This is a genomic window from Frigoribacterium sp. NBH87 (assembly GCF_014217665.1).
GTDB classification, from domain to species: Bacteria; Actinomycetota; Actinomycetes; order Actinomycetales; family Microbacteriaceae; genus Frigoribacterium; species Frigoribacterium endophyticum.
In genome coordinates, this window is sequence record NZ_CP043650.1 from 2,214,656 (window position 1) to 2,442,907 (window position 228,252).

The 228,252-nt window shown below is 73.8% G+C and carries 205 protein-coding genes, 2 tRNA genes, 3 rRNA genes and 1 pseudogene; 122 read left to right on the top strand and 89 right to left on the bottom strand.

Annotated features, from left to right (window positions below):
- Positions 1-10: 10 nt before the first annotated feature.
- Entirely contained in the window at positions 11-1,120 is a 1,110-nt protein-coding gene (locus F1C15_RS10325; protein WP_185231018.1) for a peptidoglycan-binding protein, read from the bottom strand.
- Positions 1,121-1,224: 104 nt separating this feature from the next.
- A complete protein-coding gene (locus F1C15_RS10330) occupies positions 1,225-1,860 on the bottom strand; it encodes a hypothetical protein (protein ID WP_185231020.1) in 636 nt (211 codons plus the stop codon).
- A gap of 182 nt (positions 1,861-2,042) precedes the next feature.
- On the opposite strand from F1C15_RS10330, the gene F1C15_RS10335 reads away from it, so the two are divergent.
- Positions 2,043-2,696: a response regulator transcription factor gene (locus F1C15_RS10335; protein WP_056056153.1), complete on the top strand. Its 654-nt coding sequence runs from the start codon at positions 2,043-2,045 to the stop codon at positions 2,694-2,696.
- A complete protein-coding gene (locus F1C15_RS10340; protein WP_185231022.1) occupies positions 2,693-3,943 on the top strand; it encodes a HAMP domain-containing sensor histidine kinase in 1,251 nt (416 codons plus the stop codon). Before F1C15_RS10335 ends, F1C15_RS10340 begins: the two co-directional genes overlap by 4 nt.
- Before the next feature lie 93 nt (positions 3,944-4,036).
- On the opposite strand, the gene F1C15_RS10345 is transcribed toward F1C15_RS10340, so the two are convergent.
- The 3 genes from F1C15_RS10345 to F1C15_RS10355 form a co-directional block, all read right to left on the bottom strand.
- Complete coding sequence (locus F1C15_RS10345; protein ID WP_185234271.1) at positions 4,037-4,639, bottom strand: nitroreductase family protein; 603 nt, start codon at positions 4,637-4,639, stop codon at positions 4,037-4,039.
- Positions 4,640-4,750: 111 nt separating this feature from the next.
- Positions 4,751-5,797, bottom strand: coding sequence for a low specificity L-threonine aldolase (locus F1C15_RS10350; protein WP_185231024.1), 1,047 nt, complete (start codon positions 5,795-5,797; stop codon positions 4,751-4,753).
- A 34-nt stretch (positions 5,798-5,831) separates the two neighbouring features.
- The gene (locus F1C15_RS10355; RefSeq protein WP_185231026.1) at positions 5,832-6,977 is read right to left on the bottom strand and encodes a carbonic anhydrase; all 1,146 of its coding nucleotides are present in this window, start codon (positions 6,975-6,977) and stop codon (positions 5,832-5,834) included.
- A gap of 14 nt (positions 6,978-6,991) precedes the next feature.
- On the opposite strand from F1C15_RS10355, the gene F1C15_RS10360 reads away from it, so the two are divergent.
- Both F1C15_RS10360 and F1C15_RS10365 read left to right on the top strand, forming a co-directional pair.
- Entirely contained in the window at positions 6,992-7,576 is a 585-nt protein-coding gene (locus F1C15_RS10360; RefSeq protein WP_185231028.1) for a hypothetical protein, read from the top strand.
- Between the two features lie 89 nt (positions 7,577-7,665).
- Complete coding sequence (locus tag F1C15_RS10365; RefSeq protein WP_056056054.1) at positions 7,666-8,586, top strand: AEC family transporter; 921 nt, start codon at positions 7,666-7,668, stop codon at positions 8,584-8,586.
- Here F1C15_RS10365 and F1C15_RS10370 read toward each other — a convergent pair.
- The 6 genes from F1C15_RS10370 to F1C15_RS10395 all read right to left on the bottom strand — a co-directional run bounded on the left by F1C15_RS10370 (position 8,583) and on the right by F1C15_RS10395 (position 15,347).
- A complete protein-coding gene (locus tag F1C15_RS10370) occupies positions 8,583-9,911 on the bottom strand; it encodes a lipopolysaccharide biosynthesis protein (protein ID WP_185231030.1) in 1,329 nt (442 codons plus the stop codon). The genes F1C15_RS10365 and F1C15_RS10370 overlap by 4 nt on opposite strands.
- Positions 9,908-11,254 (bottom strand): hypothetical protein, encoded by a 1,347-nt coding sequence (locus F1C15_RS10375; RefSeq protein ID WP_185231032.1) that lies wholly within the window; start codon positions 11,252-11,254, stop codon positions 9,908-9,910. Before F1C15_RS10375 ends, F1C15_RS10370 begins: the two co-directional genes overlap by 4 nt.
- A 15-nt stretch (positions 11,255-11,269) precedes the next feature.
- Positions 11,270-12,559: a glycosyltransferase gene (locus F1C15_RS10380; protein WP_185231034.1), complete on the bottom strand. Its 1,290-nt coding sequence runs from the start codon at positions 12,557-12,559 to the stop codon at positions 11,270-11,272.
- A complete protein-coding gene (locus tag F1C15_RS10385) occupies positions 12,556-13,236 on the bottom strand; it encodes a sugar transferase (RefSeq protein ID WP_185231035.1) in 681 nt (226 codons plus the stop codon). The genes F1C15_RS10380 and F1C15_RS10385 overlap by 4 nt, the downstream gene beginning before the upstream one ends.
- Positions 13,223-14,377, bottom strand: a complete 1,155-nt coding sequence (locus tag F1C15_RS10390; protein WP_185231037.1) for a DegT/DnrJ/EryC1/StrS aminotransferase family protein — start codon at positions 14,375-14,377, stop codon at positions 13,223-13,225. Before F1C15_RS10390 ends, F1C15_RS10385 begins: the two co-directional genes overlap by 14 nt.
- A gap of 133 nt (positions 14,378-14,510) precedes the next feature.
- Entirely contained in the window at positions 14,511-15,347 is an 837-nt protein-coding gene (locus F1C15_RS10395) for an exodeoxyribonuclease III (protein WP_185231039.1), read from the bottom strand.
- A 152-nt stretch (positions 15,348-15,499) separates the two neighbouring features.
- On the opposite strand from F1C15_RS10395, the gene F1C15_RS10400 reads away from it, so the two are divergent.
- From F1C15_RS10400 to F1C15_RS16300, 5 genes are read left to right on the top strand one after another with little or no spacing between them, the layout of a single operon-like run.
- Positions 15,500-15,748, top strand: a complete 249-nt coding sequence (locus F1C15_RS10400; protein ID WP_185231041.1) for a hypothetical protein — start codon at positions 15,500-15,502, stop codon at positions 15,746-15,748.
- Positions 15,733-16,365, top strand: coding sequence for a GntR family transcriptional regulator (locus F1C15_RS10405; protein ID WP_185231043.1), 633 nt, complete (start codon positions 15,733-15,735; stop codon positions 16,363-16,365). Before F1C15_RS10400 ends, F1C15_RS10405 begins: the two co-directional genes overlap by 16 nt.
- Positions 16,366-16,419: 54 nt before the next feature.
- A complete protein-coding gene (locus F1C15_RS10410) occupies positions 16,420-17,721 on the top strand; it encodes an O-antigen ligase family protein (protein WP_185231045.1) in 1,302 nt (433 codons plus the stop codon).
- Positions 17,718-18,269: an orotate phosphoribosyltransferase gene (pyrE, locus tag F1C15_RS10415; protein WP_056056073.1), complete on the top strand. Its 552-nt coding sequence runs from the start codon at positions 17,718-17,720 to the stop codon at positions 18,267-18,269. Before F1C15_RS10410 ends, pyrE begins: the two co-directional genes overlap by 4 nt.
- Positions 18,266-20,398 carry a septum formation family protein gene (locus F1C15_RS16300; RefSeq protein ID WP_185231046.1) on the top strand — a complete coding sequence of 711 codons (2,133 nt, stop codon included), beginning with the start codon at positions 18,266-18,268 and terminating at the stop codon, positions 20,396-20,398. The genes pyrE and F1C15_RS16300 overlap by 4 nt, the downstream gene beginning before the upstream one ends.
- A gap of 28 nt (positions 20,399-20,426) precedes the next feature.
- Here the strand turns inward: F1C15_RS16300 and F1C15_RS10425 are convergent, their stop codons facing one another.
- Positions 20,427-21,239, bottom strand: coding sequence for an HAD-IIA family hydrolase (locus tag F1C15_RS10425; RefSeq protein ID WP_056056078.1), 813 nt, complete (start codon positions 21,237-21,239; stop codon positions 20,427-20,429).
- A gap of 110 nt (positions 21,240-21,349) precedes the next feature.
- Here F1C15_RS10425 and F1C15_RS10430 point away from each other — a divergent pair, with 110 nt between their 5' ends.
- From F1C15_RS10430 to F1C15_RS10455, 6 genes are all read left to right on the top strand, one after another.
- Positions 21,350-21,595 carry an acyl carrier protein gene (locus F1C15_RS10430; RefSeq protein ID WP_056056082.1) on the top strand — a complete coding sequence of 82 codons (246 nt, stop codon included), beginning with the start codon at positions 21,350-21,352 and terminating at the stop codon, positions 21,593-21,595.
- Positions 21,592-22,611, top strand: coding sequence for a 3-oxoacyl-ACP synthase III family protein (locus F1C15_RS10435; protein ID WP_185231047.1), 1,020 nt, complete (start codon positions 21,592-21,594; stop codon positions 22,609-22,611). Before F1C15_RS10430 ends, F1C15_RS10435 begins: the two co-directional genes overlap by 4 nt.
- Positions 22,612-22,699: 88 nt before the next feature.
- Entirely contained in the window at positions 22,700-22,933 is a 234-nt protein-coding gene (locus tag F1C15_RS10440) for a phosphopantetheine-binding protein (protein WP_185231048.1), read from the top strand.
- Positions 22,930-23,679, top strand: coding sequence for an SDR family NAD(P)-dependent oxidoreductase (locus F1C15_RS10445; RefSeq protein ID WP_185231049.1), 750 nt, complete (start codon positions 22,930-22,932; stop codon positions 23,677-23,679). The genes F1C15_RS10440 and F1C15_RS10445 overlap by 4 nt, the downstream gene beginning before the upstream one ends.
- A complete protein-coding gene (locus F1C15_RS10450) occupies positions 23,676-24,347 on the top strand; it encodes an acetyltransferase (protein ID WP_056056089.1) in 672 nt (223 codons plus the stop codon). The genes F1C15_RS10445 and F1C15_RS10450 overlap by 4 nt, the downstream gene beginning before the upstream one ends.
- Complete coding sequence (locus tag F1C15_RS10455; RefSeq protein WP_185231051.1) at positions 24,344-25,366, top strand: 3-oxoacyl-ACP synthase III family protein; 1,023 nt, start codon at positions 24,344-24,346, stop codon at positions 25,364-25,366. The genes F1C15_RS10450 and F1C15_RS10455 overlap by 4 nt, the downstream gene beginning before the upstream one ends.
- 77 nt (positions 25,367-25,443) lie before the next feature.
- Here the strand turns inward: F1C15_RS10455 and F1C15_RS10460 are convergent, their stop codons facing one another.
- Positions 25,444-26,904 (bottom strand): polysaccharide biosynthesis tyrosine autokinase, encoded by a 1,461-nt coding sequence (locus tag F1C15_RS10460; RefSeq protein WP_056056093.1) that lies wholly within the window; start codon positions 26,902-26,904, stop codon positions 25,444-25,446.
- Between the two features lie 60 nt (positions 26,905-26,964).
- Between F1C15_RS10460 and F1C15_RS10465 the strand changes: the two genes are divergently transcribed.
- A complete protein-coding gene (locus F1C15_RS10465; protein ID WP_185231053.1) occupies positions 26,965-28,296 on the top strand; it encodes a glycosyltransferase family 4 protein in 1,332 nt (443 codons plus the stop codon).
- Positions 28,297-28,306: 10 nt separating this feature from the next.
- Here the strand turns inward: F1C15_RS10465 and F1C15_RS10470 are convergent, their stop codons facing one another.
- Entirely contained in the window at positions 28,307-30,055 is a 1,749-nt protein-coding gene (locus F1C15_RS10470; protein WP_185231055.1) for a nucleoside-diphosphate sugar epimerase/dehydratase, read from the bottom strand.
- A gap of 206 nt (positions 30,056-30,261) precedes the next feature.
- Here F1C15_RS10470 and F1C15_RS10475 point away from each other — a divergent pair, with 206 nt between their 5' ends.
- Together F1C15_RS10475 and F1C15_RS10480 are read left to right on the top strand one after the other, a co-directional pair.
- On the top strand, positions 30,262-30,924 hold the full coding sequence (locus tag F1C15_RS10475; RefSeq protein ID WP_056056098.1) for an RNA methyltransferase: 663 nt from the start codon (positions 30,262-30,264) through the stop codon (positions 30,922-30,924).
- Positions 30,925-30,992: 68 nt separating this feature from the next.
- Positions 30,993-31,409 carry a DUF3151 domain-containing protein gene (locus tag F1C15_RS10480; RefSeq protein WP_056056100.1) on the top strand — a complete coding sequence of 139 codons (417 nt, stop codon included), beginning with the start codon at positions 30,993-30,995 and terminating at the stop codon, positions 31,407-31,409.
- Between the two features lie 10 nt (positions 31,410-31,419).
- Here F1C15_RS10480 and F1C15_RS10485 read toward each other — a convergent pair whose 3' ends face one another.
- Genes F1C15_RS10485 through F1C15_RS10495 form a run of 3 tightly spaced genes read right to left on the bottom strand, consistent with a single transcriptional unit; the run spans position 31,420 to position 34,978 of the window.
- Positions 31,420-33,507: a YhgE/Pip family protein gene (locus F1C15_RS10485; RefSeq protein ID WP_185231057.1), complete on the bottom strand. Its 2,088-nt coding sequence runs from the start codon at positions 33,505-33,507 to the stop codon at positions 31,420-31,422.
- Entirely contained in the window at positions 33,504-34,286 is a 783-nt protein-coding gene (locus F1C15_RS10490; protein ID WP_185231059.1) for a hypothetical protein, read from the bottom strand. The genes F1C15_RS10485 and F1C15_RS10490 overlap by 4 nt, the downstream gene beginning before the upstream one ends.
- Complete coding sequence (locus F1C15_RS10495; RefSeq protein WP_235491228.1) at positions 34,283-34,978, bottom strand: TetR/AcrR family transcriptional regulator; 696 nt, start codon at positions 34,976-34,978, stop codon at positions 34,283-34,285. The genes F1C15_RS10490 and F1C15_RS10495 overlap by 4 nt, the downstream gene beginning before the upstream one ends.
- 332 nt (positions 34,979-35,310) lie before the next feature.
- Here F1C15_RS10495 and F1C15_RS10500 point away from each other — a divergent pair, with 332 nt between their 5' ends.
- Together F1C15_RS10500 and F1C15_RS10505 are read left to right on the top strand one after the other, a co-directional pair.
- The gene (locus tag F1C15_RS10500) at positions 35,311-36,276 is read left to right on the top strand and encodes a GDSL-type esterase/lipase family protein (RefSeq protein WP_185231061.1); all 966 of its coding nucleotides are present in this window, start codon (positions 35,311-35,313) and stop codon (positions 36,274-36,276) included.
- 268 nt (positions 36,277-36,544) lie between these two features.
- Positions 36,545-37,285, top strand: coding sequence for a hypothetical protein (locus F1C15_RS10505; protein ID WP_185231063.1), 741 nt, complete (start codon positions 36,545-36,547; stop codon positions 37,283-37,285).
- 48 nt (positions 37,286-37,333) lie between these two features.
- Here the strand turns inward: F1C15_RS10505 and F1C15_RS10510 are convergent, their stop codons facing one another.
- Positions 37,334-37,567: a hypothetical protein gene (locus F1C15_RS10510; protein WP_185231065.1), complete on the bottom strand. Its 234-nt coding sequence runs from the start codon at positions 37,565-37,567 to the stop codon at positions 37,334-37,336.
- A 370-nt stretch (positions 37,568-37,937) separates the two neighbouring features.
- Positions 37,938-39,131 carry a xylose isomerase gene (gene xylA, locus F1C15_RS10515; protein ID WP_056056114.1) on the bottom strand — a complete coding sequence of 398 codons (1,194 nt, stop codon included), beginning with the start codon at positions 39,129-39,131 and terminating at the stop codon, positions 37,938-37,940.
- Positions 39,132-39,428: 297 nt separating this feature from the next.
- On the opposite strand from xylA, the gene F1C15_RS10520 reads away from it, so the two are divergent.
- The 6 genes from F1C15_RS10520 to F1C15_RS10545 all read left to right on the top strand — a co-directional run bounded on the left by F1C15_RS10520 (position 39,429) and on the right by F1C15_RS10545 (position 47,403).
- Positions 39,429-40,409: a LacI family DNA-binding transcriptional regulator gene (locus F1C15_RS10520; protein ID WP_162240267.1), complete on the top strand. Its 981-nt coding sequence runs from the start codon at positions 39,429-39,431 to the stop codon at positions 40,407-40,409.
- 156 nt (positions 40,410-40,565) lie between these two features.
- On the top strand, positions 40,566-41,858 hold the full coding sequence (locus tag F1C15_RS10525) for an ABC transporter substrate-binding protein (RefSeq protein ID WP_185231067.1): 1,293 nt from the start codon (positions 40,566-40,568) through the stop codon (positions 41,856-41,858).
- Between the two features lie 6 nt (positions 41,859-41,864).
- A complete protein-coding gene (locus tag F1C15_RS10530) occupies positions 41,865-42,887 on the top strand; it encodes a carbohydrate ABC transporter permease (RefSeq protein ID WP_185231069.1) in 1,023 nt (340 codons plus the stop codon).
- Positions 42,887-43,801, top strand: coding sequence for a carbohydrate ABC transporter permease (locus tag F1C15_RS10535; protein ID WP_185231071.1), 915 nt, complete (start codon positions 42,887-42,889; stop codon positions 43,799-43,801). Before F1C15_RS10530 ends, F1C15_RS10535 begins: the two co-directional genes overlap by 1 nt.
- 67 nt (positions 43,802-43,868) lie before the next feature.
- A complete protein-coding gene (yicI, locus tag F1C15_RS10540) occupies positions 43,869-46,172 on the top strand; it encodes an alpha-xylosidase (protein ID WP_185231073.1) in 2,304 nt (767 codons plus the stop codon).
- A 28-nt stretch (positions 46,173-46,200) separates the two neighbouring features.
- A complete protein-coding gene (locus F1C15_RS10545; protein WP_235491229.1) occupies positions 46,201-47,403 on the top strand; it encodes an ROK family protein in 1,203 nt (400 codons plus the stop codon).
- A 109-nt stretch (positions 47,404-47,512) separates the two neighbouring features.
- Here the strand turns inward: F1C15_RS10545 and F1C15_RS10550 are convergent, their stop codons facing one another.
- Together F1C15_RS10550 and xylB are read right to left on the bottom strand one after the other, a co-directional pair.
- Complete coding sequence (locus F1C15_RS10550) at positions 47,513-48,235, bottom strand: metal-dependent transcriptional regulator (RefSeq protein WP_056056128.1); 723 nt, start codon at positions 48,233-48,235, stop codon at positions 47,513-47,515.
- Between the two features lie 95 nt (positions 48,236-48,330).
- Complete coding sequence (gene xylB / locus F1C15_RS10555) at positions 48,331-49,797, bottom strand: xylulokinase (protein ID WP_185231075.1); 1,467 nt, start codon at positions 49,795-49,797, stop codon at positions 48,331-48,333.
- A gap of 123 nt (positions 49,798-49,920) precedes the next feature.
- Here xylB and F1C15_RS10560 point away from each other — a divergent pair, with 123 nt between their 5' ends.
- Positions 49,921-51,207, top strand: coding sequence for an adenylosuccinate synthase (locus F1C15_RS10560; protein WP_056056131.1), 1,287 nt, complete (start codon positions 49,921-49,923; stop codon positions 51,205-51,207).
- Positions 51,208-51,260: 53 nt separating this feature from the next.
- Here the strand turns inward: F1C15_RS10560 and F1C15_RS10565 are convergent, their stop codons facing one another.
- Complete coding sequence (locus F1C15_RS10565; protein WP_162240268.1) at positions 51,261-51,869, bottom strand: maleylpyruvate isomerase family mycothiol-dependent enzyme; 609 nt, start codon at positions 51,867-51,869, stop codon at positions 51,261-51,263.
- Between the two features lie 76 nt (positions 51,870-51,945).
- Between F1C15_RS10565 and F1C15_RS10570 the strand changes: the two genes are divergently transcribed.
- The 4 genes from F1C15_RS10570 (at position 51,946) to F1C15_RS10585 (ending at position 54,636) form a co-directional block, all read left to right on the top strand.
- Positions 51,946-52,572 carry a GNAT family N-acetyltransferase gene (locus F1C15_RS10570; RefSeq protein WP_185231077.1) on the top strand — a complete coding sequence of 209 codons (627 nt, stop codon included), beginning with the start codon at positions 51,946-51,948 and terminating at the stop codon, positions 52,570-52,572.
- A gap of 21 nt (positions 52,573-52,593) precedes the next feature.
- Positions 52,594-53,013 carry an organic hydroperoxide resistance protein gene (locus tag F1C15_RS10575; protein WP_056056163.1) on the top strand — a complete coding sequence of 140 codons (420 nt, stop codon included), beginning with the start codon at positions 52,594-52,596 and terminating at the stop codon, positions 53,011-53,013.
- Between the two features lie 169 nt (positions 53,014-53,182).
- Positions 53,183-53,539 (top strand): chorismate mutase, encoded by a 357-nt coding sequence (locus F1C15_RS10580; protein ID WP_056056136.1) that lies wholly within the window; start codon positions 53,183-53,185, stop codon positions 53,537-53,539.
- Between the two features lie 5 nt (positions 53,540-53,544).
- On the top strand, positions 53,545-54,636 hold the full coding sequence (locus F1C15_RS10585) for a beta-propeller fold lactonase family protein (protein WP_162240269.1): 1,092 nt from the start codon (positions 53,545-53,547) through the stop codon (positions 54,634-54,636).
- Positions 54,637-54,646: 10 nt separating this feature from the next.
- Here F1C15_RS10585 and F1C15_RS10590 read toward each other — a convergent pair whose 3' ends face one another.
- On the bottom strand, positions 54,647-55,213 hold the full coding sequence (locus tag F1C15_RS10590) for a TetR/AcrR family transcriptional regulator (RefSeq protein ID WP_185231079.1): 567 nt from the start codon (positions 55,211-55,213) through the stop codon (positions 54,647-54,649).
- Positions 55,214-55,356: 143 nt separating this feature from the next.
- On the opposite strand from F1C15_RS10590, the gene F1C15_RS10595 reads away from it, so the two are divergent.
- The 11 genes from F1C15_RS10595 (at position 55,357) to F1C15_RS10645 (ending at position 69,796) form a co-directional block, all read left to right on the top strand.
- Positions 55,357-56,889: an MFS transporter gene (locus tag F1C15_RS10595; protein WP_185231080.1), complete on the top strand. Its 1,533-nt coding sequence runs from the start codon at positions 55,357-55,359 to the stop codon at positions 56,887-56,889.
- A 138-nt stretch (positions 56,890-57,027) separates the two neighbouring features.
- Positions 57,028-58,110, top strand: a complete 1,083-nt coding sequence (locus tag F1C15_RS10600) for a 3-isopropylmalate dehydrogenase (protein ID WP_185231081.1) — start codon at positions 57,028-57,030, stop codon at positions 58,108-58,110.
- Between the two features lie 25 nt (positions 58,111-58,135).
- Positions 58,136-59,257 (top strand): branched-chain amino acid aminotransferase, encoded by a 1,122-nt coding sequence (locus F1C15_RS10605; protein WP_185231082.1) that lies wholly within the window; start codon positions 58,136-58,138, stop codon positions 59,255-59,257.
- A complete protein-coding gene (locus F1C15_RS10610) occupies positions 59,254-60,024 on the top strand; it encodes a fumarylacetoacetate hydrolase family protein (RefSeq protein WP_056056144.1) in 771 nt (256 codons plus the stop codon). Before F1C15_RS10605 ends, F1C15_RS10610 begins: the two co-directional genes overlap by 4 nt.
- Positions 60,025-60,034: 10 nt before the next feature.
- A complete protein-coding gene (locus F1C15_RS10615) occupies positions 60,035-61,057 on the top strand; it encodes a YeiH family protein (RefSeq protein WP_185231083.1) in 1,023 nt (340 codons plus the stop codon).
- A gap of 623 nt (positions 61,058-61,680) precedes the next feature.
- Positions 61,681-63,202: ribosomal RNA gene (locus tag F1C15_RS10620) — 16S ribosomal RNA — on the top strand.
- A gap of 477 nt (positions 63,203-63,679) precedes the next feature.
- Positions 63,680-66,803: ribosomal RNA gene (locus F1C15_RS10625) — 23S ribosomal RNA — on the top strand.
- Positions 66,804-67,021: 218 nt separating this feature from the next.
- Positions 67,022-67,138, top strand: a 5S ribosomal RNA gene (gene rrf, locus F1C15_RS10630).
- The 16S, 23S and 5S rRNA genes sit together here, the layout of an rRNA operon.
- A 108-nt stretch (positions 67,139-67,246) precedes the next feature.
- Complete coding sequence (gene gltX, locus F1C15_RS10635; RefSeq protein ID WP_185231084.1) at positions 67,247-68,737, top strand: glutamate--tRNA ligase; 1,491 nt, start codon at positions 67,247-67,249, stop codon at positions 68,735-68,737.
- The gene (locus F1C15_RS10640) at positions 68,734-69,669 is read left to right on the top strand and encodes an NAD(P)/FAD-dependent oxidoreductase (protein WP_056051797.1); all 936 of its coding nucleotides are present in this window, start codon (positions 68,734-68,736) and stop codon (positions 69,667-69,669) included. The genes gltX and F1C15_RS10640 overlap by 4 nt, the downstream gene beginning before the upstream one ends.
- Before the next feature lie 55 nt (positions 69,670-69,724).
- Positions 69,725-69,796 (top strand) — tRNA-Gln (locus tag F1C15_RS10645).
- 412 nt (positions 69,797-70,208) lie between these two features.
- On the opposite strand, the gene purL is transcribed toward F1C15_RS10645, so the two are convergent.
- The 4 genes from purL to F1C15_RS10665 all read right to left on the bottom strand — a co-directional run bounded on the left by purL (position 70,209) and on the right by F1C15_RS10665 (position 75,144).
- Entirely contained in the window at positions 70,209-72,551 is a 2,343-nt protein-coding gene (gene purL, locus F1C15_RS10650) for a phosphoribosylformylglycinamidine synthase subunit PurL (protein ID WP_370543588.1), read from the bottom strand.
- Entirely contained in the window at positions 72,548-73,243 is a 696-nt protein-coding gene (gene purQ, locus F1C15_RS10655) for a phosphoribosylformylglycinamidine synthase subunit PurQ (protein WP_185231085.1), read from the bottom strand. Before purQ ends, purL begins: the two co-directional genes overlap by 4 nt.
- Positions 73,243-73,527, bottom strand: coding sequence for a phosphoribosylformylglycinamidine synthase subunit PurS (locus tag F1C15_RS10660; protein ID WP_056055429.1), 285 nt, complete (start codon positions 73,525-73,527; stop codon positions 73,243-73,245). The genes purQ and F1C15_RS10660 overlap by 1 nt, the downstream gene beginning before the upstream one ends.
- A gap of 309 nt (positions 73,528-73,836) precedes the next feature.
- On the bottom strand, positions 73,837-75,144 hold the full coding sequence (locus F1C15_RS10665; protein WP_255465174.1) for an acyltransferase: 1,308 nt from the start codon (positions 75,142-75,144) through the stop codon (positions 73,837-73,839).
- A gap of 126 nt (positions 75,145-75,270) precedes the next feature.
- Between F1C15_RS10665 and F1C15_RS10670 the strand changes: the two genes are divergently transcribed.
- Positions 75,271-76,194: a ribokinase gene (locus tag F1C15_RS10670; RefSeq protein ID WP_185231086.1), complete on the top strand. Its 924-nt coding sequence runs from the start codon at positions 75,271-75,273 to the stop codon at positions 76,192-76,194.
- Between the two features lie 54 nt (positions 76,195-76,248).
- Here F1C15_RS10670 and F1C15_RS10675 read toward each other — a convergent pair whose 3' ends face one another.
- Positions 76,249-77,601 carry a GAF domain-containing protein gene (locus F1C15_RS10675; RefSeq protein WP_056051810.1) on the bottom strand — a complete coding sequence of 451 codons (1,353 nt, stop codon included), beginning with the start codon at positions 77,599-77,601 and terminating at the stop codon, positions 76,249-76,251.
- Positions 77,602-77,837: 236 nt separating this feature from the next.
- Between F1C15_RS10675 and F1C15_RS10680 the strand changes: the two genes are divergently transcribed.
- Positions 77,838-78,341 carry a Fur family transcriptional regulator gene (locus F1C15_RS10680; RefSeq protein WP_185231087.1) on the top strand — a complete coding sequence of 168 codons (504 nt, stop codon included), beginning with the start codon at positions 77,838-77,840 and terminating at the stop codon, positions 78,339-78,341.
- Positions 78,342-78,422: 81 nt separating this feature from the next.
- Positions 78,423-79,925 carry a catalase gene (locus F1C15_RS10685; protein ID WP_056051812.1) on the top strand — a complete coding sequence of 501 codons (1,503 nt, stop codon included), beginning with the start codon at positions 78,423-78,425 and terminating at the stop codon, positions 79,923-79,925.
- A gap of 257 nt (positions 79,926-80,182) precedes the next feature.
- Here F1C15_RS10685 and F1C15_RS10690 read toward each other — a convergent pair whose 3' ends face one another.
- The 4 genes from F1C15_RS10690 to purD all read right to left on the bottom strand — a co-directional run bounded on the left by F1C15_RS10690 (position 80,183) and on the right by purD (position 84,459).
- Positions 80,183-80,791 carry a GNAT family N-acetyltransferase gene (locus F1C15_RS10690; RefSeq protein WP_082514090.1) on the bottom strand — a complete coding sequence of 203 codons (609 nt, stop codon included), beginning with the start codon at positions 80,789-80,791 and terminating at the stop codon, positions 80,183-80,185.
- Positions 80,792-81,129: 338 nt separating this feature from the next.
- Positions 81,130-81,966, bottom strand: a complete 837-nt coding sequence (locus F1C15_RS10695) for a VOC family protein (RefSeq protein ID WP_185234275.1) — start codon at positions 81,964-81,966, stop codon at positions 81,130-81,132.
- 316 nt (positions 81,967-82,282) lie between these two features.
- Positions 82,283-83,185: a phosphoribosylaminoimidazolesuccinocarboxamide synthase gene (locus F1C15_RS10700; protein WP_185231088.1), complete on the bottom strand. Its 903-nt coding sequence runs from the start codon at positions 83,183-83,185 to the stop codon at positions 82,283-82,285.
- Positions 83,182-84,459, bottom strand: a complete 1,278-nt coding sequence (gene purD, locus F1C15_RS10705) for a phosphoribosylamine--glycine ligase (RefSeq protein WP_056051818.1) — start codon at positions 84,457-84,459, stop codon at positions 83,182-83,184. The genes F1C15_RS10700 and purD overlap by 4 nt, the downstream gene beginning before the upstream one ends.
- A gap of 63 nt (positions 84,460-84,522) precedes the next feature.
- On the opposite strand from purD, the gene F1C15_RS10710 reads away from it, so the two are divergent.
- Both F1C15_RS10710 and F1C15_RS10715 read left to right on the top strand, forming a co-directional pair.
- Entirely contained in the window at positions 84,523-84,903 is a 381-nt protein-coding gene (locus F1C15_RS10710; RefSeq protein ID WP_056051822.1) for a sterol carrier family protein, read from the top strand.
- A 62-nt stretch (positions 84,904-84,965) separates the two neighbouring features.
- Positions 84,966-85,331 (top strand): hypothetical protein, encoded by a 366-nt coding sequence (locus F1C15_RS10715; RefSeq protein WP_185231089.1) that lies wholly within the window; start codon positions 84,966-84,968, stop codon positions 85,329-85,331.
- 33 nt (positions 85,332-85,364) lie between these two features.
- Here F1C15_RS10715 and F1C15_RS10720 read toward each other — a convergent pair whose 3' ends face one another.
- The 3 genes from F1C15_RS10720 to purF all read right to left on the bottom strand — a co-directional run bounded on the left by F1C15_RS10720 (position 85,365) and on the right by purF (position 89,343).
- The gene (locus F1C15_RS10720; protein WP_219731542.1) at positions 85,365-86,939 is read right to left on the bottom strand and encodes a transporter; all 1,575 of its coding nucleotides are present in this window, start codon (positions 86,937-86,939) and stop codon (positions 85,365-85,367) included.
- Positions 86,921-87,793, bottom strand: a complete 873-nt coding sequence (locus F1C15_RS10725; RefSeq protein ID WP_185231090.1) for an ABC transporter ATP-binding protein — start codon at positions 87,791-87,793, stop codon at positions 86,921-86,923. Before F1C15_RS10725 ends, F1C15_RS10720 begins: the two co-directional genes overlap by 19 nt.
- 89 nt (positions 87,794-87,882) lie before the next feature.
- Positions 87,883-89,343, bottom strand: a complete 1,461-nt coding sequence (gene purF / locus F1C15_RS10730; RefSeq protein ID WP_056051828.1) for an amidophosphoribosyltransferase — start codon at positions 89,341-89,343, stop codon at positions 87,883-87,885.
- A 71-nt stretch (positions 89,344-89,414) separates the two neighbouring features.
- Here purF and purM point away from each other — a divergent pair, with 71 nt between their 5' ends.
- Positions 89,415-90,539: a phosphoribosylformylglycinamidine cyclo-ligase gene (gene purM / locus F1C15_RS10735; RefSeq protein ID WP_185231091.1), complete on the top strand. Its 1,125-nt coding sequence runs from the start codon at positions 89,415-89,417 to the stop codon at positions 90,537-90,539.
- A 331-nt stretch (positions 90,540-90,870) separates the two neighbouring features.
- On the top strand, positions 90,871-91,062 hold the full coding sequence (locus F1C15_RS10740; protein WP_056051831.1) for a hypothetical protein: 192 nt from the start codon (positions 90,871-90,873) through the stop codon (positions 91,060-91,062).
- A gap of 181 nt (positions 91,063-91,243) precedes the next feature.
- Here F1C15_RS10740 and F1C15_RS10745 read toward each other — a convergent pair whose 3' ends face one another.
- The 6 genes from F1C15_RS10745 to F1C15_RS10770 form a co-directional block, all read right to left on the bottom strand.
- Positions 91,244-91,591: a VOC family protein gene (locus F1C15_RS10745; RefSeq protein WP_185231093.1), complete on the bottom strand. Its 348-nt coding sequence runs from the start codon at positions 91,589-91,591 to the stop codon at positions 91,244-91,246.
- 45 nt (positions 91,592-91,636) lie between these two features.
- Positions 91,637-91,837 carry a DUF3073 domain-containing protein gene (locus F1C15_RS10750; protein ID WP_056051837.1) on the bottom strand — a complete coding sequence of 67 codons (201 nt, stop codon included), beginning with the start codon at positions 91,835-91,837 and terminating at the stop codon, positions 91,637-91,639.
- Positions 91,838-91,992: 155 nt separating this feature from the next.
- Complete coding sequence (locus F1C15_RS10755; protein ID WP_185231095.1) at positions 91,993-93,981, bottom strand: glycogen debranching N-terminal domain-containing protein; 1,989 nt, start codon at positions 93,979-93,981, stop codon at positions 91,993-91,995.
- 49 nt (positions 93,982-94,030) lie between these two features.
- Entirely contained in the window at positions 94,031-94,957 is a 927-nt protein-coding gene (locus F1C15_RS10760) for a carbohydrate ABC transporter permease (RefSeq protein WP_185231097.1), read from the bottom strand.
- Positions 94,954-96,042 carry a carbohydrate ABC transporter permease gene (locus F1C15_RS10765; protein ID WP_167261727.1) on the bottom strand — a complete coding sequence of 363 codons (1,089 nt, stop codon included), beginning with the start codon at positions 96,040-96,042 and terminating at the stop codon, positions 94,954-94,956. Before F1C15_RS10765 ends, F1C15_RS10760 begins: the two co-directional genes overlap by 4 nt.
- Before the next feature lie 9 nt (positions 96,043-96,051).
- Positions 96,052-97,311: an extracellular solute-binding protein gene (locus F1C15_RS10770; protein ID WP_185231099.1), complete on the bottom strand. Its 1,260-nt coding sequence runs from the start codon at positions 97,309-97,311 to the stop codon at positions 96,052-96,054.
- Positions 97,312-97,512: 201 nt separating this feature from the next.
- On the opposite strand from F1C15_RS10770, the gene F1C15_RS10775 reads away from it, so the two are divergent.
- Entirely contained in the window at positions 97,513-98,544 is a 1,032-nt protein-coding gene (locus F1C15_RS10775) for a LacI family DNA-binding transcriptional regulator (protein ID WP_255465180.1), read from the top strand.
- A gap of 319 nt (positions 98,545-98,863) precedes the next feature.
- Here the strand turns inward: F1C15_RS10775 and F1C15_RS10780 are convergent, their stop codons facing one another.
- Complete coding sequence (locus tag F1C15_RS10780) at positions 98,864-101,131, bottom strand: APC family permease (protein ID WP_255465596.1); 2,268 nt, start codon at positions 101,129-101,131, stop codon at positions 98,864-98,866.
- Between the two features lie 140 nt (positions 101,132-101,271).
- The gene (locus F1C15_RS10785) at positions 101,272-102,009 is read right to left on the bottom strand and encodes a YitT family protein (protein ID WP_185231101.1); all 738 of its coding nucleotides are present in this window, start codon (positions 102,007-102,009) and stop codon (positions 101,272-101,274) included.
- Between the two features lie 62 nt (positions 102,010-102,071).
- On the opposite strand from F1C15_RS10785, the gene F1C15_RS10790 reads away from it, so the two are divergent.
- The 5 genes from F1C15_RS10790 (at position 102,072) to F1C15_RS10810 (ending at position 111,839) form a co-directional block, all read left to right on the top strand.
- On the top strand, positions 102,072-103,559 hold the full coding sequence (locus F1C15_RS10790; protein WP_185231103.1) for a PLP-dependent aminotransferase family protein: 1,488 nt from the start codon (positions 102,072-102,074) through the stop codon (positions 103,557-103,559).
- 92 nt (positions 103,560-103,651) lie between these two features.
- Complete coding sequence (locus F1C15_RS10795; RefSeq protein WP_185231106.1) at positions 103,652-106,873, top strand: efflux RND transporter permease subunit; 3,222 nt, start codon at positions 103,652-103,654, stop codon at positions 106,871-106,873.
- Positions 106,874-108,233: 1,360 nt separating this feature from the next.
- The gene (locus tag F1C15_RS10800; RefSeq protein ID WP_185231108.1) at positions 108,234-110,351 is read left to right on the top strand and encodes a DEAD/DEAH box helicase; all 2,118 of its coding nucleotides are present in this window, start codon (positions 108,234-108,236) and stop codon (positions 110,349-110,351) included.
- A 145-nt stretch (positions 110,352-110,496) separates the two neighbouring features.
- On the top strand, positions 110,497-111,189 hold the full coding sequence (locus F1C15_RS10805) for a hypothetical protein (protein WP_185231109.1): 693 nt from the start codon (positions 110,497-110,499) through the stop codon (positions 111,187-111,189).
- Positions 111,190-111,197: 8 nt separating this feature from the next.
- Positions 111,198-111,839, top strand: a complete 642-nt coding sequence (locus F1C15_RS10810; RefSeq protein WP_185231110.1) for a hypothetical protein — start codon at positions 111,198-111,200, stop codon at positions 111,837-111,839.
- A 54-nt stretch (positions 111,840-111,893) separates the two neighbouring features.
- Here the strand turns inward: F1C15_RS10810 and F1C15_RS10815 are convergent, their stop codons facing one another.
- Together F1C15_RS10815 and F1C15_RS16045 are read right to left on the bottom strand one after the other, a co-directional pair.
- Positions 111,894-112,400 carry a DinB family protein gene (locus tag F1C15_RS10815; RefSeq protein WP_056051862.1) on the bottom strand — a complete coding sequence of 169 codons (507 nt, stop codon included), beginning with the start codon at positions 112,398-112,400 and terminating at the stop codon, positions 111,894-111,896.
- Between the two features lie 64 nt (positions 112,401-112,464).
- Positions 112,465-113,022 (bottom strand): MarR family winged helix-turn-helix transcriptional regulator, encoded by a 558-nt coding sequence (locus F1C15_RS16045; protein WP_056051865.1) that lies wholly within the window; start codon positions 113,020-113,022, stop codon positions 112,465-112,467.
- A gap of 328 nt (positions 113,023-113,350) precedes the next feature.
- On the opposite strand from F1C15_RS16045, the gene F1C15_RS10825 reads away from it, so the two are divergent.
- The 3 genes from F1C15_RS10825 (at position 113,351) to F1C15_RS10835 (ending at position 116,967) form a co-directional block, all read left to right on the top strand.
- Positions 113,351-113,980, top strand: coding sequence for a hypothetical protein (locus F1C15_RS10825; protein WP_056051868.1), 630 nt, complete (start codon positions 113,351-113,353; stop codon positions 113,978-113,980).
- 430 nt (positions 113,981-114,410) lie between these two features.
- Positions 114,411-115,913 (top strand): signal peptidase I, encoded by a 1,503-nt coding sequence (locus F1C15_RS10830; protein WP_185231111.1) that lies wholly within the window; start codon positions 114,411-114,413, stop codon positions 115,911-115,913.
- A 70-nt stretch (positions 115,914-115,983) separates the two neighbouring features.
- Positions 115,984-116,967 (top strand): magnesium and cobalt transport protein CorA, encoded by a 984-nt coding sequence (locus tag F1C15_RS10835; protein ID WP_056051876.1) that lies wholly within the window; start codon positions 115,984-115,986, stop codon positions 116,965-116,967.
- A gap of 238 nt (positions 116,968-117,205) precedes the next feature.
- Here the strand turns inward: F1C15_RS10835 and F1C15_RS10840 are convergent, their stop codons facing one another.
- Positions 117,206-117,916: a hypothetical protein gene (locus tag F1C15_RS10840; protein ID WP_185231112.1), complete on the bottom strand. Its 711-nt coding sequence runs from the start codon at positions 117,914-117,916 to the stop codon at positions 117,206-117,208.
- Between the two features lies 1 nt (position 117,917).
- Complete coding sequence (locus F1C15_RS10845) at positions 117,918-118,634, bottom strand: B3/4 domain-containing protein (RefSeq protein ID WP_056051881.1); 717 nt, start codon at positions 118,632-118,634, stop codon at positions 117,918-117,920.
- An 89-nt stretch (positions 118,635-118,723) separates the two neighbouring features.
- On the opposite strand from F1C15_RS10845, the gene F1C15_RS10850 reads away from it, so the two are divergent.
- Positions 118,724-119,587, top strand: coding sequence for a DUF805 domain-containing protein (locus F1C15_RS10850; RefSeq protein WP_219731543.1), 864 nt, complete (start codon positions 118,724-118,726; stop codon positions 119,585-119,587).
- A gap of 110 nt (positions 119,588-119,697) precedes the next feature.
- Here the strand turns inward: F1C15_RS10850 and F1C15_RS10855 are convergent, their stop codons facing one another.
- Complete coding sequence (locus F1C15_RS10855) at positions 119,698-121,998, bottom strand: alpha-galactosidase (RefSeq protein ID WP_185231113.1); 2,301 nt, start codon at positions 121,996-121,998, stop codon at positions 119,698-119,700.
- A 157-nt stretch (positions 121,999-122,155) separates the two neighbouring features.
- Here F1C15_RS10855 and F1C15_RS10860 point away from each other — a divergent pair, with 157 nt between their 5' ends.
- The gene (locus F1C15_RS10860; protein ID WP_185231114.1) at positions 122,156-123,370 is read left to right on the top strand and encodes an ROK family protein; all 1,215 of its coding nucleotides are present in this window, start codon (positions 122,156-122,158) and stop codon (positions 123,368-123,370) included.
- Positions 123,371-123,574: 204 nt separating this feature from the next.
- Here F1C15_RS10860 and F1C15_RS10865 read toward each other — a convergent pair whose 3' ends face one another.
- Positions 123,575-124,504, bottom strand: a complete 930-nt coding sequence (locus F1C15_RS10865; RefSeq protein WP_185231115.1) for a cation-transporting ATPase — start codon at positions 124,502-124,504, stop codon at positions 123,575-123,577.
- Positions 124,505-124,864: 360 nt separating this feature from the next.
- Here F1C15_RS10865 and F1C15_RS10870 point away from each other — a divergent pair, with 360 nt between their 5' ends.
- The 6 genes from F1C15_RS10870 to F1C15_RS10895 all read left to right on the top strand — a co-directional run bounded on the left by F1C15_RS10870 (position 124,865) and on the right by F1C15_RS10895 (position 129,351).
- The gene (locus F1C15_RS10870; protein ID WP_167261762.1) at positions 124,865-125,533 is read left to right on the top strand and encodes a hypothetical protein; all 669 of its coding nucleotides are present in this window, start codon (positions 124,865-124,867) and stop codon (positions 125,531-125,533) included.
- Entirely contained in the window at positions 125,515-126,402 is an 888-nt protein-coding gene (locus F1C15_RS10875) for a S26 family signal peptidase (protein WP_185231117.1), read from the top strand. The genes F1C15_RS10870 and F1C15_RS10875 overlap by 19 nt, the downstream gene beginning before the upstream one ends.
- Positions 126,399-127,895 carry a LamG domain-containing protein gene (locus F1C15_RS10880; protein ID WP_185231119.1) on the top strand — a complete coding sequence of 499 codons (1,497 nt, stop codon included), beginning with the start codon at positions 126,399-126,401 and terminating at the stop codon, positions 127,893-127,895. Before F1C15_RS10875 ends, F1C15_RS10880 begins: the two co-directional genes overlap by 4 nt.
- A gap of 216 nt (positions 127,896-128,111) precedes the next feature.
- Positions 128,112-128,432, top strand: a complete 321-nt coding sequence (locus F1C15_RS10885) for an SHOCT domain-containing protein (protein ID WP_185231121.1) — start codon at positions 128,112-128,114, stop codon at positions 128,430-128,432.
- Between the two features lie 62 nt (positions 128,433-128,494).
- Positions 128,495-128,878 carry a carboxylesterase family protein gene (locus F1C15_RS10890; protein ID WP_185231123.1) on the top strand — a complete coding sequence of 128 codons (384 nt, stop codon included), beginning with the start codon at positions 128,495-128,497 and terminating at the stop codon, positions 128,876-128,878.
- A complete protein-coding gene (locus tag F1C15_RS10895; RefSeq protein ID WP_255465597.1) occupies positions 128,878-129,351 on the top strand; it encodes an alpha/beta hydrolase fold domain-containing protein in 474 nt (157 codons plus the stop codon). The genes F1C15_RS10890 and F1C15_RS10895 overlap by 1 nt, the downstream gene beginning before the upstream one ends.
- Positions 129,352-129,457: 106 nt before the next feature.
- On the opposite strand, the gene F1C15_RS10900 is transcribed toward F1C15_RS10895, so the two are convergent.
- Complete coding sequence (locus F1C15_RS10900) at positions 129,458-129,820, bottom strand: hypothetical protein (RefSeq protein ID WP_185231125.1); 363 nt, start codon at positions 129,818-129,820, stop codon at positions 129,458-129,460.
- Positions 129,821-130,743: 923 nt separating this feature from the next.
- Here F1C15_RS10900 and F1C15_RS10905 point away from each other — a divergent pair.
- Positions 130,744-131,811: a magnesium and cobalt transport protein CorA gene (locus tag F1C15_RS10905; protein WP_056051908.1), complete on the top strand. Its 1,068-nt coding sequence runs from the start codon at positions 130,744-130,746 to the stop codon at positions 131,809-131,811.
- A 58-nt stretch (positions 131,812-131,869) separates the two neighbouring features.
- Here the strand turns inward: F1C15_RS10905 and F1C15_RS10910 are convergent, their stop codons facing one another.
- The gene (locus F1C15_RS10910) at positions 131,870-132,166 is read right to left on the bottom strand and encodes a hypothetical protein (protein ID WP_167261774.1); all 297 of its coding nucleotides are present in this window, start codon (positions 132,164-132,166) and stop codon (positions 131,870-131,872) included.
- An 83-nt stretch (positions 132,167-132,249) separates the two neighbouring features.
- Positions 132,250-133,536 carry an acyl-CoA dehydrogenase family protein gene (locus F1C15_RS10915; protein WP_185231127.1) on the bottom strand — a complete coding sequence of 429 codons (1,287 nt, stop codon included), beginning with the start codon at positions 133,534-133,536 and terminating at the stop codon, positions 132,250-132,252.
- Positions 133,537-133,739: 203 nt separating this feature from the next.
- Here F1C15_RS10915 and F1C15_RS10920 point away from each other — a divergent pair, with 203 nt between their 5' ends.
- The 3 genes from F1C15_RS10920 (at position 133,740) to F1C15_RS10930 (ending at position 136,628) form a co-directional block, all read left to right on the top strand.
- On the top strand, positions 133,740-134,807 hold the full coding sequence (locus F1C15_RS10920) for a MetQ/NlpA family ABC transporter substrate-binding protein (protein ID WP_185231129.1): 1,068 nt from the start codon (positions 133,740-133,742) through the stop codon (positions 134,805-134,807).
- Positions 134,808-134,926: 119 nt separating this feature from the next.
- The gene (locus F1C15_RS10925; RefSeq protein ID WP_370543630.1) at positions 134,927-135,970 is read left to right on the top strand and encodes a methionine ABC transporter ATP-binding protein; all 1,044 of its coding nucleotides are present in this window, start codon (positions 134,927-134,929) and stop codon (positions 135,968-135,970) included.
- Positions 135,963-136,628: a methionine ABC transporter permease gene (locus F1C15_RS10930; protein ID WP_056051911.1), complete on the top strand. Its 666-nt coding sequence runs from the start codon at positions 135,963-135,965 to the stop codon at positions 136,626-136,628. The genes F1C15_RS10925 and F1C15_RS10930 overlap by 8 nt, the downstream gene beginning before the upstream one ends.
- A 217-nt stretch (positions 136,629-136,845) precedes the next feature.
- Here F1C15_RS10930 and F1C15_RS10935 read toward each other — a convergent pair whose 3' ends face one another.
- The 4 genes from F1C15_RS10935 to F1C15_RS10950 form a co-directional block, all read right to left on the bottom strand.
- Positions 136,846-137,616: a response regulator transcription factor gene (locus tag F1C15_RS10935; protein WP_185231131.1), complete on the bottom strand. Its 771-nt coding sequence runs from the start codon at positions 137,614-137,616 to the stop codon at positions 136,846-136,848.
- Complete coding sequence (locus F1C15_RS10940; RefSeq protein WP_185231133.1) at positions 137,613-139,118, bottom strand: sensor histidine kinase; 1,506 nt, start codon at positions 139,116-139,118, stop codon at positions 137,613-137,615. Before F1C15_RS10940 ends, F1C15_RS10935 begins: the two co-directional genes overlap by 4 nt.
- On the bottom strand, positions 139,118-141,250 hold the full coding sequence (locus F1C15_RS10945) for a serine hydrolase (RefSeq protein WP_185231135.1): 2,133 nt from the start codon (positions 141,248-141,250) through the stop codon (positions 139,118-139,120). Before F1C15_RS10945 ends, F1C15_RS10940 begins: the two co-directional genes overlap by 1 nt.
- A 225-nt stretch (positions 141,251-141,475) precedes the next feature.
- A complete protein-coding gene (locus F1C15_RS10950) occupies positions 141,476-142,180 on the bottom strand; it encodes a hypothetical protein (RefSeq protein WP_255465185.1) in 705 nt (234 codons plus the stop codon).
- Positions 142,181-142,415: 235 nt separating this feature from the next.
- On the opposite strand from F1C15_RS10950, the gene F1C15_RS10955 reads away from it, so the two are divergent.
- Entirely contained in the window at positions 142,416-143,708 is a 1,293-nt protein-coding gene (locus F1C15_RS10955) for a SpoIIE family protein phosphatase (protein ID WP_185231137.1), read from the top strand.
- A 60-nt stretch (positions 143,709-143,768) separates the two neighbouring features.
- Here the strand turns inward: F1C15_RS10955 and F1C15_RS10960 are convergent, their stop codons facing one another.
- Together F1C15_RS10960 and F1C15_RS10965 are read right to left on the bottom strand one after the other, a co-directional pair.
- Positions 143,769-144,779: a PP2C family protein-serine/threonine phosphatase gene (locus F1C15_RS10960; RefSeq protein WP_255465599.1), complete on the bottom strand. Its 1,011-nt coding sequence runs from the start codon at positions 144,777-144,779 to the stop codon at positions 143,769-143,771.
- Entirely contained in the window at positions 144,779-145,129 is a 351-nt protein-coding gene (locus tag F1C15_RS10965; protein ID WP_185231140.1) for a hypothetical protein, read from the bottom strand. Before F1C15_RS10965 ends, F1C15_RS10960 begins: the two co-directional genes overlap by 1 nt.
- A 150-nt stretch (positions 145,130-145,279) precedes the next feature.
- On the opposite strand from F1C15_RS10965, the gene F1C15_RS10970 reads away from it, so the two are divergent.
- From F1C15_RS10970 to F1C15_RS11010, 9 genes and pseudogenes are all read left to right on the top strand, one after another.
- On the top strand, positions 145,280-145,612 hold the full coding sequence (locus F1C15_RS10970) for an STAS domain-containing protein (RefSeq protein WP_185231142.1): 333 nt from the start codon (positions 145,280-145,282) through the stop codon (positions 145,610-145,612).
- Complete coding sequence (locus F1C15_RS10975) at positions 145,605-146,012, top strand: ATP-binding protein (RefSeq protein WP_056051933.1); 408 nt, start codon at positions 145,605-145,607, stop codon at positions 146,010-146,012. Before F1C15_RS10970 ends, F1C15_RS10975 begins: the two co-directional genes overlap by 8 nt.
- A gap of 234 nt (positions 146,013-146,246) precedes the next feature.
- Positions 146,247-146,627, top strand: coding sequence for a LexA family transcriptional regulator (locus tag F1C15_RS10980; protein WP_056055461.1), 381 nt, complete (start codon positions 146,247-146,249; stop codon positions 146,625-146,627).
- A 37-nt stretch (positions 146,628-146,664) separates the two neighbouring features.
- Positions 146,665-147,015: pseudogene (locus tag F1C15_RS16355) on the top strand (DNA polymerase V subunit UmuC); the annotation flags it as partial.
- A gap of 379 nt (positions 147,016-147,394) precedes the next feature.
- Positions 147,395-147,904 (top strand): DUF4113 domain-containing protein, encoded by a 510-nt coding sequence (locus tag F1C15_RS10990; RefSeq protein ID WP_185231144.1) that lies wholly within the window; start codon positions 147,395-147,397, stop codon positions 147,902-147,904.
- Between the two features lie 143 nt (positions 147,905-148,047).
- Positions 148,048-149,931, top strand: a complete 1,884-nt coding sequence (locus F1C15_RS10995; RefSeq protein WP_255465187.1) for a BCCT family transporter — start codon at positions 148,048-148,050, stop codon at positions 149,929-149,931.
- A gap of 52 nt (positions 149,932-149,983) precedes the next feature.
- Positions 149,984-150,529 carry an RNA polymerase sigma factor gene (locus F1C15_RS11000; protein WP_197982492.1) on the top strand — a complete coding sequence of 182 codons (546 nt, stop codon included), beginning with the start codon at positions 149,984-149,986 and terminating at the stop codon, positions 150,527-150,529.
- Positions 150,526-151,173: a hypothetical protein gene (locus tag F1C15_RS11005; protein WP_185231146.1), complete on the top strand. Its 648-nt coding sequence runs from the start codon at positions 150,526-150,528 to the stop codon at positions 151,171-151,173. Before F1C15_RS11000 ends, F1C15_RS11005 begins: the two co-directional genes overlap by 4 nt.
- A gap of 25 nt (positions 151,174-151,198) precedes the next feature.
- Positions 151,199-152,221 (top strand): LLM class flavin-dependent oxidoreductase, encoded by a 1,023-nt coding sequence (locus tag F1C15_RS11010; protein ID WP_056051942.1) that lies wholly within the window; start codon positions 151,199-151,201, stop codon positions 152,219-152,221.
- 47 nt (positions 152,222-152,268) lie between these two features.
- Here the strand turns inward: F1C15_RS11010 and F1C15_RS11015 are convergent, their stop codons facing one another.
- Positions 152,269-153,093 (bottom strand): FadR/GntR family transcriptional regulator, encoded by an 825-nt coding sequence (locus F1C15_RS11015; protein ID WP_255465188.1) that lies wholly within the window; start codon positions 153,091-153,093, stop codon positions 152,269-152,271.
- A 118-nt stretch (positions 153,094-153,211) separates the two neighbouring features.
- Between F1C15_RS11015 and F1C15_RS11020 the strand changes: the two genes are divergently transcribed.
- Genes F1C15_RS11020 through F1C15_RS11030 form a run of 3 tightly spaced genes read left to right on the top strand, consistent with a single transcriptional unit; the run spans position 153,212 to position 156,617 of the window.
- Positions 153,212-154,114 carry a proline iminopeptidase-family hydrolase gene (locus F1C15_RS11020; RefSeq protein WP_255465189.1) on the top strand — a complete coding sequence of 301 codons (903 nt, stop codon included), beginning with the start codon at positions 153,212-153,214 and terminating at the stop codon, positions 154,112-154,114.
- A gap of 56 nt (positions 154,115-154,170) precedes the next feature.
- Positions 154,171-155,634 (top strand): APC family permease, encoded by a 1,464-nt coding sequence (locus F1C15_RS11025; protein ID WP_056051947.1) that lies wholly within the window; start codon positions 154,171-154,173, stop codon positions 155,632-155,634.
- Positions 155,631-156,617: an acetamidase/formamidase family protein gene (locus F1C15_RS11030; protein WP_185231152.1), complete on the top strand. Its 987-nt coding sequence runs from the start codon at positions 155,631-155,633 to the stop codon at positions 156,615-156,617. Before F1C15_RS11025 ends, F1C15_RS11030 begins: the two co-directional genes overlap by 4 nt.
- Before the next feature lie 22 nt (positions 156,618-156,639).
- Here F1C15_RS11030 and F1C15_RS11035 read toward each other — a convergent pair whose 3' ends face one another.
- The gene (locus F1C15_RS11035; protein WP_185231154.1) at positions 156,640-157,338 is read right to left on the bottom strand and encodes a hypothetical protein; all 699 of its coding nucleotides are present in this window, start codon (positions 157,336-157,338) and stop codon (positions 156,640-156,642) included.
- 232 nt (positions 157,339-157,570) lie between these two features.
- On the opposite strand from F1C15_RS11035, the gene F1C15_RS11040 reads away from it, so the two are divergent.
- Positions 157,571-158,272, top strand: a complete 702-nt coding sequence (locus F1C15_RS11040) for a hypothetical protein (protein WP_185231156.1) — start codon at positions 157,571-157,573, stop codon at positions 158,270-158,272.
- 34 nt (positions 158,273-158,306) lie between these two features.
- On the opposite strand, the gene F1C15_RS11045 is transcribed toward F1C15_RS11040, so the two are convergent.
- A complete protein-coding gene (locus F1C15_RS11045) occupies positions 158,307-159,362 on the bottom strand; it encodes a GTP-binding protein (RefSeq protein ID WP_185231158.1) in 1,056 nt (351 codons plus the stop codon).
- Between the two features lie 47 nt (positions 159,363-159,409).
- Here F1C15_RS11045 and ykgO point away from each other — a divergent pair, with 47 nt between their 5' ends.
- The 3 genes from ykgO (at position 159,410) to F1C15_RS11060 (ending at position 160,231) form a co-directional block, all read left to right on the top strand.
- Positions 159,410-159,532, top strand: a complete 123-nt coding sequence (gene ykgO / locus F1C15_RS11050) for a type B 50S ribosomal protein L36 (protein WP_056051966.1) — start codon at positions 159,410-159,412, stop codon at positions 159,530-159,532.
- Between the two features lie 154 nt (positions 159,533-159,686).
- Positions 159,687-159,842: a hypothetical protein gene (locus F1C15_RS11055; protein WP_056051970.1), complete on the top strand. Its 156-nt coding sequence runs from the start codon at positions 159,687-159,689 to the stop codon at positions 159,840-159,842.
- A 95-nt stretch (positions 159,843-159,937) separates the two neighbouring features.
- Positions 159,938-160,231, top strand: coding sequence for a helix-turn-helix transcriptional regulator (locus F1C15_RS11060; protein ID WP_056051972.1), 294 nt, complete (start codon positions 159,938-159,940; stop codon positions 160,229-160,231).
- A 39-nt stretch (positions 160,232-160,270) separates the two neighbouring features.
- Here the strand turns inward: F1C15_RS11060 and F1C15_RS11065 are convergent, their stop codons facing one another.
- The gene (locus F1C15_RS11065) at positions 160,271-161,434 is read right to left on the bottom strand and encodes a M20/M25/M40 family metallo-hydrolase (RefSeq protein ID WP_219731544.1); all 1,164 of its coding nucleotides are present in this window, start codon (positions 161,432-161,434) and stop codon (positions 160,271-160,273) included.
- A gap of 208 nt (positions 161,435-161,642) precedes the next feature.
- Between F1C15_RS11065 and F1C15_RS11070 the strand changes: the two genes are divergently transcribed.
- Both F1C15_RS11070 and F1C15_RS11075 read left to right on the top strand, forming a co-directional pair.
- Positions 161,643-162,821, top strand: a complete 1,179-nt coding sequence (locus F1C15_RS11070; protein WP_185231160.1) for an exonuclease SbcCD subunit D — start codon at positions 161,643-161,645, stop codon at positions 162,819-162,821.
- Positions 162,818-166,069, top strand: coding sequence for an AAA family ATPase (locus tag F1C15_RS11075; protein WP_185231162.1), 3,252 nt, complete (start codon positions 162,818-162,820; stop codon positions 166,067-166,069). The genes F1C15_RS11070 and F1C15_RS11075 overlap by 4 nt, the downstream gene beginning before the upstream one ends.
- A gap of 232 nt (positions 166,070-166,301) precedes the next feature.
- On the opposite strand, the gene F1C15_RS11080 is transcribed toward F1C15_RS11075, so the two are convergent.
- The 3 genes from F1C15_RS11080 to F1C15_RS11090 all read right to left on the bottom strand — a co-directional run bounded on the left by F1C15_RS11080 (position 166,302) and on the right by F1C15_RS11090 (position 168,700).
- Positions 166,302-166,562: a DUF6458 family protein gene (locus F1C15_RS11080; RefSeq protein WP_056051981.1), complete on the bottom strand. Its 261-nt coding sequence runs from the start codon at positions 166,560-166,562 to the stop codon at positions 166,302-166,304.
- 415 nt (positions 166,563-166,977) lie between these two features.
- Positions 166,978-167,769, bottom strand: a complete 792-nt coding sequence (gene aroD, locus F1C15_RS11085; protein WP_185231164.1) for a type I 3-dehydroquinate dehydratase — start codon at positions 167,767-167,769, stop codon at positions 166,978-166,980.
- 1 nt (position 167,770) lies between these two features.
- Entirely contained in the window at positions 167,771-168,700 is a 930-nt protein-coding gene (locus F1C15_RS11090; RefSeq protein WP_255465191.1) for a shikimate dehydrogenase, read from the bottom strand.
- A gap of 144 nt (positions 168,701-168,844) precedes the next feature.
- On the opposite strand from F1C15_RS11090, the gene F1C15_RS11095 reads away from it, so the two are divergent.
- The gene (locus F1C15_RS11095; RefSeq protein ID WP_185231168.1) at positions 168,845-169,288 is read left to right on the top strand and encodes a GNAT family acetyltransferase; all 444 of its coding nucleotides are present in this window, start codon (positions 168,845-168,847) and stop codon (positions 169,286-169,288) included.
- Positions 169,289-169,322: 34 nt separating this feature from the next.
- Here the strand turns inward: F1C15_RS11095 and F1C15_RS11100 are convergent, their stop codons facing one another.
- Positions 169,323-170,270 (bottom strand): EamA family transporter, encoded by a 948-nt coding sequence (locus F1C15_RS11100; protein ID WP_255465600.1) that lies wholly within the window; start codon positions 170,268-170,270, stop codon positions 169,323-169,325.
- A gap of 205 nt (positions 170,271-170,475) precedes the next feature.
- Between F1C15_RS11100 and F1C15_RS11105 the strand changes: the two genes are divergently transcribed.
- The 3 genes from F1C15_RS11105 to recQ all read left to right on the top strand — a co-directional run bounded on the left by F1C15_RS11105 (position 170,476) and on the right by recQ (position 176,023).
- The gene (locus F1C15_RS11105) at positions 170,476-172,749 is read left to right on the top strand and encodes a bifunctional UDP-sugar hydrolase/5'-nucleotidase (RefSeq protein WP_185231172.1); all 2,274 of its coding nucleotides are present in this window, start codon (positions 170,476-170,478) and stop codon (positions 172,747-172,749) included.
- Between the two features lie 96 nt (positions 172,750-172,845).
- The gene (locus tag F1C15_RS11110; RefSeq protein ID WP_185231174.1) at positions 172,846-173,790 is read left to right on the top strand and encodes a CPBP family intramembrane glutamic endopeptidase; all 945 of its coding nucleotides are present in this window, start codon (positions 172,846-172,848) and stop codon (positions 173,788-173,790) included.
- Between the two features lie 31 nt (positions 173,791-173,821).
- Positions 173,822-176,023: a DNA helicase RecQ gene (gene recQ / locus F1C15_RS11115; protein WP_185231176.1), complete on the top strand. Its 2,202-nt coding sequence runs from the start codon at positions 173,822-173,824 to the stop codon at positions 176,021-176,023.
- 127 nt (positions 176,024-176,150) lie between these two features.
- Here the strand turns inward: recQ and F1C15_RS11120 are convergent, their stop codons facing one another.
- Positions 176,151-176,741 (bottom strand): hypothetical protein, encoded by a 591-nt coding sequence (locus F1C15_RS11120; protein ID WP_185231178.1) that lies wholly within the window; start codon positions 176,739-176,741, stop codon positions 176,151-176,153.
- A gap of 226 nt (positions 176,742-176,967) precedes the next feature.
- Between F1C15_RS11120 and F1C15_RS11125 the strand changes: the two genes are divergently transcribed.
- From F1C15_RS11125 to F1C15_RS11150, 6 genes are all read left to right on the top strand, one after another.
- Positions 176,968-177,717: a 1-acyl-sn-glycerol-3-phosphate acyltransferase gene (locus F1C15_RS11125; RefSeq protein ID WP_056052002.1), complete on the top strand. Its 750-nt coding sequence runs from the start codon at positions 176,968-176,970 to the stop codon at positions 177,715-177,717.
- Positions 177,718-177,880: 163 nt separating this feature from the next.
- A complete protein-coding gene (locus F1C15_RS11130; protein ID WP_185231180.1) occupies positions 177,881-178,741 on the top strand; it encodes an NAD(P)-dependent oxidoreductase in 861 nt (286 codons plus the stop codon).
- A gap of 210 nt (positions 178,742-178,951) precedes the next feature.
- Positions 178,952-180,037, top strand: a complete 1,086-nt coding sequence (locus tag F1C15_RS11135; RefSeq protein ID WP_185231182.1) for an alkene reductase — start codon at positions 178,952-178,954, stop codon at positions 180,035-180,037.
- Positions 180,038-180,194: 157 nt separating this feature from the next.
- Positions 180,195-181,337: a septum formation family protein gene (locus F1C15_RS11140; RefSeq protein ID WP_185231184.1), complete on the top strand. Its 1,143-nt coding sequence runs from the start codon at positions 180,195-180,197 to the stop codon at positions 181,335-181,337.
- A gap of 272 nt (positions 181,338-181,609) precedes the next feature.
- A complete protein-coding gene (locus F1C15_RS11145) occupies positions 181,610-182,251 on the top strand; it encodes a CDP-alcohol phosphatidyltransferase family protein (protein WP_056052014.1) in 642 nt (213 codons plus the stop codon).
- A 9-nt stretch (positions 182,252-182,260) separates the two neighbouring features.
- Positions 182,261-182,812 (top strand): GNAT family N-acetyltransferase, encoded by a 552-nt coding sequence (locus tag F1C15_RS11150; protein ID WP_185231186.1) that lies wholly within the window; start codon positions 182,261-182,263, stop codon positions 182,810-182,812.
- A 36-nt stretch (positions 182,813-182,848) separates the two neighbouring features.
- Here F1C15_RS11150 and F1C15_RS11155 read toward each other — a convergent pair whose 3' ends face one another.
- From F1C15_RS11155 to F1C15_RS11175, 5 genes are all read right to left on the bottom strand, one after another.
- A complete protein-coding gene (locus F1C15_RS11155) occupies positions 182,849-183,646 on the bottom strand; it encodes an ABC transporter permease (RefSeq protein WP_185231188.1) in 798 nt (265 codons plus the stop codon).
- Entirely contained in the window at positions 183,643-184,386 is a 744-nt protein-coding gene (locus F1C15_RS11160) for an ABC transporter permease (RefSeq protein WP_185231190.1), read from the bottom strand. The genes F1C15_RS11155 and F1C15_RS11160 overlap by 4 nt, the downstream gene beginning before the upstream one ends.
- The gene (locus F1C15_RS11165) at positions 184,383-185,399 is read right to left on the bottom strand and encodes an ABC transporter ATP-binding protein (protein ID WP_185231192.1); all 1,017 of its coding nucleotides are present in this window, start codon (positions 185,397-185,399) and stop codon (positions 184,383-184,385) included. Before F1C15_RS11165 ends, F1C15_RS11160 begins: the two co-directional genes overlap by 4 nt.
- Positions 185,389-185,937: a hypothetical protein gene (locus F1C15_RS11170; protein WP_185231194.1), complete on the bottom strand. Its 549-nt coding sequence runs from the start codon at positions 185,935-185,937 to the stop codon at positions 185,389-185,391. The genes F1C15_RS11165 and F1C15_RS11170 overlap by 11 nt, the downstream gene beginning before the upstream one ends.
- A 966-nt stretch (positions 185,938-186,903) precedes the next feature.
- Complete coding sequence (locus F1C15_RS11175) at positions 186,904-187,137, bottom strand: hypothetical protein (RefSeq protein WP_185231196.1); 234 nt, start codon at positions 187,135-187,137, stop codon at positions 186,904-186,906.
- 61 nt (positions 187,138-187,198) lie between these two features.
- Here F1C15_RS11175 and F1C15_RS11180 point away from each other — a divergent pair, with 61 nt between their 5' ends.
- Both F1C15_RS11180 and F1C15_RS11185 read left to right on the top strand, forming a co-directional pair.
- Positions 187,199-187,774, top strand: a complete 576-nt coding sequence (locus tag F1C15_RS11180) for a hypothetical protein (RefSeq protein ID WP_185231198.1) — start codon at positions 187,199-187,201, stop codon at positions 187,772-187,774.
- 85 nt (positions 187,775-187,859) lie between these two features.
- Entirely contained in the window at positions 187,860-188,816 is a 957-nt protein-coding gene (locus F1C15_RS11185; protein WP_185231208.1) for an SDR family NAD(P)-dependent oxidoreductase, read from the top strand.
- 102 nt (positions 188,817-188,918) lie between these two features.
- On the opposite strand, the gene F1C15_RS11190 is transcribed toward F1C15_RS11185, so the two are convergent.
- Complete coding sequence (locus F1C15_RS11190) at positions 188,919-189,131, bottom strand: hypothetical protein (protein WP_056052024.1); 213 nt, start codon at positions 189,129-189,131, stop codon at positions 188,919-188,921.
- A gap of 157 nt (positions 189,132-189,288) precedes the next feature.
- On the bottom strand, positions 189,289-189,420 hold the full coding sequence (locus F1C15_RS16205) for a hypothetical protein (RefSeq protein WP_255354126.1): 132 nt from the start codon (positions 189,418-189,420) through the stop codon (positions 189,289-189,291).
- A 212-nt stretch (positions 189,421-189,632) separates the two neighbouring features.
- On the opposite strand from F1C15_RS16205, the gene F1C15_RS11195 reads away from it, so the two are divergent.
- From F1C15_RS11195 to F1C15_RS11205, 3 genes are read left to right on the top strand one after another with little or no spacing between them, the layout of a single operon-like run.
- Entirely contained in the window at positions 189,633-191,456 is a 1,824-nt protein-coding gene (locus F1C15_RS11195) for a circularly permuted type 2 ATP-grasp protein (RefSeq protein WP_370543589.1), read from the top strand.
- The gene (locus F1C15_RS11200; protein ID WP_167257887.1) at positions 191,450-192,379 is read left to right on the top strand and encodes an alpha-E domain-containing protein; all 930 of its coding nucleotides are present in this window, start codon (positions 191,450-191,452) and stop codon (positions 192,377-192,379) included. The genes F1C15_RS11195 and F1C15_RS11200 overlap by 7 nt, the downstream gene beginning before the upstream one ends.
- Positions 192,376-193,218, top strand: a complete 843-nt coding sequence (locus tag F1C15_RS11205; protein ID WP_056052028.1) for a transglutaminase family protein — start codon at positions 192,376-192,378, stop codon at positions 193,216-193,218. The genes F1C15_RS11200 and F1C15_RS11205 overlap by 4 nt, the downstream gene beginning before the upstream one ends.
- A gap of 15 nt (positions 193,219-193,233) precedes the next feature.
- Here the strand turns inward: F1C15_RS11205 and F1C15_RS11210 are convergent, their stop codons facing one another.
- From F1C15_RS11210 to F1C15_RS11225, 4 genes are all read right to left on the bottom strand, one after another.
- Positions 193,234-194,058, bottom strand: coding sequence for an endo alpha-1,4 polygalactosaminidase (locus F1C15_RS11210; RefSeq protein ID WP_185231210.1), 825 nt, complete (start codon positions 194,056-194,058; stop codon positions 193,234-193,236).
- 79 nt (positions 194,059-194,137) lie between these two features.
- Entirely contained in the window at positions 194,138-194,716 is a 579-nt protein-coding gene (locus F1C15_RS11215; protein ID WP_185231212.1) for a hypothetical protein, read from the bottom strand.
- Positions 194,717-194,822: 106 nt separating this feature from the next.
- Complete coding sequence (locus F1C15_RS11220) at positions 194,823-196,160, bottom strand: MFS transporter (RefSeq protein WP_185231214.1); 1,338 nt, start codon at positions 196,158-196,160, stop codon at positions 194,823-194,825.
- Positions 196,157-196,636 carry a MarR family winged helix-turn-helix transcriptional regulator gene (locus tag F1C15_RS11225; protein ID WP_082514130.1) on the bottom strand — a complete coding sequence of 160 codons (480 nt, stop codon included), beginning with the start codon at positions 196,634-196,636 and terminating at the stop codon, positions 196,157-196,159. Before F1C15_RS11225 ends, F1C15_RS11220 begins: the two co-directional genes overlap by 4 nt.
- Positions 196,637-196,819: 183 nt before the next feature.
- Here F1C15_RS11225 and F1C15_RS11230 point away from each other — a divergent pair, with 183 nt between their 5' ends.
- From F1C15_RS11230 to F1C15_RS11255, 6 genes are all read left to right on the top strand, one after another.
- On the top strand, positions 196,820-197,572 hold the full coding sequence (locus F1C15_RS11230; RefSeq protein ID WP_056052035.1) for an SDR family NAD(P)-dependent oxidoreductase: 753 nt from the start codon (positions 196,820-196,822) through the stop codon (positions 197,570-197,572).
- Between the two features lie 273 nt (positions 197,573-197,845).
- On the top strand, positions 197,846-198,523 hold the full coding sequence (locus tag F1C15_RS11235; protein ID WP_185234291.1) for a response regulator transcription factor: 678 nt from the start codon (positions 197,846-197,848) through the stop codon (positions 198,521-198,523).
- Entirely contained in the window at positions 198,516-200,045 is a 1,530-nt protein-coding gene (locus F1C15_RS11240; RefSeq protein ID WP_255465195.1) for a HAMP domain-containing sensor histidine kinase, read from the top strand. Before F1C15_RS11235 ends, F1C15_RS11240 begins: the two co-directional genes overlap by 8 nt.
- 256 nt (positions 200,046-200,301) lie before the next feature.
- On the top strand, positions 200,302-200,937 hold the full coding sequence (locus tag F1C15_RS11245) for a PepSY domain-containing protein (RefSeq protein ID WP_185231216.1): 636 nt from the start codon (positions 200,302-200,304) through the stop codon (positions 200,935-200,937).
- A 109-nt stretch (positions 200,938-201,046) separates the two neighbouring features.
- Complete coding sequence (locus tag F1C15_RS11250; protein WP_185231218.1) at positions 201,047-201,916, top strand: alpha/beta hydrolase; 870 nt, start codon at positions 201,047-201,049, stop codon at positions 201,914-201,916.
- 82 nt (positions 201,917-201,998) lie between these two features.
- Entirely contained in the window at positions 201,999-203,048 is a 1,050-nt protein-coding gene (locus F1C15_RS11255) for a biotin/lipoate A/B protein ligase family protein (protein WP_056052046.1), read from the top strand.
- A gap of 72 nt (positions 203,049-203,120) precedes the next feature.
- Here the strand turns inward: F1C15_RS11255 and F1C15_RS11260 are convergent, their stop codons facing one another.
- Positions 203,121-203,405 (bottom strand): GNAT family N-acetyltransferase, encoded by a 285-nt coding sequence (locus F1C15_RS11260; RefSeq protein ID WP_056052050.1) that lies wholly within the window; start codon positions 203,403-203,405, stop codon positions 203,121-203,123.
- A gap of 47 nt (positions 203,406-203,452) precedes the next feature.
- Here F1C15_RS11260 and F1C15_RS11265 point away from each other — a divergent pair, with 47 nt between their 5' ends.
- Positions 203,453-204,367, top strand: a complete 915-nt coding sequence (locus tag F1C15_RS11265) for a site-specific DNA-methyltransferase (protein ID WP_370543590.1) — start codon at positions 203,453-203,455, stop codon at positions 204,365-204,367.
- 48 nt (positions 204,368-204,415) lie between these two features.
- Here the strand turns inward: F1C15_RS11265 and F1C15_RS11270 are convergent, their stop codons facing one another.
- Entirely contained in the window at positions 204,416-205,024 is a 609-nt protein-coding gene (locus F1C15_RS11270; RefSeq protein WP_167257904.1) for a MarR family winged helix-turn-helix transcriptional regulator, read from the bottom strand.
- Between the two features lie 242 nt (positions 205,025-205,266).
- Entirely contained in the window at positions 205,267-207,132 is a 1,866-nt protein-coding gene (locus F1C15_RS11275; protein WP_255465196.1) for an MDR family MFS transporter, read from the bottom strand.
- A 205-nt stretch (positions 207,133-207,337) separates the two neighbouring features.
- Between F1C15_RS11275 and F1C15_RS11280 the strand changes: the two genes are divergently transcribed.
- Entirely contained in the window at positions 207,338-208,204 is an 867-nt protein-coding gene (locus tag F1C15_RS11280) for a M15 family metallopeptidase (RefSeq protein WP_056052058.1), read from the top strand.
- Between the two features lie 125 nt (positions 208,205-208,329).
- On the opposite strand, the gene pgm is transcribed toward F1C15_RS11280, so the two are convergent.
- Positions 208,330-209,949 carry a phosphoglucomutase (alpha-D-glucose-1,6-bisphosphate-dependent) gene (gene pgm / locus F1C15_RS11285; RefSeq protein WP_185231222.1) on the bottom strand — a complete coding sequence of 540 codons (1,620 nt, stop codon included), beginning with the start codon at positions 209,947-209,949 and terminating at the stop codon, positions 208,330-208,332.
- A 69-nt stretch (positions 209,950-210,018) separates the two neighbouring features.
- On the opposite strand from pgm, the gene pheA reads away from it, so the two are divergent.
- Complete coding sequence (pheA, locus tag F1C15_RS11290) at positions 210,019-210,972, top strand: prephenate dehydratase (RefSeq protein WP_185231224.1); 954 nt, start codon at positions 210,019-210,021, stop codon at positions 210,970-210,972.
- Between the two features lie 48 nt (positions 210,973-211,020).
- Here pheA and F1C15_RS11295 read toward each other — a convergent pair whose 3' ends face one another.
- Positions 211,021-212,049, bottom strand: a complete 1,029-nt coding sequence (locus tag F1C15_RS11295; protein ID WP_185231226.1) for a diacylglycerol kinase family protein — start codon at positions 212,047-212,049, stop codon at positions 211,021-211,023.
- Positions 212,050-212,177: 128 nt separating this feature from the next.
- On the opposite strand from F1C15_RS11295, the gene serS reads away from it, so the two are divergent.
- The 3 genes from serS to F1C15_RS11310 all read left to right on the top strand — a co-directional run bounded on the left by serS (position 212,178) and on the right by F1C15_RS11310 (position 214,500).
- Positions 212,178-213,443: a serine--tRNA ligase gene (gene serS / locus F1C15_RS11300; protein ID WP_185231228.1), complete on the top strand. Its 1,266-nt coding sequence runs from the start codon at positions 212,178-212,180 to the stop codon at positions 213,441-213,443.
- Between the two features lie 5 nt (positions 213,444-213,448).
- A complete protein-coding gene (locus F1C15_RS11305; RefSeq protein ID WP_255465199.1) occupies positions 213,449-214,300 on the top strand; it encodes an HAD family hydrolase in 852 nt (283 codons plus the stop codon).
- Positions 214,301-214,415: 115 nt separating this feature from the next.
- Positions 214,416-214,500: transfer RNA gene (locus F1C15_RS11310), tRNA-Ser, on the top strand.
- A 43-nt stretch (positions 214,501-214,543) separates the two neighbouring features.
- On the opposite strand, the gene F1C15_RS11315 is transcribed toward F1C15_RS11310, so the two are convergent.
- From F1C15_RS11315 to arfB, 4 genes are all read right to left on the bottom strand, one after another.
- Positions 214,544-215,272 carry a site-specific integrase gene (locus tag F1C15_RS11315; RefSeq protein WP_255465200.1) on the bottom strand — a complete coding sequence of 243 codons (729 nt, stop codon included), beginning with the start codon at positions 215,270-215,272 and terminating at the stop codon, positions 214,544-214,546.
- Positions 215,273-215,835: 563 nt separating this feature from the next.
- On the bottom strand, positions 215,836-216,825 hold the full coding sequence (locus tag F1C15_RS11320) for a hypothetical protein (protein ID WP_185231229.1): 990 nt from the start codon (positions 216,823-216,825) through the stop codon (positions 215,836-215,838).
- Between the two features lie 99 nt (positions 216,826-216,924).
- Positions 216,925-217,458, bottom strand: a complete 534-nt coding sequence (locus F1C15_RS11325; RefSeq protein WP_185231231.1) for a hypothetical protein — start codon at positions 217,456-217,458, stop codon at positions 216,925-216,927.
- Positions 217,459-218,153: 695 nt separating this feature from the next.
- A complete protein-coding gene (arfB, locus tag F1C15_RS11330) occupies positions 218,154-218,576 on the bottom strand; it encodes an alternative ribosome rescue aminoacyl-tRNA hydrolase ArfB (protein ID WP_185231234.1) in 423 nt (140 codons plus the stop codon).
- Between the two features lie 91 nt (positions 218,577-218,667).
- Here arfB and F1C15_RS11335 point away from each other — a divergent pair, with 91 nt between their 5' ends.
- The 5 genes from F1C15_RS11335 to F1C15_RS11355 all read left to right on the top strand — a co-directional run bounded on the left by F1C15_RS11335 (position 218,668) and on the right by F1C15_RS11355 (position 223,447).
- Positions 218,668-219,378, top strand: coding sequence for an NYN domain-containing protein (locus F1C15_RS11335; protein ID WP_185231236.1), 711 nt, complete (start codon positions 218,668-218,670; stop codon positions 219,376-219,378).
- Between the two features lie 186 nt (positions 219,379-219,564).
- Positions 219,565-221,121 (top strand): sodium:proton antiporter, encoded by a 1,557-nt coding sequence (locus F1C15_RS11340; RefSeq protein ID WP_185231238.1) that lies wholly within the window; start codon positions 219,565-219,567, stop codon positions 221,119-221,121.
- A gap of 52 nt (positions 221,122-221,173) precedes the next feature.
- Positions 221,174-221,860 (top strand): MSMEG_4193 family putative phosphomutase, encoded by a 687-nt coding sequence (locus tag F1C15_RS11345; protein WP_185231240.1) that lies wholly within the window; start codon positions 221,174-221,176, stop codon positions 221,858-221,860.
- Positions 221,861-221,965: 105 nt separating this feature from the next.
- Positions 221,966-222,631, top strand: coding sequence for a DUF3090 domain-containing protein (locus F1C15_RS11350; protein WP_185231242.1), 666 nt, complete (start codon positions 221,966-221,968; stop codon positions 222,629-222,631).
- A gap of 33 nt (positions 222,632-222,664) precedes the next feature.
- On the top strand, positions 222,665-223,447 hold the full coding sequence (locus tag F1C15_RS11355) for an SCO1664 family protein (protein WP_185234299.1): 783 nt from the start codon (positions 222,665-222,667) through the stop codon (positions 223,445-223,447).
- A gap of 14 nt (positions 223,448-223,461) precedes the next feature.
- Here F1C15_RS11355 and F1C15_RS11360 read toward each other — a convergent pair whose 3' ends face one another.
- Both F1C15_RS11360 and F1C15_RS11365 read right to left on the bottom strand, forming a co-directional pair.
- On the bottom strand, positions 223,462-225,465 hold the full coding sequence (locus F1C15_RS11360) for a VWA domain-containing protein (protein ID WP_056052082.1): 2,004 nt from the start codon (positions 225,463-225,465) through the stop codon (positions 223,462-223,464).
- Complete coding sequence (locus F1C15_RS11365) at positions 225,458-226,843, bottom strand: AAA family ATPase (RefSeq protein WP_185231244.1); 1,386 nt, start codon at positions 226,841-226,843, stop codon at positions 225,458-225,460. The genes F1C15_RS11360 and F1C15_RS11365 overlap by 8 nt, the downstream gene beginning before the upstream one ends.
- A gap of 370 nt (positions 226,844-227,213) precedes the next feature.
- Here F1C15_RS11365 and F1C15_RS11370 point away from each other — a divergent pair, with 370 nt between their 5' ends.
- Positions 227,214-228,245 (top strand): glycoside hydrolase family 6 protein, encoded by a 1,032-nt coding sequence (locus tag F1C15_RS11370; protein ID WP_185231246.1) that lies wholly within the window; start codon positions 227,214-227,216, stop codon positions 228,243-228,245.
- Positions 228,246-228,252: the final 7 nt, after the last annotated feature.

A 228,252-nucleotide genomic window follows, 5' to 3' on the forward strand; every position in this document is an offset into this window, starting at 1 on the left:
GTCGCCCCGCTCACGAGGGCACCACGACCTCGTCGCCCTCGGCGAGCCCCTCGCCCGAGACCTCGACGCGCCCCTGGGCGAAGGCGCCCACGGTCACGGCCACGCGCTCGACCGAGCCGTCGGCCGACCGTACCTCGACGACGTAGCCGCCGTCGCCCGCCGCCAGCAGCGCGGTCACGGGCACCGAGAGGACGTCGACCCGCCGCTCGCCCTCGACCACGAGGTCGACCGAGCCCGCGGTCGCGGCCCCCTCGGGCAGCTCGGCGTCGAGCCCGACGACGACGGTCACGCGGTCGGCGCCGGTGCCGGAGCCCGCGCCCGCGCCCGACCCGGAGCCGGCACCCGAGCCGCCGGCCCCGGAGTCGCCGCCGGCCCCGCCGCCGGAGCCCGCGCCTCCGCCCGGCCCCTCCACCGAGCGCACGGTGCCGGGCACGCGCGCGCCGCCCGGCAGCCCCACCTCGACCGGTGCGCCGACGGCGAATCGGCCCTCGTCGACCGGCGAGACCTCGGCCGTGACGACGAGGGTCGTCGAGGTCCAGCTCCAGACGACCTCGCCGGCCGGGTCGCCGACGCGGCCGACGACCTCGGCGACCCGGACGTCGCCCGGCACGAACGCGATGTCCGCCGGGCCGAGGGCGCCGGTGACCTCGCGGTCGCGGTCCTCCTGCCAGGCGCGGACGGCGCGGGCCGTGCGCCGCCCGAACACGTCGTCGTCGGCCACGTCGTAGCCGAGCGCGAGCAGGGCGTCGTTGAGCTGGGCCACGTCGGCGCCCTCCGTGCCCTGCTCGAGCGTGCGCCAGAGCGGCACGGTGCCGTGCATCGACCGCACGGGCGACTCGTCGACCGCCCAGAGCACACCGTCGAGCCCGATCACCTCGCCGTAGGAGGGCAGCTGCGTGATCGTCCCCTCGCCCGGCGCCACGAGGGGCGTCGGCGAGCCGTGCCCCAGCGTGCCGGCGATCGTGCGGGAGTCCACGAGGTCGCCGCGCACGACGGGCGCGGTGGGCAGCCCGGCGGCCGGGGAGGCGCTGCTGCTCGCCGCGTCGTCGCCGGCTCCGTCGGCCGAGCCGGTGAGGCCGCACCCGCTGAGCAGGAGGGCCCCGGCGACCGTCCCGGCCACGAGGGCCGTCGCGGCGAGGGGACGGCGTCGCGTGCCTTCGCCCGGGCCGCCGACCCGGCGTCGGCCGGCGCGCCCCGGGTGCCCGGCCCCGCGACTCCCCCTCGTCATCGGCCGGCCCCGGCGCTGTTGGGGCCGTGCTGGGCGTCGCAGGCGAGGAAGGCCTCGTCCTGGGCGCCGAGGGCCGTGGTGTCGGTGCTCATCGAGGCTCCCGACGGGAAGACCCCGTCGACCGGGTCGGCGAAGTCGGTGAAGCCCTTCTCCCGCACGCAGCGGGCCACCTCGAGGTTGGCCTCCTGCAGCTCGGCGAGGTCGTCGGCCGAGGGGGCGGGCTGGCCGCCCTGGTCGGCGGGCAGCTCGGCGCGGCAGTCGGTGAAGGCGGTCACGTAGGCGTCGACGTCGACCCCCGCCGGCGGGGCGATCACCATGCCGCGGCTGAGGTCGGGGTCGTCGACGTCGAAGCCCGCGTCGCGGAGGCACGACCCGAGCTGGGCGCTGGCGCTGGCGCTGCTCGTGCTGCCCGTCGCCCCGGACGAGGCGCCGGCCGTCGGGTCGTCGGCCGCCGTGCTGCACGCCGCGAGCACGGGAGCGACCAGCAGCAGGGCCGCTCCGAGGAGGGCCGCCGAGGAGGCGCGGCGCCGGCGGACGCCCCCGTCGCGCCGGCTCGTCGGGGTCGCCGTCGCGGTCGCCGTCGCCCGGCGGGCGGCCGTCGTCGTGGTCGAGGTGGTGGGGGAGGTGGTCATGGCGAGGTCCTCTCGTCGGGGGTGAACGAACGGTGACCACTCCACCTGCCGGGCCGTCTCCGGAGCGTGCCGCGCGGAGTTACGTCCACGAAACACCACGGTGTGTACGATGCATGTGACATGTCGTCATGATCTGCCCGACCCGCGGGCAGGGCGGTTCGACCGAGAGAGAGGGCGATGCCGTGCGCGTGCTGGTCGTCGACGACGAGGTGGCCCTGGCCGACCTCGTGGCTGCGGGCCTCGCCCGCCAGATGATGGCGGTCGACGTGGCCTACCGGGGCGACGACGCCGACGAGCTGCTCGCCGTCAACGACTACGACGTCGTCGTGCTCGACCGCGACCTGCCCGGCATGCACGGCGACGCCGTCGCGCGGGGCGTCGCCGAGCGCGGCAGCCCCACGCGCATCCTCATGCTCACCGCGTCCGGCGGCCTCGACGACCGCGTGCGCGGGCTCGAGCTCGGCGCCGACGACTACCTCGCGAAGCCCTTCGAGTACCCCGAGCTCGTCGCCCGGGTCCGCGCGCTCGGCCGCCGATCCGCCCCGGCTGCGCCGCCCGTGCTCCGGTCGGGCGACATCGTGCTCGACACGTCGCGGCACCACGCCACCCGGGGCGGCCTCGACCTCGGCCTCTCGACGAAGGAGCTCATGGTGCTCGAGGTGCTGCTCCGCGCCGACGGCCGCGTCGTCAGCGCAGAAGAGCTGCTCGAGAAGGCATGGGACGCCCACGTCGACCCCTTCACCAACGCCGTCCGCGTCACGATGAGCAAGCTGCGGAAGAAGCTCGGCGACCCCGACCCCGTCCGCACGTTGCCCGGCCGGGGCTACGTCCTGTGAGGGGCCGGTCAGGAGTCGCGGGTCGGCTCGCCGCCCTCGCTCCCCGTCACTGGGGCATCGGCCTGCGCACCGCCGTCACGTTCGGCGTGGTGTCGGCGCTGCTCGCCGCCCTCGTCGTGGTGCTGGTGTCGGCGACGACCACGGCCGGCATCACGGTCGGCCTCGTCGCGGTGGCGGAGTCCGCGGCGTCGCCCGCGACGCCCCTCGCGCCCGACGGAGCCGCCTGCGACGACGGCCGGTGCGCCTCGACCCGGGTGGTCGAGGGGGCGGACGGCGTGCCGGTGGCCACGGCCGTCGGCGACGTCGTGGTCGCGCAGCAGTGGTCGGCGGCGGCGCTCGGCGTGCTGCTCGCCGCCGTGGTGGCCGGGGTCGTCGGCTGGTTCGTCAGCCGCCGCCTGCTCCGGCCGCTCGACGCGGTCGTCGAGACGACCCGGCGCATCACGGCGAGCACGCTCCACGAGCGGGTGGCGCTCGCCGGCCCGCGCGACGAGGTCGCCCGGGTCGCCGACACCATCGACGGCCTGCTCGACCGCCTCGAGGCGTCGTTCGAGGCCCAGCGGCGCTTCGTCGCCGACGCCTCGCACGAGCTGCGCACGCCCCTCGCCGTGCAGCGGGCAGCCATCCAGATCGGGCTCGACGACCCGTCGCCCGCCGAGCTCGAGCGGACGAAGCGGCAGCTGCTCGACGCGAACCGCCGCAGCGAGGCGCTGCTCGAGAGCCTGCTCGCGCTCGCGACGGCCGATCGCGGGCTCGCCGACGCCGGGCGCGAGGTCGCGGTGGGCGACGTGGTCGACGAGGTGGTGACCGGCCTGCTCGACCGGGCCCGCGCCTCCTCGGTGGAGGTGATCGTGGCCCGCGGCACGTTCGGACGGGTGCGGGGCGACGAGGTGCTCGTCGGGCAGCTCGTGCGCAACCTGGTCGCGAACGCGGTCGAGTACAACGAGCCCGGCGGCTGGGTGCGCGTGCACGGCGGGCCCGGGGCCGTGCTCGTCGTCGAGAACACGGGGCCGGTGGTGGGCGAGGCGGAGGCAGCGACGCTCACGCGCGCCTTCGTGCGCGGTGCGGGGCCTGCCCGGGTCGGTGGCGGCGGGGTCGGCGGCGGCGGCCAGGGCGCGGGCGAGGGCGCGGGCGACGAGCGGCACAGCGGCCTCGGGCTGGCGATCGTGGCGTCGGTCGCGACGGCGCACGGCTGGCCGCTGCACGTCGAGCCCCGGGCGGAGGGCGGCCTGCGGGTCACGGTGGGCTGACCCCGCCCACGGCGCCGAGCGGTCACGACCTGCTGCTCCCGCTGCGACGGGGGAGCAGATCGTGACCACTCGATGGCGACCTCGACCGGGCGGCTAGCTGCGGGCGATGACCAGCTCGCTGAGCGGCAGGCGCGTGCGGGGCGCGGTCTCGCGCTCGGCGAGGGCCTCGGCCAGCTTGTCGGCCGTGTCGACGACGCCGACGGCGGTGATCGTCATCGGCTTGAGGTTCTCGGCCAGGTCGAACGCGGCGACGATCTGGTCCCACTCGACGCCGGCCATCTGGTGGGTGTGCAGGCCCTCGGCCTGCGCCTGCACGACGAGGTGCGCGACGGCCGCGCCGAGGTCGTACTCGGCGTACGAGCGCAGGTCGCCCTCGACGGTCGAGGTCTCGGCGATGCCGACGACGAGGGCCGACGCGTTCACGGCCCAGGCGGCGTTGAAGCCGACGAGGGCGTGCACGATCGTGTCGAAGTGGTGGGTGCCGCGGCGGGCGACGATGAAGCGGCGGGGCTGGAAGTTGTTCGCCGACGGCGCCCAGCGGGCGGCCTCGAGCAGGGCGTCGAGCTGCGCGTCGGTGACGGTCGCCTCGGGGTCGAACGAGCGGGGGCTCCAGCGGGCGTCGAGCTCGGCGACGATCGGCACGATCGTGTCGGCGGAGCGGGCGGTGGAGGGCAGGGCGGACTCGGTGATCGACATGGCGCCGGCTTTCTCGAGGAGGGGCTGGGAGGAGGAGGCGCGTCGTCGGGCCACGCGCACCACAACGTCGTGCACCGCCCCAGTATTTCGTGCCGAGCGTGCACCCGGTCGCTAGGCCGTCAGGCGCCTCGCGTCGGCGAGGAACGCCTCGACGTGCTCCTCGGTCGTGTCGAACGAGCACATCAGCCGCACCTCGCCCGTCGTGCGGTCCCAGTCGTAGAAGTGGTGCGCCTCGCGCAGCGGCTCGACGACGTCCGCCGGCAGGACGGCGAAGACGGCGTTGGCGTCGACGCTCTGCGTCACGGTGACGCCCGGCACGTCGGCGAGGCCGGCCGCGAGCTGGGCGGCGCGGGCGTTGGCCCTGCTCGCCGACCGCAGCCACAGGTCGTCCTCGAACATCGCGAGGAACTGCGCCGAGACGAAGCGCATCTTCGAGAGCAGCTGCGCGTCCGTCTTGCGCAGGTAGGCCAGGCCGACCCGCGCCTCCTCGGCGAAGGTCACGATCGACTCGCCCAGCACGAGGCCGTTCTTCGTGCCGCCGAGCGAGACCGAGTCGACGCCGACGTCGCGCGTGATCGCGCGCAGCGGCACGCCGAGCGAGGCGGCGGCGTTCGCGAGACGGGCCCCGTCGAGGTGCACTCGCATGCCGAGGGAGTGCGCGTGGTCGGTCAGCGCCCGCAGCTCGTCGGGCGTGTAGACGGTGCCGAGCTCGGTGCTCTGGGTGATCGTGACGGCGAGGGGCTGTGAGCGCTGCTGGTCGCCCCAGCCGTGCGCCTGCCGGTCGACGAGCTCGGGCGTGAGCTTGCCGTCGGGCGTCGGGACGGTGAGCAGCTTGAGGCCGCCGAGGCGCTCGGGCGCGCCGCCCTCGTCGGTGTAGACGTGCGCCGAGGCGGCGCAGACGACGGCGCCCCAGCGGGGCACGAGAGCCTGCAGCGCCGCGACGTTGGCCCCGGTGCCGGTGAGGACGGGGTCGATCGTCGCGCCCTCGCCGAACTGCTCGACGACGACCTCGCCGAGCCGGCGCGTGTACGGGTCGGCCCCGTACGAGCCGACGTGCCCGCCCGCGGCGTCGACGATCGCCTGCAGCACCTCGGGGTGCGCGCCGGCGTAGTTGTCGGAAGCGAACGTGTGGGCTGCGGGGTCGTGGAGTCGCGTCACCCGTCCATCCTGCCGCCTCGCGGGCGGCGCGGTGTCAGAGCACGGGCGCCGTGCCGGTCAGCAGGCGGTCGCCGAGCTCCTGCACGGGGCGGGCCGTGTCGCCCCCGCCGGCCAGCACGGCCAGCTGCTCGGCGCTCATCGTGACGGGCGAGCTGAGCACCGCCCAGCTCACCCCCTCCGTGCACGGAGGCGTCGTGAGGCTGCCGTCGTAGCGCACGTGGTCGAGAGTGCCGGGCAGCAGGGTCGCCAGGTCGACGCGGGGGTCGTCGAGGTCGTCCGTGCGGAGGTCGTCGTCCCGATCGTCGTCGAGGTCGTCGCCGGGGCGGGGCGCGCCGCCGCGGGGGTCGATGCGGGCCCCGGTCTCCGTGGTCGCCGAGGCGCGGGAGGCGAGGTCGTCGGCCGGTGCGGCCGCCCGTGGCCGCGGCGCCTCGGCGACCACCGCCGCGACGACCGGCTCCCAGGCGGGGGAGTGCTCGCCGACCTGCACGAGCAGCCCGACCACGGCGAGCGACCCGTCGGCCGCCCGGTGCACGAAGTGGACCTCGCCGGACGCCGGGCGGCCGTCGACGACGTGCTCCGACGGCGCGTGTGCGTGGAACTGCACGAGTTCGTGGGCCCGGCCGTCGAGGGCGGCCGTGGCGGCCCCCTCCGTCTCGAGGTGCGCCCCGTGGCCGTCGTCGTCGACGTCGAGCTCGACCGGGCCCCAGGCGAGCGAGAGGGTGGGAGCGGCCGCGGGTGAGCCGGCCGCGTCGGTCGCCGGGCCCGCTCCCGGCACGGCCCCGGCGAGGTCGACCGGCGACTGGCGCAGGCCGGTCGCGCAGGTGCTCCAGGCGCTCGACAGCGAGCCCCACCGGTCGGGCCCGGTCTCGCCGCCGTAGCTCCAGGTCGCGCTCGCGGGCGGCACGCGCACGGGGTCGAACGGGGCCTCGGCCCCGCCGCCGGGCAGCGAACAGCCCGCCAGGGCCGCGACCGCCAGCCCGGCGCCCACGGCCAGGGGCAGCCGGCGTCGTCGTCGGCCGTCGGCTCGACGGTCGACCGTCGACCGGTCGTCGTTCCGGCCGCGCGCGGAGCGGGAGGCGGAGGGGGAGGAGGGGGAGGAGGGGGAGGTCGAGGAGGCGCGGGGCACGTCGGATCCGATCGTCGAGCAGGTGCGGCGCACCTTGTGGAATCGGAATATCATACGTAGAGTCAGTGATGAAGAAGTTCACGGGCCCGGCCGAGAGGTCGGCACGGCCCGTCCCCGCCGGCACCCGCTCCGCGCCGGTCCCCCCGACCCGCATCCGCCCCACCAGCGGCCGCCCTCCCGAGAGGTCCCTCACCATGTACTTCGCCCACGCGCCCAAGCTCGTCCTCACCGGCTCCTCCGACCTGCTCCGCCCCCTGGGCGACCGGGCCGCCGTGCTCGGGGCCGAGGTCGTCGTCGTCGACGCCGACCCCGGCCTCCCCGTGGGCGACGTCGACGGGTTCGACGTCGCCGTCGTGGGCGTCGGCGGCGTGGCCGAGGCCGCCCGCGACCTCGGGCGTGCGACCGAGGTGCTCGCGCCCGGCCTGCGGCGCGGCGCCCTGCTGATCGTCAGCTCCCCGGCCGGCCTCCGCTCGCTCGAGAGCGAGGGCCGGGCCTTCGCGGCCTGCCTCGCCGAGCGGTCCGGCCTCGACCTCGGCGACGAGTTCTCCGTCGTCGCGAAGGAGGGCGACGCGATCACGTGGCACACGGGCGAGGAGGGCGCCGAGGCCGCCCGGTACCTCGTGTCGCGCATCGCGGCCGTCCCGACGGTCTGAGCCCCTCGGGCTGAGCCCTGAGCCTCGCGGGCTGAGCCCCGGGGCGCCGGTCGGCGTCGCAGGGCCGCCGCCTGCGCGAGGATGGACGCATGGGCGGAGTGCTGATCGGGTTCGCGATCATCGGCGCGGTCATCGCGACCGGCTGGGTGGTCGGGCGCATCGACCTGCTCGGCCCCTCCGGCCACCAGGTGCTCTCGCGCCTCGTCTTCTTCGTGCTGACGCCCTGCCTGCTCTTCTCGACCATCTCGCAGGCCGACGTCCACGTCCTCTTCTCGCGCCTCCTCGTGGTGTCGGCCAGCGCCTCCCTGCTGGCGGCCGTGATCTCGGTGCTCGTCCTGCGCCTCGTGCTGCACCGCTCGGCGGCGGAGACGACCATCGGCACGATGGGCGGGGCCTACGTCAACGCCAACAACATCGGCCTGCCGGTCGCCACCTACGTGCTGGGCAGCGCGACCTTCGTGGCCCCCGTGCTGCTGTACCAGCTGCTCGTGATCACGCCGGTCGTCCTCGCGGTCATGGACACCGTCACGAACCGGGGCAGCAGCCTCGGCCGGGCGATCGTGCGGCCCCTCACCAACCCGCTGCTGATCGGCTCCGCCCTCGGCGTGCTGGTGGCCGTCACGGGCCTCGAGATCCCGGCGCCGGTGCTCGAGCCGTTCCTGCTCGTCGGCGGGGCGGCGGTGCCCGTGGTGCTGCTCTCGTTCGGCATGTCGCTCTCGGGCACGCGCCCGTTGCAGGCTCGCGAGGGGCGCCCCGACGTGGTGCTCGCCACGGTGCTCAAGCTCGGGGTGATGCCGGTCGCCGCCTGGCTGCTCGGCGACTTCGTGTTCGACCTGAGCCGCGACGAGCTCTTCGTGGCCGTGGTGCTCGCCGGCCTGCCGAGCGCGCAGAACGTGTTCACGTACGCCCAGCGCTACCAGACCGGCGTGGTCGTGGCCCGCGACACGGTGCTGGTGACGACGGTGCTCTCGGTTCCCGTGCTCGTCCTCGTGGCGGGGCTGCTGGCCTAGGTGCCGGGGCTGCGGGCCTCCGCCTCCCGGTCGTGGCGGCGGGCGGCCGTCACGACCAGCAGCAGCAGCGCCCCGTAAGAGACCGTGCCGGCCGCGACGAGCGCCGCCACCGTCTGCACGGGGGTCGCTCCGAGCGCCGCCGCGGCGCCGACGCTGCCGAGCGTCGCCACGAGCCGCGCGGCGTCCCAGCAGAGCTGGCGCCCCTGCCTCTCGAGCAGCGTCAGCACCCGCCCGACCGGCACGACCGCGAGCTGCGCCGCGCACGAGACGGCGAGCAGCTGGACGTACGGCACGGCCGGGGCCCAGGCCGCCCCGAAGACCGGCACGACGACCAGGGGGGAGGCGGCGGCCACGACCCCGGCACCGGCGACGCCCGCCGCGCCGGTCCGGAGCACGCTCGTCACGACCAGCCGCGTGAGCCCTGCGCTCCGGCCCCTGACCAGCACCCCGACGCGCCCGTCGACGTGCTGGCCGAGCACCTCGGCCAGCAGCCCGACCGGCGTCGCGACGACCCTCGAGCCCAGCGCCACGAAGCCGAGCGCCACGGGCCCGGCCGCGGCCGCCAGCACCGCGGTGGGCAGCTGCAGGCCCGCGGAGTTCAGCAGGCCGGACCAGGTCGACACGAGGGGGAAGCGGCGGTACCGCCGGGCTGCGGTCGCGACGGCCCGGCGGGTGGGCACCGCGCTGCGGGCCGCCGGGTGCGGGGTCGACGGTCGGCGGGACCTCGCGCCCGCGGAGCCGAGCAGGCCCGCCGCCCGCCCGGCCGCGAGCCCGAGCACGAGCCCCAGCGCGCCTCCGGCCGGTGCCAGCAGCACGCTCGTGGCCACCTGGCCGAGGCCCTGCGCCGCCGACCGCGCGGCCGCCGACCGCCACGCGCGTCGACGGGTGAGCAGGGCGCCCACCGTGCGCTGCGCACCGATCAGCGCCACGACGAGGGGCAGCACCCACCAGAGCTCGACGAGGGCGGGCGAGCGGAGCCACTCGGCCGCCCGGTGCCGGAGGGCGCCGCTCAGCACGGCCACGACGACCGTCACGAGCAGCGTCGACAGCCCCGCGAGGCCGACCAGCGCGCGGGCGAGCGCGTCGGATCGCGCCGCCACCACGGCGCGGTCCCAGCCGGTCGTGGCCACGGCCCCGCCGATCGCCGCCAGGCTCGTCACGAGGGCGAGCACCCCGAGGTCGGCCGGCGAGTAGAGCCGGGTGAGCAGGGGGGAGGCGGCCAGCACGGCCCCCTGGCCCACCCCGGTGCCGAGGAGCAGCACGGCGACGGGACGCCGGGCGAGAGCGCGCAGGCGGGCGACGAGGCGACGATCGCGCGCGCTCATCGTGGCGCACCGGCCCGACGGGGCGACCAGCCCGTGCGGGGCGCGACGGCGAGCAGCACGGCGGCCGCGAAGACGCCGTGCGTGAGCATCGACGTCAACAGGGCGGTCTGTGACAGGACGATGCTCGGCATCACGACCAGCACCGCCGTGACCGGCACCGGCAGGCCCGCCGAGCACCGGTCGAGGAACCTCAGGTAGACGGCGAGGACGGCGACGGCCCCGGCCACCCCGGCCCAGCCGAAGTTCGAGAAGCCGTCGGCCACGAGGTTGGCGTTCGCGGCGAGGCCCGAGCCGGGGAGGAGCTGGTCGCCCACCTCGAGAGACGGGGGCAGCCGCCCGTGCCCGCCCGTCCAGGGCCCGAGGACGGAGTGCGCGAGCAGGGCGGGAGGCGCGGTCGAGTAGTGCTCGACGAACGCGGCGGAGAGGGTGCCCGGCGTGACGAGGAACCTCCTCGACAGGACGCTCGTCCAGGTGTCGCCGCCCTGCGCGGCGTCGGCCGCCGTCGCGCCCACGAGCACGGCGACCGGGGCGACCGCGAACCCGGCGGCCCGGAGCCGGTCGAGGCGCAGCAGCACGAGGGCCCCGACCAGGATGAGGGGCGTGGAGAACAGGACCATCTTGAACCCGGTCGCCGAGAAGATCAGCACCTGCCCGAGCGCCCCCGCCGCCACGAGCCACGGACTGCGCGTCGCCACCCCGCGCACGACGAGGTAGGGGTTGACGACGTACGACTGCGGGCTGAGGAGGTAGCCGAGCGGCCCCGCGTCCGCCATGGCGTCGCGGAACTCGTCGCGCACGTCGTAGATGGAGTCGAGGCTCGGCACCCGGAGGCGCAGCCCCGTCGTCACGGCCATCAGCCCGTACGTCGCGGCGGAGAACGCCCCGAGGACGACGCCCAGGGCGCCCGGCGTCAGGGGAGGGACGAGGGGGGTGCTCGGCAGCGGGCGCCGCACCGTCCACCCCACGGCGGCCCACAGTGCCCCGACGACGAGCGTGAGGGTGAGCGCCGTCCGCGTGTCGAGGTAGCCGGAGTAGTGCGGCGTCAGCATGGTCGGCACGACGGCGACGCCGAAGACGATCCAGGTGACGGCGTGGGAGGGGCGCTCGACGCGACGGGGGAGGCTCGCCGCCACCGCGGCCGCGGCGACGACCGCGAGCACGGAGACCGCGGGAGGGCCCGGCACGTAGGAGTACCCGAGGTAGCCGAAGGTCGGCACGATCAGGTGCTCGAAGACGTGGCGGAGGGTGAGCGCGTAGACGACGAGGCAGCAGCCGACCGTGACGGCGTGGGCGGTCAGGCTCCGAGCCGCCGCGACCTCAGCGACGACGGGCACGGAGGGCACGGCCGCCTCGGCCGCTCACCGGGCGCGGCCGGGGCTGGTGGCGCCGGGGCGCGCCCGCACCGAGCTGCCCGGGGCGACGGGGCCGTCGCCGGCGGCCGCCCGGTCAGGGGCGCCGAGCGCGGCCCAGACGCCGAGCAGGGCGGGTTCCTCCTTCGCCCAGTCGAAGACCTCAACCGCGGCTCGTCGGGCCGCGGCGCCCTGCCGGGCCAGTTCGTCGGGGTGCTCCGCGTACCACGCGAGGGCCCGGGCGACGGCGTCCGGGTCGGTCGGGTCGACGAAGCGCACGCAGCCGTACGGCTCGACGACCTCCCGCCAGACGGGGAAGTCGGAGCACACCACGGGGATGCCCGCGGCGAGGTACTCGAAGAGCTTCGTCGAGAAGACCTTCTCGTAGGCCGTGCCGGGCTGCAGCACGACCACACCGACGCGGGCGTCGAGCAGGAGGTCGCGGGCGTCCTCGGGCGAGAGCAGGCCGTGGACGGTCGCCCGCCCGGCGGCGACGGCGTCGTCGAACACCGAGAGGGCGTCGTCGGGGTAGGGGCCGCCGGCGACGTCGAGGTGCCACCCCGCGGGGAAGGCCGGGCTCGTCGCGGCGTCGGCCACCACGCGGGAGCCGCGGGCCTCGCTGACGACGCCGATGAAGGCGGCGCGGGGCGCCCGGTCGGCCAGGGGCCGGAGGGCCTCCTCCTCGGCGCGCAGCCGCGGGAAGTTGTGCACCACGGTGGTCTTGTGGGCCGGGTAGTCGCGGGCCGTGATGGCCGTCGCCACCACGACGTGGTCGCAGGCCCGGCCGGCGAACCAGACGAGGAGGCGTGACAGCAGGACGAAGGGCCGGCGGAGAGCCTCGGGCACGTAGTCCTTGTCGGCCGTGGCCTCGCTGATCACCTCGTGGGCGTCGAAGACGACCCGTCGGCCGGCGAGCTTCAGCACGGGGACGACGAAGAGCAGCTCGGGGTCGTGCAGGTGGACCACGCCGGCGCCGGAGCGAAGGGCCAGGAGCGCTGCCCGCGACGTCGAGAGCACGACCCTCGCCGCTCGCCGACGGCGGGGCAGCAGGACGACGTGGACGCCGGTCTCGGGCACGGTCGTCGGGCTGTCGACGGCGACGAGGAGGGTCCGGTGGTGCTTCGCCGCGGTGGCGGCCTCGCGCATGTGCACGCGGTTGTCCGTCCAGCGGTGGACGCTGCTCAGGTGGGCGACGTCGAAGGCGGGCCCGCGGCGGCCGCGGAGTAGGCGCCGCAGCGCTCGAGCGATCCCGGGTCGACGGGCCTCGGGGACGGCGAGGGCGGGAGGGGGCGAGGTCATGCGGGCTCCTGGTGGGCGTCGGCGGGGGGCTTCGGGGGGAGGAACTCGGCGGAGGTCGCCTGGCCGTGCTGCGCGGTCCCGCGCCGCCCGAGGACGACGCCCACGGTGCGCGCGAGGACCAGCAGGTCGAGCCGGGTGCTCCGGCCGTCGACGTACGCGACGTCGAGCGCGAGGCGCTCGGGCCAGTCGAGGGCGTTGCGCCCGCCGACCTGGGCGAGGCCGGTCACCCCGGGGCGCACGTCGTGGCGCCGCGCCTGCTCGGGGGAGTACCGGTCGAGGTAGCGGACGGGCAGGGGGCGCGGCCCGACGAGGCTCATGTCGCCGCGCAGGACGGCGACGAGCCCGGGCAGCTCGTCGATGCTCGTCGACCGGAGCAGGGCCCCGAGGCGGGTGAGGCGCTCCGCGTCGGTCTCGTGCCCCCGCGAGGGGTCGACCTCCCTCATCGTGCGCAGCTTGGCCAGCGTGAACGGGGAGCCGTGCAGGCCGGCGCGACGCTGTCGGAAGACGACGGGCCGTCCCAGGTCGACGGCGACCGCGGCGGCGGCGGCGGCCAGAAGCGGAGCGGTCACCACCAGCACCAGGGTCGCCCCCGTGACGTCGAGGGCGCGCTTGGCCCCGTCGCGGAGGGCGGCGCGGACGCGCCCGCCTCCCGCGCGGGAGGCGTCACGCGCGGCCACGGTCACCGGCTCCGGGTCGGGAGAGAGCGGTCGCGAGCGCGGTCAGCACGTGGTCGAGGTCGTCGCGGTCCAGCGACGACCCGCTGGGGAGCGTGAGGCCGGTGGCGAAGAGCTCGTCGGCGACTCCGGAGACGCGGCTCTCGGAGGCGTGGAAGGCGCCCTGCCGGTGCAGCGGCTTCCAGAGGCGTCGCGTCTCGATGCCCTGCTCCGCGAGCGACCGCGCGACCTCCGCGGGCACGAGGCCCGACTCCGGGTCGAGCACGACCGACGTCAGCCAGCAGTTGTCGTCGGCGTCGTCGTCGGCCGCGAACAGGTCGACGCCGGGCACGGCCCGCACGAGCTCGCGGTACGCCCGCCGCACCGACCGGCGCCGGGCGGCCATCTCGGGCAGCCGGCCGAGCTGGGCCCGGCCCAGCGCGGCGAGCACGTTGCTCAGCCGGTGGTTCCAGCCCACCTCGGCGTGCTCGTAGTGGTCGACGGGCAGGCGGGCCTGCGCGGCGAGGCTGCGGGCCCGCCCGGCGATCTCGTCGTCGTCGCAGGTGACGGCGCCCCCGCCCGAGGTGGTCACGATCTTGTTGCCGTTGAACGAGATCGCGGAGGCGAGGCCGTGGGCCGCGGCGGGGCGGCCGGCGTGGCGGGCCCCCAGCGACTCCGCGGCGTCGACGACCACCGGGAGGCCGTGGCGCGCGGCGACGGCGGCGATGGCGTCGTGGTCGGCGGCTCGGCCGTAGATGTCGACCGGGAGCACGGCCGAGACGGGCACTCCCCGACGGCGGAGGTCGTCGAGGGAGTCGGCCAGCAGGGCCGGCGAGAGGTTGCCCGTGTCGCGGTCGACGTCGACGAAGAAGGGGCGGGCGCCCGCGTGGTGGATCGCGTTGGCGGTCGCGGCGAAGGTGAACGTGGAGGTCGGCACGACGGTGCCGGGGCCGACCCCGGCGACGACGAGCGCCAGGTGGAGGGCCGCCGTGCCCGACGACGTCGCGACGACGTGCGCCCGGTCGACGGTCTCGGCGAGCTCCCGCTCGAAGGCGTCGACCTCGGGGCCGAGCGGTGCGAACCAGCTGCCCTCGCCCACCCGACGGAGCGCCTCGCGCTCGAGCGGCCCGACGTCGGGCGGTGACAGCAGGACGGTTCGGCGCATGGGGCTCCTGACGCTCGGTCGCCCGCTCGTCAGGCTCCTCGTGATGCGTCAGTGTACTACGTGACATTTCACGCGTCGACCGATCCGTCTGCCCTGGCCCGCCGATCGTGCGGTCAGCCCGGCGCGCGTGGGGTCAGAAGATCATGGGCCGGTCGTCGTCGAGCTCCGTCTCGAGCTCGAGGTCGACCACCACGGGCACGTGGTCGCTCGGGGCGTCGCCCTTGCGCTCCTCGCGGTGGATCGCCGCCGCGGTGACGAGGTCCGCGAACGCCGGCGAGCCCATCACGAAGTCGATCCGCATGCCCTCGTCGCGCGGGAACCGGAGCTGCTTGTAGTCCCAGTACGTGTAGCCCCCCGGCACGAGGGGCCGCACCACGTCGCGGAGGCCGACCCGCTCGAACTCCGCGAAGGCCGCCCGCTCAGGCTCGCTCACGTGGGTGTGCCCCTCGAAGACCGCGACGTCCCAGACGTCGCTGTCGAGCGGTGCCACGTTCCAGTCGCCCATCAGCGCGAGGGGCAGGTCGGGGCTCTCCTCGAGCCACCCGCGGGTGCGGTCGGCGAGCTCGGCGAGCCAGTCGAGCTTGTAGGCGTAGTGCGGATCGCCGAGCTCCCGCCCGTTGGGGACGTACAACGACCACATCCGCACGCCCTCCACCGTGACGCCGATGGCCCGCGCCTCCTTCGGCTGGTCGGGCCCTTCCTGGCCCTTCAGGAACCCGGGCTGGCCGGGGAAGGTCACCTCGACGTCGTCCATGGGCAGCCGGCTCGCGAACGCGACGCCGTTCCACTGGCTGAGGCCGTGCAGCTCGACCTCGTAGCCCGCCTCGCGGAAGGCCTCGTACGGGAACTGCTCCGGCTTGCACTTGATCTCCTGCAGGCCGACGACGTCGACGTCCTCGCGGACGAGCCAGTCGACCACCCGCCCTGCTCGGGCGCGGACGGAGTTGACGTTCCAGGTGGCGACACGCATGCGCCCACGCTAGCGGCGGGCGTGCCGATCGGTGCGGGAGGCCCCCGGGGAGGCGCGGTGGCGGCCCCCGGTCCAGACCGGTCCGACCCCGGCTCTCAGCAGAACAAAAGATTTCACGTGACGGCGTGGCGAGCGCCCGCTACAACGGTGACATGACAGCACAGGAGCGACAGGTGTCGCCGGGCCCCGCCGGGACGGTCGACGAGAGGCTGGCCCGGGTCGCGCAGGGGGTGGTGCGGGTCCAGGACTTCTTCTGGCCGCCCCTCACGCTGGAGGTGCTGGAGGCGTGCACCTCCCGGTGGCTGCGCTCGCGTGACGCCGGCGGCGGCCCCGGCTGCGACGGCGACGGCGGCCTCGACCGCGGCGCGGACGAGGGGGGTGCGCCGTGCCCGTCCCGCTGACGCCCCGACGGATCCCGAAGCGCGACGACGCCGCCGGCCGGGCCTACGGCGAGCTGCGCGACGCCCTTCTCTCCGGCGCCCTCCGGCCCGGCGAGCGGATCGACCTGGGCGCCGTCGCGCACTGGCTCGACATGTCGCGGACCCCGGTCGACCACGCCATCACGAGGCTCTGCACGGACGGTCTCGTGACCGTCGAGCCCTACCGGGGCACCTTCGTCCGGCCCGGCGATCCGGAGCGGTTCGAGGCCACGGCGCAGGTGCTCGACATCGTCCACGACGCCGTGCTCGCGACGGTGGGGGCCGCCCTGGCCCCCGCCGAGCGGGAGCGCCTCCTGGAGCTGACGGCGGCCGCCGCGTCCGCCGCGGCCGACGAGGCGCCCGAGCGCCACGACCGGTGGCTCCTCTTCATGGCCGACCTCGCCGGCCGGGTCGGCAACGACGTCCTCGCCTGCGAGGAGGCCCGGCTCCGGATGCTCGTGCAGCACGCCCGGGTGGGGGCCCCGCCCGAGGTGCTGACGGAGCACGCGAGGCGTCGCGTCGAGTCCCTGCGGGCCCGGGGTGCCGGGTGGCTCGGCGGAGCGCGGCTCGACCAGGACGGAGCGCCACTCCTGTACTGACACATCACATCCAGGATCCCGGGCTATCATCGCCGGACCGATCCCGGAGGTCCGATGTCCCGCACGAGCCAGACGTCGGCGTCGTCGACCCCGCCCGGCGCGCCGTCGCCGAGGTCGTCCCTCCGCGACCACGTCGTGGCGGCGCTCTGCTCGGCGGTGCTGGTCGTCGGCGGCGTCAAGGGCAGCCCGGCGCTCGCGGCGGTGCCGGTCGACCTCACGGTCGCCGCCGCCGCCGCGGCGGTAGTCGGGGCGGCGCTCCACCTCGCGCCCCGCCTCGAGGTCGTCCGGGTGCCCCCGGGGGCCGTCCTCCTCGTCGTCGCGCTCCTGCCCGGGGCGCTCGTCGAGGTGCCGCAGGGCTACCAGGTCGCCAAGCTGGCCGGGATGGCCCTGACCCTCGTCGTCGTGGCCGCCAGCGTGGTGCTGCTCTCGACCCGTCGGCGGCGGAGGCTCTGGCTCGCCTGGACGGCGGGGTGGGGGCTCGCGACGGTGGCCGCCCTCCAGGTGCTCCCGCGCGACGAGTCGCAGTGGGGGCGAGCGGCGCTCGAGGGGTCGAACACCATCGCGGCGGGTCGGGCGACCGCCACCGCGGCGCTGATCCTCGGGGCCGTGCTCGTCCTGCCCGGCCGGAGGCCCCGCCTGCGCCTGCTCGCCGGCGCGGCCGCGGCCGCGCTCGCCGCCGTCGCGACCGGCTCGCGGGGCCCCGTGCTCGCCGCGGCCGTCGCCCTGGTCGTCGTCGCGCTCGTCGTGCGGGAGGGGCGCCGCCGCCGGCTCGGGGGGCTGGCCGTCGCCCTGGTCGTGGCCGGCGTCGGCGTCGTCGTCAGCGACTCCCCGGGCGCCGACCGGCTGGGGCTCGTGCTGACGGGCGACGTGACCGGCGCGGAGGGCCGGCTCCCCCTCTGGCGAGCGGCGGTCCGGGCGATCCGGGAGGGGGGCCCCGGCGGCACCGGGTGGGGCGGCTTCGTCACGGTGCTCGGGGAGTCCGAGGCCGTGCCCACCTCCGGAGACCGTCAGTACGCCCACAACCTCGTGCTCGAGGCGTTCGTCGAGGGCGGCTGGCCGGCCGGCGCGGCGGTGCTCACGGTCGTCGTCGCCTCCCTCGTGCGGCTGCTGCACCACGCACGGCGCGGCGCGGAGGGAGGCGGCGTCGACGGGGTGGCCGTCGTCCTGCTCGGGGTCGCGGTGGCGGCGGTGCTCAACGCGTCGGTCTCCGGAGACCTCTCGGGCAACCGTCTCGCCTGGGTCGCCCTGGCGCTCGCCTGGTCGGGGCCCCCGGGCGGGCGGCCGGATCCGCGCCGCCGAGGGTCGACGACCGCCGGGCGCGCTCGGAGCCACCTGCTCTACGCTGGTCAACCGTGACCGACGCGCGCACGCAGCTCATCCAGTTCATCGGCTCCGAGGCCGTCTTCCACGGCGACTTCACGCTCACGAGCGGCAAGAAGGCGTCGTACTACATCGACCTCCGGAAGGTGAGCCTCGACCACCGCGTCGCGCCCCTGATCGGCCGGGTCATGGTCGACCTGATCGACGAGGTCCCCGACGTCTTCGCCGTCGGCGGCCTCACGATGGGCGCCGACCCGATCGCCGCCGCCGTGATGCACCAGGGCGTGGCCCTGGGCAAGGACTACGACGCCTTCGTCGTCCGCAAGGAGCCCAAGGACCACGGCCGTGGTCGGCAGGTCGAGGGCCCCGACCTGGCGGGCAAGCGCGTGGTCGTGCTCGAGGACACCTCGACGACCGGCGGCTCGCCCCTCACCGCGGCCCGGGCCCTCGAGGCCGTCGGGGCCGAGATCGCGGCCGTCGCCGTCGTCGTCGACCGGAGCACCGGAGCCCGTGAGGTGATCGAGGCGGCCGGCTACCCCTACTACGCGGCCATCGGCTTGGCCGACCTGGGGCTGGAGCCGTGACCGACGATCGGCCCGGGCGCGACGAGGCGCCCGAGCCCGACGACGCCAGCGACTGGCTCGCGGCCCAGTTCGACGGCGAGGGCGTGCCGACCGACGAGGAGCTCCCGCCGGAGGGCGGCACCTCGACCGACGGGGGCGACGAACCCGACCTGCCCGACGAGCCCGTCGTGAGCCCCGAGCCCGACGCGGCGACGACCGCGCTCTCGTTCTCCTCCCAGGCCGACGCCGTCCCGACCGAGGCGCCCCGCGCCCCGCTCGCCGTCCCGCCGCCGCCCGCGGCTGGCGACGACGTCCCGCGGAGCGGAGGCCATCCCCTGGCGCTCGACCTGGGCGCCCTGGCTGGCATCGTCCCGCCGGCGACGCCTTCCGGGCCCGTCTCCGGGAGCGAGCCCGGCGGAGAGCACGAGCCGCAGCCCCAGCCCGAGTCCGCGCCCGAGCCCGGCCCCGACGGAGCCGCCGAGGTCCCCGGCCCGTTCACCGCCCTGCTCGCGGCGGCCCCGGCTGCGGGCTCCGCGCCTCCCGCGTCCTTCGACTGGGAGGCCCTGCCGCCCGCCTCGGCGCCCGCCGGCGAGGCCCCCGAGGAGTCGCGGGTCGAGACCGACCTGCCGACGCGCGCCCTCGAGGTGCCCGCGACCCCGCTCCCCGGGGCGCCGGCTGCGGCGACGCCCGAGCCGGAGCCCGAGCCGGAGCCGGAGCCGGAGCCCGAGCCCGAGCCCGAGCCCGAGCCCGCCCAGGACGCCGCGGGCTCGACCGCCCCCTGGTGGGTCGAGGAGCACCACGAGATGACCCGCCGCGAGCGTCGCCTCGCCGAGGCGGCGGGTGTGGCCGTGCCTCCGGCGCAGCCCCTCTCGTCGTCGTCGCCGCCGCCGCCGCTGCTCGACCACGACGGCGCCCCCGCCCCGTCCGCCGCGACGGTCGTCCAGCCGGCCGCGTCGGCGCCGGTCGTCGAGCCCTCGTTCACCCAGATCCTCGGCATCGTGCCGCTCGCGGGCGGGGCCGCCGAGCGTGACCCGTCCGGCGACCCGGGCGCCCTCGACGACGTCCCCGGCGAGGTCGAGTCCGACGCCGGCCGTGACGACCCGGTCGTCGAGGAGGTCCCCCTCGAGGTCGAGCGTCTCGACGCCGAGACGCTCGACGCCCCCGGTGCCGACGACGCAGTCACGAGGTCGTGGTCGCTGGGCGGCGACGACGTCGGGCACGACGAGGCCGAGCACGGCGAGACCACGCCGGCCGACCTCGGGGGCTCGGCCTCGGCCACGCCTCCCCCGGCCGCCGCCTCCGGGTTCCCGGAGCCCTACCGCCCGCCCGTGGCCCCGTCCGCTCCCGCCGAGCCCGTCGAGCGTGCGCGCACCGCGCCGCCCGAGGCCGCGGGCGAGCTCCCCGGCCTCTCGTTCGGGGCAGGGGCAGGGGCAGGGGCTGGTGCTGAGAGCCCGGCCCGCGCCTCCTCGGCCTGGGTGCCGCCGACGGCGGCGGGTGCTCACGACGAGCGCCGCGGGCGCCGGGAGCCCGCGGGCCGACTCGCCGCGGTCGTCGGGTCGCCGCGCGGGCGACTCGTGCTCTTCGTCGTCGGCGCCGCGGTCGTCGTCGTGCTCGCGCTCGTGGCGCTCTTCTTCCTCGGGCGCTCGCTGTTCTCCGGCGACTCGGCCTCCGCCGACCCCGCCGCGACCAGCGAGCCCGCCTCGGCACCGACCGCGGTGACGGCGGACCCGGCACCCGTCGAGGAGCCCGCGGCCGCGACCGGACCGCTCCCGGCGGGCAGCCACCCCTGGAGCGACCTGCAGGGCGGAGAGTGCTTCTCGTCGTTCGAGGACGCGTGGCAGCAGGACTACGACGTGGTGGACTGCGCGGCCCCGCACGTCGCCCAGTTGGCGTCGCAGGGCGCGCTGCCCGGCGACGCCGGGGCGCCGTGGCCGGGCTCGGAGACCCTGCAGAACCAGATGTCGGTGCTGTGCACGTCGCCCGAGGCCCTCGACCTCACGGCCGCCGGGGCGTACCGCGACGTCCAGTTCGTCGCGAGCTGGCCGGTCACGGCCGCCGACTGGGACGCGGGCGACCGCACCTACTCGTGCTTCGTGACGCGCTCGAGCGGCGAGCCCTTCACCACGAGCCTCGCGCCGACGGCGGGCTGACGCCCCAGCCCGGGGGCGTCGACGGCGCCTAGAGCTCGGAGGGGACGACGTCGCTCTCGAGCGGCTCGGCCCGGACCAGCTCGTGCACCCCGCTGAGCACCTCGTTGGGCCGGAAGGGGTACCGGTCGATCTCGGCCTGGTCGCTGATGCCGGTCATGACGAGGATGGTGTGCAGCCCCGCCTCGATGCCGGCCATGATGTCGGTGTCCATCCGGTCGCCGATCATCGCGGTGTTCTCGCTGTGCGCCCCGATGCGGTTCATCGCCGACCGGAACATCATCGGGTTCGGCTTGCCCACCACGTAGGGCGTCTTGCCCGTGGCGGCCTGGATCATCGCGGCGATCGCGCCCGTGGCGGGCAGCACGCCCTCGGCGCTCGGCCCCGTCGCGTCCGGGTTCGTGACGATGAACCGGGCCCCGGCCCGGATCAGCCGCACGGCCTTGGTGATGGCGTCGAAGGAGTAGTTGCGGGTCTCGCCGACCACGACGTAGTCGGGGGCCGTCTCGGTCATGATGAACCCGGCCTCGTGCATCGCGGTGGTCATGCCCGCCTCGCCGATCACGAAGGCGGAGCCGCCGGGCATCTGCGACCGGCAGAAGTCGGCCGTCGCGAGGGCCGAGGTCCAGATGCGCTCCTCGGGCACGTCGAGGCCGGAGGCGCGGAGGCGCGCGGCCAGGTCGCGCGGCGTGAAGATCGAGTTGTTGGTGAGGACGAGGTACGGCGTGCCCTCGTCCTGCCACTGCTGGATGAGGTCGGCCGCCCCCGGCAGGGCGTGGTTCTCGTGCACGAGCACGCCGTCCATGTCGGTCAGCCAGCACTCCACGTCGCTTCGATCAGCCATGGCGACACCTTACTGATGCCCGGTGGGCCCGTGCCCAGCGGCTCGGGGGCATCTAGGCACAGTGCCTCCAGGGGGCTACACTATGTTTCACATGTCACCGGAGGAGAATCATGCACACGTCCGACCTGCTCGACACCCTCGCCTCGGCGGCCCTCATCGACCGGGAGCGCGTCCGGCCCGGGGTCGCGCTCGCCGACCTCGGCTGGGACTCCCTCACCGACGTGACCCTGATCGTCGAGCTCGAGGTCGGGCGCGGGCTCGTCGTCCAGCCTGCTGACCTCGCGGCCTGTCGGACGGTCGACGACGTCCTGGCGGTCGTCCGCGCCGCCGGCCCGACGGTCGACGGCGCCCCGTGACCGCACCCGTCCACGCCCAGCTGGCCGCCCTCTCGTCGTACCTCCCCGAGGCCGTGCTGACGGACGACGACCTCGCCGCCCAGCACCCCGGCTGGGACGTCGCGCGCGCTGCGGCGAGCACCGGCGTCCACGCCCGGCACGTCGCGGCCCCGGGGGAGTGGACGTCGCACCTCGCGGCGTCCGCCGTCCGGCGGCTGCTCGCCGAGCGCGACCTCGACCCCGCGAGCGTCGACGCCCTGATCGTCTGCACCCAGAGCCCCGACCTCGTCCTGCCCGCCACGGCCTGCCTCGTCCAGGAGCGCGCGGGCCTCGGCTCCCACGTGGCGGCCCTCGACGTCTCCCTCGGCTGCTCGGGCTGGGTCTACGGGCTCGCCCTCGCGCGGGGCCTCGTCGAGACGCGGCAGGCCGAGCGCGTGGTGCTCGTCACCGCCGACGCGCTGACGCGCCTCGTGAACCCGGGCGACCCGCAGCTCCGGGTGCTCTTCGGCGACGCGGCGACGGCCGCCCTCGTCACCGGGGGCGCCGAGGGCCCGCGGTTCCTCGGCGCCACCTTCGGCACGGACGGGCGGGGGGCCCGACACCTGCTCGCGGTCAACGGCGGCCTCGCGCCGGGGGAGGAGCGCGCGCCGGGGTCGTCGCCGGAGGCGCGGGGCCTGACGCCGTCGGGCCGGGACGTCTACATGGATGGCCCCGAGGTGTTCGCCTTCACCCTGCGCACGGTCCCGGGGGCCCTCGACACCTGCCTGCGGCGGGCCGGGCTGACCGTCGACGACGTCGACCTCTTCGTCTTCCACCAGGCCAACGCGGTGATGCTGGAGAGCCTCCGGCGCCGCATCGGCCTCCCCCCGGAGAAGTTCGTCGTCGACCTCGCCACGACGGGCAACACGGCCTCGTCGTCCGTGCCGCTCGCGCTGCAGGCCGCCGTCCGCGCCGGGCGGGCGGGGCCGGGCGACCGCGTCGCCCTCGTCGGCTTCGGCATCGGCTACTCGTGGGCCGCCGTCGTCGTCCAGCTCTGAGAGCTACCGGTCGGTCGACCCGCCTGCTAATGTATCAATTGCACATCAGCCATGTCCCCACGCGGGGCTCGACCCGAAGGGCCCTCCCGTGGAGACCTCCGACCTGCTCGCCCTCGTCCACGACCTCGTCGAGGCCGACGACAGCGCCACGGCGCTCTCGCTCGACGACGAGCTCGACGACCTCGGGTGGGACTCCCTCTCGAACGTCGAGTTCATCGCCCGGGTCGACGTCGCGCTCGGCGTCACGGTCGACGCGCAGCGCCTCGCCGACTGCACCACCATCCGCGACCTGCACGACCTCACCCTCCCGTCCGTCGCGTGACCGCGTCGCCCGCCCCGCTCGTCCTCGTCACCGGCGCCTCGTCGGGCATCGGGCGGGCCACCGCGCTCGACCTCGCCGCGAGGGGCCACCGGATCGCCGCCGCCGGCCGTGACGTCGACCGGCTCGCCGCCGTCCTGGCGGAGCTCCCGGGCGAGGGCCACGCCTCCTGGGTCGCCGACCTCGCCGAGCCCGACGCCTGCAGCAGCCTCGTCGACCGCGTCGTCACCGAGCAGGGGCCCCTGAGCGGGCTGGCGCACTGCGCCGGCGTCCAGGCCGTCCAGCCCGTCCGCGCGTCGTCGGCCGAGCTGGTCGACCAGATGCTGACGATCAACGTGCGGTCGGCGCTGCAGCTGACGCGGGCCTTCCGTCGGCGGTCCTGCCGGGTCCAGGGCGCCTCCGTCGTCCTGGTCTCGTCGGTGCTCGGCCTCGTCGGCCAGCCCGGTGCAGCCGCGTACTCGGCCTCGAAGGGGGCCGTCGTCACGATGACCAAGTCGTTGGCGCTCGAGCTGGTGCGGGAGTCCATCAGGGTCAACTGCGTCTGCCCGGGCACCGTGGTGACGCCGATGATCGACCAGCTGCGGCGCGCCATCGGGCCGGAGGGGCTCCAGCGGGTCGTCGACGCCCACCCTCTCGGCCTGGGCCGCGCGGAGGACGTCGCGGCCGCCGTGCGCTTCCTGCTCTCCGACGACGCGAGGTGGATCACCGGCAGCTCGCTCGTCGTCGACGGCGGGTACACCGCGCGATGACCCCGTCACCGTCCGCCTCCGGCGCCGCCCGTCTCGTCCTCGTCGGGGCCGGGGGCGCCGGCCACGAGGTCGCCGCGATGATCTCGTCCGCGGTCGGCTGGCGTGACGCACGGGGCATCAGCGACGTGGTGTTCGTCGACGACGTCGCCCGCGGGCCGGGCGTCGTCTCGACCGTCGAGGCGCACGTGCCCCGGCCCGGCGACCTCGTCCTCTGCACCATCGCCGACCCGTCCGCCCGGCGCCGGGTGACGGGGGCGCTCGCGGAGAAGGGCGCCGTCTTCACGACCTTCGTGCACGAGACCGCCATCCTCCTGGCCGGGGCGGAGCTCAGCCACGGATCGGTGCTCTTCCCCCACGTGGTCGTGTCGACCTCGACCCGCATCGGCCGTCACGCCCTGCTCAACACCGGGGCCCTCGTCGGCCACCACGTCGTCGTCGGCGACCACGTCTCCGTCCACGGGTACGCCCAGCTGCTGGGCGCCGTGACGGTCGGCGACGGCGCGGTGGTGGGCAGCTCGGCCACCGTCCTGCCCCGGGCACGCGTCGGGGCCGGTGCGACGGTCGGGGCCGGGAGCGTCGTGCTCCGACGGGTCGCGCCCGGCGACACCGTCTTCGGCAACCCGGCGGTCGTGGTGACGCCCGCCGGCCGCGCGGCAGGGCGACCGTGACCGCGCCGAGGCGGTTCGCCGCCCTCCGAGCGGTGGCGGGGCACGTCCCCGACACCGTCGTCGACAACGCCCGGCTCGACGCTGAGCTGGCCCCGGTCAGCGTGGCGAAGATCGCGGCGAAGACCGGGATCGACAGCCGCCGCGTCGTCGCGCTCGGCGAGACGACCGCCGACCTCGCCGTGGCCGCCGCGGAGGCCCTCTTCCATGAGCAGGGGCTGGAGAGGGCGAGCATCGACTTCGTGCTGCTCTGCACCCAGACGCCCGACTACGCCATGCCGTCGACCTCGTGCCTCGTGCAGGACCGCCTGGGCCTGCGCACCGACGTCGGCGCGTTCGACCTCGGCATGGGCTGCTCGGGCTACGTCTACGGCCTCGGCGCCGCGTCCGCGCTCATCGACTCGGGGCAGGCCGACTCGGTCCTGCTGCTCACCGCCGACACCCTGAGCCGCTACGTGAACCCCTCCGACGCCGCGCTCCGCACGATCTTCGGCGACGGGGCCAGCGCGACCCTCGTCGCCGCGTCGGCCGGGTCGCCGACGTTCCGGGGCTTCAGCTACGGGACGGACGGCTCCGGCGCCCGGCACCTCATCGTGCCCACCGGCGGCCTCGCCGACGGCGATCGTCTGGCTCCTGCGGCGTCGCCGGGGGCGCGGGGCCTCGAGAGCAACGGCCACGACCTCTTCATGGACGGCGCCGAGGTCTTCGGCTTCGCGCTGCGGGCGGTGCCGCGAGCGATCGCGGAGACCCTCGCCCGCGCCGATCTCACCCTCGACGACATCGACGCCGTCGTGCTGCACCAGGCGAACGCCTTCATGCTCGAGACGCTGCGACGCAAGCTCGACCTCCCGACGGAGAAGTTCGTGGTGGAGATGAGCGACGTGGGCAACACGACGTCCTCGTCGATCCCCCTGGCCCTGGCGGCGGCCCTCCGGACGGGCCAGGTCCGCCCGGGCATGCGGCTCCTCCTGGTCGGCTTCGGCGTCGGTCTCTCCTGGGGGGCCGTGGTCGTCGACCTCTGACGCCCGCTGAGCCAGGAGGAGGATCGACGCCGCGCCCGGTTCGTCAGCGCGGATCGAGCACGAGTCGGGCCGGACCGTCAGGCACGGCGCTCGTCGTCGGCCCGGCGCGGTGCCGCCCGGCGACCGCGGGCGCGACGCTCGGAGCCCGTGGAGGCGGGGCTGGTCACCAGGGGCTCAGACGCCGCCGAGACCGGCGCGTAGGGGGCGCTGTAGGCACCTCCCCGGCCGACCGGGTGCATGGTGAGGACGACGCCGACCACCCGCGTGCCGATGCGGTGCAGGTGGGCGAGGGCCTCCTCCAGGCGGGCCCTCGGGGTGTGGCCGAGCGCGGCGACGACGAGGGCTCCGTCCGCGACGTGGCTCAGGACGGCGGCGTCCGTGACCGGCAGCAGCGGGGGAGCGTCGAAGAGGACGTAGTCGTAGGTCGCCCTCAGCTCGACCAGGAGCTCGCGCATGCGCGTCGAGCCGAGCAGCTCGCTCGCGTTCGGCGGCACCTGGCCCGCGGCGACGACGTCGAGGCCGTCGCGGCCCCAGGGCTGGGCCACGTCGCGGAGCCCCGCCCGGCCGATGAGGACGTCCGTCAGGCCCGCGGCGCCCTCCAGCCCCATCATCTCCGCGAGGCGTGGCCGGCGGAGGTCGGCGTCGACCAACGCCACCCGGGCGCCGGTCTCCGCCAGCGTCACGGCGAGGTTCGCGGTGGTCGTGGTCTTGCCCTCGCCGGGCAGCGCGGAGGTCACCACGACCACGCGGGCGTCGCTGCCCGCGTCGGCGAACTGCAGGCTCGTCCGGAGCGAGCGGTACGCCTCCGCCCGCGTGCCGCGGGGGTCGTGCTGCACGGTCAGCGGGCGGAGCTGGGCGTCGGGGTCGTGGAGCGTCGCCCCGAGGACGGTCTCGCCCGCCGCCTCGACGTCGTCGCCGGAGCGCACCCGGGTGTCGAGCAGGTGCCGGGCGAGGGCGCCCAGGTAGCCGACGGCGGCGCCGAGGGCGAGGCCCAGGGGCAGGTCGCGGGAGGTGCGGGGCGAGACGGGCGCGCTGCTCGCGACCGCGGGCTCCAGCACCTCGAGGCCGACGAGGCTCGCCCCGCCGTCGGGCGAGGCCTCGAGGCTGCCCACCACGACGTCGCGGAAGCTCTCGCTGACCGCGTCGGTGATGAGGGCCGCGCGGGCGGGGTCGGTGTCGCGGACGCTGATGGTCAGGACGACGCTGTTCGCGGCCACCGTCGCGGTGACGGCCTCGGCGAGCTCGCTCGTGCTCATCGGCAGGGCGAGCCGCAGCACGACCGGCTCGAGCACGCGCGAGCTGGTGACGACGTCGGTGTAGCTGCGGACCTTCTGCTGCGCGGCGGCGCTGCCCTGCCCGACCTCGATCGCGGTGCTCGTGCTCGTGCCGCGCACCGAGACGAAGAGCTGCGTGCTCGACTCGTACACCCGCGGGGAGGCGCCCGAGACGACGGCCGTGACCGCCAGCCCCAGCAGGGTCACGAGCGCGACGAGCCACCAGGAGCGGCGCAGGACGTGGAGGTGGTCGGACAGGGACATCGGCTCTCGCTCCGATCGGGTGCGGACTCTCGACGGCGGGCCGAGCAGTCGGTATTGTACATGTGCAACATCACAGGCGGGGGAGTGCCCACGACCTGCCGTCTCCGTCGGAAGGCCGTCGTGCGCGTCGTCTACCTCCACCAGTACTTCCTCACCCCCGCGCAGGCCGGCGGGGTGCGGTCGTTCCACGTCGCGACGGCCCTCGCGCGTCGCGGGCACGACGTCCACGTCGTGACGGCCACGCCGCCCGTCGACGCGGCCCCCGCGAGCGCGCACGGCGCTGACGCCGACGAGGTCCACGACGGCGTGACGGTCCACCGCATCCCCGTCGACTACGCCGCCGCCATGGGCGACGGACGCCGCATCGTCGCGTTCGTCGCGTTCGCCCTGCGCTCCTCGCTGCTCGCCCGGTCGCTCCGCGGCGACGTGGTCGTCGCGACCAGCACCCCGCTGACGATCGCCGTGCCGGGCATCGCGGCGACCCTCCTCCGCCGGGCCCCGCTCGTCTTCGAGGTGCGTGACAGCTGGCCCGAGGTGCCCATCGCGATGGGGGCGCTGCGGCACCCCCTCCTGAGGGCGGCCGCGCGCCTCCTCGAACGCGCGGCCTACGCGTCGTCGTCGACCGTGGTCGCCCTCTCGCCCGGCATGGCCGACTCGGTCGTCCGCGCGGGTCACCCGCGCGACCGCACCGTGGTCGTGCCGAACATGAGCGACCTCGAGCGGTTCGACCCGGCCCGCGCCCGGCCGGAGGCCTTCACGGGCCGCCACCCGCGCCTCCTCGGGCGTCGCCTGGCCGTCTACTGCGGCACCTTCGGGCGGGCCAACGGGCTCGACCACCTGGTCGACGTCGCCGTGGAGCTCGACCGGCGGGGCCACGACCTGGTCGTCGTGCTGCTCGGGGCGGGGGCCGAGAAGGAGGCGGTGCGCGAGCGGGCGCGCCGGCTCGGGGTCCTCGACCGGTCGCTCGTCGTGCTCGACGCCGTGGCCAAGGCCGACCTGCCCGACGTCCTGGCGGCGTCGACCATCGCGCTCAGCTCGTTCGCCGACGTGCCGGCCCTGCGGGCGAACAGCGCGAACAAGTACTTCGACGCGCTCGCCGCGGCGCGTCCGGTCGCGATGAACATCGGGGGCTGGCAGGCGGAGGCGCTGGTCGAGACGGGCGCGGGCCTGCAGCTCGACCGCGACCCCGGCCGGGCGGCCCGTGCCCTCGCCGACTTCGTCGACGACGCCGCCGGGCTGCGGCGGGCGGGGCGGGCAGCCCGGCGGCTCGCGGAGGAGCGCTACGCGCAGCCCCTGCTCGTCGCCCGGCTCTGCGACGTCGTCGAGTGCGACGCTGCGGCCGCCGCGTCCCCTCCGGGTCGGAGCCGAGGCCGTTCGGCCCGCCGCGGCTAGGTCGCCGCGGCTAGGCCGTCGCGACGCGGCGCTCGCCCGCGGGGGGAGGGCCGTTCGTCATCGACCGGACGTCGAGGTCGTCGGCGGCGAGGGGCGGCACCACGGTGTGCGAGATGAGCGGGTGGACCGGCCGCTCGTCGACCTCGCCGACGCCGGTGAGCTCCTCGTGGAGCTTCTCGCCCGGGCGCAGGCCGGTGAACACGACCTCGACGTCACGCCCCGACAGGGCGATCATCCGCTCGGCGACGTCGAGCACCCGCACGGGTTCTCCCATGTCGAGCACGAGGACCTCGCCGGGCCCGCCGATGGCCCCGGCCTGCAGCACGAGCTGGCAGGCCTCCGGGATGGTCATGAAGAACCGCGTCGCGTCGGGGTGCGTGACCGTGAGGGGTCGACCCGCCGCGATCAGGTCGCGGAACAGCGGCACCATGCTGCCGCGGCTGCCCAGGACGTTGCCGAACCGCACCGAGAGGTAGCGACGGCCGGTGGCCTCGGCGGCGTGCGCCGTGAGCCGTTCGGCCACGCGCTTCGAGCGGCCGAGCACGCTGGTGGGGTTCGCCGCCTTGTCGGTCGAGATGGTCACGAACGTCTCGACGTCGACGGCCTGCGCGGCCTCCAGCACGTGGAGCGTGCCCATCACGTTGGTCTGCCAGGCCTCGCCGGGGTACTGCTCGAGCAGCGGCAGGTGCTTGAGGGCTGCGGCGTGGAACACCACCTCGGGGCGACGGGCCCGGAAGACGGCTCCGAGCGCCACGGGGTCGCGGATGTCCGCGAGGACGACCTCGCGGGTGTCGAGCAGGCCGTGGCCGGCGAGGGACACCTGGACCGACTGCAGGGCGGTCTCGTCACGGTCGAGGAGGATGAGCTCCGCCGGGCCGAGCGCCGCCAGCTGGCGGCAGAGCTCGCTGCCGATCGAGCCGCCCGCGCCCGTGACGAGCACGCGACGGCCCCGGACGCTCGCGGCGACGGCCGCGACGTCGGTCTCGACCGGGCGTCGCCCGACGAGGTCCTCGAGCGAGACGTCACGGAGGTCGGTGACGCCCGACCTGCCCTCGAGGATCTCGTCGATGGTGGGGACGGTCAGCACGCGGAGGCCCGCCGACTCGCCGTGGTCGGTCAGCTCGCGGACCAGGGCGGCGTCGGCCCGGGCCATCGCGAGCACGAGGGTGCCGGCGCCCGTGCGGGCCGCGGCCTCGGCCAGCACCTCGCGCCCGCCGAGCACCTTCAGCCCCGCGATCCGCATGCCGTGCGTGGCCGGGTCGTCGTCGAGCAGCGCGACCGGGCGGTGGCGGCAGCTCGGGTCGGTGAGCATCCGCCGGACGACGTGCTCGCCCACGGAGCCCGCACCGAGCACGAGGGCCGGCGTCGGAGCGCCGCGGGGGCGGAGCCGCGCCTCGAGACGGCCCCGGAGGAGCGCCCGGGCCGAGCCCATCGCGAGGGCGGCGACGCCGAGCGCGACGAGGGGCAGGGCCGGCGGCCAGTCGATCCACGGGCCGAGCCGGGAGGGCGAGACCAGGGGCAGGAGCGAGACCGCGGCCGCGGCCACCGCGGCGCAGGCGACGAGGCCGCGGGCCTCCGCGGCGCTGCCGGCGACCCACCGGGGGCGGTAGAGGCCCCAGGCCGTGCCCACGGCGAGCTGTGCGACGGCGGCTGCGCCGGCGCAGGCGGCGACGTGCGGTGCGGTGCCCGGCCCGACGAGGTCGACGAGCAGCGCCACGGTCGCGACGGCCACGAGCCAGGCCGCCGCGTCGGCCGCCACCAGCGCTCCGCGGACGGCGGCGGCGCTGCCCGGCCAGCCGTGACGCGGAGGGGGAGAGGGGTCGAGGTCGGTCTCGCTGATGGGGCACCTCTGCGGGTCGGGCCGGCGCTCGTCGATCGGCTCGAGCAGGGTAACATTCCACGTGTCACACGTGCAATGACCGATCGGTCTGCGGGCCACGGCACCGGCCGACGTACCCTGGGGTCGTGCCCGTCGACGACCCGCGTCCCTCCCCGCTCCCGGACGACCCCGACGAGCCCCGTCTCGCCCACGGCGTCGGCCCGTGGCCCGGGGGCGAGGCCGCCTGGCCCGACGACCCCCGCTACGACCGCGAGCTCCTCCGTGACGGCGACTCCCGCAACGTCGTCGACCGGTACCGCTGGTGGAGCATGGAAGCGATCGTCGCCGACCTCGACGAGCACCGGCACCCCTTCCACGTCGCCGTCGAGAACTGGCAGCACGACATGAACATCGGCTCCATCGTGCGCAGCGCGAACGCCTTCGCGGCCGACACCGTGCACATCGTCGGTCGCCGCCGCTGGAACAAGCGCGGCGCGATGGTGACCGACCGCTACCAGCACGTCGTCCACCACCCCGACGTCGAGACGTTCGTGGCCTGGGCACGCGACCACCGCCTCCCCGTGCTCGGCGTCGACAACGTCGAGGGGTCGGTGCCCGTCGAGACGTTCGACCTGCCCGAGCGCTGCGTGCTGCTCTTCGGCCAGGAGGGCCCGGGCCTCAGCGAGGAGGCGGTGGCCGCCTCGGAGGCGCTGCTCGCGATCTCGCAGTTCGGCTCGACCCGCAGCCTGAACGCGAGCGCGGCGGCGGCGGTGGTCATGCACGCCTGGGTGCGGCAGCACCGCTTCTGACCCGCGCCGCGGCGGGCCGGGGGGAGTCGCGGGCCGGGTCGTCCGGCAGCACGGGCTACCGTGGGGGCATGCCCTCCCAGAACCTCCTCGGCGTGCCCGAGACGCTGCTGCCCGCCGAGCCCGACGTGCTCGCCGACCTCGGGTCCCTCGAGCTGGCCGAGGTCGTCGTGGCCCACCCGACGTCGTCGCTGGCCTGGGCGCTGCTCAGCGACGAGGCCGCCGCGCGCGGCGCCGACCTCGAGGCCTACGCCTACGCCCGCGTCGGCTACCACCGCGGTCTCGACTCGCTGCGCCGGGCGGGCTGGCGGGGCCAGGGGCCCGTGCCGTGGTCGCACGAGCCCAACCGCGGCGTGCTGCGCTCGCTCTGGGCCCTCCGCCGCGGCGCCGCCGCCATCGGCGAGGCCGACGAGGTCGAGCGCCTGACGACCTTCCTCGACGACGCCGACCCGGCCGCCGCTCCGGCGCTGGAGGCCGAGCGCGCCTGAGGCCCGGCCGCTAGCCGATCAGCGACGGCCGCAGGTCGCGCAGCGTGCGGCGACGGGTCATCCGCCGCGCCGCGAGCAGCGAGAGCAGCAGCGCGCCGAGGCCCCACAGGGCGAGGACGCCCGCGTCGCCCCAGGCGGTGGCCGTGCTGCCGCCGTACATCAGCTGGCGCAGGCCGTCGGTCGCGTAGCTCATCGGCAGCACGAAGTGCAGGGCGGCGAGCGGCGCCGGCAGCGTCTGCCAGGGGAAGGTGCCGCCCGCGGTCACGAGCTGCACGACCATGAGCACGAGGCCGAGGAACTGCCCCACGCTGCCGAGCAGCACGTTGAGCGTCATGATGATCGCCGCGAACGTGACCGAGGCGAGGGCCATCAGGCCGATGGTCGCCCAGGGGTGCACGACGTCGAAGCCGAGCGCGAACCGCACGATCGTGAAGAGCGCGAGCATCTGGACGACGCCGAGCAGCGCGGGGGCCGCCCAGCCCGCCACGACCACGCGCCCGGGGGCGCGCACGGCCGTGACGGCGCGCTTCGAGAAGGGCTTGACGATCAGGAACAGCGCGTAGATGCCGATCCAGGCCGCGAGGCTGATGAAGAACGGCGCGAGCCCCGCGCCGTAGGTGCCGGCGCTGGTGACGGCCTGGTCGGAGACGGACACCGGGTCGCTGATGGCCTCGGACTGCGCGTCGCGGGTCTGCTCGGTGCTCGCGGGGATCTCGCCGAGGCCGGTCTGCAGCCCGTCGCGGAGCTGCGTGGCGCCCGTGTCGAGGGTGCCGAGGCCCTCGCGGAGGCTCACCGTGCCGTCGCTGAGGGTGTGCAGCCCGCTGGAGAGCCCGGCGGCGCCGGTGTCGAGCGTGCCGAGCCCCGTGGCGAGCGTGTCCGCGCCCGTCGCGGCGGACGCGGCGCCCGTGTCGAGCTGGCGCGCCCCGGCGGCGGCGTCCGAGATGCCCGTGGCGAGGGCGGGGGCCTGCGCGTCCAGCGCCGCGGCGCCGTCCGAGACCTGTCGCGCGCCGGTGGCGAGCTGCCCGACCTGGGCGTCCAGCCCCTGCACCTGGGCGTTCGCGTCGCTCAGCGACTGCGAGAGCGGGGCGAAGTAGCTCGCCACCTCGGCCGCTGACGCCGCCGCCTCCTCGGGGGTCTGGCCCTGCCCGACGAAGTACTCGACGAGCTGCTGCCCGATCGCCTGCTGCGTGGCCGGGGCGGCGTCGATCGCGGCCTGGCTCGCCGTGGCGGCCTGGGCGACGCCGGCGGCCAGGGCCTCGTTCCCGTCGGCGACCTGGTCGGCGCCGGTCGCGAGCTGGTGTGCGCTGCCTGGCAGCGTCGACGTCGCGGTCTCGAGCTGGTCGAGCCCGCTCGACAGGGTCGAGGCGCCGGCGCTCAGCTGGTCCGTGCCGTCGGAGAGCGCCCGGGCGCCCGCCGCGGCCGACGAGGCCCCGGCCGAGAGCTGGTCGGCTCCGGCGGACGCGTCCGAGGCGCCGGTCACCAGCTGGTCGGTGCCCTGCTCCGCGGAGACGACGCCGCCGACGAGCTGGTCGGCGCCGTCCGCCGCGTCACCGAGCGACGTCCTGATGTCGGCGAGCCCGACGAGCAGCTGGGCCGCCGCCTCCTTGCCGACCTTCTCCGTCACCGAGGCCCGGATCGTCTTGCCGGCCTGACCGGCGATCGTCGTCGCCAGGTAGCTGTTGGTGTCGTTCGTCGCGAGGGTGATCTGCGCGCGGGTCGGGTCGTCGGTCGTGGCGCTGGTGAGGTCGGCGCTGAAGTCGCGCGGGATGGTGAACGTGAAGTCGTACGTGCCGTCTCGGAGGCCGGCCGCGGCCTCCGCGGCGCTGACCGTGTGCCAGTCGAAGTCGCCGCCGTCGACGACCTCGTCGGTCACCTCGTCGCCGTAGTTCGTCGCCGTGCCGTCGACGGTCGTGCCGGCGTCGTCGTTGACGAGCGCCGCGGGCACCTGGTCGAGCTTCGCGTACGGGTCCTGGTTCGCCCAGAGGTAGAGGCCGCCGTATAGCAGCGGCACGGTCATCAGGGCGACGAGGGCGAGGCGGGCGAGCCCGGTCGACGTGAGCCGCTGCAGCTCGGAGCGGACGAGGGCGATGATCTTCACGAGCGGGGGCTTCCTGGGGTCGGGGCAGCGGTGTCGTCGTCGGGGCGGGCGGCGGGGTCGTCGTCGGGACGGGCGTCGAAGTGGGTGTCGGAGTCGGCGTCGGGCGCGGTCTCGGTGTCCTCGTCCTCGCCGGGCGCGGCCTCGGCGTCGTCGTCCTCGTCCTCGTCCTCGCCGAGGTCCGGGGCGGGCAGGGCGCGGACGGTCGCCAGGGCGGCGACGCCGGTCACGGTCAGCACGACGACCCCGCGGCGGGCCAGGTCGTGCACGACGCCGAGCCAGGCGGCGACGTCGCCGCCGTGCCGCTCGGGGCTGGTGAGCACGAGGCCCTCCACGCCCGGGCGCAGCATCGCCAGCTCGCAGAGCAGCCGGACGCGCAGCTCGGTCGGCAGCGACGCGAGTCGGGTGCGGCGGTGCTCCGTCAGCCCGAGGACGTCGAGGAACTCGGCGACGGAGGCGCGGTCGGCCCGGTGGCCGGCCAGCGCCAGCTCCTCCCGGGTCACCTGCGCCACGGTCAGCGTGCTGAAGGGCTCGGCCACCGTGGGGGTGTCGACGAGGGCGAAGGAGGCGCGGACCGCGTCGGCGTCCTCGCTCCCGTCGAGCGTCACCCGGCCGCGGTCGGGGGCCATCCGCCCGCCGGCGACGAGGGAGGCGAGCGTGGGGGCGCCCTCCGTCTCGACGGCGACGAAGCCGGGGGCGCGGCGGTCGGCCACCACCGAGACGGCGGGGAGCGGAGCGCCGGGGCCGTCGCCGAGGGCGACCTGGTCGAGTTCGAGTCTCATGCGGAGGGCTCCGGGGTCGGGGTGGGGCGGGGGTCGGCGGTCGACGGGTCGGCGGGCGGCGGTGCGAGGGCCAGTCCGGGCGTCGCCCTCACCAGCTCGTCGGCCTCGCGCCAGCCGAGCCCGACCATGGCGAGCACGGCGAGCATCACGAGGCGGTGGCCCTCGGCGCGGTCGAGGTCGCGGCCGGTCGCTTCGTCGAGCACCGTGAGCGCAGCGCCCTCGACGAGCCGGGCCAGCGTGTCGACCGCGATGTCGTCGCGCATGCGCCCGTCGGCGACGCCGCGACGCACGGTCTCGCGGAGGAAGGCCCGCAGCGGCGCCAGCGCGCCGCCCACCTCGGCGGCCAGGGGCCCGCGCACCGTCAGCTGGGCCAGCACGCGCACGTGCTCGACCTCCGACCACAGCCGCGCGCCGAGGGCGGCGAGCTGGACGACCGGGTCGTCGACGTGGTCGGGCAGCGCGGCCACGCCGATGCGGGCGGCGCCGCGCAGGGTGACCTCGCGCACGAGGTCGTCGCGGGTCGCGAAGTGCCCGTAGACGCTGCGACGCGACAGGCCCGCCTCGGCGGCGATCGCCTCGAGGGGGGCGGCGGCGTCGACGTTGAGGAGCCGGACCGCGGCGGCCATCAGGGCCTCGCGGTTGGCGGCGGCGTCGCGGCGGGGGGCTCGCGGGGTCTGCTCGGTCGTGGTCACGAGGTCCATCGTACGATCTTGCACACTGCTGTGCAAGATCAGATCGTGGACGCGGCGACAGGGCAGGGACATGCCCCCAGTTGGCGGGGTGGGTGGATGGCTGCCGAGGCGCGTCCCGCGGGGCGCGCCCGCGCCTCCTCGGGTCTTCGTGGGGCTCTGACCTGGACTTTCCCTCGAGGCGTGTCCTCCTTTCGGCCGACCCAGGTCCATGCGTCCGCATTGTCCAGGAAGCGCACCGGCCGCCCGCGGCGCCCCTCCGGCGGCGACACTCGAGACGGGCCCCAGGACGGGTCCGCCGGGGAGACTCGGTCACCGCACGGACGCAGGACACGATGGACCACCGCACCGCCCCCGACGACGCCCCGACCCCGCTCGTCGCCCCCCGCCGCCACCGAGGCGTGCCGGCGCCCCTCGCCGCGCTGCTCGTCGGCGCGGCTCGACCGCTCTTCCGCGTGCACCTGGAGCTCTACCGCCGCGAGATGGCGTCGTCGATCTTCCCGCGCGACGAGCGCGCCCCCCTCATCGCCGGGCCCCGGCCCGAGCGGCTCGCCTTCATCGGCAGCGTCGCGGTCTCCGGCCTCGGCGTGCTGAGCCACGGCATGACGACGTCGAGCCAGACCGCGGCGCGGGTCGCCGACCGGCGCGGCCGCGGCCTCAGCTGGAGCGAGCTCACCTCGCCCGTGCTCACGATGCACACGGCCGCGACGATGCCCTCCCTCACGACGGAGGGCGCCGACGTCGTCGTCGTGCTGCTCGGCATCGCCGACGTGCTCGCGGCGACCAGCGCGACCTCGTGGGAGGCCGACCTGCGCCTGCTCGTCGACCGCGTGCGCCAGGAGGCCGGCCCCGAGGTCGGGGTCGTGGTGGCCGAGCTGCCGCCCATGGCCGAGTTCCGTCCGATCCCGCCCGTCGCCCGCCGCCTCATCACCGCGCAGATCGCGCGCCTCGACGCCGCGAGCCGTCGGGTCGCCGCCGACGACGACGCGGTCACCGTCGTGCCCTTCCCCTCGTGGAGCCTCGACGGCCTCTACGTCCAGGAGCTCTTCTCCTGGGCCTCCATGCACCGCAAGTGGGCCGAGGCCCTCGCCCCCGGGGTGGTGGCCGCCCTCGAGGCGGTCGACGACCGTCGGGCCGCCCCGACGCGGCGGCACCGCGCGGCGTCGGCGCTCGCCGGGGCCGTCGCGACGGAGCTCGCCGGCCTGGCGAGCGAGGTCGGCGCCGGCGATCCGGCTCCCGTCCGGCGCCGCGCACGGCGACGCGCTGCCCGCGCCGCCGCCGGGTCGCTCTCGGCGTCCTGACCGCCCGCGTCGCGGCCGCTCCCCCCCTGGCCCGCACGACCTGCTCCCGTGACCGGAGCGTCCGCGCGCCCCGACGGCCGGTCGGCGGTGCCGGTGGGTACGGTCGATCGATGACCCTCGCCGACGCCGCCCAACAGCTCTACGCCCTGGTGCCCGGCGAGTTCGTGGCGGCCCGGGACGCGCTCGCCGCCGAGGTGCGCCGCTCCGGCGACCGCGACCTGGCGGGCAGGATCCGCCGGCTGCCGCGTGCCGCCCCGCGGCCTGGGCGGTGGACCTGCTCGCCCGCGACGACGCCGGGCAGGGCCTCGCCGGCGCGGCGGCCCTGGGTGACCGGTTCCGCGCGGCGCAGGCGGAGGGCGACCGGGCAGCGCTCGCGACGCTGGCCGACGAGCGGAAGACCACGCTCGCGCAGCTCCTCGCCCGTGGCCGTGAGCTCGCCGAGCAGGCGGGTGCGCCCCTGGCCGGCCCGGCCGTGGTGGCCCTCGAGCAGACCCTGCGAGCCGTCGTGGCCGACGCCGACGCGGCGGAGGCCGCCCGGTCGGGTGTGCTCGTCCGCCCCCTCGCGGCGGACGGCCTGGAGCCCGCCGACCTCGACGGGGCCGTGGCCGGCGAGGCCGTCGACCGGCCCCGACCGCGCCGCGCGGGCGCCGGGGCCCCCGGCGGGCCCGAGTCCACGAGCGGCCCCGACCGACGGAGCCGGCAGCGGGACGCACGGCGCGTCGCGCGGGAGGAGCTGCGGCGCGCCGAGCAGGCCGCCGACCGGGCCGAGGCGGACCGGGACGAGGTGGAGTCGCGGGTCGCGGAGCTGGACGACGCTCGCGACCGCGTCGCCGACGACCTGCGTCGGCTGCGCGACGAGTTCGCGGCCGCCGAGGCTCGTCGGGCCGAGCTCGACGACCGCGAGCGGTTCCTGCGCCGGGAGCGTCGTCGGGCCGTCGAGGACGCGACCGCAGCCCGGCGTGAGGCGGAGCGGGCCCGTGAGGCGCTCGAGGGGCTCGACGCCGACTGATCGACGCGGCCACGGGTCCAGACTCCCGCCGACTGGCCGGGGGAGAGGTCAGTGGGCGTGCAGCCACGCTCCGAGGCGGGCCCGCCAGCCCCGGGGAGGCGCGGTGACGGCCTCGCCCGCGTCCCGCTCGGCCCGCGGCGGGAACGAGATCGCCTGGCACCGAGTGCAGACCTGGATCTGCCGGTGCACCGAGAGCCCCGTGCCGAAGTAGGGGTTGTCGGCGAGGCGGGCCGGTGCCCGGCAGATGCGACAGCGGAGCTCCGCAGCAGCGCCCTCGACCATGCGACCTCCTCGTTCGAGGGACACCATCGGACGCCCTGGTCGCTCGGTCAGCAGCGGAGGGGGATCGTACGCATCCCGGACAGGCCGTGCGCTGCCGTGCGGGACGGCGGGCGTGGCGACGCCCGGCCCCGAGGGTCGGGGCCGGGCGTCGTGGGTGTGGCTGGCGCTGGCGCGCCTGCTCCTAGCTCCGTCTGACGCGCTGGAGCGCGTCAGCGCGCGCCACGCAGTCGCTTCGCGCCTGCTCTCAGTGGCGTCTGACGCGCTGGGGCGCGTCAGCGCGCGCCACGCAGTCGCTTCGCGCCTGCTCTCAGTGGCGTCTGACGCGCTGGCGCGCGTCAGCGCACGCGACGCAGCCGCTTCGCGCCTGCTCCTAGTCGCGTGCGCCCATCAGGTGCTCGAGGGCGAGCTGCTGCAGACGGACGAAGCCGTAGCCGTGACCGCCGAAGTGGGCGGAGGCGTCGTACTCCTCGTAGGAGGCACGGTCGGCCAGGAGCTGCTCGTAGCCCTCGCCCTCGCCCAGGGTCGGCACCGAGAGCTCGGCGACCTGGCTGGCGGCCAGCGCCTCCTGCACCTCGGGGTCGGCGCGGAAGGCCTGCGCGCGCTCCTTGAGCAGCAGGTACATGCGCATGTTGGCGGCCGCGGACTCCCAGACGCCGTCGATCGACTCGGTGCGGGAGGGCTTGTAGTCGAAGTGGCGGGGGCCGTCGTAGGAGGGGCCGCCCTGGGGGGAGCCGTGCTCCAGCAGGTCGACGAGCGAGAACGCGTTCTGCAGGTCGCCGTGGCCGAAGACGAGGTCCTGGTCGTACTTGATGCCGCGCTGGCCGTTGAGGTCGATGTGGAAGAGCTTGCCCTGGTAGAGCGCCTGGGCGATGCCGGCGGTGAAGTTCAGGCCCGCCATCTGCTCGTGGCCGACCTCGGGGTTCACGCCCGCCATCTCGGGGTGCTCGAGCGTCTCGATGAACGCGATCGCGTGGCCGAGCGTCGGCAGCAGGATGTCGCCGCGGGGCTCGTTCGGCTTGGGCTCGATCGCGAAGCGCAGGTCGTAGCCCTTGTCGAGCACGTACTGCGAGAGCATGTCGACGCCCTCCTTGTAGCGCGAGAGCGCCGCCTGGACGTCCTTGGCGGCGTCGTACTCGGCGCCCTCGCGGCCGCCCCACATGACGAAGGTCTTCGCGCCCAGCTCGGCGGCGAGGTCGATGTTGCGGAGCACCTTGCGGAGCGCGAAACGGCGCACGCCGCGGTCGTTCGAGGTGAACCCGCCGTCCTTGAAGACGGGGGCGCTGAAAAGGTTGGTGGTGACCATCGGCACCACGATGCCGGTCGCGTCGAGGGCGCCCTTGAGGCGGTCGATCTGCGTCTGGCGCTCCGCGTCGGTCGAGCCGAAGGCGAAGAGGTCGTCGTCGTGGAAGGTGAGGCCGTAGGCGCCGAGGCGGTCGAGGTTCTCGACGGCCTCGACGACGTCGAGGTCGGGGCGCGTGGGGCCGCCGAACGGGTCCGCGCCCGTGTAGCCGACCGTCCAGAGGCCGAACGAGAACTTGTCTTCGCGAGTGGGGGTGACGGACATCGATGTCCCTTTCCGAGAGTGCGTCTGCGACGAGGCCTGGTCGCCGCGACGGGGCCGCGACGAATGTTGTGTGCCTCAACATATCCGGTCCGCGGCCTGAAAGGAAGCCCGGTCGGCATTTGTCGTCCGCGGCAACGAAACACTTGCGCTGGCCGTCGCGGCTGTCGTAGTGTCTCGAACCGCGAGCAGTCGAAGCGCTTCCGCACCGAGCGGGAGAGCGTCGGTCTCGCGTCTCTCCACCCACCAGACAGCGAGGTCCCGATGGCGACGATCCACGACGTGGCAGAGGCCGCCGGCGTGTCCATCTCCACGGTCTCGTACGCCCTCTCCGGCAAGCGCTCGATCGCGTCGACGACGCGGCAGCGCGTGACGGAGGCGGTCGACCGGCTCGGCTACCGCCCCCACGCCGGCGCGCGGATGCTGGCCGGCGCCCGGACGAACATCCTGGCGCTGAGCGCCCCGGTGCGGCCCGACAACCACCAGCCCACCCAGATGCGCTTCGTCACCGCCGTCGTCGAGGCTGCTCGCCGCCGCGACTACGACGTGCTGCTGCTGGCCACCGACGACGAGGTGTCGGGCATCCGGCGCGTCGCGTCGAGCTCGCTGGTCGACGGCGTCGTCGCGATCGGCGTCGCCACGGTCGACGAGCGCGTCGACCTCGTCCGCGAGCTCGCCCTGCCGGCCGGCTTCATCGGCATCCCGCAGGGGGCCGACGACCTCGCCTGCATCGACCTCGACTTCGAGACCGCCGCCGCGATGAGCGTCGACCGCCTCGCCGACGCCGGCCACCGCGTCGTCGGCGTGGTCGGCCACCCCGCCTCGTACCAGGAGCGCGACACGGGCTTCATCCGGCGCTTCGACGACGCGTTCGCGGCGCGGGCCCAGGTGCGCGGCCTCGAGACCGTCACCATCCCGACCGACCTCAGCCGCGCCTCCGGCGGGCGGGCCTTCGACGAGCTGCGGGCCCGCCTCCCCGGCATGACCGCGCTCGTGCTGCACTGCAGCGAGCCGACGGCCGAGGCCGTGCTGCAGCGCATCCGGCAGCTGGGCCTCGAGATCCCCCGCGACCTCTCCGTGCTCGCCGCCGCCGCGAGCTACGCGGCCGACGAGCTCGAGCCGGCGCTCGACATGATCCCGCTGCCGATCGACGAGATGTGCCGCCGCGCGGTCGAGGCCGCCTTCGAGCGCATCGACGGCCGGCTCGACCGCGGGGTCGAGCTGATCGCCCCCGTCTACCTCGCGCAGGGCTCGGTCACCGTGCCGACCCGCGCCTCCTAGCCTTCCCTGTCCCTCACCCACCAGCACCACCGCACCACCCGCACCACGCACCACCTGCACCACGCACCACCACCGCACGACACCGCAGATCACCGCCCCACGACGATCGTCGAAACGCTTCGACGACGCAAGGGGCCTCTACGAGGAGGTAGAACCATGAAGAAACGACGCGTGCTCGCAGTCGGCACGGCCCTCGCGGCCACCGCCGGGCTGCTCACCGGCTGCTCGGCCGGCGGCGGGTCCTCCGACCCCGACACCCTCAAGCTCTGGCACTTCGAGAGCGAGACCAGCGCGATGGGCATCGCGTGGGACCAGGCCATCGAGACCTTCGAGGAGGAGACCGGCGCGACCGTCGAGTTCGAGGCGAAGAGCTTCGAGCAGATCCGCTCGACGGCCAGCCAGGTGCTGAACTCCGACGAGGCGCCCGACATCCTCGAGTACAACAAGGGCAACGCGACGGCGGGCCTGCTCGCCAGCCAGGGCCTGCTGGCGAACCTCGACGACGCCGTCGCCGAGTACGGCTGGGACGACGACCTCGCCCCGTCGATCGCCACGACGTCGAAGTACGACGAGCGCGGCATCATGGGCTCGGGCAGCTGGTACGGCATCCCGAACTACGGCGAGTACGTCGAGGTCTACTACAACAAGGACGCCTTCGCGGCGCAGGGCGTCGAGGTGCCCACGACCTACGACGAGTTCGAGGCGGCGCTGCAGACCTTCGCCGACGCGGGCATCACCCCGCTCGCCGAGGCGGGTGCCGAGTACCCGCTCGGGCAGCTCTTCTACCAGCTGGCCCTCTCGCAGGCCGACCGCTCGTTCGTCGACGACTACCAGCTGTACGAGGGCGACGTCGACTGGCAGGGCCCCGAGCTCAGCTACGCGGCCGACAAGCTGCAGGAGTACGTCGAGAACGGCTGGATCTCGAAGGACGTCACCGGCATCAAGGCCGAAGACATGGGCACGACCTTCATGAGCGGCGGCGCGCCGATCATGGTCTCCGGCAGCTGGTGGGCCGGCCGCGTCGCCGACGAGGCGACGTTCGACTGGGGCACGTTCCTCTTCCCCGGCAGCGAGATGGCTCCGGGCTCGGGCGGCAACCTCTGGGTGATCCCCGAGAACGCCGCCAACAAGGAGCTCGCCGAGAAGTTCATCGACATCACGATGCGCCCCGAGATCCAGAACCTCATCGGCAACAACGGCGGCGTGCCCGTCAAGGCCGACCCGGCCGACATCACCGACCCGAAGAGCCAGGAGCTGATCGCGAACTTCAACACGCTCCTCGAGCGCGACGGCCTCGCCTTCTACCCCGACTGGCCCACGCCGACCTTCTACGACCAGCTGGTCGCCGGCACCCAGGAGCTCGTCAACGGCTCGGCCTCGCCTGAGGAGATGCTCGAGACCCTGGGCGGCCAGTACCAGAGCGGCGTCGACGACATCACCGGGGAGTAGCAGGCCATGACCTCCCTCGACACGAAGGAGGCGCGGGAGACCCGGGAGGGCCGGCGCACGACGTCGGCCCTCCCGGGCTCCGGCCCCCGCGCCGCCCGCCCGGCCCGCCCGGCGGAGGAGAGCCTGCTGCCGGGCTCCGGCCGCCGTGGCTTCTGGCTGTACCTCGTCCCCGGCTTCGCGCTGTTCGCGGTCGTCGTCCTGGTGCCCCTGGTCTGGAACGTCTACCTCAGCTTCACCGACTACCGCGGCATCCGCCCGCCGACCTGGGCGGGGCTCGACAACTGGCGCGAGCTGATGGCCGACGAGCGCTTCTGGACGTCGTTCCTCAACAGCGTCTTCCTGATCATCGCCATGGTCGTCGTGCCGACCCTGCTCGGCCTGCTCCTCGCCGCGATGCTCTTCGACCTGATCGGCCGCAAGTTCGGCGGCCGCCTGGCGTCGTTCCTCCGGGCCACCTACTACCTGCCGCAGATCCTGCCCGTGGCCATCGCCGCGATCGTCATCGGCTGGATCCTCCGGCCCGAGAACGGCGCGCTCAACAGCGTCCTCGACGCCGTCGGGCTCGGCGCCCTCCAGCACAACTGGCTCGGCAGCCCCGACACGGCGCTGCTCAGCATCATGGTGGTGATGGTCTGGGTCCAGCTCGGCTACCCGGTGGTCATCTTCATGGCGGCCCTCCAGCGCGTCGACCCCGAGCTCTACGAGGCCGCCGAGCTCGACGGCGCCGGCTGGTTCCAGCGGTTCCGCGCGATCACGGTGAGCATCATCCGCCCCGAGATCTTCGTGGTCGTGCTCACCTGCACCATCGCGGCGCTCAAGGTCTTCGGGCCGATCTACGCCCTCACCCGCGGCGGCCCCGGCGACTCCACGATCGTGCCGAGCTACTACGCCTACAGCGAGTTCTTCCAGAGCCAGCAGGTCGGCTACGGCGCCACCATCGCGACGGCGCTGACCCTCGTCATCGTCGTCATCACGATCTTCTTCATCCAGGCCCAGAACCGGGTCGAACGAGCAGAGAGAGGCCGCTGATGGCCACGACCGTCGTCCCGCCGGTGGAGGGCGACCGCATCCGCCCTGCGGTGCCCAGCCCGCGCCTCCCGAAGGCCAAGCAGCGGAAGAGGAAGAAGACGGTCACCGACTGGGTGATCCTGGCCGCGGCCCTGCTCTTCGGGCTGCTGATCGCGCTGCCCTTCCTGCTGATCCTGGTGAACTCGTTCAAGTCGCCCGCCGACTACACGAGCGGCGGGCCGCTGAGCCTGCCGACGTCGCTCTACTTCGACGGCCTGGTGAACTTCTGGAACAGGGTCGAGTTCCCGACCAAGCTCTGGAACAGCTTCGTCATCGCGGCCCTCGTCGCCCTCTTCGCCGTCGTCATCTCGGTGTTCAACGCGTACGCCCTCGGCATCGGCCGGGTGCGCGGCCGCACCTGGATCATCGTGCTCTTCCTGCTCGCGAACATGCTGCCGCAGGAGGCGCTGCTCTACCCGCTGTACTTCCTGTTCAAGCAGGTGGGGCTCTACGACAACATCTGGGCCGTCATCATCATCTTCACGGTCATCCAGAGCGCCTTCGGCACGTACCTGCTGTCGAGCGTCTACGGCACCTTCCCCAAGGAGGTGCTCGAGGCCGCGTCGCTCGACGGGGCCAGCCGGTGGCAGATCCTCTGGCGCGTCATCGTGCCGATCAGTCGCCCGACGCTGTCGGTGCTCGCGATCTTCTTCTTCATCTGGACCTGGAACGAGTTCCTCATCCCGCTGACGTTCCTGGTGTCGAACGACAACCAGACGGTGCCCGTCGCCATCACGGCGCTGCAGGGCGACCGCCTGATGGACGTCACGACGACGAGCGCCTCGGCGCTGCTCGGGCTCATCCCGACGCTCGTCTTCTTCCTGCTGTTCCAGCGCACGCTCACCCGCGGCATCACGGCCGGGGCCGTCAAGTGACCGGGCTCCGCGCCCGCCGCGCTCCCCGGCCCCCCGCCCCGCGACTCCCCTCGAAAGGCACCGCATCGTGAAGTTCACCGACGGCTTCTGGCAGACGCGCCCCGGCGTCTCCTCCCTCTTCGCCCAGGAGGCCTACGACGTCGAGCAGGGCGCCGACGGCCGCTCGCTCGTCGTGACGGCCCCGACCAAGGTCATCGCGTCGCGGGGCGACACCCTCAACCGCCCGGTCATGACCGTCACGCTGCGCTCGCCGATGGAGGGCGTGATCGGCGTCACCGTCGAGCACTTCTCCGGCGGGCGCGACGAGATCGGCTTCGACCTCGTCGGGGCCGAGGGCGGCGAGGCCGGGGTCGGCACGGCGACGGCGACCGAGGGAGGCGCCACCCTGAACTCGGGCCGGCTCACGGCCACCGTGGGTCGCGGGGCCCCCTTCGACCTCTCGTTCAGCGACGGCGACACCGTCCTCACCCGCTCGGGCGCGAAGTCGGTCGGCTACCACTCGGTGGCCGCCGACGCGCAGCTCGACGGCGCGATGGTGGGCAACGCCGGGGCGGGCACCGCGCGGGCGTTCGCCCCGCACTACGTGTCGCAGCAGCTGTCGCTCGGCGTCGGCGAGTTCGTCTACGGGCTCGGCGAGCGCTTCGGCCCGCTGGTGAAGAACGGCCAGACGGTCGACGTCTGGAACGCCGACGGCGGCACGTCGAGCGAGCAGGCCTACAAGAACGTGCCCTTCTACCTGACGAGCCGCGGCTACGGCGTGCTCGTCGACCACCCCGGCCACGTCTCGTACGAGATCGGCTCGGAGGCGGTCGAGCGGGTGCAGTTCTCGGTCGCGGGCGAGGGCCTGACGTACTACGTGATCGCGGGGCCGACCCCGGCCGACGTCCTCGACCGGTACACGCGCTTGACCGGCCGCCCGGCGCACGTGCCGGCCTGGTCGTACGGGCTCTGGCTCTCGACGTCGTTCACGACCGACTACGACGAGGCGACCGTCACCTCCTTCGTCGACGAGATGGCCCGGCGCGACATGCCGGTCAGCGTCTTCCACTTCGACTGCTTCTGGATGCGCGAGTTCCAGTGGTGCGACTTCGAGTGGGATCCTCGGGTCTTCCCCGACCCCGAGGGCATGCTCGCCCGCCTGCACGAGCGCGACCTCCGCGTCTGCGTCTGGATCAACCCCTACATCGGCCAGCGGTCGGCGCTCTTCCGCGAGGCGGCCGACGCCGGCTACCTCGTGCGGAACCCCGACGGCAGCGTCTGGCAGTGGGACCTCTGGCAGGCCGGCATGGGCCTCGTCGACTTCACGAACCCCGAGGCGACCGCGTGGTTCCAGGGCAAGCTCCGCGCGCTGCAGGCGCAGGGGGTCGACGCTTTCAAGACCGACTTCGGCGAGCGGATCCCCACCGGGGTGGTCTGGCACGACGGCTCCGACCCCGAGCGCATGCACAACTGGTACACGCAGCTGTACAACGAGGCCGTCTTCGAGGTGCTCGAGGAGGTCCGCGGCGAGGGCGACGCCGTCGTCTTCGCCCGCTCGGCGACCACGGGCGGTCAGCGCCTGCCGGTGCACTGGGGCGGCGACTCGACGTCGACCTTCGAGTCGATGGCCGAGACCCTCCGCGGCGGCCTCTCGATCGCGATGAGCGGGTTCTCGTTCTGGAGCCACGACATCGGCGGCTTCGAGGGCACCCCCGACGCCGAGGTCTACAAGCGCTGGACGGCCTTCGGCCTGCTGTCGAGCCACAGCCGCTTCCACGGCAGCGGCTCGTACCGGGTGCCGTGGGCCTTCGACGAGGAGGCCGTGGAGGTGACCCGGCGCTTCACGACGCTGAAGCTCTCGCTGATGCCGTACCTCTACGCCGCCGGGCTCGAGGCCTCCCGCACCGGCCTGCCGGTGATGCGGCCGATGGCCCTGGCCTTCCCCGCCGACCGCGCCGTCGCCCACGTCGACACGCAGTACATGCTGGGCGACGACCTGCTGGTGGCCCCGGTGTTCTCCGCCGACGGCACCGTCGAGGTCTACCTGCCCGCCGGCCGCTGGACGAGCTGGTTCACCGGCGAGGTCGTCGACGCGGGCACCGGCACCTGGCGCACCGAGGTGCACGACGTCCTCTCGCTGCCGCTGTACGTCCGCGAGGGCGCCGTCGTCCCGGTCGGCGGTCGCGACGACCGCCCCGACCACGACTACCTCGACGGGCTCGTGCTGCGGGTCTTCCCCGGGGGCGACGGCGACCGCACGGTCACCGTGACCACGCCCGACGGCGTGCGGGCCGACTTCGTCGTCCGGCGTGCGGGAGGCGCGGTGACGGTCGAGACCACCGCCTCCGGCTGGAGCCTGGACGAGGTCGGGGGAGACCCCGCGTCGCAGTAGGGTCGGAACGACGAAGGGGGGCGGCATCGTGACGATCGACCAGGTCGCGCGGACGGAGGGCGCTCGCCAGTCGAACCTGGCGGCCGTGCTCGGCCTCGTGCACGCTCGTGGCCCGCTCTCCCGGTCGGAGCTGACGCGCCTGACCGGCCTCAACCGCTCCACCATCGCGACGCTCGTCGGCGACCTCGTCGACCGGCAGCTGGCCCACGAAGCGGACCCCGTGGGGGTCTCGCGCGTGGGGCGGCCGAGCCCGGTCGTCGAGGCGCGCTCCGACGTCGTGGCCTGGTCGGTCAACCCCGAGATCGACGCGGTGACCGTCGGGGCCGTGGGCCTCGGCGGGGCCGTCCGCGCGAGGGTCCGTCGCGAGACGGCGAGCGTGCCCACGGCCGCCGAGGCCGCCGCGCTCGCCGCGGAGACCATCGACGAGCTGCGCCAGGTGCTGCGGAGCAGCGGGGGAGTGGTGGCCGAGGTGGGCGTCGGCGCCGCGGTGCCGGGCCTCGTCCGGGCCGACGGCGGCCTGGTCCGCCTCGCGCCGCACCTCGGCTGGGTCGACGAGCCGTTCGCGGCCCTCGTCTCGGAGGCGACCGGCCTGCCGACCGAGGCGGCCAACGACGCGTCGCTCGCGGCGATGGCCGAGGGCCGCTTCGGGGCCGGGCGCGGGGTCGACGACCTGGTCTTCCTCAACGGCGGCGCGAGCGGCGTCGGCGGCGGCGTCATCGCGGCGGGCCGACCGCTCGCCGGGGTGGGCGGCTACGCCGGCGAGATCGGCCACACCCTGGTCAACTCGGTCGGCCGGCTCTGCCACTGCGGCGCCACCGGCTGCCTCGAGACCGAGGTGGGCCAGGCCTCGCTGCTCGCCGCGACCGGCCTGTCGCGCGCGCAGGCCGACGAGCTCGACGCGGCCCTGCAGGAGGCGCGCCCCGGCTCCGAGGCGCGGGCCGAGGTCGAGCGCCAGGTCGACCAGCTCGCGGTCGCCCTGCGCACGGTCGTCAACGCTTTCGACCCGTCGATGATCGTGCTCGGCGGGTTCCTGGGGTCGTTGCTCGCCGCCGCCCCCGATCGCCTGCTCGACCGGGTCACGCGGCAGGCGCTGCCCGGCCCGGCCGACGACGTCAGCATCGTGCGGGCACAGCTGGGCGCGGACCGCCTGGTGATCGGGGCGGCCGAGCTCGCGTTCGCGCCGCTGCTCTCCGACCCGGCGTCGGCCTCGCTGCCGCGCACGGCGCGCTAGGCCGACCCGACCCGGCCTGGCCCTTGCCCCGGCCTCGGCCTCGGCCTCGGCACACGCCGGCCGGGTCGGGACGGCGGACCGATCCGACGCAGCCAGAGGTCCGGCGTGGTCAGGCGTGCGTGTGCGGCTCGGAGTTCGCCCACACCGACGAGGCGGCCGCGCCCGCGAGCTCGACGGTGCCGAGCGGCCGGTCGTGCACGTCGGTCAGCACGACCTCCATCGACCCCGCGTAGTCGCGGCGCTCGCCGACGCGCACGTGGGCGCCGACGCGCAGGTCGAGCGAGGCGAGGTAGCGCAGCAGCTCGGGCTCGTCGTCGGAGACGCGGACGACGAAGCCGCACTCGCCGCTCGCGAACTGCTGCAGCGGGTGCGCGACGGGCCGGGTCACCGTGCCGTCGGCGGCGGGGATGGGGTCGCCGTGCGGGTCGGCGGCCGGGCGGCCGAGCTCGACGTCGAACGCCTCGAGGAGGCGGTCGCTGACCGCGTGCTCGAGCACCTCGGCCTCGTCGTGCACCTCGTCCCAGCCGTAGCCCAGCCGCTCGACGAGGTAGGTCTCGATCAGGCGGTGGCGGCGGACCATGCCGACCGCGACGCGCCGCCCGAGCTCGCTCAGTGCGATGCGCCGGTAGGGCTCGTAGTCGATGTAGCCGTCGCGCTCGAGCTTGCGCAGGTTGCCCGACACGGTCGAGGCGCCGACGCCGAGCGTCGCCGCGATCTCGTTCGTGGTGATGCCCCGGTCGCTCTCGCCGGCGGCCCACTCCTCGGCCTTCCAGATGACCTTGAGGTAGTCCTCGGTCATCGTGGAGGGGGTCGGCTGGGCGTCCGTCGGCATGTCACCGATCCTAGGTGTCGCCGCCCGGCCGACCCGGCCCGCGCCTCCTGGCCCGCCCGCTCGGCGGCCGACCCGGCCCGCGCCTCCGGCCCGCCTCAGCCGCGGGGCAGCGACCCGAGCTGCTGCGCCGCGCGGTACCGCGCCGCGATGGCGGGCACCGGCGACGCGTCGGCCGACGACCGGATCGCGACCTCCCACCGGGGGCGGCCCCCGGTGAGCGCCCACGCCGCCTGCCGCGCGGCCCCGTCGGCGACGTACTCGCCCGGCGACGGCACCGAGACGGGAACGTCGAAGACCTGGGCGGCGACGGCCTGCACGGCCGGGTTCAGCGCGGCCCCGCCGATGAGCAGCACGCGGTGCACCTCGACGCCCAGGTCGCGGACGGCGGCGGCGCCGTCGGCCAGCGCCGAGAGCATGCCCTCGACCGCGGCGCGCGCGAGGTTCTCGCGGGTCGTGGAGGCGAGGGTCAGGCCGGCGAGGGTGGCCGTCGCGCGGGGCAGGTCGGGCGTCCGCTCGCCCTCGAAGTAGGGCACCAGCGAGACCCCGCCCGAGCCGGGCTCGGCGGCGAGGGCGAGCCGGGCGAGCTCGTCGTGGTCGACGCCGAGCAGCGCCCCGATCGACGAGAGCACCCGGGCTGCGTTGAGGGTCGCGACCAGGGGCAGGAACCCGCCGGCCGCGTCGGCGAAGCCCGCGACCGTGCCGCTGGGGTCGGCCACGGGGTGGTCGGTGACGGCGAAGGCGGTGCCGCTCGTGCCGATGCTGATCACGAGGTCGCCGACCCCGGCGTCGAGGCCGAGCGCGGCGCCCGCGTTGTCGCCGGCGCCGGCCGCGACCACCAGCCCGGCCGGCACGCTCGCGTGGGCGACCGTCGTGCCCGCCGCCTCCGACGGGCCGAGCACGCGGGGCAGCACGACGCCCGTGCCGTCGCCGCCGGCCACCCGGCCGGGGCGGCCGAGCGCGCGCTCGAACAGTTCGAGGTCGTAGCCGTCGTCGGCCGGGCTCCAGTACGAGGTGCCGCTCGCGTCGCTGCGGTCGGTCACGAGCTCGTCGAGGTCGGGGCCGAGGGGCGAGGAGTCGCGGGGCCCGTACCCGAGCAGCCGCCAGGTCAGCCAGTCGTGCGGCAGCGCCACCGCGGCCACGCGCTCGGCGGAGGCCGGCTCGGCGTCGCGCAGCCACCGCAGCTTCGTCGCGGTGAAGGAGGCGACCGGCACCGTGCCGGTGCGCCGGGCCCACTCGTCGGCGCCGAGCTCGTCGACGAGGTCGCGTGCGGCGTCGGCGCTGCGGGTGTCGTTCCAGAGGAGGGCGTCACGGACGACCTCGCCCTCGGCGTCGAGGGCGACCATGCCGTGCTGCTGGCCGGCGACCGAGATCGCGTCGACGTCGTCGAGGCCGCCCGCCGCGGCGATCGCCTCGAGCAGCGCGGCCCACCAGGCCGACGGGGCGACCTCGGTGCCCTCGGGGTGCCGCGCGCTCCCGGAGCGCACCAGCGCACCCGACGACGCGTCGCGGACGACGACCTTGCAACTCTGGGTCGAGGAGTCGACCCCGGCGACGAGACTCATGGTCGGTAGTTTGTCGTACCGCGCAACGAATGCGCCAGCCCCGGCCCCGACCGGCGTGGCGCACCTGTCGGTAGACTCAAGTGCACCTCACCCGGTGCAGTCCCCCGACGTGAGGAGCCCCCCATGCCCGCAGTAGTGATCATCGGTGCCCAGTGGGGCGACGAGGGCAAGGGCAAGGCCACCGACCTGCTCGGCAGCCGCATCGACTACGTCGTCAAGTTCAACGGCGGCAACAACGCCGGCCACACGGTCGTCATCGGCGACCAGAAGTACGCGCTTCACCTGCTGCCCTCGGGCATCCTCTCGCCCGGCGTCACCCCGATCATCGGCAACGGCGTCGTCGTCGACATCGAGGTCCTCTTCGACGAGCTCGACGCGCTGATCGCCCGCGGCGTCGACGTCTCGCGCCTCAAGGTCAGCGCCAACGCGCACGTCATCACGCACTACCACCGCACGCTCGACAAGGTGACCGAGCGCTTCCTCGGCAAGCGCCAGATCGGCACGACCGGTCGCGGCATCGGCCCGACCTACGCCGACAAGATCAACCGCGTGGGCATCCGCGTGCAGGACATCTTCGACGAGGGCATCCTGCGGCAGAAGGTCGAGGCGGCGCTCGACCAGAAGAACCACCTGCTCGTCAAGATCTACAACCGCCGCGCCATCGAGGCCGACGAGATCGTCGAGTCGCTGCTCTCGTACGCGCCCCGCCTGAAGCCGATGGTGGCCGACACGGCGCTCGAGATCCACCAGGCGCTCGAGGCCGACAAGACCGTCCTGTTCGAGGCCGGCCAGGCGACGATGCTCGACGTCGACCACGGCACCTACCCCTTCGTGACGTCGTCCTCCGCGACCGCGGGCGGCGCCTCCACCGGCTCCGGCATCGGCCCGGGCCGCATCGAGCGCGTCATCGGCATCGTGAAGGCGTACACGACCCGCGTCGGGGCCGGGCCCTTCCCGACCGAGCTGTTCGACGCCTCGGGCGAGTTCCTGCGCGCCAACGGCTTCGAGTTCGGCACGACGACCGGCCGCCCGCGTCGCTGCGGCTGGTACGACGCCCCGATCGCCCGCTACTCGGCCCGCATCAACGGCGTCACCGACTTCGTGCTGACGAAGCTCGACGTCCTCACGGGCCTCGAGACGATCCCCGTCTGCGTCGCGTACGACGTCGACGGCGTCCGTCACGACGAGGTGCCCGTGTCGCAGAGCGACTTCCACCACGCCGTGCCGATCTACGAGGAGTTCCCCGGCTGGTCGGACGACATCACCGGCGCTCGCGAGTTCTCCGACCTGCCTCAGGCCGCTCAGGACTACGTGCTCGCCGTCGAGGCGATGAGCGGCGCCCGCATCTCCGCCATCGGCGTCGGCCCCGGCCGCGACGCCATCGTCACGCGCCACGACCTGCTCGGCTAGGCGACCGCCCGCCCCCGCGGCCGCGCCGTGCCCCCTCGGGAAGCGCGGCGCGGCTAGACGACGCTGAACCCGTCGGTGAGGCGGCCGCGCCCCGTCAGCGCGAGCAGCACCTCCTCGCCGTGCCCCTGCATCGTGGCGGCGCGCGCCGCCAGCGCGGCCGTGTCGGCGACGGCGGTCGCGGGCAGCGTGTGCGGCAGCCCGGTCGCCCGCGAGAGGTCGATCGTGTGCACGACGAGCTCGAAGACCCGGGTGCGCAGGTACTCGTCGAGGGGGATGCCCATGCCGCCGATCGAGACGATCCGGTTCGAGAGCGCCCGGGCCAGCGCCGCCCGCGAGTCGGCGAGGGCCGCCGCGACGACGGTGGAGGGGGAGTCGCCGAGCCAGGCGCCGGCCTCCACGCCGCGCTGGAACACGCCGTCGGCGTCGGTGAACTGCGAGGCGTAGGCCGAGTACCAGGCCTCCGCCGAGGGGATCGTGACGTCGCCCGGCTCGTCGAGCGCGAGGTACGTCGAGACCGTGAGCACCGCGCGGGAGGCGTGGCCCGCGAGGTCGCGGACGGTCCAGCGGCCGAGCCCCGGCTGGCTCCACTGCTCGGGGCCGACGCGCGACAGGAGGTCGACGAACGACTCGGCGGACTGGCTGAAGGCGGCGGCGGGGCTCATGGCCACGATCATGCCGGACGCACGCCGGTGCCGCGGCCCGCTCGACGGCGACGGCGGGTGGTGGCAGCATCGGGGAATGACCGCCACGCGCCCGCCCCTCGTCCCGCTCGTGGGCCGCCACGTCGTCGTCGAGCCGATCACCCCCGACGACCTCGCCGAGCTGCACCCGGCCATCGCCCGCCCCGAGGTCTTCGCCGGCGGGTGGGGCGGCGGCTCGGCGGCCTTCCGCGCCGACCTCGAGGGCTGGTCGGCCTTCATGCGGGGCTACCTGCTGTGGGGCACGGGCAACGTCTACGGGGTCCGGCTCGTCACCGACGGAGAGCCGGGGGCCCTGGTCGGCACGACGACCCTCGCCGACTTCCAGCTCGAGAACGAGAGCGCGCACCTGGGCTGGACGGCCTACGCGCCCGAGACCTGGGGCACGGCGGTCAACGTCGAGACGAAGCTGCTCGTGCTCGGCACGGCCTTCGAGCACGGCCTCGGCCGCGTGCAGATCCAGGCCGACGCCGCGAACGCACGGTCGCGGGCCGCGATCGTGAAGCTCGGGGCGACCCCCGAGGGCGTGCTCCGGCGCACCCAGCCCCGGGCCGACGGCACGTGGCGGGACACCGCGGTGTACTCCGTGCTCGCCGACGAGTGGCCGCGCGTGCAGGAGGGTCTCACGGCGCGCCTCGCTGCCCATCAGCAACCGTCCAGACTCTAGGTCGACCCTGGAGCCATGACACTGGAGATCGCCTACACCGCCATCGCCCACGCCACCGGGGGCGGCCGCGACGGCCACGTCCGCAGCGAGGACGACCGTCTCGACTTCGAGACCCGCCCGCCGAAGGAACTCGGCGGCAACGGCGAGGGTACCAACCCCGAGCAGCTCTTCGCGGCCGGCTACGCCGCCTGCTTCCTCAGCGCGATGCACTCCGTCGCCCGTGGTCTCGGCGTCGACACGAAGGACAGCTCGGTCAGTGCGAGCGTCGGCATCGGCTCGAACGGCGAGGGCGGCTTCGGCCTCGCGGTCGAGCTCGACATCTACACGCCGAACGTCCCCGCCGAGCGTCGCCAGGAGCTCGCCGACGCCGCGCACCACGTCTGCCCCTACTCGAACGCCACCCGCGGCAACGTCGAGGTGACGCTGACGCTGGTCGACTGACCCGCCCGCTGCACCGCAGCACCGCAGCACCGAGGAGGCGCGCCCCGCGATCGCGGGGCGCGCCTCCTCGTCCGTTCCGCCCCGTGGTGGCCCCTGCCCCACCGGGCCCGCCGTGTCGAGCCCCTCGTCCCGCCCGTCGGGCGCGGGGCGTCGCCGCTAGGCTCGGCCCATGGCACTCGACAGTCCCCTCGGGGCGGACAGCCCCCTCAGCGACGACGACAAGACCGCGATCGAGCAGCTCTCCGGCATCCGGCAGAGCATCGACAACATCGACGCCGCGCTGGTGCACCTCCTCGCCGAGCGCTTCAAGTTCACGCAGTCGGTCGGTCACCTCAAGGCCGCGGCGGGCATGCCCGCGAGCGACCCCGAGCGCGAGCGCGTGCAGATCCAGCGCCTCCGCCAGCTCGCCGAGCAGTCGCACCTCGACCCCGCGTTCGCGGAGAAGTTCCTGAACTTCATCGTCGGCGAGGTCATCCACCACCACGAGCGCATCGCGGCGGACGCCGCGGCGACGCCGGGCGAGTGACCGCGGTGAGCGACGGCACGGCGCCCGAGCAGGAGCCGACGGGCCCGCAGGGGCCGGTCACGGCGGGCCCCGCGTCAGCGGCCGCTCCCCAGCGCCTCTACATCGGCTCGTACACCGCCTCGAGCGGGGGCTCGGGCACCGGCATCACCGTGCTCGAGCGCAGCGCGCCCGGCTCGCCCTGGCAGGCGGTGCAGACCGTCGAGGCCGACGACCCGTCCTTCCTCGTCGCGACGGAGGGCGCCCTGCACGCGGTCTCCGAGACGACGGAGGGGCGGGTGCTGTCGTACACCGTCTCCGCTGGCCAGCTGGTCGCCGCCTCGAGCGCCGCGGCGGGCGGGGCCGCTCCGTGCCACCTGCACCACGACCCGGCCTCCGGTGCGCTCGTCGTCGCGAGCTACGTCGGCGGCACCGTGGGCGTGCTGTCGAGCGACCCCTCGCACCCGAGCCGCGTCGTGCGCACACTCGCGCTGCCCTACGGCCACGGCCCCGTCCTCGAGCGCCAGGAGCGGCCGCACGCCCACCAGGTCGTGTCGACCCCGTGGGGCACCACCCTCGTGAGCGACCTCGGCACGGACCGCCTCGTCGAGATCGTCGTCGACCCCATCTCGCTCGACCCCGAGATCGTGGCCGTCCACCCGTTGCCCTCCGGCGCCGGGCCGCGCCACCTGGCCTGGCTCGACGACGGCCGGCTGGTCGCCGTCGGCGAGCTCGACGCCCGGTTGCACGTGCTGCGCCGGGTCGAGGGCAAGCTCGTGCTCGACCACTCGATCGAGGTCTTCGAGGGCGCGGCGTCGACGCCGGGCGTGCTGCCCTCGCACCTGGCGGTCGACGCCGGCCGAGTGTACGTCGCGACCCGGGGGCGCGACACCATCAGCGTCTTCACGGTGGGCGACGACGAGCGGCTGCGCCTCGTCGGCGAGTCGTCGTGCGGGGGCCGGTGGCCGCGCCACTTCGCGATCACGCCGGGCGTGCTCTACGTCGCGAACCAGGGCTCCGACACGGTGGCGGTGCTGCCGCTCGACCCCGAGACCGGGGTGCCGGGCGAGCCCGTCGACGTGTTCTCGCTGGGCAGCCCCGCCTGCATCGTCGCCGTCTGAGGGCGGGGGCCTAGACGCTCCGGCGCGCCAGGCCCTGCAGCAGGCCGATGACGTCGCCGATCGGCGCGCGGGCGGCCGCGGGGTCGACCGTCGCCTGGTCGAACGGGCCCGGGGTGAACCAGAGGCCGTCGGCGACGAGGCAGACGAGCCGGGCGACGACCGGGTCGCCCACCTCGTCGAGGACGACGTCGTACCACCGGCGCTGCATCGCGCTCAGCGCCTCCACCGCCCGGGGCCACCGGCCGCTCGACGCGAGGTTCGTGACGGCCGTGATGCACCGGTCGAAGGGGTCGTCGTCGGCCACCGCGTCGGGCGAGGAGGTGCGGATGAAGTAGTCGACGGCACCGTCGGCGGCGCTCGTCATCGCCGTGACGTCGGCGTCGATCAGGGCCTCGAGCCGTTCGACCAGGCCGTCGACGAGCGCCTCGCGCGAGGGGAAGTGGTAGAGCAGGCCGCCCTTGGAGACGCCCGCCTCGGCGGCCACCGCGTCGAAGGTGGCGGTGCGCTCGCCGCTGGTCGTGACGAGGTGCTCGAAGGCGTCGAGCATCTGCTCTCGGGCTGACGGACGGGGACTCATCCTGTTACTGTACCGTCTGGACGGTCTGCTGTACCGTCCGGACGGTCTGCTGTACCGTCCGGACGGTACAGCTGGAGCACGACGCCCCGCTGCACCTCGACGCACCACTGCACTCCGACGCACCACGAGACCGAGGACCGACCATGACCGCGACCGCCCGCTGCCCCGCCGCCGTCCCCGAGCGCGCCGGCACGCGACAGTGGGCCGCCCTGGTCGTCCTGATGCTCCCCGTGCTGCTCGTCTCGGTCGACAACACCGTGCTGAGCTTCGCCCTCCCCGAGATCTCGACGGCGCTCCGGCCCTCGGCCGCGGCTCAGCTCTGGATCGTCGACGTCTACTCGCTGGTGCTGGCCGGCCTCCTGGTGGCGATGGGCTCGCTGGGCGACCGCTTCGGCCGACGTCGGCTGCTGCTGATCGGGGCCTCCGGGTTCGCCCTCGTCTCGCTCGCGGCCGCCTTCGCCCCGACCGCCGAGGCCCTGATCACCGCCCGCGCCGTGCTCGGCTTCTTCGGCGCGATGATCATGCCCGCCACGCTCTCGCTGCTCCGCAGCACGTTCACCGACCGTGACCAGCGTCGGCTCGCCATCGCGATCTGGGCCAGCGGCTTCGCGGCGGGCTCGGCCCTCGGCCCCGTCGTGGGCGGGGTCCTGCTCGAGCACTTCGCCTGGGGCTCGGTCTTCCTCATCGCGGTCCCGGTGCTGCTGCCGCTGCTGGTCGGCGCCCCGCTCCTCCTCCTCGAGAGCCGCGACCCCGCACCCGGGCCGTTCGACCCGGTGTCGGTGCTGCTGTCGCTGACGGCCATGGCGCCGGTCGTCGCCGCGGTGAAGCAGCTCGCGACGCACGGGCCGGGCCTCGGCGTCGTGCTCCTGGCGGTGCTCGGCGTCGCCTCGGGCTGGCTCTTCGTCCGACGCCAGCTGCGGCGCGAGCGCCCCCTCCTCGACGTGCGGCTCTTCACCTCGCCGGTCTTCGCGGGCTCGGTCGTCGTGAACCTGCTCGCGGTCGTGGCGCTCGTCGGCTTCCTCTTCTTCACCACGCAGCACCTGCAGCTCGTCGTCGGGCTCCGCCCGCTGCAGGCCGCGCTGACCCTGCTGCCCGGGCTCGGCGCGATGATCGTCGCCGGCCTCGTGGTCGTGCCGATCGTGCGGCACGTCAGCCCGCGCACCATCGTCGCGACCGGCCTCGCCGCGGCCGCCGTCGGGTACGCCCTCGTCTGGCTCTCCGGGGCGGGCGCCCCGGTCGGCGTCTTCGTCCTCGCGTTCGCGCTCGTCGGGGCCGGGGTCGGCGCCGCCGAGACGATCTCGAACGACCAGATCATCGCCGCCGTCCCCGCTGACCGTGCCGGTGCGGCGTCCGCCGTGTCGGAGACCGCGTACGAGGTCGGCGCCGTGCTCGGCACGGCCGTGCTGGGCAGCATGCTGACGGCGATCTACCGCGGCTCGCTCGTCGTGCCCGCCGACGTGCCCGCCGAGGTCGGCGACGCCGCCCGCGAGACCCTGGGAGGCGCGGTGGCGGCCGCCGACGCCCTCGACGGCTCCGTGGCCACGCGCCTCCTCGACGCCGCGACCCACGCCTTCGACGCCGGCCTGGTCGCCACCGCTGCCGTCGGGGCCGGCGTGATGCTGCTCGCCGTGGCGGTGTCGCTGGTGTCGCTCCGGCGCGCGTCCGCGAGCGACTGACCCCGCGCCTCCCGCGGGCCCTCCGGGGCGGTCGGCGGCGTCGTCGCGGCGGGCTCCCCGGGGCGGGCCGCGGAGGTCCGTGGCGTCGCCGGTCGTGGGTACAGTAGAGCCGTCCACCCCGATCCGTGCAGGAGCCCCATGTCGCGAACCGTCAGACTCGCCGCCGTCCCCGGCGACGGCATCGGTCCCGAGGTCGTGGCCGAGGCTCTGAAGGTCCTCGAGGTCGCCGTGGGCGACGAGGCGACCTTCGAGGTGACCCCATTCCACCTCGGCGCGGCCCGCTACCTCGAGACGGGCGACGTCCTCACCGACGACGACCTCGCGGCCATCGCCGCGCACGACGTCGTGCTGCTCGGCGCGGTCGGCGGCGACCCCCGCGACCCGCGCCTCGCGGGCGGCGTCATCGAGCGGGGGCTGCTGCTCCGGCTGCGCTTCGCGCTCGACCACTACGTGAACCTCCGCCCGACGACGACGTGGCCGGGGGTCCCGTCGCCGCTCGCCGACCCCGGCACCGTCGACTTCGTCGTCGTCCGCGAGGGCACCGAGGGGCCGTACGTCGGCAACGGCGGCTCCCTCCGCACGGGCACGCCGCACGAGATCGCCAACGAGGTCAGCGTCAACACGGCGCACGGCGTCGAGCGCGTCGTCCGGTTCGCCTTCGAGAAGGCCCGGTCGCGTCGCGGCCGCCTGACCCTGGTGCACAAGACCAACGTGCTCGTCTTCGCGGGCAGCCTCTGGCAGCGCGTCGTCGACGCGGTCGCCGCGGACTACCCCGACGTCGCGGTCGACTACCAGCACGTCGACGCCGCCACGATCCACTTGGTCGTCGACCCCGCGCGGTTCGACGTCATCGTCACCGACAACCTGTTCGGCGACATCCTCACCGACCTCGCCGGCGCGATCAGCGGCGGCATCGGCCTCGCCGCCTCCGGCAACCTCAACCCCTCGGGCGAGTTCCCGAGCATGTTCGAGCCGGTGCACGGCTCGGCGCCCGACATCGCGGGGCAGCAGAAGGCCGACCCGACCGCCGCGATCCTCTCGGTGGCGCTGATGCTCGAGCACCTCGACCTCCCCGAGGCCGCCGACCGCGTGCACCGCGCGGTGGAGGCCGACATGGCCGACCGTGCCGCCGCCGGCGTCGGCGCCCCCGTCCGCAGCACCGCCGAGATCGGCACGGCCGTCGCCGACCGCGTCGCCGCCTTCACCACCTCCGTCGCCTGACGCCGCCCCGTCCGAGAAGAGCACCATGACCACGACCGACGACACCGCCTCGTCCACCGAGTTCGGGCTGAGCTTCGAGCTCACGCCGTCCGAGAGCGTCCGCGCCGACGCTGAGCGCGAGGCGATCCTCTCCGACCCCGGGTTCGGCAAGCACTTCACCGACCACATGGTCTCGATCCGCTGGACGGTCGACGAGGGCTGGCACACGGCCCGCGTCCACCCGTACGGCCCCCTGCAGCTCGACCCCGCGGCCTCCGTCCTGCACTACGCGCAGGAGATCTTCGAGGGCATGAAGGCCTACCGCCACGCCGACGGCTCGGTCTGGTCGTTCCGGCCGGACGCCAACGCCCGTCGGCTCCAGCGCTCGGCCCGGCGCCTCGCGCTCCCCGAGCTCTCGACGGAGGACTTCGTCGAGAGCGTGCGGCAGCTGGTGCGCATCGACGAGTCGTGGGTGCCGTCGGCGCCCGAGACGAGCCTCTACCTCCGGCCGTTCATGATCGCCAGCGAGAGCTTCCTCGGAGTGCGGGCGGCTCAGCAGGTCGACTACCACGTCATCGCCAGCCCGGCCGGCGCGTACTTCAGCGGCGGCGTCTCGCCGGTGTCGATCTGGCTCACGACGAACTACGCCCGCGCGGGCAAGGGCGGCACCGGCGCCGCGAAGACGGGCGGCAACTACGCGTCCTCGCTGCTGCCCCAGCAGGAGGCCTACGAGAACGGCTGCCAGCAGGTGCTGTTCCTCGACTCGTCCGAGAGCTCCTACATCGAGGAGCTCGGCGGCATGAACGTGGTGCTGGTCTACGCCGACGGCACCCTGGTCACCCCCGACAGCGACTCGATCCTCGAGGGCATCACCCGCGACTCCGTCCTGGAGCTGGCCGAGGCCCGGGGCCACCGGGTCGAGCGTCGACGGGTCACGATCGACGAGTGGCGTGACGGCGTGGCGAGCGGCGAGATCGTCGAGGTGTTCGCCTGCGGCACGGCCGCGGTCGTCGTGCCGATCGCCGAGCTCAAGGGCGAGGGCCTGCACATCGGATCGCCCTCGGCCGAGGGCGGTCCGCTCACGATGTCGCTGCGCGAGGAGCTCACCGACATCCAGTACGGGCGTCGCGACGACGTCCACGGATGGATGACGAGGCTCGACGCATGAAGATCGCACGGTTCGCGACCCCCGGAGAAGACCCCCGCTACGGCATCGTCGACGAGCGCGAGCTGATCGTGCTCGCGGGCGACCCGATGTACAGCGGCTACGAGACGACCGGCGAGCGGGTGTCGCTGCGCTCGGCGAAGATCCTCGCCCCGGTGATCCCGCGGTCGAAGGTGGTGGGCGTCGGCCTGAACTACCACGACCACGCCGACGAGCTGGGGCAGACCCCGCCGGAGGCGCCGCTGCTGTTCCTGAAGCCGAACACGACGGTCATCGGGTTCGGAGACTCGATCCAGCTCCCGCCCGACGTCGGCCAGGTCGACTTCGAGGGCGAGCTCGCCATCGTGATCGGCTCGATCGCGAAGCGGGTGAAGGCCGAGGACTACCAGAGTGTGGTGTTCGGCTACACGATCGCGAACGACGTGACCGCCCGCGACGTGCAGCAGTCCGACGGGCAGTGGACTCGAGCCAAGGGCTACGACACGTTCCTGCCGCTCGGGCCGTACATCGAGAACGAGCTCGACTGGACCGACGTGACGATCGAGACGCGGGTGGACGGCGAGGTCAAGCAGCGGGAGTCCACGCTGCAGATGATCCACAAGATCCCCGAGCTGATCGAGTACGTGACCGACGTGTTCACCCTGCTGCCGGGCGACGTGATCCTGACCGGCACCCCCGCCGGCATCGGTCCGTTCACGGCCGGTGAGACCGTCGAGGTCGCGATCTCGGGCATCGGCTCGCTGATCAACCCGGCCAAGAACCGGGTCTAGGCACCACCCAGTGACGACCCCGAGCAGTGCCGTCGAGCGCTCGCGCGCCGCGTGGCTGCCCGGGGTCGCCGCTGCCGCGGGGGCCGCGGTCGTCGCCTGGCTCCTGCACCTCGCGATCCCCGCGGTGCCCGTGCTCACCGCGAGCGTCCTGCTCGGCATCGTCGTCGCCCAGATCCGACCGGCTCGGCGGTGGCTCGACGGGGTGCTCGCCCCGGGGCTCGCGCTCTCGGCCCGTCGGCTGCTGCGCATCGGGGTCGTCCTGCTCGGCCTGAGGCTCAGCCTGGTCGACGTCGCGTCGCTCGGCGGCGTGACGATCGCTGCGATCGTGGGCATCCTCGTGTCGACCTTCGCCGTGACGTGGGCGCTGGGCCGATGGGCCCGACTCCCCGGCGATCAGCCGCTCCTGCTGGCGGCCGGCTTCTCGATCTGCGGGGCGTCGGCGATCGGAGCGATGAGCGCCGTCACCCGTGACCGCGGCAAGGACGCCGCCACCCCCGTGGCCCTCGTGACCCTGTGCGGAACGGCCGCGATCGTGGTCTTGCCGGTGGTCGGCCGTGCGGTCGGCCTGACCGACGTCGAGTTCGGTGCGTGGACGGGGGCCAGCGTCCACGACGTCGGTCAGGTCGTGGCCACGGCGCAGACCGCCGGCGCCACGGCCCTCGCGATCGCGGTCGTCGTCAAGCTCACCCGAGTGGTGATGCTCGCCCCGGTGGTGGCGATCACGTCCGCGGTGGTCCGTCGCGGCGGGGGCGACGCCGGCAGCCGGCCTCCCCTGGTGCCCCTGTTCGTGCTCGGCTTCCTGGCCGCGGTCGTCGTCCGCACACTGGTGGACCTGCCGGAGTCGGTGGTCACCGGAGCCGACACCGTGCAGACCGCACTGCTCGCGCTCGCACTCGTCGGGCTCGGCACCGGCGTCCGGCTCGAGCGCCTCGCCCGCACCGGAGGCCGCGCGGTGCTGATCGGCCTGGGGTCGTGGCTCTTCATCGCGGTGCTCTCGCTCGTGGTCGTCCGGATGCTGCCGCTCGGAGCCTGATCGGCCCTCCTGCCGCTCGGCAGGAACGCCCCTGGGCGGCCGTGTGCGGCTCTCTGCCGAACGTTCACGCGCTGGACCCTTGATTTTCCGGGGTTGGTGGTTGCGACACGCCCGGGATGTGTGGGGGTTTGGACGTTGGGCGGGTGGTGCCTGTAATGTTCTTTCTTGTCACCACAACGGTGCGGCGGAGCGAAGCTCCACCGGCCTCAAGCTGACCAGCCTCCAAGTCCTCGAGTTGCCTTACGGCCTCGGACCAAGTGGGTTGCGAACACTGATCCACATGGTGTAGCGTCATGGCTCGTTGCGAAAGCGACACCGGCTCCTTACGGGGGTCGAAGAGCGGTGGTCTTACATGGTGAAGATCGGTGCTAAGGTTTCACAGCTGCCTCGGACGAGGGCCTTTATATAGGTCGGGTTTCGGGTGCGTTTGGTCCTTGAGAACTCAACAGCGTGCACATTGTCAAATGCCAAATTATACCCTGGCATCGTGATGAACTTCGGTTCTGAGTGGTGTTTAGGTTTCTTTGAGATTGATGGACAACAACAATCGTCAGATTGTTTTGTTCTTTGGTCAGCATCAAATTCAGCAGATCCGGCCTTTTTCCGGTTGGTCTGTTTTTTCTTTTACGGAGAGTTTGATCCTGGCTCAGGACGAACGCTGGCGGCGTGCTTAACACATGCAAGTCGAACGATGAACTCCAGCTTGCTGGGGGGATTAGTGGCGAACGGGTGAGTAACACGTGAGTAACCTGCCCTTGACTCTGGGATAAGCGCTGGAAACGGCGTCTAATACCGGATACGAGCTTCAGCCGCATGGCTAGGAGTTGGAAAGAATTTCGGTCAAGGATGGACTCGCGGCCTATCAGCTAGTTGGTGAGGTAATGGCTCACCAAGGCGACGACGGGTAGCCGGCCTGAGAGGGTGACCGGCCACACTGGGACTGAGACACGGCCCAGACTCCTACGGGAGGCAGCAGTGGGGAATATTGCACAATGGGCGAAAGCCTGATGCAGCAACGCCGCGTGAGGGATGACGGCCTTCGGGTTGTAAACCTCTTTTAGTAGGGAAGAAGCGAAAGTGACGGTACCTGCAGAAAAAGCACCGGCTAACTACGTGCCAGCAGCCGCGGTAATACGTAGGGTGCAAGCGTTGTCCGGAATTATTGGGCGTAAAGAGCTCGTAGGCGGTTTGTCGCGTCTGCTGTGAAATCTGGGGGCTCAACCCCCAGCCTGCAGTGGGTACGGGCAGACTAGAGTGCGGTAGGGGAGATTGGAATTCCTGGTGTAGCGGTGGAATGCGCAGATATCAGGAGGAACACCGATGGCGAAGGCAGATCTCTGGGCCGTAACTGACGCTGAGGAGCGAAAGCGTGGGGAGCGAACAGGATTAGATACCCTGGTAGTCCACGCCGTAAACGTTGGGAACTAGATGTGGGGACCATTCCACGGTCTCCGTGTCGCAGCTAACGCATTAAGTTCCCCGCCTGGGGAGTACGGCCGCAAGGCTAAAACTCAAAGGAATTGACGGGGGCCCGCACAAGCGGCGGAGCATGCGGATTAATTCGATGCAACGCGAAGAACCTTACCAAGGCTTGACATATACCGGAAACGGCCAGAGATGGTCGCCCCGCAAGGTCGGTATACAGGTGGTGCATGGTTGTCGTCAGCTCGTGTCGTGAGATGTTGGGTTAAGTCCCGCAACGAGCGCAACCCTCGTTCTATGTTGCCAGCACGTTATGGTGGGAACTCATAGGAGACTGCCGGGGTCAACTCGGAGGAAGGTGGGGATGACGTCAAATCATCATGCCCCTTATGTCTTGGGCTTCACGCATGCTACAATGGCCGGTACAAAGGGCTGCGATACCGTAAGGTGGAGCGAATCCCAAAAAGCCGGTCTCAGTTCGGATTGGGGTCTGCAACTCGACCCCATGAAGTCGGAGTCGCTAGTAATCGCAGATCAGCAACGCTGCGGTGAATACGTTCCCGGGCCTTGTACACACCGCCCGTCAAGTCATGAAAGTCGGTAACACCCGAAGCCAGTGGCCTAACCCCTTGTGGGATGGAGCTGTCGAAGGTGGGATCGGTGATTAGGACTAAGTCGTAACAAGGTAGCCGTACCGGAAGGTGCGGCTGGATCACCTCCTTTCTAAGGAGCATGTACCAGCCCTGCTGTTTACACAGGGATCATCTGGTCAAGTCAGTACTAGAGCGAATGTCTCTGGCTGGCGCTCATGGGTGGAACATTGACAATGGTCGTTTTGTGACGGCGCAGTGCTTAGTACGATCTCTTCGGAGGTGTGGAACGGTGTGGCGCACAAGCGGAACGGTATGCACGCTGTTGGGTCCTGAGGGACCAAGCTTCCACGCTCTTCGGGGTGTGGGGTTTTACCTCTGGGCCAGGAAAGTCCTGCATGTATCGCAGGGTGATTCTGGTGCCGCCCGTATTTTGAGAACTACACAGTGGACGCGAGCATCTTAGTCGCAAATCAAGAGCTGGCCCTTTCGGGGGTTGGTGACCGGGTTTGTGATACTAAGTGCAATTTCTTAGACCAACTCAGCCTTCGGGTTGGGTTGGCGAATGAGATAACACTGAGCTGCCAGCTTTGGCTGGTGGCAACTTTGTGGTCAAGTTTCTAAGAGCAAACGGTGGATGCCTTGGCATCTGGAGCCGAAGAAGGACGTAGAAATCTGCGATAAGCCTCGGGGAGCTGATAATCGAGCCCTGATCCGAGGATTTCCGAATGGGGAAACCCCGCCAGGCGTTTTGACCTGGTGACTCCCGCCTGAATATATAGGGCGGGTAGAGGGAACGTGGGGAAGTGAAACATCTCAGTACCCACAGGAAGAGAAAACAACAGTGATTCCGTGAGTAGTGGCGAGCGAAATCGGAAGAGGCTAAACCGGTCATGTGTGATAGACGGCGGTCGTTGCATGGTCGGGGTTGTGGGACCCGTTGTCCTGTTCTGCCGGACAGGAACAGTTACAGCGCAGTATAGGCGAACAGCTTTGAATGGCTGGTCATAGAGGGTGCGAACCCCGTAGCCGAAATGCTGGTGCTGGCTGAATGGGGATCCCAAGTAGCTCGGGGCCCGAGAAATCCCGTGTGAATCTGTCAGGACCACCTGATAAGCCTAAATACTCCCAGATGACCGATAGCGGACAAGTACCGTGAGGGAAAGGTGAAAAGTACCCCGGGAGGGGAGTGAAATAGTACCTGAAACCGTTTGCTTACAAACCGTTGGAGCCTCCTTGTAGGGGTGACAGCGTGCCTTTTGAAGAATGAGCCTGCGAGTTAGCGATATGTGGCGAGGTTAACCCGTGTGGGGTAGCCGTAGCGAAAGCGAGTCTTAAGAGGGCGATCCAGTCGCATGTCCTAGACCCGAAGCGAAGTGATCTATCCATGGCCAGGTTGAAGCGACGGTAAGACGTCGTGGAGGACCGAACCCACTTCAGTTGAAAATGGAGGGGATGAGCTGTGGATAGGGGTGAAAGGCCAATCAAACTTCGTGATAGCTGGTTCTCTCCGAAATGCATTTAGGTGCAGCGTTGCGTGTTTCTTGCCGGAGGTAGAGCTACTGGATGGCCGATGGGGCCCAAAAGCTTACTGACGTCAGCCAAACTCCGAATGCCGGTAAGTGAGAGCGCAGCAGTGAGACGGTGGGGGATAAGCTTCATCGTCGAGAGGGAAACAACCCAGACTACCAACTAAGGTCCCTAAGCGTGTGCTAAGTGGGAAAGGATGTGGAGTTGCATAGACAACCAGGAGGTTGGCTTAGAAGCAGCCACCCTTGAAAGAGTGCGTAATAGCTCACTGGTCAAGTGATTCCGCGCCGACAATGTAACGGGGCTCAAGCACACCACCGAAGTTGTAGATTTCGTATTATAGACAAGCCTTCGTGGTTCAGTCGTACGGAGTGGTAGGAGAGCGTCGTGTGGCCAGTGAAGCGGCGGTGTAAACCAGCCGTGGAGGCCACACGAGTGAGAATGCAGGCATGAGTAGCGAAAGACGGGTGAGAAACCTGTCCTCCGAAAGACCAAGGGTTCCAGGGCCAGGTTAATCCGCCCTGGGTAAGTCGGGACCTAAGGCGAGGCCGACAGGCGTAGTCGATGGACAACGGGTTGATATTCCCGTACCGGCGAAGAACCGCCCAAGCTAATCCAGTGGTGCTAAGAGTCCTAACCCGGCTGAGCGGATCCCTTCGGGGTGATGCCGGCCGGTCTAACGCTCGACCCCATGCTGGTGCGGTTAGCGTATTAACAGGTGTGACGCAGGAAGGTAGCTGAGCCAGGCGATGGTATCCGTAAGGTGAACCTGGTGTAAGGATGTAGGGCTGACGATAGGCAAATCCGTCGTCAATGTGCCTGAGACCCGATGCGTACCCCGATTGGGGGAAATCAGTGATCCTATGCTGCCGAGAAAAGCATCGACGCGAGGTTCAAGCCGCCCGTACCCCAAACCGACTCAGGTGGTCAGGTAGAGAATACCAAGGAGATCGAGAGAATCGTGGTTAAGGAACTCGGCAAAATGCCCCCGTAACTTCGGGAGAAGGGGGGCCGGAACCGTGATGGGATTTACTCCCGGAGCGGGAAAGGCCGCAGAGACCAGTGGGAAGCGACTGTTTACTAAAAACACAGGTCCGTGCCAAGTCGCAAGACGATGTATACGGACTGACGCCTGCCCGGTGCTGGAAGGTTAAGAGGAAGGGTTAGCGCAAGCGAAGCTCAGAATTTAAGCCCCAGTAAACGGCGGTGGTAACTATAACCATCCTAAGGTAGCGAAATTCCTTGTCGGGTAAGTTCCGACCTGCACGAATGGCGTAACGACTTCCCAGCTGTCTCAACCGCGAACTCGGCGAAATTGCACTACGAGTAAAGATGCTCGTTACGCGCAGCAGGACGGAAAGACCCCGTGACCTTTACTACAGCTTGGTATTGGTGTTCGGAGTGGCTTGTGTAGGATAGGTGGGAGACTGTGAAGCTTGGACGCTAGTTCAGGTGGAGTCATTGTTGAAATACCACTCTGGTCACTTTGGATATCTAACTACGAACCGTGATCCGGTTCTGGGACAGTGCCTGGTGGGTAGTTTAACTGGGGCGGTTGCCTCCTAAAGAGTAACGGAGGCGCCCAAAGGTTCCCTCAACCTGGTTGGCAATCAGGTGTCGAGTGTAAGTGCACAAGGGAGCTTGACTGTGAGACTGACAAGTCGAGCAGGGACGAAAGTCGGGACTAGTGATCCGGCAGTGGCTTGTGGAAGCGCTGTCGCTCAACGGATAAAAGGTACCTCGGGGATAACAGGCTGATCTTGCCCAAGAGTCCATATCGACGGCATGGTTTGGCACCTCGATGTCGGCTCGTCGCATCCTGGGGCTGGAGTAGGTCCCAAGGGTTGGGCTGTTCGCCCATTAAAGCGGTACGCGAGCTGGGTTTAGAACGTCGTGAGACAGTTCGGTCCCTATCCGCTGCGCGCGTAGGAAATTTGAGAAGATCTATCCCTAGTACGAGAGGACCGGGATGGACGAACCTCTGGTGTGTCAGTTGTCCTGCCAAGGGCACCGCTGATTAGCTACGTTCGGAACGGATAACCGCTGAAAGCATCTAAGCGGGAAGCCGGCTTCGAGATGAGATTTCCATACCCTTCGGGGTGAGAGGCTCCCAGCTAGACTACTGGGTTGATAGGCCGGATGTGGAAGTGGGGACTAACGACCCATGGAGCTGACCGGTACTAATAAGCCGATAACTTGACAACACTCTTCCCTTGTAGAGGGGAAGAAAGATTGCTTCGCGTCCACTATGTGGTTCCCGGAAGACGGTCGGTAACGACCCGTTCTTTACGGAAACAACCCCGCCACCAGGCACCGTTCCCTGGTGCGGGACAACAGAACAGACAAGTCCCATCACCTCGTGGTGGGCATGGTCTGGAACAGACTTCACCACATGCCCTTTGGGTGTGTGTGTGGTAAATGTTTCGGCGGCCATAGCGAGAGGGAAACGCCCGGTCCCATTCCGAACCCGGAAGCTAAGACTCTCAGCGCCGATGGTACTGCAAGGGGGACCTTGTGGGAGAGTAGGACACCGCCGGACTTCCTTTAGTGCCCAGCATGACTGGCACACCGAAAGGCCCCTCCACAGGAGGGGCCTTTCGTGTTTAACGCAGGTGGCCACGGGGGCCGGCCGGTAAGATCATCACCGATGTCTGCTCCCTTCTCCACCGCCACCGGCACTGATGTGCGCGTGCGGTTCTGCCCCTCGCCCACCGGTACGCCCCACGTCGGGCTCATCCGCACCGCCCTCTTCAACTGGGCCTACGCACGCCACACCGGCGGCAAGCTCGTGTTCCGCATCGAGGACACTGACGCGAGCCGCGACAGCGAGGAGAGCTACGAGCAGATCCTCGACGGTCTGCGCTGGTTGAAGATCGACTGGGACGAGGGCGTCGACGTCGGCGGGCCTCACGCTCCTTACCGCCAGTCGCTCCGTCACGACATCTACCGTGACGTCATCGACCAGCTCCTCGAGAAGGGGCTCCTCTACGAGAGCTTCGCCACGGGTGAGGAGATCGAGGCGCGCAACGTCGAGCAGGGCCGTGACCCGAAGCAGGGCTACGACAACTTCGAGCGGGAGCTCACGGCCGACCAGCGTGCGGCCTACCGCGCTGAGGGTCGCCAGCCGGCGCTGCGCCTCCGCGTGCCGGACCGTGACCTGAGCTTCGATGACCTCGTCCGCGGCGAGATCACCTTCCCGGCGGGATCCTTCTCGGACTTCGTGGTGGTCCGGCCGAACGGTGTCCCGCTCTACACCTTCGTCAACCCGCTCGACGACGCCCTGATGGGAATCACGCACGTGCTGCGTGGCGAGGACCTCCTGTCGTCCACGCCTCGGCAGATCGCTCTCTACGAGGCGCTGGTCGAGCTCGGCGTGACCTCCTTCATCCCGCGCTTCGGCCACCTCCCCTATGTCATGGGCGACGGCAACAAGAAGCTGTCGAAGCGCGACCCGGAGTCGAACCTCTTCCACCACCGCGATCGGGGCTTCATCCCCGAGGGCCTGGTCAACTACCTGGCCCTGCTCGGCTGGTCGCTCACGCACGACCGTGACGTGTTCAGCATCGACGAGATGGTGGCGGCGTTCGACGTCGTCGACGTCAACCCGAACCCGGCTCGCTTCGACCTCAAGAAGGCCGAGTCCATCAACGGCGACCACGTCCGGCTGCTCGAGCCCGACGACTTCCGCTCTCGCTTGCTGCCGTACCTCGACGGCGTGGTCAGCGATCCTCCCACGGAGGCCGAGACGGCGATCCTGGTGCAGGCGGCGCCCCTCGTCCAGGAGCGCATGACCTTGCTCAGCGAGGCGCGGGGGATGCTGTCGTTCCTCTTCGTCGGCGACGACGAGCTCGTGCACGAGGCCGACGCGATCGCCTCTCTGCCGGACTCCGCGGACGACGTTCTCCGCGCCTCCTCGGCGGCCCTGCAGGGGCTGGAGGGCTGGACGCACCCGGAGATCCAGGAGGCGCTCAAGGGCGCGCTCGTCGACGGGCTCGGACTCAAGCCCCGGCTCGCGTACGGGCCGCTGCGCGTGGCGCTGTCGGGTCGCAAGGTCAGCCCGCCGCTCTTCGAGTCGATGGAGATCCTCGGGCGCGAGTCGACGCTGCGCCGCATCCAGCGTCTGCTCGACCGGTCGTGAACGACGTGTACGACGTCGCCGTCGTCGGAGCCGGCCCCGCCGGGCTCAGCGCTGCCCTCAACCTCGTGCGGGCACGGCGACGCGTGCTGCTGATCGACAGCAACCGACCGCGGAACTCCGCGACGCTGCTGTCGCACGGCTTCCTCACCCGCGACGGCATCTCGCCCCTCGAGCTGCGAAAGCTCGGCCGCGAGGAGTTCCTCGGCTACGAGGGCGCCGAGCACCGCCAGACCCTGGCCACGGCGATCCGCACGACCGAGGGCGGCTTCGAGATCGACTGCGAGTTCCGCGGAGCGGCCTCGTCGGCCACGGCGCGAGTGGTACTGGTCTCGACGGGGCTGCACGAGACGCTGCCCGACATCGGGTCGCTCCGGGCGTTCTACGGCACCTACGTGCACAGCTGCATCGAATGCGACGCCTGGGGCAAGCGCGACCAGCCGATCGCCGTCATCGGCGAGCACCCCGACCTCGCCGAGCGCGCGCTGCTGCTGTCGCAGTGGAGCGACGACATCGTCGCCTTCACGAACGGCGCCGACATCGTCACCGCGTCCGAGGAGTCGAGGCTCGCCAGCCGGGGCATCCGGGTCGAGCGCCGCCGCGTGGCCGCGATCCAGGGCGACCGCGAGGGGATGCACGGGGTGGAGCTCGCCGACGGCGAGGTCGTCGCCCGGACGGCCGGCTTCGTGCGACCGACGTGGTCGGGGGCGCTCGAGTACGTCGCGCCCACCGGTGCCGAGCTCGACGCCGACGGCCTGCTCGTCGTCGACGACCACGGTCACACCTCGGTGCAGGGCCTGTACGCGGCGGGGGAGTCCACCGCACCCGGGCCGCAGCAGCTCATCGTCGCCGCCGGCTCGGGGGCACGGGTCGCCGCCACCATCAACCGCGATCTCGTCGGTGGTGTCGAGCACCTCGGAGATGCTGTACAGTAGACAATCGGTTCAGGTTCTGGGCCGACGATGCCGACACCATCACAGGTGTTGTCATTGGGGTATGGTGTAATTGGCAACACGACTGATTCTGGTTCAGTTGTTCTTGGTTCGAGTCCAGGTACCCCAGCAATGCATGCCCCTTGACCTTTCGGTCCGGGGGGCATTGCTGTTCGTGCTTGTTCGGCGGCCTGCCGGCCGCTGTCGGGCGAGCTTCGCCGCCCGACGCGCGGGGGCGAGCTTCGCCGCCCCCTGCTGGGGAGGGCGGGCTTCGCCGCCCGGGGGCGAGCTGCGCCGCCCAGAGGAGGGCGAGCTGCGCCGCCCTTAGGGCGAGCTGTGCCGCCCGGGGGGAGGGCGAGCTGCGCCGCCCGGGGGGAGGGCGAGCTGCGCCGCCCGTGGGGCGAGCTGCGCCGCCCGTGGGGCGAGCTGCGCCGCCCGGGGGAGGGCGAGCTGCGCCGCCTCGGGGGACGGGCTACGACGTCCGGGGACGGGGGAGGGCCCCTGCGGTGGCAGGGGCCCTCGGGAGTGGTGCGGGGTGCGCGTCAGGCGGGGATGGTCGCGCCGAAGCGCGCGGGGAGCGTGCCGCGGTGCGTCCGACGGAGCTCGTCGATCGTCACCGTGAAGCGGTCCTGGATCTCGAGCGAGCCCGAGGCGCCGTCCGTCACGCCGATGCGGGCGACGGGGTAGCCGCGGCCCTCGCAGAGGCCCCGGAACTTCACGTCGTCCTCACGCGGCACCGAGACGACGACACGGCCGGTCGACTCGCTGAACAGCGCCGTCGCCACGTCCACGCCGTCACGCTCCATCACCTCGTCGAGCCACACACGGGCACCGACTCCGAACCGCAGCACGGCCTCGGCCAGCGCCTGGCCCAGCCCGCCGTCGCTGAGGTCGTGCGCCGCCGCGAGCAGCGACTGGTCGGCACCGGCGGCCAGCAGGCCCGCCAGCTGCTTCTCCGCCTCGAGGTCGACCGCCGGCGGGCGACCGCCGAGGTGGTCGTGCACGACCCCGGCCCAGGCCGAGCCGTCGAGCTCGAGCTTCGTCGTGCCGAGCAAGTAGATGTTGTCGCCCTCGTCCTGCCAGCCCGACGGGACGCGCTTCGCGACGTCCTGGATGACACCGAGCACGCCGACCACGGGCGTCGGGTGGATCGGCGCCGTGCCGGTCTGGTTGTAGAACGAGACGTTGCCGCCCGTGACCGGGATCTCGAGCTCGAGGCAGCCGTCGGCCAGGCCCTCGACGGCCTGCGAGAACTGCCACATGACCTCCGGGTCCTCCGGGCTGCCGAAGTTGAGGCAGTCGGTGACCGCGGCGGGCACGGCACCCGTGACGGCGACGTTGCGGTACGCCTCCGCGAGGGCCAGACGCGCTCCCTGCTTGGGGTCGAGCTGGCAGTACCGGCCATTGGCGTCGGTGGCGATCGCGAAGCCGAGCCCCGACTCCTCGTCCACCCGGACCATGCCGCCGTCGTCGGGGAAGCTCAGCGCCGTGTTGCCGAGCACGTACGTGTCGTACTGGTTGGTCACCCAGCTCTTGTCGGAGAGGTTCGGCGAGCCGAGCAGCTGGAGGAACTGCTCGCGCAGCACCGCGTTGCCCGTGGGGCGGGCGAGGGCCGACGCGCTGTCGGCCTGGAGGGCGTCGATCCAGGTCGGGTACGCCACCGGGCGCTCGTAGACCGGCCCGTCGACCGCGACCGTGCGCGGCTCGACGTTGACGATCTCCTCGCCGTGCCAGTTGATGACGAGGCGGCCCGTGTCGGTGACCTCGCCGAGCACGCTCGTCTCGACGTCCCACTTGGCCGTCACCGCGAGGAAGTCGTCGAGCTTGTCGGGGCGGACGACGGCCATCATGCGCTCCTGGCTCTCGCTCATGAGGATCTCCTCCGCCGTGAGCGACGGGTCGCGCAGCAGGACGGAGTCGAGCTCGATGAACATGCCGCCGTCGCCGTTCGAGGCGAGCTCGGAGGTGGCACAGCTGATGCCGGCGGCCCCCAGGTCTTGGATGCCCTCGACCAGCTCGTCGCGGAACAGCTCGAGGCAGCACTCGATGAGCACCTTCTCGGCGAACGGGTCGCCCACCTGCACTGAGGGGCGCTTGGTCGGGCCGCCGGCCGAGAACGTGTCGGAGGCCAGGATGGAGGCGCCCCCGATGCCGTCGCCGCCGGTGCGGGCCCCGAAGAGCACCACCTTGTTGCCCACGCCCTTGGCGTTCGCGAGGTGCAGGTCTTCGTGGCGGAGCACGCCCACCGCGAGGGCGTTCACCAGCGGGTTGCCCTGGTACACGGCGTCGAAGTACGTCTCGCCGCCGATGTTGGGCAGGCCGAGGCAGTTCGCGTAGAAGCTGATGCCGCCCACGACGCCGTCGACGACGCGCGCCGTGTCGGGGGCGTCGATGTCGCCGAAGCGGAGCTGGTCCATCACGGCGACCGGGCGGGCGCCCATCGAGATGATGTCGCGGACGATGCCGCCGACGCCCGTGGCCGCGCCCTGGAAGGGCTCGATGTAGCTGGGGTGGTTGTGGGACTCGACCTTGAAGGTCACCGCCCAGCCGCCTCCGACGTCGACCACGCCCGCGTTCTCGCCCATGCCGACCATCAGGTCTTTCTTCATGGCGGGGGAGACCTTCTGGCCGAACTGGCGCAGGTAGATCTTGCTCGACTTGTAGGAGCAGTGCTCGCTCCACATGACCGAGTACATCGCCAGCTCGCCGCTCGTGGGGCGACGGCCGAGGATCTCGCGGATCTTCGCGTACTCGTCGGCCTTGAGGCCGAGCGCCGCGTAGGGCTGCTCCTTGTCGGGCGTCGCCGCCGCGTCGGCGACCGTGTCGGGCTTGGGGCCCTCGGGGCGGACGTCGATCAGCTCGGCGTGGTCGTCGTTGATGCTCACTTGGACAGGGCCCTCTCGATGACGGACGTGAAGAAGGTGAGGCCGTCGACGCCGCTAGACATGGCGTCGGGCATGTCGGGGCCGAAGCCGGGCTCGGTGGCGTGCTCGGGGTGCGGCATGAGCCCGACGACGTTGCCGCGGGCGTTCGAGACGCCGGCGATGTCGTCCATCGAGCCGTTGGGGTTGACCCCGACGTAGCGGAAGGCGACCTGGCCCTCGCCCTCGATGCGCGCGATGGTCTCGGCGTCGGCGATGAACCGGCCGTCGGCGTTCTTGAGGGGGATGGTGATCTCCTGCCCCTCCGCGAAGCCGTTCGTCCAGTCGGTGGAGGCGTTCTCGACGCGCAGCACCTGGTCGCGACGGATGAACTGCTGGTGAGCGTTGCGGGTGTGGGCACCGGGGATGAGCCGCGCCTCCGCCAGCATCTGGAAGCCGTTGCAGATGCCGAGCACCGGCATGCCCGACTTCGCGGCCGAGACGACCTCGGTCATGATCGGCGAGAGCGAGGCGATCGCGCCGGCGCGCAGGTAGTCGCCGTAGCTGAAGCCGCCGGGCAGGATGAGCGCCTCGACGCCCTGGAGGTCGTGCTGACCGTGCCAGAGGGCGACGGGCTCGCCGCCGGCGAGGCGCACCGCGCGCTGCGCGTCGCGGTCGTCGAGGGAGCCGGGGAAGGTGACGACGCCGACGCGCATCAGGCTGCGGGGGCCGCGTCGAGCACCGTGACGCCCACGACGTCCTCGATCACGGAGTTCGAGAGCACGTCGTCGGCGAGTCGGCGCACCTCGGCCAGGACGGCCTCGGTCACCTCGCCCTCGACGGTCAGCTCGAAGCGCTTGCCGATGCGGACGTCGGTGAACGTCGCTCCGGCCTGGTCGGGAGCGGCGGAGCCGAGACGGGCCAGGGCGCCGGCGACGGCCTTGCCCTGGGGGTCGAGCAGTTCAGCCTTGGGCATGACCTCGACGACGATGGTGGGCACGATCAACTCCTGCAGAAGCGGTAGCGGATGGACGCGTCGAGTCTAGGGCAGGGGGAGGCCCGGGCCCGCGGGCACGGGGAGGCGCCCGGGGCCGCGGGGAGGGCCGTCGAGCTGGGGAGGGAGCCGCGGTTGTCGGCTGTTGCCGAGGCTCCTCCCAGCGTCGTCATCGGATCGCGTCGCACCATTGACGCAGCGGCAGGAACAGGGCCTCGTGATCGGGCCTCCTGTCGACATCCGGTCGAGGGTTCCTGATCCGCCCGACGCCGTAGGACGCCCGGCCGGCACCCCCCGACCGGCCGGGCGTCACCCTCACCTCGCGCGGGGCGCGAGCAGCTGGACGGCGAGCGGCAGGGCCACGGCCCCCGCGATCGCCAGCGGCAGGTCCAGCCCCCACAGCATCACCGCGAAGGTCGGCGCGACGACCAGCGCCGCGGCGACCACGACGACGCCGACGCCGACGGGCGGGCTCACGACATCGGCGGACCGGCGCCGCGGCGGCTGTTCGAGACGCCCCGTCAGGAGCGACACCGCACACGCGAGGCCCACCACCAGCAGCGCGACGGGCCCTCGGCTCCACCACCAGGCGGCCGAGCCGGGCTCGGGCAGCGGGCCGCCGAGCGCGAGGCAGACCCCGAGCACGGCGATCAGCAGCGGCAGGTGCCACAGGTAGATCGTCATGCCGCGGCTGCCCACGGCCAGCACGACGGCGCGGGCCGGCGTCGTCGCCATGAGCCGCTCGAGGAGCGGGCGGAGGAGCGTCAGGACGCAGATCTGGCCGACGCCGAGCACCATCAGCGGCACGGTCGGCGGGTTCAGGCCGGCGAGCATGTCGGGGGACCACGGGCCGACCGTGGTCAGCACGGGCAGCGAGAGCCAGCACGCCGCGGCCACGGCCACGAGCAGGAGGCGCGGTGCGCGCCCGAGCCACCCGCTCGCGACCGCGAACCCCAGCTGCTGGACGAACAGCCAGACGAAGACCAGGTTGAGCAGGCCGACGTCGGTCACCCCGCTCGACCAGCGGGCGGCGTCGACGAGGACCGCCGCGGTCGCCAGGGTGACGAAGGTCACGGCGGGGCGGGTCTCGTGCAGGCGCGCCATCGTCGGCACCGCCACCTGCGTGATCGCGTAGGCGGCCAGGAACCACAGGGGCGAGCCGACCCCGGTCGCCACCACGTCGAGCAGGGCGGGGTCGACGCCGAGCAGCGTCGCGACGAGCAGGGCCGCGGCGAGCACCACGAACACGGGCACGGCGGGCCGGGCGAGCCGGACCAGGCGACCGGCCACGTGCTCGGAGGCCGTGACGCCGCGGCGGCGGGCGCTCGCCCACGACGTCGCGCTCGCGAAGCCGCCGAGCACGAAGAAGAGGGGCATCACCTGACCGGCCCAGGTCGACACCGCGAACCAGGGCTGCTCGGTGAGCGGCTGCGTCGCGGTGACGGCGCCGTCGGCGTCGACCGCGACGCCGACCATCAGGACGTGGATGACCACGACCAGCAGCACGCAGGCCACGCGGGCCAGGTCGACGACGAGGTCGCGCCCCGAGAGGTCGAGCGCCCGGGCGGCGGCCGGGTCGCCCGAGCGGCCGGTGCGCGGCCCGGCGTGCATGGAGGCTGTCATGGTCGAACCGTAGCGACCGGTCTGCCCCGATGGGGCGTTCCTCCACAGGCGGCCTCCGAAGTCATCCCCAGGGCTGACCGTGGTGGAGGGCGTCGCCGAGCGCCCGTGGCGGTCCAGGATGGGGGCATGAGCACAACCGAGCCCACAGTCGCCGTCGTCGGATCCGTCAACCTCGACCTGGTCGCCCGCGTCCGGGAGTTCCCCCGCGCCGGCGAGACCGTCCTCGGGTCGGAGTACGAGGAGGCGCCGGGCGGCAAGGGCCTCAACCAGGCCGTCGGGGCGGTGCGGCGCGGCACCACGGCCCTCGTCTCCTCCGTCGGCGACGACCCCGTCGGCGACCGCGTGGTCGCGTGGGCGGCAGGCCACGGCATCGACGTGGCCGGGGTGCACCGCGCCCCGGGGCTGACCGGCCGGGCCCTCATCACGGTCGCTCCCGACGGCGAGAACATCATCGTCGTCGCGCCGCTCGCGAACGGCGCGCTGACACCCGAGCACGTCGCCGCCGAGCTCGACCGGATCCGGCCCGACGTCGTCCTCGCCCAGCACGAGATCAGCGAGGCCGCCCTGCGCGCCGCCGTCGAGTGGTGCCGCGCGTCGGGCGCCCGCTTCGTCTTCAACGCCAGCCCGGTGCGCAGCGTGCCGGTCGACGTGCTGGACGCGAGCGACCCGGTGGTGGTGAACGCCGCCGAGGGGCTCGCCCTGCTGCGCGCGGCGGAGGCCGCCCGCCCGGTCGGGGAGCCGGGCTCGCGGTCAGCCGTCCGCGAGGGCGGGGCCTGGCGGCCGGCGGACGTCGCGCGTCGCCTCCTCGAGCTCAGCCCGTCCGCCGTCGTCACGGCCGGGGGCGCCGGCGCCTTCGTCGCCGACGCGGCAGGCGTCGAGCACGTCACGACCAGCACCCGCGTGGTCGCCCTCGACACGACGGGCGCGGGCGACGAGTTCGCCGGGGTGCTCGTCGCGGAGCTGGCCGGCGGGGCCTCGCTGCACGACGCCGCCGGGGCCGCGAACGACGCGGCGGGGGCGCTCGTCCAGGTGCCGCGCGAGCGGCGCTAGGCCGAGACCCGTCGACCGGGGCCGGGGCAGCGGCCCCGGCCGCGGCCCTGCGGCTCAGGCGTGCAGTGCGGCGCGGGCCTCGGCCTCGCGGCGCTCGCGACGCGTGGCGGGCTGGGCCGGCCCCGCTCCGGGCAGGGCGCCCTGCCCGAGCGACGCGACCGGGCCGGCGACGGACTTCTCGTAGCTCTGCAGCTCGGCCTCGGCGCGGAGGGCGAACGCGCGGAGCTTCTCCGGCGACACCGACGACGACTTGCGCGGCCGGATGTCGTGGAGGCAGAAGGTGCCGATGGTCTCGCCGGTCGACGAGTGGATCGGGTGGCCCGCGTAGAAGTACCCGTGGTTGAGGTCGAGGTAGGGGTTGTCGGCGAAGCGCTCGTCCTTGCGGGCGTCCTCGACGACCACCACGTCGTCCTCCGCGACGGTGACGTCGCAGAAGGTCAGCTCGCGGGGGATGGAGACCGGGAGCAGCTCGGTGTTGTTGGCGTACCAGAGCTTGCTGCCGTCGAGCATGCTGACGACCGCGACGTCCACGCCGAACTCGGCCTCCGCCTCCTTCGCCAGCTGCTGCAGCACCTCGGAGCCGCCCCGCGACGCGTTGTCGACGAGGGTGGCGCCGCCGCTCCACTCGAACGAGCGCTCGGGCAGGCTGCGCGGCAGCCGCTCGTCGAGCTCGACGCGTCGGACGCTGTCGAGGGTCGGCGCGATGCGGTGCGCGATCGTCTGGGCCCACTGGCGGTAGCCCTCGACGCAGCCGTGGGGCGAATCGGGGCGACGCAGGCCGGCCGGCAGGCGGAAGTAGCTCGCGCCCGTCTCGTCGGCGACCAGCTCGGTGATCGCGTTCATCCGCTCGGCGTGGGTCTCGGCGACCGCGCCGAGCAGCGACTCGAACGGCTTGACCGAGCGCACCGGGGGGACGCCGATCAGCACGGTGCGGGCCGTGGGGTGCGCCCGCCGGGCGAGGGTGGCGACGAGCTGGCGCAGCTCGCGCTCCCAGGTGTCGAGGGGCGTGAGCCGGACGGCGTCGTTGAGCCCGACCAGCACGACGAAGGTGTCGTACAGCCCGAGGTCGGTGTCACGGATCCACGAGCGGGTCGACTCGATGCTCATCATCTCGTCGCCGACGTAGTCGACCGAGCACGCGCGGCCGGTGGCGGCCGACGACGCCCGCGACAGCTGGCCGACGAGGGCCTGGTCGTGCGAGCGCACGCCCCAGCCGTGGGCCGGGCCGTTGCCGACGATGAGCACGGTGTCGGCGTCGGTCGCGGTCGAGCGCGCGGACGGCTCGTCGCGGGGCGACGCGACGCGCCGCGACCGGGAGAGCCACCAGAGGTACCAGAGGCGCATGGCAGGGCGCAGCCGCTCGTACGATTGCGGGGTGGTGCTGGTGGTGTCGACCGTCCTGGTCACGTGGTGCTCCTCGGGTTGTGCGTCGGGTGCCGTCCCGCCGACCACGCTACGGACGCGCCGTCACGGTCGCATCCCCCACTACTGGGCTCCGGCGGACGTCCACGGGGCGAAGCGGTGTCCGGGAGGCGCGGTGCGGGCGCGCAGGAGGGGCCGGCGCCCGGGGCCGCGCCTGTGCAGCGGCTGCGGATGAGGGCGCGCTGTCTTGAACTGTTCAAGAGAAGTGCCATGATGGTCAGGTGCACCCCGAGACCAGCGCCACCCACGACCGGCTCCGCGGAGCCGGCCTCCGGGTGACGGCGCCGCGCCTCGCCGTGCTCGAGGCGCTCGAGGGCATGCCGCACGCGGCCGCTGACGTCGTCTTCGCGAAGGTCGCCCTGGCGCTGCCGGGCACCTCGCTCCAGGCGGTCTACGGCGTGCTCGCCGCGCTCGCGGGCGCCGGGCTCGTGCGCCGCATCGAGCCGGCCGGCTCGCCGGCGCTCTACGAGCTCCGCACCGGCGACAACCACCACCACGTCGTCTGCACGGTCTGCGGCGACGTGGCCGACGTCGACTGCGTCGTCGGGCACGCGCCGTGCCTGACCCCGTCGAACGACGCGGGGTTCACGGTGCAGACCGCCGAGGTCACCTTCTGGGGGCTGTGCGCGGCCTGTCGCGACTCCGACGACGACGTCGAGCTCGACGCGGAGGCCGGCGGAGTCGGCGACGCGACGGCCGTCGGCGACCTGACCCGCGCCTCCTGAGGGCCCGCCCCACCGTCTTCCCCGGCCGCGTGCCGGGTGCCTGAACGACCCGTGACTGAACACCGAACGAAACGAGGAGTCATGACCGACGCCACCCCCGTGACCACGACCGACAACGGAGCGCCCGCCGCGAGCGACGCCCACTCGCAGACCGTCGGGGCCGACGGCCCCATCGTGCTGCACGACCACCGCCTCGTCGAGAAGCTCGCGAACTTCAACCGCGAGAAGGTGCCGGAGCGCATCGTCCACGCCAAGGGCGGCGGCGCGTTCGGCCGCTTCGTCACCACCGGCGACGTCTCGCAGTACACCCGCGCCGCGCTCTTCCAGCCCGGCGTCGAGACCGAGATGCTGGCCCGCTTCTCGACCGTCGCCGGCGAGCAGGGCAGCCCCGACACGTGGCGCGACCCCCGCGGCTTCGCGCTGAAGTTCTACACGAGCGAGGGCAACTACGACCTCGTCGGCAACAACACCCCCGTCTTCTTCATCCGCGACGGCATGAAGTTCCCCGACTTCATCCACTCGCAGAAGCGCCTGCCCGGCAGCCACCTGCGCGACCACGACATGCAGTGGGACTTCTGGACCCTCTCGCCCGAGTCGGCCCACCAGGTCACCTGGCTGATGGGCGACCGCGGCCTGCCCGCGTCGTGGCGCCAGATGGACGGCTTCGGCTCGCACACCTACCAGTGGATCAACGCCGAGGGCGAGCGCTCCTGGGTCAAGTACCACTTCAAGTCCGACCAGGGCAACGCCATCCTCACGCAGGACGACGCCGACCGCATCGCGGGCGAGGACGCCGACTTCCACATCCGCGACCTGTCGACCGCGATCGAGCGGGGCGAGTTCCCGACCTGGACCCTCTCGGTGCAGGTCATGCCGTACGCCGACGCTGCCGGCTACCGCTTCAACCCGTTCGACCTCACCAAGGTGTGGCCGCACAGCGACTACCCGCTGATCGAGGTCGGCACGATGACCCTCGACCGCAACCCGGAGAACTACTTCGCGCAGATCGAGCAGGCCGCCTTCGCCCCCTCGAACTTCGTGCCCGGCATCGCGACGAGCCCCGACAAGATGCTGCTCGCCCGCATCTTCAGCTACGCCGACGCGCACCGCTACCGCGTGGGCGTCAACCACCAGCAGCTGCCGGTGAACGCCCCGAAGACCGAGGTGCACTCGTACTCGAAGGACGGCGCGGCGCGCTACCACTTCAGCGAGGCGACGGCGCCGGTCTACGCGCCCAACTCGGTGGGCGGCCCCGCGGCCGACCCGCAGGCGGCCGGCGACACCGGCGGCTGGGAGAGCGACGGCGAGCTCGTCCGCTCGGCCGCGACCCTGCACGCCGAGGACGACGACTTCGGCCAGGCCGGCTCGCTCGTGCGCGACGTGATGGACGACGAGCAGCGTGACCGCCTCGTCGCCAACATCGTCGGCCACGTCTCGAAGGTGACGCGCCCCGACCTGCTCGAGCGCGTGTTCCAGTACTGGAACTCGGTCGACCCCATCCTCGGCGCCCGCGTGCGCGCCGGCGTCTCGCCCGAGGCGCCCGGCTCGAACGAGGACCCGGCGACGGTGGGCGTGCCCGCGTAGTCGGGAGCTCCGCACTGCGGGAGGCGCGGTGCCCGGTCGACGGGCACCGCGCCTCCTGTGCGTCCCGGGGGCTCGGGCTCTGTGCGAGCTCGGGCCCCGACCTCGTGATCTGAGAGTGATCGGGGTTCCGGGAGCGGCGGGGCGGGGGAGTCGTGGGCGGCAGCGTCCGATGCCTCTCGCATTCCGGGTACGGCGAGGTCAGCCACCGGCGGCGGCGGGCCAGCGGCGGCGGACCGGGGGAGGCGCGGGTCGGCCGCTCAGACCATCTGGCCGTTCCAGCGGAGGTCGCCGGCGGGCCACTCGGCGAGGTCGGCGCCGACCTCGCGGACGAGCCAGCCCTCGTCCTGGCTGACGAGCACCCCTGCGCCGTCGGCGCTGAACGCCGTGAAGTGGCCGGTGACCCCGTGCAGCGGGCGCCAGCCCGCACGCCGGTAGAAGCCCTGGACACCCTCGCCCGTCTCGAGCAGGCCGAACCGGCTGCCCAACCGGGCGAGCCCTTCGTCGACCCGGCGGAGCAGCTCCCCGCCCTGGCCCGTGCCCTGCAGGATCGGGCTCACCGCCACCATGCCCACCGCCGTGACGAGCAGATCCGTCTCGCCGACCGTCACGAACTGCCGCCGCAGGCCGGCGTGCGCGACCACGACGTCGCCGACGCGGCCGAGCACCCGCAGCTCGGGCTGCATGCCGGCCCAGCTGCGGGCCCCGGCGTACCAGTGGTCGTACTCGGAGAAGGCGAGCCCCAGCATCGCGGCGATCGCCTCGTGGTCGTCGAGGCCCAGGTCGCCCTCGGCGACGAGGTCGAAGACGGGGCGGTGGTCGTGCTCGGGTGCGTCGGGCGCGACGGAGGGGGCGGGCTGGTCAGGCATGCGGTCGACGCTACGCCCCTCGGTGCCGGTGCCGGTGCCGGTGCCGGTGCCGGTGGCGGTGCCGGTGCCGGTGGCGCTGCCGACGCCTGCGGCTGAGCGGCCGCCCGCCTACGTCCGGACCCGCACCTCGATCGAGTTCAGCCAGCGCGCTGGAGCTGAGGGAGGCGCGGAGCGCCTCCGCGACGCCAGCGCCGAGGGAGCCTGCGACCGAGGGCCCGCGCGACTACGCCCGGACCCGCACCTCGATCGAGTTCAGCCAGCGCGCTGGAGCTGAGGGAGGCGCGGAGCGCCTCCGCGACGCCAGCGCCGAGGGAGCCTGCGACCGAGGGCCCGCCCGCCTACGCCCGGACCCGCACCTCGATCGAGTTCAGCCACGGATCGTCGAACCCCAGCACCCGCCCGTCGTCGCGGGTCGCCACCCCGTGGTGGCCGAGGCGCTCGCCGAGGGCGCCGAGGTCGTCGCCGGTCGGCACCTCGATCCGCACGGTGCCGAGGCCGAGCGCGAGCTGTCGACGGCCGGCGCCGGCGCTGTTCCACGTGTTCATCGCCATGTGGTGGTGGTAGCCGCCGGCGCTGACGAAGAGGGCCTGCGACCCGAAGCGCGTCGTGGTCTCGAAGCCGAGCTGCTCGACGTAGAACCGGTGGGCGGACGCCACGTCGCCCACGCTGAGGTGCACGTGGCCCACGGAGGCGGGGCGGGAGGAGGCGGCGACCAGCGCCTCCTCGCGGACGTTCTGCTGCAGGAAGGCGTTCGGGTCGAGCGCGAGCGTGGCCATGTCGACCTGGCCGTGGGTCCACGACCAGGCGGTGCGGTCGCGGTCCCAGTACAGCTCGATGCCGTTGCCCTCGGGGTCGGTGAAGTAGAAGGCCTTGCTGACCAGGTGGTCGGCGCTGCCGGTGAAGCTGCCCGGGTGCCGGCTCGCGACGCCGTAGACCGCCGACGCCAGGTCGACCTCGGTCTCGAAGAGGATCGCGGTGTGGAAGAGGCCGGCCTCGCGGGCGGCCGCGTGCCGCAGCTCGGGCGCGTGCTCGAGCACGACGATCGGCGTCGTGCCGCGGCCGAGGACGCTCCGGCCGGCGGTCGCGTCGTGCGAGAGCACGGCGAGCGTCACGGCGTCGCGGTAGAACGCGGTCATGCCGTCGAGGTCGGCGACGCGCAGGGTCACCGCGCCCATGGTCGTGTCGGGCGCGAGCAGGTCGAGCGACCTCGCGGCGGGGGCAGCCGGGGAGTCGCGGGTCGGCTCGGGCGCCGAGGTCTCGTCGGTCATGGGTCGCTCCCTGTCTCGGGGTGCGTCACCAGGTCGATGACGCGTCACCGACCTGCAACCGCGCGGTGGGCGCGGGGATTCCCGTCGCCGCCTCCCGATGCCGCGCGACGTGGCCCGGGCGATCGAAGTGACGCTACCTGGCCGCTGGGCGGCGGTGAGGGCCCCGGGAGGGGCGCCTCGACGATGCCGGGCAACTGGCGCCGGGCAACTGACGCCCGGGCGGCTAGCGGCCGGTCAGCCGCTCGATCAGCTCGCGGTAGCGCGCCGCCGTCCGCTCGACGATCTCGGCGGGCAGCTCGGGCGGGGTGCCCTCGCCGTCCCAGTTCGCCGACAGCCAGTCGCGCACGATCTGCTTGTCGAAGCTCGCGGTGCGGTCGCCCGACGAGTACGCCTCGGCGTCCCAGTAGCGGCTGCTGTCGCTCGTGAGCACCTCGTCGCCGAGGGTCAGCGCGCCCGTCGACCGGTCGGCCCCGAACTCGAACTTCGTGTCGGCGAGCACGACGCCGCGCGCCTCGGCGACGACCGCCGCGCGCCGGTAGATCTCGAGCGACGTGTCGCGCAGGGCGGCCGCGACCTCGGGCCCGACGAGCTCGACGGTGCGCTCGTACGAGATGTTCTCGTCGTGCTCGCCCAGCGGCGCCTTGTACGCCGGCGTGTAGATCGGCTCGGGGAGCCGGTCGCCGCTCTGCAGCCCCGCCGGCAGCGCGATGCCGCAGACGGTGCCGTGCTCGCGGTACTCGGCCCAGCCGCTGCCGACGAGGTAGCCCCGCACGACGCACTCGACCGGGTACATGTCGAGCGGCGCCACGAGCATCGCGCGGTCGCGCACCTGCTCGGGCAGCGTGACGGGCGCGGTGGTCGGGGCGACGAGGTGGTTCGGCACGCCGTCGAGCTGCGCGAACCACCAGAGGCTCAGCTGCGTGAGCAGGGCGCCCTTGCCGGGGATGCCGGGCTCGAGCACGTGGTCGTAGGCGCTGACGCGGTCGGAGGCGACGACCAGCAGGTGGCTGGTGTCGTCGAGCGTCGCGACGTCGCCGACCGAGTCGACCACCGGTGCGGGCACGTAGAGGTCGCGCACCTTGCCCGAGTAGGCGTGGCTCCAGCCGGGCAGGTCGAGCGCGCTCATCGGGCGCCGCCCGCGACCCGCGCGGCGATGTCGGTGCGGTGCTGCGAGCCCTCGAGCCGGATGCGCGAGACGGCCTCGTAGACCCGGCCCCGCGCCTCCTCGAAGTCCTTCCCCTCGGCGACGACGCTGAGCACGCGCCCGCCGGTGGCGATCAGCCGGTCGTCGAGCCGCGCGGTGGCGGCGTGCGTCACGTGCACCCCCGCGACGGCCAGGGCGTCGTCTAGCCCCGTGATCTCGCGCCCGCTGACGACGGCCTCGGGGTAGCCCTCGCTCGCCAGCACCACGGTGACGGCGGGCGTCGGCACGAAGCGCGGAGCCTCGTGGTTGCCGAGCGACCCGGTCGCCGCCGCGAGCAGCAGGCCGCTCAGCGGGGTGACGAGACGGGGCAGCACGACCTGCGTCTCGGGGTCGCCGAAGCGCGCGTTGAACTCGATCACCCGCACGCCCTGCTCGGTGAGGATGAGCCCGGCGTAGAGAAGGCCGATGAACGGCGTGCCCTCGTGCTCGAGCTGACGCACGGTCGGCGTCGCGACGGTGTCGAGCACCTCGTCGACGAAGTCCTTCTCGCTGCCGAAGCGGTCGGCGAGCCAGGGCAGCGGCGAGTACGCGCCCATGCCGCCCGTGTTCGGGCCCTCGTCGCCGTCGCGCAGGCGCTTCGAGTCCTGAGCGGGGCTGAGCGGCACGACGGTGTGGCCGTCGCTGAGGAAGAAGAGCGAGACCTCCGGGCCCTCGAGGTGCTCCTCGACGAGCACGGAGCCGTGCTGCAGCCAGTAGGTGACGTGTTCGACCGCGGCGTCGCGGTCGGAGGTGACGAGCACGCCCTTGCCCGCGGCGAGCCCGTCGGCCTTGACGACGTAGGGGGCGCCGAACTCGTCGAGCACCGTGACCGCCTCGTCGAGGGTGCCGACCCGGGTGGCCCGGCCGGTGGGGACGCCCGCGGCGTCCATGACGCGCTTGGCGAAGGTCTTGCTGCCCTCGAGGGCCGCGGCCGCCTTGCCGGGGCCGAAGACCGGGATGCCCCGCGACCGGAGCGGGTCGGCCACGCCCGCGACGAGCGGCGCCTCGGGGCCGACGACCACGAGCTCGACGTCGTTCTCGAGCGCGTACTCGGTGACGACCGCACCGTTCGACGGGTCGAGGTGCACCACCTCGACCTGCTCAGCGATGCCGGCGTTGCCGGGGGCGACGACGATCTCGTGCCCCGCGTCTTCGCGGAGCAGGGCGGTGATGATGGCGTGCTCGCGAGCACCGGAGCCGAGGACGAGGATTCGCACGCGCCGATCCTACCCAGTGGGCCGTCCGGGCCCCTCGGCGCCCGCCCGTATAGGTTGAGCCGCATGGCCAAGGCGAGGATCGACGACGGCACCGGCGCGGCCGCCGTGCGCGAGGCCCAGACGGCGCTCGCCGAGGGCGCGCAGCCCTCCCGCGTGGTCACCGCGACCGCGGTCCGCTGGCTGCTGCAGGTGCTCGCCGACGGCGAGCCCGGCGCCACGGTGGAGGTGCGGGTGCCGCCCTGGGGAGCCGTGCAGTTCCGTGAGGGGCTCAGCCACACCCGCGGCACCCCGCCCAACGTCGTCGAGACCGACCCCGCCACCTTCATCCGCCTCGCCACCGGTGCGCTCACCTGGCAGGAGGCCGTCGACCAGGCCCTCGTCTCGGCGTCGGGCAGCCGCGCCGACCTCACCGGCTACGTGCCGGTCCGCCTGCCGCGGAGCTGACGACCGCTCGGCACCGAGACACCGGGCGTCCGCGCGACCCCGGCTCTGGGAGAATGGCCGACGTGACCACCGCACCCGACTCCCCGCAGCAGCCCGACGCCGACGCCCCGGTGGTCGACGACCGCTCGCACGACGAGGTCAGCGTGCGGCGGGCGCCGAAGATCTCGGTCTTCCTCATCGTCGGCGCGATGGCGGGCGTCGTCGTCTCGTTGATCGTCACGTCGCTCTTCCCGTTCGACGAGGGCGAGGGCATCGCCTCGACCTACGGCTACTTCGCGCTGTGGGGCCTGACCTTCGGCGGTGCGATCGGCGCCACGGTCGCGATCGTCGCCGACCGCAGCTCGATCCGCCGCGCCAAGCGGGTGCGGGCCGAGCGCGAGAGCGTCGACGCTCCCGACGAGCCCGCCGTCGAGGGCGAGCTCGAGTAGAGCCCCCGGGTCTCGAGCAGAGCCCCCTGCGGGTCAGGAGCCGGAGGCGCGCCGCAGCCGGGCGAGCAGCTCCGGCCCGCGCTCGTCGAGCGAGCGTCCGCCGCGCACGACGCCGACCACCACGAGCACCCCGCCGAGCAGCAGGCCCACGACCAGCGCCGCGACCCCGAGCAGCAGGCTGCCCTGGGCCAGGGCGACGAGCCCCAGCGCGATCTCGGGCAGCGCGAACGCGAACGACAGCGCCCACGCCGCGTACATGCCGAGCGCCGACGTCAGGCTGGCGCCCTGCGGCGACTTGAACGGGCTCTCGCCCGCCGCGGGCACCGGCATCAGGAAGCGGGTCGACGCCACGCTCGAGACCCCGAAGCCGGTGAGCATGACGCCCAGGCCGATGCCGAGCAGCGCGGGTGCCTTCGTCAGCTCGCCGAGCACGGCGAGGGGCACGAGGGTCGCGACGACCACCACGGGCACCGCGAAGAGCGAGAGCGTGATGACGCGCCCCGCCCGGTCGGCACGGCCGGAGACCCCGGTGGAGAGGTGCGCGGCGAACGCGGTGCCGTCGTACGACACGTCGGCGCACAGGGTCACGGCGAGCAGGGCGGCGATGCCCGGGCCGAGCGCGTAGAGCAGCCAGTCGCTGCCCGTCGTCGCGGCGAGGAACACCGCGAGCACCGGCAGCAGCGGCACGATCACGAGCGAGCCGCCGTAGCGCGGGTCGCGCAGCCAGTAGACGGCCGTGCGGGCCGCGACGGCGCCGGTCGGCGTCGCCGGGAACCAGCGGAACGGCCCGAGGCCCTTCGAGCGACCCGAGGCTGCCGCGCCCGGCGACGAGACCAGCGCGGCCCGCAGCCCGACGCGCCAGAGCAGCAGCAGCACGGCCAGGGCGGCGAGGGCGATCAGGGCCTTGACCCCCGCCTCCCCGGGGCGGCCCAGGGCGAGGTCGCCCGGCACCGACCAGACGGCCCCGAGGGGCGTGAACGAGAGGACCCCGGCGATCTTCGGCAGGTCGTCGCGCAGGCTCGAGAGGCCCGTGCCCGCCAGCACGATCAGGGGCCCGGCGAGGATGAGCGGCACGAAGACGAGCACGCCCATCACCTCGCGGTAGCGCCGGTGGGCGCCGAGCGAGCTGGTCAGCGACTCGAGCGCTCGCGACGCGGCGATGCAGGTGAGCACCCCGACGACGCCGCAGACGACGGCGGTGAGCAGCGACAGCGGGTGCTGCCACCAGCTCAGCCCGGTCGCGACACCGGCGACGAGGGTGACGAGCCCCGGCACGCCGAGCACCCCGCACACCAGCAGGGCCACGAGGAGGCGGTCGGCCGGCAGCGGGAACGCCCGCAGCTTCGAGATCGCGAGCGTCTGGTCGACGCCGCGCAGCAGCAGCGGCACGACGACCCAGCCGAGCACGGCGACCGAGCCGCCGAGCACCCCGACCGTCCACGCCCAGGTCTCGGGCGCGAACGACAGCGCGAACAGCCCGCCGACGAGGAGGGCGAGGATGCCGAGGCCGTAGAGGAGCCCGATGATCGCGGCGATCAGCTGCCAGGTGCTGCGACGGAACCCGTTCAGCATCACCCGCCAGCGGAGGCTCAGGAGGTGCGCAACCACGAGGGCCCCTGTGCGTGCTGCCGGCCGCCGACGAGCTCGACGAAGCGGTCTTCGAGGCTGGAGCCGGCGCGCACCTCGTCGGTCGTGCCCGCCGCGAGCACGCGGCCCGACGACACGACGGCGACGTGGTCGCACATGCGCTGCACGAGGTCCATCGAGTGGCTCGAGACGATGACGGTGCCGCCGCCCTCCACGTAGCCGTGCAGGATGTCGCGGATGTTCGCCGCCGAGACCGGGTCGACCGACTCGAACGGCTCGTCGAGCACGAGGAGGCGCGGGGCGTGGACGAGCGCGCAGGCCAGCGCCACCTTCTTGGTCATGCCCGCGGAGTAGTCGACGACGAGCGTGCCGCCCGCCTCGCGGAGGTCGAGCAGGTCGAGCAGGTCGCCGACGCGGAGGGCGGTCGTCGCGCGGTCCATCCCGTTGAGGAGGCCGTGGTACGTCACGAGCTGCTCGCCGGTCAGCCGGTCGAAGAGGGCCACGCCGTCGCTCAGGACGCCGACGAGCGACTTGGCGCGGACCGGGTCGCTCCACACGTCGGTGCCGAGCACCTCGATCGTGCCGGCGTCGGGGCGCAGCAGGCCGGTCGCCATCGACAGGGTGGTCGTCTTGCCTGCGCCGTTCGGGCCGACGAGCCCGTAGAAGGAACCGAGCGGCACCGTGAGGTCGAGGCCGTCGACGGCCACCTTGGGGCCGAACGCCTTGCGGAGGCCGGCGATGCGGAGGGCCGGCGCGGCGGTCGTGGCAGGGGCCGCGGCCGGGGCGGCGCCGGGGGCCGGGGCCTTCTCGGGCACCGCGGGCGGGCGCACGGTCGCGGTGTCGTCGGGGGGCACGGGGGAGCCGAGGTCGCTCATGGGCACGAGCCTATTGACGACGGCTCGGGTCGGCCACCGTCTCGTGGGGGAGGCGCGGCCGCCCAGGCCGACCCGCGCCTCCCTCACGGTCAGCTGAGCTGGTTCGCCTCGACCCAGGCCAGGTACTCGGGGGTGACCGAGCCGGTGACGTAGTCGCCGGTGAAGCAGCTCATCTCGAGGTCGACGACGTCGCTGCCCTCGGTGATGGCGCTCCGCATGTCTTCGACCTCCTGGTAGATGAGGTGGTCGGCGCCGAGCTCGCGCGCGATCTCGGGGATCTTGCGGTCGTGGGCGATGAGCTCGTGCCGGGTCGGCATGTTGATGCCGTAGACGTGCGGGTAGCGCACCGGAGGCGCGGCGGAGGTGAAGGTGACCTCGTTCGCCCCGGCGGCGCGGGCCATCTCGACGATCTCGCGCGAGGTCGTGCCGCGCACGATGGAGTCGTCGACGATGAGGATGTTCTTGCCCTTGAACTCGCTCGACATCGCGTTGAGCTTCTGGCGCACCGAGCGCTTGCGCTCCGCCTGCCCCGGCATGATGAAGGTGCGGCCCACGTAGCGGTTCTTGTAGAAGCCCTCGCGGTACTCGATGCCGAGCTTGCGGGCGACCTGCATGGCGGCGGGCCGCGACGAGTCGGGGATGGGCATGACCACGTCGATGTCGCCGGTCGGGGCGTAGGTCGCGATCGTGTCGGCGAGGCGGTCGCCGAGGCGGAGGCGGGCGTCGTAGACCGAGATGCCGTTCATCACGGAGTCGGGCCGGGCCAGGTACACGTACTCGAACGAGCAGGGCACCAGGCGGGGCGCCGCGTGGCACTGCTTCGAGACCATCTCGCCGTCGAGCGAGACGAACACGGCCTCGCCGGGGGCGACGTCGCGGACGATCTCGTAGCCGCCCGACTCGAGCACGAGCGACTCGCTCGCGACGATCCACTCGTCGCGCTGCCCGTCGGCGGCCTTGCGGCGGCCGAGCACCAGCGGACGGATGCCGAACGGGTCGCGGAACGCGAGCAGGCCGTGGCCGGCGATCATCGCGATCGCGGCGTACGAGCCCTGCACGCGGTCGTGCACCCGGGTGACCGCCGCGAAGATCTGCTCGGGGTCGAGGTCGGTGCCGTTGACCTGCTCCTGCAGCTCGTGGGCGAGCACGTTCACGAGCAGCTCGGTGTCGCTGTTCGTGTTGAGGTGCCGGCGGTCGACGTGGAAGAGCTCGCTCGTCAGCTCACGCGTGTTCGTGAGGTTGCCGTTGTGCACGAGGACGATGCCGTAGGGGGCGTTCACGTAGAACGGCTGCGCCTCCTGCTCGTTCGTCGCCGCGCCCTTCGTGGCGTAGCGGACGTGGCCGAGGCCCATCGTGCCGAGCAGGGCCCGCATGTCACGCGTGCGGAAGCCCTCGCGGACCTGCCCCTTGGTCTTGTGCACGTGGAAGATGCCGCGCTCGGCGGTCGCGATGCCGGTGCTGTCCTGCCCGCGGTGCTGCAGCAGGAGGAGGGAGTCGTAGACGAGTTGATTTGCTGGCTCGTGCGCGACGAGACCGACGATGCCGCACATGCGGATCTGGCTCCAGACCGTAGAGTTGGGGTTACTGCGTCAGTCTGCCACGACACCGAACGGATGAACGAATGGTGACCTCCCCTGCCCCCTCGAGCAGCGCCTCCTACGCGGCGGCGGGGGTCGACACCGCCGCGGGCGACCGTGCCGTCGAGCTGATGAAGGCGGCCGTCAGCGCCACCCACGGGCCCGGCGTCGTCGGCGGGGTCGGTGGCTTCGCGGGGATGTTCGACGTGTCGTTCCTCAAGGACTACGACCGGCCGCTGCTCGCGACCTCGACCGACGGCGTCGGCACGAAGGTCGCCATCGCGCAGGCCCTCGACAAGCACGACACCATCGGGCAGGACTTGGTGGGCATGGTCGTCGACGACATCGTCGTCGTCGGCGCCCGCCCCCTCGTGATGACCGACTACATCGCCTGCGGCCGCGTCGTGCCCGCCCGCATCGCGTCGATCGTCGAGGGCATCGCCCGCGCCTGCTCGGAGACCGGCACCGCCCTGGTCGGCGGCGAGACCGCCGAGCACCCCGGCCTGCTCGGCCCCGACGACTACGACGTCGCCGGCGCCGCGGTGGGCGTCGTCGAGGCCGGCTCGCAGCTCGGCGAGCACCTCGTCGTCGACGGCGACGTCGTGCTGGCCCTCGCGTCGTCGGGGCTGCACTCGAACGGCTTCTCGCTCGTGCGCCACATCCTCGCCTCGCGCGACCTCGGCTACACCGACAGCGTCGACGAGCTCTCGGGCACCCTCGGCGAGGCCCTGCTCGAGCCCACCCGCCTCTACACCGCGCCCCTGCTGCGCGTGCTCGACGACCCGGCGCTCGCCGGGGCCGTGCACTCGCTCAGCCACGTCACCGGCGGCGGCATCGCCGCGAACCTCGCCCGTGTGCTGCCCCGCGGGTCGTGGACGGAGGTCGACCGCACCACCTGGTCGCCCGCCCCCGTCTTCCGCGTGCTCAGCGAGCTCGCCGGATCGACGCTCGAGTCGAGCGAGGGCACCTGGAACCTCGGCATCGGCATGATCGCCGTCGTCGCGGCCGACCGCGCCGCCGCCGTCACCGCGGCCCTCGCGGCCGACGGCGTCGAGACGTGGCAGGTCGGCACCGTCGCCACGTCGACCCGCGACCTCAGCGGCTTCGAGCAGGGCGCCAAGGGCGTGGACGGCGGGGCCGTGCGGCTCGTGGGGGCGTACGCCGGCTGAGGTGATGCGGGCGGGGTCGCTGCTCGCTCACCCGCGACTCCCCCTTTTTCTGCAAATGCCGACCGGCGAGCCCGCAATGCGGAGGAATCCGGGTACCAGAGGGGCTCTGGGGGCGGAATGGTCGGCATGTGCCCCGAGGAGGCGCGGGGCGGGTCGGCGGGGCCGGTCGGGGGAGACGGGGCGGCCGGGGCGGCGAGACGGTGGCCGATCGCCGCGGGCGGCCGAGGATGCGGGTGCGGCGGCGGGCGTCGCGCCGTAGGATCAGCGCACGCCCTCCGGGGCGCGACCCGACGACGACGTCGGGACGGACGACGAAGGAGTCGACCAGATCATGACCACGCACCCGCACGCCCTGCCCGCCCGCTCGACCCGCGCCTCCCGGGTGCCGGCCGCCTCCGCTGCTCGTCGCCCCGGCTACACGCCGGTCCGGAGCAGCCGCCGCGTCGCCGTCGTCACCGCGACGGGCCTCGTCGCCGTCGTCGCCGTGGGACTGCTGCCGGTGCTCGCGCAGTTCGTCGGCTAGGCGCGGCTGATCGGTCGGACGCCTGTCGTCGGCCCGTCGCCACGGGGCGATCGGCCGCCGCGGGTCCGTCGGGCATCGCGGCTCGGCTGATCGCCGCGGCCTGCTGGTCGCCGCTCGACGCCCCTCGCCGCTCGGCCGCTCCTCAGCGGTGCTGGTCAGCGGTGCCGCTCTGCCGCGCTCATCAGAGGACGCAGAACTCGTTGCCCTCGGGGTCGGCGAGCACGACCCACGACGCGTCGACCTGTCCGACGTCGACGCGCATCGCCCCGAGCCCGATGAGACGGTCGACCTCGGCGGCCTGATCGTCGCGGCTGTCGGGTCGGAAGTCGAGGTGCAGCCGGTCTTTCACGGTCTTGGGCTCGTCGACGTGGACGAACAGGAGGCCGGGCAGCACGTCGGGCGCGGGGCGGATCTCGGGTTCGTCGTCGCCCGTCGAGACGACCACCCAGCCGAGGGCCTCAGCCCACCAGGCGGCGAGGGCGGCGGGGTCGCTCGAGTCGACCACCACTTGTTCCCAGGTGAGAGCCATGCCGGTCAGCCCCGTCGTCTCAGGTCGCGCTCGTGAGCCGTCGGCTCAGGCGCTCTTGTCGTGCTCGTGGCCAGCGTCGTACTCGTCGTCGACGAAGTCGTCGGCCCACTTGTCGACGTACTCGTCGCCCGAGTCGCTCTTCGTGGCGAGTTCTTTCTCGAGCGCACCGTAGTTGGTGTCAGGGCTGAAGTACTTCAGCTCTCTGGCGACCTTGGTGTGCTTGGCTTTCTGACGGCCGCGCCCCATGCGTGACCCCCTCTGCTCTCGGCCCGGAAACGGTGTCGGACGAACCGGGTACAGCCGACAGATGACAGTTGCAAAACTGGACACGATCTTATCACGGGGCCCCGCCGCCCCCGTCCCCCCGAGCGGGTGCTGTGCCGGGGGCGCGGGGGCGGTCGTCAGCGGGGCGGCGCGACGTCGTGGGTGGCCGCCCAGACCGCGACGGCGGCGGCCGCGGACCACGCCTGCGGGCGGCACGACGCCGGGTACGGCACCGGCGACGGCACCTCGCCGCGGTCGTCGCCGGAGTGCAGCTCGGGCATGCGGTGGTCGAACGACGGCGCCGCCGCGAGCAGGCCCTCGGCGAGGGAGCGCGCCTCGTCGACGAAGCCCGCGCGCGCGAGGCCCGAGACCGCGACGGCGGTGTCGTGCGTCCACACGCTGCCCCCGTGGTAGCTCAGGGGCCAGAACCCCGCGGCGTCGCTCGACAGGGTGCGGAGCCCGAAGCCGGCCGCCAGCTCGGGCGACACGAGCCGGGCGGCGACCAGCGCCTCCTCGTGCTCGTCGAGCAGGCCCGTGCCCAGCAGGTGGCCGAGGTTGCTCGTGACGGTGTCGACCGGCCGCTTCGCCGCGTCGAGCGCGATCGCCGGGTAGGCCCCGGCCGCGTCGGAGACCCAGAAGGAGTCGCGGAACCTGTCGCGCAGGCGCGCCGCCCACGCCCGCCACGCGGCGCCCCCCTCGCGGCCGAAGTGGTCGAGCAGGTCGGCGCCGTGCGTCGCCGCCTCGTAGGCGTACGCCTGGACCTCGCAGAGCGCGATCGGCCCCTCGGCCAGGCGGCCGTCGCGCCACTGGACGCTGTCGCCGCTGTCCTTCCAGCCCTGGTTGGCGAGGCCGTGCCCCGTCTCGTCGACGTACTCGAGCAGCCCGTCGCCGTCGCTGTCGCCGCTGTCGCGCATCCAGGCGAGGGCCGCCTCCGCCGCGGGCAGCAGCGCCTCGACCTCGGCGTCGGGCAGGCCCCAGCGCCACGCGTCGTGCAGCAGGCAGACCCAGAGCGGAGTCGCGTCGACCGTGCCGTAGTAGAGCGGGGGGAGGCTCACCCCCTCGCCGGGGATGGTGAGGGTCTGCTGCCGCAGCTCGTGCATCACCTTGCCCGGCTGCTCGGCGGTGTCGGGCACGGAGGCGGTGCCCTGCAGGCGCGCGAGGGCCCGGAGCGTGCCCGCCGCCACGGTGCGGTCGAGGGGCAGCGTGAAGCGGGCCGCCCAGATCGAGTCGCGCCCGAACAGGGTGAAGAACCACGGCGCCCCGGCCGCGTAGAAGACGTCGCCCGGCTCGTCGGCCGTCGTGAGGCGCAGCGCCGCGAGGTCGTCGTGCGCCCGGTCGAGCCAGCGAGCCAGCCGGTCGTCGCGCGGCGCCGGGTCGGGCGCGGCCCAGGCGAGCGGGCCCGCGACGCCGGCGACGACGGGGGAGGGGCGCGACGCGGTGAGGGCGAGGGCGACCGAGGCCGAGGCCCGGGGCGGCACCACCAGCCGCCACGTGGCCACGAGACGGGTGCCGTCGTGCTGCACCGCGCCTCCGGCACCGCCGTCGACGCCGGCCGCGTCGAGGGAGACGGCGACGCCGTCGGAGGTCCAGGAGGCGCGGGCGCCGTCGCCCGCGACCGTCACGTCGTCGGGGCGCCCGCCCGGCAGCCCGGCCTTGACCAGCTCGAGGGGGGCCGCGTCGGGCCGCAGCGCGAGCGCGACGGTCAGCGTCAGCTCGCGGTCGAGCCGCGACGTCACGGTCAGTCGGTCACGCATGCCGCCCACGTCGACCGAGCGCAGCACCGACAGGCGGACTCCGGGGTCGGCCCCACGGTCGTCGACGCCGCGCAGCAGCGACTCGACCCGCAGCGTCGACGCGTCGACGGCGACCGTCGCGACGGTCTCGGGCACGCGCCCGTCGACGGTCAGCGTCAGCTCGTCGACGAGGCGCACGTCGCCGAGGTAGAAGCCGTGCACCGCGGCCCGACCCATCGTGCCGTCGTCGGACGACCAGGCCTGCGCCGGGGCGCGGAGCACGACGGTCTCGGCGGCGAGGAAGGGCTGGAGGCCGGGGTGCTCGGTGCTGGCCTCGTCGTCGACGCCGTCGCGCTGGTCGGCGGGGCGGGGGTGGGCGGCGGTCTCGGTCATGTCGGTGCTCCGGGGGTCGGGGCGGGCGTGGGGAGGGGGCCGGTGGGGCTCACTCCTTCACCGCGCCATCGCTGGCGTTCATGATGCGGCGCTGGAAGACGAAGAACACGAGCGCGACGGGCACGGTCATGATCGCCGCGGCGGCCAGCTTGATCGGGTACTGCGACCCCTGGCTGAGCTGCCCGGAGGCGAGGCTCGCGACGCCCTTGGTGAGGGTGGTCAGCTGGGGGGACTGGGTCGAGACGATGAAGTGCGAGAGCTCGTTCCACGAGCCCTGGAACGACAGGATGACGATCGTCACGAGGGCCGGCCGCGCCATCGGCAGCACGATCGACCAGAACACCCGGAAGGTGCCGGCACCGTCGATGCGCGCCTGCTCCTCGACGCTGCGGGGGATCGACTCGAAGAAGTTCTTCATGATGAAGACGCCCGCCGCGTCGGTCAGCAGCGGCACGATCATGCCCGAGTACGAGTCGTACATGCCGAGCTGGTTGATGACGAGGAACTTCGGGATGAGCAGCACCACGGTCGGCACGGCCATCACGCCGACGAGCAGCACGAAGATGAGGCCGCGCCCCCGGAACTGCAGCCGGGCCAGGGCGTAGCCCGCGAGCGAGTTGAAGAACACGCGCCCGGCCGTCACGAACACCGTGACGACGGCCGAGTTGGCGAACCAGGTCGGGAAGTCGCTGTTGAGGAACAGCTGCCGGTACGCCGCCGTGGTCGCCGTGGCCGGGATGAGCGAGAGCGGGTCGGACGCGGCCTCGGGGTCGGTCTTGAACGACGTCGCGACGTTGATGAGGAACGGTGCGATGTAGATCACCGCGATCACGATCAGCACCGCGTAGAGCACCGAGGTGCCGGCCACCCGGGCGGAGCTGCGCCGGGGCCGGCCCGCGGGGCGGGGAGCGGCGGGAGGCGCGGCGAGGGGGGAGGGCGTGGGGGTCGCGCCCTCGCGGGGCAGCGTCGCGGTCATCGCCCGGCTCCTGTCGTGTAGAGCGCCGTGCGGCGCGTCGAGACGGCGCGCTCGCGGAGCACGATGCGCTGCAGGATCGTGAGCGCCACGATGATGACGAAGAGCACGAAGGCGATGGCGGCGCCGCGGCCCCACTCCTGGTCGCTGAAGGCCGAGGTGTACGAGAGGTACGCCGGCGTGAGGGTCGTCTTCTGCGGCCCGCCCTGCGTGCCCGTGTAGATCTGGTCGAAGACCTGCCAGGTGCCGATGAGGCCGAGGGTCAGCACGGTGAAGAGCGTGGGTCGGAGCTGCGGGAGGGTGATGCTCCAGAAGCGCTGCCAGCCGTTCGCGCCGTCCATCATCGCGGCCTCCTGCACGTCGCCGCCGAGGTTCTGCAGCGCCGCGAGGAAGAGCAGCATGAACGTGCCGCTGGTCGTGAAGACGGCCATGAGGATGAAGGCCGACATGGCGACGGAGGGGCCCGCGAGCCAGTCCCAGAGGGTCACGCCGAGCGCGGTGTGCTCGGCGAGGAAGGCCGGCGGGCGGGTCACGCCGACGAGCGCGAGCAGGTTGTGGAGCACCCCGCTCGCGTCGTTGAACCAGGCCGGGCCCGTGATGCCGAGGAACGAGAGCGCCTTGTTGACCGCCCCGCTCTGCGAGAAGAGGAAGAGCCAGAGCACGGTGATCGCGACCGAGCTGGTCACCGACGGGAAGTAGAAGGCGGTGCGGAAGAAGCCGCGCCCGCGCAGCACCTGGCGGTTCACCAGCACCGCCAGCAGCAGCGAGACCGCCGTCTGGATCGGCACCACGAGCAGCACGTACCAGGCGTTGTTGCGGAGGCTGATGCCGAAGTCGCGCTCGGCGAGGCCGCCGCCCGAGAGGAGCTCGCGGTAGTTGTCGAGCCCGACGAAGCCGACGCCGGCGGCGAAGGGCGACCCCCGGCCCGTCCAGTCGGAGACGCTGACCCAGAGGGCCATGAGCACCGGGACGGCGAGGAACAGGCCCAGGATCACCAGGATCGGGGCGACGAACAACCAGCCAGAGAGGCTCTCCCCCCGCGTCGCGGCGCTGCGGCGACGCGGGGGCTTCGTGACGACGGCGGTCATGGTCGGCGCCTAGTCGAGGATCGCGGCGAAGTTCTGCTGCGCGGACTCGAGGATCGTCCTCGGGTCGCCGTCCTCGAGCCCCGCGAGCTGCGAGTTGAAGTCGGCGATCACCGCGGCGGAGCCGTCCTGCGTCGGGACGCCCTGGGCGAACTCGACGGAGTCGAGGAAGGCGGCCTCGTCGGGGTTCGCGGACTTCCACTCCTCGGCGGCGGACTCGATCGACGGCATCACGCCGAAGGCATCGGCGAAGGCCAGCTGCTGGTCGGTGCCCGTGAGCTGCTCGACCAGCGCGACCGCCGCCTCCTGGTTGGGGCTGTCGGCGGCGATGCCCCAGCAGTTCGTGAACTGGAGGGTGCCTTGGCCGCCGGGGCCGGCGGGCAGCTCGGCCACCCGGTACGAGACGTCGGGGTAGTCGGCGCTCATCGCGCCGGCGATCCAGTTGCCCTCGATGGTCATCGCCGCGGCGCCCGTGCCGAAGGCCTCGCCGCCCCAGCCCGCGCCGAGGTCGCTCGAGTAGGCGGCGTCGCCGCTCGCGAGGAGCTCCTGCACGTAGGTGAGCGCCTCGACGTTCTCGTCGGAGTCGAGGGTCGCCTCGGTGCCCTCCGCGTTCGTCACGGTGCCGCCGGCCTGCGCCATGAAGGCGCCGACGCGGGCGTACTCGGGGCTGAACGCCAGACCGACGTGGTCGGCCGTGGTGAGCTCGGCGGCGACCTCGCGCAGGCCGTCCCAGTCGGTGGGCACGTCGGCGTCGGTGAGGCCGGCCTCGGCCCACATGTCGTCGTTGATGATCAGGCCGAGGGTCGAGAAGTCCTTCGGGGCGCAGTAGAACTGGTCGTCGACGGTGAAGCTGTCGACGAGGGCGGGGTAGAAGTCGTCGGCGTTGCTGAGGCGGTCGCCGTAGGCGAGCAGGCTGCCGTTGCCGGCGAAGCCCGCGAGGGCGTCGGTGGAGAGGTAGAAGACGTCGGCCGGCTCGCCGGAGGCGAAGCCCTGGCTCAGCTGCTGCGGCAGGTCGGAGGCGACGCTCACCTCGGCGCCCGTGCCCGAGTCGGAGGACCAGGCGGCCACCGCGTCGGTGACGGCGGTCGCCTCGGCGTCGCCGCTGGCGGCGATGAGCACGCTGAGGGCGTCGTCGCTCGAGGTCAGCTCGCCGGAGGCGCCGGCCCCGTCGGAGGTGTCGCTGAAGCCGGAGCCGCCGCAGGCGGTGAGCCCGAGCACGGAGATCGTGGTGAGTGCGGCGGCTGCTGCCAGCCGGGCGGTGCGTCGTTGCATGAGGGGCCTCTCGTCGCGTCGTTGCGAGGTGGTGCGGTCGGGGTGCTGTCTTGATCGTTCATATTTGATCGATCAAATTGGTGACGTCAGAGTAGGCAGCCGCCCTCGCGGCTGTCAAGCACGACCGCGCGGGGCGGACGACGCGCTGGGGTAGCGTGACGGCAGGCCGGTCAGCGGGGCGGGCCGGGAGCGGAGGTGGGCGTGCCCTCGGTGCCGACACCGCGACTCCCCACGGTCAGCGACGTGGCCGAGGCGGCCGGCGTCTCGCGGCAGACCGTGTCGAACGTGCTGAACGCCCCCGCCGTCGTGCGCCCCGACACCCGCGGCCGGGTCGAGAAGGCCATCGCCGACCTCGGCTACCGCCCGCACGCGTCGGCCCGACGGCTGCGCACGCGGAAGAGCTCGACCATCGGCGTCCGCCTCGACCCGGTGCAGAACGGCATCTCGGGCGCCGTGCTCGACAGGTTCCTGCACGCGGTGACCGAGCAGGCCGACCGTCGCGGCTACCGGATCCTGCTCTACACGGCCGCGAGCCCTGCCGACGAGATCGCCCAGTTCGGCCGGCTGCTCGACGGGGCGGACGTCGACGGCTTCGTGCTGACCTCGACCTCGTTCGACGACCCCCGCACCGAGTGGCTGATCGCGGCCGGCGCCGAGTTCGTCACCTTCGGCCGCCCCTGGGGGCTCGACGACGTCGACGACCCCCGGCACCGCTGGGTCGACGTCGACGGGCGCCACGGCATCGGGTCGGCGACCCGGTCGCTGCTCGACGACGGCGCGCGGCGCATCGCCTTCGTGGGCTGGCCCGCCGAGTCGGGGGCGGGCAACGACCGGAGGCGCGGCTGGCGGGAGGCGATGGCGGCGGGGTCGGGGCTCTCGCCGGAGGCCCTCGACGCGCTCGACCTGCACCTGGAGGACTCCGTGTCGGTCGCGGCCGGGGCGGTGCGCGGGCTGCTCGAGGGCGGCGGCCTCGACGCCGTCGTGTGCGCCAGCGACACCCTCGCGCTCGGGGCGTCGACGGTCGTCGGCCCCGGCGTGCGCGTCGTCGGCTACGACGACACCCCGGTGGCGGCCGCCCTCGGCTTCTCGAGCGTGCAGCAGCCCCTCGAGGAGGTCGCGTCGGCCGCCCTGCAGCTGCTGCTCGACGGCGAGTCCGGTGGTGAGGCGGGCGGGGCTGCCGGCGGGGCTGCGGATCGTCATCGGCTGCTGCGGCCGCGGACGGTGTGGCGCTAGGGGACTGACGACGCGGGCGGGTGCCGGGGGCGTGCCCCGTGCCTCCCTCTGGCCCCGATCCGAGAGGGATCCGCGCCGGACGGCCGCAGATGTGCGGAACGCTGGTGCGTTGACCGCCGATCACTCTCGGATCACGAAGTTCCGCGGCGCGGGGGCGGAGATGCCGACCATCGGGCCGGGGGAGGCGCTCTGGTACCTGACTTTCGCGGTGTTGCAGGGCCCGCGGTCGGCATCTGCCACAGGTGAGCCGAGGAGGCGCGGGGCGGCGCCTCGGGGAGGGGCGAGCCGGCGAAGGGGCGCAGTGTCGCGCCTGCGGCCGCTAGCGCTTGCGGCGGGAGGCGGAGCCGCCGGGGCTGTTGCGCGCGGTGGAGCGCGCCTTGCGCGCGGCCTTGGCGGCGGCGCTCCGCGAGCCCTTGCCCTTGCCCGCGGGGGCGCCGGCCGAGCCGTCTCCCGCCGCGTCGTGCGGCGACGCCGGGGTGCGGACCGAGCCCGTGTCGGTCGTCAGGGGCTCGGCCAGCCCGAGGCCGACCGCACCGCCCTCGACGGCCGCGCCGGCGCGGCCGGCCGGACCCGCGCCTCCGGCGCCCTGGGTCGCCCCGGCCGCGGTGCCGACGGGCCCCAGCGGCTTGCGCGGGAGGGGGCGGATGGGCTCGCCGCGACGGTCCTGCCCGGGCACCGGCCGCGACCGACGGCCGTAGAGCACCTCGGACGAGTCGAGCAGCCACGGCACCAGAGAGATGGTGACGCCGTGCACGAGCATGAGCTTCTGGCGGATGCGCCGGCTCTTGTGGTTGTGCAGCGCCGCCTCCCACCAGTGGCCGACGATGTAGATCGGCGTGTAGACGGTCACGACCTCGCTGCCGTGCTCCTCGCGGTGTGCCTTGATGTACTTGATCAGCGGCATGCTGATGTCGCGGTACGGCGACGGCACGATGCGCAGCGGCACCTCGATGTTCTGCTCCGCCCACTGCCGCTGCAGCCGCGCCGTCGAGTCGTCGTCGATGCCGACGTGGATCGCCTCGAGCGACTCGTGCCGCGCCGCGATGGCGTAGTCGAGGGCCTTGAGCACGGGCTTCTGCATCGTGCCGACCAGCACGATCGCGTGGTCGCCGTGCGAGCCGAACTGCGTCGTCGCGTCGGGCTCGATCTCGACCAGCACGTCGCGGTAGTAGCGGTTCACCCCGAGCATCAGCGTGAACAGGATCGGCATGATCACGAAGACCAGCCAGGCGCCGTGCGTGAACTTCGTCACCGTCACGACGATCAGCACCGACGCCGTGAGCAGCGCCCCGAAGGCGTTGATGCCGCGGGCCCGGTAGACGGCGCCGCGGTCGGCGCAGCCCTCGCGCAGCATGCGGGTCCAGTGCACGACCATGCCGGTCTGTCCGAGCGTGAACGACACGAAGACGCCGATGATGTAGAGCTGGATCAGGCCGGTGACGCTGGCCTGGTACACGAGCAGGATGGCGCAGGCCACCAGGGCCAGCACGATGACGCCGTTCGAGTAGATCAGGCGGTCGCCGCGCGTGTTGAGCGCCTTCGGCGCGTACTGGTCGCGGGCGAGGATCGAGCCGAGCAGCGGGAACCCGTTGAACGCCGTGTTGGCCGCGAGCAGCAGCACCGCCGCGGTGCACGCCTGGATCAGGTAGAACGGGATGCCGAACAGCGAGCCGCCGAACACGGCGCTCGCGATCTGCGCGATGAGGCTGCGCTGCGGCGTGCCCTCGCAGTCGACGAAGCCCTGCAGGTCGCAGGCGTCCTCGGCGTAGTGCACCTTCGCGATCAGCGCGACGGCGACGAGGCCGGCGAACAGCACGATGGCGATGCCGCCCATGAGCACGAGCGTCTTCTGGGCGTTCTGCACCTTGGGGCGACGGAAGGCCGGCACGCCGTTGGCGATCGCCTCGACGCCGGTCAGCGCCGAGCAGCCGCTCGAGAACGCCCGGAGCAGCAGGAGGATGAACGCCGCCTGCGTCAGCTGGTCGGCCTGCACCGTGTACTCGGCGCTCTCGGCCACGGGCGGGTCGCCGAGGGCCGTGCGCACCAGGGCGATCACGATCATCACGAACACGCTCGACACGAAGAGGTAGGTCGGCACGGCGAACGCCTTGCTCGACTCGCGGACTCCCCGCAGGTTCACCGCGGCCAGCACGATGACGAAGAAGACCGCCAGCTCGACCCGGATCGGCGCCAGCTCGGGCACCGCCGAGATGATGTTGTCGACGCCGGAGGCCACCGACACGGCGACCGTCATGACGTAGTCGACCAGGAGCGCGGAGGCCACGACGAGGCCGGCCTTCTCGCCGAGGTTGCGGTGGGCGACCTCGTAGTCGCCGCCTCCCGACGGGTAGGCCTTGATCAGCTGGCGGTACGACGCGACGACCACGAGCAGCAGCACGACGACCGCGACCGCGACCCACGGCGCGAGGGTCAGGAACCCCAGGCCGCCGATCAGCAGGATCATCAGCAGCTCCTGCGGCGCGTACGCCACCGAGCTCAACGGGTCGCTGGCGAAGATCGGCAGCGCGAGGTGCTTCGGCAGCAGCTGCCCCTCGAGCTTCTCGGAGGGGAGGGGTTCGCCGATCAGCCACCGCTTCGGCGACCGGACGTCGTCAGTCACGAGCGGCGACTCTACTCCGCGGCGAGGGACTGTCAACTCGGCGGCGGGGCCGTTCATTCCCGATCCGTCCCACGGGCTCCGAACCGTCTGGTACCGGCGCTCCGGGCTCAGGGGAGGCGCGCCTCCGGCAGGTCGGCGACAGGCGTCGAGGAGTCGCGGGTCGGCGCCCCGGGGGAGGGCTCGGCGGGCGTCGCGGCGGGCGGCGCGCCCGGGGTCTCGGCCGCCGGGCGGCGTCGGGCCAGCGCGGGGATGGTCACGGCGACCATCGGGCCGATCAGCAGCGCCTCGAGGGCCGTGCCGATCCCGACCTGGCCGCCGAGGAGCCAGCCGATCGCGAGCACCGTCACCTCGATCGCCGTGCGAGCGACGCCGATCCGCCAGCCCAGCCGCCGGTTGAGGCCGAGCATGAGGCCGTCGCGCGGCCCGGGCCCGTGGTCGGCGCTGATGTAGAGGCCGCTCGCCACGGCGAGCAGGGCGAGGCCGAGCGCGAAGGTGAGGCCCTGGGCCCACCACGCCGTCTGCTCGGGCAGCACCCGGAGCACGACGTCGGCGACCGGGCCGATCGTGATCGTGTTCGCGACCGTGCCGAACCGGACCCGCTGGCGCAGGGGGATCCACGCCAGCAGCACGAGCACGCTGGTCGCGACGACCACCACCCCGTACGAGAGGCCGGTCTGCGCGACGATGCCGGTCGACAGGACGTCCCACGGGGCGAGCCCGATGCCGGCCCTGACCATCAGCGCGAGGGCGACCCCGTAGAGCACGAGGCCGACGGCGAGGCGCGCGAGGCGCTCGAGGTGGTCGCCGCGGCGGAGGGCGGTCAGGGGGAGGCGGGGGTACGGCACGTCGACGATCCAATCGGTCAGGTGGACTGGTCGCAAGGTGCCAATCGCCCTAGTGTGGCCGCATGACCACGGTGACCACCAGCGGACCAGCCGTCTCGTCGCGGGCCCTCGGCTCCCTGCTCGACTCGTGGCGCGCCTCCTCGGCTCCCGGCTACGCCGCCCTGGCGGACCGCGTCCGGCTGCTGGTCGTGGACGGGCGGCTGCCCGTCGGCACGCGCCTGCCGAGCGAGCGCGACCTGTCGGCCCACCTCGGGGTCAGCCGCACCACCGTCGCCGCCGCGTACGCGTCGCTGCGCGAGACCGGGCACGTGCAGAGCGTGCGCGGCAGCGGCAGCACCGTCCGGCTGCCGGCCCGGACGAGCCTGCCGCGCGCCTCGTCGTCGGCCGGGCTGCTCGACCTCACCAAGGCCGCGCTGCCCGCCGTCGACGGCATCGCCGAGGCGGCCCAGCGCGCCGCCGCGAGCATCGGCGGCTACCTCGCCGACAGCGGCTACGACACCGTCGGCCGCCCGGTGCTGCGCGAGGCGATCGCCGAGCGCTACCGGGCCCGCGGCCTGCCGACCGACGCCGAGCAGATCGTCGTCACCCTCGGGGCGCAGCACGCCATCGCCCTGCTCGCGCGCGTGCTCGTCGGCCGGGGCGACCGGGCGGTCGTCGAGGCGCCGGGCTACCCGCACGCGTTCGAGGCGCTGCGCGGCGCGGGCGCGCGGCTCGCCCCCGTCAGCGTGACCGTGCGCGACGGGTGGGACGAGTCGGCCCTGCTGCAGACGCTCCGGCGCACCAGTCCGACGATCGCCTACCTCATGCCCGACTTCCACAACCCGACCGGGGCGACCATGCCGGTCGACCAGCGCGTGCGCGTGCTCGAGGCCGCGGCGGACGAGGGGACGGTCGTCGTCGCGGACGAGACGATGGCGGAGCTGCGGATCGGGGGGCCGCTCGGTGTGGGGCCGCTCGGCGGGGGCTCCCTCGGGGGCGGGCACCGCGCCTCCTCGCCGTTGCCGATGGCGGCCTACGGGCCCGCCGTGCTGATCGGCTCGGCGGGCAAGTCGCTCTGGGGCGGGCTGCGGATCGGCTGGATCCGCGCCGAGCGCCCCCTCGTCGACCGCCTGGTGCGCGCGCGGTCGGCGGGCGACCTCGGCACCCCGGTGCTCGAGCAGCTGATCGTCGCCGACCTGCTCGGCGACATGGAGGGGATCCTGGAGGCGCGGGCAGGCCAGCTGAGACGGGGTCGCGACCGCGTCGTGGCCGGGTTGCGCTCCGCCTTCCCCGGGTGGCAGGTGCCGTCGCCGGCCGGCGGGCTCACGACCTGGGTCGCCCTCGGGGCACCCGTCAGCTCGCAGCTCACGTTCGCGGCCCGGCAGCAGGGGCTGCTGCTCGCCGCGGGGCCGATGTTCGGCGTCGACGGCGCCTTCGAGAGGTTCCTCCGCGTGCCGTTCTCGTACCCCGACGACGAGACCGACCGGGCCCTCGCGGCGCTCGCCGCGGCGTGGGAGGGGATCGACGGCGTGCAGGTGCCCCGCGGGGCGGTGATGGCGGAGGTCGTGTAGCCGCGTTCCCAGAGAGACTGACGACAATGGAGGGGTGCACGACGTGCACGTCCTCCTCATCGGCCTTCACCAGCCACGTCTCCGGGAGCCCCGTGCACCTCCTCTCCGTCTTCAGCCTGCGCAACCGCGCCCTGATCGCCCTCGTCACCATCGTGGTCGCGGTCTTCGGCGGCATCGCCCTGACGAGCCTCAAGCAGGAGCTCGCGCCGAGCGTGCAGTTCCCGCAGATCGCGATCGTCAGCTCGTACCCCGGCGCGACCCCCGAGGTCGTCAACGACGACGTGTCGACGCCGATCGAGCAGGCGGTGCAGATCATCCCCGGCCTCGAGGGCACGACGGCCACGTCGAGCACCTCGCAGAGCACGGTGTCGGCCGAGTTCACCTACGGCACCGACCTGAACTCCGCCGAGCAGAAGATCCAGTCGGCGATCAACCGGCTCTCGCTGCCCGACTCGGTCGACACGCAGGTCGTCACGGGCAGCCTCGACGACCTCCCGGTGATCCAGATCGCGGTCACCGGCTACGACCAGGCCGACGCGCAGACCCTCGTCGACCGCCTCACCACCACGACCGTGCCCGACCTGCAGAAGCTCGACGGCGTGCGCGAGGCGTCGATCTACGGCGACGCGGGCCAGCGCGTCACCATCACGCCCGACCAGACGGCGCTCGCCGCGGCCGGCCTCACCGCCCAGGCCTTCCAGGACGCCCTCGACGCCAACGGGACGCTGATCCCCGGCGGCACGATCACCGAGAACGGCCAGACCCTCTCGATCCAGGCCGGCGAGCGCATCACGAGCACCGACCAGATCGCGGCCCTGCCGCTGCTCGGCGGGTCGGGCACCTCGGTCGTCACGATCGGCGACGTCGCCGACGTGCAGCTGACCAGCGCGCCCGTCACCTCGATCAGCCGCGTGAACGGGCAGGACGCCCTGACCGTGGCGGTCACGAAGACCCTCGACGCGAACACCGTCGACGTCTCCGAGATCGTCCGCGACGCCATCCCGGGCCTCGCCACCGACCTCGGCGACGGCGTCGAGCTGACCGTCGTCTTCGACCAGGCGCCCTTCATCCAGCAGTCGATCGACAGCCTCGCGACCGAGGGCCTGCTCGGCCTGGCGTTCGCGGTCGTCGTCATCCTCGTCTTCCTGCTCTCGGTGCGGTCGACGATCGTCACCGCGATCAGCATCCCGACCAGCGTGCTGATCACCTTCATCGGCCTGCAGGCGGCGGGCTACACGCTCAACATCCTCACGCTCGGGGCGCTGACGATCGCCATCGGCCGCGTCGTCGACGACTCGATCGTCGTGATCGAGAACATCAAGCGGCACCTGACGGCGGGCACGGACCGGCTGCAGGCCATCTCGGTGGGCGTCCGCGAGGTCGCCGGCGCCATCACGGCGTCGACCGTCACGACCGTCGTGGTGTTCCTGCCGCTGGCGTTCGTCGGCAACATCACGGGCGAGCTGTTCCGGCCGTTCGCGCTGACGGTGACGATCGCGCTGATCGCCTCGCTGTTCGTGGCGCTGACGATCGTGCCGGTGCTGGCGTACTGGTTCCTGCGGGCGCCGAAGGCGCACAAGCACGCTGGCGGGGCCGGTGCGGGTGCTGGTGACGGCGTCGGCGCGGAGGCGCGGGTCGGCTCGCGGGAGCCGCTCACCACGGCCGCCTCCGACCCCACGGACCCGACGCCGCTCGACCGCCTGCGCCGCGTCTACGTGCCGGTGCTGCGCGGGACGCTGCGTCGCCCCGTCGTCACCCTCGTCGCGGCGGCGCTCGTGCTGGTCGGGACGGGCGCCGTCATCCCGCTGATGAAGACGAACTTCCTGGGGTCGAGCGGGCAGAACACCTTCACGGTGACGCAGACCCTCGCCCCGGCGTCGAGCCTCGACACCCTCTCGACCGCGGCGACGCAGGTCGAGGACGTGCTCGAGGGCGTCGACGGCATCGACACCGTCCAGCTGACCATCGGCTCGAGCGGCACCTCGATCGCGAGCTTCTTCGGCGGCAGCGGCGACAGCACGGTGACGTACTCGATCACGACCGACGAGGACGCCGACCAGGAGGCCGTCCAGGCCGACGTCCGCTCGCAGCTCGACGGCGTCAGCGACGCGGGCACGATCGAGCTGGCGGCCTCGAGCGGCTTCGGCACGAACAACGACATCACCGTCGACGTCTCGGCGCCCGACCCCGACACCCTGCAGACCGCGACCGACGCCGTGCTGGCCGAGGTGCAGGACCTCCCCGGCACCGCCGAGGCGAGCTCGAACCTGCAGTCGGCCCAGCCGATCATCGGCGTCACCGTCGACCGCGACGCGGCGGCCCGGATCGGCCTCAGCGAGGTCGCCGTCGGCGGCATCGTCTCGCAGGCCGTGCAGGCGTTCCGCGTCGGCTCGGTCGAGATCGACGACAGCTCGGTCGACGTCTACACGCTCGACCCGACGCCGCCGGCGACGCTCGACGACCTCCGGGCGATCCAGCTGCCGAGCCCCACGGGCCCCGTCCGTCTCGACTCGGTCGCGACGGTCGACCAGAGCACCGGGCCGACCTCGGTAACGACGAAGGACGCCGTCCGCACCGCCACGGTCACCATCACGCCCTCGGGCGACGACCTGTCGAGCGCGGGCACCGAGGTCTCCGACGCGCTCGCCGACGTCTCGCTGCCCGCCGGCGCCGACGCGGTGGTCGGCGGGGCGACGGCCGACCAGGCCAACGCCTTCTCGCAGCTCGGCCTCGCGGTGCTGATCGCGATCCTGATCGTCTACATCGTCATGGTGGCGACCTTCCGCAGCCTGCTGCAGCCGCTCCTCCTGCTGGTGTCGATCCCGTTCGCGGCCACCGGCGCGATCCTGCTGCAGCTGGCCTCGGGGATCCCGCTCGGCGTCGCGTCGCTGATCGGCGTGCTGATGCTGGTGGGCATCGTGGTCACGAACGCGATCGTGCTGATCGACCTCGTCAACCAGTACCGCGAGAAGGGGCTCCGGGTGCGCGAGGCGCTGCTCGAGGGGGCGTCGCGACGTCTGCGGCCCATCCTCATGACGGCGACCGCGACGATCTTCGCCCTGACCCCGATGGCGCTCGGCATCACCGGGCACGGCGGGTTCATCTCGCAGCCGCTCGCGATCGTCGTCATCGGCGGGCTGGTGTCGTCGACGGTGCTGACGCTGGTCGTGCTGCCGGTCATGTACTACCTCTACGAGCGGGTCGGCGAGCGTCGGGCCGACCGGGCGGCGGAGGCCGCGGGGGGTGCCGGGGGTGCCGGGGGCGCCTCGGGCGCCGCAGGCGATCGCGAGGCTGCTGGGGTGTCGCCGGCGTAGCTCGTCGCTCGTCGCTCGTCGTGCCGAGGGCGCCGTGTCACCGCGAGGTGGGGCGGCGCCCTTCGTCATGCGGGGGCGAACGGGGGATGCGCGCCGCGCCTTGGGCCGCGCTCGGAATGCGGGAGGGATCTGGTCGGGGCGGGCGGCGGCGTGCGGCTGTGGCGGCCGCGCAGGTCGGATCACTCTCGAATTTGGAAGGGGTCGCCGTGGTCGGGCTGCAGAACCCGACCGTGGAGGCTGTAGTAGTGGAAGATCCGGGTGCCAGGGGCCGTGGTGGGTGCGGATGGTCGGGTTGTGCGGCGGTGTCGGAGCGCGGAGCGCTGGGCAGGGCCGCGCGGCTGGCCGCGCTCGGAATGCGAGAGGGATCTGCTCGGGGCGGGCGGCGGCGTGAGGCTGCGACGGCTGCTCGGGCCGTATCGCTCTCGAATTCGGAGGAGGGTGCCGTGGTCGAGCTGCAGAACCCGACCGTCGCGGCTGTAGTAGTGGAAGATCCGGGTGCCAGGGGCCGTGGTGGGTGCGGATGGTCGGGTTGTGCGGCGGTGTCGGCGCGCGGAGCGCTGGGCAGGGCCGCGCGGCTGGCCGCGCTCGGAATGCGGGAGGGATCTGGTCGGTGCGGGCGGCGGGGGGCGGCTGTGGCGGCTGCTCGGGTCGTATCGCTCTCAGATTTGAGAGTGCGGCGGGGTGACGGGGGCCTGCGGTGACGGGGTCGGAGCGCGGAGCGCTGAACAGGGCCGCGCGGCTGGCCGCGCTCGGAATGCGAGGGAGATCTGGTCGGGGCGGGCGGCGGCGTGCGGCTGTGGCGGCAGCGCGGGCCGTATCGCTCTCGAATTTGAGAGTGCGGCGGGGTGACGGGGGCCTGCGGTGACGGTGTCGGAGCGCGAAGCGCTGGGCAGGGCCGCGCGGCTGGTCGCGCTCGGAATGCGGGAGGGATCTGGTCGGGGCGGGCGGCGGCGTGCGGCTGTGGCGGCCGTGCAGCTCGGATCACTCTCAAATTTGGAAGGGGTCGCCGTGGTCGGGCTGCAGAACCCGACCGCGGGGGCTGTAGTAGTGGGAGATCCGGGTGCCATGGGCCGTGGCGGGTGCGGATGGTCGGCATGTGCAGGGGTGGGGCGGGGGAGGCGGGGGTTCCGCGGGCGGGAGGCGTCGGGTACCGTAGGTGGGTCGGCTCAAGACACCGCGCCTGTGGCGCGAACCGATCGGGCGCTGAGCACAGCGACGATCACGCATAGAGGGTTTGTCAGTCTTGTGGGCCGGATTCTCGACGGATGTCGTCGAGATGAATTCACGAACGTGAACGGTCCTGGCCAAAGGCTGCCCGGGTATCACCTCGCGTCACCGCGCAAGCCCGGAGAGAACCACCATGCCCCCCTACGACAAGACGCCTTCGCGCGCCCGCAACGACGACGGCCCCCGCGGCGGCGGCTCCAAGAGCCCCAAGCACCGCGGCCACCGCCCCGACGAGGCCGGAGCCCCCGCCCGCAAGGACCGCTGGAACAGCGACGCCCGCGCCGAGCGCCGTGGCGACGCCCCCCGCACCGGCGGCGGCCGCCCCAACTGGGAGCCCCGCGAGAAGACCGGCAACAGCCGCTTCGCCCCCCGCGACCACGACGCCCGCAACGGCGAGCGTGGCCGTGACGGAGGCGCCCCCCGCTTCGGCCGGGACGGCGGCCGCGAGGCAGCCCGTGCCGGCCGCGACGGTCGCCCGACCCGCCCCTGGGAGCGCTCGGAGCGCCCGGCTCGCGACGACCGCGGCGGTCGTGACGACCGTGGCGGCCGCGACGACCGCGCCCCGCGCAGCTGGGACCGCGACGCCCGCCCCCAGCGCGACGACCGTGGCGGCCGCGACGACCGCGCCCCGCGCAGCTGGGACCGCGACGCCCGCCCCCAGCGCGACGACCGCGCCCCCCGCTCGTACGACCGCGACGAGCGCCCCGCCCGCCGTGACGACCGCGCGCCCAAGAGCTACACGCCCGCCGGGCGCCCGCCCCGTGACGACCGCCCGCAGCGCTCGTTCGACCGCGACGACCGCGCTCCGCGCAGCTTCGACCGCGACGACCGAGCACCCCGCAGCGACCGCGGCGACCGTAACGACCGCCCCCAGCGCAGCTTCGACCGCGACTCCCGCAGTGACCGCCCCCAGCGCAGCTTCGACCGCGACTCCCGCAGCGACCGCCCCCAGCGCTCCGACCGCGGCAGCGACCTGTACCCGAAGCGCGACGCGGGCCACTACTCGCCCGAGGACGACGTCAAGCTCGAGAAGCTGCAGGCCGCCGTGGTCACCGCGGCCGACGTCGAGGGCGTGAGCTTCGGCGACCTGGGCCTCGGCGACAACATCGAGCGCCAGCTGGCGTCGATGGGCGCCGCCGCTCCGTTCGCCATCCAGGCGGCGACGATCCCCGACGTGCTGGCCGGCAAGGACGTCCTCGGCCGTGGCCGCACGGGCTCCGGCAAGACGATCGCCTTCGGCGCTCCGCTGGTCGAGAAGCTGATGGAGAACAACGGCGCCAAGGGCCGCAAGCCCGGCCGCAAGCCGCGCGCGCTCATCCTCGCCCCGACGCGCGAGCTCGCGATGCAGATCGACCGCACCGTGCAGCCCATCGCTCGCTCGGTCGGCCTCTTCACGACGCAGGTCTACGGCGGCGTGCCGCAGGCCCGCCAGGTCGGCGCCATCAACCGCGGCGTCGACATCGTCATCGGCACCCCCGGCCGCATCGAGGACCTCATCGACCAGGGCCGCCTCGACCTCAGCGAGGTCACCATCACGGTGCTCGACGAGGCCGACCACATGTGCGACCTGGGCTTCCTCGAGCCGGTGCAGCGCATCATCCGCGAGACCGCCGACGTGAAGCCGAACGGCGACCGCGCCCAGAAGCTGCTCTTCAGCGCGACCCTCGACAAGGGCGTCGCGAAGCTCGTCGACGAGTTCCTCGTCGACCCGGCCGTGCACGAGGTCGCCGGCGAGGACCAGGCCAGCGCCACGATCGACCACCGCGTGCTGCTGATCGAGCAGCGCGACAAGACGGCCGTCATCGAGCAGCTCGCCTCCGGCCCGGGCAAGACCCTCGTCTTCGCCCGCACGCGCGCCTTCGCCGAGCAGCTCGCCGACCAGCTGGAGGACGCGGGCATCCGCGCCACGAGCCTCCACGGCGACCTCAACCAGGCCCGTCGCACCCGCAACCTGCAGATGCTCACCAGCGGCCGCGTCAACGTGCTCGTCGCGACCGACGTCGCCGCCCGCGGCATCCACGTCGACGACATCGAGCTGGTCGTCCAGGCCGACATGCCCGACGAGTACAAGACCTACATGCACCGCTCGGGCCGCACGGGCCGCGCCGGCAAGGAGGGCACGGTCGTGACGCTGATCACGCGCCAGCGCCGCCGCCGCATGGAGGAGCTGCTCGACCGCGCCGAGATCGACGCCGAGATGATCGAGGCCCGCTCCGGCGACGCCCTGCTCGACCGGCTCGCCGGCGCGTAACGACACCGCAGCACCACGGCACCCGACGGGCGCTCACCTCACGAGGTGGGCGCCCGTCGTCGCGTCCGGGGGCCCGAGGGAGGCGTGGGTCGGCCCGCCCGCACCGCCCACGTCACGGGGGCAGGACCGCCCCTAGGCTCGCGAGGTGCCCCCGACCCGTGAACGCCCCGGCCTGGTGCCGGTGCTCGTCAACGACCGCCGGCGCTGGTACGTCGTCGACCCCGCGCTGACGCCCGACGCGGCCGCCGACGCCGTCGCCGAGCTGCGCCGGTCGGCGGCCCCGACGAACGTCGGGAGCGGGCGGCGCGTGCTGCGGTGGGCGCCGCTGGTGCTGTTCGTCGTCACCACGGCGACCGGGGGCGCCGGCGTCGCGGCAGGCGTGGAGGCGCTGCCCCTCACGGAGGAGTTCGGCGCGATGAGCATCGCCGTCGTCGGCGTCCTCGCCGTCCTCGTCGGCGCGATCGCCCTGGCGTTCAGCGTCAGCGACCGTCTCGCGCCCGACCTCGTCGGCCCCGCTCCCTCGGCACAGGTCGTCCCGGTGCCGCGTCACGTGCTCTCGTGGCTGCGCGACGACACCCCGGCCGAGGCTGTCTGGCGCGTCACCGCGGCCGTGGGGCTCGTCGAGGAGCTCCGTGGCGCGAGGTGGGCAGTCGCTGACGCCGACGGACAGGAGCGCGAGGACGGCCGGGGCGACGAGGGCCCGGGCGGCGAGGCAGTCGCCCGCCGGGCCGTGGCCGTGCTGGTCGCCGCCGAGGCGACCGCGGTGGACGAACTCAGGGCCGTCGCGGCCGCGACCGGCTACGTTCCGTCTCGCCGGCACGCCGAGGTGGACCGGTGACGGCGTTCGTGAGCATCCCTGGTGACGACGAGGAGTCGTGCTGGTTCGTCGCAGCCCCGGGGGTGCCCACGGCCGCGGTGGAACGGGAGCTCCGACGTCGGGGCTGGGCCGCCGAGCCCACCCGGTGGTCGACGCGGTGGCTGTACGCCGCAGCGACGATCGCCGGGGCCGTCATCGGCGTCGCGGTGACCCGCGAGGTGGGTCACCTGCACGAGTGGGCGTCGCTCGCGGCCGGTGCCGTCCTCGGAGCCGCGGTCGGCGGGGGGCTCGTCGCTGTCGCCCACGACGTCACCCCCGGGCCGCGTCGTGATCCAGCGGCCCTGCGGCAGACCGTCCGCGACGCCCTCGACGGTGACGGCGTCGTCACCGTCCCCGTCGAGTTCCGCACCTGGGCCGAGCAGCACGACCCGCCCGTGCCGCACGACGACCTCGCCGAGCTCGCCCGGCGGCTCTCCGACACGGAGGACGCCGCCGACGAGCTCGACCTGTGGCGGCTGGTCGTGCACGCCGACACCTCGCCCCGCGCCTTCGCCCTGGTCGACCCGATCTATGTCGAGCACCACGCGGCGGCCCGGGCACGCCTCGACGAGCTGGCCGACCGCCTGGGCTTCCCGGTGCCGGCGAGCTGCCTGCCGGAGTCGCTCCGCTGACGACGCAGTCGGTCCGCACAGGCCGACCCGCGCCTCCCCGGTGCTGACGCAGGGCTAGCGGCGGTCGAGCAGCCCGCGCACGAACGACGCCTGGCCGAGGTGCTGCTGGCAGTCGCCGAGGATGCTCACGAGCCGCGCCCCGGCCGTGACCGGCGGGTCCCACTGCTCGTCGACGACGTCGTCCCAGGAGGCGGCGTCCAGGTCGTCGAGGTAGCCGCGGGTGCGCAGGGTGACCGCCTCGAGGTAGGCCACGAGCAGGTCGCCCTCGACCCGCACCGAGGCGACGTCGGCGGGCGACATGCCGTAGCCCATCTCGGCGGGGGAGAAGGGCAGGCCGAACGACTCGGCCCAGCCGTCGACCGACCACACCTCGTCGCTGCCCGCGAGGTCGGCGACCTGCGCGTCCTGACCGCGCGCGGTGTGCCAGACGAGCCAGGCGATCGTGTTGGCCTCGGGGTCGGCCCGCCAGGCGAGGTCGTCGACCGAGAGGCCGTCGACGGCCGAGCGGGCGATGGCGGGCAGGCGCGAGAAGGCGTCGATGAGCACGTCGGAGGGAGTCATCGCGCCACCCTACGACCGGCTGCGCGGGAGGGTCCGGCCGCGAGGAGCGCCGACCGGGGCGGAGCTAGTCGGACGAGGCCGGAGCCTGCGCCGACCCCTCGGCCGCACCGGCAGCGAGGGCCGCCAGGTCGGCGTCCGCCTGCGCCGCCGACCGGACGAGGGAGTCGCCGATCGCGCGCATCGCCGCGGCCAGGAAGTCGAGGTGGTGCGGATCGACCGCGTCGCGGAACGCCCCGCGGTAGAACTCGTCGATCTCGTCGATGGCCTTGCGGCCCGCCGGGGCCAGCTCGAGCACGACGCTGCGCCGGTCGGTGGGGTGCGGGGCGCGGTGCACGAAGCCGGCGGCGCCGAGCCGGTCGATCAGGCTCGTGGTGGCGCCCGTCGACAGCTCGAGCGCCTCGGCGGTGGCCTTGGGCGTCGAGGCGGCGTTCTCGCCGACGAAGCGGAGGCAGCGCAGGTCGCTCGTGCCGATGCCGTAGTAGGTGGCGACGAGGCGCTCCACGCGCTCGTTCTCCTTCTGCAGGGCACGGAACGCGTCGAGGACGCCCGACACGTCGAGCAGCCCGTCGTCGTGGAGGGGAGGCGCGGCGCCGGCGGGCGGCTGGGGGGAGACGTCGGTCATGGGGTGGGCTCCGGGGCCTCGGGGGCGGGTCGTGCGCGAGCGTGCGGGGCGACACGGTGCGGGGGGTCACGACGAGGGGCGAGGTCGACGCCCGCCGAGGGCGGGGAGCGAACTGCCTCGACGACGAGCATAGCTCGGATGACGAGTAGTTCACCCGTCGAGCCATGTCCCCTTGAGTGGGGGCATGCTTCGGCTTGCGTGCTACTCGGGTGACAAGTAACTTGATTGTCGTACCACTTGAGAGACCAACCACTCGGATACCGAGCAAATTGTTCTCCGAGGCTCTCCCCCCAACTTCCCGTTCCACCCCAACCACCTGGAGCTCCCCATGTCGCGTCCCACCCCCCGCCTCGCCCGCCTCGCCGCCTGGATCGCCATCCCCGCCGCCCTCGTCGCCTCCGGCCTCGTCGTCTCGCAGGCCTCCTACTCGGCGTTCTCGTCGACCACGGCCAACCCGACCAGCAACTGGACCGCGGGCAGCGTCGCCCTCACCGACGACGACGGCGGCACCACGGCCGACGGCTCGACCGGCGCCGCGATGTTCCAGGCCACGAACCTCAAGCCCGGCTCGACCGGCTCCAAGTGCATCGCGGTCACCTCGACCGGCTCGCTCGCCTCGGCCGTCAAGCTCTACAGCAGCAGCTACTCGACCACCAAGGCCCTCGGCGACAACATCACGCTGAACATCACGCAGGGCACCGGCGGCGGCTTCGGCTCCTGCACCGGCTACACGCCCGCCCAGGGCGCCGCCGGCGCCGTCTACTCCGGCACGGTCGCCGGCCTCAGCACCGCCGCCACCAACTACGGCAACGGCGTCGGCACCTGGGCGACCGTCGGCGGCACGACCCCCGAGGTCCGCACCTACCAGGTGACCTACACGGTCAACGCCGCGGCGACCAACGCCCAGCAGGGCGGCACCGCCGCCATCGCCCTCACCTGGGAGGCGCAGAACAGCTAGTCGCCCGGCCGCCGGCCCCGACAGCCGGCGGCCCCGACCGCTGAGAGCTCCACCGACTCCCGTCGCCGCTCCTCCCCCCTGCGTCGCGACGGGCCCCACCTCGCCGCCCGCCCCGACCCCCCGCGGGGCGGACGGCGAGGACCTCCTCCGGCCCCCTGAGCCGGCCGGAGGAGCAGCAGCACCGCAGGACGCCCGATCGCCCGCGACGCCGCACCGCACGACAGCACCACCGCACCACCCGGCCCCCCACCTCGCCGGTCGCACGCCCACCCCGAGCACCACCGCACCGCCCCGACGCACCACAGCACCACCGCCCCGCCCGACCCGGAGCGCAGCACGACAGCAGCACCGCAGCACCGCAGCACCGCAGCACAGCACCGCAGCACGACAGCACTCACCACGCACGCACCACGAGACCACGAGGCACGCCATGACCACCTTCGACTTCCTCAGCCCGGCCACCGCCGCGGCGCAGGTCGCCGGGTCGCGGCGTGCCTCTCGGTCGTGGTCGCACTGGCTCCGCCTGCTGGTCGGGGTGCTCTCGCGCACCGTCCTCGCCACCGTGGTGGGCCTCCTCCTCTGGGCCGCCGTCCCCGCCGTGATCGGCTGGACCCCCACGACGGTCATGACCGGCTCGATGGAGCCGCGCATCCACCCCGGCGACGTCGTGGTCGCGAAGCCCGTCGCCGAGTCGGCGATCCGCCAGGGCCAGGTGCTCCTCTTCCAGGACCCCGACCGGGCCGACCACCTCCGCCTGCACCGCTACCTCGACAACGGCGAGGGCACGACGATCGTCACCAAGGGCGACGCCAACCCGCAGGCCGACAGCACCCCGGTCGCCCGCGACGCGGTCGTCGGCGTCGGCTACCTGCGCGTGCCGTACCTCGGCACGCCCTTCGTCTGGGCCCAGGCCGGCCAGACCGGCCACCTGCTCGTCACGGGCAGCCTCCTGATGCTGCTCGTGCTCGGCGCCCGCGCCGACCGCTACCTGCTCAAGGGCCTGGAGGGCCCCGAGGAGTCGCCCCGCACCTCCCGCCGTCCGGTCGCCCTCGCCGGCGGTCGCGTGGCCGCCCGCCGCAGCGTCCGTCGCGCGGCCCGGCTCCGGGTCGCCGGCAGCACGCTCGCCGTGGTCGGCCTCGTCTCGGGCCTCGCCGTGACCCTCGTCGTCTCCGGCGGCGCCGGCGCCGCCTTCTCGGCCCAGGTCGCGAACCCGTCGAGCGCCTTCGGCGCCGCGTCGACCTTCGACTGCCTCACCGACGCGTACAACGACCAGACCTCCTTCGGCTTCTCGTACAACGAGACGTCGGGCACGACGACGGCCGACGGCAGCGCCTTCGCCCGCGTCGGCACCCTGAGCTCCGGCGCCTCGTTCGTCGGCGGCTCGTGCGCGGCGAACTCCAGCCCGTCGCTGCAGCTCGACGGCACCTCGGGCCAGGTCACCACGGCCGTCATGCTCGGCGGGCAGCCCTCGTTCACGGCCGAGACCTGGTTCCGCACGACCACGACCCGCGGCGGCGCCCTCGTCGGCTTCTCGTCGGCGCAGACCGGCACCACCACGACCACCGACCGCGCCCTCTACATGACGAACACCGGCGCCCTCGCGCTCGGCGTCCGACCCACGACCAGCACGGTGAAGACGACCGTCACCCCCCGCGCCTACAACGACGGCGCCTGGCACCACGTCGTCGCGACGCTCTCGAGCACCGCCGGCGTCGTCATCTACGTCGACGGCCAGGCCGTCGTCACCGACACCACCTCGAAGACCGCCCAGGCCGCCACGGGCTACTGGCGAGTCGGCTACGTGCCGCTGACCGGCCTCGGGTCGGCGCCGACCAGCAGCTGGTTCGCGGGCCAGGTCGACGGCAGCACGATCTACAACAACTCGGCGCAGACGGCCTCGCAGGTCCAGACGCGGTTCGCGGCCGGGCACTGACTCACCGCGCCTCCTCGGGGGCTCGACCCGCGCCTCCTCGGGGCGGCCCCCGCTCTGGGAGACTGGCCGGATGCCCCTCCAGATCAACGACGTCTACGTCGACGGCCGCCTGCACGCCTCGCACGACACGCTCGACGAGACGTACGCGGCCCTCGCCGAGACCGGCGGCACCGCGTGGGTCGTGCTCAGCGAGCCCGACGCGGCCGAGCTGGCCTCGCTGCAGCGGCGCTTCGACCTGCACGAGCTCGCCGTCGAGGACGCCGGCTCGGGCCACCAGCGCGCCAAGCTCGAGCGGTACGGCACCACGCTCTTCGTCGTCGTGCGGCCCGCGGTCTACCTCGACGACGAGGAGACCGTGGCCTTCGGCGAGATCCACGGCTTCGTCGGGCCGGATTTCTTCATCGGCATCAACCACGTCTCGCACATCGACGCCCGGCACGTCGCCCGCAGCGTCTCGCGGCTGCGCACCAAGCCCGACCTGCTCGGGGCCGGGCCGCAGGCGATGCTGTGGGCCCTGCTCGACGCGGTCGTCGACGCCTACAAGCCGGTCATCGACGGCCTCGAGAACGACATCGACGAGATCGAGCAGCAGCTGTTCTCCGGGGCGCCCGGCGTCGCGCGGCGCATCTACGAGCTGTTCGGCGAGGTCAGCGACTTCCAGAAGGCGTCGCGGCCGCTGATCGCGATGCTCGACGGGCTGCTGCGCGGCGGCGAGAAGTACGGGCTCGGCACCGAGCTCGAGCGGCGGCTGCGCGACGTGCAGGACCACGTCATCCGCGTCGTCGACCGGGCCGACACCTTCCGCGCCGTACTGCAGAACGCGCTCGCGCTGAACGCCACGCTCGTCGCCCAGGACCAGAACGAGGTCACCAAGCGCATCTCGGCCTGGGCCGCCATCCTCTTCGCACCGACCCTCGTCGGAGCGATCTACGGCATGAACTTCGACGTGATGCCCGAGCTGCACTGGACCCTCGGCTACCCGTTCGCGCTCGGGCTGATGGCCGCTATCGGCGGCGGGCTGTGGGGGGCGTTCCGCCTCAAGCGCTGGTTGTAGGAGGCGCGGGGCCGGGCGCGCGGGGGCGACCGCGGGCCTCGAGGTGACTCGTTCTGGGTGCTCGGCGCGCGTGAGGGCCTGGAACGGGTCACCTCGGTGAACGGGGGAGGCGCGGGCTCGGCCGAGCTCGCCCGGGCGCGAGCCCGCAGGCACCGAGGTGCCCCCTCATGGGCCCTCGGTGCGGGGAAGGGCCCGGGACGGGTCACCTCGGTGGGTGGGGGAGGCGCGGGGCCGCGCGTCAGCGCTGGTAGAGGCGCTTCGCGCCGAGCACGTGGGCGTCGGCGGTCTCGGGGCGGAGCGCGGTGGCGACGGCCTCGTCGCGGTCGAGGTGACCGGGGAAGTTGATGCGCGTGAAGCGGCCCTTCGGGTCGTCGGGCGAGACGGGCAGCACGATCGACGTGCGGCGGAGCGCCTCGGCGAGCACGAGGCGGTGCTCGTCGGTGAGGGTCGCCCCGCGACGGTCGCGCAGGAACGCCTCGACGCGCGCCTTCCCGTCGGCCGACAGGCGCAGGGTGACGACCGGCTCGCGTCGTCGCTGGGGAAGGACGCCGATCTGGGCGGCGTCCACCGACGCGAGCTCGACCGTGCGTGACCCGGCGCGGAGCTCGCCCGTGGCGAGGGAGACCGCGGCCAGCGGCCAGCGGCGGGTACGCGCGACCCAGGCGACCGCCACGGTGACGACGACCAGGGCGAGGGCCGTGCCGATCGTGACGACGACCGGCACGCCGTCGGCAGCGAAGGTGGCCGCGATGTTGACCAGGTGCAGGCTGAGGAGGAAGAGGAAGAACGGCTGCGCGCCGACGCCCCAGACGCTGCGCCAGTCGCGCGTGCCGATCACGACCCAGCCCTGGGGCAGGGCGTCGGGGTCGGGGCCGAGCGTCATCGAGTCCGGGTCGCCCGGGGCCGGGGCCGGGGCCGGGGCGGCAGCGGTGTCGCCGGGGTCGGCCACGTCAGCCGGCTCGGATGATGCGGCGGGCCGTGCGGACGTCGGGGCCGAGCCGGGTCAGGTGCTGCTCCAGGTCGGCGACCGCCGCCTCCAGCTGGTCGTCGGTGAGCGGGTCGAGCGCGTCGAGGACGAACAGGGCCGACGTGGTGTCGTCGCGGAGCGCGGTGCGCGGGCCCTGCCGCCAGTTCCAGCGGCGGCAGGTGACGCCCTCGTCGTCGCACCAGACGACCTCGCCGGCGTCGGGGTGCTCGGTCACGGGCTCGCCGCCCGCGCTCGTCTCGAACGCCTCGTCGCCGACGGCGCGGACGAGGCGGGGCGCTCCGACGTAGCGCGAGAGGTCCTCGCCGCCGAGCGGGATCGCGTGCGAGACCGAGACGGCGTTGTAGAGGTCGGTGAGGCGGTTGACCCGCGGCAGGCCGGACTCCGCGCGGCGGATGAGCGCCTCGGCGCTGTTGCGCGTGCGCTGCGGCTTGGCGCCGAACGCCCGGTACGCGTCGCGCCACGCGGCGACGTGCGGCAGCTGGTCGACGGGCGCCTCCGCCAGGGCCGCGGCGGCCGACCGCTCGGCGGCCTGCAGCAGCGCCTCGCTCTCGTCGTCGCTCGGGCCGGGCACGATGCCGTCGACGGCCACGAGCGCGGCGCGGTAGTCGGGCCGGAGCGCGAAGACGGCGGGGTCGACGGAGGCGGCGGCGAGCAGGCCGGGGAGGTCGCGGTCGGTCATGGGCCCAGCTTGCCACGGGGCGCACGAGGTTCTCTCGGGTCGGTACCCTGGCGACGTCGCAGGGTGCGACGCGAGCAGGGGGGAACGACATGAGCGACGATGGACGGAACGGCCAGGGCGGGCAGGGCCAGGAACAGGGACAGGGACAGGGCGGCGAGCAGGGGCAGCAGCCCGGGGAGGCGCCTCGCTGGCCGTACGGATCGCAGCCCGCGGAGGGCCGGTCGCGGCTGAGCCCGCAGGCGCCGTCGGGGCAGCACCCGTCCGGGGAGCAGTCGCCGTCCGGGCAGCAGCCGCCGTACGGCCAGCCGTCCTCCGGCCAGCCTTCGTACGGGCAGCAGCCGAACGGCCAGCAGCAGCCGCAGTACGGGCAGCAGCCGTACGGCCAGCAGCAGTACGGCCAGCAGCCCTACGGCCAGCAGCCCGGCAGCGCGGTCGCTCCGCCCCAGCCGCTCTACGGCACCCCCGTCCCGCTGGCCGCCGACGGCACGGTGCCGCTCTGGGCGCCCCTGTACGGCGCGGGGCCGGTCGAGTCGATAAAGCGCTTCTTCCAGAAGTACGCGACGTTCTCGGGGCGGGCGAGCCGCAGCGAGTACTGGTGGGCCGTGCTGGTCAACACCGTCGTCTTCATCGTCCTCGGCATCGGCGGCGGCATCGCCGGCGCAGCGGGCGCCACGACCGCGGTCGACGGCACCTCGCAGCCGGGCCCCGGCTTCTACCCGTTCGGCATCGTCCTGGCACTGGTCGCGTTCGGCACGATCATCCCGTGGCTCTCGATCGGCGTCCGTCGCCTGCACGACGTCGACCTCAGCGGCTGGCTGATCCTGCTCAACCTCGTGCCGTACCTCGGCGGCTTCGTGATCTTCATCCTGTCGGTGCTCGGGCCGAAGCCGGGCGGGGCGCGCTTCGACGTGCCCGCTCCCCAGGGGGCCGCACCGCGCCTCCCGCAGGCCTGACCCGTCGCCGAGGCCCCCGGGGGCGCTGACGGCAGCGCGCCCCGGGGGCCTCGCCGTGGCCCCGGGGGCCTCGCCGGGCCCCGGGGCGTCGCCGGGGCCCGGGCGGTGCCCTAGAGCGCGACCGCCTCGATCAGCACGAGCTGCTCAGGGAAGAGGACGGGCGCCTGCACGCCGCCGAGCCGCAGGGCACGGCCGCTCAGCACGACGCCGTCGAGGGCCCAGGCGAGCGGCGACTGGCCGGGCCCGGCGAGCGGGGCCGTCGGGGCCGCGAGGGCCACGCGGTAGTCGCGGTCGTCGTCGAGGCCGGGCAGCGTGACCGGGCCGGGCGGGTAGCTCGCGCTCGTGGCGACCTGGGTGAACGTGTAGAGCGCGCGGCCGAGGTCGGCCGCGACGACGCCGCGGAGGTCCATGCCCGCGTCGGGCAGGTCGGCGTGCACGACGGCCCCCGTGTGCAGCAGGTCGCGGTGGGCCTTGTGCGTGGCGATCCACACGGCCAGCTCGTCGAGGGTCGCGTCGTCGACGTCGGGCGAGCTGATGTCCCACTCGACGCCGAAGTGGCCGGGCAGGGCGACGCCGGCGCGGAACGACAGGTCGTGGCGACGGCCGGTCGAGTGCGACCGGGGGCCGCTGACGTGCGCGCCCATCAGCTCGACCGGCACGAGCAGGCCGGTGTGCTTCTGGTTCACGAGGCGCTCGACGGGGTCGATGCAGTCGCTCGTCCAGATGCGGTCGGTGTGGTCGAGGACGCCGAGGTCGACGCGGGCCCCGCCGGAGGCGCAGCTCTCGATCTCGAGGCCGGGGTGCCGCGTGCGCAGCGCGTCGAGCAGGCGGTAGAGGGCCACGACGTTCTCGTGGACCGCCGGCCGTGCGGGCGAGCCGGCCCCCGCCTCCAGCAGGTCGCGGTTGTGGTCCCACTTCAGGTAGGCGACGTCGTGGTCGCTCACCAGCGCGTCGAGCTGGCCGAGGACGTGGTCGAACGCGTCGGGGTTCGACAGGTCGAGCACCTGCTGCTGGCGCGCGACGGCGGGCAGGCGGCCCTCGCCGGGCCCGAGGACCCAGTCGGGGTGCGCCCGCGCGAGCTCGCTGTCGGGGCTGACCATCTCGGGCTCGACCCAGATGCCGAACTGCATGCCGAGGCCGGTGACGTGCTCGATCAGCGGCGCCAGGCCGTCGGGCCACACCGTCTCGTCGACCCACCAGTCGCCGAGCGACGTCGTGTCGTCACGACGGCCGTGGAACCAGCCGTCGTCGAGCACGAAGCGCTCGATGCCGACGCGGGCCCCGGCGTCGGCCAGGGCGGTGAGCCGGGCGAGGTCGTGGTCGAAGTAGACGGCCTCCCACGTGTTGAGGGTCACCGGGCGCGGCGTCGACGGGTGGCCGGGGCGGGCACGGAGGAGGCGGTGGAAGCGCGACGAGAGCTGCGTCAGTCCGTCGCCCCACGAGCCGATCGACCACGGCGTCTCGTAGCTCTCGCCCGGCCCGAGGCGGACCTCGCCGGGAGCGAGCAGCTCGGCGAGACGGGTGTGCGTCGCGCCCGTGACGATGCGCTCGACGCTGACGCGGTGGTTGCCGCTCCAGGCGAGGTGCGCGGCGTGGACGAGCCCGCGCTCGAACGCGAAGCCGGGCGTGCCGGTCGCGACGAGCAGGGTCGCGTCGGCGCCGGGGCGGCCCCGGCGACTCTCGCGGTCGTACCGGCCGACCGTGAGGGCGTGGCGCTGGGGCGTGCGCTCGCGGAGGTGGCGGCCCGTCGTGTCGAGCACCTCGCCCGCGGTGTGCGGCAGGGGGAAGCTGGCGGCGAGCTCGCCGAGCTCGTAGGTGGCGGCGGTGTCGAGGGCGGCGGCGGCCGAGGCGTCGAGGCCGCGGGCGTCGTCGCCGGTCGAGCCCGCCGCGGTGTTGGACAGGCGGAGGCGCTGGTGCAGCAGGCCGTGCACGTCGAGCCGCAGGGTGACGACGAGGCGCAGCTCGGCGGCGGGGTCGTCGGCGGTGACGGTGACGGTGGTGCCGGGGGAGCCGGCGATGCCGGGGGCGGCGGTGGTGGCGGTGGCGGTGCCGGAGTCGCCGGCGTCGGCGGCGTCGGCGGCGTCGGTCTTGCGGACGTCGAGGTCGGTGACGGTGAAGGCGGGCGAGAAGGAGGCGCCGGCACGGCTGCCGAGGAGCCCCGGTGTGCCCTGCCAGCCGTCGGACTCGAGGGGCAGCAGCGTGAGGCGGGCGGGCTCGTCGATCGCGCCCGAGGTGCGCTGGGGGCGGGAGGCGAGCACGCGGCCGGCCAGGGCGGCGTCGCTCAGCTCGCCGAGGTCGGGGCCCCAGTGGACGATGCTCGGCAGGCCGGCGCCCGAGGCGTCGAGCACGACGCTCGTGCCTCCCTGGCGGAGGTGGAGCTCGGGCGGGACGGCATCGGTGCGGCGCTGCATGGGTTAGTTCTATGACGGAAGGAATGGGGGTGTCAAGTCGGCGTCGGGGCCCTCTCCGCGCCTCCTTTCTGTCCGCAGCGGAAGATATGCTCGGCGGGCCGCGTCTCTGCGGCCTCCGTGGGTCCGCCCGCGGCCGCGACGATGCAGGAGAGTGCCCATGGCGACGACGGAGCCCGCACTGAGCGAGTCCGGTCGCGAGCTCGTGCGCGAGGTGCTCATCCACGGGCCGATCGCGCGGGCGGAGCTGGGGCGTCGGCTGGGGCTGTCGCCCGCGAGCCTGACGCGGCTGAGCAGGCCCTTCCTCGACAGCGGGCTGTTCGTCGAGGGGGCCGTCGAGCTCGCCGGAGCCGTCGGCAGGCCGGCGAAGCCGCTCGACGTGCAGGCCGACCTGCAGCGCTTCGTCGGCGTCAAGCTCACCGGCGACCAGGCGTTCGGCGTGCTGACCGACCTCCGCGCGAGGGCGCTCGGCGAGCACGTCGCCGACCTGGCGGGTCGGTTGCCGGAGGAGGTGGTGGAGGCGCTGGTCGCGGTGGTGCAGGCGCTCACGGCGGGCGGCAGCGGCAGCGGCAGCGGCAGCCGCGGCGTCGGCGTCGGCGTCGCGGGCGTCGAGGGCGTGGAGGGCCTCGCGGGAGTCGGGGTGAGCATCGGCGGCAAGGTGACCGGGCAGCGGACGGTGCTGCGGGCGACGTTCCTCGCGTGGCGGGAGGTCGACCTGGGCGGGATGCTCGCGGAGCGGCTCGGGGTGCCGGTCGTCGTCGAGAACGACGTCGTGGCGCTGACCGAGGCGGAGCGCTGGTTCGGCCTCGGTCGCGGCGTCGACGACTTCGCCGTGGTGACGGTCGGGGCCGGCGTCGGCTACGGCCTGGTGGTCCACGGGCGGCAGGTCGTCACGCCCGACACGGGGCTCGGCCTCGGCGGACACGTCCCCCTCGACCCGACCGGGCCGATCTGCGTCGACGGGCACCGCGGCTGCTCGACGGCGATGCTGTCGACGACGAGCATGTGCGCGTCGGCTGCGGTGGGCCTCGGTCGGCCCGTCACCTACGACGAGCTGCTGGCGCTCGCCGCCTCGGGCGACCCGGTCGCCGTGCAGGTCGTCGGCACGGCCGGCCGCTCGCTCGGCCGGATGGTCGCCGCGGTCGCGAACCTCACGATGGTCGGCACCGTGGTGCTGTCGGGCGAGGGCGTCGGCCTCGTCGACGTGCCCGTCGCCGCGACCGAGCTGCGCGCGGGCATCGCCGCCGACCGCGACCCCGACGCGTCGGAGGTGCGGGTGCTGACCGGCGCCGCGGACTTCGGGGCGTGGGCACGCGGGGCGGCGGCGGTGGCGGTGCAGGCGCGCATCGGGTCGCTGGGGTCGCTCGGGGCGTGAGGCGCGTGGGCTCAGTCGGCCACGGTCTGTGCGGTCAGTTGCCGAATTGGGGGGTGGAGCGGGCTGCTTAGCCCCTCAAAACGGCAACTGAGGTGCGCGGGCGCGGCGCTGGGGTGAGCCGAGCACGACGAGGTGCCTCGAGCTGGGGCTCTGCGGGGGCCGAGGGGCCAGATCGAGGCACCTGGATGGGCAGGGGGAGGCGCGTCAGCGGTCGAAGAGGTCGCCCAGGCCGGGGATCTGGAAGCCCTCGCCGAGGCCGCCGACCTGCTCGCCGAGGCCGGTGAGGCCCTCCTCGCCGGCCTGCGCGAGCCCGTCGACGCCTTCCGTGAGGCCGCCGAGGCCCTCGCCGAGCCCGGCGATGCCCTCCAGCCCGAAGTTCTTCGCCAGGCCGCCGAAGTCGACGCCGTCCGCCAGCGCACCGGAGAGGAGCGGCGCGGCCACGCTGCTGACCGCGGCACCCGCCGCAACCGTCAGGGCGAGACCGCCGAGCGCGGCGACGCCGACCCCGGCCGCCGCACCCGCCGCGAACGTCCCGGCGCCCGAGCCCGTGCGGGAGCCCGAGCCCGAAGTGCCCGTGCCGGTGCCGGCCCCGGCGCCGCCGCCGAACACACGCTGCATCAGGCCGGGGTGCGCCGTCTCGCCCCGCGTCGCCGCGCGGGCGAGGTCGTCGGTGCCGCCGCTGCGGGGCTGCTCGTGGGCGGGCAGCTCCTCGCCGAGGCGGGCCTGCACGAGCTCGCGCTGCTCGGGGGTGAGCCGCGCGAACGCGTCGCGGTGCACCTGCTCGAGCTGCTCCGGCTCGGCCGTGCGCAGGAGGTAGTCGTACTTGCCGAGGGCGACGCGGTCGGCCTCGGAGGCCCGGACCTGCGAGGCGGAGGGCCCCGCCGACGGGGCGGACTGGCGGGGCTGCTGACCGGGGGCGCGCCCCGGGGCCTGGCCCGCGCCTCCTGCACCCTGCTGGCGCTCGTCACCCGTGAGCTTGTCGGCGGCGGTGCGGACGAGGTCGCGCCAGTCCGTGCCGGAACCGGGGCGCGAGTCGCCGCGCCCGCCGGCGGACGACGAAGAAGAGGAGGATGAGGACGACGAGTCGCCGAGCGCTTTCGCGGCGGCGCCCAGGAGCCGCTTGAAGTCGGGCATGGGCACATCGTGGCGGCCCCCGATGTGCAGACCCCCCGGAGAAGCTGCGGGAGTCATCCGAACCGGACGGTCCGCTCGTGCCGGAGCCCCCTCCGCCTCCGCCACCGCGCATCCTGCCGCGTTCGGTGGACGAGGACCGTCGGCGTCGTCGGTCGATCAGACCGGGGCGCAGACGGTACGGCGCGGCACGCCGCCCCGATGCACGATCACGCCTCGAACTGGGGGCACGACGGCCGTGACGCGGCGTCGGGGCTTCGTTTAGCGTCCAGGTCACTGCGCGCGGCGACCCGCCGCCGCGGCCCTGCTCCCGAGGCGGCCGCGACCCCGACACGCGCAGAACGACCCCGAAGGCACTCCACCATGTCCTCCCACGTCTCCCTGCGCCGTCGGCGCGTCCGCACCACGCCGCTCGCCCTCGCGGCCGGCGTCATCGGCTCGATCGTGCTCAGCCTCACGATGACGGGCACGCTCTCGTCGTTCACGGCCAGCATCGCGAACGACAAGAACACCGTCGGCACGGCCTCGCTGGCCATGAAGGAGGCGCTGGTGTCGTCGTCCGTGCCCGGCACGACGAGCGGCACCACCTGCAGCAGCACCGACGGCGGCGCCGGCTCGTCGGCGGCGACCTGCTCGACCATCAACAAGTTCGGCGGCGACACCGCCATGACCCCCGGCGGCCCCGCCGCGACCACGCAGGTCAGCATCCAGGCCACGGGCACGGCCGCCGTCCGCACCTTCACGCTCTCGCCCGGCACCTGCACGCAGACCGCGACGGCCGGCTCCGCCACGACGGGGTCGGCCACCGACCTGTGCAGCAAGATCCGCGTCTCCGTCACGACCGCGGGAGGCGCCTCGGTCTTCTCCGGGACGGCGGCGGGCCTCGCCAGCGGCGGCCCGATCACCCTCACCGCGCCGAGCGGCCAGACGGCCGTGCCCTTCACCTTCGTCGTCTCGCTCGACTCGACGGCCGACAACAGCTACCAGTCGCTGACGGCCTCGATGCCGCTGACGTGGACCTTCACGGCCTGACGTCGGCGCCCCTCGCGCGTCGGCTCGGCGCGCTCCTGCTCGCCGTGGCGGTCGTCGGCGCGGTCGCCCTGGCCGTCGCGGCGGGGGCGTTCCACCACGGGGGAGGGCGCTGGTTCGTCGTGACCTCCTCGTCGATGGGGGAGGCGGCGCCGGTGGGGACGCTGGTGCTCACCGAGCCGACCCGCGCCTCCGGCCCCTCCGCCGACCTGCGCGTCGGCGACGTCGTGACCTTCCGCCCGCCGACCGTGCCGGGCGAGGTGTACACCCACCGGGTCGCGTCGACAGGCGCCGACGGCGTCCGCACCAGCGGCGACACCACCGGGGCCGTCGACCCGTGGCTGCTCGGCGACGACGACCTCGTCGGCCGGGCCGTCGCCCTGCTGCCCGGCGTCGGGTGGCTCGTGCGCGGGCTGCCCTGGCTCGCCCTCGGGGCGCTGGCGGTCTGGGCGGTCGGCACGCGCCTCCGCTCGGACTCGGCGCGCTCGGCCTTCCGCCTCGTCGCGGGCTGCGCCGTGGTGCTCGGCGTCGTGTCGGTGCTGCGCCCGTTCGTCGGGGCCGTGCTGCTCTCGACCACGGTCGACGCCGCGGGCCGGGGCGTCGCCCACGTCGTCTCGACCGGGCTCGTGCCCGTGCGGGTCGCGGCCGAGGGCGGCGGCCACGCCGACCTCGTCAGCGGGGCCGTCGGCCAGGTGCCGGTGCCCGCGGGCGCCTCCGCCGTCGACCTCACGACGTCGCTGCACCTGCCCGTCGTGGGCTGGGTCGTCGTCGCGCTGACCTGCGCCTCGCCGCTGATCGCGGTGCTCACGCTGGGCCTGCCCGCGGGGGAGCCCCGGGCCGAGCGCGGCCGCCGCCGGGCGGAGCCGGCGTGAGCGGGCGGCACCTCGCGCACCGCTCGGCGGCGCCCCGGCTCCGTGCCCTCGCCGCCGTGCTGGCCGTGGCGCTCGTCGCGGGCCTCGGCCTCGTGACCGGCTCCACCGAGGGCACGAGCGCGGCCTTCACGGCGTCCGTCCGCAACACGGGGGACCGCCTGCAGACGGCCACCTACTTCCGGTGCCCCGACGCGTGGGCCCCGCAGCGCGACGGCGCCGTCTTCCAGTGGCCGCTCGACGAGAAGGCGATCGCCCAGCTCGTGCGCGACACCTTCTCGGACACGGCCGGGGCACCGCTCTCCGGCCACACCGGCGACACGGGCGGCACCTGGCTGCGCCACAACTCGAGCGGGAGCACGGAGGTCGTGTTCACGGGCGCGGGCCGCGTGCGGAAGTCGGGCAGCACCTCCTTCGTCCTGTACCGCTCGGAGCCCGCCTCGAGCAGCCCGAACTACACGGTGAGCGCCGACGTGTTCGTGCGCAGCACCGTCGCCGCCGACGCCGTGGGGCTGGTGGGCCGCCTCAACACGGGCTCCGCGACCAGCACGACCGGCACCTACTACACGGCCCGCTACGAGCAGGCCGACAAGCGCTGGGCGCTGTGGTCCGTCGTCGACGGCGGCCAGACCCTGCTCGGGACGTCGCCCGCGACGCTCGCCGACGGCAGCACGACGCGGTTCTCGCTCGACCTGGTGGGGTCGACGATCCGCGTGCTCGTCGGCGGCGCGCAGGTGATCGCCGTCACCGACACCAGCATCACCGAGACGGGCCGAGCCGGCCTCGCGGTGGGCACCCCCGGCGGCTCGGCCTACGCGACGAGCGACACCACCGGCCTGCAGCTCGACGCCTTCGTGGTGCAGCCGACGCAGCGAGCGACCGACGTCTCCGGGCACGGCGCGACCGGCGCCTACGTCGGCTCGCAGGGCACCCTCGCCCGCCCTCCCCTGCCGAGCTGCCCCCGCGACCCCGGGGCCGCCTACGACCCCGACGGCAGCACGAGCTACGTCACGCACCCGACGAAGCAGTCCGACCCGCAGACATTCAGCATGGAGACCTGGTTCCGCACCACCAGGCCGCAGGGCGTCGTCATCGGGTTCGGCGACTCCGCCACGGGCACCTCGACGCAGGCCGACCGTCTGCTCTACGTGAGCGCCGAGGGGCGCCTGATCTACGGGCAGCGGCCGCGCAACGTGCAGACGATCCGCACCACGACGTCCGTCACGGACGGGGCCTGGCACCACGTCGCCGTGACGTACACGCCGAAGGGCGGCATGACGATGTACCTCGACGGGCGTCGCGTCGCCTACGACGCGACGGTGCAGTCGGCGATGAACTACGACGGGTACTGGCGCGTCGGGGCCGGCACGATCCCCTCGGGGTGGCCCGTGACCCCCGACTCGCCCTACTTCGTCGGAGGGCTGCGCTACGCGGCCGTCTACTCGGTGGTGCTGACCGAGGAGCAGGTGCGGCAGCACTGGGAGGCGGGGCGGTAGGAGGCGCGGGTCGGCCGGGGCGCGGGTCGGCCGGGGTGCGGGGCGGCCGGGGGACGCGGGGCGGCCGGGGGACGCGGGGCGGCCGGGCTCGAGTGGTCACGAACTGCTCCTCCCGGGCGCCGGGAGGAGCAGTTCGTGACCACTCGGAGGGCCCCGGGCCGGGCCGGGGCGGACGGGGGCGTGGACCGGTCGGTCGGGGCCTGCGAGACTGAGGCGATGTCACCCGTGCTCGCAGTCCTCCCCGGCTCCAGCCCCGGCGCCTTCGACACCGGCGTCACGCTCGCCGGCTTCGTCATCGGCGTCATCGTCGTCGCGATGGTGGTGCTCATCGTGGTCAAGGTCGTGTCGGCCCGGCGTCGGGGGATCAACCCGTTGACGTTCGACGCCGAGCTCGCGGCGAAGCTCCGCGACTCGTCGGTGCTGCAGCCCGAGAAGTCGGTCGAGGCGCGCCTCGCCGAGATCGACGACCTGCACGGCCGTGGGGTCATCACCGACGCCGAGCGGGAGTCGGCGCGGGCGTCCGTCCTGCGCGGGTGAGCGGGCTGGGGGCGGGGCGTGCTCCGGGGGCGGGGCCCGCGACTCCCTCAGGCCCCGCGCCGGTGGACGACGTCGTCGCCGGGGTGCCGGTGCGGCGGTACGCGGCGGCGGTGCCCGCCGGGGACGGACCCGAGGAGGCGCGGTCGGCCCCCGTGCTCGTCTGGGCCCACGGCGGAGGGTTCTTCCGGGGCGGGCTCGACCAGCCGGAGGCGCACGAGGTCGCGTCCGCCCTGGCACGCCGCGGGGTCGGCGTGGTCACGGTCGACTACCGGCTGACGCCGTGGCCGCTCGTCGGGCGGGTCGGGCGGGTCGCGTCGGTGGGCCCGGTCGCGCGGGTCGGGCGAGCGGGGCGCGACGGGCGTGGACGCACGCGGTTCCCGGGGCCGGTCGACGACGTGTCGGCGGTCTGGCGGACGTCGCGGAGGCCACGCCCGGCGGTGCGCTGATCGGCGGGGCGAGCGCGGGGGCGTGCCTCGCCGCGGCCGCCACCCTGCGGGCCATCGACGAGGGGGCGGCGCCGCGCGGGGTCGTGCTCGGCTACGGCTTCTTCCACCCCGTGCTGCCGGTCGACCGGGCACTGCAGCGGTCGGTGCGCGGGCACCGGAGGCTGTCGCACTCCCGCTGGGGGCTCGACCTGATGAACCGGAACTACGCCGGCACCGCCGCGGCGCTCGCCGAGCGGCACGCCTTCGCCGGCGGGCAGGACCTCGCCGGGTTCCCGCGCACGCTCATGGTCGACGCCGAGGCGGACTCGATGCGGGCCTCGGGCGACGCGTTCGCGCGCGAGCTGGCGGCGTCGGGCGCGGAGCTCGATCGGCACGTGCTGCCGGGAACTAGGCACGCCTTCCTCGACCGGCCGCGGCTGGCGGAGTTCGGGGCGGCGGTGGAGCTCGTCGCGGGGTGGTGCCTGCGGAGGTGAGGGGTGCGGACTTCGGCTCGTGGGCTGGTCCGGGGGTCGGGGTCGGGGTCGGGGCCGGGGGCCGGGCTCGGATTCGGGCTCGGCATCAGGCGTCGGGGCGGTCAGCTCAGGGTCGGTCGGCGACGGCGCGCACGGCGGCGGCCGACGACCGGGCGTTCGCTCCGAGCAGGCCGAGCACGAGGGCGACGACGGCGGCCGCGACCAGCACGACGATCATCGGCCAGGGGGCGGCGACGGCGAGGCCGACGACGACGAGCAGCACGCCGAGCACCGCGGCGGCGATGGGCAGCGTCCACCCCGGCAGCCGGTTCGCCCGCGACGACCAGCTCGGCATCGTCGCCCACTCGTGCGCGGCGCGGCGCACGGCCGGGTCGGGGTGCGCCTCGCCCCGGCCCGCGAGGCGGACGACCTCGACGCGCGTGGCGGTCGGCAGGTCGGCCCAGGTGAGCGAGGCGGCGGGGGCGGTCACGGAGGCGAGCGTAGCGGGCGGCCGGCGCAGGAGCGGGCGGTGGGCATGGGCGCGGGTGCCGGCGCCGACGCCGACGCCGACGCCGGGCAGGGGTCGGCACCAGCGCGGGCACCGGAAGACGCGAGTGATCTCGCCCGTCGACCCGCGCCTCCCGCCTGTATTCGTCGGTCCCGCGCCGATCTCTCTCAAATTTGAGAGAACGGCCGTGCCGCGTGAGGCAGGGGCGGGGCCGTCGGGGGAGGAGGTCGGGGGCGCGGGGGGCAGAACGCGAGTGATCCGGGTCGTCGGCCCGCGCCTCCCGCCTGTCTTCGTCGGTGTCGGGCCGATCTCTCTCAAATTTGAGAGGGGGGCACGCGGACGGGCGTCGATGAGCGGGGGAAGAGACGGAGCGGGGGAGGAGACGGACCGGCGAGGAGACGGACCGGGGGAGGCGCGGGGCGGGCCGGTGCGACTGCGTAGGGATGCCGTGAGGAGGCTCCCGCCCCGACACCCCCGCGCACTATGCTGCGGGAGGCCCGCGAGGGCGCGCCCGCCTCGGGACGCTCATGCCACGGGCCCGGCGCACGGGCCCGACCCGCACGCACCCCGCACCCCGCACCACGCACCACGCACCACGCACCACGCACCACGCACCACGCACCACCCCGCACGCCCGACCACGAACGCACGACCGAGAGGCAGGTGACTCGCGACATGACCGGTGATCATGATCGTCAGGGACGCCCTCGCCTCGTCGGCGGAGCGTTCCGGATCTGACCGGCTCGGCCCGCCCCGCGGGTCGGCACCCGGCTCGGCCCGCCCGGCGGCCGAGGCTCCCCGGCCGCCCCGGCCCCCCGCGCCGGCGCAGCCCGCGCGCCCCCGCGCGCCCGCACCGGCCCCCGTCGCTCGCTCCCCTGCCTCCTGCACCGACAGGAGACCCGCCCATGGCACTCATCGACAACGGCATCTACGTCGGCGGCACCCGCACGCGGACGCCCGCCGACCTCCGCGAGACCTACGCCGCCCTCGACGACACCGCGGGCGGCCTCGCCTGGATCGGCCTCTTCCGCCCCAGCCCCGCCGAGCTCGACTCGGTGGCGGCCGAGTTCGACCTGCACCCGCTCAGCGTCGAGGACGCCCGCAAGGGCCACCAGCGCCCCAAGCTCGAGCGCTACGGCGAGACGCTCTTCATCGTGCTGCGCTCCGCCTGGTACGACGACGAGCGCGAGGCGGTCGAGTTCGGCGAGGTGCACCTCTTCGCGGGGCCGCGCTTCGTGCTCACCGTGCGGCACGCCGAGCGCCCCGACCTCGGCCAGGTGCGCAAGCGCCTCGAGGCCGACCCGGAGTTCCTCGCGAAGGGGTCCGAGGCCGTGCTCAGCCGCGTGCTCGACGAGCTGGTCGACGGCTACGCCCCCGTCGTCGCGGGCCTCCAGGACGACATCGACGAGATCGAGGACGACCTCTTCGACGGCCAGGTCGACCCCGAGTCGTCGAAGCGCATCTACCAGCTGCTCTCGGAGGTGATCGGCTTCCAGCGCGCCATCGGGCCCCTGCCCGAGATGGTCGACTCGCTGCTGCGCGGCGCCGCCAAGTACGGCACCGACGACGAGGTGCAGGCGCAGCTGCGCAACGTGCTCGACCACACCATCCGCATCACCGAGCGCGCCGACACCTTCCGCGTGCTGCTCGAGAACGCCCTGACCCTGCACTCGACGCTCGTCACCCAGGAGCAGAACGACGCGATGCGCCGCATGACCAGCGCCAGCCTCGCCCAGGGCGAGGAGAGCCGCCGCCTCGCCCGCGCCTCGATGGAGCAGGGCGAGGAGGTCAAGAAGATCTCGTCGTGGGCGGCGATCCTCTTCGCGCCGACCCTCGTCGCGTCGATCTACGGCATGAACTTCGACGTGATCCCCGAGCTGCACTGGCGCTTCGGCTACCCGTTCGCGCTCGGGCTCATGCTGCTGCTCGGCGTCGCCCTCTGGCTCGTCTTCAAGAAGAAGCACTGGCTGTAGGAGTCGCGGGCCGGCCCCCGCAGGGAGCCCGCGTCGCCCGCACCCCGTGACCCGCGCCTCACACCGGGCGGTCGTCGTCGGGGGGCTCGGCGCCCGCTTCGTCGTAGGTCACCAGATCGGCGTTCGCGTAGCCGAGCCGCTGCAGGTGGAACGACAACGACTGCAGGGCCGAGGCGGTGAGCCAGGCGAGGCCCGTGCCGGCCAGGAACCACCACTGGCCCGAGAGGACCGCCGCGAGGACGAACCCCACCCCGAGCGCCGTGCACGCCCCAGCGGCCGTGTAGGCCAGCTCGCGCGGCACCATCCCCCAGATCTTCTCGTCTTCGAGAACGGTGATCTGGACGGGCTCGTGCATGCCCTGAACCTACCCGCGACCGGGCGCGCCGCATCGAGATGCCTCGTTCTGGGGCGTCGAGGTCGGCAGGGGCGCAGGACGCGTCACCTCGGTGTCGCGGGCGCGGGCGCGCCGGCGGGCGCGCCGGGCGCCGCGGGCAGCACGCCGTTGAGGCGGTAGTCGCCGACGGCGCGCTCGCGGAGGATCGCCGGGTTGTGCGACGCGATCGTCCGCGCGTTCCGCCAGTGGCGGTCGAGCGCGAGCTCCGTGTCGACCGCGGAGGCGCCTCCCACCTCGAAGAGGGAGGTCGCCGCCTCGAGCACCAGCGGCAGCACGACCTGCTGCGCCTCGAAGACCCGCACGAGCGCCTCTTCCCAGCGGGCGCCGTGGCCGTCGTCGGCGGCGCCCGCGCGGTCGGCGGCGTCGACGTGCCGGACCGCGGCGAGGGTGATCGCCTCGACCGACGACGCGATGCTCGACAGCCGCCCGACGACGCGCTGTACGAGCGGGTCCTCGCGGGGCGACGACGTGCCGCCGACGCCGAAGGTGCGCGTGCGGGGCCGCACGAACGCCACCGCGTCGCGGACGACCGCCCGCGCGGTGCCGCTCAGCGCCGCGAGCAGCACCAGCTGGTAGAGCGACTGCGCGTGCGCGAGCGGGCGGCGCTCGGCGTTCTCGCCCCACGGGATGACCTGGCGCGGGTCGACCACGACGTCGTCGAAGACCGTCGTGCCGCTGCCGGTGAGCCGCTGGCCGAAGCCGGCCCAGTCGTCGACGCGGGTGACCCCGGGAGCGTCGGCCCGCACGCTCAGCGCGACCCGCTCGCCGTCGCGGTCGCCCCCGACCCGCACCGCCCCGACCCAGATCCAGTCGGAGTAGATCGTGCCGGTGCTGTAGTACTTGCGACCGGTGAGCACGAGGTCGTCGCCGCGCTGCTCGAGCCGCGTCGTCACCTCGGTCGCCGCACCGCGCTCGGCCTGGGCGTTGCCGACGAGGACGTCGCCCGCGGCCAGCCGGTGCAGCCACTCGTCGCGCAGCGGCCCGTCGGGCTGCGCCCGCTGCGTCTCGACGAAGGCCACGTGCCCGCGGAGCAGCTGCGGCAGGTTCGAGTCGGCCTCCCCGAGCCGGACGAGGAGGCGGTACTCCTGTTCCAGCGACGCTCCCCACCCGCCGTGCGAGACCGGCACCCGCAGCGCGCCGAACCCGGCCCGTCGCAGCTCGTCGACCTCGGCCACGGGGAGGCGGCGCTCGCGCTCCCGGGCGACGGCGCCGGCCGCGATGCGCTCCAGCACCGGAGCGAACGCGGCCTCGACGCGGGCGTCGACCCGCGCCTCCTCGGGGCTGCCCTGCTCGCCCGTCGTCCGGTCGGTGGTCTGCGTGTCGTGGCTCATGAGGTCCTCTCGGTCGAGCTCCATTCCTCGCAGACGGACGGCTGCCCGGCCACCCCGGGCGTCACGCGACGACACGTCCCGTCACGCACCGTCACTCTCCGTCACGCGTCGACACGGACGCTTCACCGACGGCCTCCCGGCTGGCACAGTCGCTCCCCACCAGCACCACCACGATCACCACGACGAGACCCAGGGGAGACGCCATGAGCGAGCAGCACGACCACCACGACGACCAGGCCGGCCGCACCGACGGGGCCGAGGGGCACGACCCGGCACCCGGCGCCGAGAGGGCCGACCGGCCCGCGGGCGGCCTCCGCGCCGGCCTCGACGAGGCGCGCCGGAAGCGGCGCCGAGCGCTCTTCACCGTGCTCGGCGTCGCCGGCGTCGCGGCGCTCGTCGGCGGGGGAGTGCTCGTCGGCACCGCCGTCGGGGGCGGCACCGACCCGGCCGACGCGGCGGACGGCGACGTCGAGCGGCTCAGCGTCCGCATCGCGGGCAGCGGCGAGAGCGAGCTGCAGGACGCGGTGGCGACGGTCGCGGCGGAGGACGGCCTCGACGTGGAGTGGGTCAACTTCGACGACTGGACGCTGCCCAACTCGGCGCTCGTCGCGGGCGAGGTCGACGCGAACGCGTTCCAGCACACGGCCTTCCTCAGCGCGTACAACACGGCGAACGACACCGACCTGACGCCCGTGTTCTCGACGTCGATCAGCCAGTGGGGCGTCTTCTCGGCGACGAAGTCGTCGCTCGACGAGCTCGGGCAGGGCGACCACGTGGCGATCCCCGACGACGCGGCGAACAGCGGACGGGCCCTCGGGATCCTCGAGGCGGCCGGCCTGATCGAGGTCGACGACGGGGCCGGGATCTTCCCGACCGTCGACGACGTCACGGAGAACGACCTCGGCCTGCAGTTCGTGCCCATCGGCGCGACGACCATCCCGACCCAGTTCGACGACCCGAGCATCGACGCGGTCGTCGTCGGCACGTCGTACTTCGACCCCTCGCAGGAGATCGACGCCGACGACGCGCTCTACCTCGACGACGCGCTGAGCGACGGCTCGCGACCCTACGTCAACGCGGTCGTCACCCGGGCCGACGACGTCGACGACCCCGCGTGGGACGTGCTCGAGGACGCCTACGCCGACCCGCGCGTCGCCGAGGCGCTCGAGCGCGACTCGTTCGGGGCCGTGGTGCTGGTCGACGTGTCGGCCGACGACCTCCGGGCGACGCTCGCCGAGCTCGAGGCGGCGGCCCGCGAGCAGGCGTCGTGAGCGCGGCGGGGGGCACCGCGGCGGCCGTGGCCGTCGGCGGGGCGGGCGCGGACCTCGGGGAGGCGGGCCTCGCCCTCGGGGAGCCGGGCGCGGCGACCGAGCCGACCCGCGACTCCTCGGTGACCGGGGCGGGCGACGCGATCGTGGAGTTCCGCGGGGTCTCGAAGTCGTACGAGGTGCAGGGCCGCCGGGTCGACGCGCTGCGCGACGTGAGCCTGTCGGTCGAGCGCGGCGACGTCTTCGGCATCGTCGGCTGGTCGGGGGCCGGCAAGTCGACGCTGCTGCGGACGGTCAACGCCCTGGAGCGGCCCACGGCGGGCTCGGTGCACGTCGACGGACGCGAGATCTCGGCGCTGCGGGGGCGGCAGCTGCACCGGGCGCGGCAGCGCATCGGCATGGTCTTCCAGCAGTTCAACCTGCTCCAGTCGCGCACGGTCTACGGCAACGTGGCGTACCCGCTGCGGCTCGCCGGGCTCTCGCGCGACGCGACCGTCGACCGCGTCGAGGAGCTGCTCGACTTCGTCGGCCTCGGCCACAAGGCGCTCGACCACCCGTCGCAGCTCTCGGGCGGGCAGAAGCAGCGGGTCGGCATCGCCCGGGCGCTCGCGACGAAGCCCGACGTGCTGATCAGCGACGAGGCGACGAGCGCCCTCGACCCGCAGACGACCGGCGAGGTGCTCGACCTGCTCCGCCGCGCGAACGACGAGTACGGCGTGACCATCCTGCTCGTGACGCACGAGATGGACGTGATCCGCTCGATCGCCGACCGGGTCGCGGTGATGCAGGACGGCGAGGTCGTCGAGACCGGCTCGGTCTACGACGTCTTCGCGTCGCCGCGGCACCCGACGACGTCGCGGTTCGTCTCGTCGGTGCTGCACCACCGGGCGTCCGCGGCCACGCTGACGCGCATCCGCCAGGTGCACACGGGCCGGCTCGTGCACCTGCACGTCGTCGACCGCGACTCGAACGACCCCTTCCTGTCGCGGGTCGCCCGCGAGCACGGCGTCGACGTCAACGTGGTCTACGGCGGGGTGAGCGAGCTGCAGTCGCGGCTGTTCGGCGACCTGACCGTCGAGCTGCTCGGCGACGACGACCGGGTGGAGGCGGCGCTCCGCGACCTGCGCCGCACGACGACGGTGGAGGAGGTGGGGGCCCGTGCGTGACCTCGACCCCGCGGTGCTCTGGCCGAAGATCGGTGCGGCGCTGCTGCAGACGCTCCAGATGGTGACGGTGTCGTTCGTGCTCGCGACGCTCTTCGGGCTGCTGCTCGGCCTCGTGCTCTACTCGACGCGGCGCGGAGCGCTGCTCGAGAACGCGGCGGTGTCGACGGCGCTGAACGCGGTGATCAACGTGGTGCGGCCCATCCCGTTCATCATCCTGATCGTGGCGATCTCGCCGCTGACGAGGGCGGTGATCGGCACCAGCATCGGCACCGGCGCCGCGATCTTCGCGCTGACGATCGTGGCGACGTTCTCGATCGCGCGGATCGCCGAGACCAACCTCGTCGCCGTCGACCGCGGCGCCGTCGAGGCCGGCGCGGCGATGGGTGCGTCGCCGCTGCGGGTGCTCGGCACGATCGTGGTGCCGGAGGCGCTCGGCCCGTTGACCCTCGGGCTCACCTACATCTTCGTCGCCCTGGTCGACGCGACCGCGGTCGCGGGCCTCGTGGGCGGCGGCGGGCTGGGCAACCTCGCCATCACCTACGGCTACCAGCGCTTCGACACCGTGGTGATGGTCACGGTCATCGTGCTGATCATCGTGCTGGTGCAGGCGGCGCAGCTGCTCGGGAACCGGGTGGCGCGGAGGGTGCTGCACGCGTGAGGGGTTCGGGCGGCGCCGCGGGCACGCCGTGCTCGTGCACGTGTCCTCCTGGTGAGTTGCCATTTTGGGGGGCTCATGAGCGCCTGGAGGCCCTCAAAGTGGCAACTCAGGGGACGCGGTGATCGAGGTGACTCGTCCTGAGGTCTCGACGGCGTGGGGGGCCCAGGACGAGTCACCTCGATGACGGAGGGCGCGGCCGCGGCCGCGGCAGCCGCGACTAGGGCAGCAGGCCCGAGCGGTAGGCCCAGATCACGGTCTGGAGGCGGTCGCGGGCGTCGAGCTTCGTCATCACGCGGGTGAGGTGCGACTTGACGGTGCTCGTCTCGATCACCAGGCGCTCGCCGATCTCGTCGTTGGAGAGCCCCTCGCCGAGCAGCCGCACGATGCTCTGCTCGCGGGGCGTCAGCACGTCGACGGGCGGGCCCGCGAGGGTGGCGGCCCGGCGCCGCGTGAACTCCTCGATCACGCGACGGGTGGTCGCACCGTCGATCGCGGCCCGGCCGGAGGCGAGGGCGCGCACGGCGGCGACGAACTCCTCGGGCTCGGCGTCCTTGAGCACGAAGCCGCGGGCCCCCGCCTCGAGCGCTCCGAAGACGTACTCGTCGAGGTCGAAGGTCGTCGCCACGAGCACGGCGGGCCCGCCGCCGGCACCGGCGCTCGTCGCGTCGGCCCCACCTCCGCCGACGGCGCCCGTCGCGCCGGCACCGGCGACCGCCACACCTGAGCCCGCCGCACCCGCAGCACCGGCGACCGCCACACCTGAGCCCGCCGCACCGGCGGTGATCGCCCGCGTCGCCTCGATCCCGTCGCCGCCCGGCATGCGCACGTCCATCACGACGACGTCGGCCCGCGTGTGCTGCAGGAGCGTCACCGCCTCGCGGCCGCCCGCCGCCTCGCCCACGACCTCGATGCCCCCGGCGGTCTCGAGCACCACCCGGAACCCCGCCCGCACGATGGACTGGTCGTCGACCAGCACGACGCGGATCACGCGCCGCTCCCGTCGCCGGCCGTCGTGCCGCCGATCGCGGTGCCCGACGCGCCGACCCCCGCAGGCCCGGCAGGCGCCCCGGGCGCCCCAGCCGCCCCGGGCGCGGCAGCCGCCACGTCGGCCTCGACCGGCAGCTCCAGCCGCACCCTCCACGAGCCCGCCGCCGTCGGCCCCGCCTCGAGGCGTCCGCCGACGAGCGCCGCGCGCTCGCGCATCCCGACCAGCCCGTACCCCGGGGCCGTGCGGCCCGGCGTCGCGGGCATCGCGTTCTCGACCACCACGACGAGGCGGCGCGGCTCGGCCAGGAGGTCGACGGCCACGGGTGCCCCGGGAGCGTGCCTACGGGCGTTGACCAGCGCCTCCTGCACCGTCCGGTAGGCGGTGACGTCGGCCAGCGGGGGCAGCGTCGGCAGTGACCCGTCGGCCCGCACCTCGACCACGGTGCCGGAGGCGCGGGCCGAGTCGACGAGGGAGCCCACGTCGCCGAGCCCCGGCACCGGCACGCTGCCGTCGGCGTCGTCGCCGGTCTCGCGGAGGATGCCCACGATCGAGCGCAGTGCGTCGAGCGTCTCTCGGCCCTGGGAGCGGACGCTGCGCAGCGACTCCTTCGCGCGCTCGGGGTCGCCGTCGACGAGCCGCTCGGCGGCGCCGGCCTGCACGACGAGCCCGGTGAGGTGGTGGGCCGCGACGTCGTGCAGCTCGCGGGCCATGCGGGTGCGCTCGGCGGCGACCGCGGCCCGGGTCAGGGTCGCCTGGTGCTCGACCGTCTCGGCGGCGCGGGCCCGGACGTCGTGCTCGTGCCGGCGGCGCAGGGCGACCCACGAGCCGACGGCGGCGCTGACGCCGACGATCAGCACGGCGCTCGTGATGAGGGCCAGCGCCTCGGCGGCCGGGTCGAGGAGGTCGAGCGAGGGCAGGGCGACCGCTCCGAGCGCCCGCTTCGCGACGCCCGTCGCGCCGACGACCGCCCCGACCGCCGCGACGGCGACCGCGGCGACCCCGGCGCCGACGACGACCCGTGTGGGCCGCAGCGAGCCGACCGTGTAGGCGAGCACGACCGGCGCCGCCGTCCACAGCGCGATGCCGGAGGGCAGGACGGCGAGCAGCGCGGCCTGCAGCACCATGACGGCGAGCAGGGCCGGCACCGGGCGCACGCGCCGGAGCGCCAGGGGCACGTGCTGGGCGAGGGCGAGCCCCACGACCAGCCCGACCTGGGCGGGCGGCACGACGCCGCCCCGGTCGGCGCCGAGCAGCTCGCCGGCCGCCTGCAGCCCGGCCAGGAAGGCGAGTGCGACCAGGGCCCAGGCTGCCGCGAGCACGACGTCGCGGCCCAGGTCGCTCCGCACGCCCACCCGGGCCAGGGTCCGGCGGAGCGCCGAGGGGCGGGGGGAGGCGGTGGCGGTGGTCACGGTAGGAGCTTGCCAGGTGCCGTCGGTCGCCGGGGCGGCCGGGGCCGCCGTGTGCGGGCGGTCGAGGGGCGCGTCGCCCTGTGAGGGGGTCATCAGTAGCTCACGCTCGGCGAGATGAGCCGGTACGCCAGCGCGAACCAGGCCAGGGCGACCAGGGCCAGCACGACCAGCACGCGACCCGTCACCACGAGGGCGCCGCGACGGTCGCGGACGGCCTGCCAGGTCGCCAGCACCGCCGGCACGACGGCGAGCACGCCGACCACCTGCAGCACCTGGAGCACGCGCAGCGACACCGCGGGCACGTCGACGAACGACAGCGCCTGCACGGCGACCAGGGCCCAGCCGACGAGGGCGACCACGGTCGCGAGCTGGCCGAGGCGCGAGAGAAGCAGGGTGCGACGACCCCGACGGGCTGCCGCGTCAGCAGGAGCCGCGGCCGGCAGCTCCCCGCGGCGGCGGCGCCCGGCGCCGGCGACGGCGACCGCCGGCCAGGCGACCAGCGAGACGAGCAGCACGACGACCGACAGGGCCACCGTCGGCAGCACCAGCGAGGCGGTGTCCCAGACGGGTGCTCGCAGCAGGGTGAAGGAGGCGCCCCACGAGATCGCCGACACGGTCGCGTCGTCGTCGTCGTCGTCGCCGTCGGTGCGCGTCGCGAGCACGGCGTCGCCGCCGACCTCGCGCCAGGCGTTCGCGCCCACCTGCTCGTACACGCCGGTGGTCGTCCCGAGCGGCTTCGGGGTGACCGCGACGGTGCCGTCGCTGCGCGGCACGACCGTGGTCTGGCCGCTGAGCGCGAGCAGGGCGCCGGGGTTGCTGAAGGGCGATCGGGAGGAGATGTACGTGCCTGCCACGGCGGCCGCGGCGCTCGCGTCGCCGGACGACGCGGAGCCGGGGGAGGTGGCCGCGACCGTCTCGGCGTCGGGGCCGGCCTCGGCGGCCGCGCCCGTGCCTCCTGCACTGGCTCCCTCGTCGTCGCGCAGGTAGCGGTCGGCGAAGCCCTCGAGCAGGGTGGTGCGCAGCTCGCTCGAGTCCATCGGGTCGCGTCCGTTGCCGTTCAGGGTGACGAAGATGCCGGCGTCCTGCTCGGGGAACATCCGCATCGCGGTGTGGAAGACCTGCGTGTCGCCGTCGTGGCCGAAGGCGGGCAGGCCGGGCGTGCTGTCGTCGAAGAAGGCGAGGTCCATGCGCTGGCCCTCGGCGAGGGTGCCGAGTTCGTCGGCGTCGAGCGCGGGGCGGTGCATCTCAGCGAGCGTGTCGGCCGTGAGCGGCGACTGGTCGGCGGGCAGGTCGCCGAGGTGGGCGAGCATGAACCGGGCCATGTCGGTGGCGCTCGACGTCATCGCCCCCGCCGGTGCGGCGTTCACGACCTCGGTCGGCCACGACGGCTGCGAGTCGTCGGGGTAGCCCTTCGCGAGGCGGGCGTCGAGGTCGGCGGGCAGCGGCTGCTCGAACGACGACGACGTCATGCCGACGGGCCCGAACACCTCCTCCTGCACGAGCTCGGCGAACGGCTCGCCGCTGACGCGCTCGGCGACGTAGCCCGCGAGCGAGGCGCCGTAGTTCGAGTACGCGGGCGTCGTGCCCGGGGCGAAGACCTGCTCGGGCGGGGCGGCCGAGACGGCGTCGCGCAGCGACACCTCGCTGCCGGGCGTGCCGATCAGGCCGGCGATGACCTCCTCGAAGCCCGAGGTGTGGGTCAGCAGGTGGCGCAGCGTCACGGCGCCCTTCGGGGTGTCGAGGTCGAAGTCGAGGTACTGCTGCACGTCGGCGTCGAGGTCGAGCCGGCCGTCCTCGACGAGCCGCATCACGGCCGTCGCGGAGACGACCTTCGAGACGGAGCCGACGCGGAAGAGCGTGTCGTCGGGGTCGACGGGCCGGGCCGGGTCGCCCTCGGTGCCCGTGTCGGCCAGCCCGTAGCCGCGGGCGGTCAGCAGCTGGCCGTCGGCCACGACGCTGACGGAGGCGCCGGGGATGCCCGTCGTCTGCAGCGCGGAGCCCAGGGCCCCGTCGAGCCAGGAGTCGACGTCGGAGGCGGTGAGGGCGTGCCCGCCGGGCTGGTGCTGCGGCGGGGCGGGGGGAGCGGGCTCGGCGGAGGCCGTGCCCGCGCAGGCCGCGAGCGGCAGGGCGAGGGCGACGACGGCCGCGGCGGCGGCGAGGCGGGGCAGGAGTCGGCGGTCGCGGCGGCCCCTCGGGGCCCCGCTCTCGGCGTGTGTCGATGTCATGACTCCACGCTCGCGCCCGGAGCGCGCCGCCACAGGGTGCGCAGGTCGTGACCTCGCCTACGACCTCCGACGCAGGTGCAGGGCCGACCCGGCGCACCGTCGGTGCACCCCGGGCACGCGGAAGACCCCCTCCTGCTCACGAGCAGAAGGGGGTCCCACCGGGATGCCGGCCCTACGTCGAGGGATGCAGCACCGGCGCGGTCGTCACCGAGCAGCGGGAGAGTGCTACTTGGTGGCGACGGTGATCTTCGCGACGCCGACGAGCATCTCGTCCTGGACGGCGTCGGTCTTGAAGGTCTGGTTCAGCAGCGCGGCGGCGTCGGGGCTGACGTGCACCGTGGTGCCCTCGAGGATGGCGTTGTCGCCCTCGGTCTGCAGGGGCTTCAGCGAGCCGCCGTAGAGGTTGAAGAGGTAGGCGTCCTCGGCGGCGACGGTGCCGTTGGCGGTGACGGTGCCGTAGAGCTTCGACTCGCCCGGGTCGATCCGGAAGTCGGTGAGCTCGACGACGGTGCCGTCGGCGGCGGTCAGCGACAGGCCGGAGCCGTCGTGGTCGATCTCGCCCTGGACGTAGGGGCGGACGTCGCTGGCGGGGTCGTAGTAGTCGACGTTGCCGCCCGTGATCGGGAAGGCGAAGGAGCCGTCGGTGAAGGTCGCGGTGCCGACGACGCCGGGGGTCAGGCCGAGGCTGGTGAGCGCGTCGACGAAGGACTGGTCGACGGCGACCTGGGTGTCGACGCCCTTGCTCAGGTCGGGCAGCGAGGCGACGGGGGTCGCGGCGGCGCTGGGCTCGGACGAGGCCGAGGAGGACGACGACGAGCTGCCGGTGGACGAGGTGTCGTCCATCGAGCAGGCGGCGAGCGAGAAGACGAGTGCGCCGGAGGCGACGAGGCCGAGGGCGGTCTTGGTGATGGTCTTGCGCGTGATGGTCACGATGGGACTCCTTGTCTGTTCTTCCCGGTGGGGAGGTGACAGGGGTTCGCCGCCACCTCGGGAAGGGGTGGGTGTTCCCAGGTCCTGCTCAGCTTCGCCCACGCCGGGCCCCCCGAACAGGGCACGCCCCGTGCTGGCACGCGGCGGGCCCGCCTGCTCTACTGGTCGTCAGGCACCACCGCTCCGACCGCCTCCTCGGCACCACCAGGTCGGGGCCGCCGGATCAGGGAGAGACATGGACGACCGAGCGGGAACCGACACGGACACCGACACCGCCGCCGCCGACCCGGGCGGCGCCGCCGCCGGCTCGCAGGACGACGGCTGGCACGCCGTCGACGGCACCGCGCCCCTCGACGCCGCCGAGCGCGAGCGCCTGGCCGCCGTCGAGGCCTCGGCCCTGCTCGGCACCCCGCCGGAGGAGCGCTTCGACCGCATCACGCGCTTCGCCCGCGAGCTCTTCGACGTGCCGATGTCGTACCTCAACCTCGTCGACGACGCCTCGCTCGTGGTCAAGTCGCCCCAGGAGCCGGGGGAGGCGGCGCCCCGCTTCCCGTACGGCGCCGCGTTCTGCGAGTACACCGTCCACGGGACGGGCCTCTTCGAGGTGACCGACGCCTCCCTCGACCCCCGCTTCGCCGAGAGCCCGGCCGTCACGGCCTTCGGGGTGCGCTCGTACGCGGGCGTGCCGCTGCGCGCCGACGGCGGGCAGGCCATCGGGACGCTGTGCATCCTGCACCCCGAGCCGCGCCGGCTCACCGGCGAGGAGCGCGGCCGGCTGGTCGACCTGGGGCGGTGGGCCGAGGCGGAGATCCGCCAGGGGCAGGGCCCGGCGTCGGACGTCACCGTCGCCGTGGACCCGACGGTCGCAGGGCAGCGCCCCGCCCTGCACCACGGCGACCTCACGGCCACCGCCCTCGACCGGCCCCACGGCGCGGTGAGCGGCGACCTCCACGCCTGGGCCGAGGGCGGCGACGTCGTCACGGCGACGCTCGCCGACGTGATGGGCAAGGGCGCGGCGGCCGGCGCCCTCGCCGAGGCCCTCCGCCGGAGCCTCTACGAGGGGCCCGACGGCACCGACGCGCCCCCCGCGACGGCGCTCGCCACGGCGGCGCGGGCCCTCGGCCCGCAGCTCGCCGAGGCCGGGTCGTTCGTGACCCTCTTCCACGCCCGCGTCGACACGCGCTCGGGCGACGTCGAGTACGTCGACGCCGGCCACGGCCTCACGCTCCACCTCCGCGCCTCGGGGACGGTCGAGCGGCTCTCGTCGCACGACCTGCCGCTGGGGCTCCAGGACGCGGCCGAGGGCTGGACGACCGGGACGCTGCGCCTCGAGCCCGGCGACGCGCTCGTCTCCGTCTCGGACGGCGTGCTCGACATCTACGACTCGACGCTCGCGAGCCTCGACCGCGTCGTCGCCGACCTGCGGGCCGAGCGCGACGTCGAGGCCTTCCTCGACGCGTTCTCGGTCAAGGTCGGCGTGGCCCAGGTCGACGACGACGTCACGGTGCTGGTCGTCACGAGGAGCTGAGCGGCCGGCCGGCCGGCAGGCCGGGCGCCGGTGCCGGCGGGGGTCGGTGCGGCCCGGGCGTCAGGGCGCCGTCGGGGCGGCGACGGCCACGGGAGCGAGCACGTCGCCCGCGACCGGCGCCGCGACGGGCTCGCGCCGCAGGGCGACCACGGTCACGTCGTCGTCGTGGCCCAGCTCGCGGGCGAGGTCGGCCAGGGCGTCGACGACCGACGACGGCCGCGGGTCGCGGCGTGCGAGGGCCGCCACGTGCTCGACGCTGTCGAGCCCGCCGCCGAAGAGGTCGAGCACCCCGTCGCTGAAGCAGACCACGAGGTCGCCGGGGCAGAGGGCGGTGGTCCGCGTCTCCCACGCGTCGTGCAGGCCCAGGCCGAGGCCGATCGGGAGGTCGGGCGTCGACAGGCGCTCGGCTCCGCCGTCCTCCCGCACGACGACGGTCAGGCCGTGGCCGGCGTCGGCCCAGTGCAGCACGTCGCCGCGGAGGCGCGCGTGGAAGAGGGTGGTGAACACGACGGAGTCGGGCCCGTCGGCGAGGTCGGTGGCGAGCCCCTCCGAGGCGCGGACGATGGCGGCCCCCGGGTCGGGGTCGCGGCGCGAGCTGCGCACCGTCGCCCGCACGGCCGCCGCGATGAGACCGGCGCCGACGCCCTTGCCCATGACGTCGCCGAGGGTCATCGCGACCCCGTCGTCGGTGCGGTACCAGTCGAAGAAGTCGCCGCCGACGGTCGTCGAGGGCAGGCAGGTGCCCGCGAGGGCGTAGCCGGGCGTGTCGGCCAGGGCTCCGGGGAGGAGCGAGCGCTGCACCTCGGCGGCGCGGGTGATCTCGGTCCGGACCACCGCCTCCCGCTCCTCCGACAGGCGCAGCTGGGCCGCGTACTGACGGCTCAGCTCGTTCACGACGAGGGCCAGCGCGGTGTAGACGAGGACGCCGACGAGCAGGCGGGCGAGCTCGGTGACGCGGTCGCCGGCGCTGATGCCGGCGATGAAGGGCGTGAGGATGACGACCATCGAGCCGAGCACCGCCCAGAGCACCGACCGGCGTGGCTCGCGGGCGGCGAACCACACGAGCGGCATCACCAGCAGGGCCGTGAAGACCGACGAGGAGGAGCCGGTCGACCAGCGCAGGACCCCAGCGCGACGAAGTCGAGGGCGGGCACCAGGAGGGCCCACCCGCCGATCACGGCCGGGCGGGCGGTGGCGGCGGCCGCCCAGAGCGTGGCGACCGCGGTGACGCCCAGGGCGACGAGGAGGCCCGCGCCGCTGGTGACCACCAGCTGCGGGACGGTGAGCGAGAGGACGACGGCCAGGACGACGAGCAGCGCCGACGGCGCCTGCTTCACCAGGGGGGTCACGCCGTACCGCAGGAGGAACGTGTCGAGCGTGGAGCTCCGGCGTGCCCGCGACGGAGAGCGGTCAGAGGTCACCCCCCGACGATAGGTGTCGGCCGCCCCTCTCCGGTACCCCCCGCACTGGAGCGCCGCGGCGGGCTGTGCCGGGGGTCGGCCGCAGCTATGGTGTCGCGGAGGACCGCGCCGACCCGTGCGCCGGGACGACGAGCCGAGGAGGCTGGCTGGATGGATCTCGCTGTCGAGGGAGCGGGCGCCGACGTCGCCGTCGTGCGCTGCACCGGGAGGCTCAACATGGTCTCGGCCCCGGCCCTGCGGGAGGCCGTGACCGGCGCGATCGCCGACGGCCGGCCCCGCGTCGTCGTCGACCTCGCCGGTGTCGACTTCATGGACTCCTCCGGGCTCGGCGCCCTCGTCGGCTGCCTCAAGTCCGCCCGCTCGGCGGGTGGCGACCTGCGCATCGCCTCGCCGTCGGCCCAGGTGCTGATGGTGCTGAAGCTGTCGAACATCGACCGCATCCTCCGCCCGCACGACGACGTGGCGACGGCGTTCGATGAGTGAGCACCAGCTCGTCTTCGCCACGCCGCCGGACGACGTCAACACGGTGCACGACTTCCTCGAGTCGGTCTGGGGCGACGACACGACCCTCACCGACGAGGAGCGCATGGCCTTCGAGCTCGCCCTCGTCGAGCTGACCAGCAACGTCATCGAGCACGCCGCGGCGGGCGAGGGCGTGGCCTGCCGGCTCTCCGTCGCCATCACCGACGGCGAGCTGACGGCCACCCTCAGCGACACCGCCGAGCCCGGCAGCGTCTCGCTCGTCGGCCGCGTCATGCCCGACGAGATGGCCGAGGGTGGCCGCGGCCTCGCCCTGGTCCAGCTGCTCGTCGACGACCTCGGCTACGAGCGGGTGGGCGACTCCAACGTGTGGTCGATCCGCAAGGCGCGCCCGACGGCCTAGCTGAGGGGCGCCGCACGACCGGCCACCTCGGGGGAGGCGACGTCAGTGGAGGCGACGTCGGTGGAGGCGACGTCGGTGGTCTGGCCTAGGTTCTCTCCGGGAGGCACCGTGAGCGAGACGACAGGCGAGGCAGCGCGTGGGGCGCGCCCTGCGCGGCCGACCCGACCCGCGACTCCTGAGCTGCCGCCCGTCGTGCTCGGGCCCGTCGGGGGCGAGGAGCGCGCCGACGCCGACCTGCCGCGAGCCGCGCTCGAGGCCGTGCACGCCGGCTTCCCGTCGCCCGCCCAGGGCTACTGGTCGGGGCCGGTCGACCTCAACCGGCACCTGATGCGCGACCCGACGGCGACCTTCCTGGTGCGGGTGAGCGGCGACAGCATGACGGGCGCGGGCATCTTCGACGGCGACGAGCTCGTCGTCGACCGCGGGCTCGACGCGCACGACGGCGCCGTCGTCGTGGCCGTCGTCAACGCCGAGCTGACGGTCAAGCGCCTCTCGTGGCGGCAGGGGCTGATGGTGCTCAGCCCGGAGAACCCCGCCTACCCCGAGATCGTGCTCTCCGAGCTCGACGAGGCGACCGTCTGGGGCGTCGTCACGAGGTGCCTGCACCGTGTCTGAGCGCCACGTCGCCATCGTCGACGCCAACAACTTCTACGTGTCGTGCGAGCGCGTCTTCAACCCCGCGCTCGAGGGCAGGCCGGTGGTCGTCCTCTCGAACAACGACGGCTGCGTCATCGCCCGGTCGCAGGAGGCCAAGGCGCTGAACGTCGACATGGCCGCGCCCTGGCACACGATCGCGCCGATCGCCGCGATGCAGGGCGTCGTCGCGGTGTCGAGCAACTACGAGCTCTACGGCGACATGTCGGCGCGCTCGGCCGAGATCCTCAGCCGGTTCACGAGCCACCAGGAGGTCTACTCGATCGACGAGTCGTTCATCGAGCTGACCGGCACCGTCGACGAGACCACCGCGCAGGCCCGCGAGATCCGCCGGGTGGTGCGCAAGCTGATCGGCCTGCCCGTGAGCATCGGCATCGCGCCGACGAAGACCCTCGCGAAGCTCGCGAACCGGGGCTCGAAGCAGGCCGCCGCACTGGCGGGGGTCTGCCACCTGGGCAGCTACTCGTCGGCGCAGCAGACCGCCATCCTCGCCAGCGTCGACGCGGGCGACGTGTGGGGCATCGGTCGACGCACGGCGAAGAAGCTCGTGCCGCTCGGCGTGCACACGGCCGCCGACCTGCGCGACGCCGACGCCGCCCGCATCCGGAAGCGCTTCGGCGTGGTGCAGGCGCGCGTCGTGCAGGAGCTGCGCGGGGTCGACTGCCTGCCGATCGGAGGTCCAGCCCGAGCGCGACCAGATCTACCACTCCCGGTCGTTCGCGGTGCCCGTGACGACGGTCGCCGAGCTCGAGGAGGTGCTGTCGGTCTACACGCAACGTGCCGCCGCACGACTCCGGGGGCAGGGCTCGCTGACCCGGATGATGCGCTGCTTCGCCGCCACGTCGCCGTTCGCGACGGAGGCCGGCCACACCAACCACGTCGTGTCGATCGCCTTCCCCGAGCCGACCGACGACGCGACCACGCTCTACCGGGCCGCGATCGCGGCGCTCGGCCCCCAGCTCGAGCCCGGCAAGCGCTACGTGCGCGCCGGCGTCACGCTGATGGAGCTCACGCCGCGCGCCGAGCACGCGAGCCTCGACGTCTTCGGCGAGGTCGCCGCGGCACCGCCCGCCTACGGCGACGTGCTCGACCGGATCGCCGGCAAGTTCGGCGACGAGAGCCTCGGCCTCGGCGTCGCCGGGCTGCGGCACCGCCGCGGCTGGGCGATGAAGCGCGACATGGTCTCGCCGCGCGCGACGACCCACTGGGACGAGCTCGCGACGGTGACGGCGCGGTAGCTCCTCCCTGATCGAGGTGCCGCTTCCTGGGCTCTCCGGGGAGGACGGAGCCCCGGACGGGGCATCTCGACGACTCGTCGTGCATCTCGGTGCACGGTGCGCATCATTGCCCGGAACGCGCCGGGAGCCGTCACGATGGAGGCATGGCAACGACCGAACCGCCCTCCTCCGGGGCCCCCGAAGCCCGACCCTCGACCCTGGGGGAGGCCGTCACGACGACCCCCCAGCTCCGCCGCTGGGTGTTCTGGCCCGCCGCGATCGTCGTCCTCGGCTTCGTGGCCTTCACGCTGATCGCGCCCGCCTCGGCCGAGGCGCTCTTCCTCGGGCTGCAGAGCGGCATCGTCCGCAACTTCAGCTGGTACTACGTGCTGATCGTGGCCTTCTTCGTCGGCTTCTCGATCTTCGTCGGGTTCAGCCGCTTCGGCACCATCAAGCTCGGCAAGGACAAGGACGAGCCGGAGTTCTCCACCGGGTCGTGGTTCGCCCTGCTCTTCGCCGCCGGGATGGGCATCGGCCTCGTCTTCTACGGCGTCTCCGAGCCCCTCAGCCACTTCGCCTCGCCGCGCCCCGGCGTCACCGGCACGGAGGACCAGCTCGCGCAGCAGGCCCTCACGCAGACCTTCCTGCACTGGGGCCTGCACGCGTGGGCGATCTACGTCGTGCTCGGCCTCGCGCTCGCCTACGCCATCCACCGTCGGGGCCGTCCGGTCTCCATCCGCTGGGCGCTCGAGCCCCTGCTCGGCGACCGCGTGCGCGGCGGCTGGGGCAACCTGATCGACGTCATCGCCCTGGTCGGCACGCTGTTCGGCGTCGCCACCTCGCTCGGCCTCGGCGTGATCCAGATCGGCGCGGGCCTCGAGGCCGCCGGCATCGCCGACAGCAGCATCGTCAGCCAGATCGCGATCATCGCGGTGATCACCGCGGTGACGATCGTCTCGCTCGTGACGGGCGTGACGAAGGGCATGAAGATCCTCTCGAACTTCAACCTGATCCTGGCCGCCGCGCTCCTCCTCTTCGTGCTGATCGTCGGCCCGACGCAGTTCCTGCTGCGCGACTTCGTGCAGTCGATCGGCGCCTACCTGCAGAACGTCGTCGGCCTCTCGTTCAACGTCACCGCCCAGCAGGGCGCGGCCGGCGAGGAGTGGCAGGGTGCCTGGACGACCTTCTACTGGGGCTGGTGGATGTCGTGGGCTCCTTTCGTGGGCATCTTCATCGCGCGCATCTCGAGGGGCCGGACCGTCCGCCAGTTCGTCTTCGGCGTGCTGCTCGTGCCGACCGCCCTGACCTTCCTCTGGTTCGCCGTGCTCGGCGGCGCGGCCATCCACCGCCAGACCGACGGCGCCGGGGGGCTCATCGGCGCCGACGGCTCGGTCGACGTCGAGGGCTCGCTGTTCGCCCTCCTCGGCGACCTCCCCGCGGGCGCCGTGCTGACCTTCGGCGCCATCCTCCTGATCGGCGTCTTCTTCGTCACGTCGTCCGACTCGGGCTCCCTCGTGATGGCGATGATCGCCTCCGGCGGTGACATCGAGCCGAAGAACTGGCTGCGCGTCTTCTTCGCGCTCGTCGCCGCCCTGCTCGCCGTCGCCCTGCTGCTCACGGGCGGCCTCGACGCCCTCAAGACCGCGGCGATCACGACGGCGCTGCCGTTCAGCGTGGTGCTGCTGCTCACCTGCTGGTCGACGATCATCGCCTTCACGCGTGAGCGGCGGGCCTATGACGCGGCTGAGCGCGACGTGCTGCTCGAGCACGTCGGGGCCTACTACGGCCTCGAGGTCGAGGCGCCGACGGAGGCCGGGGCCCGCGGGCTGGCCCGCCCGTGGGAGGCGGTGAAGGGTCGCCTGCGCGGCTCCCGTCGTGCGACGGGCGACGGCTCGCCCGCCTCGCCGGTCTCGCCGTCCTCCGTGGCCGCCGAGCCGCCCCTCCGCGTGAGCGACGTCTCGGTCGACCCCGCGGTCGACCCGAGCCTCGACCAGCGAGTCGCCGACGACGATCGCGGCGAGGGGACGCACGGCCCCGGCCCGCGCTGACGTCGGCCCGGGCGAAAGGCACGCCGGGCGGCGGACATGTGAGGGTGTGGACGTGACCCTGCTGCCCGCCCGAGCCCGCTTCGAGGCCCTCGTGCCCGAGGTCGTCGAGCCCGTGCGCCGGTACCTCGCGCGCCGCGTCGACGCGGCGACGGCCGACGAGGTGCTCGGCGACGTGCTGCTCGTGCTCTGGCGGCGCCTCGACGACGTGCCCGCGGGCGACGAGGTGCCCTGGGCCGTCGGCGTCGCCCGGCTGCAGCTCAGCAACGCCCTGCGGTCGATGCGTCGCCGCGACCGGCTCGTCGCGCGCATCGTCACGGTCGACCCGCCGACCGAGTCGGTGCCCGAGGCCGACGAGGTCGACCCCCGGGTCGCGCTCGTCGCCCCCGCCCTCGCGCGCCTGCGGGAGGTCGACGCCGAGGTGCTGCGCCTGCACGTGTGGGACGAGCTCACCGTCGCCCAGACGGCCGCGGTGCTGGGCACGACGCCGAACGCCGTGTCGATCCGCCTGCACCGGGCCCGTCGACGCCTCGCCGACGAGATCCGGAAGGCGGAGGCGCGTGACGGACATGCACCGGTGACGGGAGGAGACGGACGATGACCACGCACGACGAGCACGAGCACGACGAGCACGCCGAGCACGGCGCCGACGACCTGCTGATGCGGTCCGCCGACCCGGCCTCCTCCCTCGCCCCGCTGCCGGCCCGGCAGCTCGCTGACCTGACGGAGACGACCATGAGCACCGCACCCCGCACCCCCGCCCGCACGGCCCCCGGCCGCTCCGCCGCCGCTCCGGCCCGTCGACGCTCCCGCCGCCTCCTGGCCGGGGCCGCCGGCGGGGTGCTCGTCGCCGCGGCGGTGGTCGGGGTGCTCGTCGCGACCGGCCCGGGGGCGGGCGGGAGGGTGACGACCCTCACCGCGCCTCCGGCGGGCGGACCGGGCGCGATGTGCGCCGTGCCGACCGCGGAGGTGCTGGCGACCTCGACCACGGCCTTCCGCGGCACCGTCGTGGCCGTCGACGGGGGCACCGCCACGCTGCGGGTCGACGACGTCTTCGCCGGCGACCCGGGCGACGCCGTCGAGGTGCCGCAGGGCGACCCCGACGACCAGGTCGACGGGGCGGCGCCCGTCTTCACCGAGGGAGGCGCGTGGCTCGTCGCCGCCTCGGCCGGCGTCGTGAGCTCGTGCGGCCTGACCGGCCCCGACTCGCCGGAGCTCGCGGCGCTCTACGACCAGGCGTTCTGACGCCGGCACCTGCGAGGATCGGGCCATGCCCGTCGACGGAACACCCCTGCGGCGCCTCGGCGTCCTCACCATCGGCTCGTTCGACCCCGCCTCGCCGGCCGCGGGCCACGAGGACGTCCTGCGCGTCATCGAGCGCGCCGAGGAGCTCGGCCTCGACAGCGCGTGGCTGCGCCACCGGCACCTGCAGCCGGGCATCTCGTCGCCGGTCGCGATCATGGCGGCGGCGTCGCAGCGCACGAGCCGGATCGAGCTGGGCACGGCGGTGACGCCGATCGGGGCCGAGAACCCCTTCCGGCTCGCGGAGGACCTCGCCACGGTCGATGTGCTGCTGGGGGGCCGCCTCAACCCGGGCTTTTCGTCGGGCACCCCGATGAACTTCGACCTCTACCGCGACGCGATCTACCCCGACACCGCCGACCACGAGGAGCTCGGGCCCGAGCGCCTGCTGCGCCTCCGCGACCTCGTGCGCGGCGACGTCGTCTCGGCCTCGCCGGGCCGTCGCGGCATCGAGGAGTTCAGCGACGTCGTCCAGCCGCACAGCCCGGGGCTCGTCGACCGGCTGTGGTGCGGCGTCGGCAGCACGCGGTCCGCCGTCTGGGCCGGCGAGAACGGGTTCCACCTGCTCGCGTCGAGCGTCACGAAGGCCGAGCGGGGCACCGACTTCGCCGAGAACCAGCGCGCCCAGATCGACGCGTACCGCGACGCCCACCCGGCGGGCGCCTCCGCCCGGGTGTCGCAGGGGCTCGTCGTCGTGCCGACCGACTCGGCCACGCCCGAGCAGCGGGCCCGCTACGCGGCGTACGCCGAGGCGCGCGCCGGCCGCGTGGGCGTGCCGCAGGGCCCGGGGCAGCTGCTCTTCGCCGCCGACCTCGTCGGCACCTCGGCCGAGATCGCGGACGCCCTGCACGCCGACCCCGCCTACCAGGCGGTCGACGAGGTCGCCTTCGCGCTGCCGTTCGCCTTCGAGCCCGGCGACTACGCGCAGATGCTCACCGACATCGGCGAGCGCCTCGGGCCCGAGCTCGGCTGGAGCCCCGCCGGCGCCTGACGGCGAGCCCTCCGGGGGCCCGACGCCGAGCCCCGCCAGGTCGTCGGTCAGGCGTGGTCGCCGCCGCGCACCACGCGTTCGAGCAGCTCGAGGTCGATGCCGACGTGACGTCGTGCCAGCGCGGCGGCGCGCGCGGCCTCCCCGGCGCAGATGGCCTCGACGATCTGCTCGTGCTCGGCGAGGGCGCGCAGCTCCATCTCGCGCATGCCGTCCGGGCCGCCCCAGAGGTGGGCCGGCGCGGCGATGCTGACCCGCGACTCCAGCTCGAGCAGCACGGCCCGGAGCGTGGCGCTGTGCGCCGCGTCCGCGATCGCGACGTGCAGGCGCTCGTCGGCCTTCTGCGAGGCCAGGCCCGAGGCGGCGGCGCGGTAGCCCTCGAGGCGGTCGCGCAGCACGGCGACGTCGTCGTCGGTGCGGTTCTCGGCGGCGGCCTCGGCGACCGTGCCGTGCAGGCGGCCGATCGCGTCGCTGGTGTCGCGGAGGTCCGACCAGCGGGCGGCGAGCGTCCGCTGCGCGACGGCCGCGGCCCGGTCGGTCGAGCGCTCCTGCACGAACGAGCCGCCGCCGCGGCCGCGCTGGGTCTCGATGAGCCCCTGGTCGACGAGCCGGGCGAGGGCGGCCCGCACGGTCATCCGGCCCACGCGCAGCGAGGCGGCGAGCTCACGCTCCGGGGGGAGGCGCTGGCCGGGCAGGTACTCGCCGGTCGCGATGGCCGTGACGAGGCGGTCGGAGATGTCGTCGACCCGGGTCGACGACTCGAGCGGGGCCTCGAGGACGCCGGGGGAGTCGGAGCCGGGGGAGGCGGTGGAGGCGGGGGCGGCGTCGGCCGCGGCGCTCGCCGGGGACCCGGCGCGCGCCTCCGCGGCGTCCACAGACCCGTCCTCCGTCATGCCGCGTCACCCCTCCCCAGCTCGTCGTCGTGTTACGCCCAGGTTAAGTCACGCAGAAAGGTCTTGGCGTGAGACCTTTCGCGGGTGCATGCTGACGCGCATGTCGACGAGCACCGCTGCCACCCTCCCGTTCCGTGACGGCCACACCTGGTACCAGGTCACCACGCCCGACGAGCCCCGCCCCGGCGCCCTGCCCCTCGTCGTGCTGCACGGCGGCCCCGGCATGGCCCACGACTACCTGCGCAACCTGGCGGCGCTCGCCGACGAGACCGGTCGCACCGTCGTGCACTACGACCAGTTCGGCTGCGGCCGCAGCAGCCACCGCCCCGACGCCCCGGTCGAGACCTGGGTGCCCCAGCTCTTCGTCGACGAGTTCGAGGCCGTCGTCGCGCACCTCGGGCTCGAGCGCTTCCACGTGCTCGGCCAGTCGTGGGGCGGCATGCTCGGCGCCGAGATCGCGGTGCGCGAGCCCGCCGGCCTCGCCAGCCTGGCCATCTGCAACTCGCCCGCCTCGATGCAGCTCTGGGTCGACGGTGCCGCCGAGCTCCGGGCCCAGCTGCCCGCCGACGTGCAGGAGGCGCTGCTCCGGCACGAGGGCGCGGGCACGACCGGCGACCCCGAGTACCTCGCCGCGACCCAGGTCTTCTACGAGCGCCACGTCTGCCGCGTGGTGCCGATGCCCCGGGACTTCATCGACAGCGAGGAGCAGATGGAGGCCGAGCCGACGGTCTACCACACCATGAACGGCCCGAACGAGTTCCACGTCATCGGCACGATGCGCGACTGGACGATCGTCGACCGCCTGCCGAGCGTCACCGCGCCCACCCTCGTGGTCGCGGGCGAGCACGACGAGGCGACGCCGGCCACCTGGCAGCCCTTCGTCGACGGCATCGACGGCGCCGTCTCCCACGTCTTCCCCGGCGCCAGCCACTGCACGCACCTCGAGCAGCCGGAGGAGTTCCGCCGCGTCGTCGCCGGCTTCTTCGCCGACCACGACGCCTGACCGCCACCACCACCCCCTCCCCGCACCGTTCCTCCCTCACCCCGAAGAGAGACACCATGTCCGAGCGCACCGAGTCCCCCGAGCTGAGCGCGCAGGCGCAGCTCGAGCAGTACGGCTACAAGCAGGAGCTGAAGCGGTCGGTCTCGACCGGCGACCTGCTCGTCTACGGCCTGATCTTCATGGTGCCGATCGCGCCCTGGGCGATCTTCGGCACCGTCTACAACGCGTCGTCGGGCCTCGTGCCCCTGGTCTACCTCGTGGGCCTCGTCGCGATGATCTTCACCGCCCTCGCCTACGCGCAGATGGCCAAGTCGATCCCCCTCGCGGGGTCGGTGTTCTCGTACGTGGGCCGCGGCATCCACCCCACGGTCGGCTTCTTCGCCGGCTGGGCGATCCTGCTCGACTACCTGCTCGTGCCGACGCTGCTCTACGTGTTCGCCGCCGAGTCGATGGTCGGCATCTTCCCCGGCACCGCCCGCTGGATGTGGGCGCTGATCTTCGTCGCGATCAACACGGCCGTGAACCTGCTCGGCATCACCTCGCTCAAGCTGATGAACCGCGTCTTCCTCGCCATCGAGGTCGTCTTCATCGTCATCTTCGTGATCATCGCCGTCACCGCCCTCAACGGCGGCACCATCCCCGGCGCCGAGTTCAGCGTCAGCCAGGTGTGGGACCCGTCGAAGGTCACCGGCCCGCTGATCGCGTCGGCGCTCTCGATCGCCGTGCTGTCGTTCCTCGGCTTCGACGGCATCTCGACCCTCGCCGAGGAGTCGACCGGCAAGCGCGGAGGCGCGGGTCGAGCCATGATCATCGCCCTCGTCATCGTCGCCTTCCTGTTCGTGCTGCAGACCTGGCTGGCGAGCGCGCTCGCCGCGGGCCGCGACTCCTTCCCCGAGGGGGAGGCCGGCAACGCCTTCTTCGACCTCGTCGCCCAGGCGTCGTCGAGCGGCTGGATGACCGCCTTCTTCGTCGTGAACGTGCTCGCCGTCGGCATCGCGAACGCGATGGCGGCGCAGGCCGCGACCTCGCGCCTGCTGTTCTCGATGAGCCGTGACCGGCAGCTGCCCGCGGTGCTCTCGCGCCTCAACTCGCGCCAGGTGCCGCAGGCCGCCATCCTCGTCGTCTCGGTGCTCTCGGCGATCCTCGTGCTGTTCTTCGTCGGCCAGATCGACGTCATCTCGTCGCTGGTCAACTTCGGCGCCCTCTTCGGCTTCATGCTGCTGCACCTCTCGGTGATCTGGCACTACGTCGTGAAGGGGAAGTCGCGCAACTACCTGCTGCACCTCGTCGTGCCCGTGGTCGGCTTCCTGATCATCGGCTACGTGCTCGTCAACGCGGCCCCCGCGGCGAAGATCGGCGGCCTCGTCTGGCTCGTGGTCGGGGCGGGCGTCTTCCTCTTCTACAAGATCCGGGGAGGCGCGGCGCCGACCCTGGGGCAGGTCGACGAGGGCGACGGGTCGGGAGCGGCCGCCACGGCGACCCCGGCGGCGGACACCCTCGAGAAGGAGGCCGGGCGGTGAGCGACGCGCACCGCGACTCCTCGGGGCCCGGGCCGGCGTCGGCCTCGTCCGGCGCCTCGGGCGTCGACCACTTCCTCGGCAACGAGCTCGGCCGGCCCGGCTTCAGCGCCGCCGTCGAGCCCGTGCTGCGCATCACCCCGGGCACGGGCGAGACGATCGGCTTCGAGACCAGCGACGCCGTCTACGCCGAGCTGCACGACCACCACGACCTGGCGCAGCTGTCGGTGCCGATCAACCCCGTCACCGGCCCGGTCTTCGTCGAGGGCGCGATGCCCGACGACGCGCTCGCCGTGACGGTGCACGACATCCGGCTCGTCGACCACGGCTGGTCGGTCAGCCTGCCCGGCTCGGGCGCCCTGCAGCACATGATGGGCGACGAGATGTTCACCCGTCGCGTGCCGATCGACGCGGAGGGCGTGCACGTCACCGACCGCCACGTCTTCGCGCCGCGGCCGATGATCGGCTGCATGGGCACCGCTCCCGCCGAGGGCGAGAACTCGACGATCATGCCCGCCTACCCCCAGGGCGGCAACATGGACGTGACCGAGAACACCGTCGGCTCGACCGTCTACCTGCCCGTCATGGTCGAGGGCGCGTACCTCTCGATCGGCGACGTGCACGCGATCATGGCCGAGGGCGAGTCGTCCTTCGTCGCCATCGAGGCGCAGGGCACGGCCGTCGTGTCGATCGACCTCGTGAAGGGCGCCCGGCTGCGGGCGCCGCGCATCGAGACCGCCGACGACTGGATCTTCGTCGGCCTCGGCGACCCCGTGCAGGAGAGCGTCCGGCGCGGCTACGAGGACGCCTTCTCCTTCCTGGTCGACGACCACGGCTGGTCTCGCGGCGACGCCTACGCGGTGCTCAGCGCCGTCGGGCACTCCCGGCTCGGCGGGCCGACCGGCTCGGTCGCGCCCGACCCGCTGCACCCGTTCGCGGCCGTCGGCGCGGTGACGCTGCACCGCGTGCCGAAGTCGGTCCTGTGAGAGAGGCCGGGCCCGGCCGCCCTCAGCTCGAGAGGTGCGTCAGGATCGACCCGAGCAGGTCGTCGGTCGGGTAGTTCGACTGCCCGACGGCGATGAAGAGGTCGCCTCGCACGAAGTAGGTGTCGGTGCTGTCGGTGCCGTACATCGCGTCGACGGCGGTCTGCTGGCAGAGCCGACCGTCGTGGGCCTCGGAGCAGCTGGCCCCGCGCGCCTCCGCCTGCTGCAGCAGGGCGGCGCTGGTGGCCTCGTCGAGTCGCCCCAGCTGCACCGACAGCCCGGTGACGTCCGCGGCCGGGTCGCGCCAGAGGCAGTCGAGCTCCGCCGCCGTGTCGGCGATGACGAAGGGGGCGTCGCCGGCCGCGGGGACGCCGGGCGTGCGGGCGCCGCGGGCGCTGCCGTCGCGCCGCGGGTACGCCTCCGGGTTCAGCGGCGTGGAGCCCATGGTCGCCTGGTACGTCGCCGTGTCGACGATCTGCGTGCAGTCGGTCGGGATGGTGACGACCGGCGACGCGTCGGGCGCCGCGGTCGCCGTGGGGGCCGGGGTCGTGTCGGGCTCGGCGGTCGGCGTCGCGGCCGGCGTCGGAGCGGCGTCGCCGGTGGCCGTGGCCGTCGGGGTCGGCGACGCCGTGGCGTCGCCCCCGGGCGTCCCCGAGCAGCCGACCAGGGCGAGCACGACGAGGGCGGTGGCCGTGACGGTGGTGAGCGGGCGGACGTTCGACATGGCGGTTCTCCTCGACGGGCAGGTGCCGTGCGCACCCCTGGCGCTCGCGGCGGGCCCTCGGTCGGGCCCCGTGCTCACGCTAGTGAGCGGGGGAGGAGTCGCCCGTCAACCTCGGGGATGATCCCCGCCCGTGCCGGTCACGATCTGGTCACGTCGACCCGGTGTCGGACGGCGGCCCGCTACGGTCTCCCCGTCGGCCTGCAGCGGCCCGACGCCGGCCCTGAGGAGGACCATGCTCTCGCTCCGCTCCGCACCCGTCGGTGCGACCCGTCGGCGACCGTCGTCCCGTGCCCTCGGCGGACTCGTGCTCGTCGTCGGCATCGCCCTCTCGGCGGCCGGTTGCGCCTCTGACGACGACGGCGCCGCCTCCGCCTCCCACCGTCAGGTGTCGGTGGCGGGCCACGGCTCCGGCGAGGCCGAGGCGACCCAGGCGGCCACGGTGGGCCCGACGCCCAGCTCGGAGGGCGCAGGGGCGGCGGTCGCCGCTCCGGCCTCCCTCCCGACGTCGTGCGACGACGTGCTGCCCCCCGCCGAGGCCGTGGCCGCGGTGGGCGACCGTCCGGTCGTCGAGCTCGAGCCCCGCGCGGAGGCGGACGCCGTCATGAAGAGCGAGCGGCCCGTGCTGGCCGCCGAGGCCCTCGCGTGCCTCTGGTCGTCACCCGGCTCCGACCTCGGCACGAGCGTCGAGTACAGCGTCGTGGCCCCGGAGGTCTCCGACCAGTACCTGTACGACCTCAGCCTCGAGGGCTTCGCCTGCACCGAGTCGCTCGGCGGGCAGCGCTGCGCGTACTCGCACCCCGGCACGGCGGGGTCGTCGGCGGACGCCGGGCTGCTGACGATCTTCGAGCGCGACGGCGTCGTGATCACGCTGACGGAGTTCGGCGACGTGTCGGGCTCGCTGCTCCAGGCCGTCGTGCACCGCTTCTGGCCCTGAGCCCGTGGCGGCTCGGCCCCTCGGGCGAGTCAGCTCAGTGGGCGTGACCGTGCCCCGGCCGCCCCGTCGCGTCGTCCCAGGTCGGGAAGGGGTCGACCAGGTCGCGCCACGAGGCCGGGTCGGCGAGCAGCTCGGCGTCCGTGAGGAGGCACTCGTCGAGCGCGCGACGGACGAGTCCGGCGTCGAGGTCGAGCCCGAAGAACGTGATCTGCTGGCCGTGCGGCGACTCCGGGTGCCACGACGGCCGTGACGTCGGGTCGAGGCTGAGCATCTGGCCGACGCTCGACCAGGAGCCGACCCGGTCGGCCCGGGTCGCGAACTGGGTGAAGCCCCGTGACCGGAGCACGGTGCCGGCCGGCCCGGGGGTGAACGTCTGCTCCAGGGCGACGGCCAGGCGCTCGGGGTGGAAGGGCCGCTCGTCGCGGTAGACCACCGTCGACACGGGGTCGCCCTCGACGACGTCGGGGGCGTCGTCGGAGAGGGCCCGCATCCAGCCCGCGGAGCCGGAGAGGGCCGAGGCGCGGCCCGGCGTGGGCAGGCAGCCCGCCGTCAGCGACGTGATCGGCAGCACCGTCGCGGTCGGGGCCAGCACCCCGAGCAGGGCCGCGAGGAGGCGGTGCTCGCGCTCCGTCACCGCGCCCACGTCGGTGAGCACGACGAGGGTCGCGTGCTCCACGAGCTCCACGACGTGCTCGGCCGCCGCGAAGCGGTCGTCCGTGCCGCGCAGCACGAGGTCGGCGAGGTCGTCGGCGCTGACCACGCACGCCACGTGCTGCAGCAGCGACGCCCCGTCGGGGCGGCCGAGGTCGTGGTCGAGCAGCGAGCCGAGCAGCAGCGCCGTCGAGCGGGTCGGGGTGCCGGGGCGCAGCTGGACGGCGACGTCCACGGGCTCGCCGCTCCGGGCGAGGTCGAGCACGGCACGGTGGACCTCGTCGACGGCGTCGTGCACGTCGGGCCCCGGGGCCAGCCGGTGGCTGTCGGGGCGGGCGAGCGTGTCGGCGACGTGCTGCAGGGCCGCCTCCTCCTGCCCGGCCACGAGGGTGACCCCCCGGTGTCGTGGGAGGCGCGGGCTCGGCAGGTCGTGTCTCATGCGGCTACCCTAGATGAAAATCGTTCTCAACAACACGGAGGTCACCCATGAAGGTCCGCAACTCGCTCAAGGCGCTGAAGCTCGTCCCCGGCTCGCAGGTGGTGCGCCGGCGCGGTCGCGTCTACGTCATCAACAAGGCGAACCCGCGCTGGAACACGCGCCAGGGCTGAGGCCGACGCCGGTCGTCGTCGGTCATGGTCGCGGTGTCTCGCGCTCCTGTCGGTGCTGGTTCTCATCATCGATTGGATGAACGCATTGCAATCCGTGCATGCGTCATGATGGACTGCTCCTGCCCGCACGACCCGCCCCTCCGGAAGGACCGCCATGACCGACACCGAGACCCACGCCGAGCACACCGTCACCGAGCACCAGCACGGCACCGACTGCGGCCACGAGACCGTGACGCACGACGACCACGTCGACTACGTGCACGGCGAGCACAAGCACGCTCAGCACGGCGACCACTACGACGAGCACTGATCGTCGCGACCGAGGGCCCCGCTCGTCAGCGGGGCCCTCGGTGCGCCCGGCACCGCGGCCGCGCGCGTCGCATGCGCCGCGGCTAATGTGTCTCCATGTCCACCGAGGGCCTCGAGGCCGCCGCCGAGCTGTTCAAGGCGCTGTCGTCGTCGTCCCGCCTGCGCCTGCTCCGCCTCCTCGGCGAGGGCGAGGCGGGGGTCTCCGCCCTGGTCGAGGCGTCCGGGCTGTCACAGCCCCTCGTCTCGCAGCACCTGCGCACCCTGCGAGCTGCGGGCCTCGTCCAGGTCGACCGCGTCGGGCGCGAGGCGATCTACTCGGTCGCCGACCTGCACGTCTCGCACATCGTCGACGACGCCGTGGCGCACGCGGGCGAACAGCCCGGCGCCTGACGCGCGCCCTCTGACGCCCGGTGCGGGCGCCCGGCCGCGCTACGCCAGCTCGGCGAGCAGCGCCACGACGAACTCGCTGCGCTCGACCATGCCGTCGAGGCTGATCCACTCGTGGCGCGCGTGGGCGCCGCCGCCCACGCCGCCGACCCCGTCGAGCACGGCGGCGCCGAGCGCGGCCGCGAAGTTGCCGTCGCTCGCCCCGCCGACCGACACCTCCCGCAGCTCGAAGCCCAGCTGCCCGGCGACCGCGGCGGCCCGCTCGTAGAGCGCGCCCGTCGCCGCCGACCGCTCCATCACGGGGCGGTTCCAGCCGCCGGTGACCTCGACGCGGGCGAGCGGGTCGTGCGGGGCCAGCGACGCGAACAGCCGCTCGACGCGGGCGGCCTCGTCGGCCCGGGTGACCCGCACGTCGACCATGGCGCGGGCGTGCCCGGCCCGGACGTTCGTCCGCGTGCCGCCCTGCACGATGCCGACGTTCAGCGACGTGCCGGCCTCGACGTCGGCCTCGCCGTGCAGCTGCAGCACGAGACGGGCCATCTCGTCGATGGCGCTCGCCCCGCCGCGCGGGTGGAGCCCGGCGTGCACCTCGACGCCGAACGTCTCGACCTCGTAGATGCCGACGCCCTTGCGGGCGGTCTTGACCGCGCCCTCGGCGGCGGACTCGAAGACGAGCACCGCGCCTCCCCGGCTCACCTCGGCCTCGATCACGGGGCGCGACGCGATGCTGCCGACCTCCTCGTCGCCGGTCAGCACGATGCGCACGCCGGGCCGGGGCAGGCCCAGCGCGTCGGAGACGGCCAGGGAGTGCCCGAGCTGCACGAGCCCGGACTTCATGTCGAAGACGCCGGGGCCGGTCATGCGGTCGCCGTCGATCTGCACGGGCCACTCGGCGAGCGTGCCCTCGGCCCAGACCGTGTCGTAGTGGCAGAGCGCCGTGACCCACTCGGTCGAGCCGGTCGGCGACGGGTGCTCGAGCGTGACGGCGTCGCCGTAGCCCTCGACGACGCTCACCCGGCGGGCGGCGGCGGGGCCGGCCGTCCGCTCGAGCCACGCCTCGATCCAGGCGAGCCCGGCGGCGAGCAGGTCGACGTCGTCGGAGGGGGTCTCGAGCGACGCGTAGGCCACGAGGTCGGCGATCATCGCCTCGCGGCGGGCGGCGACCGCCTCGCGCAGGGCGGTCGTGTCGGTCTCGGTGAGGGTCACAGGGGTCTCCGGGGGCGTCTCGGTCGGTGCGGGCGGCGCGGGCTCCGACCATGTTCCTCCCTCCCGGGGCCGACGGGCGACGAGGAGGCGCGGTGCAGGCCCCGCAGGCAGGGCCACGCCGCACCTCGGGTGTCGGTCGGCGTCGATACAGTGACGACCGTCCGGCAGCACCGCCGGCGCCACGACCACCGCGAGCGAGAGGGGCCCCGTGCGCATCCTGCACACGAGCGACTGGCACCTGGGGCGGACCCTGCACGGCGTCGACCTCCTCGAGCACCAGGCCGCCTTCGTCGACCACCTGGTCGACCTCGTGGCCGAGCGCGCGGTCGACGTGGTCGTGGTGGCGGGCGACGTGTACGACCGGGCCGTGCCCTCGGTGCCCAGCGTGCGCCTCCTCGGCTCGGCCCTGCGGCGGCTGAGCGAGCTCGCCGTCGTCGTCGTGACGCCGGGCAACCACGACTCCGCCGCGCGGCTGGGCTTCGCCGCCGAGCTGATGCGGCCGGGCCTGCACGTGCTGGCCGCGGTCGACCGGCTCGACGAGCCGGTCGTCGTCGACGACGCGCACGGGCCCGTGGCCTTCTACGGGCTGCCCTACCTCGACCCCGACACCGTGCGGCACGCGCTCGCGCCCGACGGCGCCGACGGGCCCCTCGCCCGGTCGCACGAGGCCGTCGTCGGCGCGGCGCTCGACCGGGTCAGGGCCGACCTGGCGACGCGGCCCGGCACCCGCTCGGTCGTCGTCGCGCACGCCTTCGTCGCGGGCGGCGCCGTCGTCGAGCGGAGCGAGAGCGAGCGCGACATCCGCGTCGGCGGGGTCGACGTGGTGCCCTCGGCGGTCTTCGACGGCGTCGACTACGTCGCCCTCGGCCACCTGCACGGCGCCCAGCGCGTGGGCGCCGCCGCCGGGTCACACCCGGTGCTGCGCTACTCGGGCTCGCCCCTGGCCTTCTCGTTCGGCGAGGTCGGGCACGTGAAGTCGACGGCCGTCGTCGACCTCGCCGCCGACGGCACGGTGGAGGTCGAGCTCGTCGCCGCACCCGTGCCGCGCCGTCTGGCCGAGGTGACCGACACCCTCGAGCATCTGCTCGACGGCCGGCACGACGACCTCGTGGACGCCTGGCTGCGGGTCAGCGTGACCGACCCCGTGCACCCCGACCACCTGTGGGCGCGCGTCCGGGAGAGGTTCCCGCACGCGCTCGCCGTGCTGCACACGCCCGTCGGCGCCGTCGACTCTCCCCGGCTGCGCGTGGTGACGGCCGAGACCGACCCCGTCGAGGTCGCGGCCGACTTCGTCGCCTTCGCCTCGGGGGCCCCGGCCAGCGACGCCGAGCTCGCCGTCGTGCGCGCGGCGTACGAGGCCGCGAGGGCGAGCGAGGGCAGCGAGTGATCCTGCACCGGCTGACCCTGCGTGCCCTCGGCCCCTACGCCGGCGAGCACTCCATCGACTTCGCGGCGCTGGGCGCCTCGGGCACCTTCCTGCTCGAGGGGCCGACCGGGGCCGGCAAGTCGACCGTCATCGACGCGATCGTCTTCGCCCTCTACGGGCAGCTCGCCGGCGAGGGCGCCAGCCGCGACCGCCTCCGCAGCCACCACGCCGCGGCGCACGTCGAGCCGTTCGCCGAGCTCGTGTTCGAGACGGCGGCCGGGGTGCACCGCATCCGCCGGAGCCCGGCGTGGCAGCGGCCGAAGAGCCGGGGCACGGGCACGACGCCGGCGAACGCGACGGCCACGCTCGTCCGCCTGACCTCGCCCGACGCGGTCGACGGCGAGGTGGTGTCAACCAGCACACAGGAGGTCGGGCACGAGATCGGCCGGGTGCTCGGCCTGACCCGTCAGCAGTTCGTGCAGACGGTCGTGCTGCCCCAGGGCGAGTTCGCGGCGTTCCTCCGCTCGTCGGGGGAAGACCGCCGGCGCATGCTGCAGTCCCTCTTCGGCACCGAGATCTACGAGCTGACGACGGCCCGCCTGGCCGAGGGGCGGCGCGCGGCCCACGCGGCCGTCGCCGAGGCCGACCGGGGCGTCGAGCTCGCGGTCGCCCGGCTGCGCGAGGCGGTCGGGGCCGACGACGACCCGGTCGTCGGAGCGGCGCTGGAGGCGGCCCTCGCCGGGCAGGCCGCCCCGGTCGGGGCGGGTGCCGGGGGCGACTCGGGCGACTCGGGGGCTCAGCCCGCCGAGGGCGCCGAGGGTCTCCCGGCCACCGTCGACGGCGTCCTCGCAGCGCTCGTCCGCGACTCCGACGCGGCCGCCGAGCGGCGGGGCGCGGCTCGACGGGTGCACGACGACGCGCGGCGTCGCCTCGACGAGCAGCGCCGTCTGCGGGCGTCCCTCGACCTCCGCGCCGACCTGCAGGCCCGGAGCGCCCGCCTGACGGAGGCGGCGGTCGCGGTCGACGAGGCCCGGTCGCGCCTCGAGGCCGCTGGCCGGGCCGACACGGTGACCGGAGCGGCCCGGGGCCTCCGGGCGGCGCAGGCCGTGCTCGCGGAGGCGGGCACGACGCTGGTCGACGCGCGGGAGGCGGCGACGGACGCCGACCCCGAGCTGGAGTCCGTGCCCGGGCTGGTGCTCGTCACCGGGGCGTGGTCGTCGGCCGAGCGCGCGGACAGCACCGACGGCACCGCTGGCTTCGACAGCTTCGACAGCCACGGGGGAGAGGCCCCCACGCTGCCCGAGGTGGCCGCCGCCGTCGCGGCCCACCGCGACGACCTGCGCTCCGACCTCGCCGTGCTCGGCCGGGTCGCCGCCGTCGAGCGGGGGCTGCCCGGCCGTCGTGCCGAGCTGCTCGACGCGGGCCGAGCGCTCGAGCAGGTCGACGTCGACCTCGCGGCCCTCGACGCCGAGCTCGTCGAGGGCCCCGTCGAGAGGACCGCGCTGGTCACCGCTCGTGATGCCGCCCGGCGGTCGGCGGACGACGAGCCCGCCGTCGCCCGCCGGGTCGCCGACGCCCGTGCGCAGCTCGCCGCCGTGCTCGCGACGGACGCCCTGCGGGAGGAGGCGACACGGCTCGACGAGCTCCTCGCCGACCGGTCGACGGAGGCGCTGGTCGAGCTCGACCTCGAGGCCGGGCTCCGTCGTCGGCAGATCACCGGCACGGCCGGCCAGCTCGCGCTCTCGCTCGAGGCCGGAAAGCCGTGCCCGGTCTGCGGGTCGATTGAGCACCCGGCCCCGGCCGCCCCGACCGACGACCACCCGACCGACGACGACGTGGAGGCCGCCGCCCTCTCCGCCCGCGCCGCGGGGCAGCGGCAGCGCGACGCGGCCGCGGCCGCGGCCGCGGCCCGTGCCCGTCTCGACGTCGCCGTGGCGGGGCTCGGCGACCTCGACGAGGCCGGGGCCCGGGAGGCCGTCACCGAGGCGGAGCAGGCGCTCGACCGCGCCCGTGCCGCCGTGGCCTCCGCCCGGGCCGCGGAGCGGGCGCTGGACGACCACGACCGCGAGGCGGACGCGCTGCGCACCCGGGCCGAGACGACCCGCACGCTCCGAGCCACCCGCGCCGAGCGGCTCGAGGGCGATCGACGCCGACTCGCCGACGACGAGGCGCTCGTCGCCGAGGCCGTGGCCGGGGCCGAGGGGAGCGCCGACGGGCGTGCCGACGGTGACGCCGAGCGCGCGCCCGGCACCGTCGCCGACCGCGTCGGCCTCCTCACCCGTCGCGCCGACCTCGCCGATCGTCTCGTCTCTGCCCTCCGCGCGGCCGAGGTCGCCCGGGTCGCGCACGACCAGCGCCGCGTCGAGCTCGCCGACGCGCTGGCCGCCTCGGGCTTCGCGACGGCCGACGCCGCCGCCGCGGCGGTCCTGCCCGGCCCGGAGCGCGACTCCCTCGGTCGTCGGGTCGCGGGGCACGACACCGAGCTGGCCGTCGTCGGCGCGGGCCTGGCCGACCCGGCGATCGCCGCCCTCACCGGTGAGGAGGAGGTCGGCGTCCCGGCCGCGGAGGGGGCTCTCGGCGTCGCCGAGGTGGACCTCGCGGCGACCACCGACGCGGCCGGGCGGTCCGCCGACCGGGCCCGACGCGCGACCGAGGCACTCGCCGCGCTCCGACGTGCCGAGGCCGCGGGCGAGTCCGTCGCCGAAGAGGCGCGGGCCGTCGTGCGGATGGCCGACCTCACGGGCGCCACCGGCACCGTCAACGTCCGCGGGGTGACGCTCGGCACCTACGTGCTCCTCCGTCGGTTCGACGACGTCGTCGCGGCCGCGAACGCCCGGCTGCGGGTGATGTCGAGCGGTCGATACGTGCTCGAGGCCTCCGAGGAGCGCGAGCAGGGCTCCCGCTCCCGGCGCACGGGCCTCGCGCTCGCGATCCGCGACGCGTCGACCGACACGACCCGCGACCCCGCGAGCTTCTCGGGCGGCGAGACCTTCTACGCCTCGCTGAGCCTCGCGCTCGGGCTCGCTGACGTGGTCCAGGCGGAGGCGGGCGGCCTCGAGCTCGGCACGCTCTTCGTCGACGAGGGGTTCGGCTCGCTCGACCCCGAGACGCTCGACGCCGTGATGACCGAGCTCGGCCGCCTCTCCGACTCCGGCCGGGTGATCGGCATCGTGAGCCACGTCGACGAGCTCAAGCAGCGCATCGCCGACCGCATCGAGGTGCGACGCCTGCCCGACGGCTCGTCGACGCTGCGCTCCACGGTCGGCTGACCGGCGCTACCCGCCCCGCGCCTCCCGCCTGTCTCCTCCCGCCTGTCTCCGCCCGGCGCACGACCTCGCCCGGCGAGTGGTCGCGAACTGCTGCTCCCGGCCGCCGCGGAGCGCAGTTCGTGACCACTCGGCGCCCGCCCGCGCCTCCCCCCACGAGCGACGGGCCGCGACCCCGCCACGACCACGAGGGTCGGGAGGGGACGCGGCCCGTCGAGGGGTCGTGCCGGGTCGATCAGACGATCGGGCCGCCGTCGTCGCGCGTCGAGCGACGCGTGACCTGCTCGCCGCTGACCGGGTCGACCGCGCTGCGCGAGGTCGAGGTCACCTGACGACGACGCGTCGCGAAGACGAGCCCGAGGATCGTGACGATGATGCCCGCCGCGATGAGGATGTAGCCGATCAGCTGGATGTCGATGCCCGCGACCTGGAAGTCGAGAGCGAACGCGAGGATCGCGCCGATCACGATCAAGGCGATTCCGCCGCCGATGCTCATGGGTTCTCCTTCGTGAGCCGGAGCCTCTGCTCCGGGTGCCTGAAGGGTACTGACCCCGCGCCTCCTCCGTCACGATCTCGTCGAGCGCTCCTCACCCCTCCGGGGCCTGTGGGCAGCCCTCGGGCGGGCCGAGCCCCGGCTGAGCGTCACCCGGGTGGACGGGGGACGACGGGCCGAGACAGGTCGGGCGGCGAGGTAACCTCGGGTCACTCCGGCGGATCCTCGGCCTCGAGACTCCTGTTGAGCGACGCCCGTCGCTCGTTTCCCGGTGGTGGAGCCGAGGTCGGGTCCGCCGGAGGCCCCGCCGCACCCGACGCGTCGGCAGACGACGCGGTCGACCCTCGATCTGGGGGAGGCGCGGGCCAGGCCGGTCCGATCACCTCGGCTGACAGCGCCCCCGGTCGCCCCGCCCCGGTCAGGCCCCGTGCAGCAGGTCGAGCGCGGCGCCGAGGGCCCGGGCGTCGAGCTGCCCCGGCGCACTCGTCGCCCCGACCGCGCCGAACGTCAGGCACGAGCCGACCGTCTCGCCGGCGAGACGCGAGACGGCGCCGAGCGGCCCCATCGACATCGTCACCGCGGGCACCAGGCCGGGCCCCGACCGGAAGTCGTCGGTGGCCGCCAGGAGGGTCAGCACGTCGGCGGGCGACGTCGGCATCGCGGCGAGCTTGACCACGTCGGCGCCGTTCTCCTGCTGCTCGACGAGGCGCGAGACGATCTCGGCACGCAGCGGCGTCGCCGTGAAGTCGTGCGACGACATGACGACCCGGAGCCCCGCGCCGTGCGCGGCGTCGACGAGGTGCTCGCGCACGTCGGGCTGTGTGTACATCTCGACGTCGACCGCGTCGGGGCGCTCGGCCGGGTCGAGGGCGACGACCGCGTCGAGCAGCGCACCGTAGGCGTCGGGCGTGATGTCGCGCTCGCCGCCCTCCTGCTTCGTGCGGAAGGTCGCGAGCAGCGGGACGTCGTCGCGCAGCGACCGCCGCACCGCGGCCACGGCCTCCCGCACGCGGTCGTGGTCGGCGACGGCGGTGAGGTAGTCGAGGCGGAGCTCGACGACGTCGACCACGCCCCGGGGCAGGGCCGCGAGCTCGACGGCGGTGGCCTCCAGCGCGGCGGCCGTGCGCCCGACCAGCGGCACGCAGACGGCGGGGCGTCCGTCGCCCAGGGTCACCGAGCGCAGGGCGACGGGCTGCGGGGTGGGACGCACGTCAGACCACCGCCCGGTCGCCGCGGCCGCCGCGGTCGTGGTGGCCGCTGAGGTCGTGGTGGTCGGCGGCGCCCGACGGCTCCGCCTCGAGCCCGGCGGCCGCGCGGACGGCCGCCCGCACGGCGCCCTCGTCGGGGAGGGCCTCGTCGGCCGCGCCCCCCGTGAACAACCGCACCTGCCCGATCGCCTGCTCGACGAGCATGTCGAGCCCGCTGAGCACGACGCCGCCCTGCGCCGCCCACGCGCTCGCGGCGCGCGTCGGCCACGGGTCGTAGGCGACGTCGAACAGCACCGACGTCGAGCTCCGCGGCCGCAGCGGCAGGTCGTCGGCCGCGCCGGCGGGCAGGGTGCTGACGACGAAGTCGAGGGGGCCGATGGAGGGCAGCTCGCTGAGCGGGGCCACGACGACGTCGCCGCCGAGCTCCGCGGCGAGGGCGGTCAGCTCGCCGGCGCGGCCGGGGCTGCGCAGGTGGACGGAGAACGACCGGGCTCCCAGCTGCCAGGCCGCGTGCATCGCGGAGGCGGCCGTCGCGCCGCCGCCGAGGATGACGGCCGACTCGGGCCGCACGTCGTGCCGACGCTGGACGGCCCGGACGATGCCGTCGACGTCGGTGTTGTGCCCGTGCCGGCGGCCGTCGTCGTCGATGACGACGGTGTTGGCGACGCCGAGCAGGGCCGCGAGCGGCGAGACGGTGTCGAGCAGCGGCAGCACCTCGCGCTTGAGCGGCATCGTGAGGCTGAGCCCCCGCCAGCTCGCGTCGAGGCCGTCGACGAAGCCCTGCAGCTCGCCCGAGGCGACCTCGGCGCGGCCGTACTCGAGGTCGAGCCCGAGCACCTCGTACGCCGCGGCGTGCAGGCTCGGCGACAGCGAGTGGGCGATCGGCGAGCCGAGCACGGCCAGGCGGCGGCGGGGATCGTCGGCTCGGGTCACACGGGCTCCTCGGGGTCGGCGGGGCAGACGGCCCATCCTACGACCGGGCCTGCTGGCGGGCCTCGACCCGCGACTCCTGCCTGCTCCGCCGAGGCCCCGGGCCGCCGCGCCGCCGGGCCGGTCGTGGTCTGGCAGGCTCGACCGATGGAGATCCGCGCCTTCGCCCCCGCTGACACCGAGACCGTCGTCGCCCTGTGGGAGGAGTGCGGCCTCACCCGCCCGTGGAACGACCCGCGCCGCGACATCGAGCGCAAGCTGCAGGTGCAGCCCGAGCTCTTCCTCGTCGGCACCGAGCGGGTCGAGGCGGCCGACGGAGGAGTGCAGGAGGCGGTGGTCGCCACCGCCATGGCCGGTCACGAGGGCCACCGCGGCTGGCTCTACTACGTCGCCGTCGCCCCGGCCCTCCGCGGCGGCGGCCGGGCCCGCGCGCTCGTGGCCGAGGCCGAGCGGCTGCTCACCGAGGCGGGCTGCCCCAAGCTGCAGCTGATGGTGCGGTCGGGCAACGACGACGCGCTCGCCGCGTGGAGCGCGCTCGGCTACGAGCGGCAGGACGTCGTCGTGCTCGGCAAGCGGCTCATCGAGGACTGAGCGGGCGGGCCGTCGACGACGACGGGGGCCGTGCTCAGTCGAGCGCGAGCAGGACGGCCGCCGCGAGGGCGAGCACGAGGCCGACGACCTGCGACCGGGTGAGCCGCTCCCGCAGCACGACGGCGGCCAGCACCACCGTCACGGCGGAGTAGAGCGCGGTCAGCACGCTCATCACGGTGAGGTCGCCGAGCCGGAGCCCGAGGAGGATGAGCACGTTCGCCCCGGCGTCGGCCACGCCGCAGAGCAGGGCGAGGCGGAGAGCGGGGGCGAGGCCCCGGGCCACCGACGGCACGCCTGCCGGCCCGGCCGTGCCGGAGGCGTGAGCCGTCGGCAGCGCGTGACCCGCGCCTCCTGCTCGACCCGCGCCTCCCACGCCCGGCGACCGCCGCCTCGAGATCGCGACCAGGGCGAGCACCGCCACCGCGCCTCCGGTCAGCACCACGTTCGTGACCCGGTTCGCGACCAGCGGCACGAGGCCGGAGTCGGCGGGCGTCTGGTCGAGGAAGACGAGGACGACGCCGATGCCGACGCCCGCCGCGAGGGCCATCAGCAGGCCGGCGGCGGTCGGCTTCGGGGCGGAGGCGTCGGGCACGAACCCGACGAGCACCACGGCGACGAGGGCGAGCGCGATGCCCGCCCAGCCGGCCGGCCCGAGCCGCGAGCCCTGCAGCAGGCCCACGCCCACCGGCACGATCGCGGAGACCACGGCGGTCAGCGGCGACAGGATGCTCATCGGCCCGATCGCGAGGCAGGCGTAGAGCAGGGCGATGGCGGCGGCGCCGGCCACGCCGCTCGCGACGCCCCAGCCGACCGCGGCGCTGGAGGGGGTGCCGGGCACCACGACGAGCAGCACGAGCAGCAGCACGAGGCCGCTCGCCGCCGAGATCGCCGTGACGCGGAGCGGCGGCAGGCGACGCGCCGCGAGACCGCCGAGGAAGTCGCCCGAGCCGTAGGCGACGGCGGCGGCGAGGCCGAGGAGCACGGACAGCAACGGGACCTCCGGAGGCGCGGTGGGGGTGGACGACGACCGTCGCGTTAACAGCACGTGACGAACGTGTGCGGAGCCTTGTGCGGCTCCCAGCCAGATCTTATGTTCGTCGGGTCTGTCCCTCGTCCGAGGGACGGGCCGCCCCGGGCACCTCCCGCGGGCCTGAGATCACGCACGGACACCAGGAGACACACCGCACATGCGCCCCCGTCACCCCATCGCACCTCCGGCCGAGACGGGAGCGCCGCGTCGTCGCCGTCGCGCCGCCCTGTCGCTCGTCGCCGTCGCCACCCTCGGCGCCGGTCTCGTGGCCGCCGTCCCGGCCCAGGCGGCCCCGACGACCATCGACATCCTCGGCATCAACGACTTCCACGGGCGCATCGCGCAGGAGGCCTCGCCGGTCGCCGGCGCCGCCGTCATGGCCGGGTTCGTCGACCAGTTCCGCACGACCCACCCGAACACGTCGTTCGTGTCGTCGGGCGACAACATCGGTGCCTCGACCTTCACCTCCTTCATCCAGGAGGACAAGCCGGCCCTCGACGCGCTCAACGCGATGGACCTCGACGTCAGCGCGCTCGGCAACCACGAGTTCGACCGCGGCCAGGACGACCTGAACGGCCGCGTCGACGACGCCAGCGACTTCCCCTACCTCGGGGCCAACATCTTCCGGGCCGACGGCTCGCACGCCTACGACCCCTACTTCGTCAAGGACGTCGGCGGCGTCAGGGTCGGCTACATCGGCGCGATCACCGAGCTGATGCCCGAGCTGGTCAGCCCGTCCGGCATCGCCGGTCTCACGTTCGGCGACATCGTCGACAGCGTCAACGACGTGGCCGACGACCTCAGCGACGGCGCCGCCGAGAACGGCGAGGCCGACGTGCTCGTGCTGCTCGTGCACGAGGGCAACTCGTCGGGCACGGCGCTCGACGCGGGCGGCGACTTCGCCCGCATCGCGACCGACGTCTCGCCGAAGGTCGACGCGATCCTGTCGGGCCACACGCACCAGTCGTACAACTTCTCGGTCGTGCCGACCGGCGGCACCACGCCTCGCCCAGTCGTGCAGACCGGCAGCTACGGCGCGAACCTGAGCCACCTCGCGATCACGTTCGACGCCGACACGAAGGCCACGACGGTCACGAGCGAGCTGCTGCCGCTCTACCAGAAGGCGACGCCCGACCCCGAGGTCGCGAAGATCGTCAGCGACGCCGTCGCGGTCGCCGCGGTCGAGGGCGCGAAGAAGGTCGGCGAGATCACCGCCGACTTCCCCCGCGCCGTGCAGTCCGACGGCACCGAGAACCGCGGAGGCGAGTCGACCCTCGGCAACTTCGTCGCCGACGTGCAGCTCGAGGCCACGGTCGGCAACGGGTCGCAGATGGCCTTCATGAACCCGGGCGGCCTCCGTGCCGACCTGCGCTACGCCTCCGCGGGCGCCAGCGACCCCGCCGGCAACCTGACCTTCGCCGAGGCCGCCGCCGTGCAGCCCTTCGCCAACACGCTCGTCGTCGTCGACATGACGGGGGCGCAGATCGAGCAGGCTCTCGAGCAGCAGTGGCAGCCCGCCGGGTCGTCGCGGCCGTTCCTCAAGCTGGGCGTCTCGAAGGGCCTCAGCTACACGTACGACCCGGCCGCCGCCTCCGGTGAGCGCATCCGCACGATCACGCTGAACGGCGCGGAGCTCGACCGCGCGGCCTCGTACAAGGTCACGGTCAACTCGTTCCTGTCGTCGGGCGGCGACAACTTCACCGCCTTCAACACCGGCTCGGCCGCCGACAGCGGCAAGGTCGACCTGCAGGCCCAGGTGGACTACTTCACCGTGCCCGCCGGCTCGCCCGCCCGCGTCGCCACGCCGGACTTCACCCAGCGCTCGGTCGGCGTCACGGCGACCCCGTCGCCCGAGGCCGGCTTCGCGGCCGGCGACACGGTGACGCTGTCGCTCTCGTCGCTGCTCTTCAGCTCGCAGGTCGGGCCGGAGACGGGCACCGTCTCGGTCAGCCTCGACGGCGTCGAGCTCGCCTCGCAGCCGATCGACCGCACCGTGGTCGACAAGGGCGACGAGACCGGGCGCGCGACGCTGTCGTTCGCGGTGCCCGCCGGCGTCACGGCCCCCACGGCCGGCCCGGTCGTGCGTCAGCTGCGCGTCACGGTGGCCGGGACGGGGACGGTCGTCGACGTGCCCGTCGTCCTCGCCGCCGCCGCCGAGCCGGTCGTCGTCGACCCGACCCCGGCCCCGACCGACCCCGCCGTCCCCGCCCCCGGGGCCGGAGCGGGCACCGGCGCGGGCACCGGGACGGGTGCGGGCACCGGCACGTCGACCCGCCCCACGCGCGTCACGGCCTCGGGCGACCTCGCCTACACGGGCTCCGACGCCGCGATGACCGGGCTGGCGCTCGCGCTGACCCTGATGCTGGCCGGCGCCGGCGTGGTCACGGCCACGCGCCTCCGTCGCACCGCCTCGGTCGGCACCACCGACTGACGCCCCGCCGCACAGCTCGACCCGGACGGCCCGGTCGCACCCCACGGTGCGGGCGGGCCGTCCGGTGTCGCAGCTGCCCCGGCTAGCCTCGACCCCGTGACCGTCGCCTACCACCGCCTGTTCCGCACGCTGCCGACGTACCGCTGGTACCGGCCGCTGTTCGCGCTCCTGCTCGGCACGGTCTTCTACGTCGTCGCGTCGAACGTCGTCGTGCTCGCCCTCTACGCCGTGGTCGCCGCGGCCGGGGGAGCGGACGCCGCCTCCCGCCTGGCCGAGGGCCTCCAGGGCGACCCGCTCGACGCCTCCCAGCCCCTCGTCATGCTCGCGACGCTGGGCTCGATCGCGACCATGCTGCCCTCCGTGCTGCTCGCGACGAAGCTCGCCGGGCTCGGCGGCTGGGGTCAGCTCTCGAGCGTCGCCGGCCGCCTCCGCTGGCGCTGGCTGCTCCGCTGCGTGGGCCCGGCCGCCGCCTTCATGGCGCTCACCGTCCTGCTCAGCTACCTCGTCGTGCCGCTGGTCACGGGCGACGAGCTGGGCTCCGGCCCCGTCACGACGCCGCCCGCCGCCCTCGTCTGGTCGGTCGTCGTGATCCTCCTGCTCGTTCCCCTGCAGGCCAGCGCGGAGGAGTACGTCTTCCGCGGCTTCGCGATCCAGTCGCTGGGGTCGTGGATCGCCCGGCCGCTCGTCGCGATCGTCGTGCCCACCGTCGCCTTCGGCCTCTCGCACGCCTACAACGTCTGGGGCGTGCTCGACGTCGCCGTCTTCGGCGTGACCGCCGCCTGGCTGACCTGGCGCACCGGCGGGCTCGAGGCCGCCATCGTCGCGCACGTGCTCAACAACACGGTCCTCTTCCTCCTCCTGGCGCCCTACGCGGGCACCCCGTCGAGCGACGGCAGCCCCCTCGCGCTCGCCGTGACGGTCGTCTGCACGCCGTTCTGGGCCTGGCTCGTGCTGCGCTCGTTCCACAGGTCGGGCGAGCTCGCGTCCTCCCCCGCGAGCGAGCTCACGGGGCGTCCCCCGGTGGAGTCGCGGGTCGGCTGACCGCGTCGGTGGCGCCTCCTAGACTCGCCTGGTGACCGACGCTCCCCCCTCCTCCGCAGCCCCCGCCACCGGCAGCCCGACCGACGCCTCCGGCAGCGCGACCGACGCCTCCGCGCGGGCCGGCTCGCCCGTCGAGGTGCTGCAGCGGGTCTTCGGCTACGACGCCTTCCGCGGCGACCAGGCGGCGATCATCGACCAGGTCGTCGGCGGCGGCGACGCCCTCGTGCTGATGCCGACCGGCGGCGGCAAGTCGCTCTGTTACCAGGTGCCCGCGCTCGTGCGCCCCGGCACCGGGGTCGTCGTCTCGCCGCTGATCGCGCTGATGCAAGACCAGGTCGACGCCCTCGAGGCCGTGGGCGTGCGGGCGTCGTTCCTCAACAGCACGCAAGACCCCGACCAGCGCCGTGCCGTCGAGCAGGCCTTCGTCACGGGCGAGCTCGACATGCTCTACCTCGCGCCCGAGCGGCTGAAGCTCGACAGCACCAAGTCGCTGCTCGACCGCGGCCGGGTCTCGCTCTTCGCGATCGACGAGGCGCACTGCGTCGCGCAGTGGGGCCACGACTTCCGCCCCGACTACCTCGAGCTGTCGGTGCTCCACGAGCGCTGGCCCGACGTGCCGCGCATCGCCCTCACCGCGACCGCCACCGAGACCACCCACCGCGAGATCTCGCGGCGGCTCGAGCTCGACGACGCCGCGCACTTCGTGGCCGACTTCGACCGCCCCAACATCCAGTACCGCATCGAGGCGAAAGACGGTCCGCAGCAGCAGCTGCTCCGCTTCATCCGCGCCGAGCACGACGGCGACGCCGGCATCGTCTACTGCCTCTCGCGCAAGTCGGTCGAGAGCACCGCCGAGTTCCTGGTGAAGCAGGGCATCGCCGCGCTGCCCTACCACGCGGGCCTCGACGCGGGCACGCGTGCCCGCAACCAGTCGCGCTTCCTCCGTGAAGACGGCATCGTGATGGTCGCCACGATCGCCTTCGGCATGGGCATCGACAAGCCCGACGTCCGCTTCGTCGCCCACCTCGACCTGCCCAAGTCGGTCGAGGGCTACTACCAGGAGACCGGGCGGGCCGGGCGAGACGGTCTGCCGTCGACCGCGTGGCTGGCCTACGGCCTGCAGGACGTCATGCAGCAGCGCCGCATGATCGACCAGTCGGAGGGCGACGCCGAGCACCGCCGCAAGCTCAGCGCGCACCTCGACGCGATGCTCGCGCTCTGCGAGACGGTCGAGTGCCGCCGCGTGCAGCTGCTCGGCTACTTCGGCCAGGCGAGCACCCCGTGCCACAACTGCGACACCTGCCTGAACCCGCCGCAGTCGCTCGACGGCACCGTGCCGGCGCAGAAGCTCCTGTCGACGATCGTGCGCCTCAAGCGCGAGCGCGACCAGCAGTTCGGCGCGGGCCAGATCATCGACATCCTGCTCGGCAAGACGACGCCGCGCATCACGCAGAACCGCCACGAGCAGCTCAGCACGTTCGGCATCGGCACCGAGCTGAGCGAGATCGAGTGGCGGGGCGTCGTGCGCCAGCTGCTCGCCCAGGGCGTGCTGGCCGTCTCGCCCGACGGCTACGGCACCCTGCTCATCACCGACGCCGCGGCCGAGGTGCTCTCGGGCTCGCGGCCCGTCCGTCTCCGCAAGGAGCCCGAGCGGGCCCCCCGATCGCGCTCGGCCCGCGGGGCGGGCGGCTCGTCGCGCGGCTCGCGCACCGGTGCCGGCGCCGCCGACCTCGACGCCGCCGACGTGCCGCTGTTCGAGACGCTGCGCCAGTGGCGGGCCGGGGTCGCGAAGGCCCAGGGCGTGCCCGCCTACGTCGTCTTCGGCGACGTCACCCTGCGCGGCGTCGCCGCGGCCCGGCCCTCGTCGATGACCGAGCTCGCCGGCATCAGCGGCGTCGGGCAGAAGAAGCTCGACACCTACGGCCAGCAGGTGCTCGACGTCGTGGCCGGCGTCTCGCCCGAGGAGGCCGCCGCCGCGGCGGCCGAGCGCGGCCCGGCGAGCTCCGGCCCGAGCTTCGGCGGGGGAGGGGGCGGGGTCGACGACGAGGCTCGCCCCGCCACAGCGCCCGGGTCGGCCCGCCGGGCCGCGCCCGCCCGGTCACGACCGGCGACGCGCCCCACGACGACGGCCCCGGCCAGCGGGGGCGCCCCCGACCTCGAGCCGTACCCGTACGACGACGAGCCGCCCTTCGACCCCTACGTCGACGACGTCCCGCCCGACGACTGGCGCTGACGACCGGCACCGACGACCGGCACTGACGACCGGCGCTGGCGATGCGCTGCGCCAGGGCGGGCCCGGGTCGATCCGATGGCCCTCGGTGCCGCGCGGCGGCTGGAGCCGTGAGGCGTCGGCGTCGGCGTCAGTGCTGGGCGGAGCGGGCGTCGACGACGACGCGGTCGTCGACCTGCCCGACGTGCCCGACCCGTTCGGCCCGCGGCGTCGGCCGTGCGGGCACCCGGATCGGCCCCGAGACGGGGCCGGCGGAGCCGAGCTGCAGCTCGGAGACGCGTCGGGCGAGCAGCACGAGCGCGAGGGTCGTCCCGACCATCGCCTCGAAGCCCCCGGCGAACCCGCCGCCGTGGAGGCGGGAGACGTACGCGGCCGAGAGCAGGAAGGCGCAGCCCAGGGGAGCGCTCAGGTACAGGGCCTGCACCGGCTGCAGGAGCAGCGGCAGGCCGAGCCGGACCCGCACGCGGATCACGGTCATCGTGACGAGCAGCGCGACGGCGACCGCCGCGGCGAGGCCGTAGAGGACGACGGCGACGTCAGCCGCGACGAAGTCCGCCCGGGCCGCCCCCGCGGCCCCGGCGGACGCCACCACGGCGTAGTAGAGGTAGACCGCCGGCGCGACGGCGTAGGCCGCCCGCCGGAGACGCCCGGCCGGCAGCGCGATGATCGCGTCGGCCCCCTGACCGTCGCGAGTCGTCGGCTCCTGCATGTCGTGCGTCATCGTCGTCCCCCCGGTGCGCCCCCACGGCGCACCTGCATCCCCGCGACGAGCCTAGACAGGTCCGTCGGAGGCGCGCAATCAGTCAGAAGGAGGACACCCGCCGTACCCGCCGCGGGTGGTCCGCCGGCCCCGCGTCTCCCGCCCGCCCCTCGCCCGCCGCGCCCCCGGCCGTCACCCGCCGTCGGCGCACGGCCCGTCGACGCCCGGGGAGCATGCCCGGCGGGGCATGCGGCGTCGGGCACCCTGGAGCGTGCTCACCTTCGTCAGCCGGGCTGTCCTCGCGCCCCTCGTGCGCCTCCTCTGGCGACCCCGCGTCGTCGGACGCCGCAATGTGCCCAAGCGGGGCGCGGTCATCCTCGCCAGCAACCACCTGTCGTTCATGGACAGCGTCGTCATCACGCTGATGGCCCCGCGGGAGGTGTCGTTCCTCGCGAAGAACGCCTACTTCACGGGCACGGGCCTCCGGGGCCGGCTTCGCCGCTCCTTCTTCACCGGCATCGGGGCCATCGGCGTCGAGCGCGGCGCCGGCTCCGCCGCGCAGCACGCCCTCGACCTCGGGCTCGAGCGCCTGACGCAGGAGGCCGCCTTCGCGATCTACCCCGAGGGCACCCGATCGCTCGACGGACGTCTCTACAAGGGCCGCACGGGCGTCGCCTGGCTCGCCCTCACGAGCGGCGCCCCCGTCGTGCCCGTCGCCCTGACCGGCACGCAGGAGCTGCAGCCGGTCGGCTCCACCCTTCCGCGCCTCACCCGCTTCACCGTCGAGTTCGGCGAGCCGATCGACCTGTCGCACCACGGCGAGGCGAAGTCGGGCCGCGCCCGGCGCCAGGCGACCGACGAGGTGATGGCGGCCATCGCGCGCCTCAGCGGCCAGGAGCTCGCCGGCACGTACAACGAGCCGCCGAACCCCTCCGTCGTCGAGCGCGTGCGGCGGGCGATCCGCCGCGACCCGGTGGGCGAGGACGCGGTCGACTGAGCCGCCCTGCCGGGGCGGCTCCCCGCGGCGGCCGACCCGCGCCTCCCCCCGGCCCCGGGCGTGCCCCGAGCCGCCCGGCGTACGGTGCACCTCGGCGGTGCACCAGCCCGCCCCCGCACATCGACGCGGCCGCACGACGGCCGCCGGCAAGGAGCACCAGGGCATGCACGTCGCAGTCATCGGCACCGGGATCATGGGCGGCGGCGTCGCCAGGACGCTGCTCCGCGAGGGCTTCGACGTGACGGTCTGGAACCGCACCCGGGCCAAGGCCGAGCCGCTCGCCGACGACGGGGTCCGCGTGGCCGACACGGTCGCCGAGGCCGTGGCCGACGCGGACGTCGTCGTGACGGTGCTGTTCGACGGCCCCGCGGTGCTCGACGTGCTCCGCGAGGGCGGCCGGGCCCGGCACTCCGCCGACGCGCCCCTCTGGGTCCAGGCGAGCACGATCGGCACCGCCGCCACCGCCCAGGTCGTCGACCTCGCCCGCGAGCTCGACGTGCCGCTCGTCGAGGCGATGATGCTCGGCACCAAGAAGCCCGCCGAGACGGGTGCGCTCGTCATGCTCGCCGCCGGCGACCCCGACCTCGTCGCCCGGGCGACCCCCGTGCTCGACGCCATGGGCGCGAAGACGGTCGTGGCCGGCACCGAGGTGGGCCAGGGCACGGCGCTCAAGCTCGCCGCCAACGCCTGGATCGCGTCGATCACGGCGGCGACCGCGCAGTCGCTCGCCCTGACGCAGGCCCTCGGGCTCGACCCCCGGCTCTTCCTCGACGCCATCGCCGGCGGGCAGTCCGACAGCCAGTACGCGCACGTCAAGGGCGCGACGATGATCGCCGGCGAGTACCCCGCGCAGTTCGCCCTCGACGGCATCCGGAAGGACATCGACCTCATGCGCGAGGCGGCCGACGGCACGCCCGTCGACACCGGACTGCTGGAGGCGCTGGCCGGCCTCTACGGGCGTGCGTCCGACCGCGGCCACGGCGGCGACGACATCGCCGCGGTGCGCACCGGCTTCGACGCGTGACGCCCCTCCGACGCGCCTCCGCCTGACGCGCCTCCGCTCCTGCCGCTGACTGCAGGCGGCCGAACCTGCGCTCCTCCTGGGAGTCCCGCCGCCGCGCCGTCGCGGCGGAATGCCCTCCCCCCACCTCCGGTTGCCCTCGCGGGCGCCGCTGCCTCCGTGCGCCGCACCCGCGGTCGCGCCCCGTCCTCATCCCCGACGAAAGGACCCTCCGTGGACCTCTTCTCCTCCGCCTCGTTCGGCGACCTCGCCCTCGCGAACCGCGTCACCATGGCGCCCCTGACCCGCATGCGCGCCGACGCCGGCGACGTGCCCGGCGACCTGATCGTCGAGCACTACCGCCAGCGCGCGACCGTGGGCCTGATCGTGACCGAGGGCACCTACCCGACCGTGGAGGGCAAGGGCTACACCGGCCAGCCCGGCATCGTCACCGACGAGCAGGTCGCCGGCTGGAAGCGCGTCGCCGACGAGGTGCACGCCGCCGGCGGCACGATCGTCATGCAGGTGATGCACGCGGGCCGCGTCTCGCACACCGAGGTCACCGGCACCGAGCGCATCGTCGGCCCGAGCGCCATCGCGATCGACGGCGAGATCCACACGCCGAGCGGCAAGTCGGCCTACCCGGTGCCGCACGAGCTGACCACCGAGGAGGTCCGCCAGGTCGTGCAGGACATCGTCACCGCGTCGAAGCGCGCCGTGCTCGAGGCCGGCCTCGACGGCGTCGAGCTGCACAGCGCCAACGGCTACCTGCTGCACGAGTTCCTCTCGCCCGTGTCGAACGTGCGCACCGACGAGTACGGCGGAAGCCCCGCCGCCCGCGCCCGCATCGGCGTCGAGACGGCCACGGCCGTCGCCGCGGCGATCGGCGCCGGCCGTGTCGGCATGCGCATCTCGCCCATGCACAACATCCAGGACGTCGCCGAGACCGACCTCGCCGACGTGACCGCGACCTACGAGGCCCTGCTCGACGGCGTCGCGCCGCTCGGCCTCGCCTACCTGAGCGTGCTGCACGCGGAGCCCCGCGGCGAGCTCGTGCAGCACCTCCGGGCCCGCTTCGGCGGCCCCGTCGTGCTCAACAGCGGCTTCGGCGTCGTCACCGACAAGGCCGAGGCCGAGGAGCTCGTCAGCGGCGGCCACGCCGACGCCGTCGCGGTCGGCCGCATGGTCATCGCGAACCCCGACCTCGTCGCGCGCTGGCAGGGCGACACCGAGCTGAACGAGCCGAACCCGGCCACGTTCTACGCCGAGGGCGCCACCGGCTACACCGACTACCCGACGCTGGAGACGGTCTCGAACTGACCCGCGCCTCCTCGCTCGGCCCGACGCCCGGCCTCGCCGCGACCCCTGGTCGCCGCGGGGCCGGGCGTCCCGCGAAGGGGGCGGCGCGCCGCGAGCCCGCGGCGCGTTACGATCCCTCAGGCGGTCGACCCCGACGACGCCGCCGAAGGGGACCACCGTGGCCGATGCCGACCTGCCGCCGACGCACCAGCGCGTCGCGGCGCTCCTCCGCCACGAGTTCTCCGGTCTCGAGCTCACCGACGTCGCGAGCGAGTACCCGGGCACCCGCGCGCCGGGTGCCGCCCTCCGCCTGCGGCTCGGCCACCGTCTCTGGCTCGACCTCGCGGACGACGGCCGGGAGTGGTTCGTCGCCGGCCTCTACGCCGACGCCTCGGGCGTCACCCCGCCCGACCAGCGGTCGCGTGAATCGCTCGCCGTGCCCCTGGACGCGGAGGCGCGGGTCGTCGCCGACGCAGCCGTCGCGTCGGTCTGGCGCTGGGTCGACGCGGTGGGCCCGGCCGAGGCCGACGCTCCGTTCGCCCGGGAGCGCCCCGCCGCGCCTCCCGCGATCCCCAGCCCCGCCGTCTTCGGGGCGCCGGCGCCCGCTCCGTACGTCCCCCAGCCGGCGCAGCCGCTGACGCCCCCGCCCGGGGCGTGGGCCGGGCAGGGCGCGGGCCAGGCCGCGCCGAACGCGTACGTGCCGCAGGCCGCCCCCGGGGCGGCGCCCTACGGCGCGCCCGGCGGCTACGGCGCCGCGCCCGCCTACGGCGCCTGGGCACCCGCCGCCCCCGCGAAGCCGCGGAACCGCGGCCTGCTCATCGGCGGCATCATCGCCGCGTCGGTGCTCGTGCTCGGGGGCGTCTCCGCCGCCGTCCTCAGCGGCATCGACACCCTGTCGAGCGAGGTCGCGGCCGGGTCGGACCCGGGCATCGACCCCGACGCCGTGCCCGACACCGGCATCGAGGAGCTCACGGTCGGCGACTGCTTCTCGTTCGGCGGCGCCGACGCGACGGCGGAGGAGGTCTCGATGGTCGACCTCCGCTCGTGCGACGAGGAGCACCAGAACGAGGTCTACCTGCAGGACGAGCTCACCGACGCCGACGCGTACCCCGGCGACGAGTCGACCGCGGCCGAGGCGGACGACCTCTGCTACGGCGCCTTCGAGGGCTTCATCGGGCTGCCGTGGGAGGAGTCGGAGGTCGAGTACCTGTACCTGACGCCGACCGAGCAGAGCTGGGGTCAGGGCGACCGGAGCGTGCTCTGCTACGCGTACCTCTACGGCGACACGTCGCCCGGCACCCTCCAGGACTACGGGTACTGAGCCGCCGCTGGTGGGGCGGTGCGGCGGGTCCCCGTCCCCGCGGGCGGGTCGGCGCCGGCCCGCCGGGGAGGACGGCGACCGGCCGCCTTCGCTGAGCGGTGGGCGGGGCGCTGGGGGTGGCTGTTCCACTCCGGAGTGGAGGAGCGATCCTGGAGCACGCCCTGCTGGCCGCCGCGCTCCTCGCGGACCGGGCTCGCGCCTCCCGCGCTCGCCCGCCCACCCGCCGCGGCGCGCCCCGTAGGATCGGAGCGCCCCCGCGACCCGCCGGGAGCGTGACCCGAGAGGACGTCGTGCAGCTCGTCGACCGTCTGTTCCGCACCGACGAGTGGCGGACCGTGCCCAACGCGATCACGGCCGTGCGCCTCCTGCTGCTGCCCGTCTTCGTCGTGCTCGTCGTCGGCGCGCACTACTGGTCGTCGCTGCTGGTGATCGCCGTGGTGTTCTTCACCGACTTCCTCGACGGGTTCGTCGCGCGGCGCACCGGCGCGACGTCGGAGCTCGGCCGGTGGCTCGACCCCGTGGCCGACCGGCTGACGGTGATCGTCGTGATGGTCTCGCTCGCGCTGGGCGACCTGCTCAACTGGCCCGTCGTCGTGCTGATCCTGCTGCCCGACGTGCTGCTCAGCCTCTACGCGCTGGTGCGCTTCGGCGGCGCGCCCTTCCCGGTCACGCGGGTCGGCAAGGTGCGCACCGCCCTGATCTTCGTCGGGCTGCTGATGCTGCTCGTGGGCCACGCGGCCGTCGACCAGTGGCGAGGAGTCGCGGGCTCCGAGGGCCTGGACGTCGCGGGCCAGGTGATGATCCTCGTGAGCGCCTTCGTGCTGTTGCTCGGGCTGATCGGGCACTACGTCGCGGCGGTGATCTACGGGCGAGCCCTCGTCGCCCGCCACCGCGAGGACCGCCGGGCCGGCTGAGGTCGCCGGATGACGATTCCCGACAACGGCACGGACGCCGCAGCGCTCGACCCCGCAGTGCTCGACCCCGCAGTGCTCGACCCCGCCGCGATCGAGCTCGCCGAGGTCGACCCCGACGACCCGAGGGCCGTCTGGTGCCTCGGGCAGTACCTCGCCGAGATCGACGCCCGCTTCGACGTCGGCTACGACCCCGCCGCGGCCGTGCCGACCACGGCGGCGTCGATGCGCCCGCCGAAGGGCCTCTTCGTGCTGGCGACGCGGAGCGGCGAGCCCGTCGGCTGCGGTGCCCTCAAGCTGCACGACGACGGCTCCGCCGAGGTGAAGCGGGTGTGGGTCTCGGCGACGGTGCGGGGAGCGGGGCTCGGCCGCCGCCTCCTGCGCGACCTCGAGCGCCGGGCCGGCGAGCGCGGCACCACGCTGCTGCGGCTCGACACGAACGCGACGCTGGTCGAGGCGATCCGCCTCTACCGCGCCGAGGGCTGGGTCGAGGTGCCGCCGTTCAACGACGAGCGCTACGCCGACCACTGGTTCGAGAAGCGCGTGGCACCCGCCGGGGCCTGAGCCGTCGGGTGAGGCCGGGCGTCAATCCGGGTCCGCTCAACCGGGGCCCGTCGCGTCGAGCCCGCCCGTGGAGCGCGCCCTCCGCTCCGACCGTCGCCAAGTGGCCGCGCCGACGACTGCCCAGGCCAGGCCGAGAGCGAGGGCGACCGCTACCCGACCCGCCGCCTCGAACGCGAGCCCGTCGTCGATCACCGAGCGTCCTGCTTCGAGAACGTGCGTCAGGGGCAGTGCCGAGGCGGCCGCGCCGACGACCGGCGGCATCGCGCCGACCGACACGACGACGCCGCAGAGCAGCGGGAGCGCATACTCCGCGACGGTGGCGGGTGCGAGTGAGTCACGGAGGCGCAGGCTCACGGACCCAAGGACGCAGCCGACGCCCAGCGACGCCGGGGCAGCGGTGACGACCACGAGCGCGAGCCCCCACCACACGGCGGGGTCGCTCGGTGGTCCGAACACCACAAGCGGCAGCGAGAGGCCGACCACCGCGGCCAGCGCGCCGACGCCTGCCACGACGACGACGCGTCCGAGACCGGTGACCACCCGAGCCCGTGAGGCGATGACGAGAAACACCAGCGTGCCCTCGTGCCGGTCGCGGGCCAGCACCTCTGCGACCGAGACGCTGGCGGCGATCGAGCCCGCCCCCACTGCGGCCGCCACCGCGTCGCCAAGGCCCACGGGGCGGAGGCCACCTCCGCTCGACACCGCGAGGTAGAACGCGGTCGTCAACACCGGGACGACGACGATCCGCACCACGGCAGTGCGCAGGGCATGCGCCTCGGGGAGGGTGCTCCAGCCGATGCGCGCTGCGGCGACGACGGCGCTCGCGATGCTCACGACAACGCCAGGGAGGCGTCGCGGCGGCTCCGACGGAGGGCGGCCCCCAGCAGCCCCAGGCCGAGTACCGACCATGCAGTCCTCACAAGGACTGACGTGGCTGCCCAGCCGAGGGCCGTGCCGGTGCTGCCGGCACCGGTCGCCAGGACTGCCCCCGTGAGCGGGTGGGCCAGCGCCACGGGAGTCGCCCACTCCGGGAGGACGGCCAGCGGCACGACGAGCCCGGTCAGCAGCCAGACCGGGGTGAGGACGAGCGGCTCGTAGACGGTTGCCGACCGTGTCGACACGAACAGTGCGGCGAGGAGGAGCGAGGAGGCGGCGCACCCGGCCACCCCCACGGCCAGCCCGATCGTGGAGGCCGCCGACACCGCGACGCGACCGGTCACGACAGTCTGGGCGACGATGCCGAGCGGCACACCCACCAGGCCGACGAGCGTGGCAGCCGAGCAGAGGCTCGAGAAGACGACCGAGAGTCGTCGTGTGCTCATCACGAGGTGCTCGAGGGTGCCCTGGTAGCGCTGGAACCCGATCATCCCCACGGCCGTGGTCGTCGTGGCCCAGACCCCGGCCAGCGCCGACGTCGTCCAGAGGTCAGCAGGAGGCATGGTGCCGGTCCCGCCCGTCGCCAGCGCCCGCAAGCAGAAGAACGAGAGCGGGGCGGCGACGGCCTGCTGGACGAAGAACGGGGTGCGGAGCAGGTGGCGGAGATGGAACCGGAGCTGTCGTGTCCAGGACGTCATGGCGTTGTCGGCCGGGCGGCCGAGGGACGAGAGGCCGGTGTCGGGGGAGGCCCGGCGGGGCGAGCGGTGCGGAGGAAGGCCAGGTACGTCTCCTCGAGCGTGGCGGGCCGCTCTACCCGTGACAGGACGTGGTGGTCGGACAAGGTCCGGTCGAGCAGCTCGTCGTCGGCACCGCGCGTCGACCAGATGACGTCGAGGGTCCACACGCCGCCGAGGTGACGGGAGGCGACGTCGACCACCGCGCCTCCGCGGGTCACCGTCCGGGCCGGGTCGCCCGGACCGGTCGCCGTGACGCTGGTCACGGGGCCTACCCCGGCTCCACGCCGGATCTCGTGCGCTGTGCCCTGCGCGAGGACCTGCCCGTCGGCGATGACGACGAGGCGGTCGCAGAGCATCTCGGCCTCGTGGAGGTAGTGGGTGGTGAGGAGCATGCCGCGGTGATCGTCGGCAAGCTCGAGGACGAGCTGCCGCAGGTCGTGAGCGCCCTCGGGGTCGAGGCCGATCGAGGGCTCGTCGAGGAGGACAAGAGAAGGGTTCGCGAGCAGTGCCCGTGCGATGTGGAGGCGCTGTCGCATGCCCCGGGAGAACGTCTCGACCCGGTCCCGACCCCGGCCCGCGAGGCCGACCCTGTCGAGCATCGCGGCGGACCGTCTCGAGCCGCGGGAGGAGACCCCCTGCAGCTCGCCGAAGAAGTCGAGGTTCTCGAGCGCGGTCGCCCTCAGGTAGAACCCGCGATCGCCCCCGAGCACCAGCCCGAGGTGCTCGCGAGCTCGGCGTGGACGGGCGACGGCGTCCACGCCGCAGACCCGTATGTCGCCCGCAGTCGGGCTCAGCAGCGTCGCCGCCATCTTGACGGTCGTCGTCTTGCCGGCGCCGTTGGGGCCCAACACGCCGACAACCTCGCCTCGGGCCACGTCGATCGAGAGGCCGTCAACGGCCGTGATCAGCCGGGGACCGCTCCGGAACGTGCGGCGCACGTCGCGCACGTACAGGGCGAGGTCGTCAGCAGGCACAGGGCTTGTCCTCTGACGTGCCGAGGAAGCCGGCCGGGTCGGAGGTCGCTCTCGCCAAGACTGCGGCGGCGGCCGTATCGGCACCGGTCTTGGCGAGACTCGCGGCGAGCATCTTTCTAGTGATGAGGAGGCGACTGGGGGTGCCTTGAGCTGCAGTCAGCTGTTCCGCTTCCTGCAGATGCGTCACCGCGTCCGCGGGGCGATCGGACCGGTACAGCAAGTAGCCCGTGAGACTCAGGACCTCAGAGAGGGATGGCTCGTGGTGTCGTCGCGTCCAGCGGAGTGTGTTGGTCATGCTTACGCTGGCTTGGGCCAGACACCCGCGCAGGGCGAGCAGTTGAGCCTGGTTGACCTCGACCTGGACCAGGTAGCGTCGGCGCTCATCGTCCCCCATCATCACGAGCCGGCCCTCTGAGAGATGAGCGTGAGCGAGGTCGAGACATCGGTCGGCGCCCTGGTCGTCGCCAGCCCTCGACAGGGCAAGGGCTTCGAGGTTCAGAGCGACTCCCTGCACGGCGGCGGCGTCGCCCGCAGACATCTGCCGGTCGCGGGCCAGTACGGATGCTGAGGCACGCAGGGAGTGGAGCTCAGCCAGGGCGAGTTCTGGACGGCCTCGCCGCTTCAGCGACCAGGCCGCACGCCTCACCCGAGACATGGAATGTCCGACTGCGCCCCCGTCGACTGCGGTGCTGGCCTCCTCGGAGCACCTTCCCGCCCGAGGGTCTCCTGCCGCAGACAGGGCTGTGGCGACGTAGGTCAGTAGACGATGACTGCGAGGTCTGCGCGTTGAGTCGACGAGGGCCCGACCGAGTTCGGCAGCCGCGTCCCATCGACCGGCGAACGAGATCATGCGGTCGAGAACGCCGGCCAAGTCAGCCTCGTCGACGTCACCTCGAGACCAAGGACCAACCAACAGATCGATCTGGACCTGTCTCTCGACGCGAGACGCATCGATATTAAGGCGACGACAGGCCGACGAGAAAAAACTCGATGGATCAGATGAACGTCGGAGTCCGAGGTCGCTCGCGTAGTTCGGGGCGCAGTGGGGCCTAGTGACGGGGGCGAGCCCGATCGACGCGATCTCTGCTCGAGCGCGAAGGGCGGGATGAGCTCGCACGGACTCTTCGACGATTCTCACGGCCAAGTCACGGAGGGGGTCGTTCTTGCAGATGTGGTTCATGTCGTCCTCACGGGGGAGGCGGGTGCAGGCAGGGCCTGCACCCGCCGGACTTTCAGTGGGCCCAGGGCAGCTGGCTGCTGCTGAACACGGTGCTGGTCTGTTCCAGCTCCTCAACGATCGTCTCGATGCTCACGTGGCTTCACCTCCCCCCTCCTGGCAGCGACGACCGACAATCGTCGGTACGTCGACATGTCGGAGATCGGTGCGGTACGTGGGTTGTTCATGAGGTGTCGCCGTGAGGCCCCTGCGACGAGAGCAGCCTGTCACGAGCTCGTCGTTCATCGCCTCCGTCGCGCGGCGGAGTGGATGGCGCTCGTGCCCTGATCAGCCCCCGAGGGCTGGGCGCTCACGCTCGATCCCGCCAAAACAGTCGAGGAGCGCGGCCACGCTGCCCAGCAGGCCCAGCGCCAGCGGTGCCGCGATGAGCAGCCCGGCCGGGACCGACTGGGCGAGGAACCCCAGGGCGACGAGCGCGCCGAGGGTCGCGCCGAGGCACACGAGCGTGACGATCGGGAGACGCCGTCGGGCGCGACCGCCCCGCCCCTCCGTCCCCACCATCAGCCCATCCTCGCCGATCGCGCAGATCGTGCCCAGCGCCCCCGCCTCCTAGGCTCGCCCCGTGACCTCGACCACCGCCTCCACCGGCCTCGACGCCGCGTCGCCGGTCGCCCTCGTGCTGCCCGGCGCCGGCTACACCGCGCAGGCGCCGGTGCTCGCCTGGTCCGTCGCGCTGCTCGCCGAGCGGGGCTGGCACGTGCAGGTCGTCTCGTGGACGATCGACGACGCCGCCGAGGGCGACCCGGAGGCGTTCGTCACGGCCGAGGCGCGCTCCGCGCTCGACGCAGCCCGCGCCTCCGGCGCCACCGGGCCCGCCCACGTCGTCGCCAAGTCGCTCGGCACCTGGTGCCTGCCGTGGGCGCTCCGGGAAGGGCTGCCGGGCGCGTGGCTCACCCCGCTGACGACCGAGCCGGCCGTGCGGGCCGCGCTCGACGCCGCCGGCCCCGAGCACCTGGCCGTCGGGGGCGACGTCGACGCGTGGTGGCGGCCGGAGGGCCTGGGCGCCTCCGGCCTCGAGCTCGTCACCGTGCCCGGCGCCGACCACGGACTCCGGCGCCCGGGCGACTGGCGTGCCTCGCTCGACCTCCAGCGCGGCGTCCTCGAGCGGGTCGACGCCTGGGCCGGCCGCTCCGCCTGACCCCCGGGCGCTGCTGGCACCCTCGCACCGAGGCCGCGGGCACGCACGGACCCCAGCCACAGACCCCGGGGCTACCGTTCACCGCATGACACGTCTCACCACCCCGTTCTCCGCCGCCACGACCGCCGCCGAGGTGGTCGACGGCGTCGACCTCACCGGCCGCCGCATCGTCGTCACGGGCGGCGCCTCGGGCCTCGGCCTCGAGACGGCGCGCGCCCTCGCCGGGGCCGGCGCCGAGGTGACCCTCGCCGTCCGACGCCCGGAGCAGGGCGAGGAGGCGGTGGCCGACATCCGCCGCAGCACCGGCAGCGAGACGGTGCGGCACGCCGTCCTCGACCTGCAGCGCCGCGACTCCCTCACCGCCTTCGCCGACGCCTGGCAGGGCCCGCTGCACGCCCTCGTGAACAACGCCGGCGTCATGGCCACGCCGGAGACCCGCACGCCCGAGGGCTGGGAGCTCCAGTTCTCGAACAACCACCTCGGCCACATGGCCCTGTCGCTCGCCCTCAAGTCGGCCCTCGTGGCCGGCGCGGACGACGCTGGTGCCCCGTCGCGCATCGTCTCGCTCAGCTCGACCGGCCACCACTACTCGCCCGTCGTCTTCGACGACGTGATGTTCGAGCGCCGCCCCTACGACCCGTGGTCGGCCTACGGCCAGTCGAAGACGGCCAACTCGCTCTTCGCGGTCGGCGTCACCCAGCGCTGGGCCGACGAGGGCGTGCTCGCCAACGCCGTGCACCCGGGCGGCATCATGACGGCCCTGCAGCGGCACATGCCCGAGCAGGAGATCCTCGACCGCGGCTGGCGCGACGCGGACGGCACCCCGAACCCGGCGTTCAAGACGCCGGAGCAGGGCGCCGCCACCTCGGTGCTGGTCGCCGCCTCGCCGCTCGTCGAGGGCGTCGGGGGCCGCTACTTCGAGGACGTCGAGGAGGCGCTGCCCTTCTCCGAGGACCGCCCGCGCGTCGGCGTCAAGGCGTACGCGCTCGACCCCGAGGCCGCCGACGTGCTCTGGCAGTACAGCGCCGGCCTGCTCGACTGAGCCCGCCCCGAACGGCAGGACGCCCCGTCACGACCAGGTCGTGACGGGGCGTCCTCGCGCTGAGCCGCCCGTAGGGGCGGCCTCAGCGGACGTCTGCGGAGCTCAGCTCCAGCGCTTCTTCGCCTTCTTGGCGGCGACCTTGCGGGCCTTGGCGACGTTCTTGCCGGCGCTCTTGCGGGCCTTCTTGACCTGCGGGTCGTTCCAGAACGAGCCGAAGTAGCTCGCGATCTCCTTGTAGCGGCCGTGGCCGGCCTTGGCTCCGAAGGTGTACGCGACGAAGGCGATGACGGCGATGAACAGGAAACGGAAACTCATGGGGTCCTCCCGAGTGGAACGATGTGCGATTCGTCCCGACGCTAGTCCCTGAGGCTGCGCATCGGCTCGCCCGGGAGCATGAGATCGCCGGGTGCGGCCAGCGGCGACGGCGTCGGGGCCGAGAGGAGTCGCCCCCACGTCGGCGGGGAGGCTCCGGTCAGCCCGTCGGGTGCAGGAAGTGGTCGATCGCGTCGTGCCGCGGCCACGCCGTGCCGCCGATCGGGAGGAGGCGCTGCTCGTCGGGCTGGGAGGCGGAGGCGAGCGCCTCGGTCATCGTCATCTGGTCCACGCCGCGACGCTACGTCGCGCGGCCCCGGGCGCTGCAGCCCCAGAGCGGGTGCGCCCAGACCGGGGGAGCCCCGCGCGGGGGACGGCGCGGCGGAGGCCGGTGCGACGGCGTCCGGGCCGCCGCCCGCTCGCTCGGCACCCCCACAGCGAGCTCGTCCCCGCGTGCAACGCCGCGGAAACACCCCCGCAACACCCCGTGGATACCGTCGAGCCATGGGAGACCTCTTCGACGGATACGCGGCCACGGCCGACCCGGGCGGCCGTCGCGGCGGGGGCCTGCGGGCCGCCGCCGGGGCCCTCGGGGTCGGTTCGGGCGCCCGCCAGGCCGCGGCCCGCCAGGCCGCGGCCCGGCAGGCCGCCGACCGCATGCCGCCCGCCCGCGCGTGGGACGAGATGTTCGAGCGCGACGGCACCCCGCGCCGGGCGTACCACGAGATCCACGCGACGCTCGAGGGCATGACGCAGGACGACCTGCGGCACCGCACCGCCGCGCTGGCCGACTCGTACCTCGCCCAGGGCGTCACCTTCGACTTCGCCGGCGAGGAGCGCCCCTTCCCCCTCGACGCCGTGCCGCGCGTGATCGAGCAGCCCGAGTGGGCCTCGGTCGAGAAGGGCGTCGCGCAGCGGGTGCGGGCGCTCGAGGCCTTCCTCTCCGACGTGTACGGCGCGCAGCGGGCCGTGGCCGACGGGGTCATCCCGGCGCGGCTGATCACCTCGTCGTCGCACTTCCACCGGCAGGCCGCGGGCATCGAGCCGTCGGGCGGCGCGCGCATCCAGGTCAGCGGCATCGACCTGGTGCGCGACGAGGCCGGCGCGTGGCGCGTCCTCGAGGACAACGTGCGGGTGCCGTCCGGCGTCAGCTACGTGATCTCGAACCGGCGGGTGATGGCACAGACCCTGCCCGAGCTCTTCGTCTCGATGCGGGTGCGACCGGTGGGCGACTACCCCAACCGCCTCCTCGCGGCCCTGAAGAAGAGCGCACCGTCGGGCGTCGACGAGCCGACGGTGGTCGTGCTGACCCCCGGCGTCTTCAACAGCGCCTACTACGAGCACACGCTGCTGGCCCGGCTGATGGGCGTCGAGCTCGTCGAGGGCCGCGACCTCTACTGCTCCGGCGGCCGCGTGTTCATGCGCACCACCGGCGGCCCCGAGCGGGTCGACGTCATCTACCGCCGGGTCGACGACGAGTTCCTCGACCCGCTGCAGTTCCGCGCCGACTCGGTGCTCGGCTCACCGGGCCTGCTGATGGCGGCGCGCCTCGGCACCGTGACCATCGCGAACGCCGTGGGCAACGGCGTCGCCGACGACAAGCTCGTCTACACGTACCTGCCCGAGCTGATCCGCTACTACCTGGGCGAGGAGGCGCTGCTGCCGAACGTCGACACGTGGCGGCTGGAGGACCCGGGCGCCCTCGAGGAGGTGCTCGACCGCCTCGACGAGCTCGTCGTGAAGCCGGTCGACGGCTCGGGCGGCAAGGGCCTCGTCGTCGGCCCGGCCGCGAGCCGCCGCGAGCTCGACGAGCTGCGCACCCGTCTGCAGCGCGACCCCCGCGGCTGGATCGCGCAGCCGGTCGTGCAGCTGAGCACCATCCCGACCCTCGTCGACGAGGGGCTGCGGCCCCGGCACGCCGACCTGCGGCCCTTCGCGGTGCACGACGGCGACGACGTCTGGGTGCTGCCCGGCGGGCTCACCCGGGTCGCGCTGCCCGAGGGGCAGCTCGTCGTCAACAGCAGCCAGGGCGGCGGCTCGAAGGACACCTGGATCGTCGGCGGCGACGTCAACGCCTGGGCCGGCCACGACGTCAGCGCCCTCATCGCCGAGCAGACGACGCCCACGGCCGCGATCCCGATCGTGACCGCCGCGGAGGCGGGCGCCCCGGCGGTCGCCGACCACAGCCCCGACCACGCTCCGCAGGACGACCCCCGCAACGACCAGCAGGCCCAGCAGCAGCAGGAGCACGTCCAGCAGCAACAGCAGCAGCGACGACCGCAACGACAGAACGACGACCGCGCCACCACCGAGAGGGAATCATGCTGAGCCGCATCGCCGAGAGCCTCTTCTGGATCGGTCGGTACATCGAACGCTCCGACGGCACCGCGCGCATCCTCGACGTGCACCTGCAGCTGCTGCTCGAGGACCCGTGGATCGAGGAGGACGCCGCCTGCCGCAGCCTCCTCGCGGTGATGGGCAGCGAGGCCCCCGCCGACGTGTCGCTGACCCGCGCCGACGTGCTCGCGATGCTCGCCGTCGACCGGCACAACCCCGCCTCGATCGCCTACTCGCTCGGCGCCGCCCGCGAGAACGCGCGACGGGCCCGCGAGATCGTCTCGACCGAGCTGTGGGAGTCGCTGAACACCACGAGGGCGCGCATGCCCCGCAAGGTGGCCGGCGACAAGGTGCACGAGTTCTTCGGCTGGGTGCGGGAGCGCAGCGCCCTCGCCGTCGGCATCATCGAGAGCGCCACGAGCCGCGACGAGGTCTGGCACTTCTTCACCCTCGGCCGGTCGATCGAGCGGGCCGACATGACCGCCCGCCTGCTCGCGACGCGCACGCTCACCGAGGCGTCCGGCCCGTCGTGGACGACCATCCTCCGCTCCTGCGGCGCCTACGAGGCCTACCTGCGCACCTACCGGGGCGTGCCGAGCGCCCGCAACGCGGCGGAGTTCCTGCTGCTCGACCGCCTCTTCCCGCGCAGCGTCCTGTTCGCGGTGAGCCGCGCCGAGATGTGCCTCCGCGAGGTCGAGCCGACGAACCACCGGGTGGCGGCCTCCGACAGCGGGGTGCGCATCCTCGGCCAGATGCGCAGCGAGCTCGAGTACCGGCCCATCGGCGAGATCCTCGACGACCTGCCCGGCCACATGGACAGCGTGCAGGCGGCGACGAGCGCGGCCTCCGAGGCGATCCGCCAGCGGTACTTCCCGACCAGCGCGGCACCGACCTGGGTCGGCGGCCGCGCGTGAGCCGCCTGCGCATCCGGCACCTGACCGGGTTCTCGTACGCCGGGGAGGCGGTGGCCAGCTACAACGAGGCCCGCATGCTGCCGGCGCACACCGAGGGGCAGTACGTGCTCTCGTCGCACCTGCGCATCGAGCCCGTCGCGGCCTCGCACGAGTACGTCGACTACTGGGGCACCCGCGTCTCGTCGTTCGAGGTGCTGCTGCCGCACCGGCAGCTGTCGCTGACCGCGACGTCGCTCGTCGAGGTCAGGCCCGTCGCGCACCCCGACACGAGCATGGGCTGGGACGACCTCGCGCGCGTCGCGGGCGCCACCGCCCCGTTCGTCGAGCACCTCGAGCAGACGCCGCTGACGACGCCGCCCGACGACCTCGTCGCGCTCGCGGCCGAGGCGCGGGGCTCGGCGGCGCCCTGCGAGGCGGCCCTCGCGATCTGCCGGGCCGTGGGAGGCGCGGTGTCGTACCTGCCCGGCGTCACCAACGTGAAGACCACCGCCGCCGAGAGCTGGGCCGCCCGGGCCGGCGTCTGCCAGGACATCGCCCACGTGACGATCGGGGCCCTCCGCTCGGCGGGCATCCCGGCCCGCTACGTCAGCGGCTACCTGCACCCGAAGCCCTCGGCCGAGCTGCGCGAGACGATCGTGGGCGAGTCGCACGCCTGGGTCGAGTACTTCTGCGGCACCTGGCACGGCTACGACCCGACGAACCTCATCGACATCGGCGAGCGGCACGTGGTCGTCGGCCAGGGCCGCGACTACCGCGACGTGCCGCCGCTGCGCGGCGTCTACGCGGGGTCGGGGGCGTCGTCGCTCTTCGTCACGGTGGAGATCACGCGCGAGGCGTGAGCGGACGGGCGCCCGTCAGCACCGCTCGGACACGTAGCCGGGGTCGTCGGGCCCCACGAGGTCGCGATCGCGGAGGACGGTGCTCGCCGGCGTCGTCGCCCGGCCGCAGGTGCCGGCGAACGTGTCGCGCAGCTCGTCGGGGTACTCGACCGCGAGCACCCGGTCGCCGTACACCTCGGTGAACGCGGGGCACTCGTCGTAGGCGTCGCACTCCTCGACGACCGCGAAGTCGAAGCCGACCTCGTCCCGGCCCCGCGACTCCAGCTCGGCCGTGTTCTTCTGTGCGGCGGCGAGCCCGACGGCGTGCGCCCGGTCGACGAGCAGCGTCGCGTAGGCGACGGCGTCGTCGAGGCCGAAGGCGCCCTCCGAGCGGCTGTACGAGTCGAGGTTGTCGAACTCGACGGCGTCGTAGCCGTCGTCGGCGCAGCCCTCGATCGTGGCCGTCATGCGCGCCGCGACCGTGGCCCTCGTCTCGGGGCGGGCGAGGTCGAACAGGTGCTCGTCGGGCCACCCGGGGTCGACGAGCAGCTCGCCGGAGGCGCGGTGCACCAGGAGCTCGTCCGGCCAGTCCACGCCCGGCTGAGTCTGGAACCCGTTCACGTAGCAGACCCCGTAGGCGCCGGCGGCGGGCTCGGCCGTGCTGTCGCGCACGACGACGTCGGTGCCGGCCGAGGGGTCGTAGGCGGCACCGAGCTGGTAGTCGAAGGTCGCTCCGGGAGGAGGCGCCTGCGGCGCGCTCGCCGCGCACCCGGCGACGGCCGTGGCGACGACGGCGGAGGCGAGCAGCAGCAGCGCGGCGCGGACCGCGCGGTGACGGCGGGGGCGCGGCGAGGTGGGCACCCCGGGAGCCTAGACGCCCGGGTCGGCCTCGGGGAGGCGGGCGAGCGGCGGCGGGACGGGGGAGCCGACGCGCGACGGGTCAGTCGTGCTGCGGAGTCGCCGGCGCAGGCGGCTGATCCACTCCGGAGTGGATGAGCGTTCCTGGCGGGTCGCCCGCCGGGGCGGCTGCCGGTGCGGCGCGCCCGGTCGTCGCCCCGACCGCCGAGGCCACCCGCGGAGGCGTGGACCTCGGGCGTCGGCCGAACGTCGACCCGTCCGGGCTGTCGGCGAGCACGCGGTCCGCGAGGGCGACGAGCAGCACGACGAGCCCGCCGACCACGACGGCCGCCGCGAGCAGCGCCAGGGCCACCCCGACGTAGTCGCCGCCGGCCAGCGGGGTGACGACGGAGGTGCCCGCGGCGCCCGTGCCGTCGACCGCACCGGGCGTCGCGGCCGCGCCGGCACCGGCCGTCGCCGCGGCCGACGGCACCGCGGCGACCGGGGTCGCGGCGGCCCCGGCGCCCGTCGTCGTGAGGGGAGTCAGCGCCGTGGCGACGCCGCCGGCCTCGGCTCCGGAGCCGGCCGTGCGGTCGAGGCGAGCGAGCACGACGAGGCCCAGCGCGCCTCCCACGGTCGTGGTGGCGATCGCCACGACGCCGCTGACCGTCGCTCTGCCCATGGCCGGCCCTCCGCCGCCGAGTCGCTCGGCTCGTCGGTCGACGACCCGGTTGCTCGTGCCGGGGAGCGTACGCCCCACAGCGACCGCGCGGCGGCCCGGCCGGTCGCTACGTCGTCTGGCGGACAGCGGCCTCGTCGGCCGCCATCGCCTCGGCGGTCTCCTCGCGCTGTTCGCGGAGTCCGTCGCCGTCGTGCTCGACCCGGAAGCGCGGGTGCAGCACCGACCCGCCGCGGCGCAGCCGCAGGTGCTGGCGGCGGATCAGCCACGCCAGCGCGAGGCCGCCCGCCACGTAGCCGGCGCTCGCGCCGACGCCGATGGCCCAGCGCGGGCCGAGGGTGTCGGCGACCCAGCCGACGATCGGGGCGCCGAGCGGGGTGCCTCCCGTGAAGATCGCCATGTAGAGGGCCATCACGCGACCGCGCATCTCCGGGGCCGCCGACAGCTGCACTGAGCCGTTCGCTGTCGTCATCAGCGTGATCGACGAGAGGCCCACGGTGACGAGCACGGCGGCGAAGCTCCAGTACGTCGGCATCAGCGCCGCGACCGTGCAGGTCACGCCGAAGGCGAAGGCCGCGAGCACGAGCACGCGCATCCGCGGCCGCTCGCGCCGGGCCGACAGCAGGGCGCCCGCCAGCGAGCCGACCGCGATGCACGACGACAGCAGGCCGAAGCCGCTGGCGTCGACGCCGAACTCGACGCTCGCCATCGTCGAGGTGAAGATCGGGAAGTTGAGGCCGAAGGTGCCGATCACGAAGATCACGGCGAAGATCACCAGGAGGTCGGGGCGGCCGCGCACGTAGCGGAACCCCTCCCTGATCTGGCCCTTCGCCCGCGACACCCGGGGCTTCGCCTCGAGCTGCGACACCCGGATGAAGCGCAGCGACACCAGCACCGCCGCGAACGACGCCGCGTTGATCAGGAACACCCAGCCCGTGCCCACCCCCGCGATCAGAACGCCGGCGACGGCGGGGCCGAGGAGGCGCGCGGCGTTGAACGAGGCCGAGTTCAGCGAGACGGCGTTGGCCAGGTGCCCCGGCGGGACGAGCTCGGAGACGAAGCTCTGGCGGATGGGCGCGTCGATCGCGTTCGCCGTGCCGAGCAGCAGCGCGAAGACCCAGACCATCCAGAGCTGGGCGACGTCGGTCAGCACGAGGAGGCCGAGCGCGAGCCCGAGCAGCCCCATCGTCGCCTGCGTCAGCATCAGCATGCGCCGCCGGTCGAAGCGGTCGGCGATGAGCCCCGTGACCGGCACGAGGAGGATCGGCGGCGCGAACTGCAGCGCCATCGTGATGCCCACGGCCGTCGCGTCGTGGTCGGTGAGGTGCGTGAGCACGAGCCAGTCCTGGGCGGTCGACTGCATCCAGGTGCCGGTGTTCGAGACGAGCGCCCCGGCCGACCAGAGCCGGTAGTTGTAGAGCCGCAGCGAGCGGAACATGGCGCTCACGAGAGGGTCAGCTTCCGCAGGATCTCGGTCGCGTCGGCCAGCGTGCGGCGCTCGTCGGGGGTGAGGGCGGCGAGCCGGGGCGCGAGCCAGGCGTCGCGGCGGCGGCGCGTCTCGACCACGAACGCGGACCCCGCCGGCGTCGTCTCGAGCACGACGCGGCGACGGTCGGCCTCGTCGACCCGGCGCGCCAGCAGGCCGGCCTCGACGAGCTTGCCGACGGTGCGGTTCATCGACGGCGGCGTGACGCCCTCGTGCTCGGTGAGGGCGCCGATGGTCAGCGGCTGCGACTGGTAGACCCAGCCGAGCGCCGCCATCTGGGCGTCGCTCACGTCGGCCTCGGCCTTCTGCTGACGGAGGCGCCGCGCCAGCCTCAGCACCGACCCGCGCACCGTCGTGGCCAGCTGGGCGTGCGGCAGCGCACGGAGCGGGGCAGCGGCGGAGGGGGGAGCGGGGGAGGCGGGGGTCACGTCGGTCATCGCCCTCCAGTATGAGCAGTTAGCTCGGCTAAGTAAACATCTTGGGGAGATCGACGACACCTGTTGAGGAAAGGTCGATGCAGGCGTATCGTCGTGGACGGCTCGACGACGAGCCCCACGACGATGCCCCGAGGGGCACCAGGACGCCGGCGTGACAGCGCCGCAGAAGGAAGAAGGACCACCATGGCCAGGTTCACCGACAAGACCGCGATCGTCACCGGCGGAGGCAGCGGCATCGGCGCCGAGATCTCGCGGGCGCTCGCCGCCGAGGGCGCCTCCGTCGTCGTCACCGACATCAAGCTCGACGCCGCGCAGTCGGTCGTCGACGAGATCGTCGCCGCGGGCGGCGCCGCGACCGCCTTCGAGCAGAACACGGCCGTCGCCGAGCAGTCCGACGCCGCCGTCGAGTTCGCGAAGACGACGTACGGCGCCCTGCACCTCGCCGTGAACAACGCCGGCATCGGGGCCGCCCCGGCCGACATCGGCGAGTACGACGTCGCCGCCTGGGACCGCGTGCGCGGCGTCGACCTCGACGGCGTCTTCTACGGCCTCCGCTACCAGCTGCCCGCCATCGTCGAGGCCGGCGGCGGGGCCGTCGTCAACATGAGCTCGGTGCTCGGCACGGTCGGCCTGGCCCAGAACGCGGCCTACGTCGCCAGCAAGCACGCCCTGGTCGGCCTGACCAAGGTCGCGGCGCTCGAGTACACCGCCCGCGGCGTCCGCACGAACGCGGTCGGCCCCGGCTTCATCGACACGCCCCTCGTGCGCGCGTCGCTCTCCGGCGAGGCGCTCACCGCGCTCGAGCAGCAGCACGCCGCCGGCCGCCTCGGCACCGACGCCGAGGTCGCCGCGCTAGTGCTGTTCCTCCTCAGCCCGGAGGCGTCGTTCATCTCCGGCAGCTACCACCTCGTCGACGGCGGCTACTCGGCGCACTGACCCGCGCCTCCCCGAGGGCTCGGGCTCGCTGGCCGGTGCGGCGGGCTCGCTGCGCGGTGCGGCGGGTCCGTGTCCTCGTGGGCGGGTGGGCGCCTGCCCGCCCAGGAGGACGGCGACCCGCCGAACCTCGAGGTGCGGCCACCCGCGATGACACCGACCCGCCGGCCGTGGCAGACCGTGCGACGCCGGCCCCGCCGCCGCTTCAGCGCCGGTTCAGCGCTCGCCCGCCAGACTGGGCGCGTGGGCAGGGCGCCCGCGGGGAGGGAGCCGGCCGTGCGCGTGCTCGTCGTCGAGGACCAGGCGACCCTGGCCGAGGGCCTGCGGGTCGGGCTCGAGGCCGAGGGCATGGCCGTCGACGTGGCCGGCACCGGCATCGACGCCCTCTGGCGCACCCGCGAGGGCAGCTACGACGTGGTCGTGCTCGACATCATGCTGCCCGGCATGAGCGGCTACGCCGTCTGCCGCGCCATGCGCGAGGGCGGCGACTGGACCCCCGTCATCATGCTCACGGCGAAGGACGGCGAGTGGGACCAGGTCGAGGCCCTCGACACCGGCGCCGACGACTACCTCACCAAGCCGTTCTCGTTCGCCGTGCTGCTCGCCCGGCTGCGCGCCCTCGTGCGGCGCGGTGCCCGCGAGCGGCCCGTCGTGCTCGAGGCCGGCGACCTGCGGCTCGACCCCGCGGCCCGCACCGTGCACCGCGGCGACGCGGTCGTCGACCTGACGAGCCGCGAGTTCGCCGTGCTCGAGTTCCTGATGCGACGGGCCGGCAGCGTCGTCACGAAGCGCGAGGTGCTCGACGGCGTCTGGAACGACGACTTCGAGGGCGACCCCAACATCGTCGAGGTGTACGTGCGGCACCTGCGCAACAAGGTCGACCGCCCCTTCGGGCGGGAGGCGATCGTCACGCTCCGCGGGGCCGGGTACCGGTTGGAGTCGCGGGGTGGCTGAGCACGCCCCTCCCGTCGGGCGCCGTGGTCGCCGTGGCTCGCTGCGACTCCGCACCACCGCGGCCGCCGTGCTCGCCGTCGCCGTCACCCTCGGCCTCTTCACCCTCGTCTTCGCGGTCGTGCAGCGCGCCGTGCTCGACGACGCCCCGCGCTCGGCGGCCGAGGCGGACGTCTCGCGCGTGGCCTCGGCGCTCGAGGCCGGGCAGACGCCCGCCGTCGCGGTGGCCGGCGACGCGGACGGCACGCTGGTCGTCGTGCTCGACTCCGCCGGCGCTGTGCTCGCGGCCGGCGGCGAGGACGACCTCGTCACCGAGGCGACCCGCCTCTCGACCGTGCCGTCGGGCGGCCGGGCACGGCTCGACGGCGAGGCCTTCGTCGTCGAGCGCGACACCGCCGACGTCGCCGGCGGCGCGAGCGACGGGGCGTCGTCGGGTGGCGAGCCGTCCGCGTCGGCGTCGCGCGACGACGACGACGATGACGACGACTCGTCCGGCCGCGGGGGCCGGGGCGCCGACGACGACGCGGCCGGCGCGGCCGACGACGACGCGGCCGACACGGCTGAGCTCACCGTCGTGGCCGCGCGCTCCCTCGACGAGGCGCAGGCCGCCTCCGCGGCGAGCCTGGTGACGCTCGGCGTCGCCGTGCCCGTGGCGCTGGTCGTGCTCGGCGTGACGACCTGGTTCGTCGTCGGCCGGGCCCTGCGCCCGGTCGAGGCCATGCGCCGCGAGGTCGACGAGGTCACCGCCACGCGCCTCGACCGACGGCTCCGCGACCCCGGCGGGCGCGACGAGATCGCCCGCCTGGCCCGCACCCTGAACGGCATGCTCGACCGGCTCGACGCCTCCGCCCGCGCGCAGCGGCGCTTCGTCGGCGACGCGTCCCACGAGCTCAAGACGCCCCTGGCGACCATCCGGCAGCACGCGGAGGTCGCGCTGCTCCACCCCGGCAGCATCGACGGGCAGGCCCTCGCCGGCACCGTGCTCGGCGAGGAGGCGCGCCTCACGGCCCTGGTGCAGGGCCTGCTGGTGCTGGCCCGCGCCGACGAGGGGCAGCTCGGCGTGGCCCGACGGCCCGTCGACCTCGACGACCTCGTGGTGGCGGAGGCGTCGCGGCTCCGCGCCTCCCCGCCGATCCGCGCCTCCTCTCCGATCCGCGTCGACGCCACCGGCGTCGGGCCCGCCCGTGTCGTCGGCGACGAGCCGCTGCTCGGGCAGGTCGTGCGCAACCTCGTCGCCAACGCCGCACGGCACGCCACCTCGACCGTCGCGCTCGCCCTCGTCGAGCGCGACGGCCGGGCGGTGCTGACCGTCGACGACGACGGCGCCGGGGTGCCCGTCGCCGACCGCGGGCGGGTGTTCGAGCGCTTCGTCCGCCTCGACGAGGCCCGCGACCGCGACGCCGGGGGCAGCGGCCTCGGGCTCGCCATCGTGGCCGAGATCGTCCGTGTGCACGGGGGAGCGGTGCGCGTCGACGACTCTCCGCTCGGCGGCGCGCGCTTCGTGGTCGACCTCCCCGCCGGCTGACGCCGCTCCTGCCGCCGGCTGACGCCGAGCCTCCCGTCGAGTGGTCACGATCTGCGCGTCGCCGGGCGCCAGAGCAGCAGATCGTGACCACTCGGCGCGCGGCCGCGCCGGCTGAAGGTCCCTTCAGGTCGCTTCAGGGGTGCTTCAGCGCCCGGTCGGCACAGTGGGGTCATCGCCGAGGGGCCCGCCCCGCACCGGCACTGACCACCCCCACGACCACCGGCCGCACAGCGGCTCGACGAACGGAGACACCGTCATGAAGAACACCAAGAAGACCCTGCTGATCGCCGGCGGAGTGGCGGCCGTGCTCGTGCTCGGCGGCGGCGGCGTCGCCCTGGCGACCGGCCTCGACGACGACCGGCTGTCGGCCCAGACCACCGACCGTGCCCGGGAGGCGGCGCTCGCCGAGACCGGTGGCGGCACCGTCACCGAGGTCGACACGATCGGCGACGGCCTGCCCGGCTACGAGGTCGAGGTCTCGCTGCCCGGCGGCGGCGAGACGCACGTGTACCTCGACGACGACTACGCCGTGACGTCGACCCGCACGGGCGACGACCGCGGGGGCGACCGGGGCGACCGGGGAGGCCGCGACGACGACGACCGCGACGGCGCCTCCGGCAGCGCGACCGACGACTCCGCCGGCGGCTCGGGCGACGCCACGACCGGCACCGGCACCGACGACGACACCGTCACCGGTGCCGACTACGACCAGGCCTCCGCCGCAGCGCTCAGCGCGGCCGGCGGCGGCACCGTCACCGACGTCGACCGCAGCGACGACGGCGGCGTGGCGTACGAGGTCGACGTCCGGCTCGACGACGGCACCGAGGTCGACGTCGACCTCGACGCCGCGTTCGGCGTCGTCCGCACCGACGTCGACGCGCCGCGCAGCTGACCCTGACGCCGCGCAGGAGGCGCGGGGCGGCCCTCGGGAGCCGGCCCGCGCCTCCTCGCGTCCGCCCCGCCGCACCGTGACCGCCCCCGGTCGGTGCCAAGATGACCGCATGCCCACCTTCTCCGCCGCCCGGGGCGACTTCGAGTTCGTCGACGCGCACGGCGTCACCGTCCACTACTACGTGTGGCGGGCGGCCGACCCCCGAGGGGCGGTGCAGATCATGCACGGCGTGGGCGAGCACGCGCTCCGCTACGAGGAGGTCGCGCAGCACCTCGTCCGCGCCGGCTGGACGGTCTACGCCGACGACCACCTCGGCCACGGCGCCACCGGTCTCGGCCAGCACGGCGGCGACCACACGAAGCTCGGGCGCCTCGGCCCCTCGGGCGTGCGGGGAGCGGCGGAGGCGGTGGTCCAGCTGACGGGGATCATCCGCTCCGAGGCCCCCGGCCTCCCCGTCGTCGCGCTCGGCCACTCGTGGGGGTCGCTGATGCTCCAGGCGATCGTCGACCGGAAGGCCTCGCTCTACGACGCCGTCGTGCTCACCGGCACCGCCTACCGCGTGCCCGGCAGCATGAACGGCGGCGACCTCAACGCGCGCCACGCCCACCTCGGCAGCACCGGCTTCGAGTGGCTGAGCCGCGACCCCGCGGTCGCCGAGGCGATGGCGGCCGACCCCCTCGTCGTCGACGCGAAGGTGATGCAGCTCTTCGGCTGGCGCGACACGCTGCGCCTGCTGGGCCGCCCGTCGAAGCACCTCGAGCACGACGTGCCGCTGCTGATCATGGTCGGCGACGACGACCCGCTCGGCGGGGAGGAGAGCGCGCGCAGGCTCGCCGACGCCTACGTGAACCGGAGCGGCCTCACCGACGTCGAGCTCGTCGTCTACCAGGGCGCACGGCACGAGATCTTCCGCGAGACGAACCGCGACGAGGTGCTCGACGACCTGACCCGTTGGCTGGACGCCCGCGTGCCCCGCTGACCCGCGCCTCCCCGGGGGCTGCTGCCCGCCGACGCCCCCCGCCCGCCCCGCCCGTCCCGGCCGGCAGGCATAGGCTGCTCGCATGCACGGTGAGTACAAGGTCCCTGGCGGCAAGCTCGTGGTGGTCGACCTGGAGGTGCGCGACGGGCGCATCGCCGAGTTCCGCCTCGCGGGCGACTTCTTCCTCGAGCCCGACACGGCGCTCGACGCCATCGACCGCTCGATCACGGGCCTGCCCGTCGAGTCCGACGCCGCGACGATCGCCGCGGCCGTCCGCGCCGGGCTGCCCGACGACGCCGTCCTGCTCGGCTTCACGCCCGAGGCCGTCGCCGTGGCGATCCGTCGCAGCCTGTCGAAGGCCAGCGACTGGCGTGACCACGAGTGGCAGATCATCCACGACGCCCCCGTGTCGCCGAACATGCACCTCGCCCTCGACCAGGTGCTCACCGAGGAGGTCGGCGCCGGCCGTCGCGGCCCCACCCTGCGCTTCTGGGAGTGGGAGCAACCGGCCGTCGTCATCGGCAGCTTCCAGTCGCTCCGCAACGAGGTCGACCTCGACGCGGCCGAGGAGCACGGCTTCGAGGTCGTCCGCCGCATCAGCGGCGGCGGCGCCATGTTCATGGACGCCCAGTCGATCGTCACGTACTCGCTCTACGCCCCCGGCGAGCTCGTGCAGGGCATGAGCTTCGCCGACAGCTACGCCTACCTCGACGAGTGGGTCATCACGGCGCTGAAGTCGCTCGGCATCGACGCGTTCTACCAGCCGCTGAACGACATCACGAGCGCGAAGGGCAAGATCGGCGGGGCCGCCCAGAAGCGCCTCGGCAACGGCGCGCTGCTGCACCACGCGACCATGTCGTACGACATGGACGGCGAGAAGATGGTCAAGGTGCTCCGCATCGGCCGCGAGAAGATGAGCGACAAGGGCACCACGAGCGCCGCCAAGCGCGTCGACCCGCTCCGCAGCCAGACCGGCCTGCCCCGCGCCGAGATCATCGAGCGCATGAAGCAGACCTTCACGGGCCTCTACGGCGCCACGACCGGCCACGTCACCGAGGCCGAGCTCGAGGCCGCCGAGCAGCTCGTGACGACGAAGTTCGCCACGCCCGAGTGGCTCCGCCGGGTCCCGTGACGTGAGCCCTGCGGGCGTGCCCTGCGGGCACAGCTCCGAGAGCTGGGGGGAGTCGCGGGTCGGCGACCGGGGTCAGCGGGCCAGCAGCTCCTGGTAGTCGACGTGCTCGTCGACCCAGTCGGCGACGAACGGGCAGAGCGGCACGACGCGCAGCGAGGTCTCGGCGCGCACGTCGTCGAGGGCGCCCTGCACGAGCTGCGCGCCGAGGCCGGCCGAGCGACGGCTCGGCTCGATCTCGGTGTGGGTGAAGCGGATCTCGTCGCCGACGACGTCGTAGGCGGCGAAGCCGACGGTCTCGCCGTCCTCGACGAGGGCGTACTGGGACTGCTGGGGGCGGTTCTCGACGGTGATGCTCATCCGGCGACCCTACGCCCGGTGAACTGGCCGCTGCCCGGCACGACAGAATGGTGACCATGCCCGTCGACTGGACCCGTGACTCCCCGAGCCTCGTGGTCCACGGCGACAACCTCGACGCGACCCGTCAGCTGCCCGACGGCGCCTTCACGGTTGTCTACCTCGACCCGCCGTTCAACACCGGGCGGCCCCAGCAGCGGCGCTCGACGACCTCGATCCGCAGCGTGGAGGGGTCGGTCACCGCCGTGACCGGTTTCAAGGGGCGGGGCTACGAGCGGATCCGCGGCGACCTGATGCGCTACGACGACCACTTCGACGACTACTGGTCGTTCCTCGAGCCGCGCCTCGCCGAGGCCTGGCGCCTGCTCGCCCGCGACGGCACGCTCTACCTGCACCTCGACTACCGCGAGGCCCACTACGCGAAGGTGCTGCTCGACGCGCTCTTCGGCCGCGAGTCGTTCCTCAACGAGATCATCTGGGCCTACGACTACGGCGCCAAGAGCCGCAACCGCTGGCCGACGAAGCACGACACGATCCTCGTCTACGTGAAGGACGCCTCGGCGTACCACTTCGACTCCGAGACGGTCGACCGGGAGCCCTACATGGCGCCCGGTCTCGTCACCCCCGAGAAGGTCGCCCGGGGCAAGCTGCCGACCGACGTCTGGTGGCACACGATCGTGTCGCCGACCGGCCGCGAGAAGACCGGCTACCCCACGCAGAAGCCCGAGGGCGTGCTGCGACGGATCGTCCAGGCGTCGTCGCGCGAGGGCGACTGGGTGCTCGACTTCTTCGCCGGCAGCGGCACGACGGGTGCCGTGGCCGACGCCCTGGGGCGCCGCTACGTGCTCGTCGACAGCAACGAGGAGGCGGTGGCCGTCATGCGTCGACGGCTCCCGTCGGCGGAGTTCGTCGTCGCGGAGCCGCCGGCCACCGAGCCGGGCTCCGAGGCGGCCACGGCGAGCTGAGCGGCGCGGCCGAGCAGAGCGGGGCGCCCGGCCGCACGGGTCAGCGGGTCAGGCGTTCTCGGTCTCGCGGACGGTGGCGACGTGCGGGTGGGCGGCCACGGCGGCCGGCGCCGCGGTCGTCGCGTCGTGCCCCTGGCCGGCGGGCCCGTCGACGCCGTGGTCGTCGATCTCGATCGCGGAGGTCATGTCGCGGAGGAAGCCCACGACGGCCGCCGACTCGTCGGCGGTGAGCGACTCGGCCGCGCTGATCATCCGCGTGTGCATGCTCGCCATCGTGGCGCGCACCTCACTGTTCGAGTCGCCGGTGGCCGTGAGCAGGACTCCGCGCTTGTCGGTCGGGTGCGAGTGGCGCTCCATGTGCCCGCTGCGCACGAGGCGGTTGATGAGCACCGAGGTCGAGGCGGAGGTGATGCCGAGGTGGTCGGCCAGTTCTTTCGCGCTGACGGTCTCGCTGCGGCGCTGGGCGCGGAGGAGGAAGCGGACGGCCGCGAGGTCGGTCTCGCCCATCTTCATGGAGGTGCGCGTGCGACGGCGCATCTCGGACTCGGCCGCACGGTAGCGGCGCAGGGCGTTGAGCACTTCGACGCCGCGCTCCTCGTTGCTGCTGGAGTACCAGTAGCCGGAGGCGTCGTAGATCGGGGCTGACCTGTCGGGCATGCTAGAGAGTCTAGCTAGGGCCGGCGACGGGGGCGAGGGGCCCGCCGTTCTCCCAGGGAGGGGCCCGCGGCGCAGCCTGGAGACGAGGACGGGCCGTGCACCCTGAGGTGCACGGCCCGAGGTCGTCGCGCCTCCCGCGCTGAGCTTCACGGGCAGGGACCGCCGGAGGCGAGACGACCAGGACGTCAGCGCGTGGCGCCTACGTCGTCGTCAACGTTACTCGCCTCGGCGACGGAGTCCAGTCACGGTCGCTGATCCGCAGGCTCCTCGGAGGCTCCGTCGGCGGCCGTCCCCCGGCGGGGAGCGTCGCCCCCGTCGACCGTCCGGACGCTGCCCGTGTCGGGCGAGACGAGCGCGCCCGTCGCGGCCGCCGCCTCCTGCGCCTGCACGGCCGCGTCGGCGGCGAGGGCCGCCTGGGCGTCGTCGTGGGCCTCGTCGATGGCCGACTTCTGTCGCAGCGGCGTCGCCTTGAGGAAGAAGCTGAGCACGAACGCCACCAGCACGACGGTCAGCGCGACCCAGAACACGGTCACCGTCGCGTTGGCGAACCCGTCGAGGAACGGCGCGGCCAGACGGCGGTCGGCCGTGTTGAGGAACGACGTGTCGCCGTTCAGCGCCCCCCCGACCTGGGAGGTGTCGCCGCCCTGGGCCGACTGGTACAGCCCGAGGATGGAGGCGTTGGCCGGGTCGCTCGCGACGGCCGGGTCGGCGAGGGCCGCCTGGGCGTCGGCCTGCAGGTCGCGGTCGGCGAACGCGCCGGCGATGGTCTGCGGGATGCGCGAGAACAGCACCGAGAAGAGCACGGCGGTGCCCAGCGTGCCGCCGATCTGGCGGAAGAACGTCGAGGCCGAGGTGGCCACGCCGATGTCGCGCGGGCCGACGGAGTTCTGCGACGCGATGGTCAGCGTCTGCATCAGCTGGCCGAGGCCGAGGCCGACCAGCAGCATGCCGAACATCATGAACCAGTAGGGCTTGTCGTACGACAGGGTCGTGAACCAGAAGAAGCCCAGCGCCATGAAGGCCGTGCCGGTGATCGGGAAGATCTTGTAGCGGCCGGTGCGGGCGATCAGCTGGCCGGAGACGATCGACGAGATCATCAGGCCGGCGATCATCGGCAGCATCTGGAAGCCGCTCTCGGTCGGCGTCGCGCCGTTGACGAGCTGCAGGTACAGCGGCACCGTCAGGAGGGCGCCGAACATGCCGAAGCCGACCAGGACGCCCAGCACCGTCGACATCGCGAAGGTCGGGATGCGGAAGAGCTTGAGCGGGATGAGCGCGTCGTCGCCCATGCGGCGCTCGACGGCGATGAACGCGGCGATGCCGACGACGCCGATGACGTAGCAGGCGAAGGCGCGGGGCGAGCTCCAGCCCCACTCGCGGCCCTGCTCGGCGACGAGCAGCAGCGGCACGGCGGCCACGATCACGGCGCCGGCGCCCAGCCAGTCGATGCGGACGTTCTCGCGGCGCACCTGGCCGGGGATGTGGAGGAACCGCACGACGACGCCCAGCGCGACGATGCCGATCGGGATGTTGATGAGGAACACCCAGCGCCAGCCGGTGACGAAGAGGATCTCGTCGGCCCCGGCGAAGAGGCCGCCGACCAGCGGACCGATGACGCTCGAGATGCCGAACACGGCGAGGAAGTAGCCCTGGTACTTGGCGCGCTCGCGCGGGGCGAGGATGTCGCCCATGATCGTGAGCGGCAGCGCCATGAGGCCGCCGGCGCCCATGCCCTGGATCGCCCGGAAGATCGCGAGCTGGTACATGCTCTCGCTGAACCCGGCGGCGAGCGAGCCGACCAGGAAGATCGAGATCGCGATGAGGAACAGCGGCCGACGGCCGAAGATGTCGCTGAGCTTGCCGTAGATCGGCGTCGAGATGGTCGACACGATCAGGTACGCCGTGGTGACCCAGGCCTGCAGGCTGAGCCCGTCGAGGTCGTCGGCGATGGTGCGCATCGACGTGCCGACGATCGTCTGGTCGAGGGCGGAGAGGAACATGCCGGCCATCAGCCCGAAGATGACGAAGAGGATCTGACGGTGCGACATCAGCCCCTGTCTCTCGGCGGGCGCGGCGGCGGCGGGGGAGGAGTCGGTGACCCGGGACATGTGTGGTCTTCCTGGTGCGGTGAGTCTGACGGGGTGCGCGGCGGGCCGCGGGGGAGGGGGCAGCAGCGCCGGAGGCGCGGTGAGCGCCGATCGTCGACGTCACGTCGACGAGAAACTTGCGTGGTACGCAGAAGTTACTCCACGCGGCGTCGCGCCGCCACGTGACGTCCGCTCGACCCGCGGTGCGCCCCCTACCCTGGAGCGCATGTCGTCACGCCGCCCGCGCCTCCGCCCCGCCTCCCCGGGCCGCGGGGCACGGCGCCGCGCGGCGTCGGCCCTGGCGCTCGGGCTCGTGGCCGCGGTGCTCGCCGGGTGCACCGGCGCGGACGACGGGGCCTCGGTGACCGGCACCGCGACTCCCTCGGTGACGCCCCGGGCGAGCTCGACGCCCACCGCCCCGGCCCCGACGGAGGACCCCGTGACCCCAGCCCCGGAGCCGGCCGCGCCGGCGACGCCCGCGTTCGACCGCGGCGCCCTCTCGGTCGACGACCCCGCCAGCCTCTGGGTCGTCAGCGACAAGCTGCGGCCGCTCGACCCGGTCGACTACGCCCCCGCCGACCTCGTCACCGTCGACGTCTCGTCGCAGAACCCGCCCGTCTTCCGGAAGGAGGCCGGCGACGCCCTGCTCGCCCTCTTCGCCGCGGGGGAGGCGGAGGGCGCGGGCCCCATGACCGTGCAGAGCGCGTACCGCTCGTACGCGACGCAGGTGACCGTCTACGCGGGGTGGGTGCAGCAGCTCGGCCAGGCCCAGGCCGACGTGCAGAGCGCCCGACCGGGCTTCTCGGAGCACCAGACCGGGCTCGTCGCCGACATCAGCCCGCTGCCGCTGAGCTGCGTGCTGCAGGCGTGCTTCGGCGACACGTCGCAGGGCCGCTGGCTCGCGGAGAACGCCTGGCGGTTCGGCTGGCTGCTGCGGTACCCGGCCGACAAGACCGCGGTGACGGGCTTCACGTACGAGCCCTGGCACTTCCGCTACGTGGGCGTGCCGCTCTCGACCGAGATGCACCAGCAGGGCGTCACCACGCTCGAGGAGTTCTTCGGCCTGCCGGCCGCGCCGACGTACGCCGGCTGACCGCCGCCGCCGCCGCCGCCGCCGCCGCCGCGGCTGCGGCTGCGGCTGTGGTCGTGGTCGTGACGACGAGGAGGGGCCGGGCTGCCATCGCAGCCCGGCCCCTCCTCCTCGCGTGAGCGCCGTCGCTAGCTGCCGAGGGCGGCGTCGACGATCGTCTTCGCCTCCTGCTGCACGCGCGCCAGGTGCTCGGGGCCCTCGAACGACTCGGCGTAGATCTTGTAGACGTCCTCCGTGCCGCTGGGGCGGGCCGCGAACCACGCCTTGTCGGTGACGACCTTGAGGCCGCCGACCGCGGCGCCGTTGCCGGGAGCCTCGCTGAGCGTGGCGGTGATCGGGTCGCCCGCGAGCTCGGTGGCCGTGATGGCGTCGCCGTCGAGCTTGCCGAGGCGCGCCTTCTGCTCCTTGCTGGCGGCGGCGTCGACGCGCTCGTAGACGGGGTCGCCGAACTCCTCGGTCAGCTCACGGTAGAGCTGCGACGGGGTCTTGCCCGTGACGGCGATGATCTCGCTCGCGAGCAGGGCGAGGAGGATGCCGTCCTTGTCGGTCGTCCAGACCGTGCCGTCCTTGCGGAGGAAGGACGCGCCGGCGCTCTCCTCGCCGCCGAAGGCGACGGAGCCGTCGACGAGCCCGGGCACGAACCACTTGAAGCCGACCGGCACCTCCCAGAGGCGACGGCCGTGCTTCTCGGCGACCTTGTCGATGATGCTCGACGACACGAGCGTCTTGCCGATCGCGGCGTCCTCGCGCCACTGCGGGCGGTGCGTGTAGAGGTAGTCGATCGCGACGGCCAGGTAGTGGTTCGGGTTCATCAGGCCGCCGTCCGGCGTTACGATGCCGTGGCGGTCGGCGTCGGCGTCGTTGCCGGTGAGCACGTCGAACTCGTCCTTGCGGTGCACGACGCTCGCCATGGCCGACGGGCTGGACGGGTCCATGCGGATCTTGCCGTCCCAGTCGAGCGTCATGAAGCGCCAGGTCGGGTCGACGCCGGGGTTCACGACGGTGAGGTCGAGGCCGTAGACGTCGCGGATGGCGCCCCAGTACTCGACGCTCGCGCCGCCGAGCGGGTCGGCGCCGATCTTGACGCCGGCGGCCTTGATGGCCTCCATGTCGATGATGTTCGCGAGGTCGCCGACGTAGCCGCGGAGGAAGTCGTGGCGGCCCGGGCTGCCGTCGCCGCGGAGCACGTCGACGTTGCCCGCCGCGATGATCTCGTTGGCCCTGTCAGCGATCCAGCCGGTCGCGTCGCTGTCGGCGGGCCCGCCGTGCGGCGGGTTGTACTTGAAGCCGCCGTCGCGGGGCGGGTTGTGGCTCGGCGTGACGACGATGCCGTCGGCCTTGTCGAGGTTCGCCGGGTCGGAGTTGTAGACGAGGATGGCGTGGCTGAGGGCGGGGGTCGGCACGTAGCCGCCCTCGGCGTCGGCGAGCACGTGCACGCCGTTGCCGGTGAGCACCTCGACCGCGGTGCGCTCGGCCGGCCCGCTCAGCACGTGGGTGTCGCGCCCGATGAACAGCGGGCCCGTGATGCCCTGCCCCGCCCGGTACTCGACGATCGCCTGCGTGATCGCGGCGATGTGCGTCTCGGTGAAGGCGGCGTCGAGAGACGAGCCGCGGTGGCCCGAGGTGCCGAAGACGACCTTCTGCTCGGCCTTCGTGACGTCGGGGACGAGGGAGTAGTAGGCGTCGACGACCTCACCGGTGTCGATCAGGTCGCTGTCTTGTGCGGGGGTTCCGGCGCGGTCGGTCATGGGGTCATCCTGGCACCAGCCGCCGACCTGCGTCGCGCCTCGTCGACGGCCCTCAGTAGGCTCTCGGTCATGTCGACCCCCGCCTCCCCGCCGACCTACAGCTACCTCGGCCCGGCCGGCACCTTCACGGAGGCGGCGCTCAAGCAGGTGCCGGAGGCCGCGGGCGCCGTGTGGCACAGCGTCAACAACGTCGGCGAGGCCCTCGCCGACGTCGTCTCGGGCCGCAGCACGGCCGCGATGATCGCGATCGAGAACAGCGTCGAGGGCGGCGTCTCGGCGACGCAGGACGCCCTCGCGACAGTTCCGGGCCTCCGCATCGTCGGCGAGTACCTCGTGCAGGTCGACTTCGTGCTCGTGGCGCGCCCCGGCACGACCCTCGACCAGGTGCGCGTGGTCAACGCCCACCCCGTCGCCTACGCCCAGACGCACCTGTGGCTCGAGGCGACGCTGCCCGGCCACGGCCACCTGCCCGCGACGTCGAACGTCGCGGCGGCCGCCGACCTGCTCGCCGCGCCGGCGGGGGCGGGGCGCGCCGACGCCGCCGTCGCGCCGCCCACGATCACCGAGCACCACGACCTCGACGTGCTGGCGACCGAGATCGGCGACAACCGGAACGCCGTCACGCGGTTCGTGCTGGTCAGCCGCACGGTGCCGGTGCCCCCGGCGACCGGGGCAGACAAGACGAGCCTCATCGTCGAGCTGCCCGAGGACGGCGCGGGCGCCCTGGTCGACATGCTCGAGCAGTTCGCGACCCGGGGCATCAACCTCAGCCTGATCCAGTCGCGCCCGATCGGCGACGCCCTCGGGCGGTACCGGTTCGTCATCGACCTCGAGGGGCACGTGCTCGACGAGCGCGTCGCCGACGCGCTGCTCGGGCTCAAGCGCTTCAGCCCGAACGTCATCTTCCTCGGCTCGTACCCCCGGGCCGACGGCCGGCCGGTCGAGGTGTCGCCGCGCAACGACGACGACGCGTTCGTCGACGCCCGCGACTGGCTCCGGGGGCTGGTGGCCGGCTCGCTCTAGTTCGCGAGCCGGCCCCGGCCCGGTCTGTCGGTGCCTAGCTGCCGGTGCCTAGCTGTCGGCGGGCACGCGCACGGTCAGCGCGCCCTCGTCGACGACCGCGCGGAGGGCGACGGCCTTGCCGACGGAGTCGCCGTCGATCTCGAAGTCCTGCGGCGAGTCGAGCCGCACCACGAGCTTGCGGCCCTTCATGTAGCGCAGGGTGCGCACCTCACGGCTGTTGGCGGCGAGGATGCGGCGGCCGACCTGGGTGCGACGCAGCACGCCGTTCTCCCACACGATCTTGAACCAGATCTGGAACCAGCCGAAGAAGCCCTCGGGGCGCAGCGCGACGATGTCGAACTGGCCGTCGTCGATCGCGGCGTCGGGCAGCAGCATGATGTTCGCCGGCAGGAGGCCGCAGTTGCCGACGATGACCGTGTGGGCGCGCATCGACTTGCGGCCGCCCCCGTCGAGCTCGTAGCGCACGTCGATCTTGTTGTTGTCGCGCAGGGCACGGATGATGGCGTCGACGTAGGCGAGCCAGCCGACGCGCGCCTTCAGGTCGTCGTTGGTGTTCGCGAGCATCTTGGCGTCGAGGCCGACCCCGGCCATGACGACGAAGGCGAACGTCTCGCGCTGGCCGTCCTCGCGCTCGATGTCGACCACCCCGAGGTCGATGTCGCGGTCGCGGCCCTGGAAGGCGGTGGCGATGGAGTCGTCGAGGTTGTCGAGCGACAGGTCGAGGTTGCGGGCCAGGAGGTTGCCCGTGCCCGACGGCAGCAGGCCGATCGAGGCGTCCGTGCCCCGCAGGGCCTCGGCCACGGCCCGGACGGTGCCGTCGCCGCCCGCGGCGATCACCATGTCGGCGCCGTCGGCGAGGGCCTGTGCGGTGACCTCCCCGCCCGGGTCCTCCTTGCTGGTCTCGTAGAAGCGGGTCTCGCCCCAGCCGGCCTCGCGCTCGTGGCGGGCGATCGACTCCTTGACGGCCTCGATGTCGACCTTGATCGGGTTGTAGATCAGCGCGGCCGTCTTCTGGGTCGTCTCGGCCGCGGGCGTCGAGCCGGGCTCGGCGGGCGAGGAGGAGGGGGAGGGGGTCATGCGCCGAGCGTATTGGTCGGGGAGCCCCCGCGACCGGTCTCGGGGCAGGTCGCCGGGAGAACGGGCCGACCCGCGACTCCGGGGAGGGACGGGGGCTGACGTCCACACGCACTCCTTAGGATGGTCGCGTGATCGATCCCCAGCTGCTCCGAGACGCCCCCGACCTCCTCAAGGCCAGCCAGCGCGCCCGCGGCGACTCCGAGTCGCTGGTCGACGACGCCGTGGCCGCCGACTCCTCCCGCCGTGCCGCGATCTCGGCCTTCGAGGCGCTGCGCGCCGAGCAGAACGCCTTCGGCAAGACCGTCGCGAAGGCCCCGAAGGAGGAGAAGGCCGCGCTCGTCGCCGAGGCGCAGGCGCTCGCCGCCCGCGTGAAGGAGGCCCAGGCCGCGTCGACCGAGGCCGACGCCGCGTTCGACCGGGCGATCCGCTCGCTCGGCAACCCGGTGATCGAGGGCGTGCCCGCCGGCGGCGAGGAGAACTTCGTCACCCTCCGCGAGGTCGGCACCCGCCCCGCCTTCGACTTCGAGCCGCTCGACCACGCCGACCTGGGCGAGGTGCTCGGCGCGATCGACATCAAGCGCGGCACCAAGGTGTCGGGCTCGCGCTTCTACTTCCTCCGCGGCATCGGCGCGCGGCTCGAGCTCGCGCTGATGAACATGGCGCTCGACCTCGCGGTGAAGAACGACTTCACCCCGCTGATCACGCCCACGCTGGTGCGCCCCGAGATCATGGCCGGCACGGGCTTCCTCGGCTCGCACAGCGACGAGGTCTACCACCTGCCCGCCGACGACCTCTACCTCACCGGCACGAGCGAGGTCGCGCTCGCCGGCTACCACGCCGACGAGATCCTCGACGTCGAGGCCGGGCCGATCCGCTACGCGGGCTGGTCGACCTGCTACCGCCGCGAGGCCGGGGCCGCCGGCAAGGACAACCGCGGCATCCTCCGCGTGCACCAGTTCAACAAGCTCGAGATGTTCAGCTACGTGCACCCCGACCAGGCCACCGCCGAGCACGACCGGCTCGTCTCGTTCCAGGAGACGATGATGCAGTCGCTCGGCCTCAACTACCGCGTCATCGACGTCGCGGCCGGCGACCTCGGCTCGAGCGCCGCCCGCAAGTTCGACATCGAGGCCTGGGTGCCGACGCAGGGCACGTACCGCGAGCTCAGCAGCACGTCGAACTGCACCACCTTCCAGGCCCGCCGGCTCGACACCCGCTACCGCACCGAGAGCGGCAAGACCGCTCCCGTGGCGACGCTGAACGGCACCCTGGCGACGACGCGCTGGCTGGTGGCGATCCTCGAGACGCACCAGCGGGCCGACCGCTCGGTGGTCGTGCCCGAGGCGCTCCGCCCGTGGCTCGGCGGCCTCGAGGTCATCGAGCCGGTCGCGTGACCGGCGTGGGCAGCCCGACCGACGTCGCGGCCTCGGCCGCCGCCGCGGGCGTGGTCGACGGTGAGCGCTGGCTCGTCGCCCTCGACGTCGACGGCACCATCATGCAGGAGGACGGCACGATCAGCGACGGCGTCGCCGAGCAGATCCGCCGCCTGCGCGAGGCCGGCCACGCGGTGATGATCGCCACGGGCCGCTCGGTCTCGACGACGCTGCCGGTGATGGACCGCCTCGGCCTCGTCTCCGACTACGTCGTCACCGCGAACGGGGCAATCACGCTCGGGCGCGACGAGTCGGCGCCCACCGGCTACGGGCAGGTGCACGTCGAGGAGTTCGACCCGACCGACGTGCTCACCACGATCCGCGGCGAGATCCAGGAGGGCGGCTACGCCGTCGAGGACCGCGACGGGGTGCTGCGCTACTGCGGCTCGTTCCCGACCGTCGAGTCGAGCGGCAACGCCGAGAAGGTCGAGTTCGAGCAGCTCTTCGACCGCCCGGCGACCCGGGTGGTCGTCGTCTCGCCCGACCACGGCACCGACGACTTCCTCGAGGTCGTCGAGCGGATGGGCCTCTCGAAGGTGAACTACAACGTCGGCTGGACGGCCTGGCTCGACATCGCGCCCGACGGCGTGACGAAGGCGACGGCGCTCGAGCGGGTGCGCGAGTGGCTGGGCATCCCGCGCGAGCGCGTGTTCGCCGCCGGCGACGGCCGCAACGACATCGACATGCTGCGCTGGGCCTCGGCCCAGGGGCGCGGCTGCGCGATGGGCCAGGCGCCCGACGACGTCTTCGCCGTCGCGAACGAGCGCACCGGCTCCGACGTCGATGACGGGCTCGCCGCGGCGCTCGCGACGCTGTAGGCGGGGTCGGGGTCGAGGGGCGACCGCCTCGCGGGCTGGTCGATCGCGCCCGTGTCGCCCGCGCCTCCTCGGTTAGACTCGGCCACGGTCGTGCGGGCTCGCCCGTCGCGCACCGGGAGGGCTGTCCGAGCGGCCGATGGAGCTTGTCTTGAAAACAAGTGGGCAGAGATGTCTCGTGGGTTCGAATCCCACGCCCTCCGCAAGTCTTACCCCAGCAAGTCCTTGGTTCGTAGGGGGTCTAGCTCACGTCGCAGCTCTACTTGCCCACAATTTGCCCACAACTGTGTGTGCCAGCCCCTGATCGAGACGCTCAGCTACGGCGTCAAGGTCGTCGTCGAACAAGTCTGAGTAAACGTCGAGGGTCATCGACGCAGACGCGTGACCGAGCATTCGCTGGACCGCCTTGACGTTCGCGCCTGCGCTCACAGCGAGGCTTGCGGCCGTGTGTCGAAGCGTGTGAGGGGTGATCGCCGGCAGACCGGCTGCAGCCACAGCAGCAGGGAACCACCCGTGCCCATTGTGTGACCGGCGCTCGTGAGTTCCGTGGCGGCTGCTGAACACCAGGTCCTCCCCAGACTTGCCCTCGCACTGCTGAGCAAGGGGGAGAGCCAGGAGGGCCGGGAACGGGACGCTGCGGCGCTTGTGCGTCTTCGGCGTCCCGACCTCGATTCGGTCACCGACCTCGACGGCGTTGACGGTCACCTTGATCCGACGCCGAAGCATGTCGAGATCCTTGACCCGCAGTCCCACGGCCTCACCCCAACGGAGGCCGCAGTAAGCGAGGGTCAGGACCAGTGTGCCGCGATCTCCGGCCGCCATGGCGAGGGCTGACACCTGGTCATGCGTGAGGTAGACGTGTTCTTTCTTCGTTTTGCGGGGGAGGTTGATGCCCCGAGCAGGGTTGCTCAGCAGTCGGCGGTCCTTGACGGCCACATCGAGGATGGCTGCCAGGACCCCGTAGACGCGAAGCATGGTCGTAGCGCCCCGCTCCCGGGACAGGTCGCTGACCCACGTCTGAACGTCGCTGTGGCGGATCTCGCTGACCTTGCGGGCACCCCACCGCGGCTCCACGGCCACGAGCGGCGACGGCCAGACCGATGGCCGGGCCGCCGTCCGGGAGTGGCTACAGGGCAGGGTCGATCTGTACGGCCACGTGCCGGGCAACCCGTCCGTGGGCAAGCTGGCAGGCCTCGATGCGGGCGAGGCGATCTCGGCGTCCGCGGTGGAACTGAGCAGTGCTGGTCTCGACGTCGACCGGAATGGCGGGTACCAACTTCACCCTGACGGCTCGTTCAGCAGGACGAGGAACGACTAGACCCCCTCGAGCTCCCTAGGGAACTCGAGGGGGTCTAGTGGCCCGCTAGCGCCTGTGTCGGATGGTGAGAACGTTCCAGATCGCGAGGAGCAGCGGCGGGGCAAGCATCAAAGGCGATGCGTGGTCCCGTGCAACACCGACTAGCACCAGTGCGATGGCGACCACAGATACGATCAAGAGGACGACACTCAGTGCATCGATAGGTCCGGTCCGCCTGCGATCAGCTCGCGGCTGGTGTGCTCGAACCTGCGTCATCGTCACCTCGCCTCGTGAGCCGTGCGTCGACCACGAACCAGTCAGTCTTGGTTCGCCCGTTTGTAGTCACCCGCTCTTCGCGGATTGTGACTTCGAAAAGGTCGTTCTTATGGATTGCTTCGCCTGCATCGATGCGCTGAAGGAAGTCTCCATCCTCGATTGTAGCTTGTCGGGTCCCGCGAATTGTGGATACGCGCCACTTCTCGCTGTTCTCGAAGTCGATGCTGCCGAAGGAGGCTTCTGCAGAGAAGGTCTCGGTGCTCTGATCGGTGTCGTCGACCTCGTGTACCGCTTCTCGATAGTCACTGCGGGTTGCGATGGAGGCCGCAGGAGCGCTCATCACCGCATCAGAGTCCTCGTCAACCGCGGCCTCTCGAAGCTCAAGCCGATCGGCGGCATCTCCCAGGGGGGTCATGATCTTCGCAAGCGCCTTACGCGTCTTGCGTGGCATGGTGTTCAGCTGCTCCCAGGCGCTCTCCGGCACTTCACTTACATCTCCGTCGCTCCAATTTAGCTTCACCAGCCCGTCGCCGCTGCGCTCCATATCGGTAACTCGTACCCCGCGGAGCTTCTTCAAGCCAGCGTCGATTGACTTCACGACAACGCCGCCAGCGCCCATGTACATCCCGACAACCTCTGGGTGTGCGGCACTCCACGCGAGCACCGCCTCGAGCACAAACGAGCCCTGCTGCGCGGGCCGAACGAGCACAGTAGGCGGCATGCCGTCGCCGAACGCGCCCCGCTTGGCAAGGCCATCGGTAAACTCGACGACTCCTTGCAGCACCTGTGCGACTTCCGCCGCGTTCAGCGCGTGCAGCGACCCCTCTTCATCCGCAAAGCGGAGCTGGACGACGCCGTCCTCGATGAAGCGGTAGCTGTTGTCCGTGCGTGCCTCTGGCAACTTGATCCTCCCTCTGGCGCTCCCCTCGAGCGCAAACTCTCTGAGCGTAGCCACGCTGGACGCTCGTGACTATGCCTCAATCGGGGAGGGGCAGACCGCGTCGAGCCAAGCAAAACACGGGTTACCACCTCGTGCCGAGCGCCAGTGATGTAGTTACGCGGCCGTGGACCTCGATATTGAGTCTGAGCGTTGCTGCTCAAGCATTCGCGCACCATCCCTCTGCAAGTCGAGGTCAGTGATGACCCCGGCCAGCCACGAGGAGAAAAGCTCAATCGTTTCGTTCGCCCAGACGTGCCCGGGTTCGACGGCATTGAAGATGAGTTCGGCGTCGGGATTTCCGCCGGATTCCTGAATAAGGTCTACGGCCGTCGCCCACTTCCGCATGCCATCTACGTGTCGAAGCGCAAGCCAGTCCCCGGACAGTAGGTCGCTTTTCCGGAGCGAGGAACGGTACACGGCAATTCGGCCTCGCAGGTCCCGAAGCTCCGGCTGCATGGGCTCAGATAAAGGGTCAAGTGACACAAAGTGCGCCAGCGCGAGAACGACCGGCTCGGCGGCCTGCCGACGCCGCTCGAGGTAGCGGCTTTCGTCGCCTCGCTTTCGCTCAGCTCTAGCCAACCAAATTGCTATGGCGGTCGGCACCAGGATCGAGGCGACTGGAATACCGATGTCGGCGAGCACGTCCATGCGCGCGAATCTACAGGCCACCTGATTTATTTAAACGTCGACACGTCATATCACTTACAGGCAGGCACCCCTTCGTCAACTGAGCGTGCCGACGCGTGCCTCACCCCTGGGTAGAGATGCCAACCAGCGCAAGCGCTTCCTAGCGCCATGTCGTGGACATGCCCGAACTCTGCGACATATATGTTTCCCGGCTTTTCTGTGCCTACGCTTGACCATGGAGCAGAACGAGCAAGCGAGCGATGTGACCGGGCTCGCTGAGCTGCTTGGTGTCTCTGTGTGGAAAGCGAGGGAACTGGGGAAAGACCCGCTTTTCCCCTCGTTCAGGATGGGGAGACAGCATCGGTTCTGGCCCGGTGCGGTTCGTGAGTACCTCGACCGGCCAACCGACCCGTGGCAGCAGTCCGCACGCAGTCGCGGCCGCAAACGGATCGGCAGGTAGGGCAGTCCGTGCCCACACTTTGCCCACATTCGAGCGCATTTCCAATAATCTGTGGGCATTGAAACAGGCCCCAAACGTGCGTAAATGCAGCAGCCCCAATTAGGGCCCGCGTGAATTTGAGCCGCTGGGCAGGGTTCGAATCCCACGCCCTCCGCACCACGTCGCCTCGGCGACGACGAACCACGTCCTCGCACCCGAACCAGGCCGCGGCGTGGTTCGCGTGCGACGACCTGGTGCCTCACGGCCTGAGCGGCTGCTAGTCGTCGGTGGGGCGTCGGCGCTGCTGCTTGGTGGCCGAGCGCTCGCCCTTGGCGCTGAGCCGACGGCGGTCGGAGCCGCGCGTCCGACGCGTCGGTCGTCGCGGCGCGGCGTCGGGGGCGAGCGCCGCGGCGACGATCTCGGCGAGCTTCGCGAGCGCCGTCTCGCGGTTGCGCAGCTGCGACCGCTGCTCGGACGACGTGACGGTCAGGGCGCCGGCGACCAGGCGGCCGTCGAGACGCGACGTCAGGCGCTCGCGCTGCGCATCCGTCAGGCTGTCGGCGTGGGCGACGTCCCACGACAGCTGCACTCGGCTGTCGGAGGTGTTCACGTGCTGCCCGCCCGGCCCCGACGACCGCGAGAAGCGCCAGGTCAGCTCCGCCGCGGGGATCGTGAGCGCGCGCGACACGACCAGGTCCATGGCCCCACCCTCGCACGTCGGGGGCGCCCGTGGGCGCGGATCCGTCCACAGGCGCATCGCTGACCCACGCCGTTCTCCTACAGTCGGACGGATGACTGCAGGGCGACCGACAGCGTCCGTCTACGTGGACGGCTTCAACCTCTACCGCCGTGCCCTGCAGGGGCGACAGGGCGTCAAGTGGCTCGACCTGCACCGGCTCTTCTCAGAGCTCATGCCCGAGCACGACGTGGTCCGCATCCACTACTGCACAGCGCTGCTGCGCCACGGTCTCACCGCGGACGTCCGTGCGCCGGTGCGTCAACAGGTCTACCTCCGGGCCCTCCGCACGGACCCGCGCATCTCGATCCACCTGGGGAAGTTCCGCAACGACCGTCGCGACATGCCGGTGCACCCGCAGCAGGTGGATCTCGAGACCCGCAAGTTCGTCACGGCGTCCGTCCGGAAGATCGAGGAGAAGGGGTCCGACGTGAACCTGGCGTCGCGCATGGTCGCCGGCGCTCTCCTCGGGCACGCCGACATCCAGGTCGCCGTCACGAACGACAGCGATCTCGTCGGTCCGCTCCGCATGCTCAAGGAGGAGCTCGGGTTCGCGACCGGGATCATCTTCCCGATGACGAGGGCGCGCTCCTCGAAGGAACTCGTGCAGACCGACCCGGACTTCATGACGAACGTCACGGAGGAGGCTCTCCGGGCGTCGCAGTTCCCTGACACGATGCGTGACGCGAACGGCGTCGTGCGGCGCCCTGAGAAGTGGTCCTGGAAGTCCGAAGGCCCCAGTTCCCTGGGGCCTTCTAACCGGTAACCGAAGTATCCGGGGGTGTGTCTCGACCCTAGGCCACGGGGAGGAGACCCTGCAAGCCAGGCGCACGCCGCCGGTGGACGGCGGCACTGCCGCCGCAGCGCGGCGGGCCGCGGCGACGCCGGTCGCGGCGGGGGCCCCGAGCCGGTACCGTGCACCGGTGACGACACGAGGGGCGAGGGCGACGCGGTGATCCCCGAGACGATCGCGTGGGTGGTCGCGGCGGTGCTCGTCACCGTCGCCACGAGCGGAGTCGCGGGTCGGGCCGGCTGGTCGGCCCCGGTCGCGCTCGTCACGGTCGGCGCCGTCGCGTCGTTCCTGCCGTTCGTGCCCGAGGTGGTGATCGAGCCCGACGCCGTGCTCTACGGGCTGCTGCCGCCGCTGCTCTTCGCGGCCGCGATCCGCACGCCCCTCGCCGACATCCGGGCCCGGCGCGACAGCATCCTCGTGCTCTCGGTCGGGGTCGTCGTGGTCACCCTCGCCGCCGTCGGCTTCGCGCTCTGGGCCCTCGTGCCCGCGGTCGGCCTCGCCGCGGCGCTGGCGCTCGGCGCCGTGGTCGCCCCGACCGACGCGGTCGCCGTCCAGGCCGTCGCCGGCAAGGCCCGCCTGCCCCGACGCGTGCTCTCCATCCTCGAGACCGAGAGCCTCCTCAACGACGCCACCGCGCTCGTCGCCCTCAACACGGCCATCGCGGCGGTCGTCGGCGTCGTGCACCCGATCGAGGTGGGCGGCGAGTTCCTCCTGGCGGTCGGTCTCGGCGTGGGCATCGGCCTCCTGGTCGGCCTCGGATTCTCGGTCGTCCGCCGCTTCCTCCACTCGCCGGTGCTCGACACGAGCCTGTCGCTCGTCGTGCCCTTCGTCGCGTTCGTGCCGACGCAGGAGATCGGCGGCAGCGGCGTGCTCGCCGTCGTCGTGGCCGGGCTCTGGCTCGGCTGGCGGGCCCCGCTCATCCAGTCGCCCGAGGCTCGCATCGCCGAGTCGGTCAACTGGCGCACGATCCAGTTCCTGCTCGAGAACGCGGTCTTCCTGCTCATCGGGCTCAGCCTGTCGGGCATCGTGCGCGGCCTCCGCCGCTCGAGCCTCGACGGGCTGCAGATCGCCGCAGTCGTCGTCGCCCTCCTCGTCGTCCTGGTGGCGTCGCGCTTCATCGCCGTCGGCCTCGCGAAGGTGCTGTTCGACCACGGGCCGCGGGCGCTGCGCGAGCGCTCGTGGAACTGGCGCACGGTCACCGCCGTCTCGGCCGCCGGCATCCGCGGCGTCGTCACGCTCGCCGCCGTCTTCCTCCTGCCCGCCGAGACGCCCGAGCGCGAGCTGCTGCAGTTCCTCGCCTTCGCGGTCGTCGTCGGCTCGCTGCTGCTCGGCCTCTTCCTCCCGCCGATCATCCGGGCGCTCCGCCTGCCCCGCACCGCCGACCTGCAGGAGGAGTCCGACCGCGACCGCCTCCTCGACGAGGCCCGGGCCGCGGGCCTCGAGGCCCGGCGGGAGGCGAAGGAGTCGCGGGTCGACGAGCAGGGCGAGCCGGCCGTCGGGGCGGCCGGCCGCGACGAGTCCGACGACCTCACCGACCTCACGGGCGAGCGGCTCGAGCACGACCGGGTGCGACGTCGCATGATCGAGGCCGAGCGGGCCGCCGTGCTCGCGGTGCGACGGGAGCGCCGCTACCCGGAGACCGCGGTGCGCCAGGTGCTCGAGCTCATCGACGCCGAGGACGTCGCCCTGCGCCGCCGCGAGGGGCCCCGCGAGTAGGCCCTCGCGGCCGGTGTCCAGGCCCTCGGCGGCCGGTGTCTAGGCTCGGGGCATGGCCACCGTCATCCTCGTCCGTCACGGGCGCACCACCGCCAACGCGAGCGGAGTCCTCGCCGGGCGCACCCCGGGCGTCCTGCTCGACGACGTCGGGCGCCAGCAGGCCGTCCGCACCGGCGAGCGGCTCGCCGTCGTGCCGGTCGTCTCCGTCGTCTCGAGCCCGCTCGAGCGCTGCCGCGAGACCGCCGGGTACGTCCTCGACCGGCAGGAGGGCAGCCCGACGACCCCGGTCGAGGAGGGCATCTCCGAGTGCGACTACGGCGACTGGCAGGGCCGCACCCTGAAGGAGCTCAGCGCCGAGCCGCTCTGGGCGACCGTGCAGGGGCAGCCCTCGGCCGTGACCTTCCCCGGCGGCGAGTCCATGGCGGGCATGCAGGCGCGGGCGGTGGCGGCGATCCGTCGCCACGACGCCGCCGTCGAGGCGGATCACGGCCCGGGCGCCGTGTGGGTCGCGGTCAGCCACGGCGACATCGTCAAGTCGGTGCTCGCCGACGCGCTCGGAATGCACCTCGACCTCTTCCAGCGCATCGCGGTCGGCCCGGCGTCGGTCTCGATCGTCCGGTACGGCACGAGCCGCCCCGAGGTCCTCGCGACCAACACCGACTCGGGCGACCTCTCGTGGCTGCGCGCGGCGGCGCCCGCGGCGGACGCCGCCGTCGGGGGAGGCGCGGGGCACGAGTGACGACCGGCACCGTCGACGAGGTGGCCGGCCCGCCCGCCGGCACCGCGACTCCCGCCCTGCACGCAGCCTGAGCCGGGCCGGCCCGCCGCTCGTAGGATGGGCGGCATGCCCACCATCGTCCACGGATTCGACTGGCCCGACCGGATCGTCGTCGGCACGATCGGTCAGCCCGGTCAGCGCGAGTTCTACCTCCAGGTGCGCGACGGTGCCCGCCTCGTCAGCGTCGGCCTCGAGAAGCAGCAGTCCGCGGCCCTCGCGGAGAAGATCGACGAGATCCTCGACGAGCTGAGCTCGCGGGAGGGCACGTCGCTGACGATCCCCACCGTCACCCCCGTCGAGCTCGTCGACAACGAGCCGCTCGAGCAGCCCGTCGAGCCGGAGTTCCGCACCGGCGCGCTCAGCCTCGGCTGGGACCCGACCACGGCCCAGGTCGTCATCGAGGCATTCCCCGTCGTCGAGCTCGACGACGACGAGTCGGAGGCCTTCTCGGCGGCCCTCGCCGCGGCCGAGGCGGACGACGACGAGGCCGCGGTCGAGATCGAGGTGGAGGCCCCCGAGCTGCTGCGCGTGAGGATCCCCGTCGGCACCGCCCGGGCGTTCGCGGCCCGGACCCACGAGGTCGTCGGCGCCGGACGCCCCCTCTGCCCGCTCTGCGGCACGCCGATCGACCCCGAGGGCCACGTCTGCCCGGCCGCCCCCGGCCTCGGCGAGATCGGGCCCGACGACCTCGACGACCTCTTCGACGGCGACCGGCCCGACGGTCGGCCGTAGGCCGTGACCGCCGTCCCCGAGCCGGACGCGCCCGTGCCCGGTGCTCCCGTCCCGTCCGGGCCCGTCCCGTCGGGGGACCTCGAGCTGACGGGGCGCGTGCGCATCGCCTCGAACGACACCTTCGTCGGCACGATCGACGGCACGGCCGTCGTCTACAAGCCGGTCGCGGGCGAGGCCCCCCTGTGGGACTTCCCCGACGGCACCCTGGCGGGCCGCGAGGTCTCCGCCTTCCTCGTCAGCGAGGCGTTCGGCTGGGGCGTCGTGCCGACCACGTGGCTGCGCGACGGGCCGCTCGGCCCGGGCATGGTGCAGCTCTGGCAGGAGGTCGACCCCGAGCAGTCCGCGGTCGACCTCGTCTCGAGCGACGAGGTGCCCGAGGAGGGCTGGCTGCCCGTCATCGACGGCACCGACGAGCGCGACCTGCCGGTCACGCTCGTCCACGAGGACTCCGCGGCGCTCCGGCGCATGGCCGTGTTCGACGTCGTCGTCAACAACGCCGACCGCAAGGGCGGCCACGTGCTGGCCCTGCCCGGCGGGCACCGGCACGGCGTCGACCACGGCCTCACCTTCCACGTCGAGCACAAGCTCCGCACCGTGCTCTGGGGCTGGCTCGGCGACGAGCTCGCCCCCGACGAGCTCGAGGGGCTCGCGCGCGTCCGGGCCGACCTCGACGGAGCCCTGGGGGAGGCGCTGGCCGAGCACGTCACCCCGCTCGAGATCAGTGCGACGATCGCCCGGTGCGAGCACCTGCTGTCGTCCGGTCGCTTCCCCGAGCCCCGCGGCCACGGCTCCGCCGTTCCCTGGCCGCTGTTCTAGCGACCCGGTGCGGCTCAGGCCGCGCGGCCGGGGCCCGGCTGCCGCCCGTCGAGGTACGACTCGACCACGGCGGCGCCGAGGTCGTCGGCCTCCGGCGCGACGACCGTGCCGCCGACCCGGCGTGCCATCGCGTCGACGAACCGGGCGAGGCCGGGGTCGTCGCCGAGGCGGAAGATCGTCGTCTGCGCGCCGAGGCGCATCGAGGCGTCGAGCTCGCGCACGGTGACGGCGATCGTCAGCGGCGCCGGCGGGTAGTCGAACCAGGTGGCGCCGTCGGCCTCCAGGTGGGAGGTCGGCTCGCCGTCGGTCACGATGAGCAGCACGGGCTGAGCGGAGGGGTGCTTCCGGAAGTGGCGGTTCGCGAGCAGCAGCGCGTGGTGGAGGTTGGTGCCCTTCTCCCACTTCGCGTCGAGGCCCACGAGCTCCTCGATCTCCATCGTCCGCGCCTCGCGGCCGAAGCCGATCAGCTGCAGGTCGTCGCCGCGGAACCGGCTGGTGACCAGCGTGTGCAGCGCCAGCGCCGTCCGCTTCATCGGCACCCACCGGTCGTCCATCGCCATCGAGAACGAGGTGTCGACCAGGAGGGCGACGCACGCCTGCGTCCGGGCCTCGGTCTCCTGCACCTCGACGTCGCCGATCTCGATGCGCACGCCGTCACGGGTGGACCCGCCGCCGCCCGCCACGCGCGTCACGGCGTTGGTGACCGTCCGGGTGACGTCCCAGGGCTCGGTGTCGCCGAACGCCCACTCCCGCGTCGCGCCCGACCGCTCGCCGGCCGCGCCCGCCCGGCGGACGTCACGCGCGCCTCGTCGGCCGGAGACCGTCTCGGCGATGTCGCGCAGCAGCGCCTTGCCCAGCTGGCGCATCGCCTTGGGCGTGAGGCGCAGGCGGCCGTCGGCGGCACGGGACATCGTGCCCGAGTCGCGCAGGGCCTGCTCGAGGCGCTGGAGGGCCCGCGCGTCGACCACCGCCTCCTGCCCCAGCTGCCGGGTGAGGGCGTCGAGGTCGAGGTCGTCGAGCTGGGAGCCGGGGCCCGACTGCGCCAGCTGCTCGGCGAGGGCGTCGAGGTCGGCGAGATCCTGGAAGACGCCGGTGCCGTCGCCCAGGCCCATGCCCTCGCCGCCGCCGAACTGCTCCGAGCCGCCCCAGTCCTCTCCGGGGCGCAGCCCGCGGAGCACGTCGTCGAGCTGCGACAGCTGACCCATCAGCTCGGGGGAGCCGAAGGCCTGCTGGGCGAGCGCGTCGAGCTCGTCGCGCTGCTCGGGGGTCAGCGAGTTGCGCAGCCGCTGCGCCGCGGCCGCCCGCGCCGCGAGGGCGTCGATCAGCTCGTCGACGGTCTCGGGCCCCTCGGGGAACGCGTCGCCGTGCGCGGCCATGAAGTCGTCGAACTGCTGCGCGACGTCGTCGCCCCGCCGGTGGGCCTCGAGGAGGTCGGTGAGGTCGGCGAGCATCTGCGTCGTCGCGGCACGGTCGGCGTCGGTGGCGCCCTCGAGCGCCTGCTTCATGCCGGCGAAGCGCTGGTCGAGCAGCTCACGGCCGAGCAGGTCGCGGATGGCGTCGTAGTCGGCCTGGGCCTGCCTGCTCTGCCAGCGGTAGCCCGCCAGCTCTGCGACGGCGGCGGCGGGCGACGGGGGCAGGCTGTCGAGCTGCAGCTCGGCCAGCGCGCGGTCGCCGTCGTCGAGCTCGACGTCGCGCGCGAGCTGGCGGCGCTCGTCGAGCACCGCCCGCTCGAGCAGCGCCGCGACCTCGCGCAGCGTGCCGTCGAGGTCGGTGCCCCGCGTCAGCTCCCGGCGTCGCTCGGCGACGCGGCGGGCGAGGTCGTCGAGACCGCGACCGTCGCTGCCGCCGCGGCGCAGGAACTCGCGCAGCGCCGCCTCGGGCGACCGCCCCGCCATGACGTCCTCGCCGACCGCGTCGAGGGCCTCGCGCAGGTCGACCGGCGGGGCCAGGGGGTCGGGCCCGCCGTCGAACCTCCGGTAGCTCGAGCCGCGCCCGAGCCTCCTGTTCGCCCTAGCCATAGACGGCCTGCCCGTCGCCCGCCTCTTTGCTGACCCGGCGGGCCAGCCAGAGGCCCTCGAGCGCAAGCTCGATGGCCCCCGCACGCTGCCCGTCGCTGGTGGCGCCGAGACGCTCCGCGACCCGGTCGTAGAGGTCGGACTCGCCGAGCGAGGGCAGCCCGGCGAGGAAGTCGCGCGCCGTCACCTGCTCGCCGGTCGTGACCATGCGGCCCGCCTCGAGCGCGTCGACCAGCAGGTCGAGGTCGACGCCCCGCAGGTGCGCGCGCACGGCCTCGGCCGTGGCGGTCCGCAGCAGGTGGTCGAGGATCTCGTCTTCTCGCCCCTCCTCGCCCGACTCGAACTCGATCTTGCCGCCGAGCACGTCGACGGCCGTCTCGAGGTCGATCGGCCGGGCCACGGCCTCGGGCTCGCCCTGGCGCGTCGCGCGGTGCAGCGCGGCCGCGGCGATCGTCTCGGCCCCGGCGATCGCGAAGCGAGCGCTGACGCCGCTGCGCTGGTCGACGGAGGGCGAGTCGCGGAGGGCGCGCGTGAAGCGGGCGAGCACCTCGACGAGCACGTCGGGCACCTCCGCCACGAGGTCGGCCTCCTGCCGGATCACCGCGATCTCGTCGTCGAGCTCGATCGGGTAGTGGGTGCGGATCTCGGCCCCGAACCGGTCTTTCAGGGGCGTGATGATGCGGCCGCGGTTCGTGTAGTCCTCCGGGTTCGCGCTCGCGACCACGAGCACGTCGAGCGGGAGCCGCAGCACGTAGCCGCGGATCTGGATGTCGCGCTCCTCCATCACGTTGAGCATCGCGACCTGGATGCGCTCGGCCAGGTCGGGGAGCTCGTTGACGGCGACGATGCCGCGGTGACCGCGGGGGATGAGCCCGAAGTGGATCGTCTCGGGGTCGCCGAGGCTACGGCCCTCGGCCACCTTCATCGGGTCGACGTCGCCGATGAGGTCGGCGACGCTCGTGTCGGGCGTCGCGAGCTTCTCGACGTAGCGCTCGTCGCGCCCGCGCCAGGCGACCGGCAGGTCGTCGCCGAGCTCGGCCGCCCGGCGGACGCTCTCGGTCGTGATCGGCTCGAACGGGTGCTCGCCGAGCTCGGAGCCCTGGATCACCGGCGACCACTCGTCGAGCAGGCCCGCCAGGGTGCGCAGCAGGCGCGTCTTGCCCTGGCCCCGCTCGCCGAGCAGCACCACGTCGTGCCCGGCGAGCAGCGCCCGCTCGAGCTGGGGCAGCACGGTGGTCTCGAGCCCGTGCAGCCCGGGCCAGGGGTCTCGGCCCTCGCGCAGGGCGGAGAGCAGGTTGTCGCGGATCTCGGTGCGGAGCGGTCGCAGCCGGTGCCCGGAGGCTCGCAGCTCGCCGACGGTCGTCGTCGTGGGTCGTGTCACGCGAGCGACGGTACGCCTGACCACCGACGTCCACCAGGGCCCGGGGCGGGCGCCGTGCCGGCTCGTAGCCCGCACCCAGGGAGCGGGAGGCCCGCTGCCAGCCCGGGGTCGGGAGATGCGCAGCCACCGCGCCCGCGACTCCCACGGCTCCGACGGCGAGCCCCCAGGAGGCGCGGGCCGGGTCGGCCGGAGGGGGGACGACGGGCGTGCCCCCACCCCCGAAGACGGGCGGCGCCGGCACCGCACGGGGGCTTGAGGCGCACGGGGGCCCGTGCTGCACTGACGGCACCAGGTCGGCGTCACCCGCGTCCGCCGCCTGGTCGACGGGTGCTCCGCCCCGCCGCCCTCCCCACCGAACGGAACCCACCCCGTGACCTCCCTCGCCCGCCGGGGCGTGGTGCTCGGGGCCGTCGTCGCGCTCGCGACCGGCCTCGTCGCCGTGCCCACCGCCTCCCCCGCCGACCCCGCGTCCGCGGCGACCGCCGCGTCGTCCGCGACCGTCACCACCGCCACCATCCGCACGGCCTCGGCCGGCACCGTCTACCGCGGCGGCCTCTACGTCGACCCGACCGGCGCCGCCGCGACGGCGGCCGCGCAGCTGCAGGCTGCTGGCCGCACCACGGAGGCCGCCGCGGCCCGGACGATCGCCGACCAGTCGATCGCCACCTGGCTCGGCAGCTGGTACGACGACGCCATGCTCGTCAAGGTCGTGCAGCGCACGCTCGCCGCCGCCGAGGCGAAGGGGCGCACGCCCGTCTTCGTCACGTACGAGATCCCCGGTCGCGACTGCGGCGGCTGGTCGGGCGGCGGGGCGGTCGACGACGCCGGCTACCTGCGCTGGAACCAGCTCGTCGCCGACACCCTCCGTGGCCACCGCGCCGTCGTGCTCGTCGAGCCCGACTCGCTCGGCCACCTCGGCTCCTGCCCCGAGACGACCACGACCCGGACCGCGACCCTCGCCGCCGCCGTCGCGGCCCTGGCCGACGCGGGCGTGCCCGCCTACCTCGACGGCGGCAACTCGAACTGGGTCCCGCCCACCGAGATGGCCGCCCGGCTGAAGGCGGCGGGCGTCGACCGCGCCCGGGGCTTCTTCACCAACGTCGCGAACTACTACGGCGTCGACCCGGAGCGGGCCTACGCCGACAAGGTGTCGGCGGCGCTCGGCGGCACCCACTACGTCATCGACGTGTCGCGCAACGGGCGGGGCTGGAAGGGCACCTGGTGCAACGCCCCCGGGGCGGGCCTCGGCCAGACCCCGCGCGTGACGGGCGGCACCACCGGACTCGACGCCCTGCTCTGGGTCAAGACGCCGGGAGCGAGCGACGGCCCCTGCAACGGCGGCCCGCCGGCGGGGCAGTGGTACCCGGCGTACGCGGTCGCCCTGATCGCGAACAGGAAGTAGGAGGCGC

Coding starts and splice junctions, on each gene's coding strand:
- F1C15_RS11215 (WP_185231212.1), bottom strand. CDS start 194,716: ATGGGCAGAGCGACGGTCAGCGGCGTCGTGGCGATCGCCACCACGACC.
- F1C15_RS11160 (WP_185231190.1), bottom strand. CDS start 184,386: ATGACGTCCTGGACACGACAGCTCCGGTTCCATCTCCGCCACCTGCTC.
- F1C15_RS10760 (WP_185231097.1), bottom strand. CDS start 94,957: ATGACCGCGACGCTGCCCCGCGAGGGCGCGACCCCCACGCCCTCCCCC.
- F1C15_RS11055 (WP_056051970.1), top strand. CDS start 159,687: ATGACCGACACCGAGACCCACGCCGAGCACACCGTCACCGAGCACCAG.
- F1C15_RS10940 (WP_185231133.1), bottom strand. CDS start 139,118: ATGACCCCCTCACAGGGCGACGCGCCCCTCGACCGCCCGCACACGGCG.
- F1C15_RS11005 (WP_185231146.1), top strand. CDS start 150,526: ATGACCACGCACGACGAGCACGAGCACGACGAGCACGCCGAGCACGGC.
- F1C15_RS10360 (WP_185231028.1), top strand. CDS start 6,992: ATGAAGAAGTTCACGGGCCCGGCCGAGAGGTCGGCACGGCCCGTCCCC.
- F1C15_RS10920 (WP_185231129.1), top strand. CDS start 133,740: ATGAGCGAGCAGCACGACCACCACGACGACCAGGCCGGCCGCACCGAC.
- F1C15_RS10855 (WP_185231113.1), bottom strand. CDS start 121,998: ATGCAGCGCCGCACCGATGCCGTCCCGCCCGAGCTCCACCTCCGCCAG.
- F1C15_RS11280 (WP_056052058.1), top strand. CDS start 207,338: ATGTCGTCACGCCGCCCGCGCCTCCGCCCCGCCTCCCCGGGCCGCGGG.
- F1C15_RS11295 (WP_185231226.1), bottom strand. CDS start 212,049: ATGACCCCCTCCCCCTCCTCCTCGCCCGCCGAGCCCGGCTCGACGCCC.
- F1C15_RS11270 (WP_167257904.1), bottom strand. CDS start 205,024: ATGCCCGACAGGTCAGCCCCGATCTACGACGCCTCCGGCTACTGGTAC.
- F1C15_RS10395 (WP_185231039.1), bottom strand. CDS start 15,347: ATGCGTGTCGCCACCTGGAACGTCAACTCCGTCCGCGCCCGAGCAGGG.
- F1C15_RS10835 (WP_056051876.1), top strand. CDS start 115,984: ATGCCCCTCCAGATCAACGACGTCTACGTCGACGGCCGCCTGCACGCC.
- F1C15_RS11020 (WP_255465189.1), top strand. CDS start 153,212: ATGTCGACGAGCACCGCTGCCACCCTCCCGTTCCGTGACGGCCACACC.
- F1C15_RS10490 (WP_185231059.1), bottom strand. CDS start 34,286: ATGAGACTCGAACTCGACCAGGTCGCCCTCGGCGACGGCCCCGGCGCT.
- F1C15_RS11045 (WP_185231158.1), bottom strand. CDS start 159,362: ATGAGACACGACCTGCCGAGCCCGCGCCTCCCACGACACCGGGGGGTC.
- F1C15_RS10955 (WP_185231137.1), top strand. CDS start 142,416: ATGGACGACCGAGCGGGAACCGACACGGACACCGACACCGCCGCCGCC.
- F1C15_RS11040 (WP_185231156.1), top strand. CDS start 157,571: ATGCTCTCGCTCCGCTCCGCACCCGTCGGTGCGACCCGTCGGCGACCG.
- F1C15_RS11035 (WP_185231154.1), bottom strand. CDS start 157,338: ATGTCGAACGTCCGCCCGCTCACCACCGTCACGGCCACCGCCCTCGTC.
- F1C15_RS10355 (WP_185231026.1), bottom strand. CDS start 6,977: ATGATATTCCGATTCCACAAGGTGCGCCGCACCTGCTCGACGATCGGA.
- F1C15_RS10995 (WP_255465187.1), top strand. CDS start 148,048: ATGGCAACGACCGAACCGCCCTCCTCCGGGGCCCCCGAAGCCCGACCC.
- F1C15_RS10865 (WP_185231115.1), bottom strand. CDS start 124,504: ATGCCCGACTTCAAGCGGCTCCTGGGCGCCGCCGCGAAAGCGCTCGGC.
- F1C15_RS10535 (WP_185231071.1), top strand. CDS start 42,887: ATGGCCACGACCGTCGTCCCGCCGGTGGAGGGCGACCGCATCCGCCCT.
- F1C15_RS10365 (WP_056056054.1), top strand. CDS start 7,666: ATGGGCGGAGTGCTGATCGGGTTCGCGATCATCGGCGCGGTCATCGCG.
- F1C15_RS10550 (WP_056056128.1), bottom strand. CDS start 48,235: ATGCCGACGGACGCCCAGCCGACCCCCTCCACGATGACCGAGGACTAC.
- F1C15_RS10945 (WP_185231135.1), bottom strand. CDS start 141,250: ATGACATCGACACACGCCGAGAGCGGGGCCCCGAGGGGCCGCCGCGAC.
- F1C15_RS10725 (WP_185231090.1), bottom strand. CDS start 87,793: ATGAGCGACCTCGGCTCCCCCGTGCCCCCCGACGACACCGCGACCGTG.
- F1C15_RS10815 (WP_056051862.1), bottom strand. CDS start 112,400: ATGACTCCCTCCGACGTGCTCATCGACGCCTTCTCGCGCCTGCCCGCC.
- F1C15_RS11025 (WP_056051947.1), top strand. CDS start 154,171: ATGTCCGAGCGCACCGAGTCCCCCGAGCTGAGCGCGCAGGCGCAGCTC.
- F1C15_RS10860 (WP_185231114.1), top strand. CDS start 122,156: ATGGCGACGACGGAGCCCGCACTGAGCGAGTCCGGTCGCGAGCTCGTG.
- pgm (WP_185231222.1), bottom strand. CDS start 209,949: ATGACCGACCGCGCCGGAACCCCCGCACAAGACAGCGACCTGATCGAC.
- F1C15_RS10695 (WP_185234275.1), bottom strand. CDS start 81,966: ATGGGCGCGGTGACCCTGCGCGTCGCCGACCTCGACGGCATGACCGCG.
- F1C15_RS11125 (WP_056052002.1), top strand. CDS start 176,968: ATGCGGCGTCGGGCACCCTGGAGCGTGCTCACCTTCGTCAGCCGGGCT.
- F1C15_RS10510 (WP_185231065.1), bottom strand. CDS start 37,567: ATGGTCGAGGGCGCTGCTGCGGAGCTCCGCTGTCGCATCTGCCGGGCA.
- F1C15_RS10465 (WP_185231053.1), top strand. CDS start 26,965: ATGTGCAACATCACAGGCGGGGGAGTGCCCACGACCTGCCGTCTCCGT.
- F1C15_RS10915 (WP_185231127.1), bottom strand. CDS start 133,536: ATGAGCCACGACACGCAGACCACCGACCGGACGACGGGCGAGCAGGGC.
- F1C15_RS10330 (WP_185231020.1), bottom strand. CDS start 1,860: ATGACCACCTCCCCCACCACCTCGACCACGACGACGGCCGCCCGCCGG.
- F1C15_RS11195 (WP_370543589.1), top strand. CDS start 189,633: ATGGGAGACCTCTTCGACGGATACGCGGCCACGGCCGACCCGGGCGGC.
- F1C15_RS10905 (WP_056051908.1), top strand. CDS start 130,744: ATGGCACTCATCGACAACGGCATCTACGTCGGCGGCACCCGCACGCGG.
- F1C15_RS10370 (WP_185231030.1), bottom strand. CDS start 9,911: ATGAGCGCGCGCGATCGTCGCCTCGTCGCCCGCCTGCGCGCTCTCGCC.
- F1C15_RS10530 (WP_185231069.1), top strand. CDS start 41,865: ATGACCTCCCTCGACACGAAGGAGGCGCGGGAGACCCGGGAGGGCCGG.
- F1C15_RS10570 (WP_185231077.1), top strand. CDS start 51,946: ATGACCGCCACGCGCCCGCCCCTCGTCCCGCTCGTGGGCCGCCACGTC.
- F1C15_RS11150 (WP_185231186.1), top strand. CDS start 182,261: ATGACGATTCCCGACAACGGCACGGACGCCGCAGCGCTCGACCCCGCA.
- F1C15_RS11095 (WP_185231168.1), top strand. CDS start 168,845: ATGGAGATCCGCGCCTTCGCCCCCGCTGACACCGAGACCGTCGTCGCC.
- gltX (WP_185231084.1), top strand. CDS start 67,247: ATGTCTGCTCCCTTCTCCACCGCCACCGGCACTGATGTGCGCGTGCGG.
- F1C15_RS10830 (WP_185231111.1), top strand. CDS start 114,411: ATGACCACCTTCGACTTCCTCAGCCCGGCCACCGCCGCGGCGCAGGTC.
- F1C15_RS11225 (WP_082514130.1), bottom strand. CDS start 196,636: ATGACCGACGTGACCCCCGCCTCCCCCGCTCCCCCCTCCGCCGCTGCC.
- F1C15_RS11335 (WP_185231236.1), top strand. CDS start 218,668: ATGACTGCAGGGCGACCGACAGCGTCCGTCTACGTGGACGGCTTCAAC.
- F1C15_RS10500 (WP_185231061.1), top strand. CDS start 35,311: ATGGACCACCGCACCGCCCCCGACGACGCCCCGACCCCGCTCGTCGCC.
- F1C15_RS10595 (WP_185231080.1), top strand. CDS start 55,357: ATGACCGCGACCGCCCGCTGCCCCGCCGCCGTCCCCGAGCGCGCCGGC.
- F1C15_RS11060 (WP_056051972.1), top strand. CDS start 159,938: ATGTCCACCGAGGGCCTCGAGGCCGCCGCCGAGCTGTTCAAGGCGCTG.
- F1C15_RS11250 (WP_185231218.1), top strand. CDS start 201,047: ATGCCCACCTTCTCCGCCGCCCGGGGCGACTTCGAGTTCGTCGACGCG.
- purF (WP_056051828.1), bottom strand. CDS start 89,343: ATGTGCGGCATCGTCGGTCTCGTCGCGCACGAGCCAGCAAATCAACTC.
- F1C15_RS16045 (WP_056051865.1), bottom strand. CDS start 113,022: ATGACCGACGTCTCCCCCCAGCCGCCCGCCGGCGCCGCGCCTCCCCTC.
- F1C15_RS10610 (WP_056056144.1), top strand. CDS start 59,254: ATGAAGATCGCACGGTTCGCGACCCCCGGAGAAGACCCCCGCTACGGC.
- F1C15_RS11260 (WP_056052050.1), bottom strand. CDS start 203,405: ATGAGCATCACCGTCGAGAACCGCCCCCAGCAGTCCCAGTACGCCCTC.
- F1C15_RS10430 (WP_056056082.1), top strand. CDS start 21,350: ATGCACACGTCCGACCTGCTCGACACCCTCGCCTCGGCGGCCCTCATC.
- F1C15_RS11315 (WP_255465200.1), bottom strand. CDS start 215,272: ATGCTTCGCGTCTACGGGGTCCTGGCAGCCATCCTCGATGTGGCCGTC.
- F1C15_RS10410 (WP_185231045.1), top strand. CDS start 16,420: ATGTCCCGCACGAGCCAGACGTCGGCGTCGTCGACCCCGCCCGGCGCG.
- F1C15_RS11245 (WP_185231216.1), top strand. CDS start 200,302: ATGAAGAACACCAAGAAGACCCTGCTGATCGCCGGCGGAGTGGCGGCC.
- F1C15_RS11360 (WP_056052082.1), bottom strand. CDS start 225,465: ATGGCTAGGGCGAACAGGAGGCTCGGGCGCGGCTCGAGCTACCGGAGG.
- F1C15_RS10685 (WP_056051812.1), top strand. CDS start 78,423: ATGACCGACGCCACCCCCGTGACCACGACCGACAACGGAGCGCCCGCC.
- F1C15_RS10800 (WP_185231108.1), top strand. CDS start 108,234: ATGCCCCCCTACGACAAGACGCCTTCGCGCGCCCGCAACGACGACGGC.
- F1C15_RS10745 (WP_185231093.1), bottom strand. CDS start 91,591: ATGGCTCTCACCTGGGAACAAGTGGTGGTCGACTCGAGCGACCCCGCC.
- F1C15_RS11120 (WP_185231178.1), bottom strand. CDS start 176,741: ATGACGCACGACATGCAGGAGCCGACGACTCGCGACGGTCAGGGGGCC.
- F1C15_RS11130 (WP_185231180.1), top strand. CDS start 177,881: ATGCACGTCGCAGTCATCGGCACCGGGATCATGGGCGGCGGCGTCGCC.
- F1C15_RS10700 (WP_185231088.1), bottom strand. CDS start 83,185: ATGAGCGCGCTCGACCTGCCCGGCTGGAGCCACGCCTACTCGGGCAAG.
- F1C15_RS11170 (WP_185231194.1), bottom strand. CDS start 185,937: ATGTCTGCGGGCGACGCCGCCGCCGTGCAGGGAGTCGCTCTGAACCTC.
- F1C15_RS10885 (WP_185231121.1), top strand. CDS start 128,112: ATGTCACCCGTGCTCGCAGTCCTCCCCGGCTCCAGCCCCGGCGCCTTC.
- F1C15_RS10970 (WP_185231142.1), top strand. CDS start 145,280: ATGGATCTCGCTGTCGAGGGAGCGGGCGCCGACGTCGCCGTCGTGCGC.
- F1C15_RS11265 (WP_370543590.1), top strand. CDS start 203,453: ATGGTGACCATGCCCGTCGACTGGACCCGTGACTCCCCGAGCCTCGTG.
- F1C15_RS11350 (WP_185231242.1), top strand. CDS start 221,966: ATGCCCACCATCGTCCACGGATTCGACTGGCCCGACCGGATCGTCGTC.
- F1C15_RS10580 (WP_056056136.1), top strand. CDS start 53,183: ATGGCACTCGACAGTCCCCTCGGGGCGGACAGCCCCCTCAGCGACGAC.
- F1C15_RS10670 (WP_185231086.1), top strand. CDS start 75,271: ATGAGCACAACCGAGCCCACAGTCGCCGTCGTCGGATCCGTCAACCTC.
- F1C15_RS11190 (WP_056052024.1), bottom strand. CDS start 189,131: ATGAGTTTCCGTTTCCTGTTCATCGCCGTCATCGCCTTCGTCGCGTAC.
- F1C15_RS10710 (WP_056051822.1), top strand. CDS start 84,523: ATGGCCAAGGCGAGGATCGACGACGGCACCGGCGCGGCCGCCGTGCGC.
- F1C15_RS11185 (WP_185231208.1), top strand. CDS start 187,860: ATGACACGTCTCACCACCCCGTTCTCCGCCGCCACGACCGCCGCCGAG.
- F1C15_RS10960 (WP_255465599.1), bottom strand. CDS start 144,779: ATGCCGCTCGTGTGGTTCGCCGCCCGCGAGCCACGCCGGTCGGTGCTC.
- F1C15_RS10750 (WP_056051837.1), bottom strand. CDS start 91,837: ATGGGGCGCGGCCGTCAGAAAGCCAAGCACACCAAGGTCGCCAGAGAG.
- F1C15_RS11255 (WP_056052046.1), top strand. CDS start 201,999: ATGCACGGTGAGTACAAGGTCCCTGGCGGCAAGCTCGTGGTGGTCGAC.
- F1C15_RS10770 (WP_185231099.1), bottom strand. CDS start 97,311: ATGCAACGACGCACCGCCCGGCTGGCAGCAGCCGCCGCACTCACCACG.
- F1C15_RS10480 (WP_056056100.1), top strand. CDS start 30,993: ATGCCCTCCCAGAACCTCCTCGGCGTGCCCGAGACGCTGCTGCCCGCC.
- F1C15_RS11345 (WP_185231240.1), top strand. CDS start 221,174: ATGGCCACCGTCATCCTCGTCCGTCACGGGCGCACCACCGCCAACGCG.
- F1C15_RS10765 (WP_167261727.1), bottom strand. CDS start 96,042: ATGACCGCCGTCGTCACGAAGCCCCCGCGTCGCCGCAGCGCCGCGACG.
- purQ (WP_185231085.1), bottom strand. CDS start 73,243: ATGCGCGTCGGCGTCGTCACCTTCCCCGGCTCCCTCGACGACCGCGAC.
- F1C15_RS10400 (WP_185231041.1), top strand. CDS start 15,500: ATGACAGCACAGGAGCGACAGGTGTCGCCGGGCCCCGCCGGGACGGTC.
- F1C15_RS10565 (WP_162240268.1), bottom strand. CDS start 51,869: ATGAGCCCCGCCGCCGCCTTCAGCCAGTCCGCCGAGTCGTTCGTCGAC.
- F1C15_RS11010 (WP_056051942.1), top strand. CDS start 151,199: ATGCCCGTCGACGGAACACCCCTGCGGCGCCTCGGCGTCCTCACCATC.
- F1C15_RS11275 (WP_255465196.1), bottom strand. CDS start 207,132: ATGTCCCGGGTCACCGACTCCTCCCCCGCCGCCGCCGCGCCCGCCGAG.
- F1C15_RS10665 (WP_255465174.1), bottom strand. CDS start 75,144: ATGACAGCCTCCATGCACGCCGGGCCGCGCACCGGCCGCTCGGGCGAC.
- purM (WP_185231091.1), top strand. CDS start 89,415: ATGGTGACCTCCCCTGCCCCCTCGAGCAGCGCCTCCTACGCGGCGGCG.
- F1C15_RS10460 (WP_056056093.1), bottom strand. CDS start 26,904: ATGTCCCTGTCCGACCACCTCCACGTCCTGCGCCGCTCCTGGTGGCTC.
- F1C15_RS10450 (WP_056056089.1), top strand. CDS start 23,676: ATGACCCCGTCACCGTCCGCCTCCGGCGCCGCCCGTCTCGTCCTCGTC.
- F1C15_RS10380 (WP_185231034.1), bottom strand. CDS start 12,559: ATGACCTCGCCCCCTCCCGCCCTCGCCGTCCCCGAGGCCCGTCGACCC.
- xylB (WP_185231075.1), bottom strand. CDS start 49,797: ATGAGTCTCGTCGCCGGGGTCGACTCCTCGACCCAGAGTTGCAAGGTC.
- F1C15_RS11105 (WP_185231172.1), top strand. CDS start 170,476: ATGCGCCCCCGTCACCCCATCGCACCTCCGGCCGAGACGGGAGCGCCG.
- F1C15_RS10755 (WP_185231095.1), bottom strand. CDS start 93,981: ATGACCGAGACCGCCGCCCACCCCCGCCCCGCCGACCAGCGCGACGGC.
- pheA (WP_185231224.1), top strand. CDS start 210,019: ATGTCGACCCCCGCCTCCCCGCCGACCTACAGCTACCTCGGCCCGGCC.
- ykgO (WP_056051966.1), top strand. CDS start 159,410: ATGAAGGTCCGCAACTCGCTCAAGGCGCTGAAGCTCGTCCCCGGCTCG.
- F1C15_RS10560 (WP_056056131.1), top strand. CDS start 49,921: ATGCCCGCAGTAGTGATCATCGGTGCCCAGTGGGGCGACGAGGGCAAG.
- F1C15_RS10605 (WP_185231082.1), top strand. CDS start 58,136: ATGACCACGACCGACGACACCGCCTCGTCCACCGAGTTCGGGCTGAGC.
- F1C15_RS10690 (WP_082514090.1), bottom strand. CDS start 80,791: ATGCCTGACCAGCCCGCCCCCTCCGTCGCGCCCGACGCACCCGAGCAC.
- xylA (WP_056056114.1), bottom strand. CDS start 39,131: ATGTCCGTCACCCCCACTCGCGAAGACAAGTTCTCGTTCGGCCTCTGG.
- F1C15_RS10600 (WP_185231081.1), top strand. CDS start 57,028: ATGTCGCGAACCGTCAGACTCGCCGCCGTCCCCGGCGACGGCATCGGT.
- F1C15_RS10845 (WP_056051881.1), bottom strand. CDS start 118,634: ATGACCGACCGCGACCTCCCCGGCCTGCTCGCCGCCGCCTCCGTCGAC.
- F1C15_RS10850 (WP_219731543.1), top strand. CDS start 118,724: ATGAGCGACGATGGACGGAACGGCCAGGGCGGGCAGGGCCAGGAACAG.
- F1C15_RS10975 (WP_056051933.1), top strand. CDS start 145,605: ATGAGTGAGCACCAGCTCGTCTTCGCCACGCCGCCGGACGACGTCAAC.
- F1C15_RS11325 (WP_185231231.1), bottom strand. CDS start 217,458: ATGGACGTGCTCGCCGACATCGGTATTCCAGTCGCCTCGATCCTGGTG.
- F1C15_RS10525 (WP_185231067.1), top strand. CDS start 40,566: ATGAAGAAACGACGCGTGCTCGCAGTCGGCACGGCCCTCGCGGCCACC.
- F1C15_RS10425 (WP_056056078.1), bottom strand. CDS start 21,239: ATGGCTGATCGAAGCGACGTGGAGTGCTGGCTGACCGACATGGACGGC.
- F1C15_RS11230 (WP_056052035.1), top strand. CDS start 196,820: ATGGCCAGGTTCACCGACAAGACCGCGATCGTCACCGGCGGAGGCAGC.
- F1C15_RS10870 (WP_167261762.1), top strand. CDS start 124,865: ATGTCCTCCCACGTCTCCCTGCGCCGTCGGCGCGTCCGCACCACGCCG.
- F1C15_RS11175 (WP_185231196.1), bottom strand. CDS start 187,137: ATGGTGGGGACGGAGGGGCGGGGCGGTCGCGCCCGACGGCGTCTCCCG.
- F1C15_RS10790 (WP_185231103.1), top strand. CDS start 102,072: ATGACCACGGTGACCACCAGCGGACCAGCCGTCTCGTCGCGGGCCCTC.
- arfB (WP_185231234.1), bottom strand. CDS start 218,576: ATGGACCTGGTCGTGTCGCGCGCGCTCACGATCCCCGCGGCGGAGCTG.
- F1C15_RS10825 (WP_056051868.1), top strand. CDS start 113,351: ATGTCGCGTCCCACCCCCCGCCTCGCCCGCCTCGCCGCCTGGATCGCC.
- F1C15_RS11200 (WP_167257887.1), top strand. CDS start 191,450: ATGCTGAGCCGCATCGCCGAGAGCCTCTTCTGGATCGGTCGGTACATC.
- F1C15_RS10740 (WP_056051831.1), top strand. CDS start 90,871: ATGACCACGCACCCGCACGCCCTGCCCGCCCGCTCGACCCGCGCCTCC.
- F1C15_RS10590 (WP_185231079.1), bottom strand. CDS start 55,213: ATGAGTCCCCGTCCGTCAGCCCGAGAGCAGATGCTCGACGCCTTCGAG.
- F1C15_RS10345 (WP_185234271.1), bottom strand. CDS start 4,639: ATGTCGATCACCGAGTCCGCCCTGCCCTCCACCGCCCGCTCCGCCGAC.
- F1C15_RS11080 (WP_056051981.1), bottom strand. CDS start 166,562: ATGAGCATCGGCGGCGGAATCGCCTTGATCGTGATCGGCGCGATCCTC.
- F1C15_RS10910 (WP_167261774.1), bottom strand. CDS start 132,166: ATGCACGAGCCCGTCCAGATCACCGTTCTCGAAGACGAGAAGATCTGG.
- F1C15_RS10390 (WP_185231037.1), bottom strand. CDS start 14,377: ATGCGCCGAACCGTCCTGCTGTCACCGCCCGACGTCGGGCCGCTCGAG.